General features: G+C 68.2%; 220 protein-coding genes, 2 tRNA genes and 2 pseudogenes (1 of these 224 running past the window's edge). 92 read left to right on the forward strand and 132 right to left on the reverse strand.

The annotated features are described in order from the left end of the window. The 3 genes and pseudogenes from E6C70_RS10150 to E6C70_RS10160 all read right to left on the reverse strand — a co-directional run. Positions 1 to 4,192: pseudogene (locus E6C70_RS10150) on the reverse strand (hypothetical protein); the annotation flags it as partial. A gap of 180 nt (positions 4,193 to 4,372) precedes the next feature. Then, a complete protein-coding gene (locus tag E6C70_RS10155; protein ID WP_136424445.1) occupies positions 4,373 to 5,659 on the reverse strand; it encodes an adenylosuccinate synthase in 1,287 nt (428 codons plus the stop codon). Between the two features lie 3 nt (positions 5,660 to 5,662). Then, entirely contained in the window at positions 5,663 to 6,193 is a 531-nt protein-coding gene (locus E6C70_RS10160; protein ID WP_168770918.1) for a DUF3151 family protein, read from the reverse strand. 527 nt (positions 6,194 to 6,720) lie between these two features. Between E6C70_RS10160 and argG the strand changes: the two genes are divergently transcribed. Then, positions 6,721 to 8,148: an argininosuccinate synthase gene (argG, locus tag E6C70_RS10165; RefSeq protein ID WP_136424447.1), complete on the forward strand. Its 1,428-nt coding sequence runs from the start codon at positions 6,721 to 6,723 to the stop codon at positions 8,146 to 8,148. 247 nt (positions 8,149 to 8,395) lie between these two features. On the opposite strand, the gene E6C70_RS10170 is transcribed toward argG, so the two are convergent. After that, complete coding sequence (locus tag E6C70_RS10170; protein WP_136424448.1) at positions 8,396 to 9,040, reverse strand: TrmH family RNA methyltransferase; 645 nt, start codon at positions 9,038 to 9,040, stop codon at positions 8,396 to 8,398. Positions 9,041 to 9,194: 154 nt separating this feature from the next. Between E6C70_RS10170 and E6C70_RS10175 the strand changes: the two genes are divergently transcribed. The 3 genes from E6C70_RS10175 to E6C70_RS10185 all read left to right on the forward strand — a co-directional run bounded on the left by E6C70_RS10175 (position 9,195) and on the right by E6C70_RS10185 (position 12,036). Next, complete coding sequence (locus E6C70_RS10175; protein ID WP_235833412.1) at positions 9,195 to 10,538, forward strand: Nramp family divalent metal transporter; 1,344 nt, start codon at positions 9,195 to 9,197, stop codon at positions 10,536 to 10,538. After that, positions 10,535 to 11,494, forward strand: a complete 960-nt coding sequence (locus E6C70_RS10180) for an alpha/beta hydrolase (protein ID WP_136424450.1) — start codon at positions 10,535 to 10,537, stop codon at positions 11,492 to 11,494. Before E6C70_RS10175 ends, E6C70_RS10180 begins: the two co-directional genes overlap by 4 nt. A 125-nt stretch (positions 11,495 to 11,619) precedes the next feature. Further along, entirely contained in the window at positions 11,620 to 12,036 is a 417-nt protein-coding gene (locus tag E6C70_RS10185; RefSeq protein WP_136424451.1) for a VOC family protein, read from the forward strand. Between the two features lie 4 nt (positions 12,037 to 12,040). Here the strand turns inward: E6C70_RS10185 and E6C70_RS10190 are convergent, their stop codons facing one another. Together E6C70_RS10190 and E6C70_RS10195 are read right to left on the reverse strand one after the other, a co-directional pair. After that, on the reverse strand, positions 12,041 to 13,486 hold the full coding sequence (locus E6C70_RS10190) for an MATE family efflux transporter (RefSeq protein ID WP_136424452.1): 1,446 nt from the start codon (positions 13,484 to 13,486) through the stop codon (positions 12,041 to 12,043). A 110-nt stretch (positions 13,487 to 13,596) separates the two neighbouring features. Next, complete coding sequence (locus E6C70_RS10195) at positions 13,597 to 14,040, reverse strand: MarR family winged helix-turn-helix transcriptional regulator (RefSeq protein WP_136424453.1); 444 nt, start codon at positions 14,038 to 14,040, stop codon at positions 13,597 to 13,599. A 97-nt stretch (positions 14,041 to 14,137) separates the two neighbouring features. On the opposite strand from E6C70_RS10195, the gene E6C70_RS10200 reads away from it, so the two are divergent. Beyond that, positions 14,138 to 14,791, forward strand: coding sequence for a metal-dependent transcriptional regulator (locus E6C70_RS10200; RefSeq protein WP_136424454.1), 654 nt, complete (start codon positions 14,138 to 14,140; stop codon positions 14,789 to 14,791). Positions 14,792 to 14,908: 117 nt separating this feature from the next. Here E6C70_RS10200 and E6C70_RS10205 read toward each other — a convergent pair whose 3' ends face one another. Continuing rightward, entirely contained in the window at positions 14,909 to 15,181 is a 273-nt protein-coding gene (locus E6C70_RS10205) for a GlsB/YeaQ/YmgE family stress response membrane protein (RefSeq protein WP_136424455.1), read from the reverse strand. A gap of 183 nt (positions 15,182 to 15,364) precedes the next feature. Between E6C70_RS10205 and E6C70_RS10210 the strand changes: the two genes are divergently transcribed. After that, entirely contained in the window at positions 15,365 to 16,162 is a 798-nt protein-coding gene (locus E6C70_RS10210; protein WP_136424456.1) for an HAD-IIA family hydrolase, read from the forward strand. 82 nt (positions 16,163 to 16,244) lie between these two features. Here E6C70_RS10210 and E6C70_RS10215 read toward each other — a convergent pair whose 3' ends face one another. The 3 genes from E6C70_RS10215 to E6C70_RS10225 form a co-directional block, all read right to left on the reverse strand. Next, complete coding sequence (locus E6C70_RS10215; RefSeq protein ID WP_136424457.1) at positions 16,245 to 17,036, reverse strand: LLM class flavin-dependent oxidoreductase; 792 nt, start codon at positions 17,034 to 17,036, stop codon at positions 16,245 to 16,247. A 237-nt stretch (positions 17,037 to 17,273) separates the two neighbouring features. Next, the gene (locus tag E6C70_RS10220) at positions 17,274 to 18,203 is read right to left on the reverse strand and encodes a nucleoside hydrolase (RefSeq protein WP_207670101.1); all 930 of its coding nucleotides are present in this window, start codon (positions 18,201 to 18,203) and stop codon (positions 17,274 to 17,276) included. A 10-nt stretch (positions 18,204 to 18,213) separates the two neighbouring features. Beyond that, on the reverse strand, positions 18,214 to 20,508 hold the full coding sequence (locus E6C70_RS10225; RefSeq protein ID WP_136424459.1) for a hypothetical protein: 2,295 nt from the start codon (positions 20,506 to 20,508) through the stop codon (positions 18,214 to 18,216). Between the two features lie 271 nt (positions 20,509 to 20,779). On the opposite strand from E6C70_RS10225, the gene E6C70_RS10230 reads away from it, so the two are divergent. Continuing rightward, complete coding sequence (locus E6C70_RS10230) at positions 20,780 to 21,157, forward strand: hypothetical protein (RefSeq protein WP_136424460.1); 378 nt, start codon at positions 20,780 to 20,782, stop codon at positions 21,155 to 21,157. A 285-nt stretch (positions 21,158 to 21,442) separates the two neighbouring features. On the opposite strand, the gene pyrE is transcribed toward E6C70_RS10230, so the two are convergent. From pyrE to E6C70_RS10250, 4 genes are read right to left on the reverse strand one after another with little or no spacing between them, the layout of a single operon-like run. Further along, complete coding sequence (gene pyrE / locus E6C70_RS10235; RefSeq protein ID WP_136424461.1) at positions 21,443 to 22,021, reverse strand: orotate phosphoribosyltransferase; 579 nt, start codon at positions 22,019 to 22,021, stop codon at positions 21,443 to 21,445. A 51-nt stretch (positions 22,022 to 22,072) separates the two neighbouring features. Continuing rightward, positions 22,073 to 23,398 (reverse strand): threonine/serine exporter family protein, encoded by a 1,326-nt coding sequence (locus E6C70_RS10240; RefSeq protein WP_136424462.1) that lies wholly within the window; start codon positions 23,396 to 23,398, stop codon positions 22,073 to 22,075. A gap of 10 nt (positions 23,399 to 23,408) precedes the next feature. Beyond that, positions 23,409 to 24,770 carry an anaerobic C4-dicarboxylate transporter family protein gene (locus E6C70_RS10245; protein ID WP_136424463.1) on the reverse strand — a complete coding sequence of 454 codons (1,362 nt, stop codon included), beginning with the start codon at positions 24,768 to 24,770 and terminating at the stop codon, positions 23,409 to 23,411. Then, on the reverse strand, positions 24,767 to 25,501 hold the full coding sequence (locus E6C70_RS10250; protein ID WP_136424464.1) for a Type 1 glutamine amidotransferase-like domain-containing protein: 735 nt from the start codon (positions 25,499 to 25,501) through the stop codon (positions 24,767 to 24,769). The genes E6C70_RS10245 and E6C70_RS10250 overlap by 4 nt, the downstream gene beginning before the upstream one ends. A 108-nt stretch (positions 25,502 to 25,609) precedes the next feature. Between E6C70_RS10250 and E6C70_RS10255 the strand changes: the two genes are divergently transcribed. Further along, positions 25,610 to 26,809 (forward strand): MFS transporter, encoded by a 1,200-nt coding sequence (locus tag E6C70_RS10255; RefSeq protein ID WP_168770919.1) that lies wholly within the window; start codon positions 25,610 to 25,612, stop codon positions 26,807 to 26,809. 16 nt (positions 26,810 to 26,825) lie between these two features. Here E6C70_RS10255 and E6C70_RS10260 read toward each other — a convergent pair whose 3' ends face one another. Beyond that, the gene (locus tag E6C70_RS10260) at positions 26,826 to 27,059 is read right to left on the reverse strand and encodes a hypothetical protein (RefSeq protein WP_136424466.1); all 234 of its coding nucleotides are present in this window, start codon (positions 27,057 to 27,059) and stop codon (positions 26,826 to 26,828) included. 20 nt (positions 27,060 to 27,079) lie between these two features. On the opposite strand from E6C70_RS10260, the gene E6C70_RS10265 reads away from it, so the two are divergent. Further along, entirely contained in the window at positions 27,080 to 28,276 is a 1,197-nt protein-coding gene (locus E6C70_RS10265) for a LysR family transcriptional regulator (protein ID WP_136424467.1), read from the forward strand. A 49-nt stretch (positions 28,277 to 28,325) separates the two neighbouring features. After that, complete coding sequence (locus tag E6C70_RS10270; protein ID WP_136424468.1) at positions 28,326 to 29,081, forward strand: enoyl-CoA hydratase/isomerase family protein; 756 nt, start codon at positions 28,326 to 28,328, stop codon at positions 29,079 to 29,081. Positions 29,082 to 29,553: 472 nt separating this feature from the next. Here E6C70_RS10270 and E6C70_RS10275 read toward each other — a convergent pair whose 3' ends face one another. From E6C70_RS10275 to E6C70_RS10315, 9 genes are all read right to left on the reverse strand, one after another. After that, positions 29,554 to 31,161 carry a CoA-acylating methylmalonate-semialdehyde dehydrogenase gene (locus tag E6C70_RS10275; protein ID WP_136424469.1) on the reverse strand — a complete coding sequence of 536 codons (1,608 nt, stop codon included), beginning with the start codon at positions 31,159 to 31,161 and terminating at the stop codon, positions 29,554 to 29,556. Between the two features lie 65 nt (positions 31,162 to 31,226). Then, positions 31,227 to 32,546 carry an aspartate aminotransferase family protein gene (locus E6C70_RS10280; RefSeq protein ID WP_136424470.1) on the reverse strand — a complete coding sequence of 440 codons (1,320 nt, stop codon included), beginning with the start codon at positions 32,544 to 32,546 and terminating at the stop codon, positions 31,227 to 31,229. Between the two features lie 102 nt (positions 32,547 to 32,648). Continuing rightward, positions 32,649 to 33,806: an ABC transporter substrate-binding protein gene (locus E6C70_RS10285; RefSeq protein ID WP_136424471.1), complete on the reverse strand. Its 1,158-nt coding sequence runs from the start codon at positions 33,804 to 33,806 to the stop codon at positions 32,649 to 32,651. A gap of 88 nt (positions 33,807 to 33,894) precedes the next feature. Continuing rightward, a complete protein-coding gene (locus E6C70_RS10290; protein WP_168770920.1) occupies positions 33,895 to 34,665 on the reverse strand; it encodes an ABC transporter permease in 771 nt (256 codons plus the stop codon). After that, positions 34,662 to 35,633: an ABC transporter ATP-binding protein gene (locus tag E6C70_RS10295; protein ID WP_136424472.1), complete on the reverse strand. Its 972-nt coding sequence runs from the start codon at positions 35,631 to 35,633 to the stop codon at positions 34,662 to 34,664. Before E6C70_RS10295 ends, E6C70_RS10290 begins: the two co-directional genes overlap by 4 nt. After that, entirely contained in the window at positions 35,630 to 36,589 is a 960-nt protein-coding gene (locus tag E6C70_RS10300; RefSeq protein ID WP_136424473.1) for an ABC transporter permease, read from the reverse strand. The genes E6C70_RS10295 and E6C70_RS10300 overlap by 4 nt, the downstream gene beginning before the upstream one ends. Positions 36,590 to 36,722: 133 nt before the next feature. Then, positions 36,723 to 37,754 (reverse strand): TIGR03842 family LLM class F420-dependent oxidoreductase, encoded by a 1,032-nt coding sequence (locus E6C70_RS10305; protein ID WP_136424474.1) that lies wholly within the window; start codon positions 37,752 to 37,754, stop codon positions 36,723 to 36,725. 47 nt (positions 37,755 to 37,801) lie between these two features. Beyond that, positions 37,802 to 39,265, reverse strand: coding sequence for a dihydropyrimidinase (hydA, locus tag E6C70_RS10310; protein WP_136424475.1), 1,464 nt, complete (start codon positions 39,263 to 39,265; stop codon positions 37,802 to 37,804). Between the two features lie 115 nt (positions 39,266 to 39,380). After that, positions 39,381 to 40,229, reverse strand: a complete 849-nt coding sequence (locus tag E6C70_RS10315) for a nitrilase-related carbon-nitrogen hydrolase (protein WP_136424476.1) — start codon at positions 40,227 to 40,229, stop codon at positions 39,381 to 39,383. 205 nt (positions 40,230 to 40,434) lie between these two features. Here E6C70_RS10315 and E6C70_RS10320 point away from each other — a divergent pair, with 205 nt between their 5' ends. Beyond that, positions 40,435 to 41,826, forward strand: coding sequence for an aminotransferase-like domain-containing protein (locus tag E6C70_RS10320; protein ID WP_136424477.1), 1,392 nt, complete (start codon positions 40,435 to 40,437; stop codon positions 41,824 to 41,826). Between the two features lie 147 nt (positions 41,827 to 41,973). On the opposite strand, the gene E6C70_RS10325 is transcribed toward E6C70_RS10320, so the two are convergent. Together E6C70_RS10325 and E6C70_RS10330 are read right to left on the reverse strand one after the other, a co-directional pair. Beyond that, on the reverse strand, positions 41,974 to 43,557 hold the full coding sequence (locus E6C70_RS10325; RefSeq protein ID WP_136424478.1) for an HNH endonuclease signature motif containing protein: 1,584 nt from the start codon (positions 43,555 to 43,557) through the stop codon (positions 41,974 to 41,976). A 347-nt stretch (positions 43,558 to 43,904) separates the two neighbouring features. Continuing rightward, positions 43,905 to 44,294 carry a hypothetical protein gene (locus E6C70_RS10330; protein ID WP_136424479.1) on the reverse strand — a complete coding sequence of 130 codons (390 nt, stop codon included), beginning with the start codon at positions 44,292 to 44,294 and terminating at the stop codon, positions 43,905 to 43,907. A 211-nt stretch (positions 44,295 to 44,505) separates the two neighbouring features. Here E6C70_RS10330 and E6C70_RS10335 point away from each other — a divergent pair, with 211 nt between their 5' ends. From E6C70_RS10335 to E6C70_RS10360, 6 genes are all read left to right on the forward strand, one after another. Continuing rightward, positions 44,506 to 44,898 (forward strand): YciI family protein, encoded by a 393-nt coding sequence (locus E6C70_RS10335; RefSeq protein ID WP_136424480.1) that lies wholly within the window; start codon positions 44,506 to 44,508, stop codon positions 44,896 to 44,898. Continuing rightward, a complete protein-coding gene (locus tag E6C70_RS10340) occupies positions 44,885 to 46,141 on the forward strand; it encodes an RNA polymerase sigma factor (RefSeq protein ID WP_235833389.1) in 1,257 nt (418 codons plus the stop codon). Before E6C70_RS10335 ends, E6C70_RS10340 begins: the two co-directional genes overlap by 14 nt. Before the next feature lie 95 nt (positions 46,142 to 46,236). After that, a complete protein-coding gene (locus E6C70_RS10345; RefSeq protein WP_136424481.1) occupies positions 46,237 to 47,112 on the forward strand; it encodes an LLM class F420-dependent oxidoreductase in 876 nt (291 codons plus the stop codon). A 64-nt stretch (positions 47,113 to 47,176) separates the two neighbouring features. Continuing rightward, positions 47,177 to 48,052 carry a serine hydrolase domain-containing protein gene (locus E6C70_RS10350; protein WP_136424482.1) on the forward strand — a complete coding sequence of 292 codons (876 nt, stop codon included), beginning with the start codon at positions 47,177 to 47,179 and terminating at the stop codon, positions 48,050 to 48,052. 99 nt (positions 48,053 to 48,151) lie between these two features. Further along, positions 48,152 to 48,586: a VOC family protein gene (locus E6C70_RS10355; protein ID WP_136424483.1), complete on the forward strand. Its 435-nt coding sequence runs from the start codon at positions 48,152 to 48,154 to the stop codon at positions 48,584 to 48,586. Positions 48,587 to 48,592: 6 nt separating this feature from the next. After that, positions 48,593 to 49,234 carry a winged helix-turn-helix transcriptional regulator gene (locus E6C70_RS10360; RefSeq protein WP_136424484.1) on the forward strand — a complete coding sequence of 214 codons (642 nt, stop codon included), beginning with the start codon at positions 48,593 to 48,595 and terminating at the stop codon, positions 49,232 to 49,234. A 45-nt stretch (positions 49,235 to 49,279) separates the two neighbouring features. On the opposite strand, the gene E6C70_RS10365 is transcribed toward E6C70_RS10360, so the two are convergent. Beyond that, on the reverse strand, positions 49,280 to 50,140 hold the full coding sequence (locus E6C70_RS10365; RefSeq protein WP_136424485.1) for a helix-turn-helix transcriptional regulator: 861 nt from the start codon (positions 50,138 to 50,140) through the stop codon (positions 49,280 to 49,282). Positions 50,141 to 50,279: 139 nt separating this feature from the next. On the opposite strand from E6C70_RS10365, the gene E6C70_RS10370 reads away from it, so the two are divergent. From E6C70_RS10370 to cofD, 5 genes are all read left to right on the forward strand, one after another. Further along, entirely contained in the window at positions 50,280 to 51,224 is a 945-nt protein-coding gene (locus tag E6C70_RS10370; protein ID WP_136424486.1) for an SDR family NAD(P)-dependent oxidoreductase, read from the forward strand. A 212-nt stretch (positions 51,225 to 51,436) separates the two neighbouring features. Next, on the forward strand, positions 51,437 to 52,444 hold the full coding sequence (locus tag E6C70_RS10375) for a putative F420-0 ABC transporter substrate-binding protein (protein ID WP_136424487.1): 1,008 nt from the start codon (positions 51,437 to 51,439) through the stop codon (positions 52,442 to 52,444). A 2-nt stretch (positions 52,445 to 52,446) separates the two neighbouring features. After that, positions 52,447 to 53,502 carry a putative F420-0 ABC transporter permease subunit gene (locus E6C70_RS10380; protein WP_207670102.1) on the forward strand — a complete coding sequence of 352 codons (1,056 nt, stop codon included), beginning with the start codon at positions 52,447 to 52,449 and terminating at the stop codon, positions 53,500 to 53,502. Next, entirely contained in the window at positions 53,499 to 54,335 is an 837-nt protein-coding gene (locus E6C70_RS10385; RefSeq protein ID WP_136424488.1) for an ABC transporter ATP-binding protein, read from the forward strand. The genes E6C70_RS10380 and E6C70_RS10385 overlap by 4 nt, the downstream gene beginning before the upstream one ends. A gap of 107 nt (positions 54,336 to 54,442) precedes the next feature. Further along, a complete protein-coding gene (gene cofD, locus E6C70_RS10390) occupies positions 54,443 to 55,411 on the forward strand; it encodes a 2-phospho-L-lactate transferase (protein WP_136424489.1) in 969 nt (322 codons plus the stop codon). A 3-nt stretch (positions 55,412 to 55,414) separates the two neighbouring features. Here cofD and E6C70_RS10395 read toward each other — a convergent pair whose 3' ends face one another. From E6C70_RS10395 to E6C70_RS10435, 9 genes are all read right to left on the reverse strand, one after another. Further along, positions 55,415 to 56,329, reverse strand: a complete 915-nt coding sequence (locus E6C70_RS10395) for an ABC transporter permease (RefSeq protein ID WP_136424490.1) — start codon at positions 56,327 to 56,329, stop codon at positions 55,415 to 55,417. After that, positions 56,316 to 57,320, reverse strand: a complete 1,005-nt coding sequence (locus tag E6C70_RS10400; protein ID WP_136424491.1) for an ABC transporter ATP-binding protein — start codon at positions 57,318 to 57,320, stop codon at positions 56,316 to 56,318. Before E6C70_RS10400 ends, E6C70_RS10395 begins: the two co-directional genes overlap by 14 nt. A 37-nt stretch (positions 57,321 to 57,357) precedes the next feature. Next, on the reverse strand, positions 57,358 to 58,431 hold the full coding sequence (locus E6C70_RS10405) for a LolA family protein (RefSeq protein WP_136424492.1): 1,074 nt from the start codon (positions 58,429 to 58,431) through the stop codon (positions 57,358 to 57,360). Between the two features lie 345 nt (positions 58,432 to 58,776). After that, on the reverse strand, positions 58,777 to 59,187 hold the full coding sequence (locus E6C70_RS10410) for a PPOX class F420-dependent oxidoreductase (protein ID WP_136424493.1): 411 nt from the start codon (positions 59,185 to 59,187) through the stop codon (positions 58,777 to 58,779). Continuing rightward, a complete protein-coding gene (gene cofC, locus E6C70_RS10415; RefSeq protein ID WP_136424494.1) occupies positions 59,184 to 59,840 on the reverse strand; it encodes a 2-phospho-L-lactate guanylyltransferase in 657 nt (218 codons plus the stop codon). The genes E6C70_RS10410 and cofC overlap by 4 nt, the downstream gene beginning before the upstream one ends. Next, positions 59,837 to 60,607: a coenzyme F420-0:L-glutamate ligase gene (cofE, locus tag E6C70_RS10420; RefSeq protein WP_136424495.1), complete on the reverse strand. Its 771-nt coding sequence runs from the start codon at positions 60,605 to 60,607 to the stop codon at positions 59,837 to 59,839. Before cofE ends, cofC begins: the two co-directional genes overlap by 4 nt. A gap of 2 nt (positions 60,608 to 60,609) precedes the next feature. Further along, the gene (locus tag E6C70_RS10425; RefSeq protein ID WP_136424496.1) at positions 60,610 to 61,611 is read right to left on the reverse strand and encodes a TIGR03557 family F420-dependent LLM class oxidoreductase; all 1,002 of its coding nucleotides are present in this window, start codon (positions 61,609 to 61,611) and stop codon (positions 60,610 to 60,612) included. 39 nt (positions 61,612 to 61,650) lie between these two features. Beyond that, positions 61,651 to 63,348, reverse strand: coding sequence for a DUF4012 domain-containing protein (locus E6C70_RS10430; protein WP_136424497.1), 1,698 nt, complete (start codon positions 63,346 to 63,348; stop codon positions 61,651 to 61,653). Positions 63,349 to 63,406: 58 nt separating this feature from the next. Beyond that, positions 63,407 to 64,084, reverse strand: a complete 678-nt coding sequence (locus tag E6C70_RS10435; RefSeq protein ID WP_207670103.1) for a cell wall protein — start codon at positions 64,082 to 64,084, stop codon at positions 63,407 to 63,409. A 163-nt stretch (positions 64,085 to 64,247) separates the two neighbouring features. Here E6C70_RS10435 and E6C70_RS10440 point away from each other — a divergent pair, with 163 nt between their 5' ends. Beyond that, positions 64,248 to 65,087, forward strand: coding sequence for an exodeoxyribonuclease III (locus tag E6C70_RS10440; RefSeq protein WP_136424498.1), 840 nt, complete (start codon positions 64,248 to 64,250; stop codon positions 65,085 to 65,087). A 2-nt stretch (positions 65,088 to 65,089) separates the two neighbouring features. Continuing rightward, entirely contained in the window at positions 65,090 to 65,431 is a 342-nt protein-coding gene (locus E6C70_RS10445) for a DUF6264 family protein (RefSeq protein ID WP_136424499.1), read from the forward strand. 137 nt (positions 65,432 to 65,568) lie between these two features. Here the strand turns inward: E6C70_RS10445 and E6C70_RS10450 are convergent, their stop codons facing one another. Next, on the reverse strand, positions 65,569 to 66,405 hold the full coding sequence (locus tag E6C70_RS10450; protein WP_136424500.1) for an SDR family oxidoreductase: 837 nt from the start codon (positions 66,403 to 66,405) through the stop codon (positions 65,569 to 65,571). Between the two features lie 51 nt (positions 66,406 to 66,456). Between E6C70_RS10450 and E6C70_RS10455 the strand changes: the two genes are divergently transcribed. The 4 genes from E6C70_RS10455 (at position 66,457) to E6C70_RS10470 (ending at position 69,919) form a co-directional block, all read left to right on the forward strand. Continuing rightward, a complete protein-coding gene (locus tag E6C70_RS10455) occupies positions 66,457 to 66,933 on the forward strand; it encodes a GNAT family N-acetyltransferase (protein ID WP_136424501.1) in 477 nt (158 codons plus the stop codon). Between the two features lie 93 nt (positions 66,934 to 67,026). Beyond that, the gene (locus E6C70_RS10460; RefSeq protein ID WP_136424502.1) at positions 67,027 to 67,890 is read left to right on the forward strand and encodes an ABC transporter ATP-binding protein; all 864 of its coding nucleotides are present in this window, start codon (positions 67,027 to 67,029) and stop codon (positions 67,888 to 67,890) included. A 43-nt stretch (positions 67,891 to 67,933) separates the two neighbouring features. Beyond that, positions 67,934 to 68,989 (forward strand): aliphatic sulfonate ABC transporter substrate-binding protein, encoded by a 1,056-nt coding sequence (locus E6C70_RS10465; RefSeq protein ID WP_136424503.1) that lies wholly within the window; start codon positions 67,934 to 67,936, stop codon positions 68,987 to 68,989. Between the two features lie 27 nt (positions 68,990 to 69,016). Further along, positions 69,017 to 69,919, forward strand: a complete 903-nt coding sequence (locus E6C70_RS10470) for an ABC transporter permease (protein ID WP_136424504.1) — start codon at positions 69,017 to 69,019, stop codon at positions 69,917 to 69,919. 15 nt (positions 69,920 to 69,934) lie between these two features. Here E6C70_RS10470 and E6C70_RS10475 read toward each other — a convergent pair whose 3' ends face one another. Continuing rightward, the gene (locus E6C70_RS10475; protein WP_136424505.1) at positions 69,935 to 70,699 is read right to left on the reverse strand and encodes a DNA alkylation repair protein; all 765 of its coding nucleotides are present in this window, start codon (positions 70,697 to 70,699) and stop codon (positions 69,935 to 69,937) included. A gap of 104 nt (positions 70,700 to 70,803) precedes the next feature. After that, positions 70,804 to 71,358 (reverse strand): hypothetical protein, encoded by a 555-nt coding sequence (locus E6C70_RS10480; protein WP_136424506.1) that lies wholly within the window; start codon positions 71,356 to 71,358, stop codon positions 70,804 to 70,806. A 275-nt stretch (positions 71,359 to 71,633) separates the two neighbouring features. On the opposite strand from E6C70_RS10480, the gene E6C70_RS10485 reads away from it, so the two are divergent. The 4 genes from E6C70_RS10485 to E6C70_RS10500 all read left to right on the forward strand — a co-directional run bounded on the left by E6C70_RS10485 (position 71,634) and on the right by E6C70_RS10500 (position 74,932). Beyond that, entirely contained in the window at positions 71,634 to 73,076 is a 1,443-nt protein-coding gene (locus E6C70_RS10485; protein WP_207670104.1) for a DUF6421 family protein, read from the forward strand. A gap of 303 nt (positions 73,077 to 73,379) precedes the next feature. Then, on the forward strand, positions 73,380 to 74,030 hold the full coding sequence (locus E6C70_RS10490; protein ID WP_136424507.1) for an SDR family NAD(P)-dependent oxidoreductase: 651 nt from the start codon (positions 73,380 to 73,382) through the stop codon (positions 74,028 to 74,030). A 70-nt stretch (positions 74,031 to 74,100) separates the two neighbouring features. Continuing rightward, positions 74,101 to 74,496 carry a PPOX class F420-dependent oxidoreductase gene (locus E6C70_RS10495; protein WP_136424508.1) on the forward strand — a complete coding sequence of 132 codons (396 nt, stop codon included), beginning with the start codon at positions 74,101 to 74,103 and terminating at the stop codon, positions 74,494 to 74,496. 46 nt (positions 74,497 to 74,542) lie between these two features. Next, entirely contained in the window at positions 74,543 to 74,932 is a 390-nt protein-coding gene (locus tag E6C70_RS10500; RefSeq protein WP_136424509.1) for a hypothetical protein, read from the forward strand. A 4-nt stretch (positions 74,933 to 74,936) separates the two neighbouring features. Here E6C70_RS10500 and E6C70_RS10505 read toward each other — a convergent pair whose 3' ends face one another. Further along, positions 74,937 to 76,238 carry an MFS transporter gene (locus E6C70_RS10505; protein ID WP_136424510.1) on the reverse strand — a complete coding sequence of 434 codons (1,302 nt, stop codon included), beginning with the start codon at positions 76,236 to 76,238 and terminating at the stop codon, positions 74,937 to 74,939. Positions 76,239 to 76,342: 104 nt separating this feature from the next. On the opposite strand from E6C70_RS10505, the gene E6C70_RS10510 reads away from it, so the two are divergent. Next, complete coding sequence (locus E6C70_RS10510) at positions 76,343 to 76,975, forward strand: uracil-DNA glycosylase (protein WP_136424511.1); 633 nt, start codon at positions 76,343 to 76,345, stop codon at positions 76,973 to 76,975. Here the strand turns inward: E6C70_RS10510 and E6C70_RS10515 are convergent. Beyond that, the gene (locus tag E6C70_RS10515; RefSeq protein ID WP_136424512.1) at positions 76,972 to 77,481 is read right to left on the reverse strand and encodes an EXPERA domain-containing protein; all 510 of its coding nucleotides are present in this window, start codon (positions 77,479 to 77,481) and stop codon (positions 76,972 to 76,974) included. The genes E6C70_RS10510 and E6C70_RS10515 overlap by 4 nt on opposite strands. A gap of 31 nt (positions 77,482 to 77,512) precedes the next feature. Then, on the reverse strand, positions 77,513 to 78,220 hold the full coding sequence (locus tag E6C70_RS10520) for an AAA family ATPase (RefSeq protein ID WP_136424697.1): 708 nt from the start codon (positions 78,218 to 78,220) through the stop codon (positions 77,513 to 77,515). 248 nt (positions 78,221 to 78,468) lie between these two features. On the opposite strand from E6C70_RS10520, the gene E6C70_RS10525 reads away from it, so the two are divergent. Further along, entirely contained in the window at positions 78,469 to 79,359 is an 891-nt protein-coding gene (locus E6C70_RS10525; protein WP_136424513.1) for an ABC transporter ATP-binding protein, read from the forward strand. After that, positions 79,356 to 80,456 carry an ABC transporter permease gene (locus E6C70_RS10530; RefSeq protein ID WP_136424514.1) on the forward strand — a complete coding sequence of 367 codons (1,101 nt, stop codon included), beginning with the start codon at positions 79,356 to 79,358 and terminating at the stop codon, positions 80,454 to 80,456. The genes E6C70_RS10525 and E6C70_RS10530 overlap by 4 nt, the downstream gene beginning before the upstream one ends. A gap of 5 nt (positions 80,457 to 80,461) precedes the next feature. On the opposite strand, the gene E6C70_RS10535 is transcribed toward E6C70_RS10530, so the two are convergent. Together E6C70_RS10535 and E6C70_RS10540 are read right to left on the reverse strand one after the other, a co-directional pair. Further along, positions 80,462 to 81,109, reverse strand: coding sequence for a TetR/AcrR family transcriptional regulator (locus tag E6C70_RS10535; RefSeq protein WP_235833390.1), 648 nt, complete (start codon positions 81,107 to 81,109; stop codon positions 80,462 to 80,464). 5 nt (positions 81,110 to 81,114) lie between these two features. Beyond that, positions 81,115 to 81,639, reverse strand: coding sequence for a GNAT family N-acetyltransferase (locus tag E6C70_RS10540; RefSeq protein ID WP_136424515.1), 525 nt, complete (start codon positions 81,637 to 81,639; stop codon positions 81,115 to 81,117). A 34-nt stretch (positions 81,640 to 81,673) separates the two neighbouring features. On the opposite strand from E6C70_RS10540, the gene E6C70_RS10545 reads away from it, so the two are divergent. The 3 genes from E6C70_RS10545 to E6C70_RS10555 all read left to right on the forward strand — a co-directional run bounded on the left by E6C70_RS10545 (position 81,674) and on the right by E6C70_RS10555 (position 83,807). Continuing rightward, positions 81,674 to 82,750 (forward strand): threonine aldolase family protein, encoded by a 1,077-nt coding sequence (locus E6C70_RS10545; protein ID WP_136424516.1) that lies wholly within the window; start codon positions 81,674 to 81,676, stop codon positions 82,748 to 82,750. 48 nt (positions 82,751 to 82,798) lie between these two features. Further along, entirely contained in the window at positions 82,799 to 83,104 is a 306-nt protein-coding gene (locus E6C70_RS10550) for a hypothetical protein (protein ID WP_136424517.1), read from the forward strand. Positions 83,105 to 83,204: 100 nt separating this feature from the next. Beyond that, the gene (locus E6C70_RS10555; RefSeq protein WP_136424518.1) at positions 83,205 to 83,807 is read left to right on the forward strand and encodes a nitroreductase family protein; all 603 of its coding nucleotides are present in this window, start codon (positions 83,205 to 83,207) and stop codon (positions 83,805 to 83,807) included. A gap of 87 nt (positions 83,808 to 83,894) precedes the next feature. Here E6C70_RS10555 and E6C70_RS10560 read toward each other — a convergent pair whose 3' ends face one another. The 4 genes from E6C70_RS10560 to E6C70_RS10575 form a co-directional block, all read right to left on the reverse strand. After that, the gene (locus E6C70_RS10560) at positions 83,895 to 84,356 is read right to left on the reverse strand and encodes a heme-degrading domain-containing protein (protein WP_136424519.1); all 462 of its coding nucleotides are present in this window, start codon (positions 84,354 to 84,356) and stop codon (positions 83,895 to 83,897) included. Further along, on the reverse strand, positions 84,353 to 85,402 hold the full coding sequence (locus E6C70_RS10565) for a zinc-dependent alcohol dehydrogenase family protein (protein ID WP_136424520.1): 1,050 nt from the start codon (positions 85,400 to 85,402) through the stop codon (positions 84,353 to 84,355). Before E6C70_RS10565 ends, E6C70_RS10560 begins: the two co-directional genes overlap by 4 nt. Positions 85,403 to 85,737: 335 nt before the next feature. Continuing rightward, a complete protein-coding gene (locus E6C70_RS10570) occupies positions 85,738 to 87,486 on the reverse strand; it encodes a S8 family serine peptidase (RefSeq protein WP_207670105.1) in 1,749 nt (582 codons plus the stop codon). 129 nt (positions 87,487 to 87,615) lie between these two features. Continuing rightward, the gene (locus E6C70_RS10575) at positions 87,616 to 88,152 is read right to left on the reverse strand and encodes a hypothetical protein (protein WP_136424521.1); all 537 of its coding nucleotides are present in this window, start codon (positions 88,150 to 88,152) and stop codon (positions 87,616 to 87,618) included. 70 nt (positions 88,153 to 88,222) lie between these two features. Between E6C70_RS10575 and E6C70_RS10580 the strand changes: the two genes are divergently transcribed. Continuing rightward, positions 88,223 to 89,488, forward strand: coding sequence for an MFS transporter (locus E6C70_RS10580; RefSeq protein ID WP_235833391.1), 1,266 nt, complete (start codon positions 88,223 to 88,225; stop codon positions 89,486 to 89,488). 14 nt (positions 89,489 to 89,502) lie between these two features. Here E6C70_RS10580 and E6C70_RS10585 read toward each other — a convergent pair whose 3' ends face one another. The 3 genes from E6C70_RS10585 to E6C70_RS10595 all read right to left on the reverse strand — a co-directional run bounded on the left by E6C70_RS10585 (position 89,503) and on the right by E6C70_RS10595 (position 93,808). Continuing rightward, positions 89,503 to 91,662 (reverse strand): ATP-dependent Clp protease ATP-binding subunit, encoded by a 2,160-nt coding sequence (locus E6C70_RS10585; RefSeq protein ID WP_168770921.1) that lies wholly within the window; start codon positions 91,660 to 91,662, stop codon positions 89,503 to 89,505. A 79-nt stretch (positions 91,663 to 91,741) separates the two neighbouring features. Continuing rightward, positions 91,742 to 92,554: a DUF427 domain-containing protein gene (locus E6C70_RS10590; protein ID WP_136424523.1), complete on the reverse strand. Its 813-nt coding sequence runs from the start codon at positions 92,552 to 92,554 to the stop codon at positions 91,742 to 91,744. 138 nt (positions 92,555 to 92,692) lie between these two features. Beyond that, positions 92,693 to 93,808: an epoxide hydrolase family protein gene (locus E6C70_RS10595; RefSeq protein ID WP_136424524.1), complete on the reverse strand. Its 1,116-nt coding sequence runs from the start codon at positions 93,806 to 93,808 to the stop codon at positions 92,693 to 92,695. Between the two features lie 162 nt (positions 93,809 to 93,970). On the opposite strand from E6C70_RS10595, the gene E6C70_RS10600 reads away from it, so the two are divergent. Next, on the forward strand, positions 93,971 to 94,408 hold the full coding sequence (locus tag E6C70_RS10600) for a nitroreductase family deazaflavin-dependent oxidoreductase (RefSeq protein ID WP_136424525.1): 438 nt from the start codon (positions 93,971 to 93,973) through the stop codon (positions 94,406 to 94,408). On the opposite strand, the gene E6C70_RS10605 is transcribed toward E6C70_RS10600, so the two are convergent. Together E6C70_RS10605 and clpS are read right to left on the reverse strand one after the other, a co-directional pair. Further along, positions 94,392 to 94,892 carry a DUF2017 family protein gene (locus E6C70_RS10605; protein WP_136424526.1) on the reverse strand — a complete coding sequence of 167 codons (501 nt, stop codon included), beginning with the start codon at positions 94,890 to 94,892 and terminating at the stop codon, positions 94,392 to 94,394. The genes E6C70_RS10600 and E6C70_RS10605 overlap by 17 nt on opposite strands. Further along, positions 94,889 to 95,197 carry an ATP-dependent Clp protease adapter ClpS gene (gene clpS / locus E6C70_RS10610; RefSeq protein ID WP_407921032.1) on the reverse strand — a complete coding sequence of 103 codons (309 nt, stop codon included), beginning with the start codon at positions 95,195 to 95,197 and terminating at the stop codon, positions 94,889 to 94,891. Before clpS ends, E6C70_RS10605 begins: the two co-directional genes overlap by 4 nt. A gap of 85 nt (positions 95,198 to 95,282) precedes the next feature. On the opposite strand from clpS, the gene E6C70_RS10615 reads away from it, so the two are divergent. After that, positions 95,283 to 96,581: a glycosyltransferase 87 family protein gene (locus E6C70_RS10615; RefSeq protein ID WP_235833414.1), complete on the forward strand. Its 1,299-nt coding sequence runs from the start codon at positions 95,283 to 95,285 to the stop codon at positions 96,579 to 96,581. A gap of 103 nt (positions 96,582 to 96,684) precedes the next feature. Here the strand turns inward: E6C70_RS10615 and E6C70_RS10620 are convergent, their stop codons facing one another. From E6C70_RS10620 to E6C70_RS16685, 6 genes are all read right to left on the reverse strand, one after another. Next, a complete protein-coding gene (locus E6C70_RS10620) occupies positions 96,685 to 97,803 on the reverse strand; it encodes a class I SAM-dependent methyltransferase (RefSeq protein ID WP_136424528.1) in 1,119 nt (372 codons plus the stop codon). A gap of 22 nt (positions 97,804 to 97,825) precedes the next feature. Next, complete coding sequence (locus E6C70_RS10625) at positions 97,826 to 98,248, reverse strand: heat shock protein transcriptional repressor HspR (RefSeq protein ID WP_136424529.1); 423 nt, start codon at positions 98,246 to 98,248, stop codon at positions 97,826 to 97,828. Between the two features lie 5 nt (positions 98,249 to 98,253). Next, on the reverse strand, positions 98,254 to 99,249 hold the full coding sequence (locus E6C70_RS10630) for a DnaJ C-terminal domain-containing protein (protein ID WP_136424530.1): 996 nt from the start codon (positions 99,247 to 99,249) through the stop codon (positions 98,254 to 98,256). A gap of 12 nt (positions 99,250 to 99,261) precedes the next feature. Next, positions 99,262 to 99,876 (reverse strand): nucleotide exchange factor GrpE, encoded by a 615-nt coding sequence (locus E6C70_RS10635; RefSeq protein WP_136424531.1) that lies wholly within the window; start codon positions 99,874 to 99,876, stop codon positions 99,262 to 99,264. A 6-nt stretch (positions 99,877 to 99,882) separates the two neighbouring features. Continuing rightward, a complete protein-coding gene (gene dnaK / locus E6C70_RS10640; RefSeq protein WP_136424532.1) occupies positions 99,883 to 101,769 on the reverse strand; it encodes a molecular chaperone DnaK in 1,887 nt (628 codons plus the stop codon). Between the two features lie 278 nt (positions 101,770 to 102,047). Then, positions 102,048 to 102,200 (reverse strand): hypothetical protein, encoded by a 153-nt coding sequence (locus E6C70_RS16685; protein ID WP_168770922.1) that lies wholly within the window; start codon positions 102,198 to 102,200, stop codon positions 102,048 to 102,050. A gap of 326 nt (positions 102,201 to 102,526) precedes the next feature. Between E6C70_RS16685 and E6C70_RS10645 the strand changes: the two genes are divergently transcribed. Next, the gene (locus E6C70_RS10645; protein WP_235833392.1) at positions 102,527 to 103,108 is read left to right on the forward strand and encodes a hypothetical protein; all 582 of its coding nucleotides are present in this window, start codon (positions 102,527 to 102,529) and stop codon (positions 103,106 to 103,108) included. 49 nt (positions 103,109 to 103,157) lie between these two features. Here E6C70_RS10645 and E6C70_RS10650 read toward each other — a convergent pair whose 3' ends face one another. Beyond that, complete coding sequence (locus E6C70_RS10650; RefSeq protein ID WP_136424533.1) at positions 103,158 to 103,787, reverse strand: class I SAM-dependent methyltransferase; 630 nt, start codon at positions 103,785 to 103,787, stop codon at positions 103,158 to 103,160. Positions 103,788 to 103,939: 152 nt separating this feature from the next. Between E6C70_RS10650 and E6C70_RS10655 the strand changes: the two are divergent. After that, positions 103,940 to 105,371 (forward strand): annotated as a pseudogene (locus E6C70_RS10655) (dihydrolipoyl dehydrogenase family protein). Here E6C70_RS10655 and menC read toward each other — a convergent pair. Further along, a complete protein-coding gene (gene menC, locus E6C70_RS10660; RefSeq protein WP_136424534.1) occupies positions 105,304 to 106,479 on the reverse strand; it encodes an o-succinylbenzoate synthase in 1,176 nt (391 codons plus the stop codon). The pseudogene E6C70_RS10655 and the gene menC sit on opposite strands and share 68 nt — an antisense overlap. After that, positions 106,476 to 107,171, reverse strand: coding sequence for a GNAT family N-acetyltransferase (locus tag E6C70_RS10665; RefSeq protein WP_136424535.1), 696 nt, complete (start codon positions 107,169 to 107,171; stop codon positions 106,476 to 106,478). The genes menC and E6C70_RS10665 overlap by 4 nt, the downstream gene beginning before the upstream one ends. A gap of 184 nt (positions 107,172 to 107,355) precedes the next feature. Between E6C70_RS10665 and E6C70_RS10670 the strand changes: the two genes are divergently transcribed. Further along, positions 107,356 to 108,045 carry a TetR/AcrR family transcriptional regulator gene (locus E6C70_RS10670; protein WP_168770923.1) on the forward strand — a complete coding sequence of 230 codons (690 nt, stop codon included), beginning with the start codon at positions 107,356 to 107,358 and terminating at the stop codon, positions 108,043 to 108,045. A 44-nt stretch (positions 108,046 to 108,089) separates the two neighbouring features. Here E6C70_RS10670 and E6C70_RS10675 read toward each other — a convergent pair whose 3' ends face one another. After that, positions 108,090 to 109,400, reverse strand: coding sequence for an MFS transporter (locus E6C70_RS10675; protein WP_136424537.1), 1,311 nt, complete (start codon positions 109,398 to 109,400; stop codon positions 108,090 to 108,092). A 358-nt stretch (positions 109,401 to 109,758) separates the two neighbouring features. On the opposite strand from E6C70_RS10675, the gene E6C70_RS10680 reads away from it, so the two are divergent. Beyond that, a complete protein-coding gene (locus E6C70_RS10680; protein WP_136424538.1) occupies positions 109,759 to 110,976 on the forward strand; it encodes a YncE family protein in 1,218 nt (405 codons plus the stop codon). Positions 110,977 to 110,979: 3 nt separating this feature from the next. Here the strand turns inward: E6C70_RS10680 and E6C70_RS10685 are convergent, their stop codons facing one another. Then, positions 110,980 to 111,822 (reverse strand): serine protein kinase RIO, encoded by an 843-nt coding sequence (locus E6C70_RS10685; protein WP_235833393.1) that lies wholly within the window; start codon positions 111,820 to 111,822, stop codon positions 110,980 to 110,982. A 232-nt stretch (positions 111,823 to 112,054) separates the two neighbouring features. Here E6C70_RS10685 and E6C70_RS10690 point away from each other — a divergent pair, with 232 nt between their 5' ends. Further along, positions 112,055 to 112,600 (forward strand): Dps family protein, encoded by a 546-nt coding sequence (locus E6C70_RS10690; RefSeq protein WP_136424539.1) that lies wholly within the window; start codon positions 112,055 to 112,057, stop codon positions 112,598 to 112,600. Between the two features lie 202 nt (positions 112,601 to 112,802). Here the strand turns inward: E6C70_RS10690 and dcd are convergent, their stop codons facing one another. Continuing rightward, a complete protein-coding gene (gene dcd, locus E6C70_RS10695) occupies positions 112,803 to 113,408 on the reverse strand; it encodes a dCTP deaminase (RefSeq protein ID WP_136424540.1) in 606 nt (201 codons plus the stop codon). 215 nt (positions 113,409 to 113,623) lie between these two features. Between dcd and E6C70_RS10700 the strand changes: the two genes are divergently transcribed. The 3 genes from E6C70_RS10700 (at position 113,624) to E6C70_RS10710 (ending at position 118,571) form a co-directional block, all read left to right on the forward strand. After that, on the forward strand, positions 113,624 to 115,483 hold the full coding sequence (locus tag E6C70_RS10700; RefSeq protein WP_136424541.1) for a carboxypeptidase regulatory-like domain-containing protein: 1,860 nt from the start codon (positions 113,624 to 113,626) through the stop codon (positions 115,481 to 115,483). Between the two features lie 181 nt (positions 115,484 to 115,664). Further along, positions 115,665 to 117,236 carry an FAD-binding oxidoreductase gene (locus E6C70_RS10705; protein ID WP_168770924.1) on the forward strand — a complete coding sequence of 524 codons (1,572 nt, stop codon included), beginning with the start codon at positions 115,665 to 115,667 and terminating at the stop codon, positions 117,234 to 117,236. 51 nt (positions 117,237 to 117,287) lie between these two features. Continuing rightward, on the forward strand, positions 117,288 to 118,571 hold the full coding sequence (locus E6C70_RS10710; protein ID WP_136424543.1) for a wax ester/triacylglycerol synthase domain-containing protein: 1,284 nt from the start codon (positions 117,288 to 117,290) through the stop codon (positions 118,569 to 118,571). Between the two features lie 487 nt (positions 118,572 to 119,058). Here E6C70_RS10710 and E6C70_RS17180 read toward each other — a convergent pair whose 3' ends face one another. After that, on the reverse strand, positions 119,059 to 119,187 hold the full coding sequence (locus E6C70_RS17180) for a hypothetical protein (protein WP_268895956.1): 129 nt from the start codon (positions 119,185 to 119,187) through the stop codon (positions 119,059 to 119,061). Between the two features lie 179 nt (positions 119,188 to 119,366). Here E6C70_RS17180 and E6C70_RS10715 point away from each other — a divergent pair, with 179 nt between their 5' ends. Further along, entirely contained in the window at positions 119,367 to 120,224 is an 858-nt protein-coding gene (locus tag E6C70_RS10715) for a YncE family protein (RefSeq protein WP_268895961.1), read from the forward strand. 41 nt (positions 120,225 to 120,265) lie between these two features. After that, complete coding sequence (locus E6C70_RS10720; protein WP_235833394.1) at positions 120,266 to 121,168, forward strand: alpha/beta hydrolase; 903 nt, start codon at positions 120,266 to 120,268, stop codon at positions 121,166 to 121,168. On the opposite strand, the gene E6C70_RS10725 is transcribed toward E6C70_RS10720, so the two are convergent. Further along, complete coding sequence (locus tag E6C70_RS10725) at positions 121,078 to 124,041, reverse strand: AfsR/SARP family transcriptional regulator (RefSeq protein ID WP_168770925.1); 2,964 nt, start codon at positions 124,039 to 124,041, stop codon at positions 121,078 to 121,080. The two genes, E6C70_RS10720 and E6C70_RS10725, sit on opposite strands and share 91 nt — an antisense overlap. Positions 124,042 to 124,174: 133 nt before the next feature. Between E6C70_RS10725 and E6C70_RS10730 the strand changes: the two genes are divergently transcribed. The 6 genes from E6C70_RS10730 to E6C70_RS10755 all read left to right on the forward strand — a co-directional run bounded on the left by E6C70_RS10730 (position 124,175) and on the right by E6C70_RS10755 (position 128,664). Further along, positions 124,175 to 125,200: an enoyl-CoA hydratase/isomerase family protein gene (locus E6C70_RS10730; protein ID WP_168770926.1), complete on the forward strand. Its 1,026-nt coding sequence runs from the start codon at positions 124,175 to 124,177 to the stop codon at positions 125,198 to 125,200. 19 nt (positions 125,201 to 125,219) lie between these two features. Then, the gene (locus E6C70_RS10735) at positions 125,220 to 125,708 is read left to right on the forward strand and encodes a hypothetical protein (RefSeq protein ID WP_136424548.1); all 489 of its coding nucleotides are present in this window, start codon (positions 125,220 to 125,222) and stop codon (positions 125,706 to 125,708) included. Continuing rightward, positions 125,705 to 126,295, forward strand: a complete 591-nt coding sequence (locus tag E6C70_RS10740) for an HdeD family acid-resistance protein (RefSeq protein ID WP_136424549.1) — start codon at positions 125,705 to 125,707, stop codon at positions 126,293 to 126,295. Before E6C70_RS10735 ends, E6C70_RS10740 begins: the two co-directional genes overlap by 4 nt. A gap of 75 nt (positions 126,296 to 126,370) precedes the next feature. Beyond that, on the forward strand, positions 126,371 to 127,651 hold the full coding sequence (locus tag E6C70_RS10745) for an MBL fold metallo-hydrolase (RefSeq protein WP_136424550.1): 1,281 nt from the start codon (positions 126,371 to 126,373) through the stop codon (positions 127,649 to 127,651). Positions 127,652 to 127,662: 11 nt separating this feature from the next. After that, the gene (locus E6C70_RS10750; RefSeq protein ID WP_207670107.1) at positions 127,663 to 128,475 is read left to right on the forward strand and encodes an MBL fold metallo-hydrolase; all 813 of its coding nucleotides are present in this window, start codon (positions 127,663 to 127,665) and stop codon (positions 128,473 to 128,475) included. 118 nt (positions 128,476 to 128,593) lie between these two features. Next, positions 128,594 to 128,664, forward strand: a tRNA-Gly gene (locus E6C70_RS10755). A 68-nt stretch (positions 128,665 to 128,732) separates the two neighbouring features. Here the strand turns inward: E6C70_RS10755 and E6C70_RS10760 are convergent. Continuing rightward, a complete protein-coding gene (locus E6C70_RS10760) occupies positions 128,733 to 129,914 on the reverse strand; it encodes an alpha/beta hydrolase (protein ID WP_235833395.1) in 1,182 nt (393 codons plus the stop codon). A gap of 249 nt (positions 129,915 to 130,163) precedes the next feature. Here E6C70_RS10760 and E6C70_RS10765 point away from each other — a divergent pair. Further along, a tRNA-OTHER gene (locus tag E6C70_RS10765) sits at positions 130,164 to 130,237 on the forward strand. Positions 130,238 to 130,282: 45 nt separating this feature from the next. Here the strand turns inward: E6C70_RS10765 and E6C70_RS10770 are convergent. Beyond that, positions 130,283 to 130,927 carry a trimeric intracellular cation channel family protein gene (locus E6C70_RS10770; protein ID WP_136424552.1) on the reverse strand — a complete coding sequence of 215 codons (645 nt, stop codon included), beginning with the start codon at positions 130,925 to 130,927 and terminating at the stop codon, positions 130,283 to 130,285. Between the two features lie 58 nt (positions 130,928 to 130,985). Here E6C70_RS10770 and E6C70_RS10775 point away from each other — a divergent pair, with 58 nt between their 5' ends. From E6C70_RS10775 to paaZ, 6 genes are all read left to right on the forward strand, one after another. After that, entirely contained in the window at positions 130,986 to 131,984 is a 999-nt protein-coding gene (locus E6C70_RS10775; RefSeq protein ID WP_136424553.1) for a cation diffusion facilitator family transporter, read from the forward strand. 75 nt (positions 131,985 to 132,059) lie between these two features. Further along, a complete protein-coding gene (locus tag E6C70_RS10780; RefSeq protein ID WP_136424554.1) occupies positions 132,060 to 133,322 on the forward strand; it encodes an LCP family protein in 1,263 nt (420 codons plus the stop codon). 263 nt (positions 133,323 to 133,585) lie between these two features. Further along, on the forward strand, positions 133,586 to 134,779 hold the full coding sequence (locus E6C70_RS10785) for a thiolase family protein (protein WP_136424555.1): 1,194 nt from the start codon (positions 133,586 to 133,588) through the stop codon (positions 134,777 to 134,779). Continuing rightward, positions 134,776 to 135,519, forward strand: a complete 744-nt coding sequence (locus E6C70_RS17065; RefSeq protein ID WP_136424556.1) for an enoyl-CoA hydratase/isomerase family protein — start codon at positions 134,776 to 134,778, stop codon at positions 135,517 to 135,519. Before E6C70_RS10785 ends, E6C70_RS17065 begins: the two co-directional genes overlap by 4 nt. Beyond that, the gene (locus E6C70_RS17070; protein WP_268895957.1) at positions 135,516 to 136,370 is read left to right on the forward strand and encodes a 3-hydroxyacyl-CoA dehydrogenase family protein; all 855 of its coding nucleotides are present in this window, start codon (positions 135,516 to 135,518) and stop codon (positions 136,368 to 136,370) included. The genes E6C70_RS17065 and E6C70_RS17070 overlap by 4 nt, the downstream gene beginning before the upstream one ends. Positions 136,371 to 136,398: 28 nt before the next feature. Then, positions 136,399 to 138,468: a phenylacetic acid degradation bifunctional protein PaaZ gene (gene paaZ / locus E6C70_RS10800; protein WP_136424557.1), complete on the forward strand. Its 2,070-nt coding sequence runs from the start codon at positions 136,399 to 136,401 to the stop codon at positions 138,466 to 138,468. Here paaZ and E6C70_RS10805 read toward each other — a convergent pair. From E6C70_RS10805 to E6C70_RS10815, 4 genes are read right to left on the reverse strand one after another with little or no spacing between them, the layout of a single operon-like run. Next, positions 138,446 to 139,093: a TetR/AcrR family transcriptional regulator gene (locus E6C70_RS10805; protein ID WP_136424558.1), complete on the reverse strand. Its 648-nt coding sequence runs from the start codon at positions 139,091 to 139,093 to the stop codon at positions 138,446 to 138,448. The genes paaZ and E6C70_RS10805 overlap by 23 nt on opposite strands. A gap of 36 nt (positions 139,094 to 139,129) precedes the next feature. Continuing rightward, positions 139,130 to 141,226, reverse strand: coding sequence for a RecQ family ATP-dependent DNA helicase (locus E6C70_RS10810; protein ID WP_136424559.1), 2,097 nt, complete (start codon positions 141,224 to 141,226; stop codon positions 139,130 to 139,132). Continuing rightward, positions 141,223 to 141,468, reverse strand: a complete 246-nt coding sequence (locus tag E6C70_RS17320) for a DUF6855 family protein (protein ID WP_407921035.1) — start codon at positions 141,466 to 141,468, stop codon at positions 141,223 to 141,225. The genes E6C70_RS10810 and E6C70_RS17320 overlap by 4 nt, the downstream gene beginning before the upstream one ends. Beyond that, a complete protein-coding gene (locus E6C70_RS10815; RefSeq protein ID WP_136424560.1) occupies positions 141,390 to 141,932 on the reverse strand; it encodes a cupin domain-containing protein in 543 nt (180 codons plus the stop codon). Before E6C70_RS10815 ends, E6C70_RS17320 begins: the two co-directional genes overlap by 79 nt. 172 nt (positions 141,933 to 142,104) lie before the next feature. Here E6C70_RS10815 and E6C70_RS10820 point away from each other — a divergent pair, with 172 nt between their 5' ends. After that, a complete protein-coding gene (locus E6C70_RS10820; protein ID WP_168770927.1) occupies positions 142,105 to 142,857 on the forward strand; it encodes a FadR/GntR family transcriptional regulator in 753 nt (250 codons plus the stop codon). Positions 142,858 to 142,927: 70 nt separating this feature from the next. Continuing rightward, entirely contained in the window at positions 142,928 to 143,341 is a 414-nt protein-coding gene (locus E6C70_RS10825; RefSeq protein ID WP_136424562.1) for a VOC family protein, read from the forward strand. 11 nt (positions 143,342 to 143,352) lie between these two features. Here the strand turns inward: E6C70_RS10825 and E6C70_RS10830 are convergent, their stop codons facing one another. The 7 genes from E6C70_RS10830 to paaI form a co-directional block, all read right to left on the reverse strand. Then, entirely contained in the window at positions 143,353 to 144,207 is an 855-nt protein-coding gene (locus tag E6C70_RS10830) for an HpcH/HpaI aldolase family protein (protein ID WP_136424563.1), read from the reverse strand. Between the two features lie 19 nt (positions 144,208 to 144,226). Further along, positions 144,227 to 144,562, reverse strand: a complete 336-nt coding sequence (locus E6C70_RS10835) for a hypothetical protein (protein ID WP_235833396.1) — start codon at positions 144,560 to 144,562, stop codon at positions 144,227 to 144,229. A gap of 60 nt (positions 144,563 to 144,622) precedes the next feature. Continuing rightward, positions 144,623 to 145,039 (reverse strand): ester cyclase, encoded by a 417-nt coding sequence (locus tag E6C70_RS10840; RefSeq protein WP_136424564.1) that lies wholly within the window; start codon positions 145,037 to 145,039, stop codon positions 144,623 to 144,625. Then, positions 145,039 to 146,409, reverse strand: coding sequence for an MFS transporter (locus tag E6C70_RS10845; protein ID WP_136424565.1), 1,371 nt, complete (start codon positions 146,407 to 146,409; stop codon positions 145,039 to 145,041). The genes E6C70_RS10840 and E6C70_RS10845 overlap by 1 nt, the downstream gene beginning before the upstream one ends. 41 nt (positions 146,410 to 146,450) lie before the next feature. Further along, positions 146,451 to 146,879, reverse strand: coding sequence for a GlcG/HbpS family heme-binding protein (locus E6C70_RS10850; protein ID WP_136424566.1), 429 nt, complete (start codon positions 146,877 to 146,879; stop codon positions 146,451 to 146,453). 99 nt (positions 146,880 to 146,978) lie between these two features. Further along, positions 146,979 to 148,292, reverse strand: coding sequence for a phenylacetate--CoA ligase PaaK (gene paaK / locus E6C70_RS10855; protein WP_136424567.1), 1,314 nt, complete (start codon positions 148,290 to 148,292; stop codon positions 146,979 to 146,981). A gap of 2 nt (positions 148,293 to 148,294) precedes the next feature. Further along, on the reverse strand, positions 148,295 to 148,747 hold the full coding sequence (gene paaI, locus E6C70_RS10860; protein ID WP_136424568.1) for a hydroxyphenylacetyl-CoA thioesterase PaaI: 453 nt from the start codon (positions 148,745 to 148,747) through the stop codon (positions 148,295 to 148,297). Positions 148,748 to 148,856: 109 nt separating this feature from the next. Between paaI and paaA the strand changes: the two genes are divergently transcribed. The 6 genes from paaA (at position 148,857) to E6C70_RS10890 (ending at position 153,445) form a co-directional block, all read left to right on the forward strand. Then, entirely contained in the window at positions 148,857 to 149,831 is a 975-nt protein-coding gene (gene paaA, locus E6C70_RS10865; protein WP_136424569.1) for a 1,2-phenylacetyl-CoA epoxidase subunit PaaA, read from the forward strand. After that, positions 149,828 to 150,130: a 1,2-phenylacetyl-CoA epoxidase subunit PaaB gene (gene paaB, locus E6C70_RS10870; protein WP_136424570.1), complete on the forward strand. Its 303-nt coding sequence runs from the start codon at positions 149,828 to 149,830 to the stop codon at positions 150,128 to 150,130. Before paaA ends, paaB begins: the two co-directional genes overlap by 4 nt. A 107-nt stretch (positions 150,131 to 150,237) precedes the next feature. Beyond that, positions 150,238 to 151,032 carry a 1,2-phenylacetyl-CoA epoxidase subunit PaaC gene (gene paaC / locus E6C70_RS10875; protein WP_407921036.1) on the forward strand — a complete coding sequence of 265 codons (795 nt, stop codon included), beginning with the start codon at positions 150,238 to 150,240 and terminating at the stop codon, positions 151,030 to 151,032. Beyond that, positions 151,026 to 151,538, forward strand: coding sequence for a 1,2-phenylacetyl-CoA epoxidase subunit PaaD (paaD, locus tag E6C70_RS10880; RefSeq protein WP_136424572.1), 513 nt, complete (start codon positions 151,026 to 151,028; stop codon positions 151,536 to 151,538). The genes paaC and paaD overlap by 7 nt, the downstream gene beginning before the upstream one ends. After that, positions 151,538 to 152,650 carry a 1,2-phenylacetyl-CoA epoxidase subunit PaaE gene (paaE, locus tag E6C70_RS10885; RefSeq protein ID WP_136424573.1) on the forward strand — a complete coding sequence of 371 codons (1,113 nt, stop codon included), beginning with the start codon at positions 151,538 to 151,540 and terminating at the stop codon, positions 152,648 to 152,650. Before paaD ends, paaE begins: the two co-directional genes overlap by 1 nt. A gap of 21 nt (positions 152,651 to 152,671) precedes the next feature. Then, complete coding sequence (locus tag E6C70_RS10890; protein ID WP_136424574.1) at positions 152,672 to 153,445, forward strand: enoyl-CoA hydratase/isomerase family protein; 774 nt, start codon at positions 152,672 to 152,674, stop codon at positions 153,443 to 153,445. 16 nt (positions 153,446 to 153,461) lie between these two features. Here E6C70_RS10890 and E6C70_RS10895 read toward each other — a convergent pair whose 3' ends face one another. After that, complete coding sequence (locus tag E6C70_RS10895; RefSeq protein WP_235833397.1) at positions 153,462 to 154,748, reverse strand: serine hydrolase domain-containing protein; 1,287 nt, start codon at positions 154,746 to 154,748, stop codon at positions 153,462 to 153,464. A 179-nt stretch (positions 154,749 to 154,927) separates the two neighbouring features. Here E6C70_RS10895 and E6C70_RS10900 point away from each other — a divergent pair, with 179 nt between their 5' ends. Continuing rightward, the gene (locus E6C70_RS10900; RefSeq protein WP_136424575.1) at positions 154,928 to 155,344 is read left to right on the forward strand and encodes a DUF4383 domain-containing protein; all 417 of its coding nucleotides are present in this window, start codon (positions 154,928 to 154,930) and stop codon (positions 155,342 to 155,344) included. A 15-nt stretch (positions 155,345 to 155,359) separates the two neighbouring features. Then, complete coding sequence (locus tag E6C70_RS10905) at positions 155,360 to 155,917, forward strand: hypothetical protein (RefSeq protein ID WP_136424576.1); 558 nt, start codon at positions 155,360 to 155,362, stop codon at positions 155,915 to 155,917. Positions 155,918 to 155,945: 28 nt separating this feature from the next. Here the strand turns inward: E6C70_RS10905 and E6C70_RS10910 are convergent, their stop codons facing one another. Then, entirely contained in the window at positions 155,946 to 157,241 is a 1,296-nt protein-coding gene (locus E6C70_RS10910) for an ATP-dependent DNA helicase (protein ID WP_136424577.1), read from the reverse strand. A gap of 91 nt (positions 157,242 to 157,332) precedes the next feature. Between E6C70_RS10910 and E6C70_RS10915 the strand changes: the two genes are divergently transcribed. Continuing rightward, positions 157,333 to 158,736 (forward strand): hypothetical protein, encoded by a 1,404-nt coding sequence (locus E6C70_RS10915; protein WP_136424578.1) that lies wholly within the window; start codon positions 157,333 to 157,335, stop codon positions 158,734 to 158,736. 468 nt (positions 158,737 to 159,204) lie between these two features. On the opposite strand, the gene E6C70_RS10920 is transcribed toward E6C70_RS10915, so the two are convergent. From E6C70_RS10920 to rpmB, 6 genes are all read right to left on the reverse strand, one after another. After that, complete coding sequence (locus tag E6C70_RS10920) at positions 159,205 to 161,190, reverse strand: bifunctional copper resistance protein CopD/cytochrome c oxidase assembly protein (RefSeq protein ID WP_207670109.1); 1,986 nt, start codon at positions 161,188 to 161,190, stop codon at positions 159,205 to 159,207. A 92-nt stretch (positions 161,191 to 161,282) separates the two neighbouring features. Beyond that, on the reverse strand, positions 161,283 to 162,260 hold the full coding sequence (locus E6C70_RS10925; RefSeq protein ID WP_235833398.1) for a WcbI family polysaccharide biosynthesis putative acetyltransferase: 978 nt from the start codon (positions 162,258 to 162,260) through the stop codon (positions 161,283 to 161,285). A gap of 393 nt (positions 162,261 to 162,653) precedes the next feature. Continuing rightward, on the reverse strand, positions 162,654 to 162,938 hold the full coding sequence (locus E6C70_RS10930) for an HU family DNA-binding protein (protein WP_136424579.1): 285 nt from the start codon (positions 162,936 to 162,938) through the stop codon (positions 162,654 to 162,656). A 269-nt stretch (positions 162,939 to 163,207) separates the two neighbouring features. Then, positions 163,208 to 163,513 carry a 30S ribosomal protein S14 gene (gene rpsN / locus E6C70_RS10935; RefSeq protein WP_136424580.1) on the reverse strand — a complete coding sequence of 102 codons (306 nt, stop codon included), beginning with the start codon at positions 163,511 to 163,513 and terminating at the stop codon, positions 163,208 to 163,210. Positions 163,514 to 163,516: 3 nt separating this feature from the next. Further along, the gene (gene rpmG / locus E6C70_RS10940; RefSeq protein ID WP_090039571.1) at positions 163,517 to 163,684 is read right to left on the reverse strand and encodes a 50S ribosomal protein L33; all 168 of its coding nucleotides are present in this window, start codon (positions 163,682 to 163,684) and stop codon (positions 163,517 to 163,519) included. Further along, positions 163,684 to 163,920 (reverse strand): 50S ribosomal protein L28, encoded by a 237-nt coding sequence (gene rpmB / locus E6C70_RS10945; RefSeq protein ID WP_136424581.1) that lies wholly within the window; start codon positions 163,918 to 163,920, stop codon positions 163,684 to 163,686. Before rpmB ends, rpmG begins: the two co-directional genes overlap by 1 nt. Before the next feature lie 224 nt (positions 163,921 to 164,144). Between rpmB and E6C70_RS10950 the strand changes: the two genes are divergently transcribed. After that, positions 164,145 to 165,119 carry an alpha/beta fold hydrolase gene (locus tag E6C70_RS10950; RefSeq protein WP_136424582.1) on the forward strand — a complete coding sequence of 325 codons (975 nt, stop codon included), beginning with the start codon at positions 164,145 to 164,147 and terminating at the stop codon, positions 165,117 to 165,119. Positions 165,120 to 165,134: 15 nt separating this feature from the next. Here E6C70_RS10950 and E6C70_RS10955 read toward each other — a convergent pair whose 3' ends face one another. The 5 genes from E6C70_RS10955 to E6C70_RS10975 are packed head-to-tail and all read right to left on the reverse strand — an operon-like array spanning position 165,135 to position 169,070. After that, positions 165,135 to 165,530, reverse strand: coding sequence for a Fur family transcriptional regulator (locus E6C70_RS10955; protein WP_136424583.1), 396 nt, complete (start codon positions 165,528 to 165,530; stop codon positions 165,135 to 165,137). Further along, positions 165,527 to 166,342, reverse strand: a complete 816-nt coding sequence (locus E6C70_RS10960; protein WP_136424584.1) for a metal ABC transporter permease — start codon at positions 166,340 to 166,342, stop codon at positions 165,527 to 165,529. The genes E6C70_RS10955 and E6C70_RS10960 overlap by 4 nt, the downstream gene beginning before the upstream one ends. Beyond that, positions 166,342 to 167,193, reverse strand: coding sequence for a metal ABC transporter permease (locus tag E6C70_RS10965; protein WP_235833399.1), 852 nt, complete (start codon positions 167,191 to 167,193; stop codon positions 166,342 to 166,344). The genes E6C70_RS10960 and E6C70_RS10965 overlap by 1 nt, the downstream gene beginning before the upstream one ends. 1 nt (position 167,194) lies before the next feature. Beyond that, positions 167,195 to 168,010: a metal ABC transporter ATP-binding protein gene (locus E6C70_RS10970; RefSeq protein ID WP_235833400.1), complete on the reverse strand. Its 816-nt coding sequence runs from the start codon at positions 168,008 to 168,010 to the stop codon at positions 167,195 to 167,197. A gap of 7 nt (positions 168,011 to 168,017) precedes the next feature. Continuing rightward, positions 168,018 to 169,070, reverse strand: a complete 1,053-nt coding sequence (locus E6C70_RS10975; protein ID WP_207670110.1) for a metal ABC transporter substrate-binding protein — start codon at positions 169,068 to 169,070, stop codon at positions 168,018 to 168,020. Positions 169,071 to 169,201: 131 nt separating this feature from the next. Here E6C70_RS10975 and E6C70_RS10980 point away from each other — a divergent pair, with 131 nt between their 5' ends. Continuing rightward, complete coding sequence (locus E6C70_RS10980; RefSeq protein WP_136424585.1) at positions 169,202 to 170,182, forward strand: FKBP-type peptidyl-prolyl cis-trans isomerase; 981 nt, start codon at positions 169,202 to 169,204, stop codon at positions 170,180 to 170,182. 188 nt (positions 170,183 to 170,370) lie between these two features. Here E6C70_RS10980 and E6C70_RS10985 read toward each other — a convergent pair whose 3' ends face one another. The 4 genes from E6C70_RS10985 to E6C70_RS11000 are packed head-to-tail and all read right to left on the reverse strand — an operon-like array spanning position 170,371 to position 175,107. Further along, entirely contained in the window at positions 170,371 to 171,807 is a 1,437-nt protein-coding gene (locus E6C70_RS10985; RefSeq protein ID WP_136424586.1) for a dihydrolipoamide acetyltransferase family protein, read from the reverse strand. A 33-nt stretch (positions 171,808 to 171,840) separates the two neighbouring features. After that, on the reverse strand, positions 171,841 to 172,863 hold the full coding sequence (locus E6C70_RS10990; protein ID WP_136424587.1) for an alpha-ketoacid dehydrogenase subunit beta: 1,023 nt from the start codon (positions 172,861 to 172,863) through the stop codon (positions 171,841 to 171,843). Beyond that, positions 172,860 to 173,990 carry a thiamine pyrophosphate-dependent enzyme gene (locus E6C70_RS10995; protein ID WP_136424588.1) on the reverse strand — a complete coding sequence of 377 codons (1,131 nt, stop codon included), beginning with the start codon at positions 173,988 to 173,990 and terminating at the stop codon, positions 172,860 to 172,862. Before E6C70_RS10995 ends, E6C70_RS10990 begins: the two co-directional genes overlap by 4 nt. A gap of 4 nt (positions 173,991 to 173,994) precedes the next feature. After that, positions 173,995 to 175,107 carry a histidinol-phosphate transaminase gene (locus tag E6C70_RS11000; protein WP_235833401.1) on the reverse strand — a complete coding sequence of 371 codons (1,113 nt, stop codon included), beginning with the start codon at positions 175,105 to 175,107 and terminating at the stop codon, positions 173,995 to 173,997. A gap of 93 nt (positions 175,108 to 175,200) precedes the next feature. On the opposite strand from E6C70_RS11000, the gene E6C70_RS11005 reads away from it, so the two are divergent. Continuing rightward, positions 175,201 to 175,596, forward strand: a complete 396-nt coding sequence (locus tag E6C70_RS11005; RefSeq protein WP_136424590.1) for a phage holin family protein — start codon at positions 175,201 to 175,203, stop codon at positions 175,594 to 175,596. On the opposite strand, the gene E6C70_RS11010 is transcribed toward E6C70_RS11005, so the two are convergent. Both E6C70_RS11010 and E6C70_RS11015 read right to left on the reverse strand, forming a co-directional pair. Further along, a complete protein-coding gene (locus E6C70_RS11010; RefSeq protein ID WP_136424591.1) occupies positions 175,574 to 177,103 on the reverse strand; it encodes an alpha/beta fold hydrolase in 1,530 nt (509 codons plus the stop codon). The genes E6C70_RS11005 and E6C70_RS11010 overlap by 23 nt on opposite strands. Positions 177,104 to 177,105: 2 nt before the next feature. Then, positions 177,106 to 177,321, reverse strand: coding sequence for a hypothetical protein (locus E6C70_RS11015; protein WP_136424592.1), 216 nt, complete (start codon positions 177,319 to 177,321; stop codon positions 177,106 to 177,108). Between the two features lie 115 nt (positions 177,322 to 177,436). On the opposite strand from E6C70_RS11015, the gene E6C70_RS11020 reads away from it, so the two are divergent. Further along, positions 177,437 to 177,964: a low molecular weight protein-tyrosine-phosphatase gene (locus E6C70_RS11020; RefSeq protein WP_136424713.1), complete on the forward strand. Its 528-nt coding sequence runs from the start codon at positions 177,437 to 177,439 to the stop codon at positions 177,962 to 177,964. Positions 177,965 to 177,967: 3 nt separating this feature from the next. On the opposite strand, the gene E6C70_RS11025 is transcribed toward E6C70_RS11020, so the two are convergent. Then, positions 177,968 to 178,843 (reverse strand): aminoglycoside phosphotransferase family protein, encoded by an 876-nt coding sequence (locus tag E6C70_RS11025; RefSeq protein ID WP_136424593.1) that lies wholly within the window; start codon positions 178,841 to 178,843, stop codon positions 177,968 to 177,970. 73 nt (positions 178,844 to 178,916) lie between these two features. On the opposite strand from E6C70_RS11025, the gene purB reads away from it, so the two are divergent. Then, positions 178,917 to 180,305 carry an adenylosuccinate lyase gene (gene purB, locus E6C70_RS11030; protein WP_136424594.1) on the forward strand — a complete coding sequence of 463 codons (1,389 nt, stop codon included), beginning with the start codon at positions 178,917 to 178,919 and terminating at the stop codon, positions 180,303 to 180,305. Positions 180,306 to 180,423: 118 nt separating this feature from the next. Here purB and E6C70_RS11035 read toward each other — a convergent pair whose 3' ends face one another. The 5 genes from E6C70_RS11035 to E6C70_RS11055 form a co-directional block, all read right to left on the reverse strand. Further along, positions 180,424 to 180,675: a hypothetical protein gene (locus E6C70_RS11035; RefSeq protein ID WP_136424595.1), complete on the reverse strand. Its 252-nt coding sequence runs from the start codon at positions 180,673 to 180,675 to the stop codon at positions 180,424 to 180,426. Beyond that, positions 180,672 to 181,274, reverse strand: a complete 603-nt coding sequence (locus E6C70_RS11040; protein WP_136424596.1) for a DUF308 domain-containing protein — start codon at positions 181,272 to 181,274, stop codon at positions 180,672 to 180,674. Before E6C70_RS11040 ends, E6C70_RS11035 begins: the two co-directional genes overlap by 4 nt. A 92-nt stretch (positions 181,275 to 181,366) precedes the next feature. Beyond that, positions 181,367 to 181,828: an SRPBCC family protein gene (locus E6C70_RS11045; RefSeq protein WP_136424597.1), complete on the reverse strand. Its 462-nt coding sequence runs from the start codon at positions 181,826 to 181,828 to the stop codon at positions 181,367 to 181,369. Between the two features lie 87 nt (positions 181,829 to 181,915). After that, positions 181,916 to 182,695, reverse strand: coding sequence for an SDR family NAD(P)-dependent oxidoreductase (locus tag E6C70_RS11050; RefSeq protein ID WP_136424598.1), 780 nt, complete (start codon positions 182,693 to 182,695; stop codon positions 181,916 to 181,918). Positions 182,696 to 182,722: 27 nt separating this feature from the next. Continuing rightward, positions 182,723 to 182,914, reverse strand: a complete 192-nt coding sequence (locus E6C70_RS11055; protein WP_136424599.1) for a hypothetical protein — start codon at positions 182,912 to 182,914, stop codon at positions 182,723 to 182,725. Between the two features lie 36 nt (positions 182,915 to 182,950). Between E6C70_RS11055 and E6C70_RS11060 the strand changes: the two genes are divergently transcribed. Further along, positions 182,951 to 183,466, forward strand: a complete 516-nt coding sequence (locus E6C70_RS11060) for a 2'-5' RNA ligase family protein (RefSeq protein ID WP_136424600.1) — start codon at positions 182,951 to 182,953, stop codon at positions 183,464 to 183,466. Here the strand turns inward: E6C70_RS11060 and E6C70_RS16690 are convergent. After that, positions 183,460 to 183,633, reverse strand: coding sequence for a hypothetical protein (locus E6C70_RS16690; protein ID WP_168770929.1), 174 nt, complete (start codon positions 183,631 to 183,633; stop codon positions 183,460 to 183,462). The genes E6C70_RS11060 and E6C70_RS16690 overlap by 7 nt on opposite strands. Before the next feature lie 27 nt (positions 183,634 to 183,660). Then, complete coding sequence (locus E6C70_RS11065; protein ID WP_136424714.1) at positions 183,661 to 184,020, reverse strand: UBP-type zinc finger domain-containing protein; 360 nt, start codon at positions 184,018 to 184,020, stop codon at positions 183,661 to 183,663. Between the two features lie 133 nt (positions 184,021 to 184,153). Between E6C70_RS11065 and E6C70_RS11070 the strand changes: the two genes are divergently transcribed. After that, positions 184,154 to 184,447 carry a hypothetical protein gene (locus E6C70_RS11070; RefSeq protein WP_136424601.1) on the forward strand — a complete coding sequence of 98 codons (294 nt, stop codon included), beginning with the start codon at positions 184,154 to 184,156 and terminating at the stop codon, positions 184,445 to 184,447. A gap of 60 nt (positions 184,448 to 184,507) precedes the next feature. Then, a complete protein-coding gene (locus E6C70_RS11075; RefSeq protein WP_136424602.1) occupies positions 184,508 to 184,753 on the forward strand; it encodes a hypothetical protein in 246 nt (81 codons plus the stop codon). A gap of 16 nt (positions 184,754 to 184,769) precedes the next feature. Here E6C70_RS11075 and E6C70_RS11080 read toward each other — a convergent pair whose 3' ends face one another. The 6 genes from E6C70_RS11080 to E6C70_RS11105 all read right to left on the reverse strand — a co-directional run bounded on the left by E6C70_RS11080 (position 184,770) and on the right by E6C70_RS11105 (position 190,254). Beyond that, complete coding sequence (locus tag E6C70_RS11080; RefSeq protein ID WP_136424603.1) at positions 184,770 to 186,572, reverse strand: glycoside hydrolase family 15 protein; 1,803 nt, start codon at positions 186,570 to 186,572, stop codon at positions 184,770 to 184,772. A gap of 18 nt (positions 186,573 to 186,590) precedes the next feature. Next, positions 186,591 to 187,481, reverse strand: a complete 891-nt coding sequence (locus E6C70_RS11085) for an SDR family oxidoreductase (protein WP_328590841.1) — start codon at positions 187,479 to 187,481, stop codon at positions 186,591 to 186,593. A gap of 162 nt (positions 187,482 to 187,643) precedes the next feature. Beyond that, the gene (locus E6C70_RS11090; protein WP_136424604.1) at positions 187,644 to 188,504 is read right to left on the reverse strand and encodes an alpha/beta fold hydrolase; all 861 of its coding nucleotides are present in this window, start codon (positions 188,502 to 188,504) and stop codon (positions 187,644 to 187,646) included. A 27-nt stretch (positions 188,505 to 188,531) separates the two neighbouring features. Further along, complete coding sequence (locus tag E6C70_RS11095) at positions 188,532 to 189,362, reverse strand: MBL fold metallo-hydrolase (protein ID WP_136424605.1); 831 nt, start codon at positions 189,360 to 189,362, stop codon at positions 188,532 to 188,534. Beyond that, positions 189,356 to 189,862 carry an SRPBCC domain-containing protein gene (locus tag E6C70_RS11100; protein ID WP_136424606.1) on the reverse strand — a complete coding sequence of 169 codons (507 nt, stop codon included), beginning with the start codon at positions 189,860 to 189,862 and terminating at the stop codon, positions 189,356 to 189,358. The genes E6C70_RS11095 and E6C70_RS11100 overlap by 7 nt, the downstream gene beginning before the upstream one ends. After that, entirely contained in the window at positions 189,859 to 190,254 is a 396-nt protein-coding gene (locus E6C70_RS11105; RefSeq protein WP_136424607.1) for an ArsR/SmtB family transcription factor, read from the reverse strand. Before E6C70_RS11105 ends, E6C70_RS11100 begins: the two co-directional genes overlap by 4 nt. 223 nt (positions 190,255 to 190,477) lie before the next feature. Here E6C70_RS11105 and E6C70_RS11110 point away from each other — a divergent pair, with 223 nt between their 5' ends. Both E6C70_RS11110 and E6C70_RS11115 read left to right on the forward strand, forming a co-directional pair. Further along, entirely contained in the window at positions 190,478 to 190,753 is a 276-nt protein-coding gene (locus E6C70_RS11110) for a hypothetical protein (protein WP_136424608.1), read from the forward strand. Positions 190,754 to 190,940: 187 nt separating this feature from the next. Further along, a complete protein-coding gene (locus tag E6C70_RS11115) occupies positions 190,941 to 193,259 on the forward strand; it encodes an arylsulfatase (protein ID WP_136424609.1) in 2,319 nt (772 codons plus the stop codon). A gap of 30 nt (positions 193,260 to 193,289) precedes the next feature. Here E6C70_RS11115 and E6C70_RS11120 read toward each other — a convergent pair whose 3' ends face one another. From E6C70_RS11120 to E6C70_RS11135, 4 genes are all read right to left on the reverse strand, one after another. Further along, entirely contained in the window at positions 193,290 to 193,928 is a 639-nt protein-coding gene (locus tag E6C70_RS11120) for an N-acetyltransferase (RefSeq protein WP_407921033.1), read from the reverse strand. 100 nt (positions 193,929 to 194,028) lie between these two features. Next, complete coding sequence (locus E6C70_RS11125; protein WP_136424610.1) at positions 194,029 to 194,787, reverse strand: hypothetical protein; 759 nt, start codon at positions 194,785 to 194,787, stop codon at positions 194,029 to 194,031. Continuing rightward, positions 194,784 to 195,689 (reverse strand): ABC transporter ATP-binding protein, encoded by a 906-nt coding sequence (locus E6C70_RS11130; RefSeq protein WP_136424611.1) that lies wholly within the window; start codon positions 195,687 to 195,689, stop codon positions 194,784 to 194,786. Before E6C70_RS11130 ends, E6C70_RS11125 begins: the two co-directional genes overlap by 4 nt. Continuing rightward, the gene (locus tag E6C70_RS11135; RefSeq protein ID WP_136424612.1) at positions 195,686 to 196,045 is read right to left on the reverse strand and encodes a GntR family transcriptional regulator; all 360 of its coding nucleotides are present in this window, start codon (positions 196,043 to 196,045) and stop codon (positions 195,686 to 195,688) included. Before E6C70_RS11135 ends, E6C70_RS11130 begins: the two co-directional genes overlap by 4 nt. Positions 196,046 to 196,222: 177 nt before the next feature. Between E6C70_RS11135 and E6C70_RS11140 the strand changes: the two genes are divergently transcribed. Further along, positions 196,223 to 197,482: an NAD(P)/FAD-dependent oxidoreductase gene (locus tag E6C70_RS11140; RefSeq protein WP_136424613.1), complete on the forward strand. Its 1,260-nt coding sequence runs from the start codon at positions 196,223 to 196,225 to the stop codon at positions 197,480 to 197,482. A 252-nt stretch (positions 197,483 to 197,734) separates the two neighbouring features. Here E6C70_RS11140 and E6C70_RS17075 read toward each other — a convergent pair whose 3' ends face one another. Both E6C70_RS17075 and E6C70_RS11150 read right to left on the reverse strand, forming a co-directional pair. Next, on the reverse strand, positions 197,735 to 197,962 hold the full coding sequence (locus E6C70_RS17075) for a nucleoside/nucleotide kinase family protein (RefSeq protein WP_235833402.1): 228 nt from the start codon (positions 197,960 to 197,962) through the stop codon (positions 197,735 to 197,737). A gap of 669 nt (positions 197,963 to 198,631) precedes the next feature. Next, positions 198,632 to 198,988, reverse strand: a complete 357-nt coding sequence (locus tag E6C70_RS11150; protein WP_136424615.1) for a YybH family protein — start codon at positions 198,986 to 198,988, stop codon at positions 198,632 to 198,634. 1,311 nt (positions 198,989 to 200,299) lie between these two features. On the opposite strand from E6C70_RS11150, the gene E6C70_RS11160 reads away from it, so the two are divergent. From E6C70_RS11160 to E6C70_RS11170, 3 genes are read left to right on the forward strand one after another with little or no spacing between them, the layout of a single operon-like run. Next, a complete protein-coding gene (locus E6C70_RS11160; protein WP_168770930.1) occupies positions 200,300 to 201,721 on the forward strand; it encodes a pentapeptide repeat-containing protein in 1,422 nt (473 codons plus the stop codon). Positions 201,722 to 201,777: 56 nt separating this feature from the next. Further along, a complete protein-coding gene (locus E6C70_RS11165; RefSeq protein WP_136424617.1) occupies positions 201,778 to 202,026 on the forward strand; it encodes a type II toxin-antitoxin system Phd/YefM family antitoxin in 249 nt (82 codons plus the stop codon). Further along, positions 202,023 to 202,280 carry a type II toxin-antitoxin system RelE family toxin gene (locus E6C70_RS11170; protein ID WP_136424618.1) on the forward strand — a complete coding sequence of 86 codons (258 nt, stop codon included), beginning with the start codon at positions 202,023 to 202,025 and terminating at the stop codon, positions 202,278 to 202,280. The genes E6C70_RS11165 and E6C70_RS11170 overlap by 4 nt, the downstream gene beginning before the upstream one ends. Positions 202,281 to 202,472: 192 nt before the next feature. On the opposite strand, the gene E6C70_RS11175 is transcribed toward E6C70_RS11170, so the two are convergent. Further along, the gene (locus E6C70_RS11175; protein ID WP_235833403.1) at positions 202,473 to 203,129 is read right to left on the reverse strand and encodes a DUF998 domain-containing protein; all 657 of its coding nucleotides are present in this window, start codon (positions 203,127 to 203,129) and stop codon (positions 202,473 to 202,475) included. Positions 203,130 to 203,221: 92 nt separating this feature from the next. Between E6C70_RS11175 and E6C70_RS11180 the strand changes: the two genes are divergently transcribed. Further along, positions 203,222 to 203,851 (forward strand): TetR/AcrR family transcriptional regulator, encoded by a 630-nt coding sequence (locus E6C70_RS11180; protein WP_268895962.1) that lies wholly within the window; start codon positions 203,222 to 203,224, stop codon positions 203,849 to 203,851. 9 nt (positions 203,852 to 203,860) lie between these two features. Here the strand turns inward: E6C70_RS11180 and E6C70_RS11185 are convergent, their stop codons facing one another. From E6C70_RS11185 to E6C70_RS11190, 3 genes are all read right to left on the reverse strand, one after another. Then, positions 203,861 to 204,340, reverse strand: a complete 480-nt coding sequence (locus E6C70_RS11185) for a WapI family immunity protein (protein WP_136424620.1) — start codon at positions 204,338 to 204,340, stop codon at positions 203,861 to 203,863. A gap of 106 nt (positions 204,341 to 204,446) precedes the next feature. After that, positions 204,447 to 204,611 (reverse strand): hypothetical protein, encoded by a 165-nt coding sequence (locus tag E6C70_RS16695; protein WP_168770931.1) that lies wholly within the window; start codon positions 204,609 to 204,611, stop codon positions 204,447 to 204,449. Positions 204,612 to 204,677: 66 nt separating this feature from the next. Continuing rightward, positions 204,678 to 204,854 carry a Txe/YoeB family addiction module toxin gene (locus E6C70_RS11190; protein ID WP_407921034.1) on the reverse strand — a complete coding sequence of 59 codons (177 nt, stop codon included), beginning with the start codon at positions 204,852 to 204,854 and terminating at the stop codon, positions 204,678 to 204,680. Positions 204,855 to 205,120: 266 nt separating this feature from the next. Between E6C70_RS11190 and E6C70_RS11195 the strand changes: the two genes are divergently transcribed. Continuing rightward, the gene (locus E6C70_RS11195) at positions 205,121 to 206,644 is read left to right on the forward strand and encodes a family 43 glycosylhydrolase (protein ID WP_136424622.1); all 1,524 of its coding nucleotides are present in this window, start codon (positions 205,121 to 205,123) and stop codon (positions 206,642 to 206,644) included. Between the two features lie 413 nt (positions 206,645 to 207,057). Here E6C70_RS11195 and E6C70_RS16700 read toward each other — a convergent pair whose 3' ends face one another. The 9 genes from E6C70_RS16700 to E6C70_RS11245 all read right to left on the reverse strand — a co-directional run bounded on the left by E6C70_RS16700 (position 207,058) and on the right by E6C70_RS11245 (position 223,772). Then, positions 207,058 to 210,855 carry a right-handed parallel beta-helix repeat-containing protein gene (locus E6C70_RS16700; RefSeq protein ID WP_168770917.1) on the reverse strand — a complete coding sequence of 1,266 codons (3,798 nt, stop codon included), beginning with the start codon at positions 210,853 to 210,855 and terminating at the stop codon, positions 207,058 to 207,060. A gap of 137 nt (positions 210,856 to 210,992) precedes the next feature. Further along, the gene (locus E6C70_RS17185; protein ID WP_168770932.1) at positions 210,993 to 212,561 is read right to left on the reverse strand and encodes a hypothetical protein; all 1,569 of its coding nucleotides are present in this window, start codon (positions 212,559 to 212,561) and stop codon (positions 210,993 to 210,995) included. Positions 212,562 to 212,813: 252 nt separating this feature from the next. Further along, complete coding sequence (locus E6C70_RS11215; protein WP_136424625.1) at positions 212,814 to 213,503, reverse strand: hypothetical protein; 690 nt, start codon at positions 213,501 to 213,503, stop codon at positions 212,814 to 212,816. Positions 213,504 to 214,088: 585 nt separating this feature from the next. Further along, positions 214,089 to 214,778 (reverse strand): alpha/beta fold hydrolase, encoded by a 690-nt coding sequence (locus E6C70_RS11220; protein ID WP_136424626.1) that lies wholly within the window; start codon positions 214,776 to 214,778, stop codon positions 214,089 to 214,091. A gap of 66 nt (positions 214,779 to 214,844) precedes the next feature. Then, on the reverse strand, positions 214,845 to 216,146 hold the full coding sequence (locus E6C70_RS11225; RefSeq protein WP_136424627.1) for an alpha/beta hydrolase family protein: 1,302 nt from the start codon (positions 216,144 to 216,146) through the stop codon (positions 214,845 to 214,847). Then, on the reverse strand, positions 216,146 to 216,766 hold the full coding sequence (locus E6C70_RS11230) for a DUF3159 domain-containing protein (protein ID WP_136424628.1): 621 nt from the start codon (positions 216,764 to 216,766) through the stop codon (positions 216,146 to 216,148). The genes E6C70_RS11225 and E6C70_RS11230 overlap by 1 nt, the downstream gene beginning before the upstream one ends. 166 nt (positions 216,767 to 216,932) lie before the next feature. Next, the gene (locus tag E6C70_RS11235) at positions 216,933 to 219,623 is read right to left on the reverse strand and encodes an AAA family ATPase (protein ID WP_136424629.1); all 2,691 of its coding nucleotides are present in this window, start codon (positions 219,621 to 219,623) and stop codon (positions 216,933 to 216,935) included. Between the two features lie 338 nt (positions 219,624 to 219,961). Further along, positions 219,962 to 221,983: a beta-galactosidase gene (locus E6C70_RS11240; RefSeq protein WP_136424630.1), complete on the reverse strand. Its 2,022-nt coding sequence runs from the start codon at positions 221,981 to 221,983 to the stop codon at positions 219,962 to 219,964. Position 221,984: 1 nt separating this feature from the next. Next, positions 221,985 to 223,772 carry a beta-galactosidase gene (locus tag E6C70_RS11245; RefSeq protein WP_136424631.1) on the reverse strand — a complete coding sequence of 596 codons (1,788 nt, stop codon included), beginning with the start codon at positions 223,770 to 223,772 and terminating at the stop codon, positions 221,985 to 221,987. An 11-nt stretch (positions 223,773 to 223,783) separates the two neighbouring features. Here E6C70_RS11245 and E6C70_RS11250 point away from each other — a divergent pair, with 11 nt between their 5' ends. Beyond that, on the forward strand, positions 223,784 to 225,575 hold the 5' portion of the coding sequence (locus tag E6C70_RS11250) for an FAD-dependent oxidoreductase (protein ID WP_136424632.1). It continues 533 nt past the right edge of the window; 1,792 of the gene's 2,325 nt are visible here — the first part of the coding sequence; its start codon is at positions 223,784 to 223,786; its stop codon lies beyond the right edge, outside the window.

The following is a 225,575-nucleotide window of genomic DNA, read 5'->3' on the forward strand; positions in this document are numbered from 1 at the left end:
GGTCGTCGTAGCGATGCGAAACCGCATGCAGCGCGTTGGAGAAGGTGCTGGGGAACACGATCGGCCCGCCGCTAGAGAGGAGAGCATCCCTCACCTGCAGGCGAAGCACGGCTGTCGCGGTGAAGTTCGCCGGTACCGCGCTGCGGGAGAACAGGCCGCCGTCGGCACGATTGAACACGAACCGGATGCCGGTGATCGTCGAGAGGTCGGTGACGGATGCCGGAAGCGCCGCCGCTGCCGCCGCCGTGCCGGTGATCCAGGTGGTTTCGCCGTTCACGCGAACGTCCACCCGCACGCGGTCGGCTCCGGCGGGCTTCGTGACGTCGCCGGGCGCGAAGGACGCCAGGCGCAGCGCGTCCCAGAAGGCCGCTCCCGTGTCTTCGATCACCACCTCATTGGTCGCCACGGTCGCCGTCGCGTTTCCGGTTCCGGAGGTCGCCTTCAGGGTCGCCGTCACGGGATTCGCGCGGTTGGCCTCGATCAGGCTCGCGGGCGCAATGGTCTTGGTCGCCAGCACTCCCAGCTTCCCTTTGACCAGCGTGAGCGACCTGTTGGCCGTCGCGGTCGGCTTCGCGCTGGGAGAGAGCACCGGGTCGTAGCCCTGGGTGAACGAGTAGTTGTTGACGGTCACGGGGCTGACCGGTGTTGCCGGGGCGCTGCGCAGGTTCACGCGTGCCTGAGTGTGGAGCACGAGTTGCAGAGCGCTACCCGCTTCGATGAGTCCACCATTGATCGCGGGATCGGTGCCCTGGTACAGCACGCTCACACCAACCACGTCGAGGAGCTGGGAAGCGGGGAGGGCATCGGCCTGCGTGAGGGTGAGCGTGGAGGTGGTGAGCGCACCGGCATCGCTTCGATGCCAGAGTGTGACCGTGGACTGGTCCCGATCGACCTGGCCCGCCGGGGCGGAGAAGTCGATGCCCGTGAGGGTGAACCGCTCGAATGGATTGGTCGATGGCACATAGGCCGCTGCCGCGTACGGATTGGCGTTCCACCCATTCGCTGCACTGGCGCAGGCGGGCAGGTTGCCGGCGTCACAGGGCATCGGATCGCTCACACGAATGTACGATGCCCGCGCCGAGGAGGTGTTCTTGGCGACGACGGTGTAGTCGTTCGTCGGATACTGGGACGGGTCCACGTCGCCAGGCTTCGGAAGCACGATGCTCGTGCGCTGCGTTGCCTTGGTGATCGAAACACCCGGGGGCTGGTCGATCAGCGTGACGATGTCGGACGCCGCGGCGGGGGCGACGGGAGATCCGTTGCGAACGCCATCGACCCGCATCGTATTGATGATCTCGCCCGGGGCGCCCGGAACATTGAACTGACGACCCGCGGTCACCCACGGGCTGTCGCCGATGACCGGATTGACGCGAACCGCATTGCGCAGCTGCCAGGTCAGGCCGAAGAAGCGGCCACCACCCGCCGCACTGGTCGCGATACCCGAGCCGACCGGCGGCGCGAGCGGATCCGAACTGCCGCTCCTGGCCGCGTCGTTGGGAACCACGGTGATGCGCACACCCGTCGTCGCGTCGCGCTGCGCCGGGGTGAGGGTGTAGCCGACGAAGCCGGCCGGACTCATCCATCCGCCGGGAGGGGGCGGGACGGTCGTCCAACCGCCACCCGAGTACAGCTCGACCGAACTCACGGCATCCCACCGGAGCAATGGCTCCTGAGCGAAGGTTCTCGGCAGCACACCGGTGAGATCGAAGGCTTGGAACGTGGTGAACTGCGGAGCGTTCTCGTTTCCGTTCGGATCACTGACGGTCACGGAGGAGAAGCCCGTGTCGCTCACGCCCCAGCCGAGACGGGTTCCCGCCGCTGCGCCCGACTGGGAGCTGAGTGCTGTGAGATCCTGCGAGAGATCGGGGCTGCGCCAGTCCTTGCTCGCCGCCAGGTTGCCCTCGCCGCTCACCGTTCGGATCGATGCGTTGGCCGTGTCGGTCACAACGTCGCTCGTCACATCAGGCGCACCAGGCACAGACCCGGTTCCTTGGGCCGCGGCAGTATTGGTATAAACGCTCGCGGGCGCATCCACGACGGAGGTGGGGCCGGTGCCGTCGCGCTTGTCGGACCGGGCCTGGAAGACGGTGTTCGGGCTGACCTGGGTTCCCTGCGGGTAGCCGGCCGGGTTGGCGAACGTGTAGCGCAGTCCCCGCGACGCCGTGACCTCGGGCGGGAACGGGCACTGGTACACGAGCGGATTCGCATCGCAGACACCGGCGGTCGGGAAGGGGATCCAGGTGACGCCGTCGGTGGTGTACTCGATGGTCAGCGTCGACCCGGCGAACACCTGGGTGGGCGCGAGCGCGATGGGATTGAAGGCGTTCCAGAAGTTCGAGGCGTCGGCCGGGTTCCACACGTCGGTGACGACGATCGTGGTCGGGTTGACGAAGGCCGAGTCCGTGGCCGTGGTGGTCGGCAGCTGTGCGACCACCGTTCCGCCCGGTGACACGGGCGCGCTGGGCGAGATCTTCTTGTCGAGCGCCACGGAGATCTCGGGGAAGAACACATCGAACGAGGCCGAGGCGGTGTTCTCCGCCCGCCCAGCCCCGTTGACGACTGCTGCGGTGACGGAGTTGTCGATCGTCGTGGGGCTCTCGCCCTTGGCAACGATGTCCGCCGCCGAGGTGATGCCGAAGTCCACCGACGTCAGGGCGCCGGAAGGGATGCCCGGGGCCGATGCCGGTTGGACGCTGAAAATCGTCTCGAAACCGGTGAGATGGGCGCCGGCCGGAGCAGCAGGGGGCGTTGGACGAGCACCGTCGGCGAACGGCACCGTCACGACGGATCCGTCACTGTAGTGCCACCGCAGTGATCCGCCGGTCGCATTGACCGGGTACGCGAGCGGGTTGGTGAAACCGCCGAAGGTGAGCTTGTCGGTGAAGAAGCCGAGGTCGGCCAGGCTCAGTTCGCTCACCGAGCCGTTCGAGTTGTTCTTGGCCGTGATCTCCGCCTGCGCGGTGAGGCCCGCCGCAATGCGACCTGGGGTGATGGTCTTGCCTGCCACCACGTCGACCGAGATCGCACCGATGGAGAAGGGAGCCGTGGCGGTCTTGCTCACGTCGGACTGACCGGGAACGCGCACGGTTCCGGTCGTCGAGTTGGTCACCGTCGCCCCGCCCACCAGAGGAGTGCCGGTGATGCGCGAGGTGCCCCGCTGGGCGACGATCAGCGGCACGCTTCCTGCGGCCCCCGACGGAGCGATGGCGGCGCCGTCGGCACTCGTGAAGGTGATCCGCAGGCCGGCCACGTCGGCTGCTGCCACGCCGTCGGGCAACGCGATATCCGCCGGAGCGCGCGGCTGTCCGGGAACCCACTCGTAGGTGTTGGACGCCGTATCGAGCACGTAGGCGTCCACCTGCACCAGCGTCGCGCCGGCGGGCGCCGTGACGGGGCCGAACCCGGTGAAGTCGACCAGGTCGAAGGGGTTGTCGCTGCCGAGCGCGGCTTGTCCGGCGACGGCGGACGTGGGCTCGATGAGACCGAGCGACTCCGCGAACACGTTGGAACGGTTGCGGGTGCCGAGCGTGACGGTGGACGCCGCACCGGGTTGGAACAGCTGGCTGGCCGGCGCCCAGCTCTTGCTGACGTCCGTGTCGACGGTGATGGGAATGGAAACCGTCACCTCGGCGTCGTCCGTGACCGGATTGGCCGTTGTGGACGTGACGTCGGCGTTGTTGGTGACGGGCTTGCCGTTGTACGGCCAGGTTGCCGGTAGGTCGGCTGGAGCCTTGAGCGTGACCGCCACCCGATAGCCGGAGCCGGCTTGGATGCCGACGTCAGTGCCGCCGAGAGGCTGCTTGAAGTCGACCGTGAGCGTGCAAGCCGCGGTCACGGCGGTGGTGCATCCGGTGTAGGCGAACGACGCCGGTTGTCCACTCGGGGACACCGTCGTCTGCAGTATGGCGAAGCCCGCGAACTCCGGAGGCAGGGTATCGGTGAGCTGGGCGGAGGCGCACGGAAGGTCGTCGCAGCCGACTTGCAACTGGTAGGTGAACTCGCCTCCAGGTGCGAGGGACTTGGACTGAGCTCCGTCGACGCTCTTGGTGAGAGTCAAGGTGGCATCTGCCGCGTAAGCGGGAACCGCTGCTCCCAGCACGGCGACGAGAGCGACAAGAGTTCCGATCGCGAGCGCACGGAATCGACGGCTCCACCCTCGGCGAGAGGGGGAAACGTCGCGGTCGGAATACATGAAGGAGGCCTCGAGTCGTCGTGCGATCCCGAAAGCCGGTATATCGGTGTATCGGGTTGGCATACACGATAACCTGCGCATCGGTCATCGCGCCCACGTTCTTCGACCCCCGAGCGGGTACGTTCCGGTCGAAATCCGTCGCTCAGGCCAGCGGTATCGCCCCGCCCGCCCCGACGATGATCAGACGATGAGGTCGTGCCGCACGATGACCGCGTCGCGTGCCGGTCCGACGCCGATCACCGAGATGCGCGAGCCGCTGATCGCCTCGAGGGCGATCACGTAGTCCTGGGCGTTCTTCGGCAGATCCTCGAACGTCCGCGCACCAGTGATGTCCTCGGTCCAGCCGGGGAACTCCTCGTAGATCGGCGTCGCGTGGTGGAAGTCGCTCTGCGACACCGGCACCTCGTCGAAGCGCTCGCCGTCGACGTCGTAGGCGACGCAGACGGGGATGCTCTCCACGCCCGTGAGCACGTCGAGCTTGGTGAGCACGAAATCCGTCACGCCGTTGATGCGCGATGCGTACCGCGCGATCGGAGCGTCGTACCACCCGGTGCGGCGCTTGCGGCCCGTGGTCGTGCCGAACTCGAAACCCTTCTCGGTGAGGAAGTCGCCCCACTCGTCGAACAGCTCGGTCGGGAAGGGGCCCGCGCCGACGCGCGTCGTGTAGGCCTTGATCACGGCGATCACGCGGTCGATGCGATTGGGCGCGATTCCTGAACCGGTGACGGCTCCGCCCGAGGTCGCGTTGGAGGAGGTGACGAAGGGGTAGGTGCCGTGGTCGACGTCGAGCATGGTCGCCTGGCCGCCCTCGAAGAGAACGGTGTCGCCCGCCTCGATGGCGCGGTGCAGCAGCAGTCCGGTATCCGTCACCATCGGCCGGAGCCGCTCGACGTAGCCCAGCAGCTCCTCGACGACCTCGTCGACGCTGATGGCGCGGCGGTTGTAGACCTTGACGAGCAGGTGGTTCTTCTGGTCGAGGGCGCCCTCGACCTTCTGGCGCAGGATGTTCTCGTCGAACAGGTCCTGCATGCGGATGCCGACGCGGTTGATCTTGTCGGCGTAGCTCGGGCCGATGCCACGCCCGGTCGTGCCGATCTGACGGGCGCCGAGGAAGCGCTCGGTCACCTTGTCGAGGGTGCGGTGGTAGCTCGTGATCACGTGCGCGTTGGCACTGATCTTCAACCGCGACGTGTCGATGCCCCGACTCTCGAGCGCGTCGAGCTCCTCGAACAGCACCTCGATGTCGACGACGACGCCGTTGGCGATGACCGGCACGACACCGGGGCTCAGGATGCCCGACGGCAACAGGTGCAGGGCGTACTTCTCATCGCCGATGACGACGGTGTGGCCGGCGTTGTTGCCGCCGTTGAACTTGACGACGTAGTCCAGGCGCGAGCCGAGGAGATCGGTCGCCTTGCCCTTGCCCTCATCGCCCCACTGGGCTCCGACCAGAACGATCGCGGGCATGCCTCAGTCCTCTCCTCGGATGACGTACGCCTCGGTGACCGGCGCCACCACGGTCGGCCGCGCGGAGGGCGGGATGACGGCGATCAGCTGCGTCGGGGTGTGCTCGGAATCGATGCGCGCCTCGGCATCCGGGTCGGACTGCTCGAGGAAATCGGCGAGCGTCGCGGCCTCGTCCATCAGGCCGAGGGCGGATGCGGCACGCGCGAGGGCGTGCGCCGCGCGCAGGACCCCGCGGTTGGCCGGCGTCGACCACGACACCGTGTCGCCGGCACTCCACCCGGCCGCCGTGAGCGCATCGATGCCGCGTCGGTGCGCGACGGTCGCGAAACCGTAGGCCTCGAGCGTGCGCTGCTCGGAGAGGGCGATGTCGGCGAGCTCCGCCCAGGCGAGCGGGGAGCTGTCGTGGGCCACCACGTAGGCGGGGAGGTCTTCGCGTGCGAGGAGGCCGATGGCTTCGCGCACGGCGGGATCGTCATCGACGACGATGCCCGGTGTGCTGTCGTGCTCTTCGAGCGGGGTGTCGTTGCCGGTCACACTCAACCTTATCGTGGGGCCCCCGTTCGGCCGTCCGACCGGCGTGGCGGGCCGCATCCGCGGGTCAACCGCTGGGCATTTGATGTCGTGGAAGCGGGCCCGCGCGAGCACCTACTGCCCAGCGGGTGGGAACTGCGGGCAGAGAAAAAGACCCTCCGCGCGAGATCGGGCTCGGGTTACCACGATCCCGCACGGCTGTCGGGTCCGGGTGGGATCCAACGGGTCTGTAAAGAAGTGTGCCCCGTTGAGGGGAACCCCGCGCCCCCCATTATGAGGGTCACTCGACTTTCAATACGGTAAGTATTTCCGGCACTTTCGACGGAATCCGTCGCGGATAACTCCCTGAACATTCGGATCGAGTCGGACCGGCGACGAATCCGGTTGTGGGGTCGGCGCACATCGGAGCGCGAAAACCTCCCCTGAACGGGGTCTTTCCATTCGCTGGGGACGGCCGCGACGGGTGAGCATCCGGATGACGGGGCCAGCGCCAGACCGGCCCCATCCGTCACCCCTCTAAAATCGTGAGCATGTCCAAGGTGCTCACCTCTCTTCCCGTCGGCGAGCGCGTCGGCATCGCATTCTCCGGAGGTCTCGACACCTCCGTCGCCGTCGCCTGGATGCGCGAGAAGGGCGCGGTGCCGTGCACCTACACGGCCGATCTCGGCCAGCCCGACGAGCCCGACGTCGAAGCGGTTCCGAGTCGCGCCATCGAGTACGGTGCCGAGATCTCGCGCCTGGTGGACTGCCGCGCCGCCCTCGTCGAGGAGGGGCTGGTCGCGCTGCAGTGCGGCGCCTTCCACATCCGTTCGGGCGGCAAGGCCTACTTCAACACCACTCCGCTCGGCCGCGCGGTCACCGGCACACTCCTCGTGCGCGCCATGATGCAGGACGGCGTCGACATCTGGGGCGATGGCTCCACGTACAAGGGCAACGACATCGAGCGGTTCTACCGTTACGGGCTCATGGCCAACCCGCGCCTCCGCATCTACAAGCCCTGGCTCGACCGGGACTTCGTCGGCGAGCTCGGCGGGCGGTCCGAGATGAGCGAATGGCTGCTCGCCCGTGACCTGCCCTACCGCGCCTCGGCCGAGAAGGCGTATTCGACCGACGCCAACATCTGGGGAGCCACGCACGAGGCGAAGGTGCTCGAGGAGCTCAGCGCCGGCATCACGACCGTCGAGCCGATAATGGGAGTCGCCTTCTGGAAAGAGGACGTCGAGATCGCGACCGAGGATGTCACGGTGCGGTTCGAAGAGGGCCGGCCGGTCGCGCTCAACGGCGCCGAGTTCACGGATGCCGTCGCGCTCGTGCTGGAGGCGAACGCCATCGGCGGCAGGCACGGGCTCGGGATGAGCGACCAGATCGAGAACCGCATCATCGAGGCCAAGAGCCGCGGCATCTACGAGGCGCCGGGCATGGCCCTGCTGCACATCGCCTACGAGCGGCTGCTGAACGCGATCCACAACGAGGACACCATCGCGAACTACCACAATGAGGGTCGCCGCCTCGGGCGTCTCATGTACGAGGGGCGCTGGCTCGACCCGCAGTCGCTCATGCTGCGCGAGTCGATCGTGAAGTGGGTCGCGTCGGCGGTCACGGGTGAGGTCACGCTGCGTCTGCGGCGCGGCGACGACTACACGATCATGAACACCACCGGCCCTGCTCTCAGCTACCAGGCCGAGAAGCTCTCGATGGAGCGTGTCGGCGACGCCGCCTTCGGCCCCGAGGACCGCATCGGTCAGCTCACCATGCGCAACCTCGACATCGCCGACTCCCGGGCACGCCTCGAGCAGTACGCGCACCTCGGCATCGTCGGCGGCTCGACGGCATCGCTCGTGGGCGACCTCACGTCAGGAGAGGCCGCCGAGATCACGGCCGGCGGGGCTCACACCGATCTCGACGCCGCGACGGATGCCGCAAACGACGCATCGGCCTTCGACCTCGGCACGGACTAGCCCCTCGACACCCCGGACGGCCTCGACACCCTCGACACCCCGGACGGCCTCGACTGCCCTCGACATGGTCCGCTCCTCAGGCATTCGCGCGTTGTTCAGGCGAGAATCCCGGATCGCGTCCTGAATAGCGACCCATCGCCTGAAACGCGGCCTATGGCTAGAGGATGCCGGCGCGACGATGAGGAGAGGCTTCGATACCCGCACGCCCGCGCGGGTCACTATGCGCCCGCCGCGCTGCCCTCGCTACTCAACGAGCAGCGGGGCGGGTCGCCCAGCGCAGGATCCAGGAGTGCATCGCGACGGCCGCCGCGGCGCTGGCATTGATGGAGCGCGTCGAGCCGAACTGCGCGATCTCCACCACCGCATCGGCCGCGGCGAGCGCCTCCTCACTCATGCCGGGCCCCTCCTGACCGAACAGCAGCAGGCACCGCTCGGGCCAGTCGAAGCTCTCGATCGGCACCGCGCCCTCGACGTTGTCGACCGCGATGATGGGAAGCCCCTCGGCGCGTGACCAGGCGACCAGCTCGGCGACATCCGCGTGGTGCAGCACGTGCTGGTAGCGGTCGGTGACCATCGCCCCGCGCTTGTTCCAGCGGCGACGCCCCACGATGTGCACGGTGTCGGCGGCGAACGCGTTGGCGCTGCGCACGATGGACCCGATGTTCATGTCGTGCTGCCAGTTCTCGATGGCCACGTGGAACGGATGCCGATGCTCGTCGAGATCGGCCACGATCGCGTCCATGCGCCAGTACCGGTAGCGGTCGATGACGTTCCGCGTATCCCCGCGTTCGAGCAACTCGGGGTCGTACCGCTCACCCTCGGGCCACTCGCCCACCCAAGGGCCGACGCCGTGGGTCGAGAGCTCGACGCTCGGCTCGGGCTTGTCATCCACCCGGCCAGAGTACGGGAGCCGGGGCCGCCAAACATTTTTAGGTAACCCGAAAAATGGCTAGGCTGACGTCATGTCGACGGCGCGGGCGCAGGGCGGCGGGTCGCCCGCGGGTCCGGCGAGCGCAGGCGCCGCGTCTGCCACCCGCGCGGCCTGGATGCTCGGTCCCGCTCTCGTCGCCGGCGTCGCCTACCTCGACCCCGGCAACGTCGCCAGCAACATGACGGCCGGCGCTCGCTACGGCTACCTTCTGGTGTGGGTCGTCGTGCTCGCGAACGTGATGGCGTGGCTCATCCAGTACCTCTCCGCCAAGCTCGGCGTGGTCACGGGCCAGAGCCTGCCTCAGTTGCTGGGCACCCGCATCCGTCGTCGACCCGCCCGCATCGCGTTTTGGCTACAGGCCGAACTCGTGGCGATGGCCACCGACATCGCCGAGGTCATCGGCGGGGCGGTCGCCCTCAACCTGCTGTTCGACCTGCCGCTCGTCGTCGGCGGCCTCATCACCGGTCTCGTGTCGATCGGGCTGCTCGCCGTTCAGAGTCGGCGCGGGCCGCGCACGTTCGAGTTCGTCATCATCGGCCTGCTCGTGGTCATCGCGGTGGGGTTCAGCGTGGGCGTCCTCATCGCGCCACCCGACGCTGCCGGCGTGCTGAGCGGCCTGGTTCCGCGTTTCACGGATGCCGACTCGGTGCTGCTGGCCGCGTCGATCCTCGGCGCCACGATCATGCCGCACGCGATCTACGCGCATTCGGCGCTCGCGCGCGACCGTTGGGCCGGGGTGGTGAGGACGGATGGCGCGCCGGGCCAGGACGCGAACGCCGAGACCCCGCTCGCCTCGCCGAACCGGGACGAGCGCCGATCGGTGGCCGAATTGCAGCGCCACTCCACGGACGACCAGCACCGATCGACAGACGAGATCACGACCGCCGCCGTGCGTCCCCTGTCCACCGATCGCCTGCTGCGTGCCACCCGCTGGGACGTGTCGATCGCCATGATCATCGCCGGCACCGTCAACCTGTGCATCCTGCTCCTCGCTGCCGCGAACCTCGCCGGCGTTCCGGGTACCGACAGCCTCGAGGGCGCGTACCGTGCCATCGCCGACGGCATCGGACCGGTGGTCGCGACCCTGTTCGCCGTCGGACTGCTCGCGTCGGGCCTCGCCTCGACGAGCGTCGGCGCCTACGCCGGTGCGGAGATCATGCAAGGGCTCCTGCGCATCCGCCTGCCGATGATCGCCCGCCGCCTGATCACGCTGATCCCGGCCATCGCCATCCTCGCCCTTGGCTTCGACCCCACCCGATCGCTCGTGATCAGCCAGGTGGTGCTGAGTTTCGGCATCCCGTTCGCGCTCATCCCACTGGTGTGGCTGACCTCTCGCCCGACCCTGCTCGGCCGCTGGAGCAACCGGCGCACGACAACGGCGGCCGGCATCCTGGCAGCCGTCTTCCTCATCGGCCTCAACGCGACCCTGCTCGCTCTGCTGCTCTCCGGCCCATCATGACTGAACGCGACCCTCTGCTGGCCGACGGCGACCTGCCGCTCGAACTGCGGCTGCAGCAGAATGTCGACCGGCCCCACGACGCGCGCTCCACGACGGATGCCGCCGGCACGCGCCGCTACGAGGACGTCGCGTATGCGCGGCTGGCCGGCTTCCGCCCGCTGCTGCTCGACCTCAGCATTCCCGCGTCCGACGCTCCCGTGCCGCTGGTCGTCTACCTGCACGGCGGCGCGTTCCTCTGGGGCACCCACCGCGGAACCCTGTTCGGCGTCGGCGACGCGTTGGTCGACGCCGGCATCGCGGTCGCCACCGTGCAGTATCGGCTGGGCGGCGAGTCGCTCTTCCCCGCCGCCCTCCACGACGCGCACGCGGCCATCCGTTGGCTCCGTCACTTCGCCGGGGAGCTCGGGCTGGATGCCGACCGCGTCGGTGTCATGGGCGAGTCATCCGGTGGCCAGCTCGCCGCCTTCCTGGGCCTCGATCTCGACGATCCGGCGCTCAGTGGGCGCGTCGGGGTCGTGGACGGTGACACCTCCGTGCAGGCAGTGGTGGGCTGGTACGCCGTGACGGATGCGACCCTGTTCGCCGATCCGCGGTTTCCCGCGACCCCGCCGCCGGGCGACCAATGGCCCGACGGCATCGTCGCGCCCGGAGCGCCGGTCGATGCCCTCGCCATCGTGCGCTGGGCGAGCCCGGCCCACCACCCCCTGTCGAACGCGGCACCGGCGCTGTACATCCACGGCGACTCCGATACCGAGGTGCCATCCGAGCACAGCCGGCAGCTGGTCGGACGACTCCTTGCCGCGGGCCGGGAGGCTGAGCTGATGCTCGTGCCGGGCGCCGGTCATGTCTTCGCGGGTGCGGACCCGACCCCGGTCGTCGCCCGCACCGTCGCCTTCTTCGCCGATCGGCTGGGAGCATCCGTGATGCCGACCACGGCCGTCGGGGAGCGATCGTAGCCGCGAGATGAATCCCGGCGCGGACCCCTGTCGCCCGAGCCGGCTCGGACGTACCCTCGAGGGAACCGACCCGACCGCCCGCGATTCGAAGCGCGCACCGGGTCGACCCGGATGAGGAGCACACGATGAGCGTCACCACCACGACCCACATCAACTTCCGCGGCCGCGCGAAGGAGGCCCTCGACTTCTACGCGAGCGTCTTCGGCGGGGACGTGGTGATCGCGACCTACGCCGACATCCACCAGGTCGATGATCCGGCTCAGGCGGACAGCGTCGCGTGGGGGCAGGTGCGAACATCCGACGGGTTCCGCATCATGGCCTACGACGTGCAGACGGCGAAGCCGTTCGACCACGGGCAGAACTCCTTCTACGTCGCCCTCAGCGGGACGGCCGCCGATGAGATCCAGCGTTACTGGGACGGCCTGGCCGACGGCGCCACGGTTCTCGTGCCGCTCGCGCCCGCCGCGTTCGCACCGCTGTACGGGATGCTCACCGACTGCTTCGACGTCACCTGGATCGTCGACGTGCCCGCCGTGCCGTAACGCGTCAGGCGTCGGCGCCTTCGAGCGCCTCCTCGGCGCGCTCCGGGCTGCCTTCGGCGAGACCGCGGTCGATCGCGCGGCGCGAGGCCAGCCACATCACCACGCCGATCACGAACACGAGACCCTCTGAGACGGTCAGCGACCAGATGATGCCGGCCAGCCCGAACCAGAGGTTGCCGACGAGCACGATCGGGATGAACAGCACGCCCTGCGCCATCGACATCACGATGGCGGCGGCCGAGCGACCCGTCGCCTGGAACAGCGACGTGAGGAGACCGGTGAATCCGTTCACGATCATGGCCACGAGCTGCGCGGTGAGGATGGTGACGCCGATGACGAGCACCGAGGGGTCTGCGACGAAGGTCGCGAAGACCTGGTCGCGGAAGAGGAACACTCCGACCGAGAAGATCACGACGATGGCGCCGACCGTGACCGCCGACGCTCGCAGGGCCGACATGAGTCGGTTGCGGTCGCCCTTGCCGTACGAATAGGCGAGCAGAGGGAGCACGCCGAGGGTGACGCCCATCACGAGGAACTCGGGCACCTGGGCGATCCGCACCGCGACGCCCATCGCCGCGAGCGCGCTGTCGCCGTAGGCCACGGCGAGGTTGTTGAGCACGAGCGAGGTCACGATCAGGAACGCGGACTGCAGCAGCTCGCCGACGCCGACGCCGAAGACGGGCTTCAGCACCCGCGGCGCAAGAGTGAACCAGCGCGGCGCGAGGCTCACATGCTCGCTGTTGCGATGCAGCCAGACGGCGAAGTACACGACGACACCGAGGTTCGCCAGGCCCATCGACAGCGCGACGCCGACGACGCCCCAGTGGAACACGAGGATGAACAGCACGTCGAAGACGACGCTGGCGACGGTGGATGCGATCAGCCCGATCATCACCTGGCGGGCGGCGCCCTCGGCTCGCACCAGCTGCTCGAGGCAGAACGCGGCAGCGAGCACGGGGACGAAGACGAGCATGACGGCGACGTAGGCACTCGTCGCGGGCACGGCGTTCGCATCCGCTCCCAGCACGGAGACGAGCGGATGCAGCGCGAGCAGCCCGACGCCGCCGAACACGGCGCCGGCGATGACGGAACCCCACAGGGCGAATGACGAGACGTGCTTGATCTCGCCGGCCTTGGCGGGTTCCGCCTCCGATGCGCCGAGCAGCCGTGAGATGAGGGCCCCGCCGCCGACGCCGAAGACGCCGCCGATCGCCATCACGAGTCCGAGCAGCGGGGTGCCGAACGTGATGGCGGCGAGGAGGGTCGCGTCGTGCTGCGAGCCGATGAAGCCCGCGTTGATGACGTTGTAGACAGCGCCGACGATCATCGCGGCCGCCATCGGCACGCAGAGGTGCACGAGGGCGCGGACGATGGGCGCGGTGGAGAGGTACCAGCGGTTGCTGCCGACGGCGTCGGAGACGACCGGGGTTTCGGGGTTCGTGGTGTTCATGACTGCTCCTTTCGAGCAGGGCGGAGCCCGTGAGGGCGCGCAGGGGCTCACGCCGACGGACGCCGGCGAGGCGAGGGATGTTGGGATGCGCGGCCGAGCCGCGGCCGGGGTTACCGGCTCGGTTGGGGCAGGTCCGCGGTGATCTTGGTGAGGAGGGCGTGGAGCGTTGCCCGCTCGTCCTCGTTCAGCGGGGTGAGGATGGACTCGTCGGCGGCGGCCATCGCGGTGTCGAAGCCCGCGATGAGCTCGGCCCCGGAGGCGGTGGCGTAGGCGCGCTTGATGCGTTCATTGCCGTCCTCCGTTCTCCGCTCGATGAGCTCGCGTCGCTCGAGTCCCTGCAGGAGGCTCGAGACGCTGGCAGCACTGGTCCGGCTGACTTCAGCGATCTCTCGCTGGATCATGCCGGGGTTCTGGACGAGATAACCGAGGACGAAGGCCTGTTCGTGGCTGAGCTCGCGTTCGCGAATCCAGTCCTCCCCAGCCTTCCTCTGGGCCCATCCGATCCATCGGACGAGCTGGAGGCTGCTGTCGAGCATCGCTTCCGGTATCTCCATGCTTAGAACTCTAACTCTTCGTGCTCTAACTGTCAACTATCGAACATACTGCTTGTGCGGGAGGAGCCGTGTCGACGGCACCGCCTAGTCTGGAGGCGTGACGGCGACCTCACCGGCCATCGAGGACTACCTCAAGACCATCTACGCGCACACGGAGTGGCAGGACGCACCGATCACTCCGTCGGTGCTCGCCGCCCGACTCGGCATCGCGCCGTCGTCCGTGACGGAGATGGTGAAGAAGCTCGCCGCCCAGCGTCTGGTCTGGCATCGGCCGTACGGGGCGATCGTGCTGACGGATGCCGGCACCGATCGCGCCCTCGCGGTCGTGCGGCGGCACCGTCTCATCGAGACCTGGCTCGTGCGCGACATGGGCTACGTCTGGGATGCCGTGCACGACGAGGCGGAGGTTCTCGAGCACGCGATCAGCGACCGACTGCTCGAGTCGATCGACGAGCACCTCGGGCGACCCCGGCGCGACCCGCACGGCGACCCGATACCGCAGGCGGACGGGGCCGTGCTGCGGGTGGAGACGCTGCCGGTGACGGATGCACCACCCGGTCACGACGGAGTGGTCGTGCGGGTGAATGATCGGGACCCCGCCGTACTGCGTCTGGTGATGGACGCCGGCGTGGTTCCCGGCGCATCCGTCCGCGTGGTGTCGGTGAGCGATGATGGCGCGTGCGTTCGGGTGGCCGGACGCGAGGTGGAGCTGACCCGCCGAGCAGCGGAGGACATCCGCGTCACGGTCTGAAGCCCGCGGCCCGGGGTGTCGTCGCTGCGGCGCACCAACTCGAATGGCACCAACGCGAATGGCGCGCCCTCACGAGAGGACGCGCCATTGGCGTGATGCGGCTGTCGCCGCCGCGGATCAGGCCGCGCGGCCCTTGCGGCTGTTGACGATGAGGCCGTAGATGAGGAGGACGACGATCGAACCGCCGATGGCGAGGAGCCACGTGGACAGGTTCCAGAAGTCCTGGAGGCCGACACCGAACAGCACGCTGCCGAGCCATCCGCCGAGGAGGGCGCCGACGACGCCGAGCAGCAGCGTGATGAGCCATCCGCCGCCCTGCTTACCGGGAAGGATCAGCTTGGCGATGGCGCCGGCGATGAGGCCGAGGATGAGGAATGCGAAGAAGCCCATGAGGGATGTATCTCCTTGTGAGGGTTGCGAGGGGGTGCGCCGTCCGATCGGATGGCGCGGGATCACGTTACTGACTCGCGGTAAATGACGTTGAGGGTTGACAAGGGCGGCCCCCATCGGCGGGTGGTGACGCCGTGGCCGCTCATCCGCCCTCGTCGAGGCCTCGCGCCGTAGGCTGGGCGCATGAGCCGACGCGACGAGATCGAATGCTGGCTGACCGACATGGACGGCGTTCTGGTGCACGAGAACGAGCCGCTCCCGGGCGCCGCCGAACTGCTGCAGCAGTGGCGGGACCTCGACGCCCCCTACCTGGTGCTGACCAACAACTCGATCTTCACTCCGCGCGACCTGTCGGCGCGACTGCGTGCATCCGGTCTGATCGTCCCCGAGGATCGCATCTGGACGAGCGCGCTCGCGACGGCGGACTTCTGTGCGTCGCAGATCCCCGGCGGTTCGGCGTTCGTCATCGGTGAGGCCGGCATCACGACCGCCCTGCACGAGGCCGGCTTCATCATGACCGAGACCTCACCCGACTACGTCGTGGTCGGCGAGACGCGCAACTACTCGTTCGAGGCGATCACGAAGGCCATCCGGCTCATCGCCGCCGGTTCGCGGTTCATCGTGACCAACCCGGATGCTACCGGTCCGAGCGCCGACGGCCCGCTGCCCGCGACCGGCGCGATCGCCGCTCTCATCACCAAGGCGACCGGCAAGGACCCCTACGTGGTCGGCAAGCCGAACCCGATGATGTTCCGGTCGGCGATGAACCGCATCGGCGCGCATTCCGAGAACACCGCGATGATCGGCGACCGAATGGACACCGACATCGTCGCGGGCATCGAGGCGGGGCTGCACACCATCCTCGTGATGACGGGCATCAGCGACGAGGCGGAGATCAACCGCTATCCGTTCCGACCCGACGAGATCCTCGCGGGGGTCCATGAGCTGGTCTCGGACGAGCCGATCGAATCGGACCTGTAGCGCTCCGTCCTCCGTCGAAATCGCAACTTTTGCGGGTGCCGCAGGCGCACGACCCGCAAAACCTGCGTTTTCGACGCTGTTTTCAGGCGAGTGCGGCGCCGAGGGCGTCGATGATGCGGCGGTAGGCGACTGTCGACCCGTCGGGCGTGATCGCCCGGAACACCAGCTCGTCCACGCCCACCCGATACGCCGCAAGGGCGTCGGCGAGGCGCTGCGGAGTCGTGCCGCTGATGGTGGTGTCGTCTGCGCGGATGCCCAGGCGCTCGAAGTTGGCGCGATAGCTGGGGTACGACGCGTACCGCGCGCTCTCCTCGGCGAGTGCGGCTGCGGCATCCGGGTCCACGATCCCACGCGCATACAGCACCGCGACCGGCCTGTCCCGATCGGCGGCCTCGGCGTCGGCTCGAAGCTCGGCGGCGGCGTCACCGGCGATTGCGGGAGTCAGCCAACTGAGCAGGGCGCCGGATGCCCGAGTGGCCGCGAGCGAGCGCATCTTCGGGCCCAGCGCGCCCAGCACGACGGGCGCGTGCACCAGCTGCTGCAGTTCGTCGAGTCCCGCCGAGACGAGCGGAACCGGATGCCGGGCCTGGCCGGAACCCACGCCCAGCAGCAGGCGCTCCTGCGGAAGGGCCAGTTCTTGCACACGTGCCGCGACGCCGGATGCCGGTGTGCGATCGAAGGGGATGACGCCGGTGCAGAGGCGGAGCGTCGATGTCACCTCCGCCGCTGCCGCGAGTCCGCCGAGCGCCTCGCCGTCCGCAGTGTCGTTCAGCCAGATGGCGTGGAGGCCGGCAGACTCAGCGGCGGTCGCGAGTTCGCGGATGACGTCGTGATCGAGCGATCCCGCCAGCCCGAGGGAGACGACGGCGGTCATGCGACAACGCCCGAGCGGGTGCAGTTGATCATCGGATCAGCCTAGCCACGTCGACGCTCGGTGGCACAGCCGCGCGGAGCACCACGGCCCAGCCGAGCGCGACGAGGCCGCCGCGGGAACGTACCGGGCAGCGGCGGGACAGCCGCGGATGCGCTACGGGGCAGCCGCGGAAACGCGACGGCGCGGGTACCGGCACGCTGCGGCGACGATTCCCGAGTTGCGGCGTGGTCAGACCACTCAGGCCAGCGCCGACACCGCGTCGACGACCGCGTCCCAGAACCGATCGACATCGAGGTCGACGGCAACATGCGCGTTCGCCGGGCGTCCCAGCATGCCGTCGAGGTCGATGGAGGTGGCGCCGACGGTCTCGGCTCCGGCGAGCTCGACATCGAGACGGGTGAACACGCGGGCGACGGTCTCCGGGTCGGCGAGGACCGCCATCGCCACGGGGTCGTGCAGTGGTCCGTCCGGCAGGCCGAACACGGCGGCGTTGGTGGAGCAGAAGAAGTCGAGCAGTTCTGCACCGAACGCCGACGTGCGATTCCCGACGGCGGCGATGCGCTCGCGGACGGATGTCGTCACGAGCGCCCGATGCGTCACGTTCAATCCGACCATGGTGAACGGCACGCCGGAACCGACGACCATCGCGAGTGCGTCCGGGTCGACCCAGGCGTTGAACTCCGCGTAGGGCGTGACGTTTCCGCGCCCGGTGGCTCCGCCCATCCAGACGACCTCGCGGATGCGCTCCGCCAGATACGGCCGCTGCGCGAGCAGCGTTGCGACATTCGTGAGGGGCCCCGTCGCGACGATGGCGACCGGCTCAGCGGATGCCTCGAGCGCGTCCGTCATGAGGTCGATGGCCGGGCGCGGGTCGAGCGGGACCGTCGGCACCGGCAGGACCGGGCCACCCAAGCCGTTGTCGCCGTGGATCCACTCGGCCGTGGACAGCTCCTTCTGCAACGGGCGATCAGCACCCGCTGCGACCGGCACGTCAGCGATGCCCGCAACGGTCAGCGCGATCCGCGCGTTGCGCTGGGTGTGCTCGAGTGTTCCATTTCCCGCGACCGCCGTCACCGCGAGCAGGTCGATCGCCGGACTGCCGGCGGCGAGCCAGATGGCGAAGACGTCGTCGTGACCGGGGTCGCAATCGAGGATGACGGGAATCACGAGAGCTGCATCAGGCGGCTGGCGCTGGACCGGGCCCCGCGATGGTCGCCGTGATGGGCTCCCCACCCGACCGCGAAACGAAGCAGTAGTAGTACCGCTTGGTGTCCTTCCACTGCTCGGCGGTAATCGGGAAGCTGCCCTGCAGCTGCAGGTCGGGATACGCGCCCGCGGCGGTCATGTCGATGACCCCCGAGGCGCTGCAGAGCGCGTTGATCTGCCCCGCCAGCGCGTCCTCACCGGGGAATGCCGTCGTGGCGTCACCTCCGAAGGTGCCGCGGTAGACGAGTTGCGCGGCGTGCGGGGCGGTGCAGTCGACGACCGTGAAAGTCTCACCCCAGGGTCCCGTGAACGGATCGACGCATTCGCCGCCGCCGAGCTGGTCCCACGGATGCACGCCAGCGGCCGCTGGACCGGTCACCTCGGGAGTCGGCGTCGGGGTCGCGGACGTTGTCGCGCTCGCGGTCGGCGCGGCGACAGGAGCACCCAGTCCGGGGAGGCGGGTGCCGACCCAGAACAGCAGCACGAGCACGAGCACGGCGCCGAGGCCTGCGGCGATCAGCAGGAGGGTGCGATTGCTCAGGCCGTGAACGCCGTCCTCGTCGGCTGCGGACTCCGATGCCACGGATGCCGGCGTCATGCTCGCCGGCGTCATGGGCGCGGGCATCGTGCCCACCGCTGTCGTGCTCGCCGGCGTCGCGGGCGTGGGCGTCATGGGCGCGGGCGTCGTGCCCATCGCCGTCGTGCTCGTCGGCGTCGCGGGCGGGGGCGTCGCGGCTGCGGGCGTCACGGCTGCGGGCGTTGTCGGTACCGCCGCCGTCTCGACAGGCGGAAAGTCGAACGCGCTCACCGCGGGACTTGCCGCGGTGCTGTCGATCCACCAGCTCGTCTCGACTGGAGTCGTCTCGTCGAGGGAGGGGTCACTGTCCGAAACGACCGGTTGTTCCATCCCTGACGCGACGATCCCTGCGGCTTCGGTGCCACCATCAGCGCCGGCGTCCTCATCGGAGAGGGATCTCTCGGTTTCTTCGCCAGGCCCCGACGCCCGGCGCGCGTCGGACGAGCCATCCGTCCCGGCATCCGCGGCCGGCACGGGAATCACACGCGTCTCAACGTCTGCAGCGCCCTCGTCGAGCGGCGCGGGCGTCGCCGTGTTCCACACGGAGGGCGCGGGGGTAGGTGTCACGACGGGGGCGAAGACCGAGGGCGGCACGAAGGGAGCGCCGTAGACGGGCACCGTCGTCGTCGGGGCAGCGTCCTCGTCGGTCAGGGCATCGCGGGCCGACTCATCGTCCCAGGACGACGGCGTCGTCGGTGATGCGGTCTCGTTGGTCGGCGGGGCATCGAATCGAGCGGGATCGTCTCCGGCGACGAGACCCCAAGCGAAGCCGGGAGCGGCAGGTGCCTCAGCCGGCGCATCGCCGGTCGCGAGATCGGCCGCCGCTCGATCGGCCGGCTCGGCGTTCGCCTCGACGATCGGATCGTCGGGCTCGTCTGCCGCGAACAGCGACCAGACGAGCTTGCGCGCCTCGTCCGAGTCGGCATCAGGATCCGCGCCATCGTTCAGCGAGCCCTCATCGAGCGGACCGTTCGTCGAAGGGACATCCAACGGGAAGGGATCGGATGGGCGGCTCGGCGCCTCGGGGATGGAGGAATCCGACGCCGACGACGCATCGGCCGGAGTGATCGCAGCCGAGCCGGAGGGCACCCCACCCGACGGCGCAGCGTTCCAAGGCGCAGCGTTCGACGGCGCAGCGCTGGACGGCTCAGCGCTGGACGTTGCCGGGTTTGACGCCGCGGGGTCCGACTGCACTGGGTTCCATGGCGCCGGGTCAGAAGGAGTCGCCGCGCTCCACGGGGACGGGGTGGGCGTCTCCGAGGGCGTTGCAGGAGTGCTTCCCGCCCATCCAGCGCCGAGGGCAGCCGCACCCGCCGCGGCGCCGGCCACCGGCAGTACCGCGGTCGGCGGCATGGCCTCTCGGGGCTCGTCGGACTTGGCGCCGAGTCGCCCGTCGGGGCCCAGCGGATCGCCCGTCACCGCAGCCTCGGCCGAACCCGGCGCGGCCGGTGCCTGGGAAGCCGGCGCCGGAGAAGTCGGCGGCGGCTCTGCTGGCGCCGGAGCCGAAGGGGTCTGACCGGCGTCGGCATCCTCACCCGGAGGAACGGAGGCGGCGAGCGTCGCCCCGCCCGCTGCCTCGGCCGGAGTCTGGGCGCTGCTCGCGGCGAGATGCTCAGCAGCCCACCACGGCATGGCATCGGCAACAGGCGTCGCGGCGGGGGTCGGTGCAGGCTCCGGCTCGGTCGGCACGGCGGGGGTCGCCGGCTCAGGGGTCCACGGCGCGGGATCCTGATCGGCCGCGACTACCGCTGGCTGTGCCCACGCCGTCGAACCGGGTTCCGCCGAGTCAACCGGCGTCGCGGCGGGCTGCTCCCCGGAGACGGGACCGGATGCGGCGGGAGCAGGAGGCGCGGGCGGCGCCCATCCCGCGGTAGATGGCTCCGCAGCGGCCGGCGGGAGCGGGCTGGCGGAAGGCGACCACCATGCTGCCTGACCAGGCTCGGCCGGAACAGCCGGCGGGATGGCAGCCGTCGGCGTGGCAGTGGGCGGCGTGGCAGCAGGCGGCGTCCATGTCACCGGACCGGGCTCGGCCGGAACAGCCGGCGGGGTGGCAGCCATCCGCGTGGCAGGGGGCGGCGACCATGCCGCCGAACCGGGCTCGGCCGGAACAGCCGGCGAGGCGCCAGCCGGCGGGGTGGCAGCCGGCGGGGTGGCAGCAGGCGGCGCCCACGCCCCGGGAGCAGGCTCCGAGGTCGTAGGCGGTAAGACAGGCGCCTGCCCCTCGCTCCCGGGGCTCTGCACCCGGCTTTCCGTGGGCGGCGGAACGGGTCGGCGCCACCTGTCATATGACGGATCCGAGGCGGGCACGGCCGTCGCAGCCTCGGCCGTCTGCGGTTGATCCGCCGGAGCAGCGGGCGCCGACCCGAACGGCGCTGGTGGCGTGAGCCTCACCGGTTCGGACGGGATCGGCCGCGTTGGATCGGCCGCATCCGGTGATGCGCCTGAGGAGGACGGAGTCGGCTCGCCCTGGGTCAGATCGGTCGGCGTAACTCCAGCGGTTCCGACCGCATCCGAGTTCGCTGGAAGAGGGACGTCATCGTCATCGTCATCCGAGAGCTGCGCGAACAGCCAGTCCGCCCCGCCGATCTCGGAGTCGTCGTCGCCTCCGCGCCCCCGTCGCCTCTCAGGCATCGCGGAGTCCCAGATCGTCCAGACCGATGGCGTAGTAGTACGGAATGCCCTCGGCCTCGATCACTTCGCGGGCACCGGTGTCACGGTCGACCACGACGGCGACTGCTGCGATCTCGGCGCCGACCTTGCGGAGGGCCTCGATGGCCTGGAGGGGCGAGCCGCCGGTGGTCGAGGTGTCCTCGAGCACGATCACGCGCTTGCCCGCGAGATCGGGACCCTCGACCTGCTTGCCGCGGCCGTGGTCCTTGGGCTCCTTGCGCACGACGAAGGCGTCGTACGCCAGGCCTCGCGCGGCACCCTGGTGCAACACGGCGGTCGCGACCGGGTCGGCGCCCATGGTCATGCCGCCGACGGCGGCGACATCCGGAATCTCGCCGATGAGGTCGAGCATGACCTGACCGATCAGCGGGGCGACCCGGTGGTCGAGGCTCACCTTGCGGAGGTCGACATAGTAGGTCGCCTTCTTGCCACTCGTGAGCGTGAAGTCTCCGTGGAACACCGCATCGGACGAGATGTAATCGATGAGACGGTTGCGTGCGTCGTCGCCGCCCTGGGCTGATCCATGGTTCACGGCGTCAACTCTATTAGGCGCGCCCCTCCCGCGCGGAAGCGGATGCACGCGTCACCGCTCGCGTCGCAGCAGCCGACGCCAGAACGGCACGGGATGCGCCTCGTCGGGTTCCGGTGCGGGCATCTCGATATGGAAGTGCTCGAGCTGGGTCGCACCCGATCGGACCGTGCGGTACAGCGCCGTCCCGATCAGCACGCCGAGCGCGATCGCCATCACTCCGACGAGAGCGTCGACGAAGTCGGAACTCCCGAGGTTGGCGCCGACGGCCTCGGTCACGCCGATCAGTCCGGTCGCGCCGGGCACGAGCAGCCAGAACGCTGGCAGGAAGGTGATCTGCGACGGCACGCCGCGGCGCAGGCCGTCGATCCACAGCACGGCCGGAGTCATCGCGAGGGCCCCGACGAAGCCGCTGATCTCCGGGCCGAACAGCCTCGCGCCGATGAACTGGCCGACGTAGGCGATCAGCAGCACGACGAGCACCCACCCGTACGCCTTGGCGGGAGCGGAGAAGTGGAGGTAGTTGCCGATCGAGAACAACAACAGGCCGAGCAACGGGATCCACCAGAACGCGAGCGACGATCCGCCCGCTGCCACGTAGTCCAGGTTGCTCACGCCCGCGATCGTGCCGGCGGCGATGATGCCGAAGGAGAGCAGGGCGAGTTGCACCAGCCCGGTGACCAGCCGACTCGCCCCTGCGATCATCTGTCCGGCGGCGAGTTCGACGGTCGCGGTCGTGAGCACTCCACCAGGCAGGAACGTCACGAGCGGAGCCACGAGTACCGTGAGCGGATCGCCGAGGCCCAGCCAGTCGGCCAGCAGGAAGACCGTGAGTGCCGAGACGAACGCGGCCACCACCGGGAATACCAGATCGAGCGTGGGTGAGCGCACGAGCTTCATGAGCCCGATCACCAGCCCCAGGCCGAAGGCGATGGCCGCACCCGCGACGCTCGGAAGCAGCAGCAGGGAAAGCCCGAGGGTGAGCACGCCGTGGCCGAGGGTGCGCACGATCCAGCCGAATCGCGGCCGCATCGATCCCACGGCATTGAGGCGACGGATGCCGTCAGCCGGGTCGAGCGTGCCGTCCTCGGCTTCGTGTACCACGCCGTAGAGCGCCGCGATCTGGTCGAACCGCAGGGAGGCCGCCACACGAGAGGAGACGGCCACGTGTCCGGTGGAGGCACCGCCGGTCTGCACGAGGATCACCGTCGGCAGCACGACGAAACCCGTGTCCGGAACGCCGTAGGCCACCGCGATCCGGTGCATGATGGCGCGCACCCGGTCGACCGACTCTCCCGCTGCGGTCAGGCCCTCTGCCAGGCCGAGGAGGTACTGACGGAGCTCCCCCGGGTTCGACGGCGCCGCGCTCGGCTCGGGCATCCGCCTGCTCTCAGGCCACGAAGACGAACGACAGGATCACACCGACGACGATGGCGCTGACGATGTAGACCAGGTTCGGCAGCTGGAACGAGTGGTCCACGACGAATCGGCCCATCTTGGTCGTTCCGGTCTGGTCGAACGCGACGGTGGCCACCTGCGATCCGTTGGCGGGCAGGGTGTAGATGCCCATCACCGCCGGCCACAGCCCGACCAGCAGCGAGGCGGGCAGCCCGATGGTGAGGCCGATCGGCACGATCGCGTTGGTCGCGCTCGACTGGCTCGTGGTGAGGGCGGCCACGAGGAAGAGCGCGAGGGCGAACAGCACCGCCCCGAGGAAGGCCGACGAGCCCGAGACGAGCGAGCCGAGCCCGTCGACGATGAGCTTGTTGTTGTTCGCCACGAAGGTATTGGCGAGCCACGCGATGCCGAACAGGGCGATCGCTCCCACGATTCCGGCCGGGAAGGTGGACTGCTTGGGGACGTCGGATGCCTTGACCTTGCAGAACACGAAGATGAGCGCGGCGATGACGCCCATGACCACCTCGATGATGACGGTGATGCTGAGGCGCGTGACGCTGCCGTCATCCGCCGTTCCGATGACGGGCCGGATGCCCTCGAACAGCCCGAAGATGACGATGACGGCGACGCCTGCCAGGAACAGGGAGGCGGAGAGCACGGCCGACCGGGGCAGCGTCTTCTCGTGCGCGTTCTCCGTCGGGGGCTTGATGAGGTGCTCGGCGAGCCGGCGCTGGAACTCGGGATCGTCCTCGAGATCCTTGCCGTGTCGCATCATCACCAGTGCCGCCAGGCCGAGACCGACGATCGAGGCCGGCCACATGATGAGCAGCAGTGTGCCGAGGTCGACGCCCTTCGGCGCCAGCAGCACCACCATCGAGGCGACCGCCGCCGAGACCGGACTGCACAGGATGCCGACCTGGGATGCGACGGCGGAGACGGACAGGGCGCGCTCCGGGCGGATCTTCTGCTGGTACGAGACGTCGTAGATGACGGGCAGCAGTGGGTAGAAGATGTTGCCCGTACCGGCGCCGACCGTGAACAGGAACGCCATCGCCGGTGCGAGGAACACGACACTCCGCGGGTGCGATGTGATGGCCTTCGCGGCGATGGACACCATCCAGTCGATGCCGCCTGCCGCCTGCATGACCGAGGCCGCGGTGATGACCGTGATGACGATGAAGACGGCGTCGACGGGTGCGTTGCCCGGCGCGGTCCCCGGGAAGCAGAAGACGAGCACGGCGACGCCGACCAGTCCCCAGACGCCGAGTCCGATGCCGCTCGTGCGGGTGCCCATGAAGATCGCCGCGATGACGACGATCAGCTGCAGGACCAGGATCCAGACGTTCTCGTTCACGACGACGGTCCGGCGACGATGGGCTCGCGGGCATCGAGGACACGGATGGGCAACGGCGTCTCGACGATCTCGCCGTCGACGGCCTCGACCCGAAGCGCCAGCCCGTCGGCGACCGGGCTGATGGCGGTCACGAACTCGTCGCCATCGAAGTGGAGCGACTGCAGGTTGCCGACGGCGTAGCCCGTGCTCAGCTCGCCGCTCTTCAGCGCCGCGTGGAACAACGGCTGGCGCTGGTCCTCCGCGTCGTAGTGCGGGCAGAAGCTGCCATGCAGGAACCCGAGACCCTCGGGCAGCACCTGCAGCGTCGGGCCGTAGCTGTCCGTGGTTCCCCCTTCGAACCAGCAGATGCCGCCGGCGGATCCTCCGGTGAACACGACGTTCGAGTCCTCCCAGAGCTCCCGCATGATCTCGTCCAGGCCCTGGCGCTTCCAGACGTCGAGCATGTTCGCGGTGTTGCCGCCGCCGACGTGGATGACGTCGAATCCGCGCACGAAACCGGCGAGGTCATCCATCGGCCGGTGGAAGAGAGGGAGGTGGCGAGGTGCGCATCGGTCCGAGTCGTAGGTCTGGTAGAAGCTGAGGATGTACGACGGATCGTCGCCGGTCGCGGTGCCCACGAACAGCACGCGGGGGCGTTCCTTGCCCGTGAGGCCGAGGATGTAGTCATGCGTCGGATCAGCACGACGATCCATCATCGCTCGCCCGGCACCCGTTGCCACGATGTGAGCCATAGAACCTCCCCGTCCCCGGACTGCCCTGTCGCCACACTATTCCGGCCGCTGAAGCACGGGCAAGCATTGGGAGCCCTGCCGGGCGGGACCGTTGGCATGATGGGTGGAGTGATCATCGCGGAGTCCGACGAACAGCGCTTCGGAGCCGCGCGCTACCTGGTGGCCGCTCTGCTCTCACGCATGGCGAGCGCTGGCGGCACCGTGGTGTTCCCCATCCTCGCCATCCGCGAGCTCAACGACGTGGGGGTGGGCGCCCTCCTCGTCGCCGCGTCGTTGGCCCCCAGCGTGGTCATCGCGCCGTTGGCAGGTGCCCTGCTCGATTCGACGCGTCGGCCCCGGCTGCTGTTCGTCGGCGCAGGCCTGGTGTCGGCAGTCGGCTACGCTACCGGGGCGCTGCTCGGCATCGTCCCGCTCCCGGTGGTGGTCATCGCCCTGCTGGCGGCCGGATGCGCGACCCCGTTCGTGATGGGCGGCATGTCGAGCTTCGTCACGTCCGTCATCGCTCCCGAGCGCACGGCGTTCGCGACCGACACGCTCGCCTACGGCGTCTCCGGAGTGGGCGGCCCGGCGCTCTCGGCCGTCGTCATCGCCGCCGCATCTCCGCGAGCGGCGGCGCTCGCCCTGGCTACGGCGTCGGCTTTGGGGGCGCTGGCCATCCTGTCGCTCCGGCTGGCCCCGCACCGTCACGAGCGGACGGATGCCGGCCTGCTCCGACGCATCGCCACCGGCACGGGCTACCTCGTGCGGCACCGACCCCTGCTCCTCGTGACGGCGTCGAGCACGCTCACCCAGGTCGGTGCAGGCGCCTTCCCCATTGCGGCGATCGCGCTAGCGGCTCAGCGCTGGCAGCACGCCGACGAGGGGGCCTGGATCGTGACGGCTTTCTCAGTCGGATCGCTCGCGAGCGCCGTGGTGGTCTCCATCCGACCCGTCCAGTCGGTGCGCCCGGCGGTCGTGTTGACGACCGGGTTCGCGCTCACGGGCGCGCTCATCGCGCTCTCGGCGGTCGGAGGCGATCTGGTCGTGACCCTTGCGCTCGTCGCCGTCGCCGGGGTGTGCTCAGCACCGAGCACGGCTGCGCTGTTCGAACTGCGCACCGTCAACAGCCCACCGGCCGTGCGCGCCCAGGTCTTCACCGTGGGTGCCGGTCTCCGCGCGGCCGCGAGCGCCGCCGGAGCCGCGATCATCGGCCCGTTCGCCGGGGCGGACGCGGGGTTGCTCGTGGCGCTCGTGGGCTTCGGCTGGATGGCGTCGGCGGCGATCATGCTGCCGTATCGCACTCAGGCACCCGCGCCCGTCAACGCATGATGGGCCCCGGTACCACTCAGATGGTGCGGACGAAGCTGCGCTTCGGTGCGCGGCCGTAGCCGTCACGGGCGACGAGCGAGATGGTGCCGGCGATGGAGCCGACGGCGATGACACTGAGGAGGACGAGGAGCGCGACCATGATGGGCCTTTCGAGGAAGACGGATGTCGGCGGGGGGGAGCGCCGTTGCTTCTGCTCGACTTTCTCAGCATCCTCCCTTCGACCGTGCAGCACAATCTCATAGTTCTTCACCGACGATGTAGCCTTACTTCATGGATGTGCGCCGACTCGACCTGCTGCGCGAGCTATCCGAACGCGGAAGCGTCACGGCCGTCGCGGCGGCCACACATCGCACGCCCTCGGCGGTGTCGCAGCAGCTGAAGGTGCTCGAGCGGGAGGCGGGCGTACCGCTCACAGCGAAGAGCGGGCGCGGTCTCGTGCTCACCAGTGCCGGACTCGCGCTGGCGCGCAGCGCTGCGGATGTCGCCGTGGCACGGGAACGCGCCGGGGCGCTGTGGGACGAGTTCCGCAACCATCCGAGCGGCAATGTGAGCCTGGCCACGTTTCCCACGGCCGGCCAGATGCTCCTGCCCGGCGCGCTGACGGACCTGTCCGGCATCCCGGGTCTCGTCCTCACCTGCACCGACATGGACGTCGAGACCGGCGACCTGCCCGACCTCACCGGCGAGTTCGACATCGTGCTCGCGCACACGCTGACGGGTCGCTCCTCGTGGGGCGGGCGAGGCCTGCGGGTCGTTCCGCTCATGGTGGAGCCGCTCGACATCGGCCTGCCGGCGGGGCATCGGCTGGCTGGGCGCAGCTACCTGACCCCGGCCGACGTCGTCGACGAGACGTGGATCAGCGTGCCGGACGGCATGCCGTTCGAGCGCATCCTGCATGACATCGAGGAGGCGGCCGGCCATCGCACCCGCGTCTTCCAACGCTTCTCCGACCTCCGTGTGGTGGAGGCGTTCGTGGCGGCCGGCATGGGAATCGGGCTCGTTCCGCGCTTCACCTCCGGCGACATCGACCCCTCGCGCATGGTGCTGAAGCCGCTGCGCGGCGTCGACACCGACCGCCACATCGTCGCCCTGCTGCGGCCGGACGTCGCCGAACGGCTGGCCGTCCGCACGGTCGTCGAGGTGCTTCGCGCGCAGGCTGCGCGCATCCAGTCGGCGTACGGCTCGTCGCCTTCGTCCTCTTCGCCGTCGTCTTCGTCTTCGTCGCCGTCGTCGTCTTCGTCGCCTTCGTCTTCGTCGCCTTCGTCTCCTTCGCCGTCGTCGTCTTCTTCGCCTTCGTCTCCTTCGCCGTCGTCGTCTTCGTCGCCTTCGCCGTCGTCCTCGCCTTCTTCGCCGTCGTTGCCACTGTCGTCGTTGCCGTCGTTGTCGTTGCCACTGTCGTCGTCGCCGTCGTTGTCGTTGTCGTTGCCGCTGTCGTCGTCGCCGTCGTTGTCTTCGTCGTCCTCGTAGTCGCCCTCGCGCAGGGATCAGGATCTCCCGCACGACGTAGGCTCGCCTCATGAGCGACAGCATCCTCTTCGACGTCACCGACGGACTCGCCCGCATCACCCTCAATCGTCCGGAGCGGCTCAACGCGATCGACGCGGACGCCGCCGCACGTTGGCGTGACATCGGCGCCGAGGTGGCCGAACGTGACGATATCGGGGCCGTCCTGTTCGATGCGGCCGGGCGAGCCTTCTGCGCCGGCGGAGATGTGCGGTCGATGGCCGACTTCCCGGAGGCATCTGTCATCGAGGCGCACGCCGACACCATCCACGACGGCCACCGCCTTCTGCGCGAGAGCGACAAGCCGATCGTCGCCGCCGTCCAGGGACCCGTGGCCGGCGGCGGCCTCGGATTCATGCTCGTCGCCGACATCATCGTCGCGTCGGATGAGGCGCACTTCTCGAGCAAGTACTCCGACATCGGCCTCACGCCCGACTGCGGAGTCAGCACGCTCCTGCCGGAGGCCGTCGGCGCGCGCCGCGCCCTGGAACTCACGCTGACCTCCCGTCGCCTGTCGGCGGCGGAGGCGCTGGAGTGGGGCCTGGTCACGGAGGTCGTGGCGGCCGACGGCGTCGCCGCCCGGGCACGCGAGATCGCCGACGGATGGCTGGCGGGGGCGACCGCCTCATTCGGCCAGGCCAAGCGCTTGATCCGGTCGGCGCCGTACCGCTCGTTCCGGGAGTCGCTCGACGACGAGGCCCGCACCATCGCCGCATCCTTCGCGGGCGCCGACGCCCAGTCACGCATCGCCGCCTTCGCCCGGCGCTGACTCGGCCGCTGGCGCGCTACGCGCATCCCTGACGCCCGCTCTGCTCCCGGCTTGACGCCCGCGCCCTGCTCACGTCTACAGGACGAGAGCCGAGCCACCGCCCCAGTAAGGGGTGGCGACGCTCTCATCCTGTAAACGAACGGGAAAGCCCGGCTTACCGACGCCCAAGCCCGCGTCGCCCCTTACGCCCGCCCCTTACGCCCGCCGCTGGCGCCCGCCGCGCGTACCTCCCCTACGCCCGCCGCGCGTCGCCCCTTCGCCCGCCGCTGGCGCGCCACGCGCGTATCTCCCCTACGCCCGCCGCGCGTCGCCTGTTCGCCCGCCGCTGGCGCGCGCCACGCGCATTCCTGACGCCCGCTCCACTCCGGCTTGACGCCCGCGCCCCGCTCACGTTTACAGGACGAGAGCCGAGCCACCGCCCCAGCAAGAGGTGGCGACGCTCTCATCCTGTAAACGAACGGGCAAACCCGCGTCAGGTGTGCTGCGGGAAGCCCAAGTTGATGCCGCCGTGCGACGGATCGAGCCAGCGCGAGGTGATCGCCTTCTCGCGGGTGAAGAACGCGACGCCCGCCGGCCCGTACGCCTTCGCGTCGCCGAAGAGCGACGACTTCCACCCGCCGAACGAGTGGTAGGCCACCGGCACCGGGATGGGCACGTTCACGCCGACCATGCCCACCTGCACCTCGCGCTGGAATCGGCGCGCGGCGCCTCCGTCGTTCGTGAAGATGGCTGTCCCGTTGCCGTAGCGCCCGCGGTTGATGATGTCGAGTCCCTCCTCGTACCCTGACACCCGGACGACGGAGAGCACCGGCCCGAAGATCTCGTCGGTGTAGACGGCGGACGTCGTGGGCACGTTGTCGATGAGCGTCGGGCCCAGCCAGAAGCCGTCGGCGTCGCCATCGAACTCGCCGTCACGTCCGTCGACCACGACTGTCGCGCCGTCCGTCGCCGCGATGTCGATGTAGCCGGCGACCTTGTCGCGGTGCACCTTGGTGATGAGCGGGCCCATGTCGCAGGCTCGACGTCCGTCGCCCGTGCGGAGACCGGCCATCCGCTCCTTCACCTTCGCGACGAGTTCGTCGGCGATCGACTCCGACGCCAGCACCACCGAGATGGCCATGCAGCGTTCACCGGCCGAGCCGAACCCGGCGTTCACGGCCGAGTCGGCGACGAGGTCGAGGTCGGCGTCGGGCAGTACGAGCATGTGGTTCTTGGCGCCGCCGAGGGCTTGGACGCGCTTGCCGTTGCGGGAGGCCGTCTCGTAGATGTACTGAGCGATCGGCGTCGAACCGACGAAGGAGATCGATGAGATGCCGGGATGCTCGAGCACCGCGTCGACGGCCTCCTTGTCGCCGTGCACGACGTTGAAGACGCCGTCCGGCAGCCCGGCCTCCTTCAGCAACGCGGCCATCCAGTTCGCCGCGGACGGATCCTTCTCCGACGGCTTCAGCACCACCGTGTTGCCGCACGCGATAGCGATGGGGAAGAACCACAACGGCACCATCGCTGGAAAATTGAACGGGCTGATGATGCCTACCACCCCGACCGGCTGCCGCAGCGTGTAGACGTCGACGCCCGTCGACGCGTTCTCGCTGTAGTCGCCCTTGACGAGTTGGGCGATTCCGCAGGCGAACTCCACGACCTCCAGCCCTCGCGCGATCTCGCCCGCGGCATCCGAGAGCACCTTGCCGTGCTCGCTCGTGAGAATCTCGGCGAGCTCACCCGACCGCGCGTTGAGCAGCTCGCGGAAGGCGAACATCACCGCTTGTCGACGAGCGAGCGACGTGTCGGCCCAGGCGGGCAGGGCAGCGGATGCCGCAGCCACCGCCGCATCCACGTCCGCGGCGGAGGCCATGCGCACATGCTTCTGAACTGCACCCTTCGCGGGGTCGTAGACCGGTGACGTCCGCGAGGACTCGCCCTCGACAAGAGCACCGTCGATCCAATGGTCGAGGGTGGTGACCCCACCTTCGGCCGCGGTTTCGGTGCCGGTATCGGTGTCGGTATTGGTGGCGGCCGTCGGGTCGGCATCGGCCGTCGGGTCGGCGTCGGTCGCGGTGGGGCTGGAGGTGTCGGTCATGGTGTTCCTTCTTCGTTTCCTCAGTGAAACCGGCGTTGGTGGTGGTCTTGACACCAACGATCTCGTCAGTCGACGAGCGAAAGCGCCCCGTCGTACGCGGCCATCGCCTCGGCGACCTCGTCATCCGTCACGATGCACGGAGGCACGACGTGGATGCGGTTGTCCTGCACGAACGGCAGAAGTCCGCGCGCAAGAAGGTCGGTCTTCACCCGGGCCATCCCGGCGGCCGGCAGCGGTTCGCGGGTCTCTCGATCGGCCACGAGCTCGATCGCCCAGAACACTCCCTCGCCGCGCACCTCACCGATGGCGGTGTGCTTGTCGGCCAGTTCGGTGAGCCCCGGAGCGATCGCCTCGGCACCGATGCGACGGGCGTTCTCGACGATGCCCTCCGCCGCCATCGCGTCCAGTGCTCCGCAGATGGCCGCCATCGCCAGCGGATGTCCGCTGTAGGTCAGGCCTCCCGGGAACACGTTCTCATCGAAGTCCGCCGCGATCTCGTCCGAGATGATCACGCCGCCGGCGGGCACGTACCCCGAGTTGACGCCCTTCGCGAAGGTGATCAGGTCGGGCACGAGGTCGTAGCCCTCGAACGCGAACCAGCGGCCGCTCCGACCGAAGCCGCACATCACCTCATCCGTGATGACGAGGATGCCGTAACGGTCGGCGAGCTCGCGGACACCGGCGAGGTAGCCGGGCGGCGGGATGAGCACTCCCGCAGTTCCCGGAATGGTCTCCAGCAGGATGGCTGCGATGGTCGTCGGCCCCTCCGACTGGATGACGCGCTCGAGGTGGCGCAGCGCCCGTTCGGATTCCTGCTCGGGCGAGGTCGCCCAGAACTCGCTGCGGTAGAGGTAGGGACCGAAGAAGTGCACGTGTCCGCGAGCGAACTCGTTGGGGATGCGGCGCCAGTCGCCCGTCGAGACGATGGCCGCTCCCGTGTTGCCGTGGTAGGACCGATACGTCGAGAGGATCTTGTCGCGGCCAGTGTGCAGGCGGGCCATCCGGATGGCGTTCTCGTTGGCATCAGCTCCGCCGTTGGTGAAGAACACCTTGTTGTGGCGCGACGGAGCACGTTCGACGATGCGCCGGGCGGCCTCCCCGCGCGCGAGGTTGGCGGTGGCAGGCGCAACGGTGGCGAGCAGGTCGGCCTGCTCGTGGATGGCCGAGATGACCGACGGATGCTGGTGCCCGATGTTCGTGTTGACCAACTGGCTCGAGAAGTCGAGCCAGCTGGCGCCCGAGTGGTCCCAGACCCGGCACCCCGACCCTCCGGCGATGACGAGGGGTTTCAGGCCGGCCTGGGCCGACCAGGAGTGGAACACGTGGGCCGCGTCTAGTTCGCGCGCCCGGTCGTCGAGCTCCGAGAGCTCCCAGTCGGTTGTCATGGTGCTGCCTTTCCTCGGTGTTGCGGTGGTGCGTTGTTGCTGCTGGTTGAGTAGCGAGCGACGAAGGAGCCCGCGTCTGCGCTACTCAACCAGCAGCATGCGTTACTTGCCGCCCTCCTTGAGCGTGACCTCGATGGGCTTGAAGTCGGTGCCCATCACGTCGACACCCTCGTCCTTCAGCTCCGCAAGCGCCTTCTTGACGTACTCGTTCGAGTACGCGTCCTTCGGCGGGTCCGCGGAGATGATCGTCGCCCCCGTCTCGTTCTTGGTCTTCTTGGCGATGTCGACGGTCTGGTTCCAGGCCTTCTCGTCGATCATCCCCACGCCATCCGTCGAGGGCCAGATCAGCTTGTTCACCTCGTTGGTCATCCAGAGCTGGTGGCTCTGGCCGAGCTGCGAGCCGGAGGCGGTCACGATGTCCGCTGCCTTCTCAGCATTGTCGCGCGCGTACACCCAGCCCTTGATGGAGGCCTTGATGAACTTCACCGTGGTGTCGCCGTAGGCCTTGTCGTCCTTGAGGCGATCCGCATCCGCCCAGATGGCGTCCTGCAGCATGGCGGTGCCGACGTCGTTCCAGTTGATGACGTTGAGGTCGTCGGGCTGGTACAGCTTTCCCGTGGCGGGGTTGGTCGTCTCGAGCACCTGGGCGTATTCGTTGTACGTCATGGCCTGCGCCGCGTCGATGTCTCCCGAGAGGAAGCCGTTCATGTCGAAGGCCTGCTGCACGAGCGAGATGTCGTTGACGTTCACCTTGTCCTTCTGCATACCGGCGAACAGCTCCCACTCGTTGCCGTAGCCCCAGCTGCCCACCTTCTTGCCCTTGAGCTCCGCGGGCGAGGTGATGTCCTTGTCCTTGAACGAGATCTGCGTGGTCGCGCTGCGCTCGAAGATCTGCGCTACATCCGTGATGTGGGCTCCCTGCTCGATGGAGCCGAGCACCTTGGGCACCCACGAGATGGCGTAGTCGACGTCGCCGGATGTCAGGGCGTCCTGCGGCACGATGTCCGCCCCGCCTTCGACGATGGTGACGTCGAGTCCCTCGTCCTTGTAGTAGCCCTCCTTGAGGGCGGCGTAGTAGCCGGCGAACTGAGCCTGAGAGAACCATTGCAGCTGCAGCTTGACGGGGGTGAGGGCGCCGGAACTGCCCGACGATCCCGATCCCGATCCCGATCCCGACGGGCTCGAGCAACCGGTGAGGGCGAGAGCGGATGCCGCGACGATCGCGATCGCGCTTCCGATGTACTTCGTGCTGTGTTTCATGTCTCCTCCTGATGTGTCGTGCTGTCGGTACCTCTGGGTGGGACGGGTGCGACGGGTCGCATGGTGGGACGGATGGGACGGATGTCGCTCACGCGCTCGGGCGATGCCGGGACGCGAGCCTCTCGAGGCCGAGGGTGGCCCCGTAGAACAGCAGGCCGAGAATGATCGACCCCAGCACGTACGCCCACGCGAGCGAGTAGTTGCTGCTCGAAGCGGCCGATGTGATGGACTTTCCGAGACCGCCGACCGGGCCGCCGAAGTACTCGGCGATGAGGGCGGAGATCACGGCGAGCGATGACGCGATGCGCAGCCCGGTGAAGATGAACGGCGAGGCGGTCGGCAGGGTGACGGTGCGCGTCACCTGCACCGGCTTGGCGGCGTAGGCCCGCATGAGGTCGCGGTGCACGGGGCGCACCTGACGGAACCCGCGCAGGGAGTTGAGGTAGACGGGGATGAACACCGCGATCGCCGCGACGATCTGACGGGCGGTCTGGGCTCCGGCGCCGAACATCGTGTAAAGCACTGGCGCGAGCGCGACGATCGGGATGACGGAGAGGGCGGCCACGACTGCGGCCGATAGTTCGTCGAGGACCGGTGCGATAGCGGCGAGCACCGCTGCGGCGACCCCGAGGATGCCGCCGACGATGAGGCCGATGAGGGCGTTGAGGCCCGTGACCGTGGACGCCTGCACGACCGTCGGGATGTTCTTGCCGAACTGAGTCGCGATCTCCACCGGACTCGGCAACACGAACGGCTTGATGTCGAAGGCCATCACGCTCAGCTGCCAGATGAGCAGGGCGGCGACCCCGAGGATCACGGGGGCGACTACGGCACGCGAGGTGCTGATGGCCGGCCTCATCGCGACTCCCGCCCTGCCGGCCGGCCTGACGGCTCGCAAAGGTTCGCGCCTTCACGCGCTTCGCCCGCGGACCCGGTGGAAGTGGCGGATGTGGCGGGCCCGGCGGATACGGGGTGTCCGTGCAATGCCTCGCGCACGGCGCCGACCGCATCGAAGAAGCCGGCGTCCTCGCGAAGCGCCTCCCCGCGGTCGGCCGTCGACCCGAGCCCCACCGGAATCACGTCGACGATGCGCCCGGGTCGCGGCGACATGACCACGACGCGATGGGAGAGGAACACGGCCTCCGGAATGGAGTGGGTCACGAAGACGACGGCGGCATCCGTCTCGGCGCAGATGCGCAGGAGTTCGTTCTGCATCCGTTCACGTGTCATCTCGTCGAGGGCCCCGAACGGCTCGTCCATGAGCAGCAGGCGGGGACTCTCGGCGAGCGCGCGGGCGATCGCGACCCGTTGCTGCATGCCGCCGGAGAGCTGGTCGGGATACTTCGAGCCGAAGTCATCGAGGCCGACCAGGCTGAGCAGGTCACCGACCCGGGTGCGCCTTTCCGCTGCACCGACCCGGTGGAGCTCGAGCGGCAGTTCGATGTTGGCGGCCACCGTGCGCCACGGCAGCAGTCCGGCCTGCTGGAACGCGATGCCGTAGTCCTGGTCGATGCGAGCGCGGCGAGCGGGCTTGCCGAACACGCTGATCTGACCCGAGCTGGGCTGGTCGAGGTCGGCGATGAGCCTCAGCAGGGTCGACTTGCCGCATCCGCTCGGTCCGATGAGGCTCACGAACTCGCCGGGAGCCACGTCGAGTGACACATCGTCCAAAGCGGTGACGGATGCCTCCCGTCCGCGCGAACCGAACACCCGGCTGACGCCGGAGACGGTCACGGCGTCGGGCGCGGTGGCTGTTCGGGTGGCGCCCGCTCCCGCGCTGGCCGCCACGGACCCGCCATCCGTCGCTGTTGCGTTCTGGTCGGTCATGCCGGCACCTCTCCACGACGATAGCGGCGCAGGAACACGCCGATCAGTGACACGAATCCTGCAGCCAGGAGGCCGACGAGCACCGCGCCGAAGATCGGCGCCCACGGCTTGGCCGGGTCGCCGCCGGCCGCCGCGGCGAACTCGACGACCATCCGTCCGATGCCGCCGCGCAGGCCGATCGACACCTCGGCGACGACGGTTCCGATGACGGCGCTCGCCGCCCCCAGGCGCAGTGCGGGCAGGAGGTAGGGCACGCTCGCGGGCAGGCGCAGTCGCACGAGAGTGCTCCACCATCCGGCCGCGTAGCTGCGCATGAGTTCGACGTGGTTGGTGTCGGGCGAATTGAGGCCTCGGAGGGCGCCGATCGAGACCGGGAAGAAGGCGAGGTAGCTGGCGATGACGGCCACCGACATCCACGGCGCCCATTCGAAGGTGCCGAGGTGGATCTGCGCGCCCCAGCGCCGCACGAGCGGAGCGATCGCGATGAGCGGGACGGTCTGGCTGAGGATGATCCAGGGAAGCACGGCGGCTTCGGCCGTGATGAAGCGTTGCATGAGCACAGCGAGCAGACCGCCGACGAGCACGCCGACCACCCAGCCGACGGCGGCGATGCCGAGACTGAAGGCGGATGCCTGCAGCACGGCCAGCCACATCGGCGGTGCGCCGGCGATGCTGGACACCGGCTCGAACAGCCGCGCGATCATGTCCCAGACGTGCGGCATGGCCAAGTCGGTCGTGCGCGGGAGGACGGTGATGCCGCCGATCACCACGCCGTCGGCGGGTCCGAGCGCCTTGTACAGCTCCCACACGGCCGCGAGGATGACGACTCCCAGCGCGCCGAGGAGCACCCGTCGTCCGGCGCCCACGCGGCGAGGGGCGCGAGGGGCCTCGACAACGTCCGCGACAGTACCGACCGAGCCCGCGTCGACCGTCTTCAGCGCCTCGGAGACCGTCATGCGTACGCCCCGATCTGCCGGTCGGCAAGCGCCTGACGTAGTCGGCCGCGTATCGAGACCCCCGCGGCCGTCATGCCCTGGACCCGTGCAGCGCCCAACGCGGTCGGCCGCGTATCAAGACCCCCGGCCCCGGTCATGCTTTCGCCGCTATGTGGTCTGACAACGCGGGGATGACCGTCTCGCCGTAGACGCGGAGGGTCTCCTCCTTGTTGTCGTGCTGGAGGTACCCGGCGAACTGGTCGACGCCGAGGGCCTTCAGTGCCTCGAGCTTCTCGATGTGCTGTCGGGCGGTGCCGAGCACGCAGAACCGATCCACGATCTCGTCGGGCACGAAACTGGTGTGCGTGTTACCGGCGCGACCGTGCTCGTTGTAGTCGTACCCCTCGCGCGAGCGGATGTAGTCGGTCAGGGCATCCGGAACCGCGCCGCCCGATCCCGACGACGCTGTGCCGTACTTCGCGACGATATCGGCCACGTGGTTGCCGACCATGCCGCCGAACCAGCGGCTCTGCTCGCGCATGTGCTCCCAGTCGTCGCCGATGTACATGGGTGCGGCGACGCAGATCTTCACGCTCATCGGGTCGCGACCGGCCGCTTCGGCTGCGTTGCGCACGGTGGAGATCATCCACTCCGCGATGTCGAGGTCGGCGAGTTGCAGGATGAACCCGTCGCCCACCTCGCCCGCGAGCTTGAGGGCCAGGGGTCCATACGCGGCGACCCAGACCTCGAGCTCGGACCCGCGGCTCCACGGGAACTGCAGCTGCGCTCCGTTGTACTCGACCGCGCGGGAGTTGGCGAGCTCACGGATGACGTGGATCGACTCGCGCAACTCGGCGAGCGTGGTCGGCTTGCCGTTGGTCACCCGCACCGCCGAGTCGCCGCGGCCGATGCCGCAGATGGTGCGGTTGCCGTACATCTCGTTCAGCGTCGCGAAGACGGATGCCGTGACCGTCCAGTCCCGGGTCGCCGGGTTCGTGACGAACGGGCCGACCGTCACCTTGCGGGTCTCGGCGAGGATCGCGCTGTGGATGACGTAGGGCTCCTGCCACAGCAGGTGCGAGTCGAACGTCCACACGTGCGTGAAGCCGTGGTTCTCGGCGAGCTTGGCGAGCTGCACCGTGCGCGAAGCCGGTGGGTTGGCCTGGAGTACCGCTCCGAAGTCCATGTGTTCCTTTTCGACAGCTGGGTCTCGATGGTTCGCTGGTCGCCGGCTCAGACGAGGTACTGCGACAGTCCTCGCTTGAGGAACCGTCCGTCGCCCGCTGCGCCGAGATACTCGCCCCCGTCGACGACGACCTTGCCGCGCGAGACGACCGTGTCGACGTGCCCGTCGATCTCGAATCCCTCCCAGGCGGAGTGGTCCATGTTCATGTGATGGCTGCGCCCGGTCGGGTTGCCCGCCTCGTCGACGGGCATGCCGATCGAGGTGTGTCCGTTCGGGTCGTAGACGACGACGTCGGCATCCGCGCCCGGCTGGATGACGCCCTTCTGCCCGTAGAGGCCGAACATCCGTGCCGGGGTGGTGCTGGTGAGCTCCACCCAGCGTTCCAGGGTGATCTCGCCGGTCACGACCCCTTGGTACATCAGGTCCATTCGGTGCTCGATGGATCCGATGCCGTTCGGGATCTTGCGGAAGTCGCCGAGCCCGAGCTCCTTCTGGTCTTTCATGCAGAACGGGCAGTGATCGGTGGAGACCATCTGCACGTCGTTGGTGCGCAGCGACTGCCACATCGCGTTCTGGTGGCCCTCCTCACGCGAGCGCAGTGGCGTCGAGCACACCCACTTCGCGCCCTCGAACGCGCCCCACTTCTCGCTGACCGCACCGAGCTGCTCCTCGAGGGAGAGATAGAGGTACTGCGGACAGGTCTCGCCGAACACGTTCTGGCCCTTGTCCCGCGCCCAGGCGATCTGCTCGACCGCCTGCTTCGCGCTCACGTGCACGACGTAGAGCGGAGCGCCGGTGAGCTTGGCGAGCATGATGGCGCGGTGAGTCGCCTCCTCCTCCATCTCCCAGGCCCTCGCGACGCCGTGGTAGAACGGATCGGTCTTGCGCTGCTCGACGAGTTGGGCGGCGAGCACGTCGATGGCCGGGCCGTTCTCGGCGTGCATCATCGTCAGCATCCCGGTGTCGCGGGAGAGCTGCATCGCCTTCAGGATCTGCGCGTCGTCGCTGTAGAACACGCCCGGATAGGCCATGAAGAGCTTGAAACTCGAGATGCCCTCGTCGACGAGTCCGCGCATGGCTGCGAGGGAATCGTCGTTCACGTCGCCCACGATCTGGTGGAAGCCGTAGTCGATGGCGCAGTTGCCTGCGGCCTTCTCGTGCCAGGTCGCGAGACCGTCCTCGATGCGCTTGCCGTAGGTCTGAACGGCGAAGTCGATGATGCTCGTCGTTCCGCCCCAGGCGGCCGCGCGCGTGCCGGTCTCGAAGGTGTCGGATGCCTCGGTCCCACCGAATGGCAACTCCATGTGGGTGTGCGCGTCGATGCCGCCCGGGATGACGAACTTGCCGGTCGCGTCAATGACGGTGTCGACGGATGCCGCGACATCCGTTCCCAGCAGCACGCTGTCGGGCGCCAGCACCGCTTGGATGCGCTCGCCATCGATGAGCACGTCGGCCGCAGCGCGTCCGGTGGCGCTCACGACGGTTCCTCCGCGGATGAGGGTGGTGGTCATTACTGCTCCTTCGCACTGCTGGTCGAGTAGCGCGGCCGAACGCTGGCGGTCGAGTAGCGCGGCCGAACGCTGCTGGTCGAGTAGCGCGCGAAGCCCGCGTATCGAGACCCCGACATCACGGCTTCGGAATCGACGTGTACGACTCGGGCCGGCGGTCTCGGTAGAACTGCCAGTTGTTGCGCACCTCGCGGATGAGGTCCATCTCGAGGTCACGCACCACGACCTCCTCGACCTCCCGTGATCCGTACTCGCCGACGAGGTTGCCCCGCGGATCGACGAACTGGCTCGATCCGTAGAAGTCCACCGCCAGTTCGCCGTACTCGTTGTCCTCGCGCCCGACCCGGTTGGGTGCGGCGACGAAGTATCCGTTCGCCGCGGCGGCGGCCGGCTGCTCGATCTCCCAGAGTCGGTTCGACAGGCCCGGCTTGGTCGCGTTGGGGTTGAACACGATCTGTGCGCCGTTGAGGCCGAGCTCGCGCCATCCTTCGGGGAAGTGGCGGTCGTAGCAGATGTAGACGCCGATCTTGCCGACGGCGGTGTCGAACACCGGATAGCCGAGGTTGCCGGGACGGAAGTAGAACTTCTCCCAGAACTTGTCGAGGTTCGGGATGTGGTGCTTGCGGTACGAGCCCAGGATCGACCCGTCGGCATCCACCACTACAGCGGTGTTGTAGTACACGCCGGGTTGTTCCTCCTCGTAGATCGGGAGGATCATCACCAGGCCGAGCTCCTTCGCGAGTTCCGCGAATCGCTGGACGATCGGTCCGTCGGCGGGCTCGGCGTAGTCGTAGTACTTCGCGTCCTCCGTGATGCCGAAGTAGGGGCCGTAGAACAGCTCTTGGAAGCAGACGACCTGTGCGCCCTGCTCCTTCGCGTCTCGGGCGAACTGCTCGTGCTTGTCGAGCATCGACGCCTTGTCGCCGGTCCAGGTGGTCTGGGTGATCGCTGCGCGAACCACGGTCATGCGGTTGCCCTCCGAAATATCAGCCGGCGGTGGCATCCGTATCGCTAGTCACCAACGCCGAGGGTTGAGCCGAACTCCCGAGCGCCTTCGCCCGTTCTGTTATTGTTCGGCGTGAACATTTCTCTTTTGTTTCACTGTGTGACGTACGTGTAAGTCATTGTGGATGTCCCGCGTTCGGGAGGCAAGAGTCGTGCACCCTTCTGTCATGGATGATGAGCTCGACGCGCTGGCGGGCTTGGGCGGTGGATCCTCGCCGGGCGACATCGCGGCCTGGCTGGCGCGGCTCATCAACGACGGCGAGCTCGCTCCCGGCGACCGGTTGCCCACCGTGCGCGCTGTGGCGACTCGACTGGGTGTGAGTCCTGCAACGGTGAGCCAGGCGTGGCAGGCCCTGTCGCGTGCGGGTCTGATCGTCTCGCGTGGGCGAGCGGGGAGCTTCGTGCGAGCACCGGATGCCGCGTGGCTTCCGCCGCGGACGCAGGGCCTGGCGGGCTACCTTGGCGAGGCTCGGCTCGATCTGTCACGGGGGACGCCGGACCCTCTCCTGCTTCCCGATCTCTCGCGAGCGCTCGCCCGGGTGTCGGCGAGTGCGGAGACGTCGAGCTACCACGATCTGCCAGTCATCCCCGAGCTCGAGCGAGTCCTCCGGGAGGCGTGGCCCTACGAGGCCGAGACGATCACGGTGGTGGATGGAGCGTTGGACGCCGTTTCGCGCGCCCTCGAATCCGTGTTGCGGTTCGGAGACCGGGTGGTGGTGGAGAGTCCGGGGTTTCCGCCGTTCTTCGACCTCGTCGAGACCCTCGGTGCCCGGCCGATCCCCGTCGCCCTCGACGAGTCGGGCATCACGGCCACATCCCTCTCCGCGGCGCTCGGCTCGCATCCGCGAGCGCTCATCCTGCAGCCTCGGGCTCAGAACCCAACGGGCGCATCGCTCAGCGCGGGGCGTGCCGAGGAGCTGGCTCGGGTCATCCGGTCGCATCCGCATGGTCGGGATCTGATCGTCATCGAGGACGACCACTCCGGTCAGATCTCCACTGCCGCAGACGTGTCGCTCGGGCGCTGGATTCCGGATCAGGTGGTGCACGTTCGTAGCTTCTCCAAATCGCATGGTCCTGACCTTCGAATCGCCGCGCTCGGCGGGCCGACAGCTCTCGTCGACCCGATCGTCGCCCGTCGCATGCTCGGCCCTGGATGGACGTCTCGGATGGTCCAGCGCATCCTGCACGACCTCCTGACCGACGGCCAGTCACTCGATCAGGTGACCGAGGCGCGGCGGCAGTACTTTGCCCGGCAACGAGCGGTGGCGGCGGCATTGAGCGGATGGGGCATCGAACCGGCCCGGTCCGACGGCATCAACCTGTGGGTGCCGGTCCACGACGAGCGGTCGGCGGTGATGCAACTCGCCGCGAGCGGGATCCGGGTGGCTCCGGGGTCGCCCTTTCAGGCGACTCAGGCGACGGATGTCGGCGCCCGCCGGTTCGTGCGCGTCACGGTCGGCTTGGTTCGGTCGGATGCGGCCGACGTCGCCGCCGCTCTCGGCGCTGCCGCTCTGCCACACCCGCCCGGTGCCCACTCGCTCGAGCAGCGTTGGTCGTAGCCGGCGCCCGTGTACGGATTCGAGGACGTTGACCCCCACCCGCCATCTCCACTGCGGTGAGCCCTCAGCCGCGGGGGGGGATCCGTCGGTCAGGCGGTCCCCGGGGGGATCTGTTCGTTTCGCGATCCCCGTCGGCGGAGTCGTCCGTCACGCGCTCCGCGCTCGCGGCTCCCGTCCCTCCACCGACGACCTTGGCGGATCGGATCGCGCGGCCTTCGCCATGGGCCCGTCGGGAGCGTCGAGTGTCGACGCCGGCGGGGGATGAACCGGGGCCTTCACCATGATCAGGGACCTGCCCCGAAGCGCGATCGGTCTGCGCTCGATGTCGACACTGGCTGGTGGATGGAGAACATATCCCGCGGCACCGATTCGCTGAATGCGCCACCCGGCGTTGTGCAGCAGCAGGTGGTGATAGCGACACAACAGCACTCCGTCTGCGACATCCGTCCTTCCGAGATCGGCCCACTCATCAATGTGATGCGCTTCGCACCAAGAGGGCGGGCGATCGCATCCGGGCCACAGACATCCGCCGTCTCGAATCGCGAGCGCGACGCGCTGCTTGGTCGTGAACAGGCGCTGTTCACGGCCGACATCGAGTGCCCGACCGTCCTCGTCGAAGAGAACGGGGAGTACGCCGCTATCGCAGATGGCCGCCCTCGCGTCTGCCAGGGGTATGAGCTCATCAGAACCTTCGAGGTGCCCGAACCCACTGCCGGTGTCGGGCCTCGTAGGGTCATCGCGTCGCGCAGGGCCGGCACGCTCGAGATCACGCTTCATCGTGATGACGCGCACAGCCGGCTTCCGCGTAGAGGGAAGAAGCCCGGGCATGACCGCGGGATCGGCCGACACTCCCAGTTCGACGAGTCGAACCAAGCCCTCGACGGCGATGCGCTCGGTCGACCTCGGGTCGTCGCGAAGCGCCTTGTCTCGCGCCGCATCCTTGGTATTCACCCAGCGAGGGCCGCCGCGTCGAGGCGAGGTCAGTTGGTCGTAGACGTCTTTGAGATAGGCGCCGTTCTCCGGGTCGAGCTCGAACTCGCCGCGGTACATGCCATCCGGCTTGGGCCACATGCGCCAGAACTGCTTGGCCCGACGGGCTTCGGCTCGCCCAGCCACGCCAGCGGTGTCGAGTCGCTCCCGGAAGCGACGAGCGGCCGTGAAGGCCGCATCAGCATTCACGTCTCGCGCGAGTGCGATGATCTCGGGGAGCGCCGCCGCAAGCGCCTGGTCGTCAACGGCTGCATCGGGCTCGCCGAGGCCTCCCCGCACGGACGCCGCCTGATCCACGGTGAGCTCGCCCGCCGCAACAGCTCGACCCAACGCCGCGAACCAGGCGGCAGCGGCGACCGCTCCAACGACTGGACTCCCGTCATCTCCGCCCGCCGCGTTCGCCTTGGCGTCGGCCTCCGCTTCGGCCATCATCTGGCCCACAGCGATCATGCGCCGGGCGTCGCGCCGAGATCCGCCCGTGAGTTTCTGCAGCATCTCGGCATCGTTGCGCGCACCAGTGCGTCTGGCCATACCGAGGTCGCCGAACACGGGACGTGAGCGGCGGGCAACCTCGGCCGCCGAGAACGCCATCGCCTTATCCACCTCGTCACGCAGGCAACCCATGTGCCGGTGGGTGTCGGCCAACTCATCCTCGGCCATCGCCTGGAACGTCGAGGCGCAGACGCCGGCCATCGTCAGAACCTCGGTGAGTTCTGCGAAGACGGCGGCCGTCGTTGACATGCTGTCAGTTTATCGAAATTCGAACATATGTACTAGTACTGTGTACAACTTCCTGACGACGACCTGCCAGGCGAGGCGAGCAGAACAACCCGACGCTAGCGGGACGGCGCGCGACAATCAGGACGCGACGAGAACAACAAGCACGTTTCCCTGAGCTCACCCACCGTTCACACCGACGCCGCACCCGCATCGTCGAACCGAGCGAGCGTTTCGGCCCGCCGCAGCATTCTGGCTTGCAAAGGAAGGAGAGCGAGAACGATCGAAGCCAACGCGAGGGTGATGATCGACAGAGTGGTCATCACGGCGTTCTCAGATCGCAGCAATAGGGTCGCGGCGAGCGTGAGCGCTCAGATCGAGCCCATGACGCTCGCGCTCACCGCGCCTGGCAGCGACGCAGCAACGGCTCTGGCGTTATCGATCGTGGTGGCTCGATCCTCGGTCGCCACCCGGCCCATCTCGCCCGAGCGCACGGCGTGCCGAACGCTCCGCTGTCGTTGCCTGTCGACAGCCTCGAGCGCGGCCACGCGGCAGTCGGGCTCGAGCGTTGTCAGCGCCGTCACGATTCCACTTCCGATGGCACCGATAGCGACCACCATGAGCACGTCGGAAACGATGTGCACACCACGAGCGTTGTGGCCGAGACCACCACCGATCGTGATCGTCAAGGCAATGATCACGCCCGCACCGAACAAGACCCACACTCGTCGTCGCCCGAGAGGTCGAAGCAGGTCTGCCATGGCCTCATTCTGGACCCCTGCGCCGCCACGAGCCCTTCCTCGTCGGCCACCGGACCGCCGCCATGCTCGCGAGGCATAACAGTGCCGACGAGCATCGCGCGTCCACGTCGACTGAGCCACACGACGGGCACTGACGATTCTTTCCACAGATGTCGATCGGGCGGTCCGTGGATCGTCATGAAGATGTCACGATCAATCAGGAGGACTCATCATGCGTTACACATTGCTGCTGCATTATCCGGAGATGATGGCCGACGGCCAGCTCAGCGACGAGGCGATCGAGCAGGGCCAGGCCGCTTTCAACGACTACGCCAAGGCTCTCAACGCGGCCGGGGTGCTGGTCTCGGCCGAGGTGCTGCAGCCGACATCCGCCACCACCTCGGTGTCGCGGAAGACGGGCGAACTCGTCGTCCAGGACGGGCCGTTCGCCGACACCAAGGAGGCGCTCGGCGGCTCCTTCGTCATCGACGTCGCCGACCTGGACTCGGCTCTGGAGTGGGCGGGCGACGCCCCATCGGTCCAGTGGGGAACCGTTGAGATCCGACCGGGCGCCACCTGGTTCGACACCAGTGCCGATGCCTGGCAGGGCGATGCCCGGTCCTGAAGCGGAGGCGAGCACGGCGATGACGGATGCGGCGAGCGTGTCGGCTGCGGCCGCATCCGTCGTCCGCCGCTCCGCCGCTCGACTGATCGCCCTCCTCGCGGCGCCGACCCGCGACATCCCGCTCGCTGAAGACGTGCTGGCGGATGCCGTGGAGCGTGCACTGCTGCGCTGGCCGGTCGACGGGGTGCCCGACAACCCGGAGGCCTGGCTGCTCACCGTCGCCCGGAATCGCCAGCGCGACCTGCTCGGCGGTGCCGCCCGCACCCGATCTGCGCCGCTCGACGAGGAGTCCGTCATGCACACCATCGATGACGCCTTGGAGGGCATCGACGCCATACCCGACAAGCGTCTCGAACTGCTGTACGTCTGCGCTCACCCCGCCATCGACCCCGGCATCCGCACCCCGCTCATGTTGCAGACCGTGCTCGGAGTCGACGCGGCGGTCATCGCCCGCGCGTTCGCGGTGCCGGAGAGCGCCATGGCCCAGCGGCTCGTGCGGGCCAAGCGTCGCATCAAGCTCGCTGGCATCCCGTTCGTCGTTCCGACGAAGCGCGACCTCGCGGGCCGCACGTCTGCGGTCCTCGAGGCGGTCTACGGTGCGTACGCCCTCGACTCCACGGAGTCCGGCGAGCTCGCCTTCGAGGCACTGCACCTCGCGATGACGACGGCGACGCTGTTGCCCGATGACGCCGAAGCCGCTGGACTCGCCGCCCTCATCGCGCTCTCCCTTGCGCGAGTCGATGCCCGAGTCGTGAGCGGCGAGTACGTGCCGCTCGATGGGCAGGACACCGCCCTCTGGTCGCGACCCCTCATCGAGACGGGCGAGCGGATGCTCACGCACGCCTTCGCGCTCGGTCGGCCCGGTCGATTCCAACTGGAGGCCGCCATCCAGTCCGCTCACGACTCCCGCATCGACGGTGGCGTGGTCGACGTGAGGGCGCTCGTCGACCTGCACGCCGCGTTGGTGGCGGTGCAGCCCACGCTGGGCTCGCGGGTCGCCCACGCCGCCGCTGTCGGACGCGCCGACGGCGCATCCGCTGGACTCGACGTGCTGGAGGCGATGGCTCCGGCTGCCGAGCGCTTCCAGCCGTATTGGGCGACCAAGGCGCATCTATTGGAAGCCATTGGTGCGCCGGAGTCCTCCGCTGCCTACGCCCGGGCGATCGAACTGTGCGACGACCCACCGGCGCGTCGCCACCTCGAGCGGCGGCGCGCCGCGCTCGAAACGGCCGGTCCCGACTGAGCGCTCGCCGAGTTCACGGTAGCCCGGCAGTGATGCCTCGCGCGGGTCTAGCGTTGGTGGAGGGCGCCGCGTGACGCCCGATGAACGGAGACTTCATGGACGTCGGCATCCACTTCTGGAACTTCACCATGGATGGCGGCGAGAAGGCCATCCTCCCGGCGCTCCGCGACACCGCGCGCGCCGCCGATCAAGCCGGCTTCACCCTGTTCACGGTGATGGACCACTGGTTCCAGATGGACCGCGTACAGCCTGCCGAGAACCCGATGCTGGAGGCGTATTCGACGCTGGGCTACGTCGCCGGAATCACGGAGCGTATCCAGCTCGGAGCGCTTGTGACCGGGGTGACCTACCGCTACCCGGGGCTGCTCGCCAAGACCGTCACCACCCTCGACGTGCTCTCGAACGGACGGGCGTGGCTCGGCATCGGAGCGGCCTGGTACGAGCGTGAGCACCTCTCGCTCGGCGTGCCGTATCCGCCGCTCAAGGAGCGCTTCGAGCGCCTCGAGGAGACGCTGCAGATCTGCCTGCAGATGTGGAGCGACGACAACGGGCCCTACGAGGGCGAGCACTACACCCTCGGCGCGACCCTCAACTCCCCGCAGTCCGTGCAGCGGCCGCACCCGCCCATACTCATCGGCGGCGCCGGGGAGAAGAAGACGCTGCGGCTCGTGGCGCAGTACGCCGACGCGTGCAACCTGTTCGGCACGTCGACGGATGAGCTGGCCCACAAGATCGACGTGCTGCGCGGGCACTGCGACGACGTGGGTCGCGACATGTCCGAGATCCGCATCACGGTGCTGGGCGGCGACGACCCGGTGGGAGAGCCGGATGCCTTCCTTCGTCAGATGGAGGAGTTCTCAGCACTCGGTGTCTCCCACCTGCAGTTGCGGGCGCCGATGGAAGATCCGGCCGGATTCGTCGAGCGCTTCGACGAGACCGTCGGTGAGCGACTGGCCGCGATCGGGCGCTGACATCCGGCACCCGCGATACCGTCCGCCGAGGCGCTTGCTCGCGTGACGGTGCGACACTTCTCATGTGCCCGCCGCATCCCTGGTTCTGAATCGCTTCGTGACGGCCGTCGACGATGAACGGCTGGCCGCCTACGGAGTACACGTTCTCGTCGAAGACGACACGGCGTCGCATCGATGGCGGAGCGATGACCGCGTGAACATCTACTCGGCGTCGAAGGGGGTGTGCGCACTGGCGATCGGCGTCGCCATCGCCGAGGGAGCTCTCTCGCTGGATTTCCGGGTGCCCGACGTCCTGCCCGAGATGGAACTCGGCGCCGACGTCTCGGCTGTCACCGTGCGTCACCTGCTGACTATGCGCAGCGGCATCGATTTCGCCTGGTTCGGGGACCAGCCCGCTCCGTGGCCGGACTTGGCGCAGGAGATGCTGCGCCGGCCCAGCAGAGGCCCCGGAGACGTGTTCCAGTACAGCGACGCCAGCACCTACGTCGCGATGCGGATGCTCGGAGCGGTGGTCGGCGACGTGCGGGATTGGCTGATGCCTCGCTTGTTCGACCCGCTCGGCATCGACAATCCGCAATGGCATCGGTGCCCGCTCGGCCGGATCATCGGCGGAAGCGGCCTGCAGCTGCGCACGGAGGAGCTCGCCCGCATCGGCCGCGTCCTTCGCGACAGAGGCCGTTGGGATGGCCGCCAGCTCGTGGATTCGGCCTGGATCGACCGGATGCACTCCCCATGGCTCGAGACCGGGGGCGATGCGCCTTTCGAACGCTACGGTCTGGCCACATGGCAGGGGCCTGGCGAGTGCTGGCGACTGGACGGCAGGTACGGGCAATACGTGATCGTCGACGACGAGCGCCGATCCGTGGTCACGATCACCGCCCACGAGGAGGTGCGAGACCACCGGATGGCCGAACTCGCCAGCGCGGCGATGACCGACTGAGACCGCGCACGAGGCACGGCTCCGCCGGGTCTTGACGGACCACTTGTTTTTTGCAAGTATCGGGGGTGTCCACGGATGAGACTCACGAAGGAGACCACGATGACCTCGATGTTCGTCAACCTGCCGGTAACCGATCTGGAGCGCGCGAAGGCGTTCTACACGGCGCTCGGCTTCACCATCAACCCGCTCTTCACCGACCACAACGCGGCCTGCGTCATCGTCGAGGAGGACCACAGCTACTTCATGATCCTCGTGCGTGAGTACTTCCAGACGTTCTCCGAGCTGCCGATCGGCGACCCCGCGGTCAACCCGACGGTTGCGACAGCGGTCTTCTTCGACGACCGGGAGGCCGTCGACAAGGTGGTCACCGATGGCCTCGCGGCAGGCGGCACAGAGGCGCGTCCGGCCTCGGACTTCGGCTTCATGTACCAGCGTCAGCTCACCGACCCCGACGGCAACATCCTCGAGATCGGCTGGATGGACCCGGCAGCGGCCGCGCAGGGCCCCGAGGCCTTCGCCGCACAGCAGGCCTGAGTCTCGATGGCCGCGCGGGAGTACGGGCAGTACTGCGGCGTCACGCGAGCGTTGGAGCTCGTGGGCGAACGGTGGGCGATGCTCATCGTCCGCGATCTGCTCGTGGGACCGCGCCGCTATGGCGAACTCGCGGCGGGGCTGCCCCGCATCCCGAGCAACATCCTGGCGGCGCGGCTCAAGGAGTTGCAGGATGCGGGGATCCTGCGCCGCATGCCGCGCTCGCGCGTGATCGTCTACGAGCTGACACCGTATGGCCGCGAGCTCGAGCCCGTCGTGCTCGCGCTCGGCGCCTGGGGCTTCAAGGCCTTGGGCGATCCGCGCGAGGAGCAGATCATCACCCCGGACTCGATGACGATGGCCCTGCGCACCGCGTTTCGGCCCCAGGTGGCGGCGACCCTGCCCGCGACCGCGTACGAGGCCAGGTTCGGCCCGACCGAGCTGCTCATCCGAGTGGACGGGTCGGCGCTAGACGTGACACGCGGAGACGGGCCGGTCGACTTGGCCTTCGCGGCAGGCCCCGACATCCGTCGACTCATCTCCGGAGAGCTGGCGCCGGATCGGGCCATCGCGACCGGCGTGGTCGAGGTGCTGAGCGGCCGCGGCGACCTCCTCGACCGATTCGCGGACACCTTCCACCTCGCCGCCTGAACCGGTTGAGCGCGACGGCTGCGCCGACGGATGAGCAATGGCAGATCAATCGTTCGCGAGAACGTCCGAGAGCGTTTGAGTGCCGAGCACGATCGCGAGGGCGAGCTTCTCGGCATCCGGCGTGCCCGGCTCTGCCGTGTAGACCATGATTCGTAGGTCGTCCTGGGCGACGACGAGGCTGTCGCAGTCGAGATCGATCGGGCCGACCGCCGGATGCAGGATCGTCTTGCTCCTGCCCAGCTCGCGCTGATCGGGCGCGGCTCCCGAGTCCCAGAGCTCGACGAAGAGAGGGCTTTCGGCCTTGAGCTGCGCGATCAGCCGCCGGAGAGACCGGTCGGTCGGATACCGCGACGACGTCATCCGGAGGTCGGCGACCTGCATCGCGATGAGGTCCGCCTGCTCCTCCGGGGTGTGAACGACGCGCGAACCTGTTCCCACGAGATTTCGCCAGAGCGCCGTCCGCGCGATGCCGTGCCACGCTGTCGTGTCGCCCATGAGCGCGTTGTACGGAGCGTTGGCGACGAGCAGCGTCCCGGTTGCGTCGTAGACCGCCACCGGAGTGTGTGCCAGCCGGTCGAGCAACCGCTGTACGCTCGCGCTGATGCGGGTCGGAACGACGGAGAGCCCCGGCGTCGCGTGACCGGCCAGCCGATGGAGGAGGTCGCGTTCGGCATCTGAGAGTCGCAGGGCTCGCGCCAACGACTGCACGACCTGCGCGGACGGCGACGTCGCCCGTCCTTGTTCCAGACGGGTCAGGTAGTCGGGCGAGATTCCAGCGAGGGCGGCGAGCTCCTCACGACGAAGGCCGATCGCACGCCGGCGGCCACCCTCGGGCAGGCCGGCCGACGCCGGCGTCATCCGCTCGCGCCAACTCCGCACCAGCCCTCCGAGCTCCGACGATTCCATGCCCTCAGTCTGCGCGATGCACAGGTCGGTGTCCTGTGTCTGGCGGTCCTACGATGAGCCGTCCACTGGCTGATTCCGGAGGAGCGACGCAGGCTTGACCGATCCGACCTCCCGGTCGCCTGACACGAAGGAGCGCACCATGGCACCATCCGCATCCGCCTTCACCGAGATGGCGTGGGTCGTCACGGGCCCGACGTCGGGCATCGGCTACCGCACAGCACTCGAACTCGCCGCGCACGGCACCGTCATCCTGGTCGGTCGCAGCCGCGCCAAGCTCGACGACGTCGAGCGCGAGATCCGTTCGGGAGGCGGGAACGCCGTGTCGGTGGTCGCCGACCTCTCCGACGTCGTCAGCGCTCGCAGCGCCGCCACAGAGATCGCAGCCCTCGGCATGCCCATAGCCGGCGTGTTGAACAACGCCGGCATCATGCCGCTTCGGCCGTTCACCAGCGTCCAAGGGTGGGATGGCGCATTCGCGACCAACCACCTCGGACCGTTCGCCTTGACCGAGGCGCTCATTCCCTCGCTGCCCGACGGCACGAACGTCGTGTTCATCACCTCAGCGGTCGAGGACCCCGAGCGCCGGATCGCTGTCGCCGCCGGCTTCCGTGGTTCCCGCTACATCTCGGCGGATGCGAGCGCCCGGGGTGACTGGCTCAGCCCCGGCGGCTCCAAACTGCCCGGTGCCGACGCCTACGCATCGTCGAAGCAGGGCAACCTCGTGACGGCCCTGGCCTTCGCCCGCGAGTTCCCGCGTCTGAGGTTCAACGCCGTCGAGCCCGGCGTGAACCCCGGCTCCAACCTCTCCCGCGACTCGAGCGTCGCCGTCAGGCTGCTCGCCAAATACGTGATCTCGCCGATCGCTCCACTGTTCAAGTACTTCACGACCCCGAAGCGCGCCGCGAAGGTCATCACGACCGTCCTCGTCAATCGGTCCGACTCGACGGGCGTGTACTTCGATGAGAAGGGTCGTCCGATGCGAGGCTCCGTGGACGCGGAGAGCCCCGCGTTCCAAGACCGCTACGTCGCTGAGACGCGCGCGCTCCTGAGGACGGTGCCGGTGGACGACCTGCCGTCGGCGTAGTTATTTCGAGCGGTCCACAACCGTCACAGGCGTAAACTGTCCTCGACCGCCGGTTCGATTTGACCGGATGCGCCGGCTTGGATTTGAGCCGTTGGTCGCCCGCACACGTTGTTGAAGGTTCACTCGCGCACGCCATCGCGTGCAACGGGAGAGCCTCGCGACGCCTCTTCGGGCCCGATCCTCATCCATCCTCATCGCGCCACGGAGCTTGCATGACCCGCCGCCGTCTTCTCACCGCCATGCTCGGCCTCACCCTCGCTGCGGCATCCGTCATAGCCTTGGCCGGATGCGCCCTCAGCGGCGCGACCGCTTCGGCTCCGTCGACCAACGCGACGGCCGCATCCGGCTATCCGCTCACCATCGACAACTGCGGCACCAAGGTGACCTTCACCGAGGCGCCCCAACGCGTCGTGACCATCAAGTCGACGACGCTGGAGACCATGCTCGCGCTGGGCCTGCAGAGCCGCATCGTCGGGACCGCTTTCACCGACGGGCCCGTCGCGCCCCAGTGGAAGGGCGCGGCCGCGAAGCTCACGTCGCTGAGCGACCAGGTGCCCGGGCAGGAGGCCACTCTGACGGCCGAACCCGACCTGGTCTACGCCGGGTGGGAGTCGAACGTGACCGCTGAGGGCGCAGGCGACCGCCCGACTCTGGCGTCGCTCGGCGTGAACACCTACGTCGCGCCCTCCGCGTGCAAGGAGGACGGCTACAAGCCCGACCCGCTCACCTTCGACGACGTCTTCAGCGAGATCGACCAGGCCGGTGCCATCTTCGGCGTTCCCGATCGGGCCGCCGCCCTCGTGACCAAGCAGAAGGCGCAGCTGAAGGCGATCACGCCCAACGCCTCTCACCTCAGCGCCCTCTGGTACAGCTCGGGCACTGACACCCCCTACGTCGGTGCCGGAATCGGCGCGCCCGAGATGATGATGAAGGCCGCCGGCCTCACCAACGTCGCGGCCGGCGTGAAGGACACCTGGTCGGCTCTCGGATGGGAGTCGATCGTCGCCGACGACCCCGACGTCATCGTGCTCGTCGACGCGACGTGGAACACGGCCGCATCCAAGATCGCCAACCTCGAGGCCAACCCCGCCACGGCGGGCATGACGGCCGTCAAGGAGAAGCATTACGTGACCATCCCCTTCCCCGCCGGCGAGGCGGGCGTGCGCAACGTCGAGGCCGTGGCATCCATCACCACTCAGCTGGCGAAACTCGGACTCTGAGCATGGCCGGCACGATCGAGGCAGAGGCATCCGTCGGTCGGATGCCCCTCCGCGCCGTGCCGACTGCCGTCTGGGCGGGGGTGCTGGGCGTGCTGCTCGTCGCCAGCGTCATCATCTCCGTCACCATCGGGCCGGCCGCCCTCTCGCCGGCCGATGTGCTCTCGAGCGTGCTCTCGCACCTCGGCATCGGCCGCAGCTCGCTCTCGCCGTTGCGCGACGGCATCGTGTGGGAGCTTCGGATGCCGCGCGTGCTCACCGCGGCAGCCGTTGGTGCGGGCCTCGCCCTCAGCGGCGCGATCATGCAGGCGGTGACGCGCAATCCGCTCGCCGACCCGTACCTGTTGGGGCTCTCCTCCGGCGCATCCGTCGGCGCGGTGGTGGTCGTCGTGCTCGGCTGGACCATCGTCCTCCCGCTCGCCGCCTTCGCCGGAGCCCTCGCCGCCTTGGCCGTCACCCTCACCCTCGCGGGCGCCGTCTCGCGCATCACGCCGACGCGCACCGTGCTCGCCGGCCTCGCGGTGTCGAGCGTGTTCGGCGCGGTGACGAGCCTGATCATCTTCTGGAGCGCCACCGGCGACAGCTACCGCGAGATCCTCAACTGGCTGCTCGGCTCCCTCGCGGGTGCACGGTGGCCGGCAGTCGCCATCGCCGGAGGAGCTCTGGTCGTGTTCGGCATCCCGCTGCTCGGGAGTGCGCGCTCGCTCGACGCCTTCGCATTCGGCGACGCCTCGGCGGCAGCCCTCGGCGTGAATGTCGACCGCACGCGGTGGCTCCTACTCGGCGGCGTCGCCCTGCTCACGGGCGCGATGGTGTCGGTCAGCGGCGCGATCGGCTTCGTCGGGCTGATCCTGCCGCACGCGGTGCGCCTCATCACGGGGCCGGGACACCGAGCCCTGTTGCCGCTGTCGGCCCTGGCGGGCGCGATCTTCCTGGTCTGGGCGGACACCGGCGCTCGCACCCTGTTCGACCCGCGCGAACTGCCCGTTGGCATCCTCACCGCCCTCGTCGGCGGCCCCGTGTTCGCCCTGCTCCTGCTGCGATCGAGGAGGCTGTCATGAGTCTCGACCTCACCCGAGTGCGATTCGCACGCGCCGGACGCCTCATCATCGACGACGTCGACTGCACCGTGCCCGCCGGCGCCCTGAGTGCCCTCGTCGGACCCAATGGAGCCGGCAAGTCGACCCTTCTCCACCTCATCGCGGCCATCGAGCGAACGGATGGCGGAGCGATCGACTTCGACGGCGCCTCCCTCGCAGCACTGCGTCGCAGAGACCGGGCGCGCATCGTCGCGGTGGCGGAGCAGCAGTCGGACACTGAGCTCGACCTCTCCGTCCATGACGTCGTCATGCTCGGCCGCACCCCCCACCTCGGCGCTCTGGCCGGACCGTCGCCGGCCGATCGGGTCATCGTCCGCGGCAGTCTCACCGCCACCGGAGTGGGCGACCTGGAGGAGCGTCGCTTCTCGTCGCTGTCGGGCGGCGAGCGCCAACGCGTCGTGCTCGCCCGGGCGCTCGCTCAGCAACCCGGCCTGTTGCTCGCCGACGAGCCCACCAACCACCTCGACATCCGCGCACAGCTGTCTGCTCTCGCCCTGCTCGCCGAACTCGCACGCGGCGGCATCACCGTCTTGGCCGCCCTGCACGATCTCGGGCACGCCGCCGCCTACGCCGACCATGTCATCGTGCTCGCCGCGGGTCGGGTCGTCGCTGCGGGCCGCCCATCCGAGGTCCTGGCGCCCGAGCTCATCCAGCGCGTCTACGGGGTGCGCGCGGCGGTGCTGGCCCATCCGCTGACCGGGCGTCCGCTTCTCGCCTTCGCCGACACCTCCGACGCCTCGCCGCCGTCGCCAGCCGCCACCCTGCCGTCTGAAGGCAATCGGTCCGCCGTGTGAAGGCGTCGTACCCTTGTCGCCCGGAATCGCGCGATCGGCGAGGTCCGGGTGCCTTCACACGGCAGTAGCCAAGATGAAAAGAAGCACATGACTGAGAGGACCACCGAGTGACGCGACGCATCACCGTCCTGGCCGGAGGGGTGGGCGGGGCTCGCTTCACGCGCGGGCTCCTGCGCGCCGAGCCCGAGGCATCCGTCACCGTCGTGGCGAACACCGGAGACGACCTCTGGCTCGCCGGTCTTCGTGTCTGCCCCGACCTCGATTCTCTGATGTATACGCTCGGCGGCATATCGGATGACGAGCGCGGATGGGGCCGACGCGACGAGAGCGAGCGCGTCAGCGCCGAACTGAACGCCTATGGCGTGGGCTGGCCGTGGTTCACGCTCGGCGACCTCGACATCGGCACCCACATCGCCCGCACCTCGATGCTGCGTGACGGGCTGCCGCTCAGCGCCGTTACCGAGCGGGTGGCCGCCCGCTGGAACCTCGGCGCCCGCCTGCTCCCCGCTACCGACGACGAGGTCGAGACCCTCGTGACCGTCGCGGCCGACGGTGGGGCGACCGAGCGAGTGCACTTCGAGGAGTGGTGGGTGCGAACCCGGGCCACGCGCCCGGCGCTCGCGTTCACGCAGGCGAACGTGGCTGCATCCAGACCCGCACCCGGTGTGCTCGACGCCATCGCCGACGCCGACCTCGTGATGATCGCGCCGTCGAACCCGGTCGTGTCGATCGGCACGATTCTCGGCATCCCGGGAATCGCCGACGCGGTGCGGCAGACGGATGCGCCCGTCGTCGGCGTATCACCGATTATCGGCGGCGCGGTCGTCCGCGGAATGGCCGATGCCTGTCTCACGGCGATCGGCGTCGAGACGAGCGCCGAGGCCGTCGGTCAGCACTACGGGGCGCGCCGTCACGGCGGGTTGATCGACGCGTGGCTGGTCGATTCAGTGGATGCCTCCGCAACCCGCGCTCTGGAAGCCGCCGGACTGCGTGCGCACGCTCGGCCGCTCTGGTTCACCACCGTCGACGAGACCGCGGCCATCGCCGCCGACGCGATCGCGCTGGCCACGAGCTAGAACTCAGCTCAGGACGTCCTTCGTCAGGAACCGGGCGAGCGCGAGCGCCCCGAACACGACGACGTAGCCGGCCTGCAGCACGGCGTTGTCACCGAAGGTCTGCCACGAGATCGGCTGCCGCAGCAGGTCGGCGAAGCCCAGCCACTGGTGCGAGAACAGCCACGGATGCAGCCACGCCACCTGAGGCAGCGCGTCGAGGATCTGCGACGCCACCGCGAACGCGATCGTCGTCGCCATCGCGCCGACCGGAACGGACGTCAGCGTCGAGAAGAACAGTCCGATCGCGCTCATCCCGAGCATCGAGATGGCGACGAACGCGGCGATTGCGAGGAACCGCAGCAGGGCTTCGCCGACGCTGACCGTGTCACCCGAGAGCAGAGGGACCGGTCCGACCGGGAACAGGAGCGCGCCGATCAGCGTCCCGGCCACCACGACGGTCAGCGCGGCCGCGACGCAGAACGCCGCCGCTCCCGCGAACTTGACCAGCAGGAGTCGCGCCCGGCCGGCGGGAGCCATCAACAGGTACCGCAGCGTGCCGTGGGACGCCTCGCCTGCGATGGTGTCACCCGCCACGACACCGATGGTCAGCGGCAGGAAGAGCGGAATCGCCACCACGAGCGCGGCGACACCGACGAACAGGCCGTTCTGGGTGATCTGGTCGAGGAATGCTGGTCCTCGGCCCGCGCGGGTCGACGACGACAGACGGATGGCGACCGCGATGAGGATGGGGATCGCCGCCAGCGCCGCCAGGAGCGCGATGGTGCGTCGACGACGGAACAACACGGACAGTTCGGATGCCAGCAGCGCCCAGCCCACGCCACGACGCGGAGCCGGAGCGACCGACTCGCCCGAGCTCGGATGAAGACCCGCGGTGATCGCGGAACTCTCGGCGCCGGATGCGTTCTCAGTGGTCGACATCGAACCCCGCTCCCGTGAGTGCGACGAAGCGATCCTCGAGACTCGGCTGCTCGAGAGCGAATCCGCGCACCCTCACGCCGGCCCCGACGAGCCGGTCGACGACGCGATCGAGGTCCACACCCGACTCTCCGACGGACGCCAGCACGACCGGCCCGGCATCCGTCGCGACAGGGGCGGCTGCATCGGCGGGGGTCGTCTGCACAGCGAGTCCGAGCTGGGTCAGCACCGTGCTCGCGGCAGCGGCATCCGGCGTCACCACCCGGACACGCGCCTCACCCGCCAGCTCCTCCAGGCGGCCCTGCGCGACCAGCGCCCCCGCGCTGAGAACGGCGGCGTGCGAGCAGACCTGCTCGATCTCGGCGAGCAGGTGGCTCGACACGAACACGGTGGTCCCGCCATCGGCGAAGGAACGGATGAGCGAGCGCACCTCCCGCGTGCCCTGCGGGTCGAGCCCGTTGGTCGGCTCGTCGAGTACGAGCAGCTCACGGGGCATCAGCAGGGCGCCCGCCAGCCCGAGTCGCTGCTTCATGCCCAGCGAGTAGGCGTGCACCTTCTTGGATGCGGCGGCGCCGAGCCCCACCGCGTCGAGCGCGTCGGCGATACGCCGCCGGCGGGTGGCGGATGGCGCCCATCGGTCAGCGGCGTCGAAGCGATTGAGGTTCGCCGCCCCCGAGAGGAACGGAAGGAACGCGGGGCCTTCGACCAGAGCGCCGACGCGCGGCAGCACATCGCCGACGCCCGTCGAGATGTCGCTGCCGAGCACCTGCGCCTCGCCACTCGAGGGAGCGACCAAGCCCATGAGCATGCGGATGCTCGTCGTCTTGCCCGACCCGTTCGGCCCGAGGAAGCCGAACACCGAACCGCGCGGGACGGCCAGGTCGATTCCGGCAACAGCGGTCTGAGAGCCGAAGCGCTTGGTGAGGCCGCGGGTCTCGATCGCAAGGGCGGATGTCGGCTCGGCGGAGGGGGCCGTGCGCTCAGGCGCACTCACGCGTCGTCGCCTGACACCCGCACTCGACCGTCGCGGCTCAGGATCCGGCGGCCGCGGCGAGCAGCCGGTCGGGCGTCACGGATCCGACGAGCACGCGCCCGTCATCCGCGATGAGCACGTTCACGAGTGCGGTGCTGATCAGTCGCCCACCCGTCACGGCCGTCGTGACGCTCTTCAGCATCGGCGAGGAGAGCACGTCGGCGGGAACCTGGGCTGCTGGTACGACCGCGACGGTCGACCAGCCGGTGCCGACAGTCGCGATGCCAGCGGCGCGCTCGCCCTTGGCGTGCTCGCCGGAACCACCGGATGCCGGCAGCGCCTTCTCGGTGACGTCCGTTCCGGCGGGAGGCGTGAAGTCGAACAACGACGCGTCGGGCGCCGCAAGCGTCACCTGGGTGAACGCGAGCTTGAACGCCGGGTCGCTCGACCCCTTGGCGTTCACCTGAGCCGCGAGCGCGAGGCCGGTGTCGGCGTCGATCGACAGCGAAATGAAGCCGATCAGGGTGTCGGCGTCCTTCGGGGTGACGACGAGCTTGTAGGCGGGACGTCCTGCGACTGATCCGTCCTTGCCCACCGTCACGCGCGCCGTATCGCCGATCTTGCCCAGCACGCTGTTCGCGATGGTCTGCGGCGTCGGTGCGGTGAGGTCTGCCGCCTTCTTCTGGGCCGAGCCGGTGAGGTGCACCGCGCTCTGCTTGTCGGAGTCGTAGAACCAGACGCCGTCAGGCGAGGCGACGATGTCACGCTCGGCGAGCTGGTCCATCACTTGCATGCGCGCATCCGATCCGTCGATGAAGACGCGCGCGGTGTGCGAACCGGTGACGAGGTCGAGGGCCTGGCTGACGTCCTCACCGGATGCTCCGGATGCACCGGACCCGCTCATCGAGCTCGTGATGGACGACAGGTCGGGGAGGCCGAGGTTGGAGGTCTGCTCGAGTGTTCCCGAGAGCGCGTCCACCTTCGACGACGCAGCGAACTCGAGCAACTGCTGGGGAGTCTTGTCGGGGAGGTCGCCCGCGGCGCCCGCCTGCAACGGGACCATCACCGCGCCGACGATCACGACGGCCGGAATGGCGAGAGCCGGCACCCACTTGGTCCAGCGACGGGTCATCAGAACTCACATCCAGGTTCGAACAGCATCGTTTCGAGAATACGCTCGTGCCGCCGGGAGACCGCCGGTTCCGAGCCAACCCCCAGTCACGCGGGCGGGTTTCGATACGCGTGCTCCTTCGTCGCTCGCTACTCAACCATCAGTACTGCTGGTCGAGTAGCGCAGACGCGCAGCGGCTCCGCGTATCGAGACCCCCGCACGTGCGGGTGGCGGGTTTCGATACGCGTGCTCCTTCGTCGCTCGCTACTCAACCAGCGGCCGTGCCGGTCGAGTAGCGCAGACGCGCAGCGGCTCCGCGTATCGAGACCCGCGCAGGTGCGACCGGCTCCTTCGTCGCGGGCCTACTCAACCAGCAGTGGGCGATGCGGGCTTGATGTGCAGCACCACGACCTGACGCTGCTTATTCGCGAAGAGTCTCTCGATGAGCATGAAGATGCGGTACTGCACGCCGTACTTCCGCACGAAGTTCGGTGTGAGCCGCTGCAGCTCGGCCGGGTCCATGAGGACCTCGGCGACCACCTCCACGGGTTCGACCGCGGGGTCGACCTTACCGCTCCGCGTCGACGGACGCAGCTGCGCTCGCGACGAGTTGCGCAGTCGCTTCACCTTGCCGGTCGCGGCCGTCGTCCGCACCGCGAGCGCGTCGCCGTCCGGTGCGATCCAGACCGGCGTCGACACCGGCTCTCCTGACCTGCGGAACGTCGTCAGCGAAACGAACGCCTCGTCTCCGAGCGAACGGAAGGTGGGGGCGCTCACGCGATCCTCTCCGTCGAACGGATGGCGGCCAGCGCCGCCTGGGTGAATGCACCGACGCCGAGCGCCTCTGCCTCCGCGAGCGCGTCGAGCGTGTCGACGTCCCGTCGCAGACCGGATGCCGGGTCGATCCCGAGCGGACGGTGCCCCGCCGCACGGTGCGCCTCTGCGGAACCAGGACCGAACAACGGCTCCAGGTCGGAGCCGGGGGCCGCGGTGATCATCGAGGTGCCGGTGCCCTCGGCATCCGGAACGAAGCTCAGCGGATGGGCCAACGCCTGTGCGAGCGCCTCGTCGAGATCATCGGAGCGCAGGGCGGGCAGGTCGCCGAGCAGCACGGCGACGCCATCGTGCCGCCAGCCCATCTGCGCCGCGCGGATGCCGAACCGCACCGCCCCGTTCAGGCCCGTGCCGGGGTCGTCGATCACGAGGATGTCGGGATCGTCGAGGTCGGCAAGCGTTCCCGGCTCGGTGACGACGATCACGTGCACGACGCGAAGTGCCGCCGATGCCGCGGCGATGGTGTCGCGCGCGAAGGCCACGGCGATGCGCGCCCGATCGCCGTCGGAGAGTTCGCCGCCCAGGCGCGTCTTCGCGTCGACGGAGCCCTTCACGGGCACGACGACGGTCCATCGGGGGTCGGCACCGTCGGTCACGAACCCACCGCCTCGGCCTGGCCCTCGGCGAAGCCGTCCCGGTACCCCTCGTCGTAGGACTCGTCGGTGCCGGTGCGGAACATGTCCTCCTCGACCGGCCGCACGATGGTGGCCGCCCCGGGCAGGTCCAGGTCGCCGACGAGTCGACCCAGTCCACGCACGACCGCCACCGGATTCCCGCTGGTCTTGCCCTTCACGAGGTCGCCGGCTGACGCGATCTCATCGGCGACGCAGGGCATCGTCACGGCGAGCGGCTTGCCCGCGTTGTCGAGGCTGCCGCGCAGATCGTCGAACACCTGCAGGCCGGCCGCGCCGATGGCGACGTCCGTCTGCCCCTGCCGCCAGGCGCGGCCGAGCGTGTCGCTGATGATGACGCCAACGGATGCGCCGGTCGCCTCGCGGAGGCCGACGCACAGGGCGCGAGCCGATCCGTCGGGGTCGAGCGGTAGCAGCAGCACGGTGCCGTCCGGGGTGTTCGAGGCGTCCACCCCCGCCGCGGCGGAGATGATGCCGAGCCGGTTCTCGACGATGCGGGTCAGTCCGCCGTTGGCAGTCGCGCGGGTGGCGACCACGCGCACTGTCTCGTCGGTGATCGCCTGCTCCCGGTCGTCGGCGGCGACCATGCGCCCCTCCGACTTCGACACGATCTTCGAGGTGACGACGAGGATGTCCCCGTCCTCGAGCTCGGCAGCCTCCGCGATGAGCGCGACGAGGTCGTCTCCCGCGGAGACCTCGGGAAGGCCCTCGATGACGGCTACCTGCAGCATGATCAGCCCTTCAGTTTCGGCAGGACGTCGCGGCCGAACACGTCGATCCACTCCCGCTGGTTGCGCCCGACATTGTGGAGGTAGATGCGGTCGAATCCGAGGTCGGCGAATCTCTGGATCTCGGCGCGGTGCTCGTCGGGGTCGGAGGAGATCACCATGCGACCCTCGAAGTCCTCGGCACGCACGAGCTTGGCCATCTGTTCGAACTCGAACGGCGAACGGATGTCGGCCTTGGGAAACCTCATGCCGCCGTTGGGCCACTCGACCATGGCATTGCGCAGCGCCTCCTCGTCGGTGGGCGCCCAGCTCAGGTGCAGCTGCAGGACCTTCGGCATCGACGCCGGGTTCTTGCCGCCCTCGCGCGCGCCCTGGGCGAACTTGTCGAAGAGCCCTTGGATCTTGTCGAGCGGCGCGCCCACCGTGATGAGGCCGTCGGCGTACCGGCCGGTGCGCCGTGCGGTGATGGGGCCGCTCGTGGCCACCATGATCTCGGGCGCGACCTCGGGCATCGTCCAGAGCCGGGTCGACTCGAGCTTGAAGTACTGCCCGGAATGCTTGTAGTCCTTGCCGGCGATCGAGTTGGCGAACAGCTTGGAGATGATCTCCAGCGCCTCGAACATGCGATTGATGCGCTCGGGCGCCTCGGGCCAGTACCCTCCGACGACGTGCTCGTTGAGCGCCTCGCCGGAGCCGAGACCCAGCCAGTGGCGACCGGGATACATGGCGGCCAGCGTGGCGGATGCCTGCGCGACCATCGCCGGATGCCACCGGAACGTCGGGGCCGTCACGCCGGGACCGAAGTCACCCCGCGTGCGCTCGCCCACGGCGGTCAGCACATTCCACACGAACGAGGCCTGACCCTGCTGGGGAACCCACGGCTGGAAATGGTCTGCAGCCATCACGCCGGAGAAGCCGTGCTGCTCCGCGTAGGCGCTCAGCGCCACGGCCTCGGACGGGGCGAACTGCTCGAGCATCGCCGCGTACCCGACCTGCAGACCTGACATGCCTCCATCCTTGCACCGCCACAGCGGCGGGCAGCCGCGTCAGAGCCGTCCCACCTCGATGGAGTTCATCACCGGGGTGTGCACGACGACGGGGGCGTCCTGCTTGGGCTTCGCGGACACGAACCGGAACGTGTAGCTCGCCGACTGGCCGGGCTGCAACGAAACCTGCAGAGTCTGGACGCGGTGGCCGCCATCCGTTCCCGATTGGTAACTGACGAGCTTCCCGTCCTTCTCCACACCACCCTCGAACGCTCCCGCCGGTCCGTAGACCACCACATTCGTGGCGATGTCGCCGGCCGGGACGCCGTAGTGGCCGCCGGCTGTGACGAGGAAGGGCAGAGCGGTGGCGGCATCCGCCGGAGCGGTGTTGGTCATGGTCACGCGGATCGACACATCAGACCGGCCGTCGTCGCGCGTGGTCTTGGCGCCCACGTCGACGGCCGTCGTGAGGTACGCGCCCATCTTGCCGCCGGTCGAGTCGTTGAGATAGACGCCGTAGGCCTGCGGGCCGGCCGTCTTCTGCACGGCCGATAGACCCGACAGCGTGGTCTTGCCGAGGATCTTCTGCTCGGCGGCGTTCGCGCTCCAGAGCGAGATGCGGTTCTCCTGCGACGAACGCACCAACCCCTTGAGCAGCGCGTCGGGCTTGGCGCCACCGCCGAGGATCGCGGTGAACGCCGAGCGCGCGGCGCTGTTGAAGTAGGCATCCTGCGCGGCTTGGTCGTCACCCCAGGTATAGGAGGTGACGAGGAGGGTCTGAACCGCGTTCTCCGCGGTGAGGGGCTGCGCGCCGGGCACAGCGACGGGACCCGTGGCGGTGAGCAGGTAGCTGAGGGCGACGGGGTCGACGGCGACGACCCCGTCGATCGTTCCGCCGAACCGCTGCGTCCACATGGCCGTCGCGAGCTGCGCCGTGAGCGGGAAGTCGGGCGTCATCGTGACGTCCTGCACGTACTCAGCCGGCCGATCGCCGTAGAGGGCCCGCGTCTCGTCGGGCAGCGCCATCACCGGCGCATCGAGGTGGTGTGGGAAATCGCCGGTGCTCGCCTGGGTGCCCAGGCTGATAGCGCCGTTCTCCGCGTGCAGCAGAGCCACCTCGCCGGGGATACCGCCGGCGGCGCGGAGCTCGGCGTTGTTCTGGAACAGCACGAGGTAGTTGCGCGGGCCGTCGGAGCCGAGCATGGTCGGCAGCACCTTCAGCGTGGTGTCGAGCCCGTCGGTGATGCCGGATGCCGTGCCGAGCGCCGATGCGAGCTTGGTGCGGGCGTCGGCGATGGGTCCGGCCAGCCCGGTCGGGTCGATCGCGTTCACGGCGTGGGATGCCCGCGTCATGGCGGCCTGGGCACGGTCGGCCGTCGGCCGCGCAGCGATGAGGGGCTTCAGGTCGATCGCGCCGTTCTGCGGACGGAACGATGACACCCCGAGGCTCGAGCCGAGGTCCACCAGCGGGACGATCGCCGAACCGGCGGCCTCGTCGAGGCTCGACGAGAGCACTCGAACGGCGCGGAGGTTGCCGCCGACCCACGGCAGCACCTCGGTCGCGCGCCAGACCGGATCTCCGGTGAGCGATGCGGCCGACGCCGCGTGCTTCGCCAGCCCATGCGCCGCGGCGGAGGCGGTCGCGACATCCCCGGCGGCGATGGCCTTCTGGGCGACGGATGCCTGGGGCACGGCAGCCTGCAGCTCACGCGAGGCGAGCCAGCCGCGCACTCCCACCCACGCCGCGACTCCAAGCAAGACGAGAACGACGGCGCCGACGATCCCCCAGATCAGTCGGCGCCGTCGTCGGTTCTCGCTAACGGGCCGTCCTGCGACGCATCAGCAGGAACACGACCAGTCCGAGCAGTACCAGCACTGCTGCAGTGATGCCGATGGGCAGAAGCAGCGGGCTGACGCCGGTCGAGGAGAGCGAGCCCTTACTCGACGAGGTGGTCGTGTTCATGACCGTGGTGGTCGTCTTCGGGCCGGAGCACGATGCCGACTCCTCGGGGTAGGACACGGGAACCGCGATCTCGGGGTTCACCTCGATCTTCGCCGACGTGGCACTCCGCGTGGAACCGTGGTTGCCACCGGTGTAGACGTACTGCCCGTTGATCTGCTTCCAACCGGGCCATCCGGTGGGTTGGCCCGATGCATCGACCGAGGCGCCGGGCCAGAGCCTGGTTCCGGAGACGGTCCACGTGCCGGGATCGGTAGGGGACTGGACGAGCTGGCCCAAGGGGACGACTGTCCCGTCCGGGAAGACGAGATTGGCGAAATGGCCCGTCGAGATGTTGCCGGGGTCGTTGAGCTGCACCTTGTAGACGATGTACGGCGCACCGCCGTTGCAGACGGAGCCCGCCGTCGACCCGGCGAGCGAGAGCTCCTTGGGTGGTGGGGGTGGTGGGTAGTCGCCGTCAGCAGCGAACGCCGCGGCGGGCGCGACGACGAGGACGGCTGCGATGGACAGGGCAGCAAGCAGCTTTCGGAGCACGATGGCCTCCGCGGTTTCGGGTATGTCTGTCTTCGGGTGATAGACGAACGCAACACTACTCCACGGATCTTTGCCGGTCTGCCCCCCGATCGGGGACGGTGGACAACCCTGCAGGGCGTGGGGACGGTGCTGCCGTGTGGGAGCGGAACTCTAGAGTTGAGCCATGCGCATCGCCACCTGGAACGTCAACTCCATCCGTGCCAGGGTCACCCGCACCGTGGACTGGATGGTGCGTGAGGACGTCGACGTGTTGGCCATGCAGGAGATCAAGTGCCGGCCAGACCAGTTTCCCTATGTCCCCTTCGAGGAGGCCGGGTACGAGGTGGTCGCGCATGGGCTGAACCAGTGGAACGGCGTCGCCTTCGCCAGCCGCGCCCCGCTGACGGATGTCGAGACCGCCTTCCACGACATGCCCGGCTTCCTGAAGGGTGAGGAGGGGCCCGACCTACCGAAGGAGGCCCGCGCCCTCGGCGTGACGGTCGACGGCATCCGCCTCTGGAGCCTGTACGTGCCGAACGGGCGCGCCCTCGGCGATCCGCACCTCGATTACAAGCTCGACTGGTACGCCCGGCTCGCCGACACCGTGCGCGAGCAACTGTCCAAGCACCCCCACCTGCCGCTCGCGCTCATGGGCGACTTCAATGTCGCCCCGCTCGACGAGGACAACGGTGACCCGGCCGTGGTCGAGGGCGTGTCGACGCACGTGTCGCCGCCGGAGCGGGCCGCGTTCGCAGCGCTCGAGACGGCCGGGCTGACGGATGTCGTGCGCCCGCTCGCCCCGACCGGCTACACCTACTGGGACTACAAGCAGCTGCGCTTCCCGCGCAATGAGGGCATGCGCATCGACTTCATCCTCGGCTCGCCCGCGTTCGCCGACCGGGTCACCGGCGCGTCCATCCACCGCAACGAGCGCAAGGGCGAGGCGCCGAGCGATCACGTGCCCGTCCTGGTCGACCTCGCAGACCACGAGGATGACGACGACGACCGCCCGATGATCTTCTGAGCATGACGACCCCGGGGCAACAGGGCGCGACCGGGCAGCGTCGCGCCTGGGATCTCGCGCTCACGATCGCCCTCCTGATCGTGCTTGGTCTCGTGACCGTGGTGCTGTTCTTCATGACCGCGCTGCTCACCATGAGCTGCGGCGGTGGTTCCTGCAGCTCGAGCCCGAACGTCACCGGGTTCTCGATCGCCTTCTACGGGCCGGTCGTGCTCTTCGTCGTCGCGACGGTGCTCGCGATCGTGTGGCTCGTGAGGCGTCGACTCGCGTTCTGGATTCCGCTCGCCGGTCTCGTCCTCGCCGTGGGCTGCTATGTGCTGGGCGGCGCGATCGTCACGGCGTCGTGACGCGCGGCGCTGTCGCAGCCCCCGCGAGATGACGAAAATCGTCGGAGCCACCTCGCCGAGCCGACAGGATGCGTCAACTCGACCCGCTCAAGGCCGAAAACGCGGCGTCAGAAACGTGCGCGCTGCCGGACGGGATCTCAGCGGCCGGTGAAGCGCTCCATGGTGCGGTGCACACCGAACCAGCGCCCGACGACGGCGTCGAAAGCCCGTTGCGTGAGCACGCCGCGCAGCACGCGCGAGAGCGTGACCGACCACGGCAGCAACAGCATCGGCGTGCCGGCGAGCATGGCCCGCCACACCCGGTCGACGACGTACTCGGGGGTGAGGATCGGCGTCATGACCGGGCCGCGCGCCCCGTCGAACATGCCGGTGGAGATGTAACTGGGGCACACCGTCGTGACGCGGACGTTGGTGTGGTCGTCCTGTTCGAGCTCCAGTCGCAGCGAATCGCTCCAGCCGATGAGCGCGGCCTTCGACGCCGCGTAGACGCTCATCCGCGGGTTGGACACCATGCCGGCCGCCGACGCTATGTTGACGATGCGCGACGGCCGGTAGGCGCGGGCGATCATGCCGGGCAGGAACTCGCGGGTGATGTACATGGGCGCGAGCGCGTTCACCTGCATGGTCGCGCGGGTGTCGTCGCCGTTGTCGGTCTGCCAGAAGAAGGAGTTGCCACGCACGATTCCGGCGTTGTTGATGAGCACGTCGGGGTTGCCCACCTCCTTGCGCACCTTCTGCGCGGTCTTGGCGATCGCCCCGAGGTCGGTCACGTCGACGACGTAGGAGTGGATGCGCGTGCGACCCCGAGAGCTCTCACCCAGTTGGGCAGCGGTCGCCGCGAGGCCGGCAGCATCCCGGTCCCAGAGCACCACCGACTTGGCGCCGTCCGCGACGGCCCGCTCGGCGTACAGCCTGCCCATCCCCATCGCTGCCCCGGTGATGAGCACGGATGCTCCGCGCGCGGTTCTCGTCATGCCTCCATTCTCGCAGCGCTCGCATCCCGCTCCTGTGCCACGATCGTTGCCATGAGCGATGCCGCCTCCGTCAACCTGCAACCCATGACACGCGAACGCTTGGCCGTCTGGTTGCCGGACTCGATGGCGCAGTACGAGCAGTCCCGCATCGACGCGGGCGATTCTCCTGAGGCTGCGGCTGCGAACCGGCGGGCGTCGGAGGAGCGACTGTTCCCCGACGGCGAACCGGCACCGGGACAGCTGTTGTTCAGCGCGATGCTCGACGGGCGCGAGGCTGGCTGGTTGTGGGTGGGGCCGTTCGCCGAGGGAGCCGATTGGTGGGTGTGGGACGTGGAGGTGCATGAGGAGTTCCGTCGGCGAGGCCTCGGGCGAGTCATCATGCAGCGCGCCGAGGAGATCGCGCGCGAGCACGGCGCAAGCTCGCTCGGCCTCAACGTCTTCGCCTACAACACGGGTGCGAGAGCGCTCTACGAGAGTCTCGGCTACGAGACGACGGCGATCAACATGAAGAAGACCTGGGCCGACTGATCGGCACTGTTACGCCCCGGGTCGGGTGGCAGCGCGACGGCGGGAGCGCGCGGATACGTTCGAACGACACCCTTCGTCCGTCTGGAGCCCCGCATGTCCGCCGATTCCGCCATCGCTGCGCCTCCCCGCGCAGCCTCGGTCGGATTCTCCGACGTGGGGCGGGCGTTCTCGATCCGTAGTCGCCGCAAGCCCGACGCGACACGCGACGTGCTGTCGGGAGTGAGGCTGGAGGTCGGTGCGGGCGAGATCGTGGCCATCATCGGAGCGAGCGGATGCGGCAAGTCGACCCTCCTGCGCATCGCGGGCGGGCTCGACGCTCCGACATCCGGCGCGGTCAGCATCGACGGAAACCCCGTGAGGCACTTCGACCCGCGCACGGCGGTCGGGTTCCAGGAGCCCCGTCTGCTGCCGTGGCGCAGCATCGCCGACAATGTCGCCCTCGGCGTGCCGCGCGGGACACCGCGGGTCGGGGCCCGGCAGAACGTTGACCGGCTCATCGAACTCGTGGGTCTGACCGAATCGGCCGGCCTCCGTCCACGCGAGGTCTCCGGTGGCATGGCGCAGCGTGCCGCACTGGCGCGGGCTCTGTGTCGGCGTCCCGGCGTATTGCTGCTCGACGAGCCGTTCGGCGCGCTCGACGCGCTCACCCGGCTCAAGATGCAGGACCTGCTCATCGACATCCACACGGCAGAGCCGACCACGATCCTCCTGGTCACGCACGACGTCGACGAGGCGTTGCAGCTCGCCGACCGGGTCGTGCTGCTCGCGCGCAGCGAGCCAGAAGGACCGGCATCCGTCAGCCAGATCGTCACGGTGCCCGGGCATCGGCCGCGCGACCGGGGCTCGGCCGAGCTCGCCGAACTGCGCGCCCGGCTGCTCGACGGCCTTGGAGTCGACCGCCACGGAACGGCACACGGCGTCGCCGCGGTCACCACTATCCCGCACTACCCCTACTGAACACAGCTACAGCCCCCCGCACCCACCAGCGCCAGGAGAATCCATGCCCCTCATCCGAAAGACCGCAACCGCCGGCGCCCTGCTCGCCGCCGCGGCATCCGTCGCCCTGCTGCTCACCGGCTGCGTGGCCGGTGAGAGCCAGGCCGCGCCGGCCGCCACGAGCCAGTCGAGCGATGAGGCCGTCATCACGAAGGGCGGAACGCTCAACATCGACTTCGCCACGTACAACCCGCTTAGCCTCATCATCAAGGACCAGGGCTGGCTCGAGAAGGCGCTCGCTAAGCAGGACATCACCGTCAACTGGGTTCAGTCCGCCGGGTCGAACAAGGCGAACGAGGCCCTCCGCGCCGGCGCGATCGACGTCGGCTCGACCGCGGGCTCGGCCGCCCTGCTCGCCCGGTCCAACGGTTCGCCCATCCAGGTGATCGACATCTTCTCGCAGCCCGAGTGGTCGGCGATCGTGGTCGGCAAGGACTCCGGCATTACAAGCGTGAAAGACCTCAAGGGCAAGCAGGTCGCCGCCACCAAGGGCACGGATCCGTACTTCTTCCTGCTCCAGGCGCTCGAGAAGGCGGGGCTCTCGGCGAACGACGTCACCATCCAGAACCTGCAGCACGCGGATGGATGGGCGGCTCTGCAGAACGGCTCCGTCGACGCCTGGGCCGGCCTGGACCCGATCATGGCTGGAGCCGAGAAGTCGGGCGCGAAGCTGATCTACCGCAACGTCGACTTCAACAGCTACGGCTTCCTCGACGCGACCGAGTCGTTCATCAAGGACAAGCCCGACGTCGCCCAGACCGTCGTGAACGCGTATGAGCACGCTCGCGCCTGGGCGCTGAAGAACCCCGCCAAGACCGCCGACATCCTCGCCTCCGTCGCCGGTCTCGACCCCTCCGTGGCGACCACTGTCATCACCGAGCGGTCCAATCTCGATGTCGCCAACGTGCCCGGTTCGGCGCAGGTGAAAGTGCTCAAGAAGATCGGTCCGGTGTTCGTCGCGAACGGCGACGTGGCCTCCCAGCAGCAGGTCGACCAGGCGCTCGACAGCATCGTCAACCCGACCTTCGCGAAGGCCGCTGACGCGAAGGCGATCGGCTAGCCGCCGGCAGCGAGTGAGGAGAGACGGATGACGTACCAGACCACGCCCGACCAGCGCGTGCAGGTCGTGGCGTCATCCGTCGGATCCTCGTTCGCGGAGGCACGGGATGTCGCGGAGGCAGTGGGTGCACCGAGGTCTACCGGCTCGGCGCGCCCCGTGGGCCGTCGTCGCCTCACCGACCGACGCTGGTTCGTTATCGCCGGTGGAGCACTGATTCCCGTGCTCATCCTCGCCGCCTGGCAGATCGTGTCGACGACGGGCCTCGTTCCCCTCTCGCAGCTGCCGTCGCCGGCGATGGTGTGGCTCGCGGCGGTCGACCTCGCCCAGCGCGGCCTGCTCGGGCTGTACATCGCCATCTCGACGCAGCGTGTGCTGATCGGGTTCGCGGTGGGCGGCGGGCTCGGACTGCTGGTCGGAGCGGTCGTCGGCCTGAGCAGGCTCAGCGACATCCTGCTCGCTCCGACGCTCGGAGCCATCCGCGCGGTGCCGAGCCTGGCGTGGATTCCGCTGCTGATCCTGTGGTTCAAGATCGGGGAGGAGTCGAAGGTGATCCTCATCTCGATCGGCGCCTTCTTCCCGGTCTACACGATCGTCGCGGCCTCCCTGCGGCACGTCGATCGTCACCTCATCGAGGCGGGCCGCGCGTTCGGCCTCTCAGGAGTGAGACTCTTCGCGACCGTGCAGCTGCCCGCGGTCGTCCCGTCGGTCATCTCGGGGCTGCGGCTCGCCCTCGCGCAGGCGTGGCTCTTCCTCGTCGCGGCCGAGCTGATCGCGTCCTCGATGGGACTCGGGTTCCTGCTGCTGGATTCGGGACAGAACGGTCGCATCGATCGCATCATCCTGGCGATCATCCTGCTGGCCATCCTCGGCAAGCTCACGGACTCGATCGTCGGCCTGTTCGAACGGTGGGCGATCCGCCGCTGGGCGTGAATCCGGTCGCAACGCTCACGTCCGGGGCAGCGCGCGATACGCCGCCCGATCCGTCGGCGAAAGGTGCTCGGTGGCGTAGGAGAGCATCGTGCGCGGCATGCGGGACGCGTACTCGTCGAGGAAGGCGACGAGCTGCGCCCGGTCGACACGTTTGCCGACCTCGCGCAGCATCCACCCGACGGCCTTGTGCATGAGGTCCTCCGGGTCGTCGAGAAGTCTCGGCGCCAGGTCGAGCGTCGGGCCCGCTTCACCGTGCTTGATGAACCCGAAGGTCGCCAGCACGGCGACCCGCCGCTCCCACAGGGACGGGCTCGCAGCCAACCGCCTCAGCAGCTCGCTTCCGGCGTCGCCGGCATCCGTGTCGTAGAGGTATTCGCCCACGAGGTATTCCGCCGACGTGTCGACGAGGTCCCAGTTGTTCACCCGGCCGCGCTGTACGGCGGCGAGGTAGGCCTCATGCAGACGCAGTCGGAGAGCTTCATCGCGGCCGGCTGGCCGACCGGCACGCTCGAACTGCAGCACGCCGATGACGAGCGCGGCCAGTCGGTGCTCGTGCACCTCGCTGTCCAGGAGCACGGATGCCTGCGCCTCCGAGAGGCCGATGAAGCGCTTCGCCACCGCACGGATCTGCGGGACGCGCACGCCGATGAAGACGTCACCCTCGCCGTACTGCCCTGGGCCGGTCTTGAAGAAGCGCTGGAGGAACTCGGCGTCCGAGGCGTCCGCCCGCTCGGCGAGCGCTGCCATCACTCCAGCGGCCGTGGGTGACTCCTGGGTCATCGGCTCTCATCCTGTGTGAAACCAGCGGCTCCGGTCGTCTGTCCCGGAAACAGCGACGGCACCGGACCGCGGCGACCCGCTGTCCAGTGCCGTCGGTGAGCGCGTCAGCGAGCGGGGTTGTCGTCCCGGTTCGCGGCGGTCTCGGTGGTCGTCGTCTCCACGTCGGGCTCCTCGCCGACGGGAGCGGATGCGTCGGGCTGCTCGCCGACGGGTGCCGCAGCGGGCTCCTCGACGACCGGAGCGGACGCCACGGGAGCGACAGGCTGGTCGGCGACGGGCGAGACCACCGGAGCCGGTGCAGCGGGCACCTGCGGGGTGGTGTCGTCGATGTCGTCCAGGTCGTCGTACTCGAGCTCGTCGAACACGACGAGTTCGTCCACCTGGCGGGGGACGAGGGCGATCACGATGCCCAGCGCCGCGAGCGAGAGGAGCACGCCGACGATGCCAGCCCCGAGGATCGAGCCGGAGACTCCGATCAGCGACTGTCCGCCGTACACGTCGGCCGCGGTCGGCTGCGCGCCGGCGAGCGAGGTGTTCAGAGCGGCGATGGACGACGACGTCATCACGGCACCGACGGCCAGGGCGATGACGGCGAGCACGAGCGTGATGATCGGCAGGATGATCTTGCCGAGCGGGAAGGTGGAGCGGGGCTGGGTCATTGACACGAAGCTACCTCGTAGATGTTCAGGTGAAAGGGGATGTCCGCAACCGTACGTCGGAAACCTATGAGCCCGCTATGGCCGAGGCGAATGCGGCGAGGGAAACCGCGGCCGGGACGGCGTGGAATGCCGCGGCAACGGCGAGCGAGCAACGCCGTTGCGCCCGGATGCAACTAATCGCGGCGAGGCCGTCGCTAGCCTGAGAAGAGGTCGGCATCCGCCGCCCGCACACGACGTCGTCCGCGCGTCCCGAGCCTTCAGAACGGGAGGTTTCCATGCCCAACGCCATCATGAACAGCCAGGCGATCATCGGAGAGCCCGAGGTTCTCGAGGACGCTCTCGAGGCGGCTGCCGACGTCGAGACCACAGACGAGTGGCTTGCGCTGAAGGCCGCGGCGACCGCCCTGCAGGCGCTGCAGGTGAAGGACGGTTCTGTTCCGGATGCCGCGCACCACGCGCAGGCGCGCGACCACGTTCGCGCCATCACGGCGTCCGTCGTCGAGCTCGCCCCGCGCTTCCCGCACGATGCCGAGTACCTGGCCGCATCCGTCGTCGACTTCGACCGATGGGCGGACGGCGGCTTCGGCGTGCCCGACTTCCTCGACTCCCTCACCGCGTTCCAGCCGCAGCGGCATCGTATCGACGGCCTCCGTCACCTCGTGGTGTTCCCCATGTACACGCAGAACGGATCGCAGAACCGTCTCGTGGAGGGTCTCATCGTCGAGGTGATCTGGCCGGAGTTCATCGCCGCGCTCGAGGCGGGCGACTACGGCAACAAGCTGTTCGTCTCGCTGCGGCTCGTCGACTTCACGCCCGGCTACGACACCAACTCGGCCGTGCTGTTCCCCGAGACGGTGGCGATGCGCGAGATCCCGACGTTCACGTGGGGTGCTATCTTCCAGGACCGCGAGGCCGCCCGGTACCGCCGCGTTGTCGCCGCCGCAGCCGAGATCACCAAATTGGACCTGCCCGCCGACGCGGCCCGCATGCTCGACGACCAGCACCTCACCGAAGAGACCTTCGTGATGTGGGACATCATTCACGACCGCACGCACATGCGCGGCGACCTTCCGTTCGACCCGTTCATGATCAAGCAGCGCATGCCGTTCTTCCTCTACTCCCTCGAGGAGCTGCGCTGCGACCTCACCGCGTTCCGCGAGTCGGTGCGCATCACCCGTGCGCTGCGGGCTCGGGTGAGTGCGGGTGAGGAGCTCGGAGCGCTCGATGCCCAGACGCTCGAGAAGGCGACGCTCGTGCAGTACGCCGTTATCTTCGACCGCATCTTCCGCTTCGCCATCACCGGCACGCGCGTGCGCAACTACGACGGGCTCGGCGGCCAGCTGCTGTTCGCGTGGCTGCACCAGAAGCACGTGCTGCACTGGACGGACACCTCTCTCGCATTCGACTGGGACGCGGTTCCGGATGCCGTCGTCGCGCTCGGCGACGCGATCGACGAGCTGTACTGGAAGTCGATCGACCGACCGAAGGTGGCGCACTGGCTCGCCGCGTACGAGCTGGTCGCTTCGGTGCTCACGCCCCACCCGGCGTCGAACTGGGCGCGCGGATTGCCGGACGACGTGTTGGCCGGCCCGCCGAAGGGCTACACCGACCTCGTGCTCGACGACGAATTCCCGCTGTCGATGTTCTACGAGGCCCTCGACAAGAAGATGAAGGCGGTCATCGAGTCGACCGTCGGCATCCGGGGAACGGATGCCTGACTGCACTGCTGGTCGAGTAGCGCAGACGCGCAGCGGCTCCGCGTATCGAGACCCTCGCATGGGCGACAGGCGGGTTTCGATACGCCTGCTCGCTGCGCTCGCGGGCTACTCAACCAGCGGTACTGCCGGTCGAGTAGCGCAGACGCGCCAGCGGCTCCGCGTATCGAGACCCTCGCACGTGCGACCGGCGGGTTTCGATACGCGAGCTCCTTCGTCGCGCGCTACTCAACCAGCGGAACCGCAGCAGACGCGCAGCGGCTCCGCGTATCAAGGCCCTCGAACCGTGATCGGCGGTGCGCTCTGATGGGCGTGGAGGGGCGCACCATCGTCATTGCGGGCGGAACCAGCGCGAGCGGTCGCGCTCTCGCTGAGGTGCTGCTGTCGTTCGGCGCCTCAGTTGTGAGCGTCGGCTCGGATGCCGGCCGGCTCACCGCTCTCGCAGAGGAGCTGCCCGGCATCCGTACCGAGCTGACCGACCTCACCGACGAAGCGGCTGTGAGCGATCTGGCCCAGCGCGTCCATTCGGCATCGGGGCCGATCGACGGGCTCGTCAACCTCGTGGGCGGCTGGCGGGGCGGCGGCGGCCTTGCCGGGCAGAGCGATGCGGACTACCGCGTCCTCGAGCGCAGTTTCGCGGCGCTGCGGCACACCTCACGCGCGTTCTACGACGACCTCGTGGCCTCCTCGGCTGGCCGACTCGTGATCATCTCGTCCACCGCCGTCGCCGACCCCAAGCCCGGCGGCGCCAACTACGCGGCCGTCAAGGCGGCGAGCGAGACCTGGACCAAAGCCGTTGCGGCGGGCTTCGCGAAGGGCGGAACGGCGGGCGCCTCGATCTATCGCGTCACCGCACTCGCCGGTATGGAGCGTGCCATCGCGGCGTCCATCCTGAACCTGTGGGATCGGCCCGCGGCAGAAATCAACGGGAGAGACTGGGTGTTCGGCCCGTCCTAGGCTGACCTCACAGGCAGAGATCGGCGCCTCACCGCGTCGAGTATCGACCGCCGGAATGCGAGGAGAGACCATGACCGCCATCCCTGACGACCTCGTCGACCTGCTCGAGCGACCGCTGTTCGGGTCGCTCGGCACGATCCGCCCCGACGACACCGTGCAGGTGAACCCGATGTGGTTCGAGTACGACGCCGACGGCGACCGCATCCGCTTCACCCACACGACGGAGCGCGCGAAGTACCGCAACCTCCAGCGCAACCCGGCGATGAGCCTGCTCGTCGTCGACACCGACGACATGTACCGCTTCCTCGAGGTGCGCGGCACACTGGTCGATGTGGAGCCCGACCCGGCAGGCGCCTTCTACGTTCACCTCGGCACCCGATACGGGGATGCGGACACGCAGCCGCCGCCCGACATCGCCGACCGGGTCATCCTGTCGATGTCGGTGGAGCGCACGCAGCGGAAGTAGCCCAGCCAGCGTTGACCCGGGTGCAGCGCGCCGATAGTTTCAGCACATGGTGCGACTGCTCATCAAGATCGCGATCTTCCTCGGCTCCGCCGCGCTCGGCCTGTGGATCACGTCGCTCCTCGTGCGCGACTTCACCCTGCACCTCGCCGGATTCCTCGTCGCCGTCGTGGTCTTCGCCATCGTCCAGCTCGTCGTGGACTGGATCGTGCGCCGATTCCTCCGTCAGAACGGGCCCGCCGTCACCGCGGTCGCCGGCGTCATCGCAGCCTTCGCCGCGCTGCTCATCGCGAGTCTCTTCCCGGATGGCATCGTCATCACGACGATCGTCGGTTGGGTGTTCGCGACGCTCATCGTCTGGATCGTGACGGGGGTCATCACCTGGCTGGCCGAGCGATTCCTGCTGCCGAAGGCCAGTCGCGAGAGACGGCGCAGCTGAGGGTTCAGCCCTTCGGTGCAGCCGCGTCGGGCGGGACGCCCTCGGGTGACACGGGAACGGGCGCCGCAGCATCGATGGCCGCGTCAGCCGGATCGTGCTGCCGCCTGCTGGCGAACAGGAACGGGATGGCGATCACCTCGATCGCGCCACCGATGACGAGCGACGTGCCGTAGCCCCAGAGATCCGCCGCACGGCCGAGCGCCGGCTGGATGACCACGCCGCCCGCGCTGCCGAGCAGCGAGTCGAACGAGAGCACCGTCGCGCGCTGCTTCGACGGGATCATGCCGTTGAGGTAGGCCTGCCGCACCGGTCCGACCGCCGCGAAGACGAATCCCCACACGGCGAGAAGGATGATGGCCAGCCAGAAGATCGAGTTGAGGCCCAGGGCGATGAGGCCCAGCGCGCCCGCGACGGAGGCGAGGATGATGGTCGTCGTGCGCATCCGGAACAGCCGACGGATGCGCGGAGCCAGCAATCCGCCGAAGACCTGGGCGAGTGCGAGCAGTGCAGCCGCGAGTCCCGCGATGCCGTACGCCGAGGTGTCTCCCCAGAGCTCGAGCAGGTAGGGCTGCAGCGCGTAGAACGCGTAGATGCCGACGCCCGACGCGAACGGGGCGGCGAGCATGACGTAGCGCACCGACGGGCGCCGCAGACCGTAGCGGATCGAGTCGCGGAGCACCGTGCGCGTCGCCGCGAGGGGACCCTCGGACTTGTCGGGCGTGAAACCCAGGTCGCGCATGACGAACGCGGCGAAGACGAACATCACCACCAGCACACCGGCGCGCAACAGGAACGGGACACCCAGGTTGGTGGCCTGCGCGATCACGCCGCCGAGCACCGAGCCGCCGAACATGGCGATGCCGTCGACGACGAGGCCGCGTCCGAACACCGACTCCATGTCGCCGCGGTAGCCGACGAAGGCGAGCGCGTCGACCAGCCACGCCTCGACCGCGCCGGAGAAGAAGGTGAAGCCCAGGCCGAGCAGCACCGAAACGATCGCCCACCACACGAACGGCGCATGCCAGAGCCAGAGCATCCAGTACAGCGCCGTCGTGACGGCGAGCGTCACCGTGCCGAGCAGGTAGGAGACCTTGCGTCCGACGGTGTCGGCCACGACGCCGGTCGGGATCTCGAAGATCACCATGCCGGCCGTGAAGAATGCGTTGGCCGCGAAAGCCTCGAAATTGGTCAGGCCCGCGTCGAGCAGGAACAGCGTGTTGATGCCCCAGATGAAGGACGCGGCGAGAGTATTGCCGAGCATGAGGGCGAGGTAGATGCGCTGCACGCGTCGCGCGTCGGCGTTCATCCCCGCCCCCCTCTCGGATGCTGGCGTCGCGGGCGCGTCCAGTCGGTCGGGAGCCTACGCCCCGCCCGTCACGACGCGCCAGAGCAGTGGGATCATCGAGAACGATGATTCATCTCACGGCCTTCCTCGGCCTCCTCGACGCTGTTCCTATCGCACCGGATGCCGAGCAGCTCTACGACGCGAGCACCCGCGACGGGGCATTGCGGCGCTCCAACCTGCTGCGTTTCCTCTCCCTCGTCGACGAGCGGCGACCGGATGCCGTGCTCATCGGCGAGGCGCCGGGGTGGCGGGGTAACACCAACACCGGCATCCCCTTCACGAGCGTGCGGGAGCTGTCCGCTCGCCCCGGCCTCGTCACCGGGCATCCCGACGGCGACGGCTTCCTCGCTCCGGAGCATCCGACCGCGCCATGGGAGGCGTCGAGCGCCAGCGTCTGGAAGGCGCTCGGGCAGTGGGAGCGCCCGCTGCCGTTCATCTGGGCGATCTCGCCGACGCATCCGTTCGTCGCCGGCGACCGGCTCACCAACCGCACTCCCCGCCCCGATGAGGTGCGCGCCGGAACGCCTGTCGCGGTCGAACTGATCCGCGCATCCGGCGTCGAGACCGTCATCGCCATCGGCCGCAAGGCGGAGCACGCCCTCGCAGCGAGCGGGGTCGAGGCGGTCGCGGTGCGGCATCCGGCCCAGGGTGGCGCGGCCGTCTTCGCCGAGCAGATGGCGGCGCTCGGCCGAGGTTAGAACCGTCGGGTGAAGGGCAACGGCTTGCGCATGCGGATGAGCAGAAGGATGGGCAGGAGCACGTACGGCAGGTTGAACGCCAGGAACTTGGCGGGGTGCGGAGTGATCCACTCCGGTTCGCCGAAGAACTCGACGCCGAACACGATGATGCCCGTGATCGACGCGATCATGGTCGCGTAGATGACGCTCGGCAGCTGGATGGCGTTCCAGCCGCGAATGAGCGAGACGACGAGCACAACGTAGAACGGCATGTAGACGAAGGCCGACAGCCCGGTGACGATGCGCATCCAGGCGGGCGGCGTCATGAACAGCGGATCTGTGTCGTGGGCGTACCACCAGTTCGAGTTGACGAAGAAGTTGGACGACGGATGCGAGATGTCCACGCCGATCGTCGGCAGCAGGTCGCTGATCAGGCTCGTGACGGTGAACATCGAGAACACCACGATGAAGAGCCAGTCGATCGGGCGGTCGCGCAGGCGCAGGTTCGCTGAGGGGGCGTCGAGCATGACCCGACTGTAACGACCGGTCGCCCCGACGCTAGTCGATGTGGCGGAGGTAGCGCTCCGGCGCGTCGAGGAACGCCCGCCAGTTGCGGACCAGGTCGAGGTCGTCGTATGCGCACTCGCGGATGCCCCAGTCCCCGAGTTCGAGCAGGCGGGCACCGGGGTAGGCGGCCAGAATCGGCGAGTGGGTCGACAGCACCACCTGGGATCCCTCGTCGACGAGCGACCGGAGCAGACCGACGAGTGCCAGGCATCCCGGCAGGGAGAGCGCGGACTCCGGCTCGTCGAGCAGCCAGAGACCGCGGACCCGTGACCGAGAGAGCACCAGGTCGAGGAACGACTCGCCGTGGCTCCGCTCGTGGAAGACACCCGAGACGTCACCGATGCTCTCCAGGTAGGTGAAGAGTCCGTGCATGGTCTCGGCGCGGAGGAAGAAGCCGCGCTTGGACGCCCCACCGTCGCGGACGAGCCGCAACTGATCGCCCAGCGAGGACTCGCTCGAGCGGGTGGAGTACATCGCGCTGATCGTTCCCCCTTCCGCGTTGAGGCCGAATGCCAGCGCGAGCGCCTCGACGATGGTCGACTTGCCCGCGCCGTTGTCCCCGACGAGAACCGTGATGGCGCCGAGATCCAACCCATCGTCGAGCAGTTGCCGTACCGGTGCCAGGGTGGCCGGCCAGGCCGAGCGCGACACCTCGGCGTCGGGATGTTGTTCGACGCGACGGATGGGCAGCAGTGACATGCGCACGCCCCATCTTCTCCCTCATCCGGGTCCCAGTCGTTCACCTCGATGTTGATCGTCAGCCACCTACGAGTCGTTGTGGCCGCTGCGGAGGTGCGTCACTCGACCCGTCACTCTTCGCGCCAATTCACCCGCGTCCGCGCCCCGCGAACTGGCGCAGACCACGGCGAAGCGGCGGAGAGCCGCGCATCCGCCGCTTCGCCGCGCAAGGGCGTGACCCGCGGCATCCGTTCCCCTACCGTGAAGGAATGCTCGAACTTCAGCACGTCAGCAAGCACTACGGCGAGCGCGTGGCTCTCGACGACGTGAGCTTCACGGTCGGCGACGGGAGGATGACGGGCTTCGTCGGCGGAAATGGCGCAGGCAAGACCACCGCGATGCGCATCATCCTGGGCGTGCTCAACGCCGATCCGGGAGCCGGGTCCGTGAGCATCGACGGAGCTCCGCTCACCGCTGTCGACCGACGTCGCTTCGGTTACATGCCCGAGGAGCGCGGCCTCTACCCGAAGATGAAGGTGCTCGAGCAGATCGTGTACTTCGGGCGACTGCACGGCTGGACCCCTGCGGCAGCCCGTCGGAACGCGAGCGAACTGCTCGAACGGCTGGGACTCGGCGAGCGGATGGACGACCCGGTCGAACGGCTGTCCCTCGGCAACCAGCAGCGGGCGCAGATCGCCGCCGCGCTCGTGCACCGGCCCGACGTGCTCGTGCTGGACGAGCCGTTCTCGGGGCTCGACCCGATGGCCGTCGAGAACGTGCAGTCGGTGCTCTCCGACTACGCGACGGGCGGTGCTCCGGTGCTGTTCAGCTCGCACCAGCTCGACATCGTCGAGCGGTTGTGCGACGACCTCGTCATCATCGCCGACGGGCGCATCCGAGCATCCGGAGACCGCGAGAAGCTGCGCGACGAGCATGCGCCAGCGGTCTGGGAGCTGCTGCTCAGCAAGGATGCCGGCTGGTTGCGCGACGAGCCCGGCATCCGGGTGCTGTCGTCGGATGGCGGTTACGCGCTCTTCGAAGCCGATTCCGACGATGCGCGCCAACAGGTGCTGCGGCGGGCGCTGGACCACGGCGACGTCGTCAGCTTCGGTCGGCAGCACGTGAGCCTGGCCCAGATCTTCAAGGAGGTCGTGCGATGAGCGACTACACCACCCCGAGCCTGACCAGCAGCATCGCACTGGTGACGGCCCGCGAGGTCACGATGCGTCTGCGCAGCAAGGCCTTCCTCATCTCCACCGGTCTGCTGCTGCTCGCCGTGCTCGCCTCCATCCTCATCGGCAGTCTCGTGAGCGCCAACGGGTCGACGCCCAAGGTGGCGGCGGTGGGCGGCGCGATCCAGACGGTTCAGGCCGACAGGGGACTCACCTACGTCGCAACCGACTCGCAGGCCGAGGCGGAGAAGATGCTGAAGGCGGGCGACATCGACGCCATCATCCTCGACAGCGGCGTCACACCGGCCAACCCCACGGGCCTCACCGTGGTCGGCAACGATTCCGTGCCGAACGACGTGGTCGGCGTGCTCAGCCAGACCCCGCACGTCGAGCTGCTCGATCCGAACGCACCCAACCCGCTGCTGACCTACTTCGTCGCGCTCGGCTTCGGGCTGGTGTTCTTCATGTCGGGCATCACGTTCGGGTCGACGATCGCCCAGAGTGTCGTCGAGGAGAAGCAGACCCGGGTCGTCGAGCTACTCCTCTCCTCGATCCCCGTCCGCGCCCTGATGGCCGGCAAGGTGCTCGGCAACAGCATCCTCGCGATCGGCCAGATCCTGGCGATAGCCATCCTCGCCGTCGTGGCTCTCACCATCACCGGTCAACGGGTAACCGTCAGCGCGCTCGGCCCGTCCATCATCTGGTTCGTCGTCTTCTTCGTGTTCGGCTTCATCATGCTCGCCGCGCTGTTCGCCGCGGCGGCCTCCTTGGTCTCGCGCTCGGAGGACGTGGGTTCGGTGACCTCACCGGTTACCCTGCTCGTGATGATTCCCTACCTCCTCGTCATCACGATGGGCAGCAACCCGACGGTGCTCACGATCATGAGCTACGTGCCGTTCTCGGCCCCGGTCGGCATGCCGATGCGCATCTTCCTCGGTCAGGCGCAGTGGTGGGAGCCGCTGCTGTCGCTGGTGATCCTGCTCGCGTCCACCGCTGTCGTCCTGTGGATCGGCGAGCGCATCTACGCCGGGTCGCTGCTCAAGATGGGCGGGCGCGTGAAGATCCGCGAGGCGCTCTCCCGCTGAGGCGTTCAGCCGAGCTTCGGGAGGACGGATGCGACCAGCGTCGCGAATCCCTCGGTCGCGCTCGCGGCATCCGTTCGATCGGCCTCGCGCGCGAAAGCCTGGCCAAGGTAGCGGATCGCGCCGGCAAGCAGGTTGCTGATGAGGTCGGCCTGGGCCCTCACGTCGGCGTCGGGATCGCCCACATCGTGCTGCAGGCGCGCGACGATGATGGCCCGCACCTCCGACTCGAGCGTGGCGATGCGCTCCATCTGCCGGGCGAGCAACTCGGGACTCGTCGAGATGGCACGGATGCGCTCCGTCAACAGCTCCTCGTTGGCGGCGAAGGCAGGGTCGACTCGGATGAGGCCGACGGCCTCGACGAGGAGCGGTCCCGTCGAGACGATGAACTCCGCCGCTCTCGCCTCGTCGATCTCGGGGTCGGCGCCACCGAGCAGCGCGGCATCCTTCGTCTTGAAGTAGTTGAAGAACGTGCGCTGCGACACCCCGGCTTCCGCGCAGATCATGTCGACGGTCACGTGGTCGTAGCCGTCGGCGAGCACGAGGTCGATCGCGGCGCGCTCGATGGCCGTCGCGGTGGCGGCTCGGCCGCGCCGTCGGGTGGTCGCGTTCGCCATCCGCGTGCCTCCCGTCGCCTGCGTCTTCGTCCTGTTCACCCTAGTCACGCCGAGGCGGCGTCGATCCAGTAGCGGCGCTTGCCGAAGCGGCTGTCCTCGTAGAGGCCGCCGTTGCCCTCGATGACCGCACGCGAACCCGCGTTGTCCTCGTCGCAGGTCACGAGCACGCGGTCGATGCCGAGTCCTGCGGCGGCGGGCAGGGACTGGTGGAGGGCGGATGTCGCGCGCCCCCGACGGCGGTCGCCCGGGCGCACCGAGTATCCGATGTGACCGCCTTGGTTCAGCAGGAGGTCGGTCAGCTCGTGACGGATCGCCAGGAAGCCGACGAACCGGTCGTCCTCCGTCATCCAGAGGTAGGTGCAGGGCACGAAAGCCTCGTCCCGCGGAGTCTCCGGGAGCGCATCCGCGCGCAGCGCATCCACGAGGGCTCCGAAGCGATCCGGGTCGTCGAGCCCGGTGAAGTCGAATGCGTAGTCCCCCGATCCGTCCCGCGAGCTCTCTCCGAATTCCCCGAGCGCCTCGACGAACGACGTGTGGAAACGGATGTCGGGCGCGATCAGGCGAAGCATCCTCCGACCCTAGCCGCCCCCGCCGGATGGGAGGATGGACGGCGTGACTCTCCACGACCCCGACATCCGCGGCTTCGCATCCGACAACTACTCCGGCGTTCATCCGGAGATCCTCGAGGCGATCGCGGCCGCGAACGGCGGCCATCAGGTCTCCTACGGTGAGGACGTCTACACCGAGAAGCTGCAGGAGGTGTTCGCCCACCACTTCGGGCGCGGCACGCAAGCGTTCCCGGTGTTCAACGGCACCGGGGCGAACGTCACCGCGCTCCAGTCGATGCTGCCGCGCTGGGGCGCCGTGGTGTGCTCGTCGACCGCGCACATCCACACGGACGAGAACGGCGCCCCCGAGCGCGTCGGCGGCCTCAAGCTCCTGACGGTGGACACCCCCGACGGCAAGTTGACGCCCGAATTGATCGCGCGGCAGGCCTGGGGATGGGGCGACGAGCACCGCGCGCAGCCGCTGGCGGTGTCCATCACCCAGTCGACGGAACTCGGAACGCTGTACACGGCAGACGAGGTGGCGGCCATCGCCGACTTCGCGCACGACCACGGCATGAAGCTGCACATGGATGGTGCACGCCTGTCGAACGCGGCGGCGGCCCTGGCACTTCCGTTCCGAGCCTTCACGCGCGACGCGGGCGTCGACGTCGTGACCTTCGGCGGCACGAAGAACGGCATGATGTTCGGCGAGGCGATCGTGGTGCTCGAGCCCTCCGCATCCGATGGCCTGCCGTTCCTCCGCAAGATGAACATGCAGCTCGCATCGAAGATGCGCTTCATCTCCGCGCAGCTGATCGCGCTGCTCGAGGGCGACCTGTGGCTGCGCAACGCGTTCAACGCCAATGCGATGGCCGCGCGACTGCGGGCCGGCATCGAGCTGGGCATCGAGGACGGATCGATGAACGGCGTCTCGTTCTCGCAGCAGACGCAGGCCAACGGCATCTTCGCGATTCTGCCCGACGGCGTGGCCGACCGGCTGCGTGCCGACTTCCGCTTCTACGACTGGGATGCCGCTCGCAACGAGGTGCGCTGGATGTGCGGTTTCGACACCACCCCCGAGGACATCGACGCGTTCGTCGCGGCGATCGCGCGCGAGACCGCGGCTGCCTGACATCGTCCGAGGGGTTGACCCCCTCGCCCCTCTCGATAGCGTGGAGGAATGGCAGCGAAGCTGAGGGACTCGTCGGATGCGGTGCTGCAGCAGACCGTCGTCGTGCAGGGCCTGATCACGAGTCTGTGGCTCATCCTTTTCGTCACACATTGGCCGGGAGGCGATTCTCGGTGGTGGATCGGCGTCAGCTATCTCGTGCTGGCTGTGCTTCAGGGTGGCTTCGGGCTCCTCGCGGCCGGGGAGTTGTGGCGTCGCAGTCGAGCCTCTCGCGCACAGGCCGCACGGTTCGCCGCGATGGACGCCGAGCGCGAACCGACGATGGTGTATCTGGACGGCTCCGACGACGCTCGCTGACAATATGCGGATTCATGGAATAAGTCGGCTGGCCTGATGTTGTACAGCGAGGATCAGCGCGGCTCCGGCCACCTTCGCTCCCTCTGAAAGCCGCTGCACCATGTCACTCCTCCCTGATTCCACCTCACGTCACGCCGACACCGAAGCCGCCCTCCTTCCCGCGCTCGTCGAGCGTTGGAGCCCTCGCGCATACGACCCCTCCGCGGAGGTCGACGCCTCGGTGATCCGCACGATCCTCGAGGCTGCCCGCTGGGCTCCCTCGGCAGCCAACGTGCAGCCGTGGCGGTTCATCGTCGCCCGCCGTGGAACACCCGAGTTCACCGCTGTCCACGACAGCCTCATGGGGTTCAACCGCGCCTGGGCCGACTCGGCTGCGCTCCTCATCGTCAACATCGCCGAGATCGTCGACACCGAGGGCAAGCCGCGCCCGTGGGCACGGTACGACCTCGGTCAGGCCGTCGCGCACCTCACCGTCCAGGCCCAGCACGAGGGACTCCACACCCACCAGATGGGCGGATTCGAGGCGGATGCGCTACGCGAGGGGTTCTCGCTCGGCGAGCGCTTCGAGCCCGTGTCGATTACCGCGATCGGCGTGCTGGGGGACCCCGAGGCGCTGCCGGATGCCCTCCGCGAGCGCGAGTCGGCGCCCCGCACCCGCCTGCCTCTCGAGGAGCTCGTGCTCAACGCCCCCGCCGCTGTCTGACGAGCGCGTCCGCCAGAGCGCTGCTGGTTGAGTAGCCCGCCAGCGCAGCGAGCAGGCGTATCGAAACCCGCCGGTCGACCCGCGGCGTCAGCGCGCCAGGTACTCCCGCAGCTGGGAGACGACGAACGCGTGGTCCTCGCGCTGCGGCAGACCCGACACTCCGACCGCCCCGATGACCGCGCCGCCGGCCAGACGGATGGGCACGACGCCGCCATGGGCCGCGTAGAGCGCCGGATCGAGCCGGGACGACTCCTCGAAGCTCTTGCCGTCCACTCGGAACGACTCGCCCACCGTCATCGACGCCCGGCCGAAGCGGAGTGCCACCCGCGTCTTCCGCTCCAGCCACCCGTCGTTGTCGGCGCTCGAGCCCGGCAGTGCGGTGTGGAAGACGCGCTGCTGCCCGAGGACGATGCCGATCGCCACGGGCATGGCCGCTGCTGAGGCTGCGTCGCGCATCCGCGATCCGAGCCGCCACGCGTCGTCGAGGGTGAAGTCGGCGAACAGCACGTCGCGCTCCTCGGCCAGCAGTTGCTCGTAGAACTCGCTCATGGCCGCAGCAGAACCTTGGTGGCGCGCCGCTCATCCATCGCCGCGTAAGCCTCTGCCGCTTCGGAGAGGGGAAGCTCGAGGTCGAACACGAGGCCCGGGTTGATGGCACCCGAGAGCACATCGGGCAGCAGTTCGGCCATGTAGCCGCGGACCGGGGCGACGCCGCCGTTGACACCGACGTTGCGGCCGAACATCGGGCGGATGGGCAGCTTCGGCCCTCCGTTCGGAACCCCGACATAGCCGACCATGCCGCCGGGTCGGGTCGACCGCAGCGCCTGATCCATCGATTCCTTGGTGCCGACGCACTCGAGCACCTGGTCGGCGCCGATGCCACCGGTGAGCTCCTTGATGCGCGCCACGCCCTCGTCGCCACGCTCCTCGACGATCTCCGTCGCGCCGAACTCACGGGCCAGCGCCTGCCGATCGGCGTGCCGCGACATGGCGATGATCGTGGTCGCACCGAGTCGCTTGGCGGCGATGATGGCGCAGAGACCCACCGCACCATCACCGACGACCGCGACGGTGCTGCCCGGGCCGACTCCGGCCGACACCGCCGCGTGGTGGCCCGTACCCATCACGTCGGAGAGGGCCAGCAGGCTCGGGATGAGCTCGGCATCCGGCTGCCCGTCGAGGGCGAAGAGCGTGCCGTCGGCGAGGGGAACCCGGATGAACTCACCCTGCCCGCCGTCGGCGAACCCGCCGACCTTGTCATCGACTCCCCAGAACGTGCCCTGCAGACACGAGGTTGAGACGCCGTTGCGGCAGTTGACGCAGGTGCCGTCGCACACGTAGAAGGGCGCGATGACGAAGTCGCCGGGGTGGATGCGCTCGACATCGTCGCCCACGCTCTCGACGATGCCGACGAACTCGTGCCCGATGCGGTGCGGCTCCTCGGTCGGGACGACACCGCGGTAGGGCCAGAGGTCGGATCCGCACACGCAGGCGGCCACGACGCGCACGACGGCGTCGGCTCCGGTGGACAATCGGGGGTCGGGAACCTCTTCGACTCGGATGTCGCGTTCGCCGTAGATCAGGGTAGCCAGCATCCCTCGAGCCTAAGCCAGGCTCCGACACGGCCCCGTCGTCGCCCGGTATTCAGGCAACGGGCGCCGGGCCCGTCGCCGTCGACTCAAGCAACGGTCGGCCGGTATTCAGGCAATGGGCGCCCGCTCAGGACGGATGCCGCGAAAGCCGCCTGACCAGCGCGCGATCGCCTGACCAGCGCGCGAGTTGCCAGCGAGTGCGGGCTGGACGCGGCACCGGCCACGAGGTGAAGCCGCCGACACGAAGGCGCCGTGACACGAAGGCACCGTGACACGAAGCCGCCGTGACACGAAGAGCGGATGCCGCGCTCGCGACATCCGCTCTTCGTTCAGTGCGGTCAGCGACCGATGGCCCTCAGCGCGTTGATGATGCCGTTGCCGTAGAACCCGTTCTTCGACGGCGTGCCCTCGCAGGTGGCGTCAGCCGTCACCGTCGCCCCGGCCGGAGTGATGCGGGTGTAGTGGTACGTGGCGGGAACCGGGCAGGCAGTGTCGACGGCCGAGCGCTGGAGGATCTGCTCGGTGACGATCGGCGGAAGCCACTTGCCTCCGCGGAGGTCGGGCAGGCCGAAGCGGCTGACGATGAGCGCAGCCACACCGACCGCATGCGGTGACGCCATCGACGTGCCCTGCAGGTACTGGTAGTACGCACAGGTCGTGCCGGCCGCGTCGCAGCTCTTCACCACGTAGGGCACCGTCGGATCGCCGTTCTCGTCGATCTCACCGTTGGCCACGGCGAGCGACTTCGGGTAGGCGGCGAGGACGGCCTTGCTGAGATCGCGCGTGTTGTCCGGGGTGTCGTAGACGTCACCGCCGGGAGCGGCCACGTCGACGTATCCGTTGCCGTAGTCGGAGTAGTACGCCTTGCGCTTGGAGATTCCCGTGCTCGAGACCGCGATGACTCCCTTGCCCTCCGACGGCATCGAGGTGCACGACGCCGGGTCGAGCAGGTCGCGGGTGTAGGCCACCTCGCCGGGCACGCTGGCGAAGTCGGGGCTGGAGGCGTCCACGAGCGGCTTGGTGTAGTCGGTCGCACCGTTGCCGGCCGCGGAGATGAGCGTCACGCCGTGGTTGCGGGCGAAGTCGAGCGCCCGCTGCATCGCCGTGATGATGGTCTTCTGCTCCTGCTGGTCGGCCGGGCTGTCCGCCGGGTTGTTCGTGCAGTTGAACAGCCACGGGTCGACGTAGTAGCTCATGTTCACGACGTCGATGCCGTTGCGGCCCGCGTAGGTGAGGGCGTCGAGCGAGGGCTGCAGGAAGAAGTAACCCGAGTCCTGACCCGCACGGAGGTTGACGATGTCGACGTTCGGCGCGACTCCCGCAATGCCGATGCCGTTGATGGGCGCGCCGATCGTCGAGGCGACGTGGGTTCCGTGGCCGTCCTCGTCGACATTCGCCGGGTCGTTGCAGGACTGGTCGGGCTCCTCCTCGCACGGGCCGTCGATGAGCCCGCCGTCGGCGTCGTAGGGCACGTCGACGGTGAAGTTACGGCTGAGCTTGGTGTCGAAGTTCGGTGCGATGTCGGGGTGCGTCCCGTCGACGCCGGTGTCGATGATGCCCACCTTCACCTTGTGCGACCCGGTCTCGTATTTGTACGAGCCGTCAGCCGTCGCGCCGATCTGCTTCATGTCCCACTGCAGGTCGGCCAAGGGCTCGACGAGCTTGCCGGATGCGCCGGCCTTCGCCGATGCCGCCGCGGAGCTCGCGACCACAGCGGTGCGGGTCTCGGCCTCCGCTGCGTCCACGCGAGCCGCATCCCTCCCCACGGAATCGTCGGGCACAGCACCGACGACCCGGTTCTCGGCCGAGCCCTGGATCACCGATTGAGCGGCGGCCTTCTGCACGAATGCGGCATCCGTCGTCTTCACCGTGGCGACGCCGACGTCGGTGTTCTCCTCGACGAGGGTGCCTCCCGCCGCGGTGACCGCCGCCTTCGCGGCGGCGGACGACGTGCCTTCGGCGAACAGCACGACGAACTCGCGCTCCCCCGAATCGGCGGATGTCGAGGCGCTCGCCGATCCCGCGGCGAACGCGGTGACCAGGAGCACGAAGGCGGATGTGGCGGCAATGGTTCGCATCGGCTTCATGGGCCGTCCCTTCTTCGGGGGGGTAGTGGCGCCATGCTGACACATGTGATCCCCATAGCGGAAGGGGTGTCCTCGCATATCCTGCGCACAGATCACGCCAATGCGCACGAATCGCGCGTTAGGCCGGCCTCAGGCCGAATGCGCGAGCGTCTGCAGGCCGATGACCGCGGCGCCGAGAACGACGAGGAGTGCCATGGCGACGGCCTGCTGCCACCAAGCGAGCTTCGCACGGCGCACCGCGAGGTAGCCGATGGCGGCCAACGTGACCAGGTAGATGATGATGCCGGCTCGCAGGGCACCCGCCAGTGTCAGGACACCCGCCCACGCGAGCGCGAGCAGGATCGCCGGCGCCACGACGGTGCCGAGAGCCCCGGCCGCTACCCGGAGGAATTCGCCGTTCTTTTCCCGGGAGGGGAACGCCCGGGCGGTCGCCAGATGCGCGATGAAGTCGCTGACATAGCCGGCCGCGGTGATGCCGACCACGCCGATGACGAGAGTGAAGAGCGCGTCGCGCGCGTCGTGATGAATCACGTTACCCTCGAGCACGAGCGCGATGGCGAGCCCCGTGAAGGTCGCGTAGACGCGTTCCTTCAGATAGTCGGCGTCGGTCTCCCGCCGGGCGCGGGAGCGGGGTCTCTCAGACCGCGGAGTGCTGCTCGGTTCCATGACGCGACGGTACCGCAGAGGGTGTGCCACCAGTGGTGCGATGTCGGCGGTCTCCGCGAGACTGGGTCGCATGAGCAGCATGGCGCAGTTCTGGCACGCCCTCCCGAGGGAGGGGCGTTGGCTGCTGTCCACTGTCGCGATCCAGACGCTCGGACGCGGGCTGACGCTCCCATTCACCATCATCTACCTGCACGAGGTCCGCCACTTCGACCTCGGCCTCTCAGGCGCCCTGATGAGCATCATCGCCCTCACCGGTCTCCTCGTCACCGCTCCCGGCGGCACGCTCATCGATCGCTTCGGTGCTCGCCCGGTGCTGCTCGTCGGTCTCGCATCGATGATCGCCGGGTGCGCCATTCTCGCCTTCGCGACCGAACCCGGCATCGCGGCGATCGCCCTCGTGCTCATGGGCGTCAATTTCGGCGTCTCCTGGCCCGGCATCAACGCCCTCATCGCCACCGTGGCGCACGGCGACGTGCGGCAGCAATACTTCGGCGTCAACTTCGCGCTCGTCAACCTCGGCATCGGGGTGGGCGGCATCATCGGCGGCTTCTTCGTCGACGTGCAGCGTCCCGAGACCTTCACGGCGATCTTCCTCATCGACGCCGCAAGCGGTCTCATTCCCGTCGCCCTGCTGCTGGGCCCACTCCGCCACGTGCGCACGCAGGGGGAGGCGGATGTCTCGGGCGAAGGGAGCGGTGGCGGATACCGAGCGATCCTCCGGCAACCCGCCGTTCTCTGGCTCACCCTGCTCACGTTCCTGGCGGTCTTCATCGGCTACGGCCAGATGGAGGCCGGGTTCCCCGCCTTCGCGCGGCAGGTGTCGGAGGTGTCGACGCGGGTCATCGGCTTCTCGTTCGCCGTCAACACCGCCGTCATCGTCCTCTTCCAGTTCGCCGTGCTCAAACGCCTGACCGGGCGTCGGCGCACACGTGCCATGCAGGTGATGGCCGTCGTCTGGGCCGCTTCGTGGCTCGTGCTCGGCGCGACCGGCCTGCTACCTGATTCGCTCGCGGCGGCGATCGGCGTGCTGGCCTTCATGGGCGTGTTCGCCTTCGGAGAGACGCTGCTGCAACCCGCCGTCCCGGCCGTCTACAACGACCTCGCCACCGACCGAAACCGGGGCCGCTACAACGCCGTCAACTCGGGCGCCTTCCAAGCCGGTGCCATCACCGGACCGTTCGCGGCCGGGCTGCTGCTCGACGCCGGGCTCGACGGCCTCTACATCGCCATCATGGTCGCCGGATGCGCAGGCATCTGCGTGCTGGCGTCGGTGCTCGAGCGGCGCATCCCGGCGAACGTGAACGGCGTCACGGCCGAGGAGCCCGCGATCGACTGACGCGCAGCCGCCTCTCAGTCCTCCGCGCGGTCGACCGTCAGCCCGTCGCCGTCGGGCGCGAAGTCGACCATCACGCGGTCTCCATCCCGGATGTCCCCGCTCAACAGCGCCCGCGCCAGCCGGTCGTCGATCTCCGTCTGCATCAGACGCCGCAACGGTCGAGCGCCGTAGATCGGGTCGTAGCCGCGCTCGGCGAGCCACGCTCGCGCATCGGGAGTCACGCCCAGCGACAGGCGGCGCTCGTGCAGCCGGGCGCCGAGCCGGTCGATGTAGAGGTTCACGATCTCGGCGAGCTCCTCCATCGAGAGCGCCGAGAACACCACGATGTCGTCGAGCCGGTTGACGAACTCGGGCTTGAACGCCTGCCGAACGAGGGCTTGAACCGTCTGCTCCTTCTCCTCCCACGACAGCGTCGGATCGATGAGCACCTGCGATCCGAGGTTGGACGTGAGGATGAGGATGGTGTTGCGGAAGTCGACGGTGCGGCCCTGGCCATCCGTCAGCCGTCCGTCGTCGAGCACCTGCAACAGGATGTCGAACACCTCGGGGTGGGCCTTCTCCACCTCGTCGAACAGGATGACGGAGTACGGCCGACGTCGGACGGCCTCGGTGAGCTGGCCGCCCTGCTCGTAGCCGATGTAGCCGGGAGGGGCACCGACCAGCCGCGAGACGGCGAACTTCTCGCCGTACTCGCTCATGTCGATGCGCACCATGGCGTGCTCGTCGTCGAACAGGAACTCGGCGAGCGCCTTGGCCAGCTCCGTCTTGCCGACGCCCGTCGGGCCGAGGAAGAGGAAGGAACCCGTGGGCCGGTTGGCGTCGGAGATGCCCGCGCGGGCTCGCCGCACCGCATCCGACACCGCGGCGACCGCCGCCTTCTGGCCGATCAGGCGCCGGCCGAGCTCGCTCTCGAGGTGCAGAAGCTTCTCGGTCTCCCCCTGCAGCAGACGGCCGACCGGAATGCCGGTCCATGCCGCGATGACGGCCGCGATGTCCTCCTCGGTGACCTGCTCATTGACCATGCGGGGCTCATCCGGAGCCGCCTCGGCTTGCTCGGCCTCGGCCAGCTGCGCGGAGAGCTGCTTGATGGTCTCGTATTCGAGCTTGGACGCTCTGGCGTAGTCGGCCTCGCGCATCGCTCGGTCGCGCTCGGTCACCGCTTCGTCGAGCTTCTTCTTGAGCTCGCCGACGCGGTTGAGCCCCATCCGCTCGCGAGCCCAGCGCGCCTCGAGATCGGCGAGTTCTCGCTCGTGGTCGGCGAGCTCGGTCCGCAGTTTGGCGAGACGCTCCTTGGACGCGTCGTCCTTCTCCTTCTTGAGCGCGAGCTCCTCGATCTTCATGCGGTCGACCTGGCGCTTGAGCTGGTCGATCTCCATGGGGGACGAGTCGATCTCCATCTTGAGACGACTCATCGCCTCGTCCACGAGATCGATCGCCTTGTCGGGCAGCTGCCGGGACGAGATGTAGCGGTTGGACAGCGAGGCGGATGCGACCAGCGCGGCATCCGAGATCGTCACACCGTGATGAGCCTCGTACCGGCCCTTGAGCCCGCGGAGGATGGCGACCGTGTCCTCGACGCTCGGCTCGCCGACGTAGACCTGCTGGAAGCGGCGCTCGAGCGCGGCATCCTTCTCGATGTACTCCCGGTATTCGTTGAGTGTCGTCGCGCCGATCAGTCGCAGCTCGCCTCGCGCGAGCATGGGCTTCAGCATGTTCGACGCGGCGACGGATCCCTCTCCCCCGCCGGCGCCCATGAGCAGGTGCAACTCGTCGACGAAGGTGATGATCTCGCCCTCGGCATCGTTGATCTCCTTGAGCACCGCCTTCAGCCGCTCCTCGAACTGACCGCGGTACATCGCGCCGGCCACGAGCGCGGAGATGTCGAGTGAGATGAGCTGCTTGCCCTTGAGCGACTCGGCGACGTCTCCGGCGACGATGCGCTGCGCGAGCCCCTCCACGACCGCTGTCTTGCCGACGCCGGGCTCGCCGATGAGCACCGGGTTGTTCTTGGTCCTGCGCGTGAGCACCTGGCTGACGCGACGGATCTCGGCATCGCGACCGATGACGGGATCGAGCTTGCCGGCCTGTGCGATCTCGGTCAGGTTGATGCCGTATTGCTCCAGCGCCGACTTCTGCTCCTCTTGCGAGCTCGGCGCGCCCTGCATGTTCGCCACGGTCGATCGATCCCTTCGTACAAAGTTGAGTGTACTTAACTCAACTTAGCGCCGCGGGGTCTATTCCGCCAGAGCGCATCTACGACCAGTACGTCTTCGGACGGGGAAGGGCGACGCCGTCGATCGTCACGTCCATCCGCTCGTCGAAGAAGCACAGTCGGCCGCGCACGCCCTCGCCGTCGGACAGGGGGCTCTCGTACGACCAGACGAGCCCCTCCACGGGGTGGCCGTCGATGATCGGCGAGTGATAGGTCGCGACACCTTTGTATGCGCAGGTCGAGGTCGCCGACGAGGGCGCCAGGTCGACCAGCACGTCCCCACGCGGAACGTAGTGGCGCGGAGGCAGGCCGGTCTCGAACAGAATGCGCGCCCGGGTGGTATCGACGACCGGTTCGCCGTCGAGTGCCAGTTGGTAGCGCGCCGAGGAATCGCGGATGTCGATGCGCGAGAACGGATCGTGCGGGTGACTGATGATCTCCTCGTCCTCCTCCAGCCAGGTGTCGAACCCGTCGAAATCGAGGACGACGTAGCCGCCGAGGTCGGCGTCCTCGGCGATGAAGCCGGCGACCGGCCGCTCGTCCGGGCCAACGGCGACTGGCCTTCCCGCCGTCGTGCGAACCGCGAATGGCACCCGCGGGTCCCACACCGGGATGCGGGAGTAGTCGCGGCCGTCCCACTCGGAAGGGTCGGAGGTCGGCCTGGTGCCGCCGACCACGTCCTCGACGGGCACGGCATAAGCCGGCACCACCCGTTTCGGCTCCCAGACCAGGACGGCGCGGGAGCTGTCGACGATGGTCTCGCCATCGATCTTCGCGCGCACGCGTTTGCGCGTCGGCTGGACGCGCAGCTCCCCGAGACTCCGCATGAAGAGTGAGCCCATGTCGACGGCCATCGTTCGTCCTCCCGCTGTCCGCCGAGGGTAACCCCGCACCGGCAGCGGACGCAACGGATGCCCGTCAGTCGAAGGGAGCCAACCGCGGGAGGGGCACGCCCGACTCGCCGGTCCGGGCTGACGCGCCGTCGTTCACTGTCATTCGAGGCCGCCGAAGAATGCGCGGATGCCGGCAGCGGTCGCGTCCAGCTGCTCGAGGCCGGGAAAATGCCCTCCGACCGGCACGCGTATGAACTCGCGCAAGTCGTCGACCGTCCGTTCGGTCAACGACTGCGGGAACCCGCGCAGTCCCGGCTCGTTGCTGAGCCGGACTGACAGTGGCACGGGCACCCGCGGGCGGGGCGGGCTGGCGCTCCAGTCGTAGTACTGGCGAAACGACGAGCCGATCGTCCCGGTCACCCAGTAGAGCGTGGCGATGGTCAGAAGGTCGTCGGGATCGATCAGCTGCTCGAGATCCCCGTCGACCCAGTCGTGCCACTTGTCGATGATCCACGCCAGCAGGCCGGCGGGGGAATCGGCCAACGCGGCGGCGATCGTGTCGGGCCGCGTGGACATGATGGCGCTGTACCCGCCATCCGTCTCGTCGTAGGCGTCCTCGCCCTCGACGAAGGCCTGCTCCTCGGCGGACAGGTCGGCAAGATCCGCGGGGAAGGGCGGATGGAACATCTGCAGTCCGATCACCGCCTCGGGATGATCGTGGGCGAGCCACACGGCGACACCCCCGCCGATGTCTCCCCCGTACGCCCCGTATCGCCCGACACCGAGGCCCTCGGTCACGGCCCGGTGGATGTCGGCCGCCATCGCGCGCCTGGTGACGGGTGGCTCAGGCAGCTCCGAGAACACGAAACCGGGCAGCGACGGGATGATCACGTCGAACTGCGGGCCGCCGTCCACGCCAGTGGCGAGCAGCCGGCCGAGGGGGATGTACTCGGCAAATGCGCTGGGCCATCCGTGCAGGAGAAGAAGGGGGGTGGCCGGGCGTTCCGCGTCGGCGGGGCGGATGCGAGCCAGGTGCAGGCGACGCCCGCCGACGTCGACCGAGTACTGCTCCACCTCGTTGAGGGCTCGCTCACGCTGGCGCCAGTCGAACTCGTTCGCCCAGCGCTCGACCCAGCGCCGCAGCAGCGGTGCGCCGACGCCACCCACCCACTGCCCGTCCCCCTCGGGACGCGAGTAGCGCGTGCGTCGCAACCTCGCGATGAGGTCGGTCAGTACCTCGTCGGACACCTCGATGCGGAACGACTGAGCATCCATCGCCCCACCGTATCCGTTCCCCTGTTCTCCCTGTCCGTTGGGCGGTAGATGCGCTCGAATCGGGCCCGACACGACATGTACTGCCCAGCGGAGGGAATGAACCAGGACTCGGCGTTCTTGTGAATCTCTGAGAGTTCGTACAGGAGCACAGGAGGAAGCGCCATGCCGATCGAAGGCGAGTACGTGAAGGGTCCGGTCCAGCACGCCAACGCGCAGGTGGAGCGTTTCGAGGCGTCCGACGGTGCCGAGGGAAACACGATGCGCGGCAAGCCGATCATCGTCCTCACCTCCCGCGGTGCCCGGTCGGGCAACGTGCGGAAGACGCCGCTCATGCGCGTCGAGCACGACGGCGAGTACGCCGTCGTCGCCTCCCTCGGCGGCGCCGAGAAGAACCCCGTCTGGTACCACAACCTCGTGGCCGACCCGCACGTCGAACTTCAGGACGGCGACCGCAAGCACGACTATGTGGCCCGTGAGGTCGTCGGCGACGAGCGCGAGACGTGGTGGGAGCGGTCGGTGCAGGCGTGGCCCGACTACGCCAGCTACCAGACCAAGACGAGCCGGACGATTCCGGTGTTCGTGCTCACGCGCCTTCCGTAGTCGACTCGAGAGCGTCGACGAGGGCCGCCTGCAGCCAGCCGAGCCAGTCGTAGAGCGGAACGAGCGTCGCCATCTCGTCGTCGAGCTCGAAGCCTCCGTCGTCGGCGTCGATGCCCAGCCGCTCGGCGAGTACGAGGCGCACGTCGGTCAGATGGGTCATCCAGGCCCAGATTTCGTGGTCATCGAGCTCGATGCGCACCGGCTCGCCCTCCGCGAGATCGCCTCCGGATGCGCCGGACATCACGGTCCTCGCGGCCCCCGCCTTTCCCTCCGCCAGGCCGGCTCGCTCGAACCGATCGAACTCCGCTGAGGCAGCCGCGTCATCACGGTAGGCGGGTGGGAAGAGGCGATCGAAGGCCGGGTCGTCGACGGCCTCGGTGACCAGCTGCTCGATCTGCTCGGCGAGATCGGCGAGCATGCGCGCCTCGTCGGGTTCGAGCGTGAGTTGCACGCGCCCCGCATCCGTCACCTCGACGGCGGTCATGCGTCCGCCCGGGTGATCGATGCTCGCAGCCCGTAGCCGTGCATGGCGCTGACGTGCCGTTCCATCGCCTCCCGGTTGCCGCTCGCGACGACCGCCCTGCCCTCGTTGTGCACGAGCAGCATGAGCCGGTCGGCCTCTTCACGAGGAAGCCCGAAGTAGCTGCGGAACACGAACGAGACGTAGTTCATCAGGTTGACGGGGTCGTTCCACACGACCGTCAGCCACGGCGTCGAGAACTGCTCCAGACCGCGCGTATCCAACGACCCGTCAGTGCGGGTGTCTGCGCTCTCGAGGGTGGATGACACCCGTCCAGCGTCGCACGAACCGCCGACTCATGCACGCCGCGTTCACCCGCTGTGCAGATGAAGTGGCTACGGTCGTCGTGTGGGGATGAACAGCAGCGCACTCGCGGCCCGGGGAAGCCGTCGGACCACCCTTCGCGGGGTGCTGGGTTCGCGCCGCGCACTCATAACGACCTTCATCGCCCTGCACGCGGTCTTCCTCATCGCGCTGGCACCGGTCATGGTAGCCGGAGCGGCCCTCGGCGACCTGCCGCTCTATCGCCACTGGGCGCTCGAAGCCTTGCAGGGCAACAGCTGGGCGGGCATCGACCGGCCGTGGGTGTATCCGATCGGCGCCCTCGTGCCCGTCGTGCTGCCCGCCATCCTCGGTGCAGCCCCCTACCAGTTCGTCTGGTTCCTGCTGCTGACGGCCGCCAACGGGGTCTCCCTCTGGATCCTGACGGATGGCGGTCGCCGCCGTTCCGCCTACCCGGCGGCCTGGTGGTGGATGGCGATCCTGCTCATCCTGAGCCCGGTCGCGCTGTTGCGACTCGAGGCGTTCACCAGTCCACTCGTCATCGTGGCGCTCGTGCTCATCTCAGCGCGACCGGCGCTTGCGAGCGTGCTGCTCACGTTCGCCGCCTGGATCAAGGTCTGGCCCGCCGCCGTCATCCTCTCGGCCGTCATCGTGTCGACCCGACGACGGGTGATCGCCATCACGGCCGCGGTCGTGAGCGTCGGCATCGTCGGAGCGGCGCTGCTCGCGGGCTCGGGATCCCACGTGCTGAGCTTCCTGACCGAGCAGGACTCCCGCGGCCTGCAGCTCGAGTCGCCTCTCAGCACGCCCTGGCTGTGGATGGCGATCCAGCACGTCCCCGGCGCCGAGATCTACCAGAACTGGGCACTCGAGACGCGCGAGGTCGCCGGCCCGGGCGACACCTGGATGATCGAGAACGCCAGCGTGCTGATGGTCATCGCGGTCGTCGTGATCGCCGGCCTCCTGATCTGGGCGCACGCGCAGGCACCGACCCGCTCCGCCCACTTGCTGCTCGTCGGCGCGCTCGCGCTCACCACCGCTTTCGTGGTGTTCAACAAGGTGGGCTCACCGCAGTACATGCTGTGGCTGGCACCGATCGTCGTCGGAGGACTGGCGAACGGATGGCGGACGTGGCGCCTTCCGGCCACGCTCATGGCCATCATCGCCGTGGCGACGACGGTCGTCTTCCCCTTGTTCTACATGCCCCTCATCGCGGGCGATCCCGCCGCGGCGACCGTGCTGGGCATCCGCAACCTCCTGCTGGTCGTGCTGCTCGGGTGGGCCGTGTGGGAGATCGTGCGCGTGGCCGTCACCGCGCCCGCTCTGGCGGCGCGTCCGACGACGCGTTCGATCCCCCTGCCGGTCGAGTAGCGCAGACGCGCCAGCGGCTCCGCGTATCGAGACCCTCGCACGTACGAGTGGGTTTCGATACGCGTGCTCCCCAGTCGCTCGCTACTCAACCAGCGGTGGGCCGTCAGCGGCGGACGGATGCCGTGACCGTGTAGGTGCGGTCGCGGGTGATCTGGCGGGTCGGGCCGACGATACGCTGCAGCGCCGGGCGATAGCCGAGATGCGAGTTCCACACCGCCCAGAGCTCGCCGCCGGGCGCCAGAACACGGGCGCCATCCGTGAACAGCTTCAGGGCGATGCCGGTGTGCACGGTGGAGCCGATGTGGAACGGCGGGTTCAGGACGATGAGGGATGAACTGCCGTCGGGCTGCGAGGACAGCGCGTCGTCGCGGATGACCCTCACACGGTCGGTTACGCCGTTGACCTCGGCGGTCGCCGACGCCGACGCGACCGCGGCCGCCGATTGATCGCTCGCGATCACGGTCAGTCCGGGCCGGCGACGCGCGAGTTCGACCGCGATCACGCCGGTGCCGCAGCCGAGGTCGATCGCCTCGGTTGCCTCGGGCAGAGCGGCGTCGAGCTGGTCGAGCAGCAGCCGTGTACCACCGTCGACGGCGGCCCCGCCGAACGCGGCTGCGTGCGCGACCACGTCGAGGTCGAGCGCGTCATCGTGGCGACGCTTCGGCCACACGCTCCGGCCAGGGGGACGGGGCCCGCTCGCGATGAGTCCGCGTGCCTTCGACCGAGCCCGCGTCACGTCCAGCTGCCCGAAGTGTCGCAGCAGCACGTCGTTCATGGCCGTCGTCATGTGCTTCACCCGCCCGCCTGCAACGACGACCGCACCAGCGTCGGCGTGGAGCGCTATCGCCTCGGCGATCTCGTCGAGGGCGTCCAGTCCGCGCGGCAACGCCAGCAGCACCACGCGTGCGCCGGACAGCAGCTCCGCGTCGAGGCCGCGGGACGCGAAGCGGCCGACGAGTCCTACCCGCTCGGCGTTCGCCGCGAGCGCCAACTCGCCCGACAGCGCGTCCTGGTGCGTCCGGATGCCGCGGGCCCCGAGATCCGCCGCGCCGAGGGTCAGCGCGCCGTAGTGGTCGCCGATCACGACGACCGTGCCAGGCGGAGCCGACCGGATCGCCTCGTTCGCCTCGTCGAGGATCAGCCGGTCGGCGGCATCCGTCGCGAACAGATTCTCGGCCTCGACGTCGGGCCAGCGCCGCAGCGCAGCGAAGTCGAGACCCATGCCTCGATCGTAGGTGTGAACGCTACGACGGATCGCGCTCGAGCGGCCGCCAGACCACCAGCTGGTTCGCGCGACGCACCCGGGTGCCGGCCTTGACCGAGATGATCTCGCCCGCACTGCCGGCCGCGAACACCCGGCGGCCGGGACGGTTGACGAGCTCGTCGGCGAGCGCACCCTCGAGCTCCCGCACGCGACGGGAGAGGTCGCTCACCTGGTTCTCGAGATCGAGGATGCGGCGGATGCCCTCCAGGCTCACGCCCTCGCCGCCGAGCCGGGCGATCTCGCGCAGTTGGACGACGTCGCGCATGGAGTAACGCCGGGACTTGCCCGCCGTGCGGGACGGGGAGACGAGACCCAGCCGGTCGTACTGCCGCAGCGTCTGCGGATGCATTCCCGCGAGCTCGGCGGCGACCGAGATGACGAACAGCGGGCTGTGCTCGTCCATCACGGTCAGCCTCGCGCTCGGGAGAGCAGGTCGGCGCGGGGGTTCTCGTCCGGAAGCGCGGCCTTGAGCGCCTCGACGGCGGCCTCCGCGTCCTTCGTCAGGTGCGACGGCACGGCCACCTGCACGACGGCCAGCAGGTCGCCCGTTCCCTTCGTGGTCTCGACGCCGCGGCCCTTGACGCGCAGGACGCGACCGCTGGGCGTGCCGGGCTGAACCCGGAGCTTCACGGTGTCGCCGCCGAGGGTGGGGACCTCGATGGTCGCGCCGAGCGCCGCCTCGACGAAGGTGACCGGTACGTTGACGCGCAGGTTGAGGCCGTCGCGCTCGAAGACGGGGTGCTTGCGCACGGCGACGGTGAGGATGAGGTCCCCAGCCGCCCCGCCATCGGGCGAGGGCTGTCCCTTGCCGCGCAGGCGGATCTTCTGGCCATCCGTCACGCCTGCCGGGATCTTGACCTTGATCTCCCGCCCCTCGCTGGTCGCGAGGGTGATGGTCTCGCCGCGCACGGCGGTGACGAAGTCGAGAGTGGTCGACGCGGTGACGTCACGGCCGGGCGTCGGCCCGCCGAAACCCCGGTATCCGCCGGTCGACTGGCCGAACCGCCCGCCGCCGAACAGCCCGCCGAGCAGGTCGTCGTACTCGCCGCCCTGCTGGTAGGTCGTGTACTGCGGCTGCGGACCGCGCCCACCCTGACCGAACATGCCGCCGAAGACATCCTCGAAGCCGCCGGCCTGGCCGCCGCCGCCCGCCGTGAAGCGCGCACCGCCGCCCATCGCGCGGACGGCGTCGTACTCCTTGCGCTGCTCGGGGTCGGAGAGCACCGAGTTGGCCTCGCTGATCTCCTTGAACTTGGCCTCCGCGGCCGCGTCCCCGGGGTTCGAGTCGGGGTGGTACTGGCGCGCGAGCTTGCGGTACGTCTTCTTCAGGTCAGCCTGCGAGACGTCCTTCGAGACGCCGAGCACCTTGTAGAAGTCCTTGTCGAACCAATCCTGGCTTGCCAATCAGGGCTCCTATCAGGCCGGCGTCTGAACGACGACCTTGGCCGCGCGCAGCATGTGGGACCCCAGGTAGTAGCCGGTCTCCACGACGTCGCCGACGGTGTCGGTCTCCACGTCGGGGCTCGGCTGCTGGAAGATCGCCTCGTGCACGCTCGGGTCGAACAGGTCGCCGGGCTTGCCGAACGGCGTGAGTCCGAGACGCTCGACGGATGCGCGAAGCTTGGATGCGATGGTGGTGAAGGGCGAGTCGCCCTCCAGGTCGCCGTGCTTCTCGGCCCGATCGAGGTCGTCGAGCACCGGAAGCAGCACCTTGACCGCCTCGCCCATGGCCCGCTCGCGCTCCACGACCGTGTTGGCCTCGGTGCGCTTGCGGTAGTTGGCGTACTCGGCCGTCACGCGCTTGAGGTCGCCCAGGTGCTGCGCGGCGAGATCCTCGGCGCTGGACTGGCCGGACAGGAAGCTGAGGTCGGCATCGGAGAGGCTGGTCTCGACATCCGGCCCCTCGAAGCCGTCGGCCTCTGCGCCGTCAACGGGCGAGTCGGTGGCAGCGGCCTCGGGGGCGCCGTTCTCGGGCGCCCCCTCGGTCGGGACCGACTCCGGATCTTCGGGGTTCTGGTCCTGGTTTGCCATGCGTCGCTACCTCGCCTGTCCTGAGCCCGCCTGCGGGTCCTCGTCGTCCACGACCTCGGCGTCTACCACGTCCTCATCGGAGGATGCGGGCTCCTCGCCGGCCGGAGCGTCCTGTGCGCCACCGGCTGCTGCGGCATCCGCAGCCTGGCTCTGAGCATAGATGGCCTCGCCCAGCTTGCCCTGCGACGCGTTGAGCTTGTCGAACGCGGACTTCACAGCATCGTCGTCGTCACCGGCGAGTGCGCTCTTCAGTCCGTCGACGTCGCCCTGCACCTCGGTCTTGACCTCGGCGGGCAGCTTGTCGTCGTTCTCGCGGATGAGCTTCTCGATCGAGTAGACCAGCTGCTCGGCGGAGTTGCGGGTCTCGGCGGACTCGCGGCGCTTCTTGTCGTCGGCCGCGTTCTCCTCGGCCTCGCGAACCATGCGCTCGATGTCCTCCTTGGGGAGGCTCGAGCCGCCCGTGATGGTCATCGACTGCTCCTTGCCGGTGCCCTTGTCCTTCGCAGACACGTGCACGATGCCGTTGGCGTCGATGTCGAAGGTCACCTCGACCTGCGGGATGCCGCGGGGGGCCGGCGCGATGCCGGTGAGCTCGAAGGTGCCGAGCGGCTTGTTGTCGCGGGTGAACTCGCGCTCGCCCTGGAAGACCTGAATGGCGACGGACGGCTGGTTGTCGTCCGCCGTGGTGAAGGTCTCGCTGCGCTTGGTCGGGATGGCCGTATTGCGCTCGATGAGCTTGGTCATGATGCCGCCCTTGGTCTCGATGCCGAGGCTGAGGGGGGTGACGTCGATGAGCAGCACGTCCTTGCGCTCGCCCTTCAGCACGCCGGCCTGCAGCGCGGCGCCGACGGCGACGACCTCATCGGGGTTCACGCCCTTGTTGGGCTCCTGACCGGTCTCCTGCTTCACGAGCTCCGAGACGGCGGGCATGCGCGTCGATCCACCGACGAGCACGACGTGCGCGATGTCGGAGACGTTGATGCCGGCTTCCTTGATGACGTCCTGGAACGGCTTCTTGGTGCGGTCGAGCAGGTCGCTCGTCATGTTCTCGAACTGGGCGCGCGTGAGGGTTTCGTCGAGGTTGGCCGGCCCGTTCTCGGTGAGCGAGAGGTAGGGCAGCTGGATGCTCGTGGACATGGAGCTCGAGAGCTCCTTCTTCGCCTGCTCGGCCGCCTCCTTGAGGCGCTGCTTCGCGATCTTATCGTTCGAGACGTCGACGCCGGTGGTCTCCTTGAACTGCTTGATCAGCCAGTCCACGACGCGCTGGTCCCAGTCGTCTCCACCGAGGCGGTTGTCGCCCGCCGTGGAACGCACCTGGATGGTCGAGAAGTCGTCGTCCTTTCCCACCTCGAGGAGGGAGACGTCGAAGGTTCCGCCACCGAGGTCGAAGACGAGGATGAGCTCGTCCTCCTTGCCGCGGTCGAGGCCGTACGCCAGAGCGGCGGCAGTCGGCTCGTTGATGATGCGCAGCACGTTGAGGCCCGCGATCTCGCCGGCCTCCTTGGTGGCCTGACGCTCGGCGTCGTTGAAGTACGCCGGGACGGTGATGACGGCATCCGTCACCGTGTCGCCGAGGTACTGCTCGGCGTCGCGCTTGAGCTTGCTCAGGATGCGCGCCGAGATCTCCTGCGGCGTGTACTTCTTGCCGTCGATGTCGGTCTTCCAGTCGGTGCCCATGTGGCGCTTGACGGAGGAGATGGTCCGGTCGACGTTGGTCACGGCCTGGCGCTTGGCGGTCTCGCCGACCAGCACCTCGCCGTCCTTCGTGTACGCGACCACCGACGGGGTAGTGCGAAAGCCCTCGGCGTTGGCGATGACCTTGGGCTCTCCGCCCTCGAGGACGCTGACGACGGAGTTGGTGGTTCCGAGGTCGATACCTACTGCACGTGACATGGGTTTCTCCTTCTGTGCCGCTCGCTGCGGCGCCGCTGGTGGCTTCTCCGCCCACGCAGACCGGATACGGGTTCGGTGGGGAGTCTGTTCAGAGACTTGAGTCTTCTGCACTCAAGTATGTCATCGACAGCCGAGGACGTCAATGCGAGTTGAGTGAGGGCGACTCAAGTCGCCTCCGACGATCGGTCAGAGCGCGCTCGAGCGCGCGCCAGACGCACGGAAAAGGCCGCCGGGCGGCGCGATAGCGCCCGGCGGCCTTCAGCGGAGGCGGTGAGCTGTTAGCTCTGCTGACCGTCCGAGGTGGCGTCGTCAGCACCCTCGCCGAAGACCTGCTCGGTCGCGTTCCCCTCATCCGCCTCTTCGGGGCTGTCGAGATCGGGCTCTCCGCCCTGTGGTGTCGGAGTGTATCCCCCCGGCGTGCTCTCGCTCATCATCATTCCTCTCGTCGGGCCGCGCCGTCGCGGCGGTCGCGCCTACGACGCTATCCAAAGCGGAGCGTTGGATGCACGGGCTTGACGGATGGCGGGTGTCGCGCCCGCAGGGCAGAATGGACGGGCGCGGATGTGACTCGAGCGTGAGAGAAGGTGGAAGCGATGGAGACGATCCTCTGGTCGATCCTGGGTCTGATCGGACTGGTCGGCGGCGTGGGCTTGGTCGCCGCACTGGTCGCGCTCATCCGTCCCGGCAACTGAGCGAGACAACGGGGGCCTCCCACGAGCAGCCCCCCGACATTTCGGAATCTCCCGCCGCCGCGCCGATGGGGGGCGCGTCGGATTCTCCGGCTGCATCTCCCGCGGGGCGCTCCCCGCGGCGGGCCCCCGCGCCACTGTCGGGAATCGTCGTCATCGGCGCCAGCGCCGCCCTCTGGTGGCCGGCATTCACCCTGGGGGCCTGGGGCACGCTGTTCTTCGACCAGTTGCTCACGGTGTGGGTGATCGCGACGGCGGCACTGGTCATCGTGCTCGTCCAACCGCGCGGGTTCCGGCACCGCATCCGCACGGCGCTCGCGCTGGCGGTTCCCTCGATCTGGCTCGTCCTCGGGTTCGCTCTGAACGAGGCTACCGACGACGTGCTCGTCATCCTGGTCGACGCCGTCGGCATTGCCAGTGCGATCATCGGCATCCCGTTCACCATCTGGGTGCTCGTGCGCATCCTCTGGCCGGACTTCGGTGCCGGAGTGACCCGCTCGAGGCGGGCGATACTCCTCATCGCCGTCGCCGTCATCACGATCGGCTGCTACCTGCTCGGCGTCTATCAGGCGTCGTTCCTGACCTGCGAGGACTTCGAGATCTCGGGCAACTCCGACCCGCCGGGTTGCGTGCACGCTCCGGCGAACTGATCGCTCTCGGCTCTGATGGCGGTGCAGAAGCGGCCGATCAGTTCTGCTATCAGGGCAGAGTCGCCGCTACAGCGACGATGTGGCCGCCTCGCACGCTGACTTCCGCTCGATCGGGTGCACCGTCCAGCACCGACCATGGGGAGGCGTCGATGTCGGATCCCCCGAGCGCGCACGCGAGAAGCGCCAGAGGGGTGAGCACGCGAGCTGCGCCGGTGGGCCGCCGCATGTCGACAATGAGCGCTCGCCCACCGGGGCGGAGAGCGGCACGTGCAGCGCGCCAGGCGGCGGGCCAGTCGTCGATGACGCTGAGCGCGTAGGTCGCCACCACGGCGTCGAAGGCTCCTCCGCCCGCATCGGCCAGGACGTCGGCGTAATGCATGGTCTCCGCATCCGCCTTCACCAATCGCACCCGGGACTCGCGCGCTGAACTCACGCGGCGGCGGGCGGCGGCGAGCATCTGGGGGCTCCGATCGACCCCGATGACCCGGCCGCTCGGGCCGACGGCGTCCAGCAGTCCGGCGAAGTTCAGCCCGGTCCCGCAGCCGAGGTCGAGAACGGTGTCACCCGGTCGAAGGCCCAGCAGTGCGAGGCCGGCACGGCGCCCCGCACCATAGACGGGCCATTCACCCGAGAGCACGTCGTAAGCCCGTGCGATGGCGGCGTACCGTCTCGACGACACGTGTTCTCCCGCCCTCCCCGCCTAGGCAGCGCCTACTCTCGTTGCATGGGAAGAATAGCCGAGTGAGACGATCGCATGATGCGCTACGCGGCCCCGAGCCGTCGGCGCTGAGCGCTGAGCAAGCCGCATCCGCTCCTCCCTGGGATCTCGTGGTGATCGGCGGCGGCACGGCGGGCCTGGTCGCCTCGCGAGCGGCCGGCGGATTCGGCGCCCGGGTGCTCATGATCGAGCGCGGGCGCTACGGCGGCGAGTGCCTGTGGACCGGATGCGTGCCGTCCAAGGCCCTGCTCGCCGCGGCGCACGCGGCGCATGACGCCCGCTCGTCGACCGGGCTCGGGGTGACCGCGAGCGTCACGGTGGACTTCCCCCAGGTTCTACAGCACCTGCTCGAGGCGATCGAGGAGATCCAGCCGGCGGACGATCCCGCCGCCGCCCACGCGGAGGGCGTGCGCACCCTCGATGGCAGTGCCCGATTCGTCGGGTCGCGGGAACTGGTCGTCGCCGGGCATCGGGTGAGATTCCGCAGTGCCGTCATCGCCACCGGCGGCACCGCCGTCATCCCGACATTCCGGCATCGAGAATGTCGAGGCGCTGACCTCGGAAACCTTCTGGTCGCCGCGCGCCCTGCCCGACCGCTTGCTGGTCATCGGCGGCGGCGCGGTGGGGTGCGAGCTCGGCCAGGCGATGGCGCGACTCGGCTCGAAGGTCACCCTCGTGCACCGAGGCAGCCGCCTCGCGCCGCGAGAGAGTCGGCGTGCCAGTGCGTTGCTGCGCGCGACCTTGGAGGCCGATGACGTCGATGTTCGGTTGAATACCTCAGTCGAGCGATTCGTGTCCGCGACCGAGGCTCGACTGAGTGACGCAACATCGCTCGCGGTCGATCGCGTGCTCGTCGCCGTCGGCAAGCGGCCGGCGACCGCGGGTCTCGGGCTGGCCGAAGCAGGTGTGACAACGGATGAGCGCAGCCGGGTGTTGGTGGATTCGTCGCTACGCACCTCCAACCCGGCCATCTGGGCGGCCGGCGATGTCACGCCGCTGCCGCACTTCACCCACGTGGCCGGCGTGTTCGGCAGCCTCGCCGGCACCAACGCCGTGCTGGGGCTGCGCCGAAGCGGCGACGGAGCGAGCATTCCTCGCGTGCTGTACACGCAGCCGGAGATCGCGAGCGTCGGCGTGAGCCCTGACGACCCCGAGGCCGAGGGATGCACGGTGCTCGCGATCGACCACGAGCATCTGGACCGAGCGGTGGCGGAGGGGCGCACCAGCGGGTTCAGCGAACTGGTCCTCGACGGCCGCGGCCGGGTGCGCGGGGCATCCGTCGTCAGTCCCCGAGCGGGCGAGACCATCGCCGAGCTGACCGTGGCGATCACTACCGGTGTGAGCGCATCGACGCTCGGCGGCATCATGCACGCCTATCCGGGTTACAGCGACGGCGTCTACAACACTTCGATCCGTCAGCTTCAGCGAGAGTTCTCCGGGGGTGCGTGCGGGGCGGCCGTGCAACTGCTGCGGCGGGTCACGAGGGCCCGGCATCGCGCTCGCGAGCGGCTCGGGGGCGGGGCGGATGCTCCGCCTCGAGCGTGAGCGCGTGCTGCGAGAACTCCTCGAGTGCGTCGGGCAGTGGCTCGACGCCGAGTCCGGGACCGGCCGGAATGCGGATGCGGCCGTCCTGAAGCACGAACGGCTCAGTGATGTCCTGCGCGAAGAAGCGGGCTGACGCCGAGATGTCGCCGGGCAGCGTGAAGCCCGGCAGTCCAGCGAGGGCGGTGTTCGCGGCCCGACCGAGCCCGGTCTCGAGCATGCCGCCGCACCAGACCGGGACGCCCGCCTCGCGAGCGAGATCATGGATGCGCACCGCCGCCAAGTAGCCGCCCACCCGACCCGCCTTGATGTTGATGATCGCCGCCGCACCGCGCTCGATGGCGTCACGGGCGGCATCCGTCGACACGATGGACTCGTCCAGGCACATCGGCGTGCGCATCCGCCGCGCCAGCAGGGCATGCTCGCGGATGTCGTCCTCGCCCAGCGGTTGCTCGATCAGCAGCAGGTCGTAGGCGTCGAGCAGGCGCAGGTGCTCGGCGTCCGCGAGCGTGTACGCCGTGTTCGCGTCGACCTGCAACGGGATGTCGCCGAACCGGTCGCGCACTGCGCGGACGGGTTCGACATCCCACCCCGGCCGGATCTTGAGCTTGATGCGTACGTAGCCCTGATCGAGGTAGTCGCCGACGCTTCCGAGCAGGGCGTCGATCGAGTCGTGGATGCCGACCGAGACCCCGGAGGGGACGCTCGCGGTCGTCGCGCCCAGCCGCTCACCGAACGAGACGCCGGCGAGGCGCAGTTCCGCATCCAGCAGTGCCATCTCGAGGGCGGCCTTCGCCATCCGATGCCCGAGGATGTGCCGCACCGACTCGGCGAACCCGTCGGCCGTCACCGCCTCGCGAGCCTGCGCCGCGAACACGGCGGGAACGAGGTAGCGCCGGAGCACCTCCCGTGCGCTGTCGAGGTATTCCGAGGAGTAGACGAGATCGGTGAGCGCCACGCACTCGCCCCATCCGTCGACCTCGCGCCCGTCGGTCTCGGCGAGAACGCGCACGAGCAGCGGGAAGCGCTCGGTCTGGGTGCTGAAGGAGGTCGTGAACGGCGTCACCAGCGGCATCCGCAGGGTGAGGAGCTCGACGGCGCGGACCCTCATGAGCGCTCCCGATCCAGCACGTAGGCGCCGTCGGCGAAGTCGACCACCGTCCAGCCGGTCGAGAGGAGCGGACCAAGCTGATCGCGGAGCGCCAGCCGGGCGGATCGCGCAGCCGACGGATCGTCGACGCGGAGCGTTTCCACGTCGGCCGGCACCGGAATCATCCGCGGCTCCCGGGCCGGCGCCGGCGGCAGGTCGGCAGGACGGGACAGGTCCCACTCCACGAACAGCCGGTCGCTCGGCTCGCCGCGATTGAGTCCGTCGGTCATGGGTCCGTACAGGTCGGGCAGGTACTCGATCACCCGCACCCCGAGGCGGCGGATGTTGAAGTGCGCGTTGCGGGCGATCAGCGGATCGAAGGTCCACGTCATGCGCGTCACTCCTCGGCCGAGCGTCCACTCGCGCTGGTGTTCCTTGAGCGCCCGCCCCACTCCCGATCCCGCAGAACCGGGAAGCACACCGGCGATGTGGGAGTGCAGGGCACTCTCGTCCGGGGCGTGGAAGAAGCCGACGCAGATGCCGATCATCCGGTCGCCGTCGAAGGCGCCGGCCACGTAGTTGTCGGTGTGGGCGAGGGCGACGAGCAGCCCCGGTTCCATTGGCGCGACATCCGTGCGCCACACCGCCGCCATCACCCGGCTCGCGTCGGCCATCTCGGCCGCCGTGTGCAACTCGCGGATCGCAACGCCCATGCGCCAGAGTCTGGCACGGATGCCGACACCCCCGGTCGGCGCATACTGGGCGGGCACTTACACGTCAGTAAGCTGGGGAGCCAATGCTTCGGGGGTTCCCGTCGGGGCACTATCGTTTAGCGACACGATGAGCGGTGCCGCGAGCCACGACAGCGGTGAAGTCCATCGTGAGGAAGGGGAGCGCGTGGTCCAGCAGACTGACGCCGCACCGCGTGTGGTCGCGGCCGCCGACCGCGTCCAGCGCCCGCAGGCGCGCACGCTCGAGAGGCGCGAGGCGGTGCTCGAGGCTGCGATGCAGGTCTTCGGGGCGCGTGGATACAACAAGGGCGCCCTCGCCGAGGTGGCCCAGCAGGCCGGCATGACCCATGCCGGGGTGCTCCATCACTTCGGCACGAAAGAGGGACTGCTCATCGCGGTCCTGAAGTACCGCGACGGACAGGCGGTCGCGGGCGTGGCCGGCCGGCCGCAGGCTGAGGGCCCGTCATTCCTCGGACACCTCATCGACACCGTGGCCGAGAACACCAGCCGGCCCGGCGTCGTCCAGACCTACGCCGTGCTCTCCGCGGAATCCGTTACAGAAGGGCATCCGGCCCAGCAGTACTTCCGCGACCGCATCACCGTGCTGCGGGAGAAGATCGCGGACGTGCTCGACGAGGTGACGGATGGGCGCGCCTCGCGAGAAGACGTGATGGACGCCGCCTCCACCCTCATCGCGGTGATGGACGGCCTCCAGGTGCAGTGGCTGCTCGACCCCGACGCCGTGGATATGCCGCGGGTCGTCACCAAGACCTTGGACGAGCTCGTCGACCGCCTGATCTCGGGCGTCCCGCCGGCGAGCGCGGTCGAGCGCGCGGCCCACGTGGCTGACCGCTGATCGAGTAGCGCAGCCTCGCCGCGGCGTCCGCGTACCGAGACGCCTCAGCTGATGCGCTCCTGTCGTGCCTTCACCGGGATGAGCAGCGCCAGTCCGACTGCGAGGACGAGCACGAGGCCGAGGATGCCCCAGTACTGGGCTCCGCCGATGGTGATGAACAGGCTCCACATCGTGGGGGCGATGAAGGTCGCCGCCCGTCCGGTGGTCGCGTAGAGGCCGAAGACCTCGCCCTCTCGCCCGGGCGGGATCAGCCGGGCCAGGAACGTTCGACTGGCCGACTGCGCCGGACCCACGAACAGGCACAGCAGCAGTCCGAAGATCCAGAACACCGTCGTCCCGCCGGCGTGGAGGATGAACACCAGCGACCCGGCGATCACCAAGCCGATGAGAGAGGTGAGGATGACGGGCTTCGGCCCGAGCCGGTCATCGAGCACACCGACGCTGATGGTCGAGATGCCCGCGACCACGTTGGCGGCAATCGCGAAGACGATCACGTCGCCGGGCGAGAATCCGAAGGTTCCCGCGGCCAGCACCCCGCCGAAGGTGAAGACGCCCGTCAGCCCGTCCCGGAACACCGCGCTCGCCAGGAGGAAGTACACGGTCTGTCTGCTGGTCTTCCACAGGCGGGCGACATCCCGCCCCAGAATCGCGTACGACTGGAAGAACCCGACGCGGCGCTTCTCGTCCTGCGGGGTGATGCGATGCTCCGGCACGGCGAACAGCACGGGTAGGGCGAACAGCGCGAACCACACCGCCGCGATCACCATCGAGACGCGGACGGCCAGGCCGTTCTCGCCGGTCACGCCAAACAGCCCGACCTCCGGCTTGATGAAGCCGAAGTAGACGATGAGCAGCAGCACGATGCCGCCGATGTAGCCCATTCCCCATCCGAAGCCGCTCACCCGTCCGACCGATCGAGGGGTCGACACCTGCGCGAGCATGGCGTTGTAGTTCACGCCGGCGACCTCGAAGAACACCGTCCCGACGGCGAGCAGTAGCAACCCGAGCACGAGGAACTCGGGTGCCGCCTGCACGAAGTACATCAGCCCCAGGCACACCACGACGACGGCCGTGTTGATGGCGAGCCAGAGCTTGCGTCGTCCGGATGAGTCGCTGCGTTGACCGGTGACGGGTGCGATGAGGAGCACGACGATGCCGGCGAGGCCGAGCGCCCAGCCGAGCTGTGCAGACGGATCCACCCCGCCGTTGTCGAAGGACTTGCCCGTGATGTAGACGGTGAACACGAAGGTCGTTGCGACGGCGTTGAACGCGCTCGAGCCCCAGTCCCAGAGCCCCCAGGCGAGCACCTGTCCGGTCCGGGTCGTGGTGGGCGTGTCGGCGTCGACGGTCGTCATGCGATCAGGCTAATGCTCCGCGGCGAACATTCTCCGCGACGGATGTCCGGCCCTCGCGTCTTCCTCACGTCCATGCGAGACTGCTTTGACCGATGCGAGGGAGTCGAGAGTGTCAGAGCGCAGGGCGAGAGCTCGCGGAATGCGTGCCACCTTTGCGGCAATCTGCGCCGTTGCCATGCTTGCAGGCGGCCTCTTCGTATCCGGCTCAGCAACCGCTGATCCCGCGGAGATGTTCCAATCGGTGCCGTCGGGTCGGTATCCCATTGATCTCGACACCAGCCCCGATGGCGCCCATCTGGCGGTCATCTCGCGTGGAGACGGAGGCACCGCCGATCTTCGCATCTATGAGACGGTCGGCATGACGCAGGTGAGTCAGATCGATTTCGGACCGGCCGCCTCCTTCAATCCGACTGCGGTCGAATTCAGCCCCGATGGCGCCCAGTTGTGGGTCTCCTTCTACACGCCGGGCGAGGTTCGGGTATACGACGCTGCGGCGGTTATAGCCGGTACACCAACCGTCCCTGTGGTGCTCACGGGCGGCGGCGGGTTCGTGGACCTTGCAGCGGGGGCGGCAGGACGCTACATGTACGCCGCCACGTTGTTCAATCCGCAGTACCAGTTCTCGATCGCGAACCCGGCTGCTACTCCTCGGACCTTCTCAGCCCCGAGCGGCTCCCGCGGGGTCGCGTCGAACAGCGACGGTAGCCAGATCTTCTTCACCGTCGCCTCGAGAGCCGTTGACGGCGGCGGCGTGCTGGCGGTGTCGGTCGCGGCCGATGGCACGCTCACTCCCGATGCCACAGTGACGCCAACAGGCGATGTTCCGTGGGGTGTCGCTTTCAGTGCCGCCGAGGGACGCGTCGTGAGCAGCAATTCGGGAACGCCGACGTCCGTCAGCGGCTTCAATCCTGGCGACCCATCCTCCGTCCGGACGGTCGCCCTTCCCTGCGGGCCTCGTTTGCTCAACGCCTCTCCGTCGGGCACGCGAATCTTTGTTGCCTGCCTGACCGGAGGCATCGCGGTGGTCAACTACGTAACGAATTCGGTGCCACTCTTCGATGCCGGCGGCAACATCGAGTCCGTCGAGACCTACGGGCCGGTTGGAGGCGACTCGCAGCGCGTGTACGCGACGAGCGGCGCGACGGATGAGGTGCTGGTGTTCACCAAACCCACCATCGCGCCGATTCCGGCGCAGACCGTCCGTGAGGGTGGAAGCGTGACCTTCTCGACGACCGTCAAGGACTTCTGGCAGACGCTTCAGTGGCAGTCGAGCAGCGACGGCGGATCGACCTGGACGGACATCGCGGCCGCTGATCGGGAGTCTCTCACGGTGGACGCGCCTCTCAGTGCCAATGGCATGCAGTACCGACTCGTGGCACGGAGTGCCTTCTTCGATGACGTCGTCTCTAGTCCGATCGTGCTTACCGTCACCCCCACCCCGGTGCCGCCAATGCCCGCGAACCCCGCGCTCGCCGCCACCGGCGTGGAGCTCCCGTCAGGCATGTTGCTCGGGGTAGCACTGATGGTTCTCGGTTTCGCAGCAGTCACCATCCGCTCGCGACGACGCGCGAGCTGAGCCTCACCACAACTCGCCGACCAGCTCGGCGAAGAACGACTCCGGCTCGCGCGGCAACCCCCGTCGGGTGAACCACGCGCACACGTTCACGACGTCGCGGTGCAGGAAGTCCAGCCCACCCGGGTTGGCCGCGATGTCGACGAGCTGGGGCAAATCGATGACGACCACCCTCCCGTCGTGCACGAGCAGGTTGTAGGCCGAGAGGTCGCCGTGCGCGACGCCCGCGCGGGCGAACGACCGCATGATCTCGAACACCTGGCCGAAGAGGTCGTCGAGCTCCGCCCCTCGTGCCTTGGACTGCGCCAACCGAGGGGCCGCGACACGGCCGTCGCCGATGAACTCCATGAGGATCTCGGTCGCGCTCACCTGCACCGGGTAGGGAACGGGAACGCCGGCCGAGAACGCGCGGCAGAGCGCTTCGAACTCCGCGAACGCCCAACGGCCGGACGCGACGCCTCGGCCGTAGCTCGATCCCCGTGCCATCGCGCGCATGTCGCGGGTGTTCCGCAGGCGTCGGCCCTCCTGGTACTGGGCGGATCGGTGGAAGTCGCTGTTGTCGAGGCCGCGGTAGCGTTTGGCGGCCAGCAGCAGGCCGCGCTCGCCGGGCACGGCGCGCTCGATGAGGTGGACGTCGGCCTCCTTACCCGTCTTGACGACACCCAGTTCGGTGTCGAACGCGGCAGCGGACGTGACGAGCCAGGACGGATGCGGCATCGGCCCGCGTTCGGTGGGGGTGGTGGCCGGCCAGGTGGACCAGCGTTGGTTCTCGCCGGGCTCCGCGAGGCTGAACGTCTGCGCGCCGACGGATGCGAACGTCGGCGTGCCGACGGGTGTGCTGAATGACACGGGGATGATCTCCGATAAGTCGGAGGCCACCGGCCCGTCGAACGGGACGTTACGCGGCGACCTCGGATGAGAGGGATGAGGCAACGCAGAAGACGGCCATGGTCATCACTCCCCTCGACGAGATCGAAAACGCGCGTACAGCACGCACGTCCGGCCACTGTAGCGCGCGCCGGCATCCGTGTACAGATCGCAACCCCTCGGCGCACTCGGTCCCGGGGCGTAGCGTCGAGACATGACCGACACGATCGAACGCCAGTCCCACGCGCCCGCTGCATCCGGTGCCAAGCTCACGCGACGCCAGAACGCCGAGAAGGGCTTCAAGGCGACGAAGAAGCTCACCGACTCCCTGCAGGAGGTGCTCGTCGACCTCATCGAACTGCACCTTCAGGGCAAGCAGGCGCACTGGAACGTCGTGGGCAAGAACTTCCGCGACTTGCACCTGCAGCTCGACGAGATCATCGAGGCCGCCCGCGAGTTCAGCGACACAGTTGCCGAGCGGATGCGCGCGCTCCACGCAACGGTCGACGGTCGCAGCGACACCGTGGCCGCCACGACGACGCTTCCCGAGTTCCCTCAGGGCGAGGTCGATACGGCCGCGACGGTCGACCTCATCACCGCCCGCCTGGAGGCGACCGTCGGCACCATGCGCAAGGTGCACGACGATGTCGATGAGGAGGACCCGACCAGCGCCGACGTGCTCCACCAGATCATCGAGAAGCTCGAGCAGTACGCCTGGATGGTCTCGGCCGAGAACCGCACCGCGGCTAAGTCACGCTGACTGAACTGGGTACCTTCACGACGCTGCGTCCTACCGTGTGAAGGCATGCGTCCTACCGTGAAGGAATGCCTCCTACCGTGTGAAGGCAGCAGCTCGTGGCGCCCCGGATCGTCGGGGAATGTCCGACGCCGTCTCCTTCACAAGGGAGGACGGCTGCCTTCACACCGCACAGGCTGGGCGCGCGCTATGGCAGCGAGAGACTTCAGGCGCCGGTGGCTCCGGCATCCGTCGCCGTGACGTCGGTGCGGTGGAAGTTCTGAAACGAACGCGACGCCGTCGGGCCACGCTGGCCCTGGTAGCGGCTCGAGTATTCGGCCGATCCGTAAGGCTTGTCGCTCGGCGAGCTGAGGCGGAAGAAGCACATCTGGCCGATCTTCATGCCCGGCCACAGCTTGATCGGCAGCGTCGCGACATTGGAGAGCTCAAGGGTGACGTGGCCCGAGAATCCCGGGTCGATGAACCCGGCCGTCGAGTGCGTCAGCAACCCGAGGCGACCGAGCGATGACTTGCCCTCCAAGCGCGCCGCCAGGTCATCGGGCAGGCTGACCGCCTCATAGGTCGACCCGAGCACGAACTCGCCGGGGTGCAGGATGAACGGTTCCTCGGGACGAACCTCGATGAGGTGCGTGAGCTCGGGCTGGTCCTCGGCGGGATCGATGAACGGGTACTTGTGGTTGTCGAACAAGCGGAAGTACCGGTCGAGCCGCACGTCGATCGATGACGGCTGCAGCATCGCGGCGTCGTAGGGTTCGAGACGGATGCGACCGACGCCCAGTTCGGCGGCGATGTCGTGGTCGGAGAGAAGCACGTCGTCAGCCTAGTGAAGCGCCGCGACTGCACGCTCGGGTCGCGCCGAACCGTGCACCGTCATCGCGAATCCGCTCTCGATGAGACCGTGATCGACACCGCAGGCTCGACACCGTTGTCCCCCATTCAGGGGCATGTCCAGTGACGAGCAGATTCCCCTACGATTCAGATCACGGCGAGCGCCGATGTCCGTCTTCCCACAGCTGAAAGGCGCCCATGCCCGCTGTAATCCCTCGTCGAGTTCGCGCCTTCGCGAGCGGCCTTCTCGTTGCCGCTCTCACTGTCGGCGGTGTAGCACTGGGCGCATCGCCCGCCATCGCCGATGACGCCGGCTCTATCACCGGAGTTGTCAGCGGCGCCGCTCCTGACGCCTCCGCCATCGCGAGCGCAAGAGTAACGGCATACCCGGACGGCTCTACGAACTCTGCCGCGGGAACCATCACAGCGGCCGACGGCTCATACAGCCTCATCGGCCTGCAATCCGGCGCCTACCGCGTCGCCGTGCATCAGCAGTCCCCCAGCCAGTGGGTGGACCAGCCGGTAGTCGCCGGCTGGTTCGGTATGCCCACTCTCGACGAGCTCGCCACCCTGCCGGTCGTCCAAGTCGTCGCCGGGCAAGCAGCGAACAATGACATCGTGCTCCCCCATTACTCGAGCATCTCGGGAACTGTGAGCAATGACGCCGACGGCTCGCCGGTTGCCGGAGCCTCGGTTTACGCGTCTCCCGAAGCCGGAAGCAGTTCGTCCAACGCAGTGACCGGGGTCGATGGCACCTTCACCCTGATGGTCACCCCGGGCACGTACCGCCTGAACGTGAACCCGGTCGATGGACTTGTCCTCGCGTCGACATCCGACCCGATCACGATCGGCGTCGGCGACGTCGTGACGGGACTGGATGTCCGGATGGCGCGCGGTGCCACGATTTCGGGAACGGTTACCTACTCCACCGGCGGCCCGGCGGTGGGTGCCCCGGTCAGCGTCCGCGACCCGGCCGGAACGGGCACGATCAATGCCACGAGCACGGACGCGAGCGGGCACTACACCCTCGACTCGGTACCGACGGGAACCTACGCGATCGGATTCGGTTTCGGAGACTTGCCCGCGTCGTTCCACCCCATCTGGTACGGCGGGAGCGACGACATCAGTTCCGCGACGCCAGTGAGCGTCACTGTCGGGGATGAGGTCGATGGCATCGATGCCGTCGTCGTGCCGTCGACCGAGTCGATGACGCCTGGGACTGTGCGCATCATCGGCAACGCCACGCCAGGCGAAACACTCCAAGTGGACACGGGGATTTGGGTTCCGACGCTGTTCACGTGGAGGACTCAGTGGCTCCGGGATGGCGAGCCCATCCCCGACGCGGTCTGGTCGCCGTACTACACGGTGGCGGATGCCGACCTTGGCCACCGTCTGACCGTGGAGATCATCGGAAGCGCGGTGGGCTACGTGCCCACGGCGGCGACCAGCGCTCCGACGGAGGTAGTGCGCAAGCGCATGACGCCAGGCACGCCCACGATCGCCGGATCCCCCCAGGTCGGTAAAGTGCTCACCGCAAAGCCGGGCACGTGGACGCCTGGCGGCGCGACCTTCGACTACCAGTGGCTGCGGTGGGGCCAGGACATTCCGGGCGCCACGTCTCGGACGTACACCGTCGCCCCCGCTGACCAAGGCAGAGGACTCAGCGTGCGTCTGACGGGCCACAAGTCCGGATGGGGGCCCACATCGGCGACGAGTTCGTGGACGGGCCAAATCACCCCGGCCCCGAGCGTCACCGCCGGGACGGTGACCATCAGCGGAAAGGCTCGCCTCTACCGCACGCTCACCGCGCACACGGGTTCGTGGGCGCCCAATGGTCTCGACTTCGGCTACCAATGGATGCGGAACGGGACACCGATCGCCGGAGCGACGCAGAAGACCTACACCGTGCTGCTGGCCGACATCGGGGCAGGGCTGTCTGTCCAGGTGACCGGCGCGAAGACCGGATACGACCCGACGGTCGTCGTGAGCGCATCGACCGCCACCGTCCCAACTCCTCTGCCGTCTGTCCTGAAGCCAGCGATCGCTCTCTTCGGCTAAAAGGTCGGCCATCGTGTGGACCTCGGTCGCTTCCTCGACCAAGGGACCGCCGGATCCAACGACGCGCACGCGCGGAGTTGCGGGTTCTGCACCGCCACGCCTGTGTGATCCCGTGCTCCGGCGCTAGTGTGGGCCGGGCAGCACGGTTCAGATGGTCCCGGTAGGCGAAGGGTCGGACGAGGTGGAACCCGACCAGCGCGCGATCAGTTCGGTAATCAGCCGTCGCAGCCTCATCGCGGGTGCAACTGGCGCCGGAGTGCTGCTGTTGACAGGCTGCACGTATCCGCAGCCCGACCCGCCGAACACCAGCCGTCCACCAGCAGGCGAGCCTGATTGGGATGCTCTGCGTTCCCAGGTGACGGGATCCCTGCTACTCCCGGCCGATGACGCTTTCGCGACCGCCAAGCTGACGGAGAACCCCCGGTTCGATCAGGCGGAGCCGCTGGCCATTCTTCAGGTCGCGACAGCCGCGGATGTCTCGGCGGCTCTGTCGTTCGCCCGGAAGTATCAGCTGCCGGTGGCTCTGAGGGCGGGCGGGCACAACTACGTTGGCTGGTCGGCGGGCGGAGCCGCCGGCAGCGGGGTACCCGCCTCGTTCGTGATCAGCACAGCTGCCTTGGATGCGGTGCAGCTCAGCGCGGACGGGTCGTCGGTGACGGTCGGGGCCGGCGCTTCGCTCGCGCAGGTGTACGACACCGTCGGTGCAGCGGGACGGGCGATAGCAGGAGGGTCGTGTGCGACCGTCGGCGTCACCGGTCTGACCTTGGGCGGCGGCGTCGGTGTCCTCGTGCGCTCCTTCGGGCTGGCCTGCGACCAGCTCACGCAGGTGCAGCTGGTCACGGCGGACGGCGCCGTCCACACCGCCGATGCCAGCCGTGATGAGGACCTGTTCTGGGCGTCGCGCGGAGGTGGTGGAGGAGTGCTGGGCGTGGTGACTTCGTTGACGTTCACGACCCGAGCCGCCCCATCGGTGACCCAATGGCATTACAGCTACAGCTTCGAGGACGCCGCCGCTGTGGTGACCAGCTGGCAGAGCTGGACGGCGTCCGCGGACCCGCGCATCTGGTCCACGCTCAAGCTCCTCGGCGGGTTGGCCAAGCATCCGTCCGGACCGAGTGTCGGCATCTCAGGCACGTGGACCGGCCCTGCAGATCAGCTGAGCGCACAGCTGGCGCCGCTGCTGTCCGGTCTGCCCGCACCGACGGATCACAGCTCGGTCACCCGCAGCTATCGCGATTCGATGATGGACTACGCCGGATGCCTCGGCACCCCGATCGCCCAATGCACGACCGGGGCCGGCGGAGTGCTGGTGCGCGAGTCCAGCTCGGGCAGCTCCAGCATGGGCTACGTCGCCCTCGACGCCGCAGGAATCGCCGACCTCCTCGCCCAGGTGCAGGTAGCGCAGGACGTGGCAGGCATCCGCGAAGGAGGCATATCGATGGACGCTCTCGGCGGCGTGGTTGCCGATCTCGCCCCGGACGCCACCGCGTTCCCGCACCGCAGCGCGCTCTACTCGGTGCAGTACACCGGAACCTTCGACGACGGGACCGATCCCGGACCCATCGATGCCTACGTGCGAGGGTTCCGCGCCACGATGACACCGCACTGGGGCGATCACGCCTACGTCAACTACCCCGACGCTTCACTCACCGATCCCGACGCAGCCTACTTCGGCGACAACCTCCCCCGACTGCGGAACATCAAGAAGAAATACGACCCGACCGGATTCTTCACCCAACCGCAGTCGTACTAGCGTCCTTCTCGATCGCGCTGATGAAGCACGGTGTGGCTACGCTGGAAGGTGATGGCCGAGCTGACGAACCGTCTCTCCAGCGATGACGCGAGAATCCTCGCTCTCGAGTCAGCTGTGCTGACCGGCCACACCATGAAGCTCATCGTCCTGGCCCCCGGCGCTCCCCTCGATCTGGATGCGCTGAGGAACGAAGTCGAAGGCCGGCTGTCGACCGAGCCGCGGTCGCTCGAGCGCGTCGAGACCGGCGACGACGGCTCGCCGCGCTGGGCGCCGTCCGGAAGCATCGACATCGCCCACCATGTGCGGCGGTGGCCGAACGGACGCCCATCCACCCGCGAAGATCTCCGCCTGGCGGTGGGGAAGCTCATGTCGGAGCACCTCGATCGGTCGCGGCCGCTGTGGGCGGTCGATGTGCTGGGCCCGCTCGACGACGGCAGCGAGGCGATCGCCGTGCGCCTGCATCACGCCATGGTGGATGGCATCGCGGGCATCCGTTTCCTCGAGGCGATCCTCCTCGACCCTCACGACGCCCCGACGCACGATGTCGGCACCCACGCCGCGGACTCCCGCCCATCGGGCGTCGCCGAACTTCGGCGCCTCCCGTCCGTGGTCGTTCGCGAGTTGGGGCGGCCCGGGTCTGGATCACCCTTCGACAGGACCGTCACGGCCGCACGGGAACTCAGCTTCGTCACAGCCCCGCTCAGTGTGCTTCGAGACATCGCCGCCTCGCGACCCACCCACACCACCGTCAACGACGTGCTCCTCGCGGCCGTGGCAGGCGGATTGCGCAGCTGGCTCCCTCCTCAGCAACGCCGCGATCTGCGCGCTCAGGTTCCCGTGAGCCTGCACCAGCGGTCCGAGCAGGCGACTGACCTGGGCAATCGCGACTCGTTCATCAACGTCGACCTGTCCATCGCCCAGGCCGACCCGCTGCGGCGGCTCGACGTCATCAGCGCTCGCACCAGAGTCGAGAAGCAGGCCGCGGATGCTGCCGTGCTCTACGACATGTTCCATGCGCTCTCCCGCGTTCGACCAGCCGATCAGCTGGTGTCGAAGATCGCCGCCAGTTCGCGCGAGTTCAGCGTGGCCGTGTCCAACGTTCCCGGCCCCCGCATCCGTGTCTCCGTTGCCGGCAGAAGGGTCGACGGGCTGTACTCCTTCGCCGAGCCGGCCGCTCACCACACGCTGCGCATCACCGCCATATCTCACGAGAACGAGATGGGTATCGGATTCTGCACCGACCCCATAGCGACGCCGGGAATCGAAACTCTTGCGCACGCCGTCAACGCCGCGCTCCACGATCTTCAGGAAGCGGCGCTTCACGACGCACGCTGACGACCAGTTGCCCGTTGGACGGAGATTGGACCGGCTCGAGCAAAGGTGACGTCGTGGCATCCCCGACCAGCCGGAACGATTCCTCGAGCCGCCCTCTGGCGACCCGTTGGCGCCTGGTGCGGGAACATGCCGAAGGGAGGGGGAGGCTGATGTCTCACCGGCATACAGCGGTACGTGTACTCACCAGAGGCGAGGGCAGTCGACCGCGGTGGATCATCCGTCTCGGGGTCGGCGCCGGTCTGGTCGTCGTCATGGGGGCGGCGGCGTCACCCGCAATGGCGGCAGAGCCGCCGGTCACTGCAGGAACGATCACGGTGGGCGACAACCCGTGGGACGTGGCGATCACCCCGGACGGGCGCACGGGGTACGTCACGGTCTCCGGCGAGGACGCACTGGACGTCATCGATGTCGGGACATCCGCGGTCGTCGGCAGTATCCCGGTGGGCCGGGACCCGCAAGGGGTCGAGATCGCGCCGAACGGTCTCGTCTATGTCGCGAACTTCGTCGACGGAACGGTCAGTGCCGTGGATCCGGCCGCGGGCGTGGCCGTCGCGACCATTCCGGTGGGGTTCCACCCGCAGGGCGTGGCGGCATCCGGCGACCGCGTGCTCGTCACGAACTACGGTGTGCAGGACTCTCCCGACCCCGGGTCGGTGTCGGTCATCGACACCGCAACCAATTCGGTTGTCGGCGAGCCCATCGGCGTCGGTGCGAACCCGGCCCAGATAGCCGTGTCGCCCGATTCGTCGACCGCCTACGTCACCAACCGCGTCGACGGAACCATCTGTCATCGACCTGGCCGACTTGGCGGTGACCGCCACGGTCCCTGTCGGGGCGCAGCCGTGGGGAATCGTCTTCAGCCCATCGGGTGGGACGGCGTATGTCGCTCTGGCCGGCGACAACGCCGTCGCGGTCCTCACCACCGCGACCTTGACCGTCGCCGACCTCATCGACGTCGGGCCCGGCCTTCAGCCGTGGGGGCTCGCTCTGTCCGCCGACGCATCCCTTCTGTTCGTCGCGAACAGCGCATCGGAGTCGCTGGGAACCGTCGACCTCTCCACGCAGACGCTCCTGTTCGACTCCGATACCGACATCGACGGCTGGAATATCGCGGCTGACTCGAGCGGATGCATCGCTCTCGTCACCAACTTCGCGCAGAACACCGTCACCGTCATGGACGTGTCCGAGCCGATCGCACTGCCCGATTCACCTGCCCTGCTCGCGCAGGTCGGGCGTCAATACGACCACCAGATCGGCGTCTCTCCGGCTGGCGCGAAGACATCGTTCGAGATCGTGTCGGGGCGACTGCCTGCGGGTCTGTCACTGGACGCGGCGAGCGGTCGGATCACCGGGATCCCGACCGAACCGGGAGACTTCGCATTCGGGATCGGCGCGACCTCATGCGACAAGACCGCGCGAAGCGACTTCACGCTCAGCGTCGACCCTGGTTCCCCCGCAATCGACACGTCTCGCCCCAAGCTCGCCGAGACGGGCTCGACGTCGTCCGACCCGCTGCTGACCGCAGCCGGTCTCGTCGCAGTGGGATCGGTACTGGCCGTGCTCGCGCGAACGCGCGGTGTCACGCGCACCTCACGCGCCCCGGGTGGAGGCGGTGCAGGCCGGAGTCGCCGCCGTGAGTGCGACGACCGATGACGCCGGACACGCCGGGAACAGGGTCATCCCACCTCACCCCCGTGCGAACGGACGTGTCCATCCCATCCGGGTCCGGCGCGTTGGCGGGGTGGCTGTACCTTCCGACCGACGCAAGAGAGCCGCTGCCGGTCGTCGTGATGGCGCACGGCCTGGGCGCCGTCAAGGAGATGCGGTTGGATGCCTACGCCGACCGGTTCGCCGCGAGCGGCTACGCAGTCGTCGTCTTCGACTATCGGCACTTCGGGTCGAGCACCGGACAACCTCGCCAGTTGCTGACCATCCAGAACCAGCTGCAGGACTGGCGCACTGCTCTCACGTGGGTCCGCAGCGACGAACGCTTCGACGCTGACCGCATCGCGCTGTGGGGAACGTCGTTCGGCGGCGGGCACGTCATCCGCATCGCCGCCGAAGATCACGGTGTCGCCGCCGTCATCGCGCAGTGCCCCTTCACCGACGGGTGGGCGTCCACTCGGGCGGTGGGCCTCATCTCCAGTGCGAAAGTCGTCGCCCTGGGCCTCCGCGACCGGCTGGCCGCGCGGTGCGGCAAACCGCCCGTGATGATCGCTTCGGCCGGCCCGCGCCACGCGGCGGCGCTGATGGCAGGTCCGGGTTGCGAGAGCGGCTACCTCGCGCTCGGGAGCTCAGCGCCTGCGTTCCGCAATCAGGTCGCTGCGCGTTTCGGGCTGACCATCAGCCATTACCGGCCAGGGACGCTGACGTCGCGGGTGACGGCGCCTGTTCTCTTCGGCATCTGCGACCCCGACACCGTCGCCCCTGCCTCCGCGACACGACGCCACGCCGCCCGTGCGCCTCACGGCGAGGTGCGCGAGTACCAGTGCGGGCACTTCGACATCTACTTCGACGACTGGTTCGAGCGGGCCGTCGCCGACGACCTGGAATTCCTGGGTCGCCACGTTCCGGTCACGGCGTCGTCGCCTCGGTGATCGGGGACAGCCTCGGTGATCTGGGACAGAGTGAGCAGCTGGCCCACCCGCCACGCTTCGTCGTAGGTGGCGCGGTCGAGCTTGCGCTGAGCACTGGCGTGCAGCTCTCGCGAGATCGGGAGATTCGGCGACCGGGCACCCGTTCGACTGCTGGCAGCGTGGGCGGCGGAGAAGAGTTGAACGGCGCGGACGTCCTGCCCCGACATCGCGGTCAGGTCGGCCAGCACCTCCACCCAGGTGCCGCCACGGCTTGCGCCGAACTCGACGGACAACGCGATAGCCCGTCTCGCCCACTCCAGACCGTCTTCCGGTCGAGCGGTGCGCAACGCGATGTGGGCCAGAGCCGTCGAGCACATCCAGCAGGCGAACAGTTGCTGCAGCTCGAGCGCCTCGGCATACACGTCGTGAACACGAGGGATGACGGTGAGGTCGAGGGAACCGGTGATCGAGGTGGCTGTGACGAGGCAACGCGCCGCATCGGCCAGGACGCGGTGATTCGCGTCGCCCGTGCGCTGTGCGACTGCGTCGAGATGCTCGAGGGCGATCATCGCCGTCCGTGTCTCGCCCGTCACTGCGGCAGCGACCACCAGACACGACAGCAGGTCACCGACAGCAACCAGGTCGGGTTCATTGAGACCCGCCACGAGGGGCAGCGCACGATCGAGGTGGGGACTGGCGAGGTCGAGTCGGACCTGGAGAAGGAGCGACGCGGCGCAGGCCAGATGGCTCAGTGAGCGGAGGTGATCGGGCGCATTCTCGTTCTCGGCGACCTCGGCGGCCAGGTCGAGCGACCGCCAGCCCTCCAGCAATTGCTCACGCCAGTACCAGTAGAAGGTCAGGCCGACCGCGCCGGCAATGAATCTCTGATCAGGGTCGTCCCACAGGTGCCGCTGGAGTGTGGAGCGGACGGTCGGGTAGTCGTCTTGCAATCGACGGTACGCCCGGGCCGAGTCGGGATGCCCGATCCGCGGCAGCGATTGGATCTGGTCGAGCACCCACGCGTCGCGCCGCTCGAGCAAGCCATCGGTCCGTCCCTCGGCGGCCAGGAGTCGGGTCGCGTGCGTGCGCACGGTCGAGAGCTGGCTGAACGTGGACCGGCTGCTGCCCTCGTCGGCACGCTCTCGGGTGAGCAGCGATCGGTTCACCAGCATCGGCAGCAGCGTGTCCACCTCGATGTGACGTGCGCCATCACCCGCCGCGTCGCTGATGCCGTGGACGGCGCGGGCGGTGAACGGACCGGTCAGCACGGACAGTTCCTGATGCATGCGCCGCTCTTCGGGACCGAGCAACGCGACGCTCCATTCGATGGCCTCACTGAGCGACCGATGATGGTCTTCGTCTCTCGATCGGTGCAACCTGGCGAGCGTCAGCGGATCCCTGCCGACCTGCTCGGCGATCTCGTCGATGGAATATGCGCGCAGCCGGGCGGCGGCCAGTTCGATGGCCAGCGGCAGACCGTCCAAGCCGACGCAGATGGACTCGACCGTGCGCAGGTCTTCTCCGTCGATGGTCGAGGTCGGCATCGCGGCAGCGGCGCGCAGCAGGAACAGCTCGACGGCGGGGCTGAGAGGGCCGTCCTCATTGGATGCATCACCCTCCGGAAGAGCTAAGGGTTGCAGCGGCCAGAGGGACTCGCCATCGACGTTCAATGGTTCGCGGCTTGTGGCCAGCACAGCAGAAGAGGAGCCGGCATCGCCCAACAGGGTTTCGACGACAGGAGTCAGCTCGGGAAGCAAGTGCTCGCAGTTGTCCAGAACGAGGAGGATATGCCGGTGCCGCAGGTACGACGCCAGCACTCCGAGTGGGGGGCCGGCTCCGGCCGCCCGAAGGCCGAGGAGGCCGATGATGGCTTCCGGAACGAGCTCGGCGGACTGAACCGCGGTGAGGTCGACGAACTGAACCTGCTGCGGGAACTCAGCGGCGAGCGTGCGCGCGACGTCGATGGCCAGCCTTGTCTTGCCGCATCCAGCCGGCCCGGTGATCGTCACCGCAGCACCCGGTGCAACCAGCGACTGCACGGCTCGTACATCGGCCTCCCGCCCGATCAGCGGCGAGCGCTTGCCGGGAAGACGGACGACGTCGGATTCTCCCCGGACGTCCGCGGCGCTGGGTCGGCGCGGCGTCGCGAGCGTGGCATCCTGGTCCAGAATCCGCCGCTGCAGGTCGACCAGTTCAGGCCCCGGTTCGAGGCCGAGCTCGGTCACGAGTCCTTGACGGAAGTCCTGGAAGGTCTGCAGTGCCTCCTCGCTGCGCCCGGCCTGGTGAAGGGCGATCATGTGCTGCATGTGCGGACGCTCGCGGTATCCGGACTGCCGGATCGACGCCTCGGTGGCCACGAGCGCCTCGTCGGTACGGCCGAGGTCCAGGAGGGCGTCGATACGCAACTCGCGCCCTTGAAGATACGACTCCTCCAGGCGAGCCACGGCGGCGTCCGCCCACTCCTCATCCGAGAACGGTTCGTAAGGTCGACCGCGCCACAGCCCCAGGCCCGCATCGGTGAGACGCAGCGCATTGTTCGCATCCCCCGCCGTCAGGCTCGCGCGGGCGTCGGCGACGAGGCGCTCCAGCTGAGAGGAGTCGACCTGATCGGGGGTGGCCAGGAGTCGGTATCCGCCGGTGTCGCTGATCACCGACACCGGCGACCCGTGCTGCGACTCGAGCTGACCGCGCAGCCGCCAGACGTGCGACTGCAACGTCGACATCGCTCCCTGCGTCGCCTGATCGCCCCAGAGCGCGTCGACGAGAGCGTCGACCGAGACCCGTCGGCCCGCGTTCATGGCGAGCAGTGCCAGGACCGCCGCCGGCTTTCTGCCGATGACGGGATCCTCGCGATCGGATGACGCGATCACCATGGTGCCGAGATCGCGGATCACGAGGCCGACCGGCCCACGCCGATGGTGGACCGCAGCGGACTCCCCATGGACAGCAAAGTACTCCCGTTGGAGAGGAGTTGGAGCGGGCTGCGCGAATGTTGGCGAGAACCGACCACCCGTCCGAGGAGGACTCATGACGACCACAGGCCCCGTCACCGACGCGACGATCGACAGTGCTTCACCTGTCCCCAGGAACCCGCGGGGCCACGCCGTGCGAACCGTGGATCTGGCCTATTCGACCTTCCGCTGCGACCAGAGCGGGCGCGTGCTGACGGTGCGGGTCGACGCGCCGCCGTTCAACTTCATGACGGCGGCGATGCAGGAGGACTTCATCCGGCTGGTCGCGGCGGTGGCGCGTGACAGCAGCGTCGGGGCGGTGATCGTCACCGGCGGCGTCCCCGGACGCTACATCACCCACTACGACATCGCCGACCTGTTGCACAGTGCCGGTACCGGCCGTCCGATGCCTCGCGCCGTTGCATCGCTCGTGGTGCGCTCCATCAAGACGATCTCCAGCGTCGGTGGAGAGCCCGCGCGTCGCCTCCTGCAGCGGACTCCGGCGGCCTCGTTGGCGCGCCTGGGACAGTTCCAGGCCGCGTGCGCTGCGATCCTCCATTCGCCGGCCGTGTGGATCGCCGCAATCGACGGTCCGTGCGGCGGCGGCGGGATCGAGCTTTCGGGATACTTCGACCTGCGCGTGGCCGCCCGTGACGCGAGCTTCATGCTCCCCGAATTATCGATCGGTCTGTCGACCACCTTCGGCGCCAAACGATTGGCGGCACTCGTCGGGCCGTCCCGCGCACTGAAGATCATGCTCGATGCCCGAGCGCTCACCGCAACCGAGGCCGAGGAGGCCGGGTGGGTCGATGTCATCAGCGACGACGATGTCGTGGTCGACGCCCAATCGCTCGCCGGCTTGTACTCGCGTAGACCACGCGACGTCATCGCCGCGCAGAAGGCCCTGCTCAACGACACCGTTCCGATGTCGGAGAGCCTGACGCGAGAGGCGATCGACCAGACCGTCGGGCTGCCGTCGGCAAGCACGCGCGCGGCTCTCACGCTGTGGTTGAAGATGCAGAACCCAGCGGGCGATTCCACGTTCCTGACCGATCCGGAACCGTTCCAGGCGGGCACCGCCCTGGATCTGAACGCCTCATGACACTCCCGTTGGAGCACCGTTGGAGCGCTCCGATGCAACCTGTGACAACCGCCAACGAGGACCGGAGGACCTGATGCAATCGCTCTCTTCGCAACTGCAGCGCTTCGCCGAACAGGCCAGGCAGACTGAGGATGTCATCGCTGCCGCCCGCGATCATGATCGTGAGGTGCTCATCGCGCACCGAGACCGGCTGCGCAATTCCTGGGACAGCGTGGCGAACGCGGCTTCACAGCATATCGACGCCGACGATGCCGCATGGCAGTTCCGATGGGCGCAGTTACGCGAGCGGGTGAGGGGGCAGTTCGCGGAGCTGCAGGACCGGGTAGAGCAGCGGGACGCCGAACGCGACGCATCCGCAAACGAGCGCGATGCGCGGCGCGCAGAGCGCGACGCATCCGAGGCTCTGGGCTTCGCGGTTCTCGCCGTCGACGGCGCCATGGCCGCGATCATCGACGCCGAACTGGCGCGCGCAGCCGCCGATGCGGCCAATGCGGGGGTCGAACGATGAGTGGCACCTCCGCCGACCGTCTCGGAACAGCAGCCGCCCGACGTGCGGATCGCTCCCTCGGCGGTCGGGTTCACCGACCGCGCTGGCTGATGATCGAAGGGGTGATCGGCATCATTGCCGGGGCGGTGGTCCTCGTCCAGCCCGACCGCGCCATCGCGCTGTTCGCCGTGGTACTCGGAGTCGTCCTCCTGTTCGCAGCGGGGTGGCTCATCGGCTCCACGATCAAGCCGCCAGGCGGCCAGACCCGTGGGCGCAGCGCGCTGCTCGCCGTGGTCGGATTCGCGGCCGGCGTGAGCATTCTCGCCTACCCGGCCGTCGGCGCGGTCGTGCTGGTCATCGGGGTCGCCGTATGGCTGCTCGTGACCGGTGGCTACGACATCGCCTCGGCGCGGACCGCATCCAACCCGCGCGGGCTGAGCACGGCGACCGGCGTGGTGAGCGTTGTGGTCGGCCTGATACTGCCACTCCCGCCCGTGAGCATCATCTTCACGGACGGCGTCCTGGTCATCGCGACGGGGGTCGGCCTGATCGCCCTCGGCATCCTGCAGTTCGTCCGCGCTTCGAAGCTCAAGCGGCGGGCCGGGTAGCCGCTCACGGATGACGGGCGTCCACGCCATCGTCGTTTTTCCGGACATCCATCGACACGTCGCCAAGGAGGCACCATGTGCGAGGCAGACTCGACCCACAGCGACACGGGCTCGTCCCCTGCGCCCGGCAGCGCGGCGGAGCCAGATCATGATCGGTCCCAACGCTCGCATTTCACTCGACGGTCGCTGCTGGGCGCGGCCGCCGTCGGCGCCGGCCTGGTCATCGCGAAGAGCCTTCCGGGGTCCTCGAACGGGGCGCTGGCCCTCGGGGCACCCCTCACTCCCGTGTTGCCGACGCTGTCGACGCAACCGAAGGGCACAGTGCTCACGCTGCTCGGCACAGCCGGTGGCCCGCAGGCCGAGTACGGGCGGACCGGAACATCCAGCGTCCTGACAGTGGACGGATACAACTACCTCGTCGACGCGGGCCGCGCCAGCGTCACGCAGTACCTGAATTCGGGCCTGCAGTTCTTCCAGCTGGCCGCGATGTTCATGACACACCTGCACGCCGACCACCTCGCTGATTACTACAACTACTTCCTGCTCGAAGGTGGTCAGGCCAACGCCGAGGGCGACCGGCTCAACCTCGACCGGAAGACCCAGCTGCAGGTGTTCGGCCCGGGCTCCGCGGGAGCGCTGCCGGTGACGAAGAACAGCTTCCCGATCATTGCACCCCAGGCTCCCGTACCGGGAATCAAGGACCTCACCGAGCGGCTGAATGAGGGATACGCCTACAGCTACAACCTGTTCATGCGCGGCGACGGCACGCAGGACATCCGCCTCATCCAGAAGATCAACGAGATCGAGATCCCGTCGAGCGCCGGTGCCAGCTCGACGAATACGGCGCCCCTGATGGACCCGTTCAAGATCTATGAAGACTCGCGGGTGAGTGTCAGCGCCATCCTGGTGCCGCACGGCGCGGTGTTCCCCACCTTCGCCTACCGGTTCGACACCGCCCACGGGGCGGTGGTCTTCAGCGGTGACACGAGCGCCCCGGGTTTCACCCCTGCGACCAACAACATCGTCAAGATCGCGCAGGGTGCCGACATCCTGGTGCACGAGGTCATCAACTGGGAGGTGATCTCCGCGGCGGCGACTCTGCGCCATGAAGACACCAGTAGCGCGTTCTTCCAGCACCTCAAGACATCTCACACATCGACGTCGGAGGTGGCCAAGGTTGCGCAGGCAGCCGGCGTCCCGCAACTGGTCCTGACCCACCTCATCCCATCCAACCCGCTGCTGATCTCCGACGCCGTCTGGAAGGCGCAGTGCAGCGTGGGGTACTCGGGCCGCGTCCACGTCGGCAACGACCGGGACCAGATCCCGCTGCCGGCTCAACGCTGGCCTCGCACGTGACGGCGCTCGCCGTGAAACGAACACCTACGAAGGAGCAGGAGCACATCACCATGTCGCAAGCAATCGCCGACCACGAGGTCGCGGAGAACGTCTTCCTTTTCACCGGTACGTCCGTCAACTGGATCATCCTCAGGGATGGAAAGGACCTCACACTCATCGATGCCGGATGGGAAGGCGACGCCCCGGAGGTGGAGCGCACCATCCGTCTGCTCGGCCGGCCGGAGGATGTTCACGCCGTCCTGCTCACCCACGCTCACTCCGACCACACCGGGGCGCTCGAACTTCTGCACGAGACCTACGGAGTGCCAGTGTGGATGTCGCCCGCCGAGGTGCCCAACGCGACCGGAGAACACGTCGAGCAGGCCGGCACCGCCGACGTCGTCAGGATGATGTACCGGCCGCAGGCGATTCGCTGGGCCGTGGACATGGTGAAGGTCGGCGGGCTGAAGCAGATCACGACGCCGTCCGCGGAGTCATTTCCCGAAGAAGGCCCGTTGGAGCTACCGGGCCGGCCCGTTCCCATCGCCACCCCTGGGCACACCGACGGCCACACGTCGTACCACCTGCCCTCGGTAGGGGGCGTGGTCACCGGTGACGCGCTCGTGAGCGGACACCCCACCCTCAAAGGCCTCGGTCCGCGACTGCTTCCCGGCGGGTTCACCCACGATGCGGAGCAAGCTGTCCAGTCGCTGCGCGTGCTGCGCGACATCGACGCGAGGATGTTCCTGCCTGGACACGGTCCAGTCTGGTACGGCTCCTTGAAGGAATCGGTGGACGAGGCTCTCGCCCACGTCGACGATCGGAACACGGGCCTGGACGGTTGATCACCCTCGCCGGCTGGGCGCGTCGGGATCCGAGGCGGACGAGTTTTGCCCGAAACCGCCGACCGGGTACTCTGGGCAGCAGCCCGACTCCCCGATGATTACTGGAATCGCGGGCCACGCGGATGTAGTTCAATGGCAGAACTTCAGCTTCCCAAGCTGATAGCGCGGGTTCGATTCCCGTCATCCGCTCCGTCGAATTCCCGCGTGCCCCCAGGTTAGGTTCTCGTCGAAAGCAGTCGGACGCGTGGCAGCTCGGCCTAGGGCGCTCTCAGCCCTAGTTCCGGGTAGAGAATGTCGAATGCCTTCCGCAACCCGCCGTCGAGTCCGTCCACGACGTGACCGGCGCCCGGGACCACATAATAAGTCGTCCTCATCCCCGCAGCTTCAGCTGCCTTCGCGTTCCGCTCTGCGCCCGGCAGGAAGCCGGGATCATTTCCGCCGACGGTAAACACAGCGTTCACCGACGCGTATTTGCCTGGAAACATGCGGAGGATCGACGTCGGTTTCGCAGCCTCAAAGGCCTGCTTATCGCCCGCGAAGACGTCGCGAGTTGTCTCTTCCGGAGTCTCACCGCCGGCATACTCATCACCCGAGATATCGGCAAGATTTCCAAATAACTCCGGCGACTGGGCGACGTATGCGAATGCGCACGCACCCCCATTCGAATAGCCCGCCATCGTCCAGTACTTCGGATCCTTGAGTATGTTCAAGTTCTCTTTCGCCCACTCGACGACGTCTTTCGTCACATACGTGCCGGCTTTACCGTATTTCGTCGAGTCCACACACGCCGGGTCGCCCTGGGTTCCGATCTGGTCGGCCACGATGACGATCGGCGCCAGGCCGTTGTTCTTGGCGGCGAGCCCATCGAGCACGCCGCCTATGTACTGCGGGTCGGGATTACCCGGAAGACCCATCATCATGATGACGAGCGGCAAGGGCGGGGCATTCTTCACGAGCGCCGCCGGCGGAAGGTAGATGCCGGCGGGGCGCACCGTCGGGAAATTGGAGGCGGGAATGACCTGGGTCCCCTGCTTGCCCGTCTTCGGCATGTCGGCGGGCGGCTTCCACGTCTTGTAGACCGGCTGCGTCGGATCGGCCGTGGCGGTGTTGATCGGACGGATGTCGATCGGCTTGTCGACGACCACCCCGAACAATGAGCCGACGGTCTTGTTCAGGCCGTAGTACGCGTTCACCCCGACCGTTCCGACGAGGGCGAACAGGATGATCGACACGGATGCGATGACCTTGCGCCACCACCGTGACTTCCAGAGGTTGACGATCGCCAGTCCGATGCCGGCGAACGTCGCCATGATCCACGCGGTGCTCTGGATCGTCAGCGGCGGGCTGAACAGGTCGAGCGAGTTGACCAGGATCACCAGTCCGAGGCCGACCAGCGCACCGCCGACGATGCCGATGAGCGCCACCGCGAACCAGCGCACGCTCGGCCGGCGGATGAGCAGGTAGAGGAAGGCGACAACGGCGAGCCCGTAGACGACCCAGGGCACGGGACCATCGATGATCTCGATACTCCAGATGGCATCCACCGCGCCCGCCCTTCGCCGCCCCTAGGTGCGAGTATGCCTCACGATCACCGAGCCCGGCTATGGCGATGACGCCCGCCGACGCGGCGGACGCGCCTCTTGCGCACCCGAGCATCCGTCAGCTAATGTCATCGAGCAACCCCACATGCGAGTGTGGTCCAACGTCAGAACGTCGGCCTGCCGGTCGAAGATGCAGTGTTCAATTCCTGCCACTCGCTCCACCGTTTCCGAGCGCCCGGTCCCTCAGGATCGGGCGCTTCGGCGTCTCAGCCCACGTGCGGCAGTTGCCAGTCGAAGGCGACGGCGGCCAGGCGCAGCAGGGTGCAGACGACGAAGCCGATCACCATTCCGACGATCGGCGACCACCGCAGTCGCGCGGCGATCCACACGGCGAGCGCACCGGCCGCGGCCGCCGTCGCGTAGACGCTCGCCACCAGCACGACGGGCACGGTGTTGACCAGTACGTCGCGAACCACCCCTCCTCCGACGGCCGTTATGGTGCCGAGCAGGACGACCACCCATCCGTTGGCCCCGCTCTGCAGCGCCTTGTCGGCTCCCGACACCGCGAACAGCCCGAGGGCGAGGGCGTCCAGCACCACGAGCACGCCGGCGGGGACCTCTGCAACCGTGGCGGCCAAGACGAAGGCGATCAGCCCTCCCGTCAGCGCCAGGACGATGCGCACCGGCGAGCGGAACGCGGCCGGCGGGGTGTCGCCCATCAACAGGTCCCGCAGCACACCGCCCACCAAGGCGGTGCAGAAGCCGACGACGAGCACGCCGAGCAGATCGAGATGGGCATGCACGCCGACGGATGCGCCCTCCACCGCGAACAGCAGCGTCGCGGCGAGGTCGACGCCCAGATACAGCCGAGCGGATGTCGCGCTGCGTCGTGGAACGTCCGTGAAGCTCATCGCTCCGTCATAGCGGTCGCGGACGCCGCGGTGCAAGACTCGAAGACCGGAGGTGAGCGTGTCGCACTCGAATGCGGAGAAGAAGACGAAGAGGGACGCCCGGGAGGGCGGGAAGAAGAAGGGCTCGTCTGAGAGCCTTCTCACAGTCGTCATCGCCTTCGCCGCCAACCTCGCGATCGCCATCGCGAAGTCCGTCGCGGCGGTCATCACCGGGTCGGCGTCGATGGTCGCCGAGGCGGCGCACTCGTGGGCGGACGCCGGAAACGAGATCCTGCTCCTCATCGCCGAAAGGCGTTCGAAGCGGCCACCGGACCGACGGCATCCGCTCGGTTACGGCAAGGACGCCTACATCTGGTCGATGTTCGCGGCGTTCGGCATCTTCACCGCCGGGGCCGTCGTGTCCATCCAGCACGGCATCCAGTCTCTGCTCCAGCCGGAGGCCGCGACCGACTACCTCGTCGCGTACATCGTGCTCGGCATCTCGTTCGTGCTGGAGGGCATCTCGTTCGTCCGCGCCTACATCCAGGCGCGCGAGAACGCCCACAGCCGCAACGCTCACACCCTCGAGCACGTGTTGGAGAGCTCGAATCCCACGCTCCGTGCCGTGTTCGCCGAGGATGCCGCCGCTCTGGTCGGCCTCGTGATCGCCTTCGCCGGCATCTGTCTCCACCAGTTGACCGGCGATCCCCTCTACGACGCCGTGGGATCCATCCTCGTCGGCGTCGTGCTGGGCGTCGTGGCCGTCGTGCTCATCTCCCGCAACCGGGCGTTCCTCCTCGGCGAGTCCATCGACGAGCCCACCCGGCAGGCCGCCCTGCGCCGACTTCTCGAGCGCTCCGACATCGAGCGGGTGACCTACCTGCACATCGAGTTCACCGGGCCCGGGGAGGTGCTGTTGATCGCCGCGGTCGACCTGGCCGGCGACGCGAGCGAGGCGGATGTCGCCCTCCTCCTTCGCGACATCGAGCGCGAGATCATCGCCGAGCCGGCCATCGGCCGCGCCATCCTCACCCTCTCGACACCCGATGAGGAGTCACTTCTGCCACTCCCGTCATAGCCGCGTCGCACCGTCCTCCCAGCCTCGGCATGCCAGCATGGTGGAGCCGTGCCGTTATGTGCGAAGGGAGAGCCGGTGTCCGACCCCGCGTTCCACTCGCGTCGCAGTCGTCGCGCCTCGCCCGTGCGCCACGGCCGCCTGGCGCGATCGCATCCGTTCCGGACGCTCGCGAAGGTTCTCGGAATCTCCGTGGTGGTGGCCATCGTCACCACCGGATCCGTCGGCGCCTTCGCCCTCAGCGAGCTCGACCGCACCGTGACCTCCAACGCCGTCGACATCTCCAACGGAGATGCATCGAAGACCTCGGCGCCGGCACCCCACATCGGCGCCATCTCGGGCGGCTTCAACTTCCTCATGGTCGGCACCGACAACGACGCGAATCAAGGGGACGCGTTCGGCGAGCGCGACGCGACGCTGAACGACGTCAACATCCTGCTGCACATCTCCGCCGACCATAAGTCGGGTGTCGCGGTGAGCATCCCGCGCGATCTCATCGTCTCCCACCCCGAGTGCACCGACCCGACCACGGGCAAGGACTACGACTCGATGTCGGCCGCGCCCTTCAACGAGGCGTGGGAACGCGGAGGCCTCGGCTGCGTCGTGGCGACGGCCTCCAAGCTCACCGGCCTCGACATCCCCTACGCAGGGGTCATCTCGTTCAACGGGGTCATCGCGATGACGGATGCCATCGGCGGCGTCCCCGTCTGCGTCAACGAGGCGATCGACGATCCGTACACCGGCCTGGACCTGCCCGCGGGAACCAGCACGATCTCGGGCAGCACCGCACTCGCCTTCCTCCGCAACCGCCACGGCGTCGGCGACGGCAGCGACCTGTCCCGCATCTCCGCTCAGCAGTCCTACATGTCCTCGCTCATGCGCACCATGAAGAGCGCGAGCACCCTCACCGACCTCGGCAAGCTCTACGGACTGGCCCGGTCCGCCGCCTCGAACATCAAGCTCTCGAGTAACCTCGCCAGCCTGGACTCGATGGTCGCCATGGCCTACGCCCTCAAGGACGTCAACCTCGACAACCTCGTCTTCGTGCAGTATCCCGGCACGACCGGTGACTCCGACTTCCCGGGCAAGGTGGTGCCGTCGACCGACACCGCCGACCAGCTCATGGCGGCCATCTCGAGCGACCAGCCGTTCAGCCTCGACGCGAATGCGATGGGCAACGGCGTGGTGGCCGATCCTGCCGCTCCTGCCGCCCCGGCGCCGGATGCCACCGCGCCGACGGATGCCGCGACCCCGGCCCCCACGACGAGCGCACCGGCGGTGATCGGCGGACTCAAGGGCCAGACCGCGAGCGCCCAGACCTGCGCGAAGGCGAACGATTGACGGACGTGCTGCTGACCGAGGTCGAACGGGCGCATGCGAGGGTCTCGATACGGCTGCTCGCTCGCGCTCCCGGCCTACTCGACCGGCATCGCTGATCGAGTAGCGCAGACGCGCAGCGGCTCCGCGTATCGAGATCCTCGGGCGTCCGATTCGGTCACGGTTCGCGCTGCTCGACGGGTGGCGCATCCGCTGACCGCCTGACATAATTACTTGCTGAACGGTCGTTCACTAAATCAGCGGTGACAGAGACGTCAGGAGCCGGCATGCCCGAGGCCTACCTCGTGGGAGGAGCGCGTACCGCGGTCGGACGATACGGCGGCGTGCTCGCCGGTGTCCGGCCGGATGATCTGGCGTCGCTCGTGGTCGGCGAGGCCGTCCGTCGCGCGGGTCTGGTCGAGAACGCGGACGTGATCGACGAGGTCATCCTCGGGGCGGCGAATCAGGCTGGCGAGGACAATCGCAACGTTGCCCGCATGGCCGTGCTGCTTGCGGGCCTTCCCGATACGGTTCCCGGAGTGACCGTCAATCGTCTCTGCGCCTCCGGAATGTCGGCCATCACGCTCGCGGCACAGGCCATCCGCTGCGGAGACGCCGATCTCATCGTCGCGGGCGGCGTCGAGTCGATGACCCGGGCGCCGTGGGTGCAGGCCAAGCCCGAGAAGGCCTTCGCGAAGCCGGGCGACCAGTTCGACACGTCGATCGGCTGGCGGTTCACCAACCCACGCCTCGCCGCTCGCGACAATGCCACGTTCTCCATGCCCGAGACGGCAGAGGAAGTGGCCCGCGTCGATGGCATTACGCGCGCCGAGGCCGACGCGTTCGCCCTGCGCAGCCAGCAGCGCGCCGTGGCCGCCATCGCCGCTGGTCGATTCGAGGACGAGATCGTCGCCGTGCCGACCTCGCGCGGCGAGGTTCTCATCGACGAGGGTCCACGCCCCGACACCTCTGCCGCCGCCCTCGCCGCCCTGCGACCGGTTGTCGCGGGTGGTTCCGTCGTCACCGCGGGCAACTCCAGTTCGCTCAACGACGGCGCATCCGCCATCGTCGTCGCGAGCGCGGAGGCCGTCGAGCGCTACGGGCTCATCCCGCGCGCGCGCATCGTCGGAGGCGCAGCGGCAGCACTCGCGCCCGAGGTCATGGGGCTGGGTCCCGTCCCCGCCACCACCAAACTCCTCGCCCGCACAGGATTAGGCGTCTCCGACATCGGCACGGTCGAGCTCAACGAGGCCTTCGCCACGCAGTCCATCGCGTGCATCCGCCGGCTCGGGCTCGACGAGCAGATCGTCAACGCCGACGGCGGTGCCATCGCGCTCGGGCATCCGCTCGGTTCGAGTGGATCACGCCTCGTCGTGACGCTCCTCGGCCGCATGGAGCGGGAAGGATCGCGCTATGGCCTCGCGACCATGTGCGTCGGCGTCGGCCAGGGCACCGCTCTGATCGTGGAGAGGATCGCGTGATCGACTCAGCCCCCGTCCTCATCGAGGAGCATGATGACCGGGTCGTCGCCCGACTGAATCGGCCATCCGTTCGCAACGCGATCGATCAAGCCACGATCGACGCCCTGCACACGCTGTGCGCCGATCTCGAACGCCATCCGCGCGTGCTCATCATCACCGGGTGCGACGGCGTGTTCGCCTCGGGCGCCGACATCGCCCAGATGCGCGAACGCCATGCGAAGGAGGCGCGTGAGGGCATCAATGCCCATGCCTTCATCCGCATACGGGCGCTCGAGTTGCCCGTCATCGCCGCGGTCGACGGATGGGCGCTCGGCGGCGGTGCCGAACTCGCCTATGCCGCGGACATCAGGGTGGGGTCCACGCGCCTGCGTATAGGCAATCCCGAGACCTCGCTCGGCATCATCGCGGCGGCAGGAGCGACGTGGCGCCTGCGGGAGATCGTCGGCGAGGCCCGAGCGAGCGAACTCCTCCTGACGGGCCGCACGGTCGACGCCGACGAGGCGCTGCGCATCGGCCTGGTCTCGTCGATCCACGAGCCGGACGAGCTCGTGTCTGCCGCCCACGCCGTTGCCGACCGCATCGCGGCGAACGACCGTGCCGCCACCGTCGCCATGAAGAAGGCCATCGCGGCGCCACCGAACCAGCATCCCGCGATCGACCTCGAGCTGCAGGCCGTGCTCTTCGAGAGCCCCGAGAAGGAGCGACGGATGACCGAGTTCCTCGAACGGCGACGCCCGTGAGCGCGCCGGCGCACATCGGCGTGCTCGGCGGCGGACGGATGGGAGCCGGCATCGCCCACGCCTTCCTGCTCGCGGGCAGCTCGGTGCGCGTCGTGGAACGCGATCAGGACTCGGTGAACGCCGCCGGCGAGCGCATCCGAGCCTCACTCGAGCAGAGCATCCAGCGAGGCTCGACCACAGAGCCGCTGACGGACCTGACGCACCGGCTGTCGCTCGCGACGCGGGTCGAGGACTTCGCCGACGCCGCGCTCGTGGTCGAGGCGGTTCCGGAGGAGCTTGCCCTCAAGCGCGATGCCCTGCGCCGGGTCGAAGCCGTTCTCCCCGCCGGGGCGGCGCTCGCGAGCAACACGTCCTCGATGTCGATCGACGCCCTCGCCGACGAACTCGCGCGGCCCGGCCGCTTTCTCGGACTGCACTTCTTCAACCCGGTGCCGGCCTCTCAGTTGGTCGAGATCGTGCTCGGCACGTCGACGGATGCCGCTCTCGCCGCCGACGCGATCGGCTGGGTCGAGGCGATCGGCAAGACGCCCGTCACCGTGCACGACGCCCCCGGCTTCGCCTCGTCGCGGCTCGGCGTCGCCCTCGGACTCGAGGCCATCCGCATGCTCGAAGAGGGTGTCGCCTCCGCCGAGGACATCGACGCCGCCATGACGCTCGGCTACAGGCATCCGGTCGGCCCTTTGCGATTGACCGACCTCGTCGGGCTCGACGTGCGACTCGGCATCGCCGAGTACCTGCACGTGCGGCTCGGCCCGCGCTTCGAACCTCCCCCCCTGCTGCGACGCCTCGTCGCCGAGGGCAGCCTCGGCCGCAAGAGCGGTCAGGGCTTCTACACGTGGGCCGACGAGTGACTTCCCTTCCGACCTCTCAGGAGTGCAGATGACCGAGATACTGCCCAGCTACGTTGGCGGCGAATGGTGGACACCCGCGACGGATGCCGATGCCACCGAGGTGCGCGACGCATCGACCGGCGAGGTCGTCACCCGGGTATCCACGGACGGCCTCGACCTGGCGGCGGCGCTGCAGCACGGTCGCACCGCGGGGCAGGCGAGCCTCGGCGAGCTGACCTTCCACCAGCGCGCCGTGCTGCTCAAGCAGTTCGCCCTCGCCCTGACCGAGCGCAAGGACGAGCTCTACGCGACCTCAGCCCGCACCGGTGCGACCCGGCAGGATTCCTGGGTCGACATCGACGGTGGCATCGGCGTGCTGTTCAGCTACTCCTCGAAGGGCCGTCGCGAGTTGCCCAACGCGAAGGTGTTCGTCGACGGCGGGGTGGAGCGGCTGTCCAAGGACGGTTCATTCCTCGGCCGGCACATCTACTCCCGGCTTCCTGGAGTGGCCGTGCAGATCAACGCATTCAACTTTCCGGTGTGGGGTTCGCTGGAGAAGTTCGCGCCCGCCTTCCTCGCCGGTGTGCCCTCGCTCGTGAAGCCGGCGACGCCGACCGGCTACCTCGCGGAGGCGTTCGTGCGCATCCTGGTCGAATCGGGCCTCCTGCCCGACGGCGCACTCCAGCTGGTCTCCGGCAGCGTGCCCACGCTGTTCGACGAGCTGCTGCTCGGGGACCTGGTCGCGTTCACGGGCTCTGCCTCCACCGCAGAGCGGCTGCGCGCGCACGCTTCGGTTCAGACGGGCGGGGTGCGGTTCACCAACGAGACCGACTCCATCAACGCGTCGATCCTCGGTACGGATGCCGTTTCGGGCACCCCGGAGTTCGACTCCTACGTCAAGCAGCTCGTCACGGAGATGACCACGAAGGCGGGCCAGAAGTGCACGGCCATCCGCCGCGCGATCGTGCCCACCGCATCCGTCGACGACGTCATCGATGCGGTGCGCGCTCGCATCGAGCAGCGCACCGTGCTGGGCGACCCGCGGGCGGAGGGGGTCACGATGGGCCCGCTGGCCTCGCTGGCACAGCGCGACGAGGTGCTGCGGCAGGTCGCGCGGCTCGAGGAATCCGGCGGTCGGGTGGTGATCGGCTCGACGGAGACGCCCGACGTCACTCGTGCGGACGGCACCGTGGGCGCCGCCGATGACGGGGCATTCGTCGCGCCGTTGCTGCTGCGCTTCGATGACGCCGAGGACGCCGGCGTGCATTCGATCGAGGCGTTCGGACCGGTCTCGTCGATCATCGGCTACGGATCGCTGGATGAGGCTGCTGCACTGGTCGCGCGCGGCGGCGGCTCACTCGTGACCAGCGTGGCCACCCACGACCCCGGGGTGGCCGTGGAGCTCTCGAGCCGAATCGCCGCGTTCAACGGCCGGGTGCTCTTTCTCGACCGTGACGACGCCCGAAGTTCGACCGGGCACGGATCGCCGCTGCCCCAGCTCGTGCACGGCGGACCGGGCCGCGCCGGAGGCGGAGAGGAGCTGGGCGGCATCCGGGCCGTGCTTCACCACATGCAGCGCACCGCCATCCAGGGCTCACCCGAGATGCTCACCGCCATCAGCGGCATCTGGCACGCCGGTGCCGCATCGAAGGCAGGCGGCCGGCATCCGTTCCGCAAGAGCCTGGCCGAGTTGCGCATCGGCGACCAGGTTGCGTCCGCGTCGCGCGAGGTGAGCCTCGACGACATCGAAACGTTCGCCGCCTTCACCGGTGACACCTTCTACGCCCACATGGACGAGCAGGCGGCCGCCGCGAACCCGTTCTTCCCGGGACGCGTAGCGCACGGGTACCTCCTGGTTTCGTGGGCCGCCGGGCTCTTCGTCGACCCAGAACCCGGCCCCGTGCTCGCGAACTCGGGGCTGGAGAATCTGCGCTTCGTCACCCCGGTCTCGGCGGGCGACTCCATCAGGGTCGAGCTGACCGCGAAGCAGATCACCCCGCGGGAGACGGATGACTACGGCGAGGTGCGCTGGGATGCAGTGCTGCGCAATCAGCGCGATGAGCTGGTCGCGACCTACGACGTGCTCACGCTGGTGGCTAAGGAGCCGGCGGCGGGCTGACTCGGGGCGCCGACGTTCTCAGGCCGTCGAGCGCGACCGCGATCACGTCGTCAGCGAGCCGGTCGGCGTCCTCCGGGCCGCCGGGTCGGTACCACTCCACGATCGAGTTGATCATGCCGAAGAGGAGCCTCTCGACGACGCGCGCATCGATGTCGCTGCGCAGGGAGCCCTCCTCGCGCGCCTCCGTGAGCAGCGCGGTGACCTCGCGGTCGAACGTCCGGCGGCGGGCGAGCGCGCGCCGCTCGACGTCGGTGTTTCCGCGCACCCGCAGGAGGAGCGTCACCGACGGCAGGTCCTCGACGAGCACGTGCACTGCGCCGCGCAGCACCCGGTCGAGTCGATCGGCGGCGCTGAGCGCTGCGGCCTGCTCACCGGGTGCGGCATCCGCTTCGGCGAGAACACCCTCGAGCGAGGTCAGGGCACGGTCGAGCGCCATCTCCAATAGCGCCTCCTTCGAGGCGAAGTGATGGTAGATCGCAGACTTCGAGATGCCGAGCCGGTCGGCGAGCACAGCGACCGACGTCGCGTCGTAGCCGTACTCGTTGAAGGCGGCGACGGCGACGTCGAGGACCGCGGCCTGGTCGTATCCTGGGCGGCCTCGGCGGGGTTCGGCGAGTTCTGGCATCGGCGCCCAGTCTTCCACGTCAGGGCACTCACGGCGTCAGCGCGCGGCGAGCACGAACGGCAGCACCGCCGCGGCGCCGGCGCGACGAAGCTCTCGCGCGGCCACCGTGACCGTCCAGCGGGAGTCGACGAGGTCGTCGACGAGCAGCACGGGCCCCGACGGTATGTCGAGGGCGGCCGCGCTCAGTCGGCCCCAGACTCCGGCGAGACGGTAGGCGCTGTTGCCCCCGGGCTGCCCGGTCGGGCCGCTCTCGACGAGAGCCAGTTCACCCACGAGCGGCAGTCTGCCGATCCGGGCGATGCCCCGAGCGAGCGAGCGCACGAGCAGCGGGCGCACACGTGAGGGCATCGCGACCACCGCGACCGGTCGCTGCTCCCAGCCCCACTCGGCGAGCACGCGGGTGCACGCCGCGAGCACGGCCTCGGGCACTGCGGCATCAGGAGCGCCGACGGCGAACAGCTCGCGCAGGGGTCCGCCCCAACCGAGATCGGTGAGCCGCGCTAGGGCGCGTCCCGCCTCCGGGCGCTCGTCGACGGGGATGCGACCCTTCACCGGCACACCCAGTCGGTCTGCGCCCGTGGGCCATTGTGCGCGCGGCTCGATCACCACGCCCACCCGGTCGAGGGAGGCGGACGCCGCTGCGGTAGCGCGCTCGCCGACGCCGAGCGGGTACCAGACGCCTGCGCAGTTGTCGCAGCGGCCGCAGGGCGCGGCGGTGTCGTCGTCGAGAGCACGTTGCAGGAACGCCATCCGGCACGCCGTCGTGGATTCGTAGTCGAGCATGTGCGCGGCTTCCGCCGCCCGGGCGGCGGCGATCCGCCCGTAGCGGTCGGCGTCGTAGCTCCACGGCTCGCCGGTGGCGACCCACCCACCGCGCTCCCGGCGCACGGCACCGTCGACGTCGAGCACCTTCAGGAGCAGCTCGAGGGGGCTGCGTCGGATGTCGACCCGCGCCTCGAGCGCCTGGGTCGACGTCGGCGTGGCCGACAGGGCGGCGATCACGCGCTCGGCGCGATCCTGATCGGGCATCGATGCCGTGGCGAAGTAGTGCCAGATGTCAGGATCCTCGATGCCCGGCAGCAGCAGCACATCGGCGTTATCGGTCGCGCGTCCCGCCCTGCCGACCTGCTGGTAGTACGCGACAGGCGAGGAGGGGGCGCCGAGGTGAAGCACGAACCCGAGGTCGGGCTTGTCGAAGCCCATGCCGAGCGCACTGGTCGCCACGAGCGCCTTCACCTGATTGCGCTTCAGCAGCGCCTCCGATTCGGCCCGCTCGTCGGGGTCGGTCTGACCGGTATACGCGCGCACGTCGTGCCCGTGCTCACGCAGGAACCGCGCGCTGTCCTCCGCCGCACTCACCGTGAGCGTGTAGATGATGCCCGAGCCTGGCAGGTCGTCGAGGTGGCCGAGCAGCCAGGCCAGCCGGGCGGTGGGCGACGGCAGACGCAGAACGCCGAGCCGGAGCGATGCACGCGCGAGCGGCCCGCGGATGGTGAGCACCTCCGCACTCGCGGCATCCGTCGCCCCGAGTTGCTCCGCGACATCCTCCACGACGCGTTCGTTCGCGGTCGCCGTGGTCGCGAGCACGGGCACGCCCGCCGGCATCCGTGCGATCAACTCTCGCAGTCGCCGGTAGTCGGGGCGGAAGTCGTGGCCCCAGTCGCTGATGCAGTGGGCCTCATCGATCACGAGCAGGCCGATGCGCCGAACCAGATCGGGGAGCTGCTCGTCGCGGAACGCCGGGTTGTTCAGCCGCTCCGGCGAGAGCAGCAGAACGTCGACCTCGTCGCGATCCAGGCGTGCCATCACGTCGGACCACTCGTGCGCGTTGGTGGAGTTGATCGCGACCGCCCGCACGCCCGCGCGCTCGGCCGCGGCGATCTGGTCGCGCATGAGTGCCAGAAGCGGCGACACCAGCACGGTGGGTCCGGCGCCGCGCGCACGCAACACGAGAGTGGCGACGAAGTACACCGCGGACTTGCCCCAGCCCGTGCGCTGCACCACGAGGGCCCGGCGCCGGTCCTCGACGAGGGCGTCGATCGCCTCGTACTGGCCATCGTGGAAGTCCGCGTCGTCGCGGCCGACGAGTTCGCGGAGGGCCAGGAGTGCGTCGTCGCGAACGGATGCCGTCATTCAGCCAGTCTGGCGCGGATCCGGTTGTTGCGCGGATCGTGGGTGAGTTCGGCGAGCTCGAGCTCCTCGAGCAGGGGCGGCAGGTACCTGCCGAATCGACCGCGGTAGCCCTTGCGCAGGCCGTACCAGCCCGACCGGGTGCCGCCGCCTCCGGCGGGTGGTGTCAGTGACCCTGCACTTTGGGAACCGCATCCACCATGACGCCCGAGAGCAACGCCGGCTTGTCGCTGCGGTTGCTCCAGGCGTGATTCGTACCTCGGATCACCACCGTGTCGCCGGGCGTCATGAGCACTTCATCCACATCGGTCACCAGGTAGATCTCCCCGATGACGCAGGTGATCACGTCGAGGGTATTGGTGCGGTGCATGCTCGGGTGCCGCTTGAGGTCTTCTTCGCTCGGCATCACGGTCTGCTTGATCTCGGTGCTGAGCTTGGTCAGCTGCGCGATGTGCTCTGCCGTGTCCTTGGTGTCGGGTGGAATCTCGAGGTTGCGGAACAGCATCCCACCGGGCATCGGCTCGCGCGTCGTGATCATGAGGGACCGGTCGCCGTCGATGGTGTTGTCCGCCGGAGTCTCTTCGGTGCCCCACACGGTGCACCGCCAGAAGAAGCCCGGGTTTTCCTGGACGTTCGTCTGTTCGGCGTCCAGGACAGCGCTGCGGCCCTCTTCGTCCGGTCCGACGACGTATCTCTTCCAACGCGACATGCACCTGCTCCTTTGCTGATGGACTCAACTCCACTCTAAGCGACACTCACCAAGTGAACAAGACACTTGTAGTCTAACCTCCCTAGCAAGAGCGGAAGCGCAGGGCCGCCGTACACTACAAGTCACCTTGTGTTGAATGGTCGGCGCTGCCGACACTCCGAGAAAGGGCCACATGGTCACGGACTTCACTACCGGTGGGTTCCGCCGAGAACGCACCAATGCGGCCGATCAAGTGCTCGCCGACCTTCGCGGGAAGATCCTCTCGGGAGATCTCGAGAAGGGCTCGCGTCTTCCATCCGAGCGTGAGTTGGCGATCTACTACGCGCTGAGCGGTCCGACGATCCGGGAGGCCGTGCGGGCCCTGAGCGCCATGAGCCTGGTGGAGGTGCGGCACGGCTCTGGAACATACGTCGTTGCCGAGTCGAGCGCGCTCATGCACTCGGCCATGACGGCCGTGGTCGAACTCGAGGGCATCGACCTGGTCTCGATCCTCGACCTGTCGGAAACCCTCTACCAGCAGGTGGTGGCACTCGCCGTCGCCGTCGCCACCGATGAGGAGCTGGCGGACTTCCGCGAGAAGACAGAGGCCGTGCAGCGCGCCAGCGACGGAGCGACCTTGCCGGAGCCGCTGCGCGCGTACCTCCTCGCGCTCGTTGCGCTCTCGCACAACGGCCTGCTCGAAGCGATGTCCGGCTATCTGATCGAAACCCAGATCGCCATCGTGCGGACCTCGACGAGCAGGGAACCCGACCTCGCCCGCAGGGTCGCCGGAACTCTGCAGGGCGAGCGGGCCTCGATCGCCGACGCTCTCCAGTCCCGCGACGGCGACGCGGCACGAGCTGCCGTCGTCGTCTACATGGCGCGCGCTCGCGACGTCGTGCGCAAGAACAAACTCGCCCGAGAGGACCTCGCCCCTCATCGGTGAGATGATGATCTTGCTTCGATTCACCAAGACACCTTGACACTTCGCATCCGGCTTTCTAGAGTGAAGCACCATGCCGACCATCACCGGGCTGCACCATGTGGCGATCCTCGTGCCCGATCTCGACCAGGCGACGGCCTGGTATGAGCGAGTGCTCGGCGCCAAGCGACTGAGCGCTGTCGATCACCGGGATGCCACTGGCGTCTTCGCCGTGATCCTCGAGGTACGGGGGATGCCCGGCGTTCTGCAGCTGCGCCGTACCGATGCGCCCCTCCCCGAGGGTTACGACCCGCTGACACTCGAGGTCGCCGACGACGCCGCTCTCACCGAGTGGACCAGCCACCTCGACGAGCTCGACATCGATCACACCGGCGTGCTGGCGAAGCGAACGGGAAACGCCGTCGAGGTCTCGGCGCCCGGCGGCGGCACGCTGCGTTTCTACACGGCGCCGGTAGGCGGGTACTCGGGCATGACCAGCAAGGTCTAGCCGCTCTTCCCTCAGCGGCTGAAGAAACCGCTCGGGGGGGCTGCAGGGCGTGTGTACGCCGGCGAGCCGGCGACCGCGGCGTTCGCCGCGCCCACGGCATCCTCCACCACCTTGCGGAACGACATCACGTCGATGCCCAGGCAGAACACACCGATGTCATCCTCGAGGGCCTTCGCGCAACTCTCCGCGGTCGGGCCGAGGATGGGTCCGCCGAGCAGCACCACGTCGTTCTCCCTGGCCGCCGCCTTGACTCGCTGGTGGGCGGCGAGGATCTTGTCGTTGCCGTGGATGTCGGCGTTGGCGTTCTCACCGAGCGCGAAAGAGAGTTCGCCCGCGGCGAAGACGACGATCTTGACCTCGGGAATCGCGCAGATCTCCTCGACGTGCTCCAGGCCGTCAACGGTCTCGATCATGGGAATGAGGAGCAGGCTGGCATCGCTTGCTTCGGCATAGTCGGTGAAGGTGCTGATCGCATAGCCCGCCGCTCGGTAGGCGGGGCAGATTCCGCGTCGCCCGTTCGGCGGATATCGCAGGGCGTCGAGCAGGTTCTCGATGTCGCCGGCAGAGCGCACCATCGGAACCACGATGCCCTCAGCGCCGGCTTCGAGGGCCCGTCTCGCGGACGTGGTGTCGTCGGGCTCGGGGATGCGCACGATGGTCGAGAGCCCTGCTCCGTCTGCGACGCGGATGGAGTCCTCCAACGCGCGGGGATTGATGCCCGAGTGCTCGCTGTCAATCCAGACGTAGTCCATGCCCGCAGAACCCATGACCTCGATGAGGGTGTGGTCGCCGGTGAAGCACTGCATCCCGACCGGGACCTGCCGATCGTCGATCATGTCCATCAACCGCTGCGTGATGCGATACACAGGTCTTCCTCCTTGGGGGTCAGGCGAGCAGCATCCAGATGAGGGCCGCCAGATTGAACAGCGCGGTCGCCGCCGGTCCGAAGGTCTTCAGCCTGTCCTTGATGGTGACGCCGATCACGGCATCGATCGCCTGCACGATGACCATGGCGACGGCGATCGCCGCCACGAACGCCACGGAGCCGACGAACAGGGCGACGACGACGGCGACGGCGAGGGCCGCGCTGCGCGCTGCCGCGTAGCGGGATGCCGTCAGGACGTCGCCCGAGGCGCCGCGCAATGCCGCGAGCGAGTAGCCCAGACTTACGAACGCACTCACGAGGGTGATCAGGGCGCAGACCCAGTACGCGGCTGTCATGGTCGTCCTTTCCGATGAGGGATGTGTCGATGCTGCGAGGCGAGGTTCACGGCATCCGCATCAGTCGGCGGTCAGCTGCGCACGCAGTCCGAACATATCGGCGTTCGCCCAGTGCTCGACGTAACGGCCGTCCTGGAGGCGGATGATGTCGATGACCGTGAACTGCACGCGCTTCCCGGTCGCCGCCAGGCCCAGGAAGGGGCCTCCATGCGTGGCGCGGTAGGACTTGCGGGTGATCACGGTGTCGCCGTCGGCGAACTGGTCGTCGATGCTCACCTGGAGATCGGGGAACGCCTTCCTCAGCACCTGGGTGAACCAGAAGAACGAGGCATCCTTCGTGCTCTGGTCGGCCGGTACCGAACGATTGATGAACTCCGGTGCGATCGTCTCGGCGAACACCGATTCGTCGCCTCCTTGGATGAACTCGCTATTGAACCGCACGACGGTCGCCTTGTTGCTCTCCTGCAGGGTCGGCATCAGATGGCCTCCGCTTCGATGGGGGTCGGGACGATCGGATTGATCGGCCGCCGACGCAGGACCGCTACGCCCATGACGGCCATGGCGATCGCCGCGATGAGCGAGACGACGCCGATCACGATGAAGATCGCAGACGTGGCGACGCTCGCGCCGATGAGGATACCGCCGAGTACCGGGCCGACGATCGCGCCCAGGCGGGCCACTCCTACGGCCGCGCCGACGCCGGTGGCGCGCAGGGTGTCGTCGTAGTAGGTCGCGGCGAGGCCCACAGCGCACAGTTGCGCCCCGATCGCGAAGAAGCCGGTGAGGAAGGTCGTGATAAGTAGGGCAGGTGCCGACGAACCGGTCTGGCCGATGAGCACGATGGTGATCGCGCCGAGCACGTAACCGCCGCTGATGACGAGGGCGGGATGCCGGCGCACGAATCGCCCGAGCACGATGCTGCCGAACACCGAGCCGAGATTCAACATCACGGCACCGAGAATCGCGCTGCGGGCATCGATGCCGTTCTGGCCGGCGATGATCGGAATCCAGTTGGTCAGGAAGTAGGTCATCAGCAGGCTCAGCAGCAGCACGATCCAGAGCATCACGGTGCCGAGTGCCCGGCCGCCGGTGAACAGCCGCACGAAGGGGGCGCGGGGTTCGGCAGCCTCGGGCACGATCCGCTCGGCGAGAGCGCCGTCCATCCCCATTCTGTGCAGCACCCGCACCAGCGGACCCTTGTCGGCCCTCACAGCGAGGAAGCGCACCGATTCCGGCACGGCGACGGCGACGAAGGGCAGGAGCAGGAGCGGCACGACTCCGCCGAACCAGAACACGCTGGTCCAGCCGAAAGCGGGAATGAGCACGGCGGATGCCAGTCCGCCGATGACCGCACCCACCGGGAAACCCGCGAACATCAGCGCGACGAGCGCTGCGCGTGAGCGCTGCGGCGCGTACTCGCCGGTGAGCGATATCACGCACGGCAACGCCCCGCCGAGCCCGAGACCGGTGAAGAAGCGCAGGGCGAGAAGCAGGCCGAGAGAACCGACGAAGGGCGTCAGCAGCGAGCCGACGGCGACGATCGCGAGCGAGATGATCAGCAGCGGCTTGCGTCCGACGCGGTCGCTCAGGATGCCCCCGACGATGGCGCCGATCAGGCCGCCGAACAAGCCGATGCCGAACACGGGTCCGAACGAGGCGAGCGGCGCGTTGAACTCAGCGGCGATGCCGGGTGCCGCCAGTGCTATCGACTGCGTGTCGAAACCGTCGATCATGGCCGCGATCGCGCACAACACGATGATGCCGATCTGGAAGCGGCCGATGCGTCGGCCCGCGAGCAGCGAGTCGAAGGTGAGCCCCTGAGTGGGCTCGGAGTGGTTGGTGCTCACGAAAACTCCTTCGTATTGTGAGGCCGAATGGGAAGTGCGGGTTACTCGCCCGGGTCCGCGCTGAGGTCGACGCTCTCGATGCCCGCGATCGCACAGGCCTCGTCAGCATCCGGTACGGATCCGCTCACGCCGACCGCACCGATCAGCTCGCCGTCGGCGTCGCGCACCAGCACGCCGCCCGGCACGGGCACGAGGTTGCCGTCTGCCAGTGCGGTGACGGCGGTGAAGAAGTGCGGGTGGCTCGCGGCACGAGCGACGAGCGCGCGCGACCCGAAGCCCATGTTGAGCGCACCGTGTGCTTTGCCGCGCGCTATGCGCTCCCGCAGCAGGCTCGAGCGGTCTTCGCGAGCGAAGGCGACGAGCTGCCCGCTCGCATCGAGCACGGCGACCGTCATCGGCGGCATCTGCTCAGTGCGGGCATGCTCCAATGCCGCTCCGACGATGTCCTGGGCGGTTGCGAGGGGCAACATGACAACTCCATCCGGGAACGCGACATCGCGTCCGGACATCACCCTAGTCACTTGGTGACCTGGGGTCAATCTGGCCCGATACTCCGCTGCGGGACCTGCTCAGCGCAGGTCGTACACCCGCTTGTACTTGCCCTCGCTGCGCGGCAGTGTGCCGGGTTCCTCGAGCTGCACCGCGACGGTCGAGCCGATCAGCACCTTGATGCGCTGCTGCAGCACCACGGATGCGGCCTCGCACGTCTCACGCGAAAGCTCGGGATGGCGCTCGATGCGCACCGTCATGGCATCCATCCGACCCTGCTTGCTCAGCTCCAGGATGAAGTGCGGGGTGAGGGTCTCGATGCCCAGCACGATCTCCTCGATCTGGGTCGGGAACAGGTTGACTCCACGGAGGATGATCATGTCGTCGTTACGGCCGGTGACCTTCTCCATCCGCCGCATTCCCGGCCGCGCCGTGCCCGGTAGCAGCCGGGTCAGGTCACGCGTGCGGTAGCGCAGCACCGGGAACGCCTCCTTGGTCAGAGAGGTGAACACCAACTCGCCCAGCTCGCCGTCGACCAACTGCTCCCCCGTCTCGGAGTCGATCACCTCGGGCAGGAAGTGGTCCTCCCAGATATGCGGGCCGTCCTTGGTCTCGACGCACTCGTTGCCGACGCCCGGGCCCATCACCTCGCTGAGACCGTAGATGTCGACGGCGTCGATGTTCATCCGCTGCTCGAGCTCGCGGCGCATCTCGTTGGTCCACGGCTCGGCGCCCAGCACGGCGACTCGCAGCGAGGTCGAGCGGGGGTCGATGCCGGCCGCCTCCATGGCATCCGCGATGGTCAACAGGTAGCTGGGGGTGCACAGGATGGCCTCGGGCTCGAAGTCGACGATCAGCTGCACCTGGCGCGCGGTCTGGCCGCCCGACATCGGGATCACCGTCGCACCGAGCTTCTCGATGCCGGCGTGCGCACCGAGGCCGCCGGTGAAGAGCCCGTAGCCGTAGGCATTGTGAACCTTCATGCCCGGGCGGATGCCGGAAGCCCGCAGCGAACGGGCCACGAGGCCGGCCCAGCGATCGAGGTCGCCCATGGTGTAGCCGACCACCGTCGGCCGGCCGGTCGTTCCCGAGGAGGCGTGGATGCGCGCCACCCGGTCCATGGGCACCGCGAACATGCCGAACGGGTAGGTCTCGCGCAGGTCGGCCTTCGTGGTGAACGGCAGCCGGCGCACGTCGTCGAGCGAGTGGATGTCGTCGGGCCCCACGCCCGCCTCGTCAAGTTTGCGCGTGTACAGGGGCACGTTGGCGTAGGCGTGGCGCACGGTCTGCTGCAGTCGCTCGAGCTGGAGTGCCTCGATCTCGGCACGGCTCATCAGCTCCTCGGGGTCGAGTGCGGCGATGGGCGTCTCGGCACGGGCGGTCGTCGGTGACATGGCTACTCCTGGGGTGTCGACAAAGGCGGGGTGCGCCGCGTGGTGATCGATCGGCCGCGGAACTCCGCCACCGGCTGGCCCGATTCGTCCGTCACGGTCACGTCGTAGAGACCGTTTCGCCCGCTCAGGACCCGTCGGCGCGCGGTGGCCGTGAGAGTCTGACCGGCCCGGGTCGATGCGAGGAAGGTGATGTCCGCTCCCGCGGCCACCGTCACCTGCTCGTCTTCATTGCAGGCGATCGCGAACGCGGTGTCGGCGAGGGCGAACACGAGGCCGCCGTGGGTGATCTCGAAGCCGTTGGTCATGTCCTGCCGCACGAGCATCGACACGACCGCTTCCCCCGGCTCGTCGCTCTCGACCACCATGCCGAGCGCAGCCGAGGCGCGATCGCGCTGCATCATGGCGCCTCGCCCGTTCCGGACGGTGGGGTTCGGCGGGGCTGCGGCATCCGTCATGCAGGGCTCCTCGTCGAGTCTGACCACCGACCGAGGGTTCCTCAGCCGCTCGAAGAACTATATACTAACTGAACGATCGTTTAGTAATGCGAACCACGAGGAGTCGACGATGACCACGCCCGCAGACCTCACAGCGGTGACCGAGCCCTCCCCTGACGAACGGCAGTTCGACGACCTCATCGCCGCCGACTCGCGCATCGAGCCGCGCGATTGGATGCCCGACGCCTATCGCAAGACCCTCGTGCGACAGATCAGCCAGCACGCGCACTCCGAGATCATCGGCATGCAGCCGGAAGCCAACTGGATCACCCGTGCGCCGAGTCTCAAGCGCAAGGCGATCCTCATGGCGAAGGTGCAGGACGAGGCTGGCCACGGCCTCTACCTCTACTCCGCGGCGCAGACGCTCGGCACCCCGCGAGACGAGATGACCGAGGCGCTCATCGCCGGCAAGGCGCGCTACTCGTCGATCTTCAACTACCCGACCCCGACGTGGGCCGACATGGGAGCGATCGGCTGGCTCGTCGACGGCGCCGCCATCTGCAACCAGGTGCCGCTTTGCCGAGCCTCGTACGGTCCGTACGGGCGCGCGATGGTGCGCATCTGCAAGGAGGAGTCGTTCCACCAGCGACAGGGCTTCGAGATCCTGCTCGAACTCATGCGGGGAACGGATGCCCAGCGCGCGATGGCGCAGGACGCCGTCGACCGGTGGTACTGGCCCGCGCTGCAGATGTTCGGCCCGCCCGACGACGCATCGCCCAACTCGGCTCAGTCGATGGCCTGGAACATCAAACGCTTCAGCAACGACGAGCTGCGTCAGCGGTTCGTCAGCATGCTCGTGCCGCAGGCGGAGGTGCTCGGCGTCACGCTGCCCGATCCGAAGCTGCGTCTGGACGAGGAGACCGGTCAGTACGAGATGAGCGAGATCGACTGGACGGAGTTCAACGAGGTGCTCGCCGGTCGTGGCCCGATGAACGCCCAGCGCCTGCAGCGTCGTCGCGACGCCCACGAGGACGGCGCCTGGGTGCGCGAGGCGGCCGCCGAGTACGCCCGCAAGCAGGCCGCCGCGCGCGAGGTCGCCGCGTGAGCGCGCCCGGCGCATCCGCCGAGCCCTGGCCGCTCTGGGAGGTCTTCGTGCGCGCCGGTCGCGGCCTCAGTCACGTGCACGTCGGTTCGCTGCACGCTCCCGACTCCGACATGGCTCTCCGCAACGCACGCGACCTCTACACCCGTCGCAACGAGGGCACGTCCATCTGGGTCGTGCCCGCAGAGGCGATCACGACGAGCGATCCGGATGCCAAGGGTGCGTTCTTCGAGAGTCCGGCTGGCAAGAACTACCGGCACGCCGTCTACTACACCGCGAGTGAAGGGGTGAAGCACCTGTGAGTGCTCCCGATGACGGTCAGCTGACGGGTCTCGATACGCCTGCTCGCTCGGCTCGCGGGCTACTCGACCAGCAGAGCGAGGATGCCGGTCGAGTAGCGCACGGCGAGGTGGCCGTGGACGAGCTCACCCTGAGCGACGAGCTCGCGGGAGCCGGCGGCGTGGCGACCACCGACGTGGCGGAGTACGCGCTCTGGCTGGGCGATGACGCGCTCATCCTCTCGCAGCAGCTCGGCTGGTGGATCAGTCGCGCCCCCGAGCTCGAGGAGGACGTCGCCCTCGGCAACATCGCCCTCGACCTCATCGGGCACGCGCGCTCGCTCCTGCATTACGCCGGCACGGCGAGCGGCCGCACCGAGGACGACCTGGCCTACTGGCGCACCGAACCCGAGTTCCGCAGCGCATGGCTGTTCGAGCAGCCCAACGGCGACTTCGGCCACACGATCGCGCGTCAGCTGGTCGCATCCGTCTACCTGTTCGAGCTCTACTCGCGCCTGCGCGCCTCGAGCGATGCGACCCTCGCCGCCATCGCCGAGAAGAGCCTCAAGGAGGTCGACTACCACCGCGACCACGCCGTGCAGTGGATCCTGCGGCTCGCGGGAGGCACGGACGAGTCGCGCCGCCGCATCACCGTCGCACTCGCCGACGTCTGGCCCTACGTCGACGAACTGTTCCGCGACGAGCCGCTCATCGACCGTCTCGAGGGTGTCGCTGTGCGCCCGTCGACCCTCAGGCCCGCGTTCGACGACGTCATCGTCGGCGTGCTCTCGGAGGCCGGCCTGCAGACGCCCGCCGGTTTCATCGCCTCCGGTGGCGGCCGCCGAGGATCGCACTTCACCACCATGGGCTACCTGCTCGCCGAGCTGCAGGTGCTCGCTCGGCAGCATCCGGGGGCGTCATGGTGACACTGACGGATGCCCCGGCTCTCAGCCGCGACGACGCTTGGCGGGTGGCTGCGACGATCGCCGACCCCGAGATCCCGGTGCTGACCATCGAGGACTTGGGCGTGCTGCGCGATGTCCGCGTCGACGGCGACCGCGTGCAGGTGACGATCACGCCGACCTACAGCGGCTGCCCGGCGATGGACGCCATCCGCGACGACGTGCGGGCTGCCCTGCATGATGTCGGTTTCGGCGACGTGCGCGTCGAGACCGTGCTCTCGCCCGCCTGGACCACCGACTGGATGAGCGACGCGGGCAAGGCGAAGCTCGTCGAGTACGGCATCGCCGCGCCGAACGGGCACGCCGCCGCGCGACCCACCGGCCCCATCCGCCTCCAACTGGCCGTCAAGTGCCCGCGGTGCTCGTCGCTCGACACCCGCGAGCTCGCGCGTTTCGGCTCGACCTCGTGCAAGGCGCTCTACGAGTGCCGGGCGTGCCTGGAGCCGTTCGACTACTTCAAGGTGCTCTGATGGCAGCCGTAAACGTCGGGACGCGACGGCGCGCCCGTTTCCACGAGCTCGCCGTCAGCGACATCCGCCGGCTCACCGCCGACAGCGTCGAGGTGACCTTCACGGTTCCGGATGCCCTCACCGGCGACTACGACTACCTCCCCGGACAGTACGTCGCCCTCCGCACCACTCTCGACGGCCGAGAGCTCCGTCGCAGCTACTCGCTCTGCCGTCCGCCCGCTGCGGGTTCGGTGAGCGTCGCCATCAAGCGCGATCTCGGCGGCCGCTTCAGCAGCTGGGCCAACGACGAGCTCGCCGTCGGAGACCGGTTGGACGTGATGAGCCCTGAGGGCACCTTCACGAGCGGCCTGACCGACCTGGACGCCAGGCACATCGTCGGCATCGCCGCCGGATCGGGCATCACCCCGCTCATGGCGGTCGCGCAGACCGTGCTGGCGGCATCCGACTCCGCGCGCTTCACGCTGGTGTACACCAACCGGTCGACCCTCGACGTCATGTTCCTCGACGAGCTCGCCGACCTGAAGGATCGCTACCCGGCTCGACTCGCCCTGCACCACGTGCTCTCCCGCGAGCAGCGCACCGCGCCCCTGCTGAGCGGACGGATCGACGAGGAGAAACTGCGACGGATGCTAGCAGTGCTCATCCCGCCGGCCACGGTCGACGAGTGGTTCCTCTGCGGCCCGTTCGAGCTGGTCCAGCTCTGCCGCGACGCCCTCGCCGACGTCGGAGTGCAGCCCGGGCACGTCCGCTATGAGCTCTTCACGACGGGCGAGAACGACCGACCGGAGGGCGATCACGGCCGGCCCGTCGTGGTGCGCCGAGGCGAGGATGTCTTCCGCATCGATTTCACGCTCGACGGGCAGTCGGCATCCGTCGAGTCCCCCGTGAGCGCGAACGAATCGATCCTCAACGCCGCCCTGCGCGTGCGGCCCGACGTGCCGTTCGCCTGCGCCGGCGGAGTGTGCGGCACCTGCCGGGCACGGCTCGTCGAGGGTCGCGTGCAAATGACCGAGAACTACGCGCTGGAACCCGACGAACTCGAGCGCGGCTACGTGCTGACCTGCCAGTCGCACCCGCAGACCGAGCGCGTGCTCGTGGACTACGACGTCTGATCCCCGCAGGAGGAACCCCCGATGATCGAACTCACCGTCAACGACGGCGTCGCTGAGATCACGCTCGACGCGCCCGAGAAGCTCAACGCGCTCGACCCGGCCGCGCTGGCCGAACTCGATGACGCCTACCAGCGCGCCGAGCACGCCGACGTACGCGCCCTCGTGCTGCGCGGCGAGGGGCGGGCGTTCTGCGCCGGGCGCGACATCTCGCACGTCGACCCGACGACGGATGACGTGCTCGGTTACCTGGGCCACCTCGTCACGCCGCTGCTGAAGCGGATGAGCCGGTTTCCGGCCCCGACGTTCGCCGTGGCGCACGGAGCCTGCCTCGGCGTCGGGCTCGGCCTGCTCATCGCCACCGACGTGGTCTACGTCGCCGAATCGGCCCGCATCGGCTCCCCGTTCGCCAAGCTCGGCGCCACCCTCGACTCCGGCGGTCACGCCCTGTTCTACGAACGCCTCGGAGCCCATCGCACCCTCGACCTCATCTACACCGGGCGGCTCATGAGCGGAGCGGAGGCGGTGGCATCCGGGCTGTTCTCGCGGGTCTTCCCCGACGGCGAGGTGACGAATACCGCGCGCGACGCCGCTCGAACCGCTGCAGCCGGGGCGACGCAGGCGTTCATCGAGAGCAAGCGGCTGATCGCGCAACTGCGCGACGAGCGGCTCGGGCTCTGGGCGTCGATGGACGCCGAGAACCGCGCCCAGGCCGCCCTCTGCCGATCAGCCGACTACCGCGAGGGGTTCGCCGCCTTCCAGGCGAAGCGCGACCCGGTCTTCACCGGACGCGGCTGAGACGCAGCCAGGCTGGCTATCCCGCGGGGGCGGGCTGGCAGACGGCGCCCTTCTGCATGGCCTCGACCATTTGATCGGCCGACCACGGGAACTGGAATGACGGGGCGGTCTTGCCCGAGGCCGCCGGCTCCTTCGAGACCACCGAGGCCAACTGGAGGGCGAGCGACTGCACGAACCCCTTGCCCGCTGTGGCGTTGTTGAGCATCACCACGACGGTCAGCCCGCTCTTGGGTTCCGTGAACGCCGCCGTCATGAAGCCGCCCATGTCGGCGCTGCCACCGCGCAGCGGACCGTACTGCGTCGCCCCGAAGCCGTACCCCTCCCACGTGGGTGCATCCGCTCCCAGGGGGATGGTCGTCCACGCCGTCTTGGTCGAGGACGCGTCGAGCACGGATCCGGTGGCGAGAGCCTGGGTCCAGGTCTTGAGGTCGTCGACGGTGGAGACCATTCCGCCGGCCGTCCACCCGAACGAGCTCGACATCGACGAGACGTCGTGCACCGCGTCGCACTGCACGGCGCCGTCGCCGCCACGGGGCGCGATGTAGCCGGATGCGTGTGGCCCGGGAATCCTGGTCGAGGACGGATCGGGCAATGACGTGGAGTCCAGCGCGAGTGGACCGACCACGTACTGCGCGTAGAGGTCGTTCCAGCTGCGGTGCGTGACCTCCTCGAGGGCGAGCCCGAGCAGCACGAAGCCGGTGTCGGATGCCGCGTAGGCCGCACCGGGAGCGCCGGTGGGCACGCCGCCCTGACCGGCGGCCAGCAGTTCGAGCGGGGGCCACATCCGCTCGGGGGTGTTGGCCACGTACGGCGCGAGCGCCGCGCCGTAGTCAGCAAGCCCTGAGGTTCCCTGGCAGAGTTCGCCGAGCGTGATGCCTCCCATTCCCGGAGCGGCTGGCAGCGCCTTGGACACCTTCTCGTCGAGGGTGACCTTGCCCTCCTCCACGAGCCTCAGCAGCACGGTGCACGTCATCCCCTGGGTGAGCTCGCCGATGCGGAACCGCATGTCCTCCGTCATCGGAGTCTTGCCGCCGATGGTCGTGGTGCCGGTCGCGGCGGTCCACTCCCCCGCCCACGGCGCCCACACGCCGGCCACCGCTCCCGATGATGCCGACAGCTTCATGGCCGTCTTCACCGCCTCGGAGAGCGCTCCCGTCGTGGCGGACGAGAAGCTTCCGTCCGTCTGAGCGGGCACGTTCACCCGCGCGCCCCCCGTGGCACTGCAGGCACTGAGTGCCAACGCAGCCGCTATCACCACCGCTGCCGCCCGGACCACCCGAACGGACCTCTTCCTCTCGGCCACGTAGACCCCCTCCGCCCCGATTCTCGGATTCTACCCGTGGGGACGGCCTCGGCCGGTAACGCCGATCATTACGGTCGGATGACGAACCCCGGTCGACCCGACCAATCCGCCGACGGCAATGCAGCGAACTCCATAGCGGCACGGCACGAGCCGGTCCACAACTCTGGAGGCGAAACATCATGAAATCATCACCCAACCGTCTGGTCGCGACCACCTTCGGTGCGGTCTACCTTCTCGTCGGTCTTCTCGGCTTCTTCGTGACCGCCGGCGTCGGCTTCATCGCCACGCAGGGGGGGCTGCTGCTCGGCATCTTCGCCGTGAACCCGCTGCACAACGTCGCGCACCTGCTCATCGGTGCCGCGCTGCTGATCGCCGGGCTGTCGAACGCCCTCGCCGCCAAGACGACCAACACCACGATCGGCGCCGTCTACCTGCTGCTCGGCATCGTCGGCTTCTTCCTCGCCGGCACGGATCTCAACATCCTCGCCCTCAACACGGCCGACCACTTCCTGCACCTCGCCAGCGCGATCGTGCTCCTCGGAACCGGACTCGCGGCCGACAAGCAGGTGCGTTCCTCGCGCACCGTCACCGCCTGATCGAAGGACGACACCATGACTGCACGAACCGCATCCATCGCAGCACCCACCGCCCTCGGCGTGCGCGCGAGCTGGCCGGCCCTGGCCACCCTCGGGGCGGGACTCGTGCACCTGGCCGTCGCGGCGAGCGCGCCCGTGCTCCTCACGGTCGTGCTCGTCGCCCTCGGCATCGCCGAGATCGGCTGGGCACTGACCGTGCTGCGGGCCGGCCGGGTGATGGCGGTCCGCAGCACGCTGGCGGTCGCGGCGAGTTCGTCCGCGGTGTGGGTGGCGATCGCGTTCACCCTCGGCGCCACGGGCGTTGCCGATCCCGCCGACTCGGTGCCGCTGCTTCCGCTGGCGGCTGCCACCCTGTTCACCTTCTACATCGCTGTGGAGATGGCGCGCGTCACGCGGTCGGGTAAGACCGCGACGGCGGCAACAGGCACCGGCGGCAGGCTGATCGTCGGACTCGTCATCGGGGCGGCCATCGTCGCAGCGGTGGCGACTCCCGCTCTGGCGGCGACGGATGCCGGCAAGCTCGCGCATCCGCACGGTGAACACGGCTTCGTCGCGCCCGGGCACCAGCACTAGGCACCCTCGCAACGACTCCGATCGGGCCCTACTCCTCCACGGGAGCGGGGCCCGATTCCATGAACCGGCGCACGTCGTCGTCGACGATGATGTCGCTCGGACGCAGCGGCCGCGTGAGGTAGAGGCCCTCGAGGCTGGTGAGGCGACTGAGGGCGACGTAGGTCTGGCCGGGGCTGAACGCCCGCGCCCCGAGGTCGATGATCGCCCGGTCGTAGCTGGCGCCCTGCGCCTTGTGGATGGTGACGGCCCACGCGAGGCGCAAGGGGAACTGTGTGAACTCCGCCACGATGTCCTTCGCCAGCTTCTTCGTGCGCGGGTCGTAGCTGTACTTGAACTTCTCCCACGTCGCGGGCTCGACCTCGTGCTCCTCGCCGTCGACGTCCACGCTGACCGTGTCGCTGATGCGGGTGACGGTGCCGAGCGTCCCGTTGACCCAGCGCGGAACGCCCTCGCCGCCGATGTCGTTGCGGAGGAACATCACCTGCGCCCCGACCTTGAGCTCCAGCCGCAGGTCGGCCGGGTAGGCGCGACCGGCGAAGTCGCCCGTGACATCCGCCTCGTTCGCCTGCGAGGTTCCGGCGAGCCGGTGCAGGGCGGTGGAGTTGATGCGGGTCACGGTGTCGTTCCGCGTCGCGAGCGTGATGGCGCCGTCCTGCGGCAGTGGACGACGCGCTCCGTATCCGTTCAGCCGGCCGCCGATCTCGGCGTCGACCTGGCCGTGGCGAACCGCGTTGAGCATGTGGGTGAACACGGGGTCGGACTGCCGGTGGATCTCGGCGAGCTCGAAGATGCGCAGCCCGGCCTCCTGCCACACCTTCGCGTCGAAGAACCACATCGAGCGGTAGGTGTCCTCGTAGTAGGCGCGCTCCTGCGGATCGCCCGGCACCGGCGCCAGCTGGTAGGGGTCGCCGAACAGCACCACCTGCACGCCGCCGAAGGGCACGTGCGGCTTCTGCCTGGCCTGACGGAGGCTCCGGTCCATGGCGTCGAGCAGGTCGGCGCTCACCATGCTCACCTCGTCGACCACGAGGGTGTCGATGGTGTTGAGCAGCTTCTTGGTCGCGTCGTTCTGCTCGATGTCGTGGTCGGCGATGAGGCCGATCGGCAGGCGGAACAGCGAGTGGATGGTCTGCCCACCGACGTTGAGCGCTGCCACCCCGGTGGGGGCGCAGATGACGATCTGCTTCTCGGTGTTCCAGTTGAGGTGGTTCAGCAGCGTCGACTTGCCGGTGCCGGCGCGGCCGGTGACGAACACGTGCTCGCGGGTGTTCTCGATGGCCTCGAACACCGCGGCCTGTTCGGCCGACAGCGCGATGAACGACACATCCGTCCTCTCGGTGGTGGGAGACCCCTTCACTGTAGTTGGCCCGTGGCGCGACGGATGCCCCCGCCGGGCGCGCCCGTACAATGCAGGGGTGGAGCCGGAGCAGGGGGAGGAGCGCGACACCGCGCCGTCCGCTGCCGGTGCGCCCGGCGACGATGCACCCGGCGGTGGTTCGCCCGACACGGGTTCGCCCGACACCGGTTCGCCCGACACCGGTTCGCCCCACTCCGGTTCGCCCGACTCCGGTTCGCCCTACACTCCCCCGCCGCCGAGCGCCGTCAAGACTCCGGGTGGCAACGCCGACGCGGTACCGGCGACGAATCCGTTCGGCATCACCGTCCCGGTCCCCATCGTCTCGGATCGCGAACTCGGCATCGAACGCGCCGGAGCCCACGCCGCGGGCGCCCCTCCGCGGGCGGGAGCGCTCGTGGCAGGAACGGCGAGCCTTTCCGCGGCACCGGGAACAGCCTCCAGGACGACCACCCCGCTCATCGCGATCCTCGCGTGGACGGGCGTCGCCGTCCTGCTCGTGGCCGCCCTGGTCTCGACCATCGGCGCGCTCAATCGCGACCTCTACAGCGCGCACGGGTTCGTGCGGACCTACCTCTCCGCCCTTCAGAGCGGAGACGCGGACATGGCGCTCTCCCTGCCCGGCGTGCGCATCGACGCGGCCGGCCTGCAGACGGCCGGGCTTCCGGCGGATGCCGCCAGCACACTGTTGCGCGGCTCGGTCGTCGAGGCGCCGGAGGACATCCGTCTGGTCAGCGACACGGTCCGCGGCGATGGTCATCACCGCGTGGTCTACAGCGGGGTCTACGACGGCAAGCGCCAGCAGTTCACCTTCGACGTCGTCCGCGACGGCTCGCTCGCGGGCGTCTTCGCGTCGTGGCGCTTCGCCACCAGCCCGATGGGGGCCATGACCGTCTCCGTGCTGCACGATTGGGGTTTCACGGTGAACGGGCTCACCCTCGACACGCGCGCGCACGCGGCCGCCAACGCGCCGGCATCCTTCAGCAACGCGGCCAGCTACCTCGTGCTGACGCCTGGACGATTCGACATCAGCCGCACGAGCCCGCTTCTGCAGGCGAAGGAGCAGTCAGTGGTGATCGGCGCTCCGGGCACGCGGGCCGTGACGGTCGACGTGCAGCCGACGCCCACCTTCGTCAGTCAGGTGCAGACCGAGATCAACTCGTTCCTTGCGGGGTGCGCCAAGCAGAAGGTGCTCCAGCCCACCGGATGTCCGTTCGGCACCGTCATCGACGACCGCGTGACCGATGCGCCGGTCTGGACGATCGTCATCGATCCCGTCGTCACCCTCGTCCCCGATGACACCGCGTTCCAGATGCCCGAGACTCCCGGCACCGCGCACGTGGTCGTGGGGGTCCAGTCGTTGTTCGACGGAGACGACTCCACGGTCGACCGCGACGAGCCATTCACGATGGGTGCGAGCGTCACGATCGCCGCCGACGGCACCCTCAACATCCAGTTGCACTGACGCGCGCGGGCGCCCCGCCCGCCCCATCCCGCCGCTCCGCGCCGGTCGCGCATCTCAACGAAAAGTGCCATAACGCGCATCCGCCCACGCGGCAGTGCCATAACGCGCATCCGCCGCAAGCCGCGCCCGCGCCAATCGACGACCCCGCACCGCAGAAGTGCCATAACGCGCATCCCGTCGCCGAGCGGTGCCATAACGCGCATCCCTCGCCAGCCGTGCCACCGCCGATCGACGCCGCGGGAGTAGAAGTGTCATAACGCGCATACGCTCACGCAGCAGTGCCATAACGCGCTTCCGCTCGCCAGCCGCGGCAGCGCCACCGAGTACAGCGCCGCAGAAGTGCCATAACGCGCATCCGCCGTAAGCCGCGCCAATCGACTACCCCGCACCGCAAAAGTGCCATAACGCGCATCCCGTCGCCGAGCAGTGCCAGAACGCGCATCCGGGCGCGACACCGAGCGGCGGCCGTCAGGAGCTGCGATCCGCCATCGCGGCCAGGCGCGCGTTGTACGCCTCGAGCTCAGCTTCGCCGGTGCGGTCGGCGTTGCGATCCCGACGCTTCGTCTCGCGCTCATCCGCCCGCGACCACTGCATCGCGACCGCGATGGCCAGCGCGACCGTCGGAATCTCGCCGACGCTCCACGCGATGCCCCCGCCCAATTGCTGGTCGGCAAGCGCATCCGTTCCCCAGCCCATGGCGCCGTACCAGTCCGCGAGCAGCAGGCCCGTGCCGGTCATGATGGCGAGGCCGAAGAACGCGTGGAACGCCATGGTCAGCAGCAGCAACAGGAGGCGGAACGGATACGGCAACCGGTACGGCACCGGGTCGATGCCGATGATCGACTGAACGAAGAGGTACCCCGTGAACAGGAAGTGGAACTCCATCCATTCGTGCCCGAGGTGGTCGGTGGTCGCCCAGCTGAAGATCGGTGTGAAGTAGAACACCCACAGCGACGCCGCGAACAGCACGGCGGCCACGATCGGGTTGGCGATGATGCCCGCGAACCTCGAGTGCACGGCGAGCATGATCCACTCGCGGCCACCGCGACTGCCGTCCTTGCGGGGGCGGATGCTGCGGAGCGCGAGCGTGATCGGCGCGCCAGGCACGAGCAGCACGGGCACCGCCATCGTGAGCAGCATGTGGCCGAGCATGTGCGCGCTGAACAGGTATTGGCCGTAGAGGTAGACCGACCCGTTCGTGACCCAGAACAGCACCACGATGCCGCTCACCCACGACACGGTGCGGAGTATGGGCCAGCGGTCGCCGCGGCGGCGCATCCGCAGGACGGCCGCGATGTAGAAGAAAATCGCGAAGGCGCACAGCAGCACCCAGAGAAGGTCGAAATCCCAGGCCGTGAAGTAACGGATGCCGGTGAGTGGCGGCGGCAGGGGCTCCCCGGTGAGGAACTCGGCGGGCGTGCGGGTGGTCGCGATGGTCTCGGCGATGGGCGTGGCCGTCTTGGCGAGCGCCGCCGCCAGACCCGACGCGATGCCCATGAACGCGAGTTCTGCGACGACGAGTCCCCAGAACCATCCCCGGGCGTTGGCGCCCGCCGCACCGGGCGCCTTCAGGCTCGCCGTCTCGATGCGCCCGATGGCGTACCGCCGTTGCACCAGGCCGAACAGGCCGAGCGCCAGCAGGGCGGCGATCTTGCCGATGACCAGTACGCCGTATGGGCTGAGCAGGTTGCCCCACGTGCCGACGCGTAGCGCTGCGCTGACGTAACCGGATGCCGCAACGCACACGAACGCGATGATCGCGACGGTCGAGTAGCGGCCGAGCACCGCGGCCAGGCGCGCGATCGGCAACTGACGCTTCAGCAGGATGATCGTCAGCAAGCCACCGAGCCACGCCGCCGCGAAGACGAGGTGGATGCCGAGAGCCACGATCGCCGCGTTGTGTCCGGCGGTTCCGGCAGCGTGTCCCTGCTGCGCCATGGGCACGAGCGAGGCGACCGCGACCAGTGTGACGAAGATCGCCGCCGTCTGGTTGCGGACCGCGAAGGCCAGCACCGTGACGAGCGCTCCGATGAGCGTGGTCGCCAGCCAGGCCTGGCCCAACGGGATCTGGGTGAGGAACTGACTGAGCGTCGCACCGAAGCGGTCGTCGAAGCTCACGGTGCTGTTGGTCACCGAGAGGAAGGTGAGGAATCCGGTCGCGGCGGAGGCGACGGTGAACACGGCGGCGCACGCGGCCGAGATGTCGAGGGCGCGGTCGTATTCGGGCTCGGCGGGGCTGAGCGCCCAGCAGGCGAGCACCAGAGCGCCGATCATGCCGGACGCGGCGATGTTGACGAGGAGCGTCGCGGTCGGGAGTCCCCAGCGCACGACGGCGCCGGGGTCCTCGAGCGCCTGGGCGGATGCGCCGCCTCCGTATGCGAGGGCCGCGATCAGGGCGATGAGCGCCGTCGCCACCAGCACGGCAGGGCCGAGGATGCGGGCGGCTCGATTCACCCCCCAATCCTACGTTCGCCTCACGCGCCACTGTTCTGCCTCCAGCCGCGGACGCACGCATTCGAGCCGCAGCGCCGCGGTCGGACTCTCGGTCAGAGCGAGAGGGGCGCGCCAGGTCGACGCGGCCACCGCCGCAGAAGAGGCCCAATGCGGTCCAACGCGGCGTGCACGAATGCGGGATGACGCGCGTACCAGCCGCGGTGGGCCTCAGCGACTTCTTCCCTGTCGACGATGGCGCCATCGACGATCCAGTCGCGGCGGGGCTCTTCCCGAGCTCCCCAGGCGTCGATGACCCATTCCTCGCGAGGGGCGTGCACGGCATTCAGCAGAGGCCGACCGGGATCGGTGGCCGTCGCTGGAGGACCCAGGGCCGTCAGCACCCGGTCCCCGAGCGTCATCAGTATCCGGTTGCCGGGGTGGTTCACCGTCCTCATCTCAGCGAAATCAGGCTGATCGAAGAGGTCGGAGATGGTGACGTCGAGTTCTGCCTCGCGTCTTCGGAGTTCGGCCAGCGAATCTGCTGCGACCGCGCGTACGGAGCGCGGCCTCAGGGCGCCAGCCAATGAGATGCCAGCGGCGGCGGCGAGCACCCTGACGTCATGGTAGGCGACCATCGGCGGGGACTCGTCGACCCCTTCGACGTGCATGGCGAGCTGAAACGGATGCAGCCCGGTGTACCGCACGACGGGGATCGTCGCCGAGCGGGAACCACGCGGCAGCGACGCGTTCAATTGGGAGGTTCCCAGCCGGAGTCCGTGGTAGTCGTTGCGAATGGGTTGTGACACCAGTGCGTCCGCGTGTGAGATCAGGACGTGCAGGCGTTCCACGTCGGCGGCGTCGAGCTCATGGACGGGCGGAATGCGAAGCAGCGGAAGCTCCTCGGAGTCCAGCACGATTCGAAGTGATTCGGCCTGGCAATTGCCGACGATCAGACCGAAACCTGTCGTCGGAACGCTTGGGGAGTAGAAGTCGGCGTAGTGAGACCTGCGCGCGCTCTGCGCCTCGTTGATCGCCACCTCGCCCGCCTGAACGGTGACCCTCTTCAACTGAGGATTCTCCAGAACGGCCACGGAGGAAGCGTATCCGAGCATGCAGCGCGGCGAAGCATGTACAGCCCGGGATGAATTGCCGGATGCGCGTTATGGCACCGCGACGGGGGCGGATGCGCGTTATGGCGCCGCGGGACTACTGTCGAGCGCTACTTGAGGCGCCGGATGCGCGTTATGGCACCACGCGGACCGGGTTATGCGCGTTATGGCACTTCCGGACGACGGCGCGGGCTTCTTGAAGCGCCGGATGCGCGTCATAGCACCACGCGGAGCGGGTTATGCGCGTTATGGCACGGGAGCCCCCACCCCGACCGGCCTCGGCAGCGCCGGCACATCGCGGGGACGACGAAGGGCCCGGCCGGAGCCGGACCCTCGTCAGTTCACCTGCGCCAGGAACGGCGCGACGGACGGGTACTACTTGGCGGCAGCCTTGAGCTTCGAGCCCGCGGAGACCTTGACCGAGTTGCCGGCGGCGATCTGGATGGTCTCGCCGGTCTGGGGGTTGCGGCCGGTGCGCGCGGCGCGGTGGGTGCGCTCGACGGCGAGCCATCCGGGGATCGACACCTTGGTGCCCGAGCCGACGGCGTCGGAGAGTGCCTCGAAGAGACCGCCGACGACGCGGTCGACGGTGGCCTGGCTCTCGCCGGTGCTCGCGGCGATCTTCGCGACGAGCTCGGTCTTGTTCAGCGTGTCAGCCATGTGAAGTGTCCTCCTCGGACGTGAGTCTGTTGAAACAGCTATCTCGTTGTGACAGGGTGCGGGGAATCCCGCTCCCCCTCGGTCAGTACGACCGCCTCGAACGTAGCAGACATGCCCGAAACACGCGGATTTCCGGGCGATTCCGGGCTCTGAGGGAGGTTGCATCCGTCACATCCGTCACCATGGACAGCGCCTGTACCCCGGCCGGGGGGAACGCCAACAGGGCGCCGACCGTGAGGTCGACGCCCTGTCAGATGGTGCGGCTGGTGCTACCAGCTCGACTTGGTGATGCCCGGCAGCTCGCCACGGTGGGCCATGTCGCGGAAGCGCACACGGGAGACACCGAACTTGGTGAGCACGCCACGGGGGCGGCCGTCGATGGCGTCGCGGCTGCGGACGCGCACCGGGGATGCGTTGCGGGGCAGCTTCTGCAGGCCGACGCGGGCGGCCTCACGGGACTCGTCGGTGCCGTTCGGGTCGACGAGGGCCTTCTTCAGCTCGAGGCGCTTCGCGGCGTACCGCTCCACGATGACCTTGCGCTGCTCGTTACGGGCGATCTTGCTCTTCTTGGCCATGACTTAGCGCTCCTCACGGAAGTCGACGTGCTTGCGCACTACGGGGTCGTACTTCTTGAGCACGAGACGGTCGGGGTCGTTGCGACGGTTCTTCTTGGTCACGTAGGTGTAACCGGTTCCGGCCGTCGAACGGAGCTTGATGATGGGACGGATGTCCTGCTGCTTAGCCATTAGAGCTTCACCCCACGAGCCTTGATGTCCTTGATGACCGCTTCGATGCCGCGGGCGTCGATCACCTTGATGCCCTTGGCGGACACGTTGAGGGTGACGTTACGACGCAGCGACGGCACGTAGTAGGTCTTCTTCTGCACGTTCGGGTCGAAGCGGCGCTTCGTACGACGGTGCGAGTGCGAGATGTTGTGACCGAAGCCGGGAACGGCTCCTGTCACCTGGCACACTGCTGCCATGGTTCTTCCTCCAATACCGAGGGGCTGATGCCCCTCCCAAGATCTCTTGTCGGCATGCGTTCCCCCGGATCTGCGAGAGGTGGGAGGCGGCATACGAATCCAGGCGCTGAGATCACGCCTAGCCAACGGAAGAGTCTACGTCATCACCGGCGTGTCGGCAAACCGCGGCCAGCCTCGATGATATCGATGACAACCGTTCGGGGGGTCCGCTCCGAATAGTGGTCATGGTCATGACACCCGGGCTCGGCATCTCGCTGAGCTACGCCCCATTCGGCATCCCCGCGACGGCGGACGAGGTCCAGCTCGAGAGCGTGCGGATGCGCACCGCGCTCGGCGAACTCATCGTCCACGCGGGACGACGCGATCGGGCGGACGACACGGCCACCATCCTGCTGCACGGTGGAGCAGGCAGCTGGAGCACCTTCGGCCCCCTGCTGGAGGCGGATGAGCTGTCGAGCCTGCCCGGCGAGCGTCTGGTGCGGAACGTCGTGGCGCCCGACCTGCCGGGTTGGGGAGCCACCCCGCTGCCGGTAGGAGAGTTCGACATCGACGCAGCCGCCCGATCGATCGTGGAGGCGACCCGTGCCCTCGGCTACGAGCGCTGGCGCATCGTCGGCCACTCGCTCGGCGGCTTCCTCGCGCTGCACCTGGCGGCGATGGAGCCCGAGCGCACGGTGTCGGTCGCGGTGGTGTCGCCCAGTTCGTTCGGCATCGTCGACGCGGTGCGGCATCCGCTCGGCGCGCTCCGTCGGCTTCCGGCCTTCGCCGGCATGCGCGCAGCCATGGCCACGCTCGGCCTCTGGGAGGGCGGCGGCCGCCTGCTCACTCGCGGCCTCGGCAACTCCGGCGCGCTGCGGGGCCTGGCCGCACCGCTGTTCCGCCATCCGTCGCTCGTCGACGAGTCGGTCTACATCGCCCTCGGCCACGAGGTGCGCCCGCACGCGTTCACCCGGGCAGCGGATGCCGTCCGCGACTACGACCTCACGTCGTGGGGCCGCATCACGGCTCCGGTCACCGCGATCCGCGGCGATGCCGATGTGTTCCTCGCACCCGACGACCTGCCCAAGCTGCTCGCGGTCATCCCGGGAGCCCGGTCGGTCGTGCTGGAGCGCACGGGCCACTTCGCTCACGTCGAACGACCGTTCGCCGTTCTCGACAGCTTGCTGCGACTGGAGAGCGAGCCCTTCTCGTCGCTGTGAGATCGCGGGGCGCCGTCACACCGCGGCGAGGCGTGTGCAGTTCGCGCACAGCCCGAACACGTCCACGACGTGCGCGGCCTGCGTGAAGCCGTGCTCCGAGGCCACCTGCTGAGCCCAGGTCTCCACCGGCTCGGCGCCGATCTCGACGGTCAGCCCGCAGTTGCGGCAGATGAGGTGGTGATGGTGTCCGGTCGTCGAGCACGCGCGGTAGAGGCTCTCACCGTCGGGGGACTGGAGGGAGTCGGCCTCGCCCTGCTCGGACAGGTCGGACAGCGCACGGTAGACCGTCGCCAGTCCGATGGGCGAGCCGGTGGCGTGCAACGAGGAATGCAGCGCCTGAGCACTGATGAACCCGTCGGTCCCGTCGAGGGCCTCACGCACCGCCTCGCGTTGCCAGGTATTGCGCTTCACGCCGCCGTCACCTCCTCCCGCAAGCCTAGCCGCGGCATCCGTCGCACCAGCAGGGCGACGAGGAAGAACGCGGCGGCGACGAGGGCGATCGCCGGGCCCGCTGCGACGTCGAGCAGGCGGGAGAACAGGACGCCCAACACACCGGATGCCGCTCCGATCAGAGGCGAGACCACGAGCATCCAGCCCACCGAGGGAGCGACGAGGCGGGCGGCCGCGGCGGGGGCGGCGATGAGGGCGATCGCGAGGATCGCGCCGACCGCGGGCATCGCCGTCACGACCGTCGCGGTGATGAGCGCGAGCGCCAGAAGCTCGACGGGCCAGGCACGGTAACCGGCGGCCGTGAACCCGCGCGGGTCGAACGTCTGGAAGATCAACTCCTTGCCGAACAGGGCGATCGCGGCAACGGCCACCACGAGGACGGATGTCGAGAGCACGATGTCGCCCGTCGTCACCGAGAGGATCGAGCCCACCAGGAACGACTCCAGGTGCAGCGGGACTTCCGGGTTCACCGCCTGCAGGATGGCGCCGAGCGCGAACCCGGTGGTCAGCACGATGCCCGCCGCCACCTGTCCGCCCTGCCGCTTCACCCGAGTGATCAGTCCCATGATTCCGACGATGGCGACACTGGCCAGGGCCGCGCCGAGAGGAACGGAGAAGCCGACGAGTGCTGCGACGACCGCGCCGGGGAAGGTCGCGTGGGTGAGGGCCTGCGCGAAGAACACGCGGCGTCGCAGCACGACGAGCACGCCGACGAGACCGCTGCCCGCGCCGATGACGACGGCGGCCACGAGGGCGCTCGCGAAGTACCCCATCAGGCCGTCCTCCTGACCCGATCGACGACGAGCCGCACGACGAGCACGACGGCGTAGAGCGCGACGAGCGTGACCACGACCGTCGATCCGGCGGGCAGCGCGACGTCTCCGCCGACGGATGCGCCGAAGCCGATCGCCAGGCCGAGCCACGCGGCGAGTGCTGCCGCGACGGCGGCCACGGGGAACAGTGCGCCGAGCCGGAGCGTGACGAGGCGCGCGACCGCCCCCGGCACGATGAGCACGGCGAGGACGAGGAGGTTGCCGACCGCGCTCGAGGCCGCCACGACGACGAGCGCGATGGCGACGTTGAGCGTGAGATCGAGAGCGAGCGGCCGGAAGCCCGCCGCTTCGCTACCGCGCCGGTCGAACGCGCGGAACACCTGACCCGGCAACGTGGCGAGCACCGCGACAACCGCCACCGCGCAGACGGCCACCGTGCGCCACAGGTCGGCATCCGTCACCGTGAGCAGGCGTCCGAACAGCAGCGCGTCGAGCTGGCCGGCGTAGTCCGACTGGCGCGATACCACGAGCACGCCCACCGAGAAGAAGCCGGTGAGCACGATGGCGATGGCCGCATCGGAGGCAACGCCGCTGCGGGTGATGAGGGTGAGGACGGCGGCGGCGGCGATCGCCGTGATGACGGCGCCGAGGAACAGACCGTCACGCCCGCCCCACACGAAGCCGATCGCGATGCCCGGGAAGACGGCGTGCGTGAGCCCGTCGCTGATGAACTCCAGACCGCGGAGGTTCACCAGCACACCGACGAGTCCGGCGACGACTGCGAGGGCGAGGAGTACGCCGAGCGCCCTGGCCATGAACGGCAGCGCGAACGGCTCGATGAGCCACTGCACGTCAGTGGTCCTCGTGGTGGCCCGGCACCACGAGGGTGTGCTCGTCGATCTCGACGCCGCTCTCGGCGAACGCCGCCTGCACGTTGGGCAGGGTGAGCACGTCCTCCGTGCGGCCGCAGGCCACCTGGCGCCCGTTGAGGAGCAGGACGGTGTCGCACACCTCGCGGGCCAGCTCGAGGTCGTGCGTGGAGACCAGCACGGCGACCCCGCGCCGCTTGAGAGTGCGAAGCGTCTGCACCAGGGCGTCGCGGTTGGCCTGATCGAGGCCGTTGAACGGCTCGTCGAGCAGCAGCAGCCGAGGGGCGGATGCCAGCGCGCGGGCGAGCAGTCCGCGTTGCTGCTGGCCACCCGACAACGACCCGAACCGCGCCTTCGCCCGGTGGCTGAGGCCGACCGCCTCAAGCGCGTCTCGCACGGCTTCGCGATCCGCCCGCCCCGGCCAGCGCATCCAGCCGAGCGACCGGTAGCGACCCATCATGGCCACTTGCGCGAGGGTGACGGGGAACTCGGGGTCCAGTTCATCACTCTGCGGGAGATAGCCGATCGAGCGCCGTGACGCCCGGGCGGCGGCTTCCGCGTGGGGGGCGCCCGCACCGCGTGGAACACCGAACGCCTCGAACCGCCCTGCGGTCGCGGGGATGAGGCCGAGCACGCCCTTGAGGAGGGTCGACTTGCCGGATCCGTTGGGCCCGATCAGCGCGACCGCCTCGCCGGCGTGCACGTCGATCGTGACCCCTGCGATCGCCGGTGACCCGCCGTAGGAGAACGCGGCGTCGCGCAGCGAGAGCACGGGGGCTTCCACGGATCCGGTCAGCACGAGCCCATCATCCCAGCGCCGCGGGAAGGGGTGACGGCCGGACGCCCCACGACTCCAGCAGCAGCCGCACGTTGTGCTCCTGCGCAGCCAGGTACGTGGCGCCGTCGCTGCCCGCCGGGCCGAGCGAGTCGCCGTACAGGGCGTCGTCGCCCGAATACACCCTCACGCCGGCCTCTTTCGCGATCGTGTCGGCCGTCTTGGGGGAGAGGCTGGCCTCGCTGAACACGGCTTTCGTCCCCGTGCCCTTGATGGCGGCGACCAGTTGGTCGATCTCGGCGGCGCTCGGCTCGGCGTTGTCGTCGAAGCTCGGGATGACGCTGCCGACGTAGTCGATGCCGTACGCCTCGACGAAGTAGCCGAAGGCGTCATGGTTGCTGACGAACAGACGCTGCGCGGCCGGGACGGTGTCGACGTTGGCACGCGTCCACGCGTCGAGGGCGTCGAGCTTGGAGCTGTACGCCACCGCATTGTCCTGGATGGCCGAGGCGTCATGGGGGTAGGCCGCCGCGAGGCCGTCCGCGATGGTGTGCACCATCTGCTCCGCCCGCATCGGATCCGTCCAGATGTGCGGGTTCTCAGCGAGGGCACCCTTCGTGGGTGATGCGGTACGCGGCGTGGTCACGTCATCGGCGTCTCCGCCCTGGTCGTGCTCCCCCGCCGCGGTGTCGTCCAGGGAGATTCCCGAGCTCGCGTCGATCACGACGCCCGAGAATCCCGACGCGTCGATCGCGTCGTCGAGCCACTCCTCGAGGCCGGCGCCGTTCTTGACGACGACGTCGGCCTTGCTGAGGGCGACGAGGTCGGCAGCGGACGGATCGAAGGTGTGCGCGCTCTGGTTCGGCTGGATGAGCTGGGTGACCTCGGCGGAGGATCCCGCGACCTCGCGCGTGAAGTCGGCCACCTGCGTCGTCGTGGCCACGACGGACAGGGCGTTGGGGTCGAAGGCTGCTGGACTGCCGGAACCGCCGGGTGCGCTCGGCGCGCCCGCGCATCCGGTCAGGGCGAGGGCGGCCGCTGCCGTCACGGCCGCGCTGATCATCCACGTCTTCTTCACATCCATCACGCTAAGGCTATTGATAATGATTGTCAAAACCACGAGCGATCGTGCATGGCGAGTTGTCAGCCCGCTGCCAGCGGTCACCCGGGCGCACCCGTTACGCTGGCCCGGCCCATCCCCGACGAAAGTTCTCCATGCGCCGCTCTGTGCCCGTTCTCGCCTCCTTCGCCGCGATCGCCCTGCTGGGCACCCTGACCGCGTGCTCGACCGCCGCACCGAAGGCGGGTGCCAGCACCACGGCGGCGGCCGCCATCGACGTCTGCGGCACCCCGTCGGGGAAGGCATCCGAGTCGGTCACGGTCTCGAAGGACCTCAAGACGACACCGACCGCGAAGTTCGACAACGGCATCAGCACCACCGAGACGCAGCGCACCGTGGTCGTCAAGGGCTCGGGCGACAAGCTCGCCGAGGGTGGCACGGCATCCGTCGCCTACGCCGTCTACGACGGGAAGACCGGCAAGCAGATCGACACCACCGGGTTCGACGGCACTCCCGAGGCGCAGTTCACCGCCAGCGCGACGGCCCTCATGAGCGGACTCGCGAAGACCATCGGCTGCGTGAACGCCGGGTCCCGAGTCGTCTCGGTGATCCCGCCGGCGGATGCCTTCGGCAGTTCGGGCAACAAGCAGCTGGGTGTCGGAGCCAAGGACTCGCTCGTCGTCGTGCTCGACGTCAAGAGCGTCCTGCCGACCAAGGCGACGGGCGCCGCCCAGCCGGCCCCGAAGGGACTTCCCACCGTCAAGCTGGCCAAGGATGGCAAGCCCACGGTGACCCTGCCGAAGACGGATGCGCCGACGGACTTCCAGCTCGGCGTTCTCAAGAAGGGCGACGGGGCTGTCGTGGCCGACGGCGCGACGGTCACCGTGCAGTACCAGGGCACCTCGTGGGAGACCGGCAAGGTCTTCGACCAGAGCTGGGGCCGAGCCCCCGCGCCGCTCTCGCTCTCGCAGGTCGTGCCCGGCTTCTCGAAGGCCATCGCCGGTCAGACGGTCGGCTCGCAGGTGATCGCCGTGCTGCCGCCCGCCGACGCCTACGGCGAGAAGAGCAGCTCGAACACGAGCCAGCTCGCCGGCCAGACCCTCGTCTTCGTCATCGACATCCTCGCGACCAACTGACCCGCGCCGGTCGAGTAGCGTAGACGCGTAGCGGCTCCGCGTGTCGAGACCCTCGCACCTGCGAGTGACGGGTTTCGATACGCCTGCTCTCTACGCTCGCGGGCTACTCAACCAGCGGAACTGCCGGTCGAGTAGCGCAGACGCGTAGCGGCTCCGCGTATCGAGACCCTCGCACCTGCGACCGGCGGTCAGTCGAGCAGGAGCGCGGGCTCCTCGATGATCGACGCCACGTCGGCCAGGAAGCGGCTGGCGACATCGCCGTCCACTACGCGGTGGTCGAATGATGCGCCGATCGTCGTGACCTGACGCACGCGCACTTCGCCGTCGACCACCCATGGCTTGGGCTTGATGGTGCCCAGCGCCACGATGCCGACCTCGCCGGCGTTGAGGATGGGCGTTCCGGTGTCCATCCCGAACACGCCGATGTTCGTGATGGTGATGGTGCCGTTCGCCATCTCGGCGGGTGACGTCTTGCCATCACGCGCCGTGAGCGTGAGCTGCTCGAGGGCGCTGGCGAGGTCGCGCATGCTCATCGCCTGCGCGTCCTTGACGTTCGGCACGATGAGCCCTCGCGGGGTAGCCGCCGCGATTCCCAGGTTCACGTAGTGCTTGACGATGATCTCCTCGTCGGTCCAGGCGGCGTTCACCGTCGGGTTGCGCCGCACCGCCCAGATGATCGCTTTCGCCATCACGAGCAGCGGGGAGATCCGGATGCCGGCGTAGTCCGTGCCGGCCTTCAGCCGCTTGACGTACTCCATGGTGCGGGTCGCGTCGACGTCGACGAACAGCGACACGTGCGGCGCCGAGAACGCGCTGCCCACCATCGTCTGGGCGATCATCTTGCGCACGCCCTTCACGGGGATGCGCTCCTCGCGCTGGTCGGGCCATTCGGGCGTGTCGATGTTGCGGAACACGCTCGCCTGGCTCGCCTCGCGAACGACATCCTCCCGCGTCACGTCCCCGATCGGGCCCGTGGGGGTGACGACGGCCAGGTCGACGCCGAGGTCCTTGGCGAGCTTTCGGATGGGCGGCTTGGCCAGCACCGGCCCGGCGGATGCCGAGGGCGTGGGAGCGGCTGGACGCGGCAGCGGCTCGGCAGTGCTGTGGTGCACCGGAGCCGGGGCGAGATGCTCGTGAGCGGCCGGGGCGCTGCGAGCGCGCCGGCGGCGGGTGCCCGTCGAAGCCGAGCTGCCGTGCCCGACGAGAACCGGTTCGGGCTTGTCGCCGGCCGACTCGGGCTCGGCGGGAAGCGAGTATCCCGTCGCCTGCTCGACGGTCGTCGCCTCGGCAGGAGACGCAGCCGTATCAGCGCCCGTCGCGGCGGCACCCGGCGCGGCGGCACCCGGCGCGGCGACACCCGGCGCGTGAGAAGGTTCCGCATCCGTCGCCGACGTCACGGTGATGATGGGCGTTCCCACGTCGATGGTCTGGCCCTCCTCGACGAGGAGCAACCCGACGACGCCGGAGTAGGGGGAGGGGAGCTCGACCAGCGACTTGGCCGTCTCGATCTCGACGAGCACGTCGTTGACGGCGACCGCATCGCCCGGCGCCACCCGCCAGTTGACGATCTCGGCCTCCGTGAGGCCTTCTCCGACATCGGGAAGCAGGAAGGTCAGCTCGCTCATATCTCTCCTCTTCGCCGTTCGCCCGCGCGCATGTCAGTAGGCCAGCGTGCGGTCGACGGCCTCGAGCACCCGGTCGGCGCTCGGCAGGAAGTGCGTCTCGACGGCGGCCGGCGGGAAGGGGGTGTCGTATCCCGACACCCGCAGCACGGGCGCCTGCAGCAGGTAGAAGGCACGCTCGGCGATGGTGGCGGCGATCTCGCTGCCGACGCTGACGAATCCGGATGCCTCCTGCGCGACCACTGCGCGCCCCGTCTTGGAGACGGAGGCGAGCACGGGGCCGTAGTCGACGGGGGAGAGCGAGCGCAGGTCGACGACCTCGATGCTGGTGCCCTCGTCGGCCGCGAGGTCAGCCGCCTCGAGGAGAGTCGTCACCATCGCGCCGTGGCCGATCACGGTCACGTCGGTTCCGGTGCGCACCACCCGCGAGGCGTGCAGCGGGGTCGGCTCGGCGTCGAAGTCCACCGTTCCCTTGGGCCAGTAGCGGCTCTTGGGTTCGAAGAACAGCACCGGGTCGTCGCTGCGAATGGCCTGCTGGATCATCCAGTAGGCGTCGTTGGGCGTCGCGGGGCTGACCACACGGAGCCCCGGCGTGTGCGCGAAGTACGCCTCAGGACTCTCCTGGTGGTGTTCGATGGATCCGATGTGACCGCCGTAGGGAACCCGGATGACGACCGGCATGCTGATGCCGCCCTCGTGCCGGGCGCGCATGCGGGCCAGCTGCGTCGTGATCTGGTCGAACGCCGGGAAGATGAAGCCGTCGAACTGGATCTCGATGACGGGGCGATAGCCGCGCATGGCCAGCCCGATGGCGGTGCCGACGATCCCCGACTCGGCGAGAGGGGTGTCCAGGACCCGCTGGTCGCCGAACTCGGCGTGCAGCCCCTCGGTGACGCGGAACACGCCGCCCAAGGGCCCGATGTCCTCGCCCATGAGGAGGACCTTGTCGTCGTCGAGCATGGCCTGGCGGAGGCCCGCCGTGATCGCCTTGCCGAGCGGGAGGATGCTCGTGCCGCTGGGGCGGGACGGCGCCTCGGCGCGGATCGCGGTGTCGGTCATTCCGCCTCCTCGAAGGATGCCTCGTAGGCCTCGAACCACGCGCGCTCCTCGGCGAGCGCGGGATGCGCCTCGGCGTAGACGTTGTCGAAGATGACGTCGGGGTCGGGGCCGACGATCTCGAGGGCGCGGCGTCGGACATCCGCCGCGAAGTCCGCGGCCTCCTCGTCGACCTCGTCGAAGAACGAGCCCTCGATGCCGCGACCCTCGAGGTACGTGCGCAGTCGGGCGATGGGGTCTCGGCGGACCCAGTCCTCGAGGTCGGTGTCGAGCCGATACTTGGTCGGGTCGTCGGCGGTCGTGTGGGCGCCGACGCGGTAGGTCATCGCCTCGATGAAGGCTGGGCCATGGCCGGCGCGCGCCTCGTCGAGGTGATGCGCCGTCACGGCGTAGCTCGCGAGCACGTCGTTGCCGTCGATGCGATCGGCGCGGATGCCGAAGCCTGCTCCACGCCAGACCAGCGGCGTGCGGGACTGGCGCTCGACCGGAACCGAGATGGCCCATCCGTTGTTCTGCAGGAAGAACACCTGGGGAGTCTGATAGCTCGCGGCGAACACCAGCGCCTCGTTCGCATCGCCCTGCGAGGATGCGCCGTCGCCGTAGTAGACGACGACGGCCTCGTCGCGTTCGGGGTCGCCGGTCGCCGTGGCGCCGTCGAACTGCAGCCCCATCGCGTAGCCGGTCGCGTGCAACGTCTGGGAGGCCAGCACGAAGGAGTACAGCCGGAAGTTGCCGTTCTCCTCGGGCACCCAACCGCCCATCGTCACGCCCTTGAGCACGCGCAGGATGTCGACGACGTCGAGGCCGCGGATCATGCCGACGACGTGCTCACGGTACGAGGGGAAGATGTGGTCCTGCGGGCGGGCAGCGCGGCCCGACCCGACCTGGGCGGCCTCCTGGCCGTGGCTGGGCACCCAGAGGGCCAGCTGGCCCTGACGCTGCAGGTTTGCGGCCTCGCGGTCGAACCGGCGCACGGTCGCCATGTCGCGGTAGAACCGTCGGAGATCGTCCTCCGTCAGGCGTTCGACGTAGGGCACGAACTGCTCGGCGGCGGCGTTCGGGGCGTAGCTGCCGTCGGGGGCGAGCAGCTGCACGGTGGGCACGCTGAGGTCGTTCTCGGATGCGGCCATTGCTCTACGCTATCCGCCGGGCCGAGTGGCCCTCTGGTAGGTTCTGCACAATCTTTCCCGTGATGCTGAGGAGTTTCTCCACCGACTCGTGCTCTCCGATCGAGATGCGGATGCCATCCGGCGGAAAGGCGCGCACGACCAACCCGGAAGCAAACAGCTCGTCGGCAGCGGCAGTGGTGTGCTCGCCGGTGGGCAGCCAGACGAAGTTGCCCTGCGGCTTCGGAACGGCCCAACCCTGTTCGTTCAGCCCGCGCCAGACGTCGTCCCGTCGGGCGGCGATGGTGCGCACCCGGTCGAGCAGCTCGTCCTCGGCGTCGAGGGAGGCGATCGCCGCGGCGGTGGCCTGACCGGTGACGGACAGAGGGATGGCGGTCGCCCGGGCGGCGTCGAGGACGGCCACCGGTCCCACTGCGTAACCGATGCGGAGGCCCGCCAGCCCGTAGGCCTTGGAGAAGGTGCGCAGCACGACGAGGTTGGGGTAGTGGCCGAGCAGTGGGATGCCGTTCACCGCTCGGGGATCGCCCACGAACTCGACGTAGGCCTCGTCGAGGATGACCAGGACGTCCGAGGGCACCGCGCCCATGAAGGCGGAGAACTCGTCGGCCGTGACGATCGCCCCCGTCGGGTTGTTGGGCGTGCAGACGATGACGAGACGGGTCGCCTCGGTCACGGCCGCCGCCATCGCCGGCAGGTCGTGGCCGTGGTCGGCGCGATTGGGCACCTGTACACTGCGTGCGCCGGCGACGGTCACGAGGCCGGGGTAGGCCTCGAACGAGCGCCAGGAGTAGACGACCTCGTCGCCGGGCCCGGCGGCAGCGAGCACCAGTTGGGCGATGATCGACACGGATCCGGCGCCGACGTGCACCTCATCGACGGAGACGCCTAAACGCTCGGCGAGCTTGCCTCGGAGCACCAGCGCGGTCGCATCGGGATAGCGGTTGAAGTCTGATGCCGCCGTGACGGCCGAGGCGACACCGGGCAGCGGGTCGAAGGGATTCTCGTTGGAGGACAGCTTGTAACCGTCGGGAGCGGCCGCACGTCCCTGTCGATAGGGCGGGAGCGCCGCGATCTCGGGGCGGAGCTTCACGCCGGGGCGCAGGGCGGAGGGATCGGTCACCCTGCCCAGTTTAGGCAGCACCGATTCCGGCCGAGGCATGAGTTCACGTTGCGCCCCTCCCGCATCCGCGCCGGTCGGTGGCATACTCAGCCCATGCGATTCCTCATCCAGCTCGTCCTGAACGCCGTCGCGCTCTGGCTCACCACGCTCATCGTGAGCGGCGTGCACGTCAAGCCATACGAGGCCACCGCGACGGCCACAGTTCTGACGTACCTCTTGGTCGCGCTCATCTTCGGAATCGTCAACGGCGTCATCGGCACCGCCGTCCGCATCGTCGCCTTCCCGCTCTACGTCATCACGCTCGGCCTGCTCTCGTTCATCGTCAACGGCCTTCTCCTCCTCCTGGTGGCTTGGATCTCAGGGCTCATGGGCTTCGGACTGATCGTCGACGGCTTCTGGTGGGGCGTGCTGGGCGCCATCGTGCTCGGCTTCATCGGCTGGATCCTCGGCCTCATCTTCCGTCCCGTCACCCGCGACCGCCGGGCATAGTCCGCTCACCGATCCACCACGAGGCCTCTCCATCACGAGAGGACGTGATTCCGAGCACCTCCTCCCGCATGCGCTGCACACGAGGATCGGCTGACGCGTCGACCAACGCTGCCGTCTGGCGGTAGCCGTCGAGGTCGTGCGCCGGGAGATACCCCGCGACGTCTACGTTGGCCGGGGTCAGGTACTCGCGGCGGAGCATCAGATGCTCGGGGGACGGATCGGGCGGAGTCGCACCAGCCAGCGCCGGTACGACGTCGTCGGTGTGCTCGAGCTGCAGCACCGCGACGGTCGACGGGACGTCCACCGAGGCTATCGGCGCACCCGCCGTCACGATGCCGCCCACCGAGAACCGGTCGTCGAACGCCAGCTGCGCTGCCAGCAGGCCGCCCTGCGAATGGCCGACCGCGAGCACGGGGTCACCGGGTTGCACTCCCGCCTGCTGCATGGCCTGAACGACGGCGTCGTAGGAGGCGCTGGAGCGACCGGCCATCGCCTCGACGTCGCTCGTGAGATCCCACGGCTGCTCGCCCGCGGTCAGATCCCAAGCCGCCGTCCCGCCGATATAGACCGCCCACGACGACCGGCCCTCGGTGTCGAACCGCTCGATGCGCACCTGCGGGCTGTCGTCGCTCGCCGCCGGGACGCGCTCGAGCAGGTCGCCGACGCCTCCCGGACTCGGCACGGTGGCCGACCGGCTCGCGGGTGACGGTGCCCGTGACGGCGCGACGACACCGGGCACTCCGGCGGGGGAGGCGACATCCCGCACCGAGACCTGCCGCACGTCCACCGTCCCACGGTCGCGGAGCGCGCCGATCATGCCCGCGCCGACGAGCACGCCGAATGCCGACGTCGAGACGCCCGTCAGGCCGCGGGCGCTGAGGACACGGGCCACCGGCAACGGCAACCCCACGGCGCCCGCTCCGGCATCGTCGACCGACGACACCAGCAGTCTCAGAAGTGATGCCGTGAAGGGGTCGGTGTACAGGCCGCGTGCGGCCATCACCAGCTGTTCGGGCGCGACCGGGGGTTCACCCAGCAGACGACGGATGCCGTTCCACGCGAAGAACGCCGTCGCCCCCTCGACGCTCGCCCAAGCGGCGGCGAGGGTGACGACCGGCACCGTGACCCTGCCGAAGAAGCCGGCGAGCCATCCGATCACCCCCGCCGCGGACTCCTGCGCTGCAGCCACCCCGCGTTCCGTCGCGCCGTAGGCCTCTCCGGCGAGCCGCAGGCCGACCGCGACGGCCCGTGCATCATCGGCGATCGCCGTGGCCGCACGATGGGCCGCCGCGAGATGGCCACCGTCGTCGCGGGACGCCAGCCAGAGCACCGTGCCGATGGTGGCCGTCCACTCCTCGGCGGACTGCGCGATGTCGGTAGCGGCGAATGCCAACGTCTCCAGCTCATCCGTGAGCACGGTGGTGGCGCCTCCACCCGAGACGGTCACGGCGCCGGCTGGCGGCGCAGGTTGCACGGCACCTCCGCCATCCGCGTCTCGGACTGCCACGCTCACCTCACTCCGGTGGCGGCGAAGACGGCGCGAAGCGCGGCGCCCAACTCCTCACCGAGGGCCTCGAGCTGCCTCTCCAGCGCTGCGCGTCGCGCCTCGAACACCCGCGCCGCCGGCGAGCTCCATCGCACGGGCGCCTCCATCCGCGTCCGGGCCTGCTGCACCTCCGCGATCACCCTCCGCAGCAGCACCCGTTCCACCTCGACATCGCTCATGAGCACCACTCTCGCCGCTGTCCGAACGCTCCGAGCGTCGATCACCGGCATCCGTGGACGACTGCAGACCATCCACACCTGTGCGCGGAGCCGCGTTCACGCCAGAATGAGAGCCATGTCCTCCGGATCGCCCGTCTCCGACGAGATGCCGCCGTTCCGCATCTCATTCGTGTGCACCGGCAACATCTGCCGATCCCCCATGGCCGAGGTGGTGCTGCGCGAGCAGGTGCGACGGGCGGGCCTCGAGGCACGCGTCAGTGTCGAGTCCGCGGGAACGGGCGACTGGCACGTCGGTGAACAAGCCGACCGGCGCACCATCGAGGCGCTCGCCGGCCGCGGGTACGACGGCTCCCTGCATCGCGCCCGGCAGTTCGAGTCCGCGTCCTTCCCGAGCCTCGATCTCATCGTCGTCTTCGACCGCAGCCAGGACCGCATCCTGCGCAACTGGGCCCACAACGAGACGGATGCGGCCAAGGTGCGCATGCTGCTGGGCTTCGACCCCGAACTGGCCGCCCTCGGAGACGTGCCCGATCCGTACTATTCCGGCCCCGAGATGTTCGAGTCGGTGCTCGTCACCATCGAGCGGGCCACGGCATCGCTGTTCCGTCAGCTCGCCCCGGCACTGCGCTCGCCGACGACCTGACCCTCACCACTCCTCGAGCACCCGAGTCAGAGCATCGCGGCCCATCCGGGTGATCGGCCCATCGCCCGAGGTCGACTCCACCACCGCCGTACCCATGACGATCGCCCATCCCCGCGCGCGCCGCCACGTCGCCGCGTCGACATCGCGCAGCTGCGCCAGGCGCTCGCGGAACGTCCGCGCGCCGGCGGCATCGAAACTGAGCCACGTGGTGGACAGGTCCGTCGCCGGGTCCCCTCGTCCGAGGTCGCCGAAGTCGATGACGGCGGCGAGCGACCCGTCCGATCCGACCACGAGGTTGCCGGGGTGCAGGTCGCCGTGCATCCACCGGTGCTGCCCGCGCCATGCCGGGGCGGCGAGGGCGTCCTCGAAGGCCGCCGTCAGGGCGGGGTTCGCCATCCGTTCCAGCCGTTCCCGAACGGATGCCGCTCGCACCGCGAGCGGCGCGCCCCGCACCGGATTCACGGGCGCATCATCGGGGGCGTCGACCGCGATGCGGTGCACGAACTCGGCGAGCGCCACCGCGATGCCACCGCGCTCGGCGGGCGGGAGGTCGGCCGCGCTGCGTCCAGGAAACCACGGCACGATCGACCACGGATGCGGGAAGGCCTCGCTCGGCGTGCCCACCCGCACGGGAGCAGGCACAGCCACCGGGCTGCGCTGAGCGATCGCGGGCAGCCAGCGCTGCTCGTGTTCGATGAGCGGCACGGCGATGCTTCGGCGGGGGATGCGCACCGCGAGATCGGCGCCGAGCCGGTAGACGGCGTTGTCCCAGCCGTTGGCGACGAGTCGCAACGGGCCGGGAAGGTCGGGATGCTGCTCCGCGAGCAGACGGCGCACGAGCGCGTCGTCCACGACGATGTCGGCCTCCGGAGCATCCATCGGCAGCGCCTCCCTCTCGTTGTTGGGATGATAGAGGGGTTCCCGCACGATCCCCCTCCAGACAGGACCGCTCATGAGCCTGCCCGCCCAGCCCCTCAGCCCCCTCGACGGACGCTACCAGCCCGCCGTCGCCGCGCTCGGCGAGTTCCTCTCGGAGGCCGGCCTCAACCGGGCACGCGTGCAGGTCGAGGTCGAATGGCTCATCTTCCTCACCGATCGCGGGTTCTTCGGCACCAGCGCGCTCGGCGCCGAACAGCAGGCCGGGCTCCGAGCGCTGGTCACCGACTTCGATCAGTCCTCCATCGACGCCCTCGCTGCCCACGAGGCCCGAACCCGCCACGACGTCAAGGCCGTCGAGTACTTCGTGCGTGATCGCCTGAGCGCGCTCGGTCTCGACTCCATCGCCGAACTGACGCACTTCGCCGCGACCAGCGAGGACATCAACAACCTCTCCTACGCGATCACGGTGCGGCAGGCCGTCGAGACCGTGTGGCTGCCCACGCTCCGTGGCGTGATCGACCGCATCGCCGACCTGGCACGCGAGCACCGCGGCGTTCCCATGCTCGCCCGCACGCACGGCCAGCCGGCGACCCCCACGACGATGGGCAAGGAGCTCGCGGTGTTCGCCTTCCGCCTCTCGCGGGTCGCCGACCAGATCGCGCACTCCGAGTACCTCGGCAAGTTCTCGGGCGCCACCGGCACCTACGCCGCTCATCTCTCCGCGGCCCCCGATGCCGACTGGCGCGCCCTGTCGCGGGAGTTCATCACCTCGCTGGGCCTCACCTGGAACCCGCTCACCACCCAGATCGAGTCACACGATTGGCAAGCCGAGCTGTACGCCCGCGTCTCGCACGCCAATCGCATCCTGCACAACCTGGCGACGGATGTCTGGACCTACATCTCCCTCGGCTACTTCCGGCAGATCCCCGTGGCCGGCGCGACCGGATCGTCGACGATGCCGCACAAGATCAACCCGATCCGCTTCGAGAACGCCGAGGCCAACCTCGAGCTCTCCAGCGCCATGCTCGACTCACTCGCCGCCACTCTGGTGACGTCTCGCCTGCAGCGCGACCTCACCGACTCGAGCGCGCAGCGCAACATCGGCGTCGGCTTCGGGCACTCGCTGCTGGCGCTCGAGAACATCCAGCGCGGCCTCGGAGAGATCCTGCTCGACACGGATGCCCTCGCCACCGACCTCGACGCCAACTGGGAGGTGCTCGCCGAGGCCATCCAGACCGTCATCCGCGCCGAGGTCGCCGCCGGCCGCTCGTCGATCAGCGATCCGTACGCCAAGCTCAAGGACCTGACCCGCGGCAACCGCATCGGTGGCGCCGAGCTCGCCGAGTTCGTCTCGGCACTCGACATCGGCGATGAGGCGAAGCAACGCCTGCTGGCTCTCACGCCCGCCACCTACATCGGCCTCGCCGACGAGTTGGTCGACGAGCTCCCGCCGCTCGACTGACCGCTGGTCGAGTACGCCGCGAGCGCAGCGAGCAGCGGTATCGAGACCCGCGCACATCCGAGGAACGGATCTCGATACGCGGGCTCCGCGCGCTACTCGATCAGCACGGGCGAAGGGCTCAGTGCCCCTCGCGGTCCTCTTCTGCGATCTCCTCGAACTCGGCGGCATCCGGCTTCATCGCGAGCGCGAACATGGCCAGCGCGACGAGCACGACGATGAACACGACGCCGAACGCGATGGCCGCCAACTGGATCTCGCGGGTCACCATCAGCACGATGAGCCCCACGAAGATGGAGCCGATGGCCGCGCCGCCGAGCATCTCGATGGGCCGCAGCAGGTCGCGGCGTGAGGGTGGGGGAGTCTGGCTCATGCTGCTTCTTCGTTTCGGGTGACGGTGGTGGCCGGTCGATCCCAGCGCAGCGAGAGTCCCGCAATGCCGAGGTAGACGCCGACGACCACCAGGTAGGCGCCGAGCAGGCCGACGGCCACCACGGAGCCGAGCGGCAGCAGGTAGGCGACGGCGAGCACGCCGGTGAGGACGCCGACGACGATCCAGTCGCGGGCGATGGGAGAAGGCGCTCCGCTGCGTGCGACGCGAGCGCGACGACGGATGCCGGCCAGGAGTTCCAGGATGCCCGCCACAGCGGCCCAGGCGCTCACCAGTAAGAGGAAGAGGGGCAGACCGCCATCCGTCGTCGCGAGCGCCAGCAGACCGGCGACGGCCGAGATCACCGCGGAGATCGAGAAGAGAACCTGCTCGCCGCGATCGGTCGAGAGTCGCAACTGAAGGGCGCCGATCACCGCGCCGGACACGAGTGCCCAGCTGCCGAAGACGAGGAGTCCGAACGCCGGGGTGTGGTCTGGGGAGAACGTGATGACCAGAGCCGGCACGAGCGCGAGGGCCGCTCGGAGGGTGGGGACGACCCAGAACGGCGAGCGCGCATCAGCGGCGGCACGGTCGATCGACACTACGACCTCTTTCGAGCGGGGATGATTCCAGTCTACGTCGCGCCCACCTGCGAGCCCGCCGATCCTCCGCTCCACCCAGTGCGCCGCTCGCGTCAGCCGTGGACGGCGGTCTGCCCGAGGTGATCCACCAGCGAGTCGAGCGCCTGCTCCCAGCCGTCGTAGAAGCTCTCGTCTCCCGACGTGCCGTCGACCCCGCGCAGGTCGAAGGTCAGGCGGGTCAGGTCGCCGCCGGACTCGAGCGTAAGGGTCACGAGGGGCTGGTCGTCGGGATCCTCATCCGGATCTCCCCACGTGAAGACCAGTCGCTCGGGAGCCACCACCTCGCGGTATTCGCCGCCGGTGGGGTACCGGTCGTCGTTGGCCTCGTCCACCATCGTGTACGCGTAGTGGCCGCCGACCCGCGCATCGATGGTCACCGTGTCCCGCGGGGTCACCAGGCTGCGCGGATGCCACCACTGCGCCACCTCGTCCGCATTCGTCCAGGCCTTCCAGATGTCCTCGGGCGAGGCGTCAACCTTGCGCACCAGTGTGAAGCCCTGTGTCGTGTCGATCACCGATCGTCTCCTTCGTTCTCGGTCGTCGTACCCACAGGGTGCGTCGGCGGGTACGACGGAGGCAAGGGCTTGCGGATGCGCGACCGCTCAGCTCGCTCGATAGCGCGAGGCGAGCTGAGGGCTCTGGCCGTGGAAGGCGGCCAGTTCCGCGTCGAACACGCTCTGGAGCAGGCTGCCGTCCTCGACGCCGGGGGCGATGACGACCTCGCCGCGCTCGACGCCCGCCAGCGCCGCCGTGACCACGTCCTGAGCGGACATGCGGGGGAGGGAGGAGAGGTCCATCCCCTGAACCTCGTGGAACTCCGTCGCCACGATGCCCGGGCAGACGACATGCACTCCCACCCCGGTTCCCGCCACCTCGGCAGCCAGCGTCTGCGACATCGTGACGCTGTACGCCAGCGTCCCGGCGTAGACCGTTCGCCCGCCCTGCGGCGCCGGAGCAGGGGCTGGCCCGGAGAAGGCGATCATCCCGGCGACGTTGATGACCGTCCCCGACCCTCGGGCGATCATCCCGCCGAGCGCCGCTCGCGTCAGCATCGTCGGCGCAACCACCTTGACGCTGAGCAACTCGGCGGCCGTCGGCGCGGGAAGATCGACGAGCGGCATGTAGTGGGCGACGCCTGCATTGTTGACCAGCATCGAGACCGGCTGCGTCGCGCACAGCTCGGCGACCGCCTCGATGCCCCCTGCGGTCGCGAGGTCGGCGACGACCACCTGGACCGCGGAGTCCGCCAGCGACGCGGCCAACTCCTCCAGTCGCTCCCGGCGCCGGCCGACGACGATGAGGTCGTAGCCGTCAGCAGCGAGACGCTCGGCGAATGCCTTTCCGATGCCCGATGACGCCCCGGTGACGAGTGCGAGTCTCATGGTCGTGCTTCCTCCTGTCGTGCGCGATCAGTCCTCGACGTCCCCGGCGTCCTCGGGTTCCGCGCTCGTCTCCTCGACCTGCCCCCGCAGTTCATCGGCCATCGCGGCGGCTCCATCCTCGCCGTGCTCCCGGTCGACCCGCTCGATCAGGTCGCCGAGCTTCTCGGAATCCGTGCCGTCTTCGCCCGTCGTCGGCGTGTTCTGATCGTGATCGCTCATCTCTCGAGGCTACTCGCGACCGGTAGCGTGCTGGCTATGGGCGATGTCGTCAGTGTCGAGCTCGTGCTCGACGCCGTAACCGAAGCGCTCGTCCGCGCGGACTGGACGCGGCTCGCCGAGGCGCGGCTGTCGAGCATGGCAGCGCATCCCTCTCCCAGCAATCGACCGCACATCACCCTGCTGGTGCGCTCTCGGCTGGACGCCATCGACGTCGCGGAGGCCGCGCGTGAGTTGCCGATCCGCGTTGTCGCGGGGCCGCCGATCCTCTTCCGGCACGGGGATCGAGGCGTCCTCGTGCGCCCGGTCGAGCCGAGCGAGGAGTTGCTGCGCCTTCATCGGGCCGTTCATGCCGCCGCGCCAGCCGGCGACGATGCTCCGCACACGGCTCCGGGGGAGTGGACCCCGCACATCACCCTCGCCCGGCGGCTGAGGGTGGAGTCGTTGACGGATGCGCAGAGCCTGATCGACACCGAGCTCATCGGCGAGGCTGTCGCCCTTCGCCGGTGGGATTCACGCGCGGCGAGCGTCACCGCCCTACCGGCGACTCAGTAGTCCTGACGCGCTTCGGCTTCCACGTCGAGTACGTCCTCGTCCCGGCCCCAGGCCTCGAGGACCAGTCCGAGCTGTCGGCGGATCCATTCCGGGGTCGGTGAGTCCTCGTCCTCGAGGCGGGCCAGTTGCTCGGCGCGTTCCTCGGCGGTGCCCCTGAGATCGTCCATGATGGCTCCCTGCTCCTCGGTGTCGGTCTAGGTGTTGGCTTCTCGTGCGTTGCGCGCCTCGAGCTGGCTCATCCAGTCCGCCGGAAGCCGCGTCGACGGCCCCGGGGAGCTCTGCTGAGGCGCATGACTGGTGGGGGCGGCCAGCGTCGGGCCGTCGATGAGCTGCTGCGCCCGGTAGTCCCAGAACCAGTTCTCCCCCGGCTCGAAACTCTGCATCACGGTGTGACCAGTAGCGGAGTAGTGCCCGGTCGCATGCCGGTTCAACGAATCGTCGCAGCACCCGACGTGACCGCAGGCGGCGCAGCGACGCAGGTGCACCCACCACGATCCGGTGGCGTCGCACTCGACGCATCCCGATCCGCTCGGAAGCACCTCGGTGTCGATCATCTCTGCCACCGCTCGACCTGCTCCCTGGTCTTCGGGCCGAGGCTCATCCCCTCGTCCGACCCTTCTCGAGTGTCCCACCCATCCGACTCGAGGGGTAGGGCTCGGAGGTCCGCCGCCGGAGTAGGCTCCGGGCATGTCGGAGCCCACTCCTGAGAAGCGGACGTCGTGGTGGCGCGGTTGGCGCGTCTCGGAGATGACGCTCTCGGTGAGGAAGGATCGGCCTCCGCTCCCGAAGCGGAATCCCGGCGAGACCCTGATGCTGATCGGCGCCACGTGCATAGGTCTCGGACTCATCTTCTCGATCGCGAGGGGCTTGAGTTGGCCGGTAGTGCTGATCTCGATCGTGGGCATCGCCCTCCTCGCCTGGGGGTTCGTCCGGCGAAGGCGTTGGACCACCTCGCGTGGGCGGAACAGCGAGACCGGATGACACTCGGGGCGGATGCGCAACCCCCGATCCGTCCCCAACCGCGCAACCTATGGTGAGCGCATGAAGGCTTCAGAGATTCATTGGGACGAACCGGCCCGGGCGAAGATCGTGGAGGATGCCGACCGCGTGCTTCGCGAGGCCGTTCTGGAGGTTGCTCGCACGAAGGATGCCGCGTCGTCAGACGACGCGTTCGCCGCTCTCAACGCGCGGTTGAAGGATCGCTTCATCGACTGGGAACCCGGGCCCGACCTCCGGAAGTACGCGGACGCGATCGCCGCGGGCGAGATCTCGGGCGACGAAGGCTGAATCGTCCCGACCGCGTTCACGCAGAGCCTTCGGGCGAATCCTCACGGGCATCGTTGATGGCCATGACCGCGTTGATGAGCGCCAGATGGCTCAGGGCCTGAGGAAGGTTCCCCCAGAACTGCTCGTCCGCCGGATCGATCATCTCGGCGTACAGGCCGACGTCGTTGGCCAACGGAATCAGCGCGTCGACGAGAGCTGCCGCCTCTCGCGAATCTCCCGTGCGAGCGTACGCTTCGGCGAGCCAGAACGAGCAGGCGACGAAGGCGCTCTCCTCCGTCTCCACCCCGCTGTAGCGATAGACCAGTGGACCGACCGCCAACTCGGAGCGGATGGCGGCGATCGTCGCGGTCATGCGCGCTGCCGGGCCGAATTGAGTGCCCGCGTGGATGAGGACCGCCGTGTCCAGCGCATCCGTTCCCGGGTACATGACATAGCTGCCGCGTCTTTCCGACCAGCACTTGTCCGAGATCCACTGCTCGATGAGGTCCCGGTTGTGACGCCAGCGCGCCAACTCGTCGTCGGACGCGTCGATCTGACCCCACTCGGCGAGCTGGCATGCATCCGAGATCGCACGCCAGCAGCCGATCTTGCTGGCCAGGTAGTGCTGCTTGTGCGGAAGCTCCCACATGCCGGAGTCCTTCTTCTGCCACGCGCGGCAAGCTCCGTCGGTGAAAGAGCGCAGCAGCTCACCGGTGCGGAGGTCGAGGATGTTCCCCGCTTCCACGTACTGCCTCATGATGCCCAGAACATCGGCGTAGATGCCGAGCTGCGCCTGCCCCGCAGCGGGATTGCCCGCCGTCACCGGGCCGATTCCGCGCCATCCGTCCGCACGAAGCTCGTCCGTTCCGCCCGGCAGTCGCCCGGTGAGGTCGAAGAACACGGGTAGGTCATCGGAATGGCTCTTGAGACAGTCCAGCGCCCACGACACCGCGGCATGGGTCTCCTCTCGTAGTCCGAATCGCACGAGCGCGCCGACGGTGTACGCGAGGTCGCGCACCCAGGCGAATCGATAGTCGTAGTTCTTGCCGCCCGTCGGGCTCTCGGGAAGGCCCGTCGTCGCTGCCGCGGCGATCGCGCCCGTCGGACTGAAGATGAGCAGTTTGAGCGCGAGCGCACTGCGTTGCACCTCCCGCGCCCAGGGACCGTCGTAGCTGAACTCGCGAGACCAGGTCTGCCAGCTCTCGATGGTGCGATCGATGCCGGAGTCGACCACGGCGGGGTCTGGAATGTGGACCGGCTCGTCATCCGTTCCGCAGAGGACGATCACGTGGCGGGAAGCCGGCGCCGTCGTGAACCGGCCGGCGAAAGTGGCTGAGTCGCCGACGGACGGGCCATGGTGCATGCCGACGACGATGAGGTTGACGTCGTCTGCGCCGAGCACCGGACCGTGCATGGTGCTCCGACGCTCGAAGGATCCCGTGCCGAAGAGGTTGCCGGGGCTCGCCTCCCACTCCAACTCCACGCTGCCGCTGATGCCGTCGATTCGCCGCGCCAATTCCCCCCAGTGGAGTCGTCCAGCAACACCGGTGACGAGGGCGTCGGTCACCGCCACCTCACCCGAGTCCGTCACGTACCGTGTCTCGAGCACATTGGTGCCCGCGATGTAGGACCGGGACGCCCGGAACGGCGCGACGGGGCGCAACGTCATCCGCCCGCCCTTCGCGCTGTCCACGAGCGCTGCGAACACCGGCGCGCTGTGCAGGGAGGGGAAAGGCAGCCAGTCGATACTGCCGTCGAATGCCACCAATGCGACGGTGCGCCCGTCGCCGATGGCCGCGTAGTCGCGGAGCGGTGCGTAGCCGTCCTCGTCGCGGGTCACGAGTTCGTCTGCTGCTCGTCAGTGCCCCGTGAGCCCGCCGTTGACGATGATGGTCTCGCCGCTGGTGTAGCTGGCCTCCTGCGACGCCAGATACACGTAGGTCGATGCCAGTTCGGCCGGCTGACCGGGACGCCCGTACGGGGTCTGCTCCCCGAACTTCTCGAGCGTCTCGGGAGGAACGGCGGATGGCTGCAGCGGGGTCCAGAACGGGCCGGGCGCGACACCGTTCACCCGGATGCCCTTCTCCGCGAGCTGCTGTGCCATCGCTCGGGTGAAGTTGAGGATTCCCGCCTTCGACACCGCGTATTCGACGAGCTGCGGTGAGGGTTGGAACGCCTGGATCGACGACGTCGTGATGATCGCCGCTCCCGGCTCGAAGTGCTTCAGTGCCGCCTTCGTGAGCCAGAACAGCGAGTGCACGTTGGTGCGGAGCGTGTGATCGAGGACGTCGGTCGTGAAGTCGTCGAGGCTGTCGACGGTCTCCATGTCTCCCCCGACCATGACGAGGAGATCCAGCCCGCCCAGTTGGTCGGCTGCGGCGTCGATGGCGTCGATGCAGAACTGCTCGTCCGTCAGGTCTCCCGGCAGCAGGACGTGCTTCCGTCCCGCATCCGAGATGAGGGATGCCGTGCTCTCGGCGTCCTCCTGCTCGACCGGGAGGTAGACCAGCGCGACATCCGCTCCCTCGCGAGCGAACGCGATGCTCACCGCCCGCCCGATGCCGGAGTCGCCGCCCGTGATGAGCGCGCGTCGACCCGCGAGGCGCCCATGGCCGACGTAGGACTCCTCACCGTGGTCGGGCACCGGATCCATCGCGAACGTGGCACCCGGGTCGGGTTGCTGCTGCTTCGGGAACGGTGGCGCGGGGTAGGCGTCGACGGGATTCTTCGGGGTGTACACGTCGGTCACGGTGATGTCCTTATCGCTCGGGGATCGCGGATGCTGTCACGCTGCCCGCGCATCCGATGCATCGGAAGCGGTCGGTATCAGGCTAAGCAGCAGCGACTGAGGATCCCGGGGCTTGACATCCCGGAGCGCACCCTCGGAGACGAGCGTCGAAGCCCAACGTGTTCATGCGGCCAAGAAGGATGCAACGAGTTCCACCACCCGCTGCCGACCTTCGCCGATCCAGAGCAGGTGGCTGGGGGAGTCCAGTTCGATGAGTTCTGCGCCGGGAATCGTGGCTGCGAGATCCTCAGCGTGCGCGAATGCGACACCACCGTCGAACGGCGAGCCCGTCACGAGCGTGGCGCAGTGCACGTCGGCCAAGACAGCTCGGCGTGCTTCGGCATCGCGCGCACGACCCTGTCGCATGTCGTTGACGAAACCTCCGTCCGATCGCATCCCCTGGAACAGCAGCCGGGCCTGACGCTTGTCGGCGTCATCCAGCTGCGGACACCACTGGTCGATCGGCATCGTCGAGAGCGCGCCCAGCATGCGTCGCAGCCCGGCGTCCGACCGAACCATGCGGTGAACCAGCGACCACGTGACGCCTTGCAGCAGGGGCGAGAACATGATCGGCCCGCCGATCGCAGCTGCCCGGCTGTCGGGAAACGGCAGCGTCGACGGAGCGCAGCTGTGCAGTGCGAGGCGACGGATGCCGAGACTCGGGTCGGCCGCGGCATGAACGGCCTGCAACCCGCCGAACGAGACGCCGACCGCCGTCGTGGCGGTCAGGCCGAGGTGCTCGCACACTTCGCGGACCAGCGGCTCGAAAGCGGCGGCATCCAGCGCCCCCACCCGCGTGCCGCCGTAGCCGGGACGCGAGACCGACACGACGCCGTAGCCGGCATCGGTGTACACGCTCCATCCGCAGTCGGCGAGGGCGGAGCAATGACCGCCGGGAAAGAACATCACGGGGGGCCGGTCGCCCGGCACTGTGAGGATCTCAACGGGCCCCGCGCTGGTGGGAACGATCTGCGTCGATGGCACGTGCCCAGTCTGGCCCTCGGCCAGGGGTCAGTCAGTCCACACTTCGCTCCGTCGTCTCTCGGCGAGTCGACCCAGCTGCCACTCGTTGACGCCGGGCAGCCAATCGGTGCCGAACGTGGCCGCAGGGCTCACGCGCGGGTCGTCGGGGTCACGGCCATCACGTGCGGCCAGTGCGTAGGTGCGATCACGTGCGATGCGCTCGCGTACCTCGGCGCCGTGGCCGACGGAGCCGTGACCGGGAATGACGACCTCCACCTCGTTCGCCACTCCGTTGAACAGCCGCAGCGCGTCGAGGTAATCGCCCACGGGGTCCTCGGCATCCAGATCGAGGAAAGGCATCAGGATGTTGGAGAGCATGTCGCCCGCGACGAGGACGCCGCGCTCCGGAATCAGCAGCGCCGCGTGACCGGCGGCATGGGCCCGATGCTCGATGACGCGGACGGTGGGCCCATCCCACGGGACCTCGGTGGTTCCGCTGGGTAATCCGGTGATGCGACCGAGCAACTCCAGCGGGATGTCGTCCGCCTGCTCTGGCGGCAGCACCGAGGCGACGCGTGCTTCCCAATCCGGGGTGGCGAGCAGCTCGTGCATGGAGGCCGCGCCGATCGCCGTGCCATACCGGGGAGCGTCCCCGAAATCCGGATGCCAGAGCACATGGTCCCAGTCGGGATGGGTCGAGAACCCGGCGACCACGGGCTGACCGAGCTCGCGGATGTCGTTCGCGAGACAGGCCATCTCGCCCGTCGTGATACCGGGATCGATGAGCAGCACTCCCTCATGACCCTGCACGACGATGGTGTTGCTCTGGATGAACGCACTCTCGTGAACCAGCACGCCCTCGGCGACCCGCCTCAGCATGATGCCGCCTCCGCCGACGCGCGCTCGCTCGCCAGAAGCGCGTCGAGTGCGCGATATCCGTCTTCCATCCCCCGCGCCATGCCCGCGTTCACCATGGCCTCGAGGTTCTCGAGCGAAGGGAAGACGCCGCGCACGAGGATGCGCGAGCGGCCATCGGGCAGGTCCTCGAACCGGATGATGTCGAGGCTCACCTGATCGGGCGCCCCCTCCCACTCGAAGGTCTGGATGATCAACTCGTCCGGCCGTGCCGTGTGGATCGCGCCGCGGATGGCGTGCCCGGCATCGTCATCGGCGTCCTTCTGCACGAACCGGTATGCACCACCCGACCGGTGATCCCACTCGGTGACAGTCGTCTCGTACGCGCTGGGGCCGATCCAGCTGACGTAGACGTCGGGGTCGGCGTGCGCGGCGTAGACGGCTGCGGCCGGGGCGTCGAACTCGCGGACGATATCGACGACCGGCTGACCGGGCAGCGTCTCGACGGTGAGGGCGTTGCTCATGATTCCTTCTCCTTCGTGGTGCGCTCGGATGCGGCGGGCTGGGACGCGGCGAGCACGGACGCGGCGAGCACGGCGTCGAGCACGGCGTCGAGCCGCCGATACGCCGCCTCGGCCTGCAGTCGATAGCGGTCGATCCACGCGGTGAGCCGTTCAAGCGCTGAGGCGTCGAGGTGCACGGGACGACGCTGGGCATCGCGAGACCGCGTGACAAGGCCAGACCTCTCCAACACGGCGATGTGTCTCGACACCGCCTGCTTCGTGATGTCGAACGGTTCGGCGAGTTCGTTGACGGTTGCCGAACCTGTGCTCAGCCGAGCGACGATTGCACGACGCACGGGATCGGCAAGTGCGAGAAAGGCCTCATCCAGTCGATCATCGTCCATCTGCAACATCTTTCTTTATAAACTGATGTGTTTACTACGATAGCGATGGGGTATACATTCGTCAACGCTCGGGCGCTGCGGCCATTCACCTCACTGGGGTGAGGTGGTAAGCGCCGCAGCCGAACTTCAGGTGCGCCGATATTGGTCGCCACAGGCTCTAGCAGCCGCTCTCTCGCTGGCTGTACGGTGACGGTGCTCGACCATGGCGGTCGACACAGGAGAAGGAGTCTCGATGACCGAAACAACCCCCACCACGACCAAGAAGACACTCGCCGTCGTCTCGATCATCCTCGGGGCGGTGAGCATCCTCCTGTGCTGGATCCTCCCGATCCTCTGGGTCGTCGTGGCGATTGTCGGAGTGGTGCTGGGCTTCCTCTCCCGTTCACGCGAGCCTCAGGCGCGCAGGCTCGCGCTGGTGGGGATCATCCTCAGCTTCATCGGCATCGCGCTCAACATCGGCTCGATGATCCTCGGTGCGATTCTCGTGGCGCAGTACATGCAGCGCTGACCCTCGGTCAGCCGGGCCTCGCCAGCGGAATCAGCTCCGCAGGCGAGGCCCGTTCGCGTCAGCTGGCCGAAACTGCAGCCCTCGTGCCGACGACTCCGAGATGAACCCTTTCGAGATGTGAGCGGCAGGGATAGCGTCGGAAGGGAGCGCGGTATCGGCGCCGCGACCGGAGCGAGGGGACGCAGAGATGACCGACGACTTCACCGGCAGGATCGAGCTCGATGTGAGGGACTCGGTCCCCGACTGGGCGCCGTTCGAGTTGCGGAAGGCTCCGGAAGGTGCGCCGAACGTCCTCGTCGTGCTGTACGACGACACCGGATTGGCATCGTGGTCGCCGTATGGCGGGCGAATCAACATGCCAACCATGGACAGGCTCGCCGCGAACGGACTCACCTACACGCAGTGGCACACCACCGCCCTGTGCTCGCCCACCCGGTCCACGATGCTGACCGGACGCAACCATCACGCAAACGGCATGGGCGTCATCATGGAGGGCACCAACGGCTTCCCCGGGTTCTCCGGCCGCATTCCCGAGGAGTGCGCGAGCATCGGCCACATCCTGCAGGACAACGGCTACAGCACCTTCTGGATCGGCAAGAACCACAACGTGCCGGAGGAGGACGTCTCCAGTGGGGGAAGTCGCGTCCAGTGGCCTCTGCAGATGGGCTTCGACCGCTTCTACGGCTTCCTCGGCGGCGAGACCAACAACTGGTACCCCGACCTCGTCGAGGACAACCACTTCATCGAACAGTCCTACTCGCCTGAGGAGGGGTACCACCTCTCGAAGGACCTCGCCGACCAGGCGTTGACCATCCTGCGCGATCAGCAATCGTCGAATCCGTCGAAGCCCTGGTACCTGTGGTTCTGCCCGGGCGCCAATCACGCGCCGCACCACGCTCCCGAGGAGTACATCGAGAAGTACCGCGGAGCCTTCGACGACGGCTACGAGGCGTATCGCGAGTGGGTGCTTCAGCGCATGATCGAGAAGGGCATCCTTCCCGAGGGGACGGCCATGACTCCGCTGAACCCGCTGCCCGACGACGTCTCCAACCCGGGTGACTACGTGCGGCCGTGGGACGAACTGAGCGCCGATGAAAAGCGACTCTTCTCGCGCTTCGCCGAGGTCTTCGCGGGATTCTCCGAGTACACGGATGCCCAGGTCGGTCGCATCATCGACTACCTCGACGAGACCGGACAGCTCGAGAACACCATCGTGTTCTACTGCGCCGACAACGGAGCGTCCGGAGAGGGCAGTCCTGACGGGTCCGTCAACGAGAACAAGTTCTTCAATGGATTCCCTGACGATGTCGCGGAGAACCTGGCGATGATCGACAAGATCGGCAGCCCGGACACGTACAACCATTACCCGACCGGATGGGCGGCAGCGTTCTCCACACCCTTCCAGATGTTCAAGCGGTACTCGCAGTTCGCCGGTGGCACCTGCGACCCGATGGTGATCCACTGGCCGAAGGGCATCGAGGCCAAGGGCGAGGTGCGCCACCAGTACCATCACTCCACCGACGTCGTCGCGACGGTGCTCGACGTCATCGGCATCGAGATGCCGGAGACCTACCGGGGAGTGAAGCAGCGTCCTCTCGACGGCATTTCGATGCGGTACAGCTTCGAGGCGGATGGCCCCACCGAGAAGAAGACCCAGTACTACTCCATGCTCGGCACGCGCGGCATCTGGCAGAACGGATGGAAGGCCGCAGCCGTGCACGCGCCCATCAGCGGCAAGGGCGACTTCGAGGACGACCGCTGGGAGTTGTACAACGTCGACGAGGACCGGTCGGAGTCGCGGGATCTCTCCGCCGAGGAGCCCGAGAAGCTCGAAGAGCTCATCCGCGTCTGGTTCCAGGAGGCCGACCGCAACCATGTGCTGCCGCTGGATGACCGGGTCGCGCGCGAGGTGCTCACCGAACCGCGTCCGCAGGCCGAGCCGACGCGCGAGCGCTACGTCTATTACCCCAACACAGCCGCGGTACCCGAGAGCGTCGCTGTGAGCGTGCGTGGGCGCTCGTTCAAGATCATCGCGGACGCCGACCTCGGTGAGGACGCGGAGGGCGTGATCTTTGCCCACGGTTCACGATTCGGCGGTCACTCCCTCTTCATCAAGGACGGCAGGCTCTTCTACGTCTACAACTTCCTGGGCATCCCGCCCGAACAGACGTTGACGTCCGAGCGGTTGACCCCCGGCCCGCACGCGCTCGGGATGGAGTTCACACGTGAGTCGGCTGGCGAGCACGGCGAATCCGTGGGCACCTGCCGGCTGTACGTCGACGACCAGGTGGTCGCAGAAGGCCCGATGCGGGCGCAGATCGGCAAGTTCACCCTCTGCGGAGACGGCCTCTGCGTCGGCTACGACAGCGCCGACACGGTGAGCCGGCAGTACACCAATCCGTTCCCATTCCGCGGTGGCAAGCTGCTCGGAGTCGCCGTGGATGTCAGCGGCGAGCAGTACCTCGACCTCGAACTCGAAGCCCGCGCCATGCTCTCGCGTGAGTAGGACAGCGCGATGCCCCGTCGTCCGACGACGTCAGCCGCGCGCCGACGGGATCGTCTTGCGCATCACCGTTTTGCTCTTGCCGATGTGACGTTCGAACGTGAAGCCCGCCTTCTCGAACATGGCCCTCGTACCGTTGTGGAGGAACGACGACGAGGTCCTCTTGCCGGGAAGAAGTTCGTTCGGGAACGAGACCACCTCGCCACCGCCGGCCTGCCCGATCAGCTCGAGCGCGCCATCCAGCGCCTCTCGGGCTACTCCCGAACGTCGGTGATCACGGTCGACGAAGAAGCAGGTGATGCGCCACGGTGCGGGCCTCGTCTCGCCCGCGTCGTACTGTTTGCGGTGGTAGATGCCCGGCAGTTCGGCCGGGCTGCCGTACTCGCACCACGCGATCGCGGCGTCCCCGTCGAACACCAGCGCGGCGTGCGCGATGCCTTCCTCCACCAGTCGCTGCTTGAAGGTCGGTCGGTCGAAGTCGTCCTTGGCCGTGCTCTCCGTGTCGTCGTGGAAGTAGGTGCAGTAGCACCCGCCCCAGACTCCGTTGTGCTTCTGCGCGAGTGCCAGCCACGCCGGGAATGTCTCCGGAGTGAGCGGCTTGATGACATGGTTGCCCGTCGCCCGCTCATCGGTGCTGGACCGGTCCCCGGTCGGCACGTCTTCTGCATCCACGGCTGCCCCCTTGCGTTGTGCGCCAGTCTGCCGACCTCCGCCCCGTCGGGCAAGGCCGCGGATCCAGCGGCATCCCTGCGAACGCAGCGACCGCGTTTCGTCAGCGGGGAGTCGCGCGGCGGATGACCACATAGCCGGCGACGGCGAAGAACGCGGCGACGGCGAGGATGAGCGAGAAGACCTGCGCGATGCTCAGGCCAACGAACCAGGCGCCGACAGACGGCCAGCTCGCCGTACCGGTGACGATCGCGACGGCGGCGAGCACGAGAGCGATCGCGGCGAAGGCGATGATGACGATTCCGCGGATGCGCCAGCGCATGTAGACCGTCGTCACGCTGGCGCCGATGAAGAGTACGAGGCACTGCAGGGCGAACGTCGTGTAGAAGTCGAGCCACCAATCGCTGCCGTACCAGAGCGCGTCGAACATGTGCACGCCGAGACCCCATCCGCTGGTCGCGATCTCGACCTGCACGAGGGTTGCGATGAGGACGGCGAAGGCCGCCGAGGCGAGCACGAACACGAGCGAGCTGCCGAGCCAGAAGTCACGGCGCGTCGCCCCGAATCCGAGTGCGAACGAGAACGTGAGCCCGACCACTTGGACGCCGACCACGGCGAGGTACCACTGCGGCGAAAGGACCGCCCAGCTGTACCGCATGCCGTCGATATCGCCGACGCCTCCAGCCTGCCGCAGGATGACACCCACGATGAGTGAAACGGCCCACGCTCCGCCCAGGATGGTGAGGGGCACTCCCGCGAAGACCGATGGCTTGAGGGCGTGCAGGCGCACGATGCGCCAGATGTCGTGGGCGCGGGCGCGGGTGGCCGTGTGTGCGATCGGCCGGTCGATGGTGGTGGTCATGCCGCTTCCTCCTCGGCGGTGGGGCCGGTCAGGTCGTGCCCGGTCAGGTGGACGATGAGTTGCTGCAGCGACACGGGAGCGATCTCGAGGCCGAGTTCGGCTGCGGCGAATCGGTCGTCGCGATCGAGGGCACCGTCGATGGTGACGGATGCCAGACCCCCCAGCGACTGACGCCCGATCACCGGCCGATCCGCGACGAACTCCTCGACGGCCGCAGCCGGGCCTGCGACGGTGGCGGCGGAGCCACGCACCTCGTCGGCATCGCGATCCAGCAGGATGCGTCCGTGGTCGATGAGGATCACGTGCTCCAGCAGGTTCGCCACCTCGTCGATCAGATGCGTGGACAGCACGATCGTTCGGGGGTGCTCTGCGTAATCCGCCAGCAGCCGGTCGTAGAAGATCTGCCTGGCGACCGCATCGAGGCCGAGATACGGCTCATCGAAGAATGTCAGCGGCGCCCGAGACGCGAGGCCGACGATGACACCGACGGCGGAGAGCTGGCCGCGAGAGAGTTTCTTGATGCGACGCTTGAGCGGCAGCCGGAAGTCGGCGACGAGACGCTGGGCGAAGCCCGCATCCCAGTTCTCGTAGAACCACGGAGCCGCGGTGAGCGCGTCCGCCGGTGTGAAATCGTCGGGATAGCGCTGCGATTCGGCGATGAAGCAGAGCCTGCGCAGGACATCCGCGTGCTCGGCCGGCTCGTGGCCGAAGACCTCGAGCTGGCCGCCGCTGCGGAAGATCTGGCCGGTGAGGAGCTGCATGATGGTGGTCTTCCCGGCGCCATTGCGCCCGAGGAGACCGTAGATGCGCCCGTCCTCGAGCGAGAAGTCGACGGCGTCGACCGCCGTGAAGCTGCCGTAGCGCTTGCTGAGTCCGCTGGCGCGGACGACCGTGTCGGTCATGATTCGATCCTTTCCGAGCGGACGAGGGCCGCGAGCTGGTCGGGGCCGATTCCGAGCTTCTCGGCTTCGATGATGAGGGGACGGATGTACCGGTCGGCGAAGTCGGCTTGGCGACGCTCGATCAGCTGGGCGCGGGCCCCATCGGTCACGAACATGCCGATGCCGCGCCGCTTGGCCACGATTCCGGTTTCCACGAGTTGGTTCACTCCCTTGAGCGCTGTTGCGGGGTTGATGCGGTAGAACGCCGCGAGTTCGTTGGTCGACGGGATCTGGGCGTGTTCTTCCAACACGCCGTCCACGATGTCGTTCTCGATGCGTTCGGCGATCTGGATGAAGAGTGGACGCGAGTCGTCCATGCCGTCCTGTCTGAAGCACGATTCGTCGTGCTTGGTTCGTTGGTTAGTTACTGATGTAACTAAGCTAGCGCCGATCTGCCGAGTGGTCAAGAAGTTCTCGAACCGGCTCGCCTCCAGGGCGCCCGCACGCGAACGGGCTCGAAGCGGCCTCGATGCGGTGGGGCCTATCGTGACAGTGTGGAAGCTCACGATGTCGTCGTCATCGGCGCAGGCCTCGCCGGGCTGCGCTGTGCGGTACGTCTCGCGGAGGCGGGTCGTCAGGTGCTCGTCCTCGAAGCGGAGGACGCGGTCGGAGGTCGCGAGCGCACGGATTTGCTCGACGGCTTCCAGCTGGATCGCGGCTTCCACGTCCTGAACCCCGCGTACCCGGCTGTCAAACGCTGGGTCGACCTGGACACCCTGGGCCTGCAGCCGTTCCCCGTCGGGGTTCGGGTGCGCCGACAGAACGGGATCGTCGAGCTGCACCACCCGCTCCGGCATCCCATCAGGGGCTTCGGCACGCTCGCTAGCGGAATGGTCTCCATCCGCGATGCTGCAGCCCTGCTCCGCTGGACGCTGCCGGCAGTGGCGCGTCCTCGATCGGTGATCACCGGAAGCGACCGTTCCCTCCAGGAGGGCTGGGACCGCGTCGGCCTGCACGGATCGGTGCGCACCGAGGTGCTGGAGCCATTCTTCGCCGGAGTTCTCGCCGACGACCGGGGTGACACCTCCGACGCCTTCGCCCGACTTCTGGCGCGAATGTTCGCCATCGGCCGGCCGGGTCTGCCGGCGGCGGGTATCGGTGCGCTGCCTGCGCAGCTGGCCGCATCCGCCAAAGACGGCGGTGCGCAGGTGCGACTCAGAGCGCGCGTGAAGCGCATGACGCGTCGCGCCGATCGGTTCGACGTCGACGTGACGGATGGCGACACCCTCCGCGCCGAGAAGGTCGTCGTCGCGGTCGGCCCCGGCGCCACCAGCGACCTATCGGATCTTCCGCGGCCCGCGACGAAAGGCCTGCAGACCTGGTGGTTCGCCGCTACCACCGCGCCCACGACCTCTGCGCTGATCTCCGTCGATGGCCGCCGCAACGGCCCGATCGTCAACACGGTCGTCATCTCCAACGCTGCGCCCCGCTACGCTCCGGCGGGGAGTCACCTCATCCAGGCCACCTGTCTGCTGCCGGATGCTCGGACCACGCACGCGGAGGCGATTCCTCGAGAGAGCGAGGTCCGACGCCAGCTCGGCGAGATCTGGAACGCGGATGTCTCGAGCTGGCGGCTCCTGAGGCGCGACGACATCCCCGACGCCCTACCGGCGCAACTGCCGCCGCTGCGCCTCACGCACCCCGCCCGCCTGGACAACGGACTCTTCATCGCCGGCGACTACCGCGACACCGCGTCGATCCAGGGAGCCCTCGTGTCCGGTGATCGAGTGGCGAGAGCCGTGCTCGCCGGCTGACCGCGCCGCCGTGCTCCCCGACCCGCCGACGGGCAGCAGCGCCCAGGCACCGGATGCATGACGGGTGGGACGATCGCAGCCGCGATGGCGAGGACCCCGGTACCGGATTCGGCGTACGGGGATCGTGACCGCTTGCGGTGCGAGCGCGATATCTGCTCCAGCCAACACGAGACACAGACCGGGGCAATCCCGCCTAGGGCATCAACCAATTGTCCACTTCTGCAGCGCCGCTTATCGCGCACGCGCGCCCGTCTAGGGCATCGGGATCCGGATCTCCGCCGCCGACGCCGGCCCAAAACGCTCATCGAAGTCGCGCTCGTTCGACACCCAGACCTCGTTCCACAAACTCGAGTGATCCCTCCCGAGCGCCGAGTCGCGCCGCATGCCCCGACGTTGAGCGGTCGCCAGATCGACATCGCACCAGACCGTGAGGTCCAACGCTCCGACCGCCTCAGGATGGAAGAGACCGATGAGATCCACGATGAGGACCTCCCCGGTCGGAATCGGCTCCGGATCACCGAGTGCTCTGGCACTCCAATCAAACCTCCGGAACATGCTCGGTTGACGATCGCGGAACGGCCCGAGTACCTCCCTGACGAGGCGGGACCGCTCGACCCCATCCCAATCCGTCGATCGACGGTGCGACCGCGATGGATCGAGGAAGTCGTCGCCTCTCATCCGCACGCTCCCTGGGACCAGCCCGAGCAGGTTCCGCGCGAGCGTGGACTTTCCTGCGCCGCCATAGCCGGAAATCCCCACGACAATCGGGCGGCCACGTTCTGCGCGACGGCTTGCGATCGCCCCAGCGAGTTCTGCTACCTCCATCCGAACAGCATCACCGAGCCTCAGCTGATGAGCAACTGCGACCCGGCCACCCTCGCGGACTTAGACATGTTGTCGGGGGTTGCTTTCGGGTATTCGGACACCCTCAATGAGGTTCCCCAGGCGAGAGGGTCCTGGTGGCGGAATCCGCCGTGACCCGTCGCTATCGCTATCTGCCTCGGACCAGGGGTTGAACACTCGAAGCGGCACAGCATCAATTCTCGAGAGAGATCGACCCTGATGTAGATGCGACGGCTGCCCCCGCCACGGGTGACAGCCCGCGCGCGGACCGCTACGCCACGCGAGAAGCCCTATCACGGAGGGTGATCATGCCGTGACGTCCGGACGATCGAGGATCCACAGCCACGAACCGTCGCTCTGGCGCCGGGCGACCTCGGCCGTGGCCGCGCTCGGCGTCCGTGTCGATGTGAGCGCCACATCACCGAGAACGATGGCAGGGTGCTGCTCGATGATGGGGAAGTCGGACCGGTGCGCCAACAGATCGTGGTAGGCGGCGCGAATCGCATCGGCGCCGCGGGCTGTCGCGCCTCCCGGGAGCGCGAGTACGGCATCCGGTTCGTAGAGCGCGACTAGGCCCTCCACGTCGCAGTCACTGGCGCGCTGGACGAAATATCGACCCAGATCTTCGGGGACACTTGCAGGCTCGTGCGCGAATTCGGGCATTCATCGGCTCCCTTCTTTCCAGCACGCTGCAGTGGGTTGTAGGAGCCAGTAGAACGGCGCGGGAGTGGGTTGTCAAACCCATTCAGGCCTATTCTTCGGATCTGGCGCGCTCAGAACGAGGCGAACCCGTCCTGTCGGCGCTTGGAAGGGAGACTCGCGCTCGCATCGTCGAGGCGGCAGCGGACCTGATCTACGAGCACGGCGTTCCGGTACGCGGAACGAGGACGTCCGCCGGAGCGCGACCGTCAGTGGATCGCAGCTCACGCATTACTTCCCAAGCCGTGACGATCTGATAAACGCCGTCCCTGAATGGCGCGCGGGCAGCGTGCTGGCACTGCACGAGTCACCGGAGTTCGGCGGCCTGGAGAGCATCGACGCGCTCCGGCACTGGGCCGAGACGTACGTCGAGCGCAGCCAGGCCTGGCGGGGTGGATGCAGCTACGGCTCGCTCGCAGCCGAACTCTACGAGGCCGATGCCCGCCAACCTCGGGAACCTCGCGCACGGCTTCGAGCGCTGGCATGGCGTATTCGCTCGGGGTCTGTCGATCATGCGCAGTCAAGGACGACTGCGAGACGAAGCCGACACCGAAGAACTAGCCGACGTCCTGCTCGCAGCGTTCCAGGGAGGAGCGCTACTCGCACAAGTCAGCGGCGATGCTCGACCGCTCAGAGCATCGCTGACCTCGGCGATCGCTTACGTCGAATCGTTTGCCCGCGGACCGATTGAGCCAACTGATGGAGGGAACCGTGAGCCCCAGCGTTCGTAGGCGGAACGGTGCAAAGCAGTCGGTGTCGTCAACGCCTCGCCGGGTGCGACGGTGCACAGCGCCGGGCTCGCCCACGCGTGCTGATTCCCACCCGCAGGTAATGCCACTCCGGGCGACTTCGACGGCGGCAGATTGCGTGAAGTCTTTTCCATCGAGTCGACTTCGACCATCGATGCGCCCGGATATCGCCAGCGGAATCACGCACGGAATCTGCAGTCACTAGCTCCGCAGCGGTCCGGATGCCGTGGTCCTCCTGCATTTCCGCGCTCCACTTCTGCCACGCGCCCGGTTCTCTCCCACTCGGTCGGCTGGTAATGGTCGGGTCAGCGCGTCAGGTGAATGAACGAAGCCATCGAATAATCAATGCCACAGCGGTCTCGCCGCCACCAGAAATTCTGACCTGTTTCGGGGTGGTGCGAAGGACCGCACCGCTCGAGCGCTGGCAGAGTGAACCCAGCAGTGAACGTGATGTCTGTATCCCGCATCGCCGACCCGCGCGAACCCCTCGTCGATCCGGTATAAGCACCCAGTAAGGACTATGAACATGACTCGTCTTTCCACGCGGTCCCGTCGCGGCTCGTCGGCGCGGAGGCGCACACCCAGTGCAGCTTTCCTCACCCTCGGCGGTATCACGACCGCCCTTCTCCTGGGGGTAACCGGATGCACCGCCACCGCACATCCTGTCCAGACCAACATTCCCGGAGACACCCTCAGCCCGGCACCAACCCCAAGCCCGACCGGCAACTCAGCCGACACCGCAACGGTGTCCGTGCCTCCGGACAATCCTTACTACGAGCTGCTCATTCAAGGCACCCAGCCACCGGTCGGCTATGGCACCACCGTCAACGGGTGCGTCGTGGCGCCGAGAGCCAGTTGCCCTTCAGCTGATCTGTCGAAGTCGATGTTGAGGGGTGCCCTGTTCGAGTACGCCGACCTGACCGGAGCGCGGTTGGACGGGGCAACTATCGCCTTGGCCAACTTCAGCTATGCATCCTTGGCTGGCGCCGATCTCAGCGACACAACCCTGACCGGCGTCTCGCTGAACGAAGCCTATGCCCCGAAACTTTCTTTGGCCGGATCGGTCCTCCGCCTGGGAAGCATCGCAAACTCCGACCTGACCGGCGCGAACCTGCAACGCCTCAACGCGAATTTCGGCGCCATCATCGGCTCCGATCTCTCTGGTGCCGACCTCGCGAACGCCAACCTCTCGGACAGCGACATCAACGGTGTGAACCTGACCGGCGCGAACCTCAGCAATGTCAATCTCGCGAATGCCGATCTGACCGGCTCCACCCTGACCGGCGCGAACCTCCACGGTGCCGTGTACTGCAACACTCTGATGCCCAACGGTCACGTCAAGAACCCGAAAAAGGGGCTGTGCCCAGGACAAGCGACAAGCCCATCCGATCCCTCCGCTAAGCCCATCCCGCTGCCCGCCAGCAATGTGTTCTATCCCGCCATCAACGCTCTCATCAACGGCAAGCAGCTGGTATCAGGATCAAAGATCGGGGGGTGTGCGATCCAGGCCTACACACAATGCCGAGCAGCGAAGCTGGCGCAGGAGGACCTGCAAGGTGCCTTCTTGGCATACTCTTCCCTGCAGAATGCAGACCTCTCTGGAGCCAAATTCTTCGTCGGCAGCATGGCGTTCGCACGGGCTGAAGGAGTCGACATGTCGGGTATTCAACTCGGCGGCACCGCCGCCGTCAACGCGAACATGGCCGGCGCGAAGCTTGACGATTCGAAACTGAGCTTGGCCGTCTTCACCGGCGCCGATCTGCGCAACTCGACCTTCACGCACGCTGACGCACGAATCGGATCCTTCGCAGGAGCCGACGCACGAGGTGCCAAGTTCACCGGCGCCGATCTTTCAGAAGCTCGGGGAGGCCGTTCAGGTGTGCTCCAGCGAGACAGGTTTCGTCTCGCATGCGGATCCGCTAGCGGGCGTCTGCTGATGAGAGGCTGACGCCGTCCAGCTCACCATCCATGTACATCCGAGAAGGTGAGATGTACAATTAGCTCATGTCCATCGTCAGTGTCGCAGACGCGCGCAACCACCTCTCCGATGTCATCGATCGCTCGAAGAATGAAGCAGTGTTCATTGAGCGTCGGGGCCAGCGCGCCGCTGTTGTGGTGAGTCCCGAGCAGTATGAGCGGATGCTTGAGGCACTCGAAGACGCAGACGATGTCGTGGCGTTCGACGAGGCCATGGCGGAGGAAGGTCCCAATGTCCCGTGGGCTCAGGTGAAAGCCGACCTGGGCTGGAAGTGACCTACCAGGTCGAGCTGCGTCCCGCCGCGGTTCGCGCGTTGAAGCGAATTGACCACCAGGACCGCGACCGCATTCGCGGGGCGATCGCCCTTCTGGGGGAGAATCCACGGCCGCCAGGAGCCAAAGCGCTCCAGGGGTGTTCCGGCCTCCGCGTCCGAATCGGGGACTACCGCATCATCTACACCATCGACGATGACATCCTCATCATCGCGGTAATCACCCTCGGCCACCGCCGCGACGTGTATGACCGCTGAGCGCCCGTGGATGGATCGCCATCTGGCGCGGCTTAGCCCTCTGGATGCCGGGTGTGGTCCTCAAGGTCGGGCTCGGCGCGCAGCACGTCGGCGATCTCCTCCTCCCTGTCCGTCGATGATCTAAGCGTGCATGTTCGGTGGTCCCGCGCGTGGCGGATTGAGCAATTGTTGTCAGGGTGGATGGAGCAGCGGTTATCGGCGTGAGTAGAGCGGGTGCGGCACAGCTCGGTAGGCCGCCAAGCAGGTGTACGCGAGCCAAGCCCATCCCGCAACGACGGCAATCCAAAGGAGTAGAACCCCGATCGTGCTGCTCGAGAGCGCACCACCGGCGATGAAGGCGCCGATGATGATGATCCCGGCGCAGAGGGACCAGACCGTGCCACGCGAGTGACGGCTGCGGAACCAGGACACAGCGATGAATGCCGAGATGCCGAGTGCTAGGAAGCCGATTCCTCCGAACGCCAGGTGCAGGAGCCCGGCCACCGTCCCGGTACCGCTTCCGGGCCGGTCTGGTGCCGCGAACGCGGTGAGTACCAGCCCGAGCCCGTAGATGCCAACGAGCACGGCGGCCACACGCGGCCACTTCGGTGTGCGCGCCAAGCCGATCGCAGCGACGATCGTCATCAGCCCCGATAGGACGAGGTTCAGGCCCTGCAGCCAGCCGAGGTCGCCGAGCAGCAGGATGCTCAAGGCGTCGCGGCCGAAGTCGAAGCCGGGACGAGTAGCTGCCAGGACCAAGCCGACGACGAGGTAGAACGGTCCCGCCACGACACCCCACCCGAGCATCGAGCGGGTCACCGCGGCCGCCCGATCCAGGCCGCTATCGGCTGCTGCTGTCGTCGTCATCATTCCCTCACCTGTTGGCTCAACATCTCGCGACCCCTACATTATGCACTGGCCGGTGCATAATGTAACCTGTGCCGACCTCTTCAGACCAAACTGTGACGAATCGGGAGCAGCGTAGAGACCCTCGGCCTGCCCGATCCCGTGAGCTGATCCTGGACGCGGCCCTCCCTCATTTCCTCGCCCATGGCTTTACCGCTTCGACCGTCGAGGGCATTGCCGTCGCCGCCGGTGTCGCCAAGCGCACGGTGTACAACCTGTTCCCCACGAAAGACGATCTGTTCCGCTCGGTCATTCACCGCTCCACCGAGACTTCGGAACGATTCATCACGGAACGCGTCGAATCCGACATCGGTGTCGGCGAGTTCCACGACGAGATCCTCGCCTTCGCCCTTACCCACGCCCGCGCCGTCTTGAGCCCCGACGTCATCGCCACCAGAAGGCTGCTGATCGGTGAGTCACGGATCTTCCCCGAACTGGCTGCCGAGTACTTCGAACGAGTGCCGTCCGCCGTACTGCAGGCAATCGCCGCCCGGCTCGAGCGATACCACGAACTCGGTCTTCTGCACATCGACGATCCTCGGACGGCAGCGGAGCATTTCGCATACCTGGTCCTCGGCGCCGCCCTCGACCGCGCCCTACTCGAACCACGCACCCTCGAACCACACCGCGTCACCGACTCTGCCACAGCTGGAGCTACCACCTTCCTACGCGCCTACAGCCCGTAAACCGGTCCCTCAGCGTTCTGGAAATGGGGCGAGGTCCCGCTCCCATTGATCAATAGCCGCAGCGAGTTGTCGTGAGTCGATCGGTATAGAGACGATGTACTCGTCTAGGTCGGTCCGCTGATCTTCTTGCCGCCAGGGCGGTAGTGCATCAAATCCCAGCACGACGCGGACGGAGAGGCCGCCGGGTGTGGGCACCGCTTCAAAAGCCAGCAGCAACTCCGTGAAATCGAGTCTCGACCTGGCATCGCCAGACGTAGGGGCGGTGACGTTCTCGCCCAGCCGTGCTAGCCAGGAGGCGAGACGACGCGCTTCGAATGTCGTCAGGCAAGGGTGGATGAATTTCCACTGGCGACCATCGGCCAAACGAACCCACCCGCGAATGTTGAGCCAGTTCGCGTCCCAAGGGTCACTGCTTCGTGGCACGTTAGGGAACTCGTAGCCAGCCACCATCAGATCGAGGAAGGCTCCGTCATCTGACCCAAGTCTCACGCACTCAACGTATCGTTCACCCGCCCGGCGATGGATCGCTGATCGTACAGTTTTAGAAGTGTCTGTAAGTCCTGCTGCGAAGTCGAACTTGGGCGCCGCCGGCGCCTCACGTTGTGCGCCACGAGTACGACGACAGACGGAAAAAATCCCGCTGAGAGAGCCTGACAATGTCACCGCCGTTGCCGCCCAGCACATCGGGCATCAACGACGTCGCGCCGCCGTTCGCGACTGACCAGACCACCACATCGCGACCGTACACGACTTCCGACACTGAATCTCCACGGCAAGTGCCATCGATCGCAGTGTCCGTAAGCCGGTCGGCTTGGGGGACAACCTGTCAGTAGTGATAGCGGGCTTGGAGGATGGTGACGTACCGTTCGTCGGCTACATAGACGAGACGGTGCGCCTCGTCGATTCGTCGTGACCATGCTCCGGCAAGGGCGTGCTTGAGGGGCTCGGGTTTTCCGATGCCTTCGAAGGGGTCGTCGCGGAGGATGTCGGCGATCGTGAGCACGTTGAACAGCAGCCTCCCGACAGGATCGAGAGGATCATGGACGGACCCAGTTGTAGGAACCGCTCAGTGATGTCCACGAGGCGCCTCCAATCAGCGGCATCACGTTGCCGAAATGTCCACGCACAGCTACAGGGTGACTGGACCAAGATGCCTGGATCGCGGCGTGCACTCAAAAGTTTTGCAGTTACCACTGTTCGGCTTCGCTTTGATGCAAATTCTTCTCAATTGCTTTAGGCTCGTGCCGACGTGCCGGCGCTCGAGCCGTCATGCGCGAAACGAAGGAGTTTCCGATGAGACATAGGCCATTTTTCGGGGCTGCCGCCGTCGCGGTCGCCCTCGCGGTCGCCGTCGGCGGGGCGGCACCCGCTCAGGCCGCTGATCCGTATGACGACATCGCAAACGACACTGTGTGGCTCGACACGGCGGCGGCCCCGATTAAGGCACAGGGGGGCAACGTTTTCCAGGAAGGTGATACCTGGTATTGGGTAGGCACCGGGATGGACAAGAGTTCCGACCTCAGCAACCCGCTCGCCAAGTCGATCAATCTTTACAGCTCGAGCGACCTTGAGAAGTGGACGTTTGAGAAAGCTCTGGTCACACAGTCCGGCACGACAGGCGACCTAAAGACGGGGGCGTGGCTCGGGCGACCCCAGCTCATCCACAACGAAGAATTTGGCAAGTACATCATCTGGGCGGAGGTCGCGTCGGGCCTCACCAACTCTCTAGGAAAGAGCCTGGGGAACGCTCAGGCAGTCTTCGTGAGCGATAGCCTCACGGGCACGTATACCTATCAGGGAAAGCAGCTCACGCAGGGCCGCTCCGCCGGAGATCGATCTGTCTTCGTCGAGGGCGACAACGCCTACCTCGTGTACGTCCGTGACAGCACGGAGACCCGGAACGTCGATCTCAATATTGCCCCACTCTCGGCCGACTGGCTCACGGTCGGTGCCCCGATCTGGACGGGTGACTACGGTCACCATGAGGCTCCCGGCATCGTAAAGGTCGGATCTACGTACTACCTCTTCGCATCCGGCATGAACGACTGGGCGGGAACCCCGACGGCATATCGCACGAGCACCAACCTCGTGACCTGGTCGACATGGGCGAACGTCGTGAACCAGCCGGCGTCCAGCACCTCGTTCGGCACGCAGTTCGAGCAGATCATTCCGGTGACGGGAACCAACGGCACCGCCTTCATTTACAACGGCGATCGGTACTCGCAGTTCTATGGCGGCAAGACCCCCGCCCCCGGCGGGATCGGACGCAACGCGTGGTACCCCCTCACCTTTGACGCCGGAGTCCCGACGCTTCACGGTGCAACTGACGTCTCTGTGGACGTCGCATCGGGCACACTCGACTGGAATGAGGTCGCGAACGGACGATTTGATCAGGAGGTCGCAGGAACGACGATCCCCCAATGGGCAGCGACGGGGACCGCGGGCGCTGTCAAGGTCGAGAACACCTCCTCTGACGTAACCAACCGGCAGCTGACGCTGTGGAGTGCGAACGCCTTCAACGCATGGGTCGCTCAGAATGTGACCCTGCCAAACGGCACCTACACGTTGACCTTCGACTACAAGGCGAGCGGCAATGCGACCAAGGCGTTCTTCTCCATCAAGAACCACGGGGGGACGGAGATCCAGACTGACCTCAACGCGGCCCAGTCGTCATGGGCGACGAAGAACGTGACCTTCACCGTAACGACGGGGACGGCACGCATCGGCGCATGGCTCGACGGCACGGGAGGTCAGTGGCTCAACATCGACAACGTGTCCATACGCAGGGACTAAGCACAGGGAGGCGATCCGTTCAAAAGAACGCGGTCGCCTCCCTTCTTCGCCTGCTCTCGTGTGGCGGGTGAAGCCGGCCGTAGAACTTTCGGTGCGGCACCGCCGTGCCACCCCGACGACCTGAAATGGCCACTGTCGCCGCTCCCGACACCTGCCGTTGGTTAGGTCCTATCTCGTGGTGCAATTCGCCTGTCGGGGTTGGGCAGTAACGAGCAGCTCAAGGGGTCGGGAAGATCTGCAGATCTCGGCGCGGCACACTCCCAGTTGAGCCGCCCGATGAGGTTGCTGCCCCAGACCTTCTGCTAGTGCTCACGTGGCGTGCCGCGATCGTGGTGCGGTCCGGTTCCGTGGAGTCGGGCATGGGGGTGCGCAGGCAGTCGGTAACCTGGGCGCCGGGTGGCGAGTGGGAGCCGCTACGACCGCCGGTGTCGACGCGCGAATCGGGTCATCGCGATTCCCCCAATTAGGAGGATCACCGTTAGGCCAGCGAGCAAGGGCACGGGTATTGATGCGCCTGTCACTGCGAGGCCGCGCGTGTGCGGTTCTGCGGCGGGGCGGTCATCGTTCCCCGACGACGGCGCGTCGGGCGATTCATGGTCAACGGCGAGCGGGGCGTTGGCCTCGACCGCACCGATGTCACAGTGCCCGCCTTGGGGGCGGTAGACGCCGCGTTGATCGACGCCGTCGACCGGTGCGGCTTGACACGTGACATCGTCGCCGGCGTCGCGCGCCGGACTCGTGGTCGCCAGATCCATGGTCGGGGTCGACCCGCCGTTCTTCGCCAGTCCTAGCAGCTGCGGGGACGTGTTGCTGCGGGAATCGCTGCCCAGTCCGCAGGTGTCGCCCGTTTCCATGTTGTGGCCGTTGTCGATGATGTTGCCCGAACAACTGCCGGAGAAGGAACTGTCGAAGATGGTGTTCGCGGCGGTAACCGCACCGGTCGAACTCAGTTGGATGTCTGCCCCGTCGCTGCCTTGGTTACCCGAGAAGGTGTCGTTGAGGAGCGTCGTGCTTCCGGAGACGCTGTCGAGGACCGTGCCGTTGCCTGCGAAAGTGCTGTTGGCGATGGTCGCGAAGCCCTCTTGGGCGATGACCGGATTGGGCCCGATATTGGCGGTGAAGGTGCTTCCCCTGATGGTCAGCAGCCCGCCTTGATTTTCGATGGTCTGCGCCGAGTTGTTGCTCAGTGTCGAGTTGGCCACGGTGAGAGACCCGCCGTTGTTGAAGAGCATCGAGGGTCCGCCGATGGCTTCGTTGTTCATCATCATGACGTCGTCGAGCGTCAGGGATCCTGTCGATGTGATCATGTGCTGGTCGGTGTTGGCGACGGGAGCACCCATGAAGGACAACTGACGGAGTGCCAGGGATTCTCCTTGACTCACGGTGAAGAGCTGGGGTCCACTGATCGTCAGTTCCTCGGCGTCGGGTCCGATTATCGCGATGTCGTTCGTGATGGCGAGTGGGCCGGTGACGTTGATCGTGCCGGTGACGATGGAGGTGATTGTGGCCCCTGTTCCGAGTGCGTTCGCGGCGGCGACCGCATCGGGAAGCGTGCAGAGAGTCTGCGTGCATGAACCAAGCGCCATGAACAGCGTCGATGTGACGACGAATGGGTTGATCTGTGGCCCACCGGCGAGTTCGAATGCCCCGGTATCGCAGTGCGGTCCCTGAGGTCGACCTACGCCGCGCTGGTCGAAGTGGCTCACGGGAGCGGCGTCGCAGACTGAGTCGTTGCCGGCGTCCTTCGCGGCGCTGTCTGGAAGGACCGCGATGGTCTGGGTGGGTCCGCCGTTGTCGGCGAGCCCCACGGGGCTGAGACCTGGGTCCGTTCCACCCCCGGCGACGCCGCAGCTGGTGTCCGAGATCAGGTTTCCGCCCCCGTCGGCCGGCGCGATGGCCATGCGGCAGATGCCAGTGATTCCGTAGTCGTTGACTGGCGCGGCGGCCACGTTGGAGAGCGTGAGGGTCGCCGCCCCGTCAGGTGGGGAGACGGTGGAAATCGAGTCTCCACCCCAAACCAGCGAATTGCTGCCCTCTCCGGCCCGGCCGGACGTGCCATCGAAATCGCCGGTACCTGGCGTTCCGGGCTGCCCCGGAAGCAGCCCGGTGGCCAATCCGCTGTCCTGGCAGTAGTCGCAGAAGTGGTTCGCGTTGAAAGTCACGTTCACCACTGAAGCGGCCCCCTGGTTGAACAGGCCGCCGCCGTCAACGATCACACCTCCCTCCGGGGCGATGCCCGCGTTTCCTCCATTGCCGGCGTTCCCGCCCTCGTATCCGTGGCCGCCGTTGTTGCCGCTGCCGCCATTGCCGTTCATCAGGTTGGCGAATTGGCCGGTATACGGTCCGCGGACAGTGTTGTTTGCCACGGTGGAGTTGGTGAGGGTGAGGTCAGCGGCGTTGTATATGCCACCGCCGCGGCTGATCCCCATGTCACCGCCGTTTCCGCCATCACCGCCGTTCCCGCCCGACCCGTCCTGCTCCGTGGGTCCTGTGGTCGCGGGCAGACCCCTCGGGCCCTCGCCGCCCTCGCCTCCGTCGCCGCCATACGTCGCTGCGCCGGCGGTGTTCCCGTTGATTGTGGAGCCTGTGACCGTGGCGGTGCCGCCCAAGACGGCGACACCGCCTCCGAAACCGCCGTTTCCGCCGTCCGCGCCGTCACCGCCTCGTCCGCCTGTGCCCATGGTGCCGATGGCGTTCGCCTCCTGGGACGGCGTGCCGGTTCCGCCGACAGCACCGGGCGCCCCGGGCTGACCGGAGGTGGGGTCATTTGTGTCGCTGTCCGCGTGATAGCTGTCGCCGCCGCTGTTATCGGCGATGGTGGTGGCCGTTATTGTGAGGGTTCCCGTGGAAGCGAGGCCCCCACCGGTTCCGCCCGCACCGTTGTTGCCGCCAGCACCGCCCGCGCCGCCGGTCGCGCCGTTCTCATTGTCGCCTGGTACGCCTGCCTGACCGGCTGAGCCTCCGGCGCCACCGTAAGCCGAGACCCCGCCAGCAGAATTGCCCTGGACCGTAGATCCACTGAGCGTTGTCGTACCGGAGCTGTAGAGGCCGGCTCCGCTGCCGCCGGGGCCGGCCGAGCCACCCGCTCCCCCGGCACCGCCGTCGCCGCCGGTACCTGACGCCACGCCGGGACCATTGCCCCCTAGTCCTCCCGTTCCGCCATGGCCACCCGCGTTCCCCATGCCACCGGTATTTCCGGAGATCGTCGAGTTGGTGGCCGTGACAGTCGCGCCGCTGTTACTGATTCCGGCGCCGTCGCCGCCGCGCCCGCCGGACCCTCCGGCACCGGCACCGCCGCCGTCACCGGCGTTGCTGTGGTGATCGAGGAAAATGTTCGGTTTGCCGGAGCCACCGAGACCTCCGGTCCCGCCGACACCCCCTGGGCCGCCCGGGCCTGTGGTGTTGGCGGAAATACGCGAGTTCATCAGAGCCAGAGTGGCGCCGCTGAACAGCGCTATTCCTGCACCGTCGCCGCCAGCACCGCCATCACCGCCGGCTCCGCCCAGCCCGCCACTGCCTGCTTGGCCGAGATGGCCCGGGGAAGCATCGGGACCTTCACCGCCTGCTCCGCCCGGTCCTCCCGAACCGCCGGGACCGCCCGCACCGGTGCTGTTGCCGGTGACCGTCACGTTTGTGAGTGAGAGGGATCCCTCGTTCAGGATTCCGCCGCCGGGAAGGCCCGCAGTTCCGTCGGTGCCCAGGTTGCCTGGCAGCCCGGGGTCACCGGTACCGACGTCGCCAACCGGTTCACCCGAAGCGCCCGGCAAGCCAGCCAGGGTGGTTCCGCCGCTGATGATGAGATCCTCGAGGGCTAACGTCGCCGATGACGTGATGTGCAGGATGCGGAATGCGGGCGCATCCGCAGCTCGAGTGATGGTGGAGCCGTTCCCCACAATCCTCATGGTCGCGGTCAGCGACGGCAAGCCCGCCGGGCCGTAGTCCGGGTCGGTGAACGCGACGGCGGTCAGTGAGTAGGTGCAGCCTTCCGAGAGCGTTAGTGTGCCGCCCCCACCGGAATCGACCTGGGTGATTCCCGCGACCAGTTCTGTGACGTCGCAGCCGACTGTTGCATCCGCTGCCGTGGCCGGTGCGGCGGAGGTAACCGCACCCACTGCCGTCAGGGCCACCGCCACCATGACGGCGAAGCAACACCGAGCCTTCTTGCTCATCGATCTCATTGCGGACACCTGCTCCTTGTACTGATCCAGCATGATTGGCGATCCTTTGCGCCCGGGTCGGACCGAGTTGCTCACCACGACGACACCCTCGTTTCAGTCCTGGTCTGTGCTCGGTGCTGGCCGAGCCGGCGGGGTCGCTCCGCCAGGGCCCGCGGTCAACATGCCCACAGTCACCGCGGGGTGGTGTGGGCTTTGCTCCGTTTGCGGCGCTGGTGGATGAGCAGTGAGATCATTCCACCTCCGAGCGCCAGCAACCCGACGGCAATGAATCCCACGGGGATCGTGGTTCCTGTCCGAGCGAGCTGAGCGGCCGCACTTTTCTGGGCGCGGTCGGAGGGTGGCGATCCAGTGCTACCCGCGCCGGGCTGAGCGCCGTTGTCGTCAGGAGGATCGACAACGGATGCTGCGGTGACGGTGATCGTGATGGTTGCGGGCATGAGCTCCCCATAGGAGGCGGTGATGATGTGCTCCCCAAGGGCGGTCATCGTGACGAGGTTGGGTGAGGACGCGTCGAAGGTGTCGCTGGGGACGTTGCTCGTATAGGTGGCCTCCGACGAGGCGTCGCCGAAAGGGTTCCCGAACGCGTCGACACCGGCCACATTGATGGTGACTTGCTCACCGGCCGTTGCGGTGGTGGGTGTGTTCAGGATTGCAAGGCCTACTGCCGGGCCGGGAGCTACTTCCACGGAAAAGGTCTGTGTTGTGGACGGGTTGCCGTTCCACCAGACACTGAGCGTTCGGTTGTCAGCTTTGGTCATGATCACGCCCGCGTCGGTGAACTGATCGGAGGGTTCCGTGCTGCTCCAGGAGACGAATCCGGTTGGGGGAGGGAAGCTGTCCTGCGTCCCGTTCGTGACAGTGACGTCGAGGGGGTGAGGGCTTTCTGAGGCGGTCACCACGAGTGGGGGTGGGACCACGTTCAGCGTGAGGTCGGTGATCCAGAAGACCTGGATGGATCCATCCCCGGAGGTGAGTGCGGTGGAGATGGAGCCGTCAAACACGGCCGCCGAGTTCAGGGATTGGCCCGCGGCGCCTCCGCCGCCTCCGGAACCGTAGGTCTGAGAGGTGCTGGCGACGCCGCCGCCGCCTCCGCCGAGCGGGGAGCCGCCGCCTCCGCCACCGCCCTGCCCCCAGGTCTGACCGTCAGATGTGGCCGCTGCCGCGCCGGTTCCTCCGGTGTACCCGTTGCCGGAGCCGGGCACGCCGCCGCTTCCGCCGGCTCTTGTTCCTTGACCACCGCCTGCGAGGCTGCTGCCGGGCTCGCCCGCTGCGGGGCTATCCCCCGCATCGCCGCCGTTGCCGCCATCGGGGTGTTCTCCAGAGCCGACGGCGCTGGCATCTCCGCTGCCGCCAGCTCCGCCGCCGCCGGCAGCTACCGTGATGGTTCCGCCATCCATGAGAATGACGGATGCGCCACCGCCGCCCCCGCCGGTGACAGGCCCGTCGGAGTCATTCCATCCGGGAGTTCCCGGCGCGCCTCCGATATAGCTGCCGGCCGCCCAGCCGGCCGCTCCGGGTAAGCCAGCGGCACCAGCGATGACTTCGAACTGCTGGCCCGGGCTGACGTAGAACTGCCCGCCCGTCACCGCGCCGCGTCCACCGGTCGCGCCTCGGCTGGCGTCTCCCCCGGAGCCTCCTTGCACGACGAACGCCACAGCTTGCACGCCGACGGGAACTGTCAGGTCCTGCTGACCGTCAGCGGGTGTGAACGGTTGCGGATTCACCGGAATGTCAGTCACCGACGAATCAGCCGACGCGGCCGAGGCAGCGACGAGGAGCGAACTGGCGGTCATACCGACGGCTAGCAGGAGGGAAAGCGATCGGCGGGCCCGCCCCGCCAGCGGTCGGCGTCCAGGCGGCAGGGATACAGACATCAGTGGTCCTTTGAGTAGAGAGGGCGCGCACGGCCTCTGAGATGGGTGAACGGTATTGGCTTGGTCAGGTGGTCGGAGCGGTGCCGGTGCGGCGCCGACGCACAAGGAGGATGGTGATCAATGCCGCCGCGAGGATGACGGCTGCGATGCCGACGATGGTCCAGATGGGACCGACCCCGAGGGTGTGCCAGTTGGCGCGGGCGTGGGTGTGCTGGAAGGGGTGGTTGTGGTCATGCTGGGGGCAGGATCTGCGCCGGTTACGGTGACCTGCGTACTGGCAAGTGGGGTTTCCCCGTCGGTGACATCCACGATGTAGGTGCCCGGCTCAGACGCGGTGAACGTTGTGGTCGCGGTACCGTCCGTGACGGTCGCGGTGGCCGGATCGAGGGTCGCGTCGCCGGAGTTGCCGCCGAGCCCGAAGTTCGCAGTCGCGAGGCCGCCGAGGTTCGAGGCGGTGATTGTCACGGGTTGCCCTGCGGTGATGGTGCCTGGGCTGGCGGTCAGCTGCGCCCCTGCAGCAGGGGCGTCGGCGGTAACTGTGATGGTGGTGTCGCCGATCGGGGATTCGCCGTCCGTGACGTCCACGGCGTACGTGCCGGGTTCACTCGCCTTGAAGTAGACCTGAGCGCTGCCGTCGGTGACCGGCGACGTGGCGCTGGTGTCGAAGGTCGAGCCGTCCGCGGACAGTGACGCGCCATCGGTGTTGCTCAGGCCGAAGCCGGCAGTCTCCAGACCGCCCAGGCCGGTCGCCGTCACCCGGGCGACCTCACCGACGGCGACGGTCGACGGGTTCGCCGTCACCTCCACGTCGGAGCTTTGCGCCGACGCAGCGACCGTGCTTCCGGATAGAAGCCCCGCAACAATTGCTACGGCCAAGATGGCGAGTCGTTGCGCTCTCCCCTTCGAGGGCCCCTGCCGGCGATCGCGCGAGTGGTCGGTCGCCGCGGTAGGGCTCATGACCGGTTTGGCGGCGGGGGCGAGTTCGGTCGCTGCGGGCGGTATGTCAATAGATCGCGTCGGCGGGAGACTGAGACTTGCCGGGTGGATGTTCGGGGGGGCCATGATGATCTCCTGATGGTGAGTGACAGTGACGGTCGCCCGCCTGTTTGGCGGCGGCCGGTGAGGGTAGCGATGCACCCTGGGCCGTGTCGATCCTGTCGCCAGGTCTCGCGCTGTCGCCTGTTAGAAAGTCCTAGGTTTGCCGCAGCGGGGTCTCGGACGACTCGAGTGGCGCCGCAGGTACCGCACGTTCTGATGGGTAACAGTCCGTGTGGGAAACGAATGGGCGCGGATGCCGACGCCATCACGACCAGGCAGCTTCGCGCCTCCAAGGAGCAGGAATTCCGCAGACCTGCGCCGACTCGTTCCTCTGCTCCAGCCCCTGCGGCGGGACTAAGCGCTGCGGGAAGTCGTCAGCATCTTCGCAAGAGCGGGCGGGTCGGTGAACGCCGACATGTGCGCCCAGTCTTCGTGAACCCGCAATGTGGCACGAGGAAGGCGAGCGGAGAGGTCGGTCATCACGGCGGGGGTGGACACCGAGTCACGGCCGGCGGCTACGAGGTACGTGGGCATTTCGAGCCGTCCGACGTCTGCCGATCTGTCGTAGGTTGCGATCGCGCTGAGAGCGTTCGCCCAGTCCTCTGGGGATGCCGTCGCTGCCGCCAGATCCGCGCGAGCTTGCCGCACCGCCTCGGCATCGGCATCAATTTCGCCCGCAGTGAACCAGCGCGCCAGACCCGCCGCCACGGTCGGGCCGGTCCCCTGGCGGACGGCTTCGGCGACCTCCGCGAATGGCGAAAAGGGTGTATCGCGACTGCAGAGAACGGTCAGGGATTTCACCCTTTCCGCGTTCGCGAGTGCCAGCTCGATGGCGATCTGGCCGCCGAACGAGTGGCCGACGACGTCCCACCGACCCGCTGGCAGGGTGGGGGCGATAGTGCGCGCAATGGCATTCTGCGCGTCTGTCCTTCCGGGAACACGGGTGCAGTCAGGCATCACCTTCGGTCCGTCGAGCAGAGCCGCGACAGGCTGCCACACAGCCGGTGTGAGGGGCGTGCCGTGGATAAGCACCCAGGTTGCCATTGCTACACCCTTCCAGGTCTAGCCTTCGCCTGCGAGATGTCGTCGACGGGGGCCGCCGGCTGTGACTCACTCGTGGAAGGCGATCTTGCCGAGCTGGTCGTCGAACCAGTCGAAGATCCGTTGCTCGGTCAGCTCACGGGCCAGGGGTTGGCAGTGGTAACTGGCGCCCTCGGTCTGCCGGAATCGTGCGAGCGTAGATGTCGGCACAAGCGTGGCGAGTTCAGCAGGCTGCCCCGGGAAGAATTGTTCCCCGTCGGGGTCAACGATGTAGAGGGGTGTGCGGATCAGGGCAGCCACATCGTCTGCCAAGCGGTACTTCGCCACTTCGTCCAACACCGCGGCATACCCGGTGACCCCATACGGGCGCGCTCGGAACTCCCATACCTGGCGCGCAGTCGACGCACTCGGCTGCTGCATGGCCTGCCCCATATACCGATCAAACGAAGCGCGGTCGCTCTCGTAAAGGTTGCGAAGCTGAGGAGAGAGGTTGTCGAACCAGGCGCGCGACACGTCAACAACCCCGCCGTCCACGGCAGCGGCGGCGAATCGATGCTCCATCGCCAGTGCACGAGGAACCCAGTACCCACCCTGGCTGATTCCCACGACAACGAGTCTGCCGGGATCAACATCGTCCCGGCCGAGGAGATGGTCGACGACCGGCGTGAGCACTTTCTCCCAGTCGTAGCGGAACGGGATGCCGCGCTCGAAGAGCATCGACTGCTGCCCCGGACCGTTGAACAGGAGCACATTGTACCCCCGCTCGAGCGCACCTTCTGCGGCCTGGCACCACAATCCGCTGAGGGAACCGTCGCTGCCGTTGTTGACCACCAGAGTCGGCCGCGCCGTCCCGGAGCTGTCCGGCCGGAAGAACCAACCGGGCATGCGCACGTCGTCTTGGTAAGGGATGCTGACGCGTTGCACGTCCCACCGAGTGTGATCCACGAACCCTTCCCACGCCCGGATGTGAGCGCGCATGGTCGGCAGCAAGTGCTCACCGGTCACGATGGCCCCGTCGACAGCGTTCACCGCGACGGCGAGGTAATTCGCGGCGCGCAGATAGGCGCGAGCGGCGCTGACCTTGTGTCCTTGCTGAGCAAGGCTTTCTGCCCGATCCGCAATGCTGTGGCCAAGGCCCCGCCACGCGGTGAACCAGCCGAGCGCGTCGTCGTCGGCGATGTTCGCGACGGTTGCGAGCACTTCGCCCGGTTCGGCACCGCCGCGCCCGGACTTGCCGAGGATGGAACGGATCGCGAAGTCGCGGCGGCTGCCGAACCCGGCGGTGTAGACCGTCTGTGAACTTTGGCCGTGGTGATCCAGTTCGTCGGGAGTGAGCGCGGCGTCGATGCGGGTTTGAGTGGAGGCCGTCATTACTTGACCGCTTCAGTCTTGGCGGGAATGGGAATGGAGGTGGTCATCGGGTGGGCGTGCTCGGCCTGCTCAGCGCGCGCCTTTTCCCGCTTGGTGTAGAGGAAGGCAAGGGTGAAGGCGGCAATCGCGACGCCGTATCCAACCAGCGGCCGGGCTGCTGTGAGAAGCCAGGGATCCACGGAAACAATGATGTGCGCGACGCCCGACGCCAGGATGGCAAGCCCCCACGCCACGCTGATACGGCGGTTCAGGGCGATGAACTGCGGAGCGTGCCAGTACGCCTGAGGGACCGCGGCGCGGGAAGTCTGCGTCGTGAACGGGTAGAACGCAGCGCTGACGAGGATGAACAGGCCGAGAACGACCGAGACACCGCCCGGGCCCCACTGGCTGAGCCACGCGTCCACACCGGGACCCCCGGTGACGGCGACGACGACGAAGATCGCGAGGACCACCGCCTGGGCGACGGGCAGGATGCCCACCCCGCCGTGCGCCGTCACCATGACGACGACTACTGCGGCGACCAGCCCACCGATGGCGGCGCCGGTGATCGGAAGCCATGCGGCCAGGATTCCGAATACGACAAGAGGTATGAAGTTGGTGATGATCTTGGCGGCGTGCATGACGAGCCCTTCCGTGATGTCAATGGGTGACGTGGAGCGGACGCTCCCGGTGAACCCTCTTCTGCCGCAGCAGGAGGGGGATGCTCACCAGTGTCAAGGCACGCACGCCTGCCGCACCCGGGACTTTCTCCCAGTTCTCAGGTCGATGAGGGGCGACGAGGCTGGATTACGCGACCGCCGAGCGAGCGAGCTCCGTAAGCCCGTGACGGGACGTCACGCCCGTCTTGGCATAAATGTTCGTCAGGTGAAAGGACACCGTGCTGGGGGAGAGATACAGATCGCGCGCCACCTGTGCGTAGCTCAGCCCGGAGGTGATCAGCGTCGCCACATCGCGTTCTCGGGGCGAGAGCGCGGCAAGTACGTCCGGCCGTGAGGTCGTTGCGGGGGTGTCGGCGCTGAAAAGTCGTGCGTAAACGGGAGCCTGCAGGTCCCGGTACCCGGTCACCGCCCGCTCACGTGCGGTCCTCGCGAGATCGTCCTGCCCGTTCGCCGAGGCGATGCGGGACAGGTCAGCTAGAAGGTGACAGCGATACAACGGCAACTCGGTAGGTGTGCTGGTCACGGCGGCCGCGGAGCGGGCGAGCTGGCCGGCTTGAGAAAGATGGCCGGCGTGTTCGCTGGCGAGGGCACGCAGCCACGGCACACCCCAGGACATCCAGGCGGGGCGATAGGGGCCGGTGCTGAGGAGGTGATCGTACTGGCGGGCGGCGGTGAGCTCTCCCGCCCAAATTGCCGACAAAGATAGGTGAAACAGAATGAAGGGCGCTACATACGCACGGAGATCGTGGAACCGATCGCCGAACTGCTCCACCAGCGTCGGAAACAGGTTCGCCTGGGCATGCGGATCTCCTTTGGCGTGCGCGTACACGACGCGCGAAACCACGTGCAGTTCCAACGCTTCCCACCAGGGGGCGTCTCGGAGACGGGGTGTGAAGGATGAGAGCAGGCCATCCGCGTCGTCCCACGCCCCGTCGATGATCGACGCCACAGGCCTGATGGCCTCCACGATGGGATGAGCACCGGGGAAGCTGGATTCGGCGGCGATGTCGAGGTCGGCGCGTGCGAGATCCCACGCGCCCCGCTGCCAGCGTGCCAGGCCGAGGAAGGCGTCATACACCCCTTCCGCCACCGAGGACACCTGTCCGGCGTGCATCCGTCTCGTGACCTCGATCAGATCGTTCTCCGCTTCTTCGGCGGCGCCGCTGAAGAGGAACAGGCTTCCTCTCCATCCCAGCTCGAGCGTCTGCGCGAGCGAAGTCCTGTCGGGCTGTGACGGCAGAGCGTCAAGAGTGTCGAGGATGGTTGCTGCGTCGCCGCTGCGGAGGCCCAGCTGACCCGCGCTGGGGACGTGCAGCACGGCGATGGCAGGATCACGGACCGGCTCGGCATCCGCCCGTGCAAGCAGCGGCAGCAATTCCTCGCGCTCGTATCCGCGCCCGATGCCCGTGTGCAGCTGCAGAACTGCAAAACGATACCGGGTGCGGGAATCGGCGCTCTCCAGTGCCTCGACTGGGAGGGAGGCGAACACGGCGGCGGCCCTTTCGAGCTTCTTCTGGGCATGCAGCAGGGCGCCTTGAACGAGGGTAAATCGCACCTGGTCACCCGTGCGGTCGATCGTGTCCATTTCGGCTTCAGCCGCGTCCAGATCTCGCGCGAGAACCATGTGGAAAAGCGCCTCGAGTCGGCGCGAAATGGCGAGACTGGGGTCACTAGTGATGGAGCCGGCCAGCCTGTAGAAATGAGCGGCTTTGCGGTATTGCACGTCCGCGGCGGCGGCTTCTGCCGCAGCCACCAGGTTGCCGGCCAGCGAGTCGTCGAAGGCATAGGTCCCGGCCACGCGATGCTCAAGTGCTTCGCCAGGGGAGGAGGCATGGGCGGCCGCACGCAGGTGCAGTTCGCGGCGCTCGGTCAGGCCGATGCTTTGGTAGACGGCAGTTCGCACGAGTGCATGCACGATCCGTACGGGGGAGCCTGGCTCCAACGCTCGATGTTCAAGCAGTCCTCGCGAGATTAGGATCTCAGTGGCTGCGGCGGGGTCATCCACGCCGGCGACAAAGGCAGCCTGGGGCAGTGGAATCCATCGCGATCCCAATACGGCCACGGCGTTGAGCAAGGCGGCAGCAGACTCCGAGATTGACGCGATCTCCTCGCGCACGCTGCCAGCCAGCTCGCGGGGTGCCGGCATCGGTTCCATGACGGCCAGCTCCCGCGGGGAGTACTGACGCAGCAATGACCGCATGTATAGCGGATTCCCGCCCGTGTGAGCGACGAGCCGCTCGACGACCCAGTCCGCCGCCCCCGGATAGATGTCTTGCACGAGCGTTCGCGCGGCCGCCCCTTTCCAGGGAAGCAGATCGATGCGCGCGAAGTTGCCGCCCCGCGCCCCGAGCCGCGCCCACTCGGAATGCTTCACCATCCCATCGGGCCGACTGGTGACGACGATCAGTACGTTCTCTGCAACAGCACGCTGGGCAAGCCAATAGAGCGCTTCGACCGACTCTCGGTCACTCCAGTGCAAGTCGTCCACCGCTAAAAGAACGGGCCCGCGATCGGCGGCGGTATCCACCATCTGGCGGAGTTGCTGCGCGACCAGGATCGGATCTTTGAGCGACCCTCCGGGCGCTCGCACGTCGGACACATCCCATTGCCCGATCAACTCGTACGGCTCGGCAGAATTCGCGTCCTGCCCTTCAGCGCGGAGGACAACGAAGTCGTTCGCGTCACGGACAACATCGCGGAGCAGGCTCGACTTGCCCATGCCAGCTTCCCCGACGATGGTCAACACTGCAGGGCGTCCTGACCGGGATGCGGCGAGCATGGCGGCGACTGTCTCCAGGTCTTCCTCACGCCATTTCACTCGCCCGCCCCTCCCCCATCGACCCTACTAATCACGGCGATCACATCGCGAGGGCGAATGCCTTGCAGTTGCGCCTTGACAGACCTGGGAGTTCTTTTCAGCCGCGACGCTCACCGTCCGAAAGCGCGAATGAACACAAGGGTCAACCAGCGACCGTGACGAGGACGAACCTTGTGAACCCCGATCGTTTGCCAACGCTTTAGCGACTGCCGACGGCTAGCTGACGGCGCTCAGCCGTCCCGCGTGTGACGTTCCTGGTGTGGGAGTAGCACGGAGAGGTTCGCCGCCGGCGTCGAACAGCGCGTGCTGGACGGTGTGTAAGAACTGGTGCTAGTCCCCTAGTCGCTGTCCACAACGAGCCCCCGCACCACGACTACAGCACCGGCCGAGATTTCGGTCTCGCCTGCAAAACGCTCGCCCGAGATCAGGTCCTGGCCGTGGAGATCGAGTACGCCGGGCCGATCTCGGTGGTTGATCGCAACCGTGAAGTGTTCCGCACCCCGCCTGCGTGAGACCACCTCGAGCCCGTCCGTCTTGACAGCTGAGATGCCCGCATCGGCGTAGGAGGCATGCATGAGCCGTTTCAGTCCGACACTGTCGAGTCGCGTGCCAACGTACCAAGCCGCACCCAGGCCTCGCACGTTCCGAGTGACGGCTGCACCACCGGCCGCAGGGCCTTCTGCGAACGACGCAACGATCTCGGCTTCGCCGACGACAAGGTCCTCCTGCCAGATGTCCGAGTCCGTGTCGGTTAACGTCGGGTCGCCCCAGGTGATACCGGCGCGATGCCCCTTGCGCAGGGGCAGAAACTCTTGGACACGGACGCCCAGCACATCGCGCAGCACGGATACGAATCCGCCTGAGTGCACGGCGTCGTTCTCATCGACGATCGCGGAGAAGTATGACACGACGAGCGTGCCACCGTTCTCGACGTACCGCGTGAGGTTCGCAGCATCCTCCGCGCGGAGGAGGTACTGCGCCGGTACGACGACGAGCCGGTAGCGCGAAAGGTCGTGCGAGGGCAGCGCGAAGTCGACGGTGATACCGTCGCGCCATAGCTGCTCGTAGAACGCACGCGTCCGCTCGATGTGATCGATGTCCACAGACGGCCGCCACTCGAGCTCTTCTGCCCAGAAGGACTCGAAGTCCCAGAGCATCGCGACGTCTGCCTTGACAACTGATCCGCGGATTTCCGAGATCCGCTTCAATGTGGCCCCGAGATCGACGACCTCACGCCAGCCGCGCGACTCGGTACCAGCGTGCGGGACCATGGCTGAGTGGAACTTCTCCGCGCCCGAGCGGGACGCGCGCCATTGGAAAAACATCACCGCGTCGGCTCCGCGGGCGACGTGCGCAAGCGAGTTTCGCTGCATCTCCCCCGGGCGTTTGGCGATGTTCCGGGACTGCCAGTTCACCGCCGACGTGGAGTGCTCCATGAGGATCCACGGGCGACCACGCGCGACCGATCGGGTGAGGTCAGCGGCGATCGCGAGACCGATCTCGGCTTCAGGGTCGGCGGCGTCGAGGTAATGGTCGTCCGAGACGATGTCAACTTCTTCCGCCCACGCCCAGAGGTCGGCCACACCAATCTGGTTCGCCATGAAGTTCGTCGTGATCGGCTGTTCAGCGTGCGCACGGATGGCGTCGCGCTCGGCGATGAAGCATGCACGCAGCTGATAGTCGGTGAATCGCGCGAAGTCGAGTTGCTGCGCGGGGTTGATCGTCGAAGCGGCCGTCCGCGGCACGTCGATGTGTTCCCAGTTGCGGTACTGCTGACCCCAGAAGGCGGTGCCCCACGCGGTGTTGAGCGCGTCCAGGCTGTCGTAGCGCTGCTGCAGCCACTCGCGGAAGGCGCGCACCGCGTGTGGGGAATAGTCGGCGGCGATCGGCGCACCGTATTCGTTGTGTACATGCCAGAGCACGACGGCCGGGTGCGATCCATAACGACGCGCGAGCTCGGTCGCGACACGCACTGTCGCTGCCCGATACTCGGGGGCGGACGGCGACGCCATCCCTCGTGATCCCGTGCCCAGCGCGACGCCGTCCGCCGTGACCACGCGAGCGTCGGGGTATCGCGCGTAGAACCATGCCGGCGGTGCGGCCGTCGGTGTGCCGAGGTCGACGGCGATGCCGTTCGTGTGCAGAAGCTCAATGAGCTCGTCGAGCCAGGCGAAATCGAACTCGCCTTCGTCGATTTCCAGCAGCGCCCAGGTGAAGATGCCGATGCTGAGCAGATTGACGCCGGCTTCGCGCATGAGGCGGATGTCTTCGTGCCACACTTCCCGCGGCCACTGTTCGGGCGTGTAGTCGCCGCCGTAGGCGATGCCGTCGATCGCCGGCCACACGTTTGGAACGCTCATCTCACTCCTCCTCAGGGCCGAGATCTGGCGCGGATACGAATCGCACGGAGCGCGTGGTGAGCACATCCAGTTCAAGGACCGTGAGCGTATTTGCCCCTGCCACGGTCACCGGTCGGGGTACGTAGAGAGTGCGCTGCGGTCCGACCTGCCAGTACCTGCCTAGGAAGAACCCGTTCACCCAGGCGAAGCCCTTACCCAGGGTGGACGTGTCGAGGATCAGATCGTCCGCCTGGTCGAGATCGAACTCCGCCTGAACGACGGCCGCTGCGTGCGGGAGGCCGCCGTCCAACGACCGAAGGGGTAGATCGGTGATCACGTCCAGATCGACGGGCGCAATGACCCACTGCTCGAGCGGCCGACCCCCCAGGAGGATCGGACCCATCAGTCCCTTTGCCTCCCCCAGGCGTGGCCCGTAGTTCACGCGCCCCTGGTCCTCGACGAGGATCTCGAGCCGGTTGCCGGGGGGCAGCAGCAGCGCGCGCTCGTACGAGCTGCGAGTGAGAATGCCGATGCGCCGCCCGTCGACACTCACCCATGCTCGGTCGCGTACCTCATCTATTTCGAGCACACTCTCGCCGCACCCGCTGATGTCTGCCGTGTAGACCGCGATGCCTCGATAGTGACCGATGTCATCGAAGGTCGGCGGCCCGTCAGCACTCACCGTGGCCACGCCGTGAACTGGCAGTTCGTGCAGTGCCGCACCCTCCTCGAAGACGGCATCAAGCTCGACGGGCGATTGCACCGCCTCAAAATGGGGCTCCGGCACCGGAAAGTGCCGGGCTATGACCGTACGGAACGCCCAGTACTTGTCGGTCGGCCGGCCGAGCTCGTCCAGCGGGGCGTCGTAGTCGTACGTCGTCGCGATCGGCACGTACCGCCCCTTGTGGTTCGCGCCGTTCGTCAGCCCGAAGTTCGTGCCACCGTGGAACATGTAGATGTTGACGGATGCGCCGGCCGTCAGCAGCGCATCGAGCTCCGCGGCGGCCTCCGCAGCGCTCGTGGTGTGGTGGATGCCTCCCCAGTTGTCGAACCAGCCGTCCCAGAACTCGGCGCACATCAGGGGTCCCGACGGCTGGTGTGCTCGGAGGGTGCGCAGCCGCTCAGCAGCCTTCGATCCGAACGACGCGGTGCGGAGGATGTCGGGCAATCCCCCAGCGGTGAGCATCGCGTGCTGAGGCTGGTCGATCGTCGTGAACGGCACCGTGATGCCCTGTTCGCGGTGCAGATCCACCAGCCGGCGCAGGTACACCGCATCGTCGCCGTACGCGCCGTACTCGTTCTCGATCTGCATCAGGATGACCGGGCCGCCCACATCGATCTGGCGCGGGCGGACGATGGCGATCACGCGCGTCAGGTAGTCCTCGACCGGATCGAGGTACGCCGGGTCGCTCGAGCGAAGCGCAATGTCGGGCCTGTGCGTGAGCCAGCCCGGCAGCCCGCCGTTGTCGAATTCCGCGCAGATGTATGGTCCGGGCCGCACGATCGCGTGCAAACCCTCAGCAGAGACGGTGTCGAGGAACGCGGCGAGATCGAGCCGACCGGTCACATCGAAGGTATCGGGGGTCGGCGCGTGTTGGTTCCACGCGACATAAGTCTCGATCGTGTTAAGCCCCATGATCTTGGCGGCACGGATGCGCTCCGCCCACTGATCGGGGTGCACCCGGAAGTAGTGAAGCGCGCCCGAGAGGACACGGAACGGCTCCCCATCGAGCAGGAAGTCCTCGTCTCCAATGACAAATCGCGACGTCACGAGTTGCAATTTCTTTTCAACACGCTTCGAGCGTAACATCGCGAGAGGAAATGATTTGCACGCAGGTGCGCCCTGCTGATCTAACGGAGGAACCAGTGCTGCACCCCGTGAATGTCGAGGTGGATGTCGCGGTCATCGGCGGTGGACTTGCCGGCGTGGCCGCCGCGATCGCCGCCGCCCGCCGGGGCGCCACAGTGGCGCTCGTCGGCAACCGGCCCGTCCTCGGCGGGAATTCCAGTAGCGAGGTTCGCGTCTGGGTGTGTGGCGCGACGGCTCACGACGCGCAGAAGTACGCCCGCGAGACCGGCATCATGGGTGAGCTGTTCCTCGAGAACCAGTACCGCAACCCCGAGGGCAACCCGTATTTCTGGGACCAGGTCGTGCTCGACGCGGTGCGAGCGGAGCCCGGCATCCGTCTCTTCCTGAACACCGACGTGAGGGATGTTGAAGCTTCCGGCCCGGAACACGCCCGCCACATCTCTGCCGTGACCGGGTGGCAGCTCGGCACCGAGAAGTCGTTCCGGTTCACGGCCGCCATGTTCCTGGACTGCACGGGCGACGGCACCGTCGGGGCTCTCGCAGGCGCACGGTATCGCGAGGGGCGTGAGGCGCGGTCGGAGTTCGGCGAGGAATGGGCGCCCGAGGTCGCGGACGGCGACATGCTCGGCTCGACCCTCCTCTTTTACACGAAAAACACCGGCGCCCCCGTCCGGTACGTTCCGCCGTCGATCGCGAAAGACATCTCCGCGACGCCGATCCTGGCGCACCGACGCATTCAGGCAACCGACAACGGCTGCGACTACTGGTGGATCGAATGGGGTGGCACTCTTGACGCCGTTGCCGCCAACGAGGAGATCCGCGACGAGCTGTGGGCCGTGATCTACGGCATCTGGGACCACATCAAGAACTCGGGCGAGTACGACGCGGAGACGCTCACCCTCGAGTGGGTCGGGTCTGTGCCGGGCAAGCGGGAGTACCGCCGCTTCATCGGCGACCACACACTGACCCAGCATGACATCATGGCGCAAACCCGGTTCGACGATGCGATCGGCATCGGCGGCTGGTCGATTGATCTGCATCCACCGGGAGGCATGTACGCGACCGAGCCCGGCTCGAAGCACCTGCACACCTCGGGGGTTTATCACATCCCGTTCCGCAGCCTCTATTCGGTGAATGTCGAGAACCTCCTCTTTGCGGGGCGCGACATCTCGGCCACGCACGTCGCCTTCGGCACGATCCGGGTGATGGGCACGTGCGCGGTGACAGGCGAGGCCGCCGGCGCTGGCGCGGCCCTGGCCGCACTTGCCGGGATCACCCCGCGGACGCTCGCGACCGATCGGCTAGACGAGCTGCGACGGTCGCTCCTGCGCGGGGATGCCGCGATGCTGGGCATCGAATGGGACGACCCGCGTGACCTTGCCCTGACGGCGCGCGTCACGGCATCCTCCACCCTCGAATCCCTCGACACGGAGCCCGCCGAGGACGCCATTCTCCTTGATCTCTCGGGCCGAGACCTGGGCATTCATCTGCCAATCGACCCGCAACTGGACGCCGTCGAGGTGCTGCTCGAGAGTGACTCGACGACCGAGATCGACATAGAGCTGTGGAGCACCGGCCGCGGCGAGAACCACATTCCGGTGTGTCATCTCGACACCGTGCGTGTCGCGATCCCGCATGGCCGCGAGTGGGCGCGGGCGGAGTTCACCCACGCACCCGAAGCGAGCGAAGACGTCGTTGTTGTGATTCGTCGCCGCGCCGGTGTGTCGGCCGTGGTCTCGGATACCCGCGCGCCGTACGGCGTGCTCGGTCTGCTTAGCCGCGCCCCGCACTTCACTGCACCGC

The sequence above is a fragment of the Orlajensenia flava genome (assembly GCF_004801905.1).
GTDB lineage: Bacteria > Actinomycetota > Actinomycetes > Actinomycetales > Microbacteriaceae > Orlajensenia > Orlajensenia flava.

Coding starts and splice junctions, on each gene's coding strand:
- E6C70_RS11095 (WP_136424605.1), bottom strand. CDS start 189,362: ATGCTGAGGCGGGTCGCCGAGGGCGTGCTGGTTCACGAGAGTGCGTTC.
- E6C70_RS10930 (WP_136424579.1), bottom strand. CDS start 162,938: ATGGCTGACACGCTGAACAAGACCGAGCTCGTCGCGAAGATCGCCGCG.
- E6C70_RS11005 (WP_136424590.1), top strand. CDS start 175,201: ATGCGATTCCTCATCCAGCTCGTCCTGAACGCCGTCGCGCTCTGGCTC.
- E6C70_RS10485 (WP_207670104.1), top strand. CDS start 71,634: ATGCCCAACGCCATCATGAACAGCCAGGCGATCATCGGAGAGCCCGAG.
- E6C70_RS11225 (WP_136424627.1), bottom strand. CDS start 216,146: ATGACGGCCTCCACTCAAACCCGCATCGACGCCGCGCTCACTCCCGAC.
- E6C70_RS10210 (WP_136424456.1), top strand. CDS start 15,365: ATGAGCCGACGCGACGAGATCGAATGCTGGCTGACCGACATGGACGGC.
- argG (WP_136424447.1), top strand. CDS start 6,721: ATGTCCAAGGTGCTCACCTCTCTTCCCGTCGGCGAGCGCGTCGGCATC.
- E6C70_RS11065 (WP_136424714.1), bottom strand. CDS start 184,020: ATGATCGACACCGAGGTGCTTCCGAGCGGATCGGGATGCGTCGAGTGC.
- E6C70_RS10335 (WP_136424480.1), top strand. CDS start 44,506: ATGCGTTACACATTGCTGCTGCATTATCCGGAGATGATGGCCGACGGC.
- E6C70_RS10840 (WP_136424564.1), bottom strand. CDS start 145,039: ATGCCGACCCTGCAGGAGAGCAACAAGGCGACCGTCGTGCGGTTCAAT.
- E6C70_RS10560 (WP_136424519.1), bottom strand. CDS start 84,356: ATGAGCGAGTTCTACGAGCAACTGCTGGCCGAGGAGCGCGACGTGCTG.
- E6C70_RS10405 (WP_136424492.1), bottom strand. CDS start 58,431: ATGACCCGTCGCTGGACCAAGTGGGTGCCGGCTCTCGCCATTCCGGCC.
- E6C70_RS10295 (WP_136424472.1), bottom strand. CDS start 35,633: ATGACCGACCAGAACGCAACAGCGACGGATGGCGGGTCCGTGGCGGCC.
- E6C70_RS10175 (WP_235833412.1), top strand. CDS start 9,195: ATGCTCGGTCCCGCTCTCGTCGCCGGCGTCGCCTACCTCGACCCCGGC.
- E6C70_RS10330 (WP_136424479.1), bottom strand. CDS start 44,294: ATGGCAGACCTGCTTCGACCTCTCGGGCGACGACGAGTGTGGGTCTTG.
- E6C70_RS10465 (WP_136424503.1), top strand. CDS start 67,934: ATGCCCCTCATCCGAAAGACCGCAACCGCCGGCGCCCTGCTCGCCGCC.
- E6C70_RS10395 (WP_136424490.1), bottom strand. CDS start 56,329: ATGTCGACCACTGAGAACGCATCCGGCGCCGAGAGTTCCGCGATCACC.
- E6C70_RS10625 (WP_136424529.1), bottom strand. CDS start 98,248: ATGGACGAGCACAGCCCGCTGTTCGTCATCTCGGTCGCCGCCGAGCTC.
- E6C70_RS11160 (WP_168770930.1), top strand. CDS start 200,300: ATGACTCGTCTTTCCACGCGGTCCCGTCGCGGCTCGTCGGCGCGGAGG.
- E6C70_RS10620 (WP_136424528.1), bottom strand. CDS start 97,803: ATGGGTCTCGACTTCGCTGCGCTGCGGCGCTGGCCCGACGTCGAGGCC.
- E6C70_RS10700 (WP_136424541.1), top strand. CDS start 113,624: ATGCCCGCTGTAATCCCTCGTCGAGTTCGCGCCTTCGCGAGCGGCCTT.
- E6C70_RS10280 (WP_136424470.1), bottom strand. CDS start 32,546: ATGACAACCGACTGGGAGCTCTCGGAGCTCGACGACCGGGCGCGCGAA.
- E6C70_RS10285 (WP_136424471.1), bottom strand. CDS start 33,806: ATGAAACACAGCACGAAGTACATCGGAAGCGCGATCGCGATCGTCGCG.
- E6C70_RS10550 (WP_136424517.1), top strand. CDS start 82,799: ATGGCAGCGAAGCTGAGGGACTCGTCGGATGCGGTGCTGCAGCAGACC.
- E6C70_RS10380 (WP_207670102.1), top strand. CDS start 52,447: ATGGCCGGCACGATCGAGGCAGAGGCATCCGTCGGTCGGATGCCCCTC.
- E6C70_RS10835 (WP_235833396.1), bottom strand. CDS start 144,562: ATGACAGCCGCGTACTGGGTCTGCGCCCTGATCACCCTCGTGAGTGCG.
- E6C70_RS10770 (WP_136424552.1), bottom strand. CDS start 130,927: ATGAGCTTCACGGACGTTCCACGACGCAGCGCGACATCCGCTCGGCTG.
- E6C70_RS10740 (WP_136424549.1), top strand. CDS start 125,705: ATGAGTGGCACCTCCGCCGACCGTCTCGGAACAGCAGCCGCCCGACGT.
- cofE (WP_136424495.1), bottom strand. CDS start 60,607: ATGCTGCAGGTAGCCGTCATCGAGGGCCTTCCCGAGGTCTCCGCGGGA.
- E6C70_RS10690 (WP_136424539.1), top strand. CDS start 112,055: ATGACCGACACGATCGAACGCCAGTCCCACGCGCCCGCTGCATCCGGT.
- E6C70_RS10275 (WP_136424469.1), bottom strand. CDS start 31,161: ATGACCGACACCTCCAGCCCCACCGCGACCGACGCCGACCCGACGGCC.
- E6C70_RS11060 (WP_136424600.1), top strand. CDS start 182,951: ATGGGCGATGTCGTCAGTGTCGAGCTCGTGCTCGACGCCGTAACCGAA.
- E6C70_RS10460 (WP_136424502.1), top strand. CDS start 67,027: ATGTCCGCCGATTCCGCCATCGCTGCGCCTCCCCGCGCAGCCTCGGTC.
- E6C70_RS10975 (WP_207670110.1), bottom strand. CDS start 169,070: ATGGATGTGAAGAAGACGTGGATGATCAGCGCGGCCGTGACGGCAGCG.
- E6C70_RS10340 (WP_235833389.1), top strand. CDS start 44,885: ATGCCCGGTCCTGAAGCGGAGGCGAGCACGGCGATGACGGATGCGGCG.
- dnaK (WP_136424532.1), bottom strand. CDS start 101,769: ATGTCACGTGCAGTAGGTATCGACCTCGGAACCACCAACTCCGTCGTC.
- E6C70_RS10495 (WP_136424508.1), top strand. CDS start 74,101: ATGACCGCCATCCCTGACGACCTCGTCGACCTGCTCGAGCGACCGCTG.
- E6C70_RS11050 (WP_136424598.1), bottom strand. CDS start 182,695: ATGAGACTCGCACTCGTCACCGGGGCGTCATCGGGCATCGGAAAGGCA.
- E6C70_RS10730 (WP_168770926.1), top strand. CDS start 124,175: ATGACGACCACAGGCCCCGTCACCGACGCGACGATCGACAGTGCTTCA.
- E6C70_RS11020 (WP_136424713.1), top strand. CDS start 177,437: ATGTCCTCCGGATCGCCCGTCTCCGACGAGATGCCGCCGTTCCGCATC.
- paaK (WP_136424567.1), bottom strand. CDS start 148,292: ATGTCACCGACGACCGCCCGTGCCGAGACGCCCATCGCCGCACTCGAC.
- E6C70_RS10635 (WP_136424531.1), bottom strand. CDS start 99,876: ATGGCAAACCAGGACCAGAACCCCGAAGATCCGGAGTCGGTCCCGACC.
- E6C70_RS11025 (WP_136424593.1), bottom strand. CDS start 178,843: ATGGATGCTCCGGAGGCCGACATCGTCGTGGACGACGCGCTCGTGCGC.
- E6C70_RS10370 (WP_136424486.1), top strand. CDS start 50,280: ATGGCACCATCCGCATCCGCCTTCACCGAGATGGCGTGGGTCGTCACG.
- E6C70_RS10190 (WP_136424452.1), bottom strand. CDS start 13,486: ATGAACACCACGAACCCCGAAACCCCGGTCGTCTCCGACGCCGTCGGC.
- E6C70_RS10825 (WP_136424562.1), top strand. CDS start 142,928: ATGCCGACCATCACCGGGCTGCACCATGTGGCGATCCTCGTGCCCGAT.
- paaI (WP_136424568.1), bottom strand. CDS start 148,747: ATGACGGATGCCGCAGCCCCGCCGAACCCCACCGTCCGGAACGGGCGA.
- E6C70_RS11055 (WP_136424599.1), bottom strand. CDS start 182,914: ATGAGCGATCACGATCAGAACACGCCGACGACGGGCGAAGACGGCACG.
- E6C70_RS10425 (WP_136424496.1), bottom strand. CDS start 61,611: ATGTCAGGTCTGCAGGTCGGGTACGCGGCGATGCTCGAGCAGTTCGCC.
- E6C70_RS11150 (WP_136424615.1), bottom strand. CDS start 198,988: ATGCCCGAATTCGCGCACGAGCCTGCAAGTGTCCCCGAAGATCTGGGT.
- E6C70_RS10980 (WP_136424585.1), top strand. CDS start 169,202: ATGCGCCGCTCTGTGCCCGTTCTCGCCTCCTTCGCCGCGATCGCCCTG.
- E6C70_RS10960 (WP_136424584.1), bottom strand. CDS start 166,342: ATGGGGTACTTCGCGAGCGCCCTCGTGGCCGCCGTCGTCATCGGCGCG.
- E6C70_RS16685 (WP_168770922.1), bottom strand. CDS start 102,200: ATGAGCGAGAGCACGCCGGGGGGATACACTCCGACACCACAGGGCGGA.
- E6C70_RS10445 (WP_136424499.1), top strand. CDS start 65,090: ATGACGACCCCGGGGCAACAGGGCGCGACCGGGCAGCGTCGCGCCTGG.
- E6C70_RS10850 (WP_136424566.1), bottom strand. CDS start 146,879: ATGTTGCCCCTCGCAACCGCCCAGGACATCGTCGGAGCGGCATTGGAG.
- E6C70_RS10600 (WP_136424525.1), top strand. CDS start 93,971: ATGCCGATCGAAGGCGAGTACGTGAAGGGTCCGGTCCAGCACGCCAAC.
- E6C70_RS10265 (WP_136424467.1), top strand. CDS start 27,080: ATGGATGTGCGCCGACTCGACCTGCTGCGCGAGCTATCCGAACGCGGA.
- E6C70_RS16700 (WP_168770917.1), bottom strand. CDS start 210,855: ATGCTGGATCAGTACAAGGAGCAGGTGTCCGCAATGAGATCGATGAGC.
- E6C70_RS10365 (WP_136424485.1), bottom strand. CDS start 50,140: ATGGAATCGTCGGAGCTCGGAGGGCTGGTGCGGAGTTGGCGCGAGCGG.
- E6C70_RS11220 (WP_136424626.1), bottom strand. CDS start 214,778: ATGGCAACCTGGGTGCTTATCCACGGCACGCCCCTCACACCGGCTGTG.
- E6C70_RS10805 (WP_136424558.1), bottom strand. CDS start 139,093: ATGCCAGAACTCGCCGAACCCCGCCGAGGCCGCCCAGGATACGACCAG.
- E6C70_RS11230 (WP_136424628.1), bottom strand. CDS start 216,766: ATGCACGCCGCCAAGATCATCACCAACTTCATACCTCTTGTCGTATTC.
- E6C70_RS10230 (WP_136424460.1), top strand. CDS start 20,780: ATGGCAGCCGTCGGCGTGGCAGTGGGCGGCGTGGCAGCAGGCGGCGTC.
- E6C70_RS10995 (WP_136424588.1), bottom strand. CDS start 173,990: ATGGCCGCATCCGAGAACGACCTCAGCGTGCCCACCGTGCAGCTGCTC.
- E6C70_RS16690 (WP_168770929.1), bottom strand. CDS start 183,633: ATGGACGATCTCAGGGGCACCGCCGAGGAACGCGCCGAGCAACTGGCC.
- E6C70_RS10745 (WP_136424550.1), top strand. CDS start 126,371: ATGTGCGAGGCAGACTCGACCCACAGCGACACGGGCTCGTCCCCTGCG.
- E6C70_RS10480 (WP_136424506.1), bottom strand. CDS start 71,358: ATGACCCAGCCCCGCTCCACCTTCCCGCTCGGCAAGATCATCCTGCCG.
- E6C70_RS10325 (WP_136424478.1), bottom strand. CDS start 43,557: ATGTCAACGACGGCCGCCGTCTTCGCAGAACTCACCGAGGTTCTGACG.
- E6C70_RS11075 (WP_136424602.1), top strand. CDS start 184,508: ATGAAGGCTTCAGAGATTCATTGGGACGAACCGGCCCGGGCGAAGATC.
- E6C70_RS10305 (WP_136424474.1), bottom strand. CDS start 37,754: ATGGACTTCGGAGCGGTACTCCAGGCCAACCCACCGGCTTCGCGCACG.
- rpsN (WP_136424580.1), bottom strand. CDS start 163,513: ATGGCCAAGAAGAGCAAGATCGCCCGTAACGAGCAGCGCAAGGTCATC.
- E6C70_RS10315 (WP_136424476.1), bottom strand. CDS start 40,229: ATGACCGTGGTTCGCGCAGCGATCACCCAGACCACCTGGACCGGCGAC.
- E6C70_RS10180 (WP_136424450.1), top strand. CDS start 10,535: ATGACTGAACGCGACCCTCTGCTGGCCGACGGCGACCTGCCGCTCGAA.
- E6C70_RS11070 (WP_136424601.1), top strand. CDS start 184,154: ATGTCGGAGCCCACTCCTGAGAAGCGGACGTCGTGGTGGCGCGGTTGG.
- E6C70_RS10565 (WP_136424520.1), bottom strand. CDS start 85,402: ATGCTGGCTACCCTGATCTACGGCGAACGCGACATCCGAGTCGAAGAG.
- E6C70_RS10570 (WP_207670105.1), bottom strand. CDS start 87,486: ATGAAGCCGATGCGAACCATTGCCGCCACATCCGCCTTCGTGCTCCTG.
- E6C70_RS10785 (WP_136424555.1), top strand. CDS start 133,586: ATGCCCGAGGCCTACCTCGTGGGAGGAGCGCGTACCGCGGTCGGACGA.
- E6C70_RS10470 (WP_136424504.1), top strand. CDS start 69,017: ATGACGTACCAGACCACGCCCGACCAGCGCGTGCAGGTCGTGGCGTCA.
- E6C70_RS10580 (WP_235833391.1), top strand. CDS start 88,223: ATGAGCAGCATGGCGCAGTTCTGGCACGCCCTCCCGAGGGAGGGGCGT.
- E6C70_RS10240 (WP_136424462.1), bottom strand. CDS start 23,398: ATGCCCGAGCCGAGCGCGGCGCCGTCGAACCCGGGGGAGCTCCGTCAG.
- purB (WP_136424594.1), top strand. CDS start 178,917: ATGAGCCTGCCCGCCCAGCCCCTCAGCCCCCTCGACGGACGCTACCAG.
- rpmB (WP_136424581.1), bottom strand. CDS start 163,920: ATGGCAGCAGTGTGCCAGGTGACAGGAGCCGTTCCCGGCTTCGGTCAC.
- E6C70_RS10615 (WP_235833414.1), top strand. CDS start 95,283: ATGAACAGCAGCGCACTCGCGGCCCGGGGAAGCCGTCGGACCACCCTT.
- E6C70_RS11015 (WP_136424592.1), bottom strand. CDS start 177,321: ATGAGCGATGTCGAGGTGGAACGGGTGCTGCTGCGGAGGGTGATCGCG.
- E6C70_RS11105 (WP_136424607.1), bottom strand. CDS start 190,254: ATGTTGCAGATGGACGATGATCGACTGGATGAGGCCTTTCTCGCACTT.
- E6C70_RS11135 (WP_136424612.1), bottom strand. CDS start 196,045: ATGGACGACTCGCGTCCACTCTTCATCCAGATCGCCGAACGCATCGAG.
- E6C70_RS10455 (WP_136424501.1), top strand. CDS start 66,457: ATGAGCGATGCCGCCTCCGTCAACCTGCAACCCATGACACGCGAACGC.
- E6C70_RS10355 (WP_136424483.1), top strand. CDS start 48,152: ATGACCTCGATGTTCGTCAACCTGCCGGTAACCGATCTGGAGCGCGCG.
- E6C70_RS10545 (WP_136424516.1), top strand. CDS start 81,674: ATGGACGGCGTGACTCTCCACGACCCCGACATCCGCGGCTTCGCATCC.
- E6C70_RS10520 (WP_136424697.1), bottom strand. CDS start 78,220: ATGTCACTGCTGCCCATCCGTCGCGTCGAACAACATCCCGACGCCGAG.
- E6C70_RS10815 (WP_136424560.1), bottom strand. CDS start 141,932: ATGTCGCGTTGGAAGAGATACGTCGTCGGACCGGACGAAGAGGGCCGC.
- paaD (WP_136424572.1), top strand. CDS start 151,026: ATGGTGACACTGACGGATGCCCCGGCTCTCAGCCGCGACGACGCTTGG.
- E6C70_RS11165 (WP_136424617.1), top strand. CDS start 201,778: ATGTCCATCGTCAGTGTCGCAGACGCGCGCAACCACCTCTCCGATGTC.
- E6C70_RS10505 (WP_136424510.1), bottom strand. CDS start 76,238: ATGAACGCCGACGCGCGACGCGTGCAGCGCATCTACCTCGCCCTCATG.
- paaA (WP_136424569.1), top strand. CDS start 148,857: ATGACCACGCCCGCAGACCTCACAGCGGTGACCGAGCCCTCCCCTGAC.
- E6C70_RS10320 (WP_136424477.1), top strand. CDS start 40,435: ATGGATGATGAGCTCGACGCGCTGGCGGGCTTGGGCGGTGGATCCTCG.
- E6C70_RS10475 (WP_136424505.1), bottom strand. CDS start 70,699: ATGACCCAGGAGTCACCCACGGCCGCTGGAGTGATGGCAGCGCTCGCC.
- E6C70_RS10490 (WP_136424507.1), top strand. CDS start 73,380: ATGGGCGTGGAGGGGCGCACCATCGTCATTGCGGGCGGAACCAGCGCG.
- E6C70_RS11245 (WP_136424631.1), bottom strand. CDS start 223,772: ATGTTACGCTCGAAGCGTGTTGAAAAGAAATTGCAACTCGTGACGTCG.
- E6C70_RS11175 (WP_235833403.1), bottom strand. CDS start 203,129: ATGATGACGACGACAGCAGCAGCCGATAGCGGCCTGGATCGGGCGGCC.
- E6C70_RS10525 (WP_136424513.1), top strand. CDS start 78,469: ATGCTCGAACTTCAGCACGTCAGCAAGCACTACGGCGAGCGCGTGGCT.
- E6C70_RS10950 (WP_136424582.1), top strand. CDS start 164,145: ATGGTCATGACACCCGGGCTCGGCATCTCGCTGAGCTACGCCCCATTC.
- E6C70_RS10900 (WP_136424575.1), top strand. CDS start 154,928: ATGAAATCATCACCCAACCGTCTGGTCGCGACCACCTTCGGTGCGGTC.
- E6C70_RS10710 (WP_136424543.1), top strand. CDS start 117,288: ATGGCCGAGCTGACGAACCGTCTCTCCAGCGATGACGCGAGAATCCTC.
- E6C70_RS10250 (WP_136424464.1), bottom strand. CDS start 25,501: ATGGCTCACATCGTGGCAACGGGTGCCGGGCGAGCGATGATGGATCGT.
- E6C70_RS10590 (WP_136424523.1), bottom strand. CDS start 92,554: ATGGCCGTCGACATGGGCTCACTCTTCATGCGGAGTCTCGGGGAGCTG.
- E6C70_RS10510 (WP_136424511.1), top strand. CDS start 76,343: ATGATTCATCTCACGGCCTTCCTCGGCCTCCTCGACGCTGTTCCTATC.
- menC (WP_136424534.1), bottom strand. CDS start 106,479: ATGAGGGTCCGCGCCGTCGAGCTCCTCACCCTGCGGATGCCGCTGGTG.
- E6C70_RS11035 (WP_136424595.1), bottom strand. CDS start 180,675: ATGAGCCAGACTCCCCCACCCTCACGCCGCGACCTGCTGCGGCCCATC.
- E6C70_RS10540 (WP_136424515.1), bottom strand. CDS start 81,639: ATGCTTCGCCTGATCGCGCCCGACATCCGTTTCCACACGTCGTTCGTC.
- E6C70_RS10215 (WP_136424457.1), bottom strand. CDS start 17,036: ATGACCGCCGTCGTCTCCCTCGGGCTGGCGGGATCGCTCGATCACGAC.
- E6C70_RS10195 (WP_136424453.1), bottom strand. CDS start 14,040: ATGGAGATACCGGAAGCGATGCTCGACAGCAGCCTCCAGCTCGTCCGA.
- E6C70_RS10450 (WP_136424500.1), bottom strand. CDS start 66,405: ATGACGAGAACCGCGCGCGGAGCATCCGTGCTCATCACCGGGGCAGCG.
- E6C70_RS11115 (WP_136424609.1), top strand. CDS start 190,941: ATGACCGACGACTTCACCGGCAGGATCGAGCTCGATGTGAGGGACTCG.
- E6C70_RS10500 (WP_136424509.1), top strand. CDS start 74,543: ATGGTGCGACTGCTCATCAAGATCGCGATCTTCCTCGGCTCCGCCGCG.
- E6C70_RS11195 (WP_136424622.1), top strand. CDS start 205,121: ATGCGCGAAACGAAGGAGTTTCCGATGAGACATAGGCCATTTTTCGGG.
- E6C70_RS10385 (WP_136424488.1), top strand. CDS start 53,499: ATGAGTCTCGACCTCACCCGAGTGCGATTCGCACGCGCCGGACGCCTC.
- E6C70_RS10345 (WP_136424481.1), top strand. CDS start 46,237: ATGGACGTCGGCATCCACTTCTGGAACTTCACCATGGATGGCGGCGAG.
- E6C70_RS11110 (WP_136424608.1), top strand. CDS start 190,478: ATGACCGAAACAACCCCCACCACGACCAAGAAGACACTCGCCGTCGTC.
- E6C70_RS10665 (WP_136424535.1), bottom strand. CDS start 107,171: ATGGGCGTTGCGATCCGCGAGTTGCACACGGCGGCCGAGATGGCCGAC.
- E6C70_RS10290 (WP_168770920.1), bottom strand. CDS start 34,665: ATGAGGCCGGCCATCAGCACCTCGCGTGCCGTAGTCGCCCCCGTGATC.
- E6C70_RS10675 (WP_136424537.1), bottom strand. CDS start 109,400: ATGACGACCGTCGACGCCGACACGCCCACCACGACCCGGACCGGACAG.
- E6C70_RS10155 (WP_136424445.1), bottom strand. CDS start 5,659: ATGCCCGCGATCGTTCTGGTCGGAGCCCAGTGGGGCGATGAGGGCAAG.
- E6C70_RS10990 (WP_136424587.1), bottom strand. CDS start 172,863: ATGACCGACACCGCGATCCGCGCCGAGGCGCCGTCCCGCCCCAGCGGC.
- paaE (WP_136424573.1), top strand. CDS start 151,538: ATGGCAGCCGTAAACGTCGGGACGCGACGGCGCGCCCGTTTCCACGAG.
- E6C70_RS10205 (WP_136424455.1), bottom strand. CDS start 15,181: ATGGGCTTCTTCGCATTCCTCATCCTCGGCCTCATCGCCGGCGCCATC.
- E6C70_RS10555 (WP_136424518.1), top strand. CDS start 83,205: ATGTCACTCCTCCCTGATTCCACCTCACGTCACGCCGACACCGAAGCC.
- E6C70_RS10185 (WP_136424451.1), top strand. CDS start 11,620: ATGAGCGTCACCACCACGACCCACATCAACTTCCGCGGCCGCGCGAAG.
- E6C70_RS10645 (WP_235833392.1), top strand. CDS start 102,527: ATGGGGGGCGCGTCGGATTCTCCGGCTGCATCTCCCGCGGGGCGCTCC.
- E6C70_RS10515 (WP_136424512.1), bottom strand. CDS start 77,481: ATGCTCGACGCCCCCTCAGCGAACCTGCGCCTGCGCGACCGCCCGATC.
- E6C70_RS10575 (WP_136424521.1), bottom strand. CDS start 88,152: ATGGAACCGAGCAGCACTCCGCGGTCTGAGAGACCCCGCTCCCGCGCC.
- E6C70_RS10810 (WP_136424559.1), bottom strand. CDS start 141,226: ATGACGGCATCCGTTCGCGACGACGCACTCCTGGCCCTCCGCGAACTC.
- E6C70_RS10985 (WP_136424586.1), bottom strand. CDS start 171,807: ATGAGCGAGCTGACCTTCCTGCTTCCCGATGTCGGAGAAGGCCTCACG.
- E6C70_RS10595 (WP_136424524.1), bottom strand. CDS start 93,808: ATGGATGCTCAGTCGTTCCGCATCGAGGTGTCCGACGAGGTACTGACC.
- E6C70_RS10820 (WP_168770927.1), top strand. CDS start 142,105: ATGGTCACGGACTTCACTACCGGTGGGTTCCGCCGAGAACGCACCAAT.
- E6C70_RS10890 (WP_136424574.1), top strand. CDS start 152,672: ATGATCGAACTCACCGTCAACGACGGCGTCGCTGAGATCACGCTCGAC.
- E6C70_RS10605 (WP_136424526.1), bottom strand. CDS start 94,892: ATGACCGCCGTCGAGGTGACGGATGCGGGGCGCGTGCAACTCACGCTC.
- E6C70_RS11130 (WP_136424611.1), bottom strand. CDS start 195,689: ATGACCGACACGGTCGTCCGCGCCAGCGGACTCAGCAAGCGCTACGGC.
- E6C70_RS10530 (WP_136424514.1), top strand. CDS start 79,356: ATGAGCGACTACACCACCCCGAGCCTGACCAGCAGCATCGCACTGGTG.
- E6C70_RS10680 (WP_136424538.1), top strand. CDS start 109,759: ATGACGCAGGTGAGTCAGATCGATTTCGGACCGGCCGCCTCCTTCAAT.
- rpmG (WP_090039571.1), bottom strand. CDS start 163,684: ATGGCTAAGCAGCAGGACATCCGTCCCATCATCAAGCTCCGTTCGACG.
- E6C70_RS10270 (WP_136424468.1), top strand. CDS start 28,326: ATGAGCGACAGCATCCTCTTCGACGTCACCGACGGACTCGCCCGCATC.
- E6C70_RS10905 (WP_136424576.1), top strand. CDS start 155,360: ATGACTGCACGAACCGCATCCATCGCAGCACCCACCGCCCTCGGCGTG.
- E6C70_RS11240 (WP_136424630.1), bottom strand. CDS start 221,983: ATGAGCGTTCCAAACGTGTGGCCGGCGATCGACGGCATCGCCTACGGC.
- E6C70_RS10300 (WP_136424473.1), bottom strand. CDS start 36,589: ATGACGGTCTCCGAGGCGCTGAAGACGGTCGACGCGGGCTCGGTCGGT.
- E6C70_RS10375 (WP_136424487.1), top strand. CDS start 51,437: ATGACCCGCCGCCGTCTTCTCACCGCCATGCTCGGCCTCACCCTCGCT.
- hydA (WP_136424475.1), bottom strand. CDS start 39,265: ATGACCACCACCCTCATCCGCGGAGGAACCGTCGTGAGCGCCACCGGA.
- E6C70_RS11100 (WP_136424606.1), bottom strand. CDS start 189,862: ATGAGCAACGCCCTCACCGTCGAGACGCTGCCCGGTCAGCCGGTCGTC.
- E6C70_RS10360 (WP_136424484.1), top strand. CDS start 48,593: ATGGCCGCGCGGGAGTACGGGCAGTACTGCGGCGTCACGCGAGCGTTG.
- E6C70_RS11125 (WP_136424610.1), bottom strand. CDS start 194,787: ATGACCACCACCATCGACCGGCCGATCGCACACACGGCCACCCGCGCC.
- E6C70_RS10440 (WP_136424498.1), top strand. CDS start 64,248: ATGCGCATCGCCACCTGGAACGTCAACTCCATCCGTGCCAGGGTCACC.
- paaZ (WP_136424557.1), top strand. CDS start 136,399: ATGACCGAGATACTGCCCAGCTACGTTGGCGGCGAATGGTGGACACCC.